The organism is Variovorax soli, assembly GCF_031454625.1.
Classification (GTDB): Bacteria; Pseudomonadota; Gammaproteobacteria; order Burkholderiales; family Burkholderiaceae_C; genus Variovorax; species Variovorax soli_A.
Map to the genome: position 1 here is coordinate 396,939 of NZ_JAVDRF010000004.1, position 197,852 is coordinate 594,790.

Below are 197,852 nucleotides of genomic sequence, written 5' to 3' on the forward strand. Positions count from 1 at the left end.
CGGGCGATCTCGCGCCACATCGACCGGTAGTCCCCGCTGCGCGGCGCATACGGGCCCCGCCCCAGGTATTTCCAGCAGAGCCGGCTGGCTCCGTTCGCGAGCTTCTCGGAGATCTTCAGATGGACGGGCAGGTGCGCATGCGTGTAGAAGGGCTCGAACTCGGCATAGGCATCGAAAAGATGACTGCGCACGTCGCGCCCGAACACGGTCAGCATGCTCACCACGTGCAGCCCGGGGAAGCCGCTGCGCAGCGCGAGGCTTCGCCAGCAATCCAGCATGGCATCGCACTCGGCGATGCTCGCGCTGCGGTAGATGAGGATCACCGGGCATCCATCGACGCGGATGTAGCGCGGGTCTCGAAAGAACTTCTCGAGATACCTGAAGTGCGCCTCCCAATCGCTCCGGCCGCCATAGTCCTGCGGCATCAGCACGTGACGGTCGCCACCATCCCAGACACGTGTCCAGGGCTCGTTGGCCCACGCGACGCAGAACGGAAAGTCAGGCGCGCCTCTTTTCAGAACCGAATTGAGAGGCCGCTCCAGCAGCTTGCGGCCTGCGAACCAATAGTGGTAGTAGCAGAAGCCGCCCAGTCCGTGGGCCTTGGCCAGCTCGGCCTGCCAGTCCTGCGTGGCGGGATCGGTGAGGTCGTAGTAGCGCTGGTCGAGCGGGACCCGGGGCTGGCGATGGCCGTGGAACTTCGGCCGCGCCTTTCTGACGTTCGTCCACTCGGTGAAGCCCTCGCCCCACCACGCGTCGTTCTCCGGAATGCGATGGAACTGCGGCAACAGGAATGCCAGCAACTGCGGCCTGGTCAAGATTGGGGTCCGCCTTCGGCTGCCCACGCCGCGCAGTGGGGCCGTGGATTGGCTTGCTTTGTCTTTGTGCTTCGCGCTGCTTCAAATCTCATCATCGGTTCAGGGCCCTCGTGTGTGCCTCCTCATCTTGATGCGAGGGGCAGCACGCAGGGCTTCCTGTGAGGGGATTTCCTTCGTAGGTTCATGCCTACGGCCTGTAGGCGCGGAACTGCGCGGGGCAGCTCCGCACGGTGCGCCGGCCGGCGCGGCGCATTGAACGCGCCGCGGCGGGGTCCGCTACCCCGCCGCCACGATCACATGGGCCTGAATCTTGCCGGCCACCGGCCCTTCGCCACAGCGGCTGGCGATCGCCGCCGTCGCGCGGTCCGTGGCGAGCTCGAGAAGCCGGGCATCGCGCGCTTCGATCTCGTTGCGCAGCGGCGTTCCCTGGCAATAGGCGGTGGCAACCTCGCGGGCGGAGGGCGCGCGGCTCACCTTCTCGCGCGTCTCGATCTCGATGTCGAGGAAGCCTGCGCGCTTCAAATCGTCGCGGATCTGTGCGACATCGTGGTAGCCGTGGGGCGTGCGAGCGAGGAATTTCGGCGGATCATCCGGAAACAGCGCTGCGACGGCGTTCGTCACATCGTCGGCAAAGGCGTTCTCTTCGATGCGGTCCCACACGCTGAAGACAAAGCGTCCGCCTGGCCTCAGCACGCGACGCGCCTCGGCGTAGCCGGCGACCCGGTCGGGAAAAAACATCGCGCCGAACTGGCAGCAGACGACGTCGAACGAGGCATCCTCGAACGGCAGGTCGAGCGCGTCGGCCCAGCGCCATTCGATGCGGCCATCGGACCCCTGCCGGGCGGCGGCATAGTCGAGCATGGGCTGGTTGAGGTCGGTCACCACGTAGCGGGCATCGGGGCCGAGTCGAGGCGCAAGCGCGCGCGTGACGACGCCGCTGCCGGCTGCCGTTTCAAGCACCGAGCGAGGCGAGGAGGCCGCGACGAGCTCCGCCAGGTCGTCGGCGTAGCCCTGGAAAATCAGCGGCACCATCAGCGTGTCATAGAACTTCGGGATGGAGCCCGCAAATTTCTTGTCGCTCTCGGCCATGAGATCTCCTTGAAAGCTCTGAAGGGTGCCCTTGCCTCATCCGGGACGGGCCTCGCCGACGAGCACCGCCTGCCCGGGCATTGGCGATGCTGTGCCATGGTGGCCGCGGATGCCGCCCTCGTCAATGGCGTGCCGGGAGCTTCAACGACCGGTAGCGCCATCCGATACTCCCCCACTCCGGAGGTGCAGAGTGAGGCAGCGCTTCATACATTGCGCGGATGGCAACGCATACCTCCACGGCCACCCACGGCGCGCAGCGCGCGTCAGATGAATTCGGGCGATGGTCGCTCAGGCTGCGCCGGCTCGCGGCCGCTGTTCCGCGCCCCCGCAGCCAGCCCCGCGCCGCGGGCAAGCCGGCGTCAGCGGACGAACTGGATGAAGCGCACTGGCCCGCCGCGCTCGCCAGCGAGAACGCATCGCCGGCGCCTGGCGATTGGCTCTTCCCGAGCTTCTTCCTGTGCATGGCGGTTGCCGCACTCCCCCTGGTGGGGGCCCGCTGGACCATGGGGGCAGGCACGCTCACGTGGCACGCCGTCGAAGGCGTCGTGCTGCTCGCGCTGCCGGTCATCCTTCCGCTCCCCTTCCTTTTCGCGGGATGCGTCGTCGCGCTGGCCTTGCATCCCACCTCGCGAACCCCCGCAGCGTCGGGCTTTTTTTGCGTGGGCCTGGGCATCGGCCTCGCTGCCCTGCACGCATTCGCATAAGCCTGGCGTTCGTGGCTGAAAGCAGGCATCCACGCCTGCTCACTGAGACTTGAATTCGTCCGCCGTGATGCCCAGCTTGCGCAGCTTGTCGTGCAGCGTCTGCCGCGCGATCGTCAGCGCGCTGGCGGTGGCCGACTGGTCCCCCTGGTGCTTGCGCAAGGCCTCGACGATTACCGCCCGCTCGAAGGACTCGACCTGCTGCGGCAATCCGCGCGGCAAGGCGGGCATGGCTTCGGCGTTGCCGCGTGCCAGCGTGAGGCGCTCGCCCAGCAGGCCCAGCACGAAGCGGTCGGCCACGTTGCGCAACTCCCGGACGTTGCCGGGCCAGGCGTAGGCCATCAGGTCGGCGACCTGGGCGCCGCTCAGGATCGGCGCGACGCGCCCGTAGCGCGTGGCCGCCAGCAGCGTGAAATGCTCGAACAGCAGCGGAATGTCCTCGCGCCGTTCACGCAGCGGCGGCAGCTCGATGAAGGCGACGCCGAGCCGGTAGTACAGGTCGGCCCTGAACTTCTGCCGGTCGCTCATTTCCTTGAGGTCGTCCTTGCTCGCGGCGACGACGCGGCAGTCGAAGGGAATGGCCCGGTTGGAGCCGATGCGCTCGATCGTGCGCTCCTGCAACGCACGCAGCAGCTTGATCTGCACCGCCATCGGCATGCTCTCGATCTCGTCCAGGAAGAGCGTGCCGCCGTGCGCGTATTCGAACTTGCCCACGCGCACGCGGTTGGCGCTGGTGAAGGCGCCGGCCTCGTGGCCGAACAGCTCGCTCTCGGCGAGCGCCTCGGGCAGACCGCCGCAGTTGAGCGGCACGAAATGCTGCCGGCGACGCTCGCTGTGCTCGTGCAGGCAGCGGGCGATGAGCTCCTTGCCGGTCCCCGTCTCGCCATAGATCAGCACATCGGCCGAGGTTTCGGCCAGCGTCATCACCGTGCGGCGCACCTGCTGCATCTGCGCCGAACGGCCGATCAGCACCGCCTGGATGCCGTGCCAGTTCTCCAGGGCGTCACGCAGGGCTCGCACCTGCAGCGTGAGCTGCCGCCGCTCGATGGCGTGCCGCACGATGGCCACCAGCCGCTCGGAGCTGAAAGGCTTCTCGATGAAGTCGTAAGCGCCCTCGCGCATGGCCTGCACCGCCATGGCGATGTGGCCATGGCCGGTGACCAGGATGACGGGCAGCTCGGCATCGGCCTCGCGCAGTTCGACCAGCCATTCGGTGCCGCTCAAGCCCGGCAGGCGCACGTCGCTGACCACGATGGCCGGAACGCCGAAGCTGATCTGCGCACGGGCGCGCTCGGCGCTCGCGAAGGCTTCGACCTCGAAGCCGGCCAGGGTCAGCACCTGGGTGGTGCTGAGGCGGACGTCTTCGTCGTCCTCGACCAGCAGCACCCGGATGGCAGGGGCTTCGCTCACTTGTGGATCACTCCTGTGTGGGGAAAGTTGGGGATGGCCGCCGGCAGGTCGACGACGAAGCAGGCGCCGCCGTCCGGCAGGTTGGCGGCACGCAGCGTGCCGTCCATGGCGCGCACCAATTGTGCCGAGATCACCAGGCCCAGGCCCAGCCCGGTGCCCGCCGGCTTGCTGGTGACGAAGGGCTCGAACAGGCGCGGCAGGATGTCGGGCGGGATGCCCGGCCCGGTGTCGCTCACGCGCAGGATCACGCGGCCCTCCTGCGGCCTCGCCTCGAGCCGCAGCGTACGCCGCGGCACTGCCTGCATGGCATCGATGGCGTTGCGCATCAGGTTGACGAGCACGCTGCCGAGCGCGGCCTCCTCTGCCATGACGTTCAGGGTGGGAGGCTGGACGTCGACCTCGACCGTGGTCGCGTTCTTTTTCGCGGCCTCGGCCACGATGAGCTGCGCATCGGCCATGGCCTGCGCCAGCACCACCGGCGCGAGCTGAAGCTCGCTCTTGTGCGCGAAGGTCTTGAGCTGCGAGGTCAGGCGGGCCAGGCGGTCGACCATGCCACGGATGCGCTGCAGGTTGCCGTGCACGTCGTCGAAGCGGCTCTTGTCGAGCAGGATGCCGGCACTTTCCGAGAGCGCACGCATGGCCGTGAGCGGCTGGTTCAACTCGTGCACCAGCCCGGCCGACATCTGGCCAAGCGCGGCCATCTTGCCGGCGTGCACCAGCTCGCCCTGGGCCGCGCGCAGCTGCGCGGTTCGCGCGATGACCGTCGATTCGAGGTTGTCGTGCGCCGCCTGCAGCGCGGCCTGATTGGCCAGCTTCTGCCGCACGGCGCGGCGGCGCTGCCACAGCGTCACGGCGATCAGCAGCAGCACCGCCATCGCCAGGCTCGCGGTGATGGCCGCATAACGCGCACCCGCACGCACCGGCGCCAGGTCGTCGAGCACCACCAGCTGCCACGGCGCCCCGCGCAGCGCGCGCGTCGAGGCGAGCTGATCCACGCCATCGAGCGCGACGACTTGCACGTCGCGCGCCAGCGTCTCCTTCGGCGTCCACGGCAGGGGCTGCAGGCCGGCCTCGCCATAGGGGCGCGAGCGCTGCACCTCGGCGCGCTGCGATGCATCCAGCGGCCACAGCGGCCGGAATTTCAGGTCTTCGCGGGTGGCGAGGATCACGACCCCGCGCTGGTCGACCAGCACCACGTGGCCCGGCAGCTTGCGCCAGGCGCGCTCGGACTCCTCGAGATTGACCTTGACGGCCACCACGCCGCGCGCGGACTGGTCGCGGCGCAGCGCGTAGGAAAGGTAATAGCCGGGCTTGCGGCTGGTGATGCCGACGCCGTAGAAGCGGCCCTTGCCCTGCCCCAGCGCATCGATCACGTAGGGCCGGAAGGACAGGTTCTGGCCGACCGTGGTGCCGGGCCGGTCCCAGTCGGAGGCGGCCAGCGAGGTGCCGCCGGGGTCGAGCACGTAGAGCATCTCGGCGCCGGCGGTGGCATTGACGCCCTCGAGATAGCGGTTGACCGCGTTGCGCAAGCCCGGGTCCGACGGCGCGCCGAGCAGCGCCGGGACGATGGGCGTCATCTCCAGCAGCGCGGGCAAGTACTCGAAGCGGGCCAGGTCGGCATCGAGGCCGGTCGCGAGCATGTCGAGCCGGTGCTCTGCCGCCTCGCGCAACCGCGCCAGGCCGTTCTGCATGGCGAGGTGATGGCCGGCGACGGCGGCCAGCGCGACCAGCGCCAGCGCGCCGCACCAGCGCGGCAGGCCGCGCCAGCGCCTCGGCGTCTCGGAAGGCAAATCGAAGCGCCGGGCCGGCTCCCATGAAATCATGAGCGCGTTATTGCACAAGGCCGTGGGGCCCGCATCAGTGGCTGCCCGGTGGCGCGCGCCGCGCAGGTCGGCCAGGCGCAGCGCCTGTTCAGGCATAGCGCAATTCGCCGGTCTTGCCGCGGAAGACCCGGTAGGAGAACACGGTATAGCCCACGATCGCCGGCACCGAGATGCAAGCCCCGGCCAGGATCACCCGCAGCGCCGGCGCACTGCTGGCGGCCTGCCAGATCGTGAGCTGGCCGAGCACCACGTAGGGAAAGATGCTGTAGGCCAGGCCCAGGAAGCCGAGCACGAACACCATGATGAGCAGCACGAAAGGCAGCCAGCAGACCGGCCCGCGCACGATGCGCGTGTTCAGCAGGCCGCGCACGGCGAGCAGCGCCGCCGCGGTCATGAGCGGAATGGCCGCCAGCGCGAGGATCTCGGGCAGCGCGAACCAGCGCTCGCGCACCTCGGGGCTGACCCAGGGCGTGGCCATCGAGATCAGCAGCATGCCGCCCACCATCGGCCCCCAGGCAGTGCGGGCCCATTGCACCGCGCGCTCCTGCAGCGCGCCCTCGGTCTTCATGATGAGCCAGCTCGCGCCCATCAGCACGTAGGCCATGGGCAGGGCCACGGCGATGGCCGCGGCGAACACCGGGTAGTTCCAGCCGGTGCCGAAGCCGCTGACGTAGCGACCGAGCATCCAGCCCTGCGCCACCGAGGCCAGCGTGGAGCCGGCGAAGAACAGCCGGTCCCAGGTGCGCTTGTGGCTGTCGCGCGCCTTCACGCGGAAGTCGAAGGCCACGCCGCGCAGCGTCAGGCCGACGAGCATCAGCGCGACCGGCAGGTAGAGCTCGCCGAGCACGAGCCCATGCGCCCTGGGAAACGCGATCAGCAGGATGCCGACACCCAGCACCAGCCAGGTTTCATTGGCGTCCCAGAAGGGGCCGATGGAGGCAACCATCACGTCCTTCTCGGCGTCGGTGGCACGGTGCATCAGCATGCCGACGCCGAGGTCGTAGCCGTCGCTGACCACGTAGACCAGCATCGACACACCCATCAGCGCCATGAAGATCACCGGCAGCGCGGCGTCGAAACTCATCGCGTTCATGCCCGGCCTCCTTCGAGCACCGGCGAAGCGAGCGCGGTGAGAGCGCCCGGCGGCGTCGCGGCCCGCTCGGCGGCCTCGCCCGCCAGCGCCTCCTCGGGCTTCTCCGCCATGTACTTGAGCACCGCGACATAGGCCACGATGAGCGCAAGGTAGAGCGCGACATAGAGCGCCAGCGTGAGCCCGATCATCGCGGACGGCACCTTCGACACCACGTCGGCCGTGCGCACCAGGCCGTAGACGATGTAGGGCTGGCGGCCGATCTCGGTGACATACCAGCCTGCCAGCGTGGCCACCCAGCCCGAGAAGGTCGTGCCGGCAAACAGCCACAGAAGCGCGCGCGGCAGCCGCGCCGGCTGCCACCGCGCACGGCGATAGAGCCACCAGCCGAGCCAGCTCGTGGCCAGCATCAGCATGCCCATGCCCACCATCACGCGGAAGGCGAAGAACATCGGCAGCGGCGGCGGATGCGCGCCGGCGAAGTCGTTCAGCCCCCGGATCTCGCCGTCGGCCGCGTGCGTGAGGATCAGGCTCGCACCCCTCGGCACGGCGATCTCGAAGCGGTTGCTGCGCGACTCGCCGTCGGGAATGGCGAAGAGCAGCAGCGGCACGCCGCGCGCGGTCTCCCACACGCCTTCCATCGCGGCGATCTTGGCCGGCTGGTGCTTCAACGTGTTGAGGCCATGCATGTCGCCCACCACGATCTGGACGGGGACCAGCACCGCCGCCAGCGTGAGCCCCACGCGCATCATGCGCGGCGCGCTGCGCTGTCCGACGCCACGCAGCAGCTGCCAGGCCGACAGCCCGATCAGCAGGAACGCGCAGGTCAGCGCCGAGGCCAGCAGCATGTGCGCGAAGCGATAGGGAAACGAGGGGTTGAACACCACCGCCGCCCAGCTCGCAACATGAAACTCGCCGTTCACGATCTCGTGGCCCGCCGGCGTCTGCATCCACGAGTTGAGCGCCAGGATCCAGAACGCCGAGAGCGTGGTTCCGAAGGCCACCATGAAGCTCGACAGCAAGTGCACGCGCTCACCCACCTTGCCATGGCCGAACAGCATCACCCCGAGGAAGCCCGCCTCCAGGAAAAAGGCGGTGAGCACCTCGTAGCCCAGCAGCGGCCCCGCGACGTTGCCGACGCGCTCCATGAAGCCCGGCCAGTTGGTGCCGAACTGGAAGCTCATGGTGATGCCGCTGACCACCCCGAGCGCAAAGCTCAGCGCGAACACCTTGGTCCAGAAGCGGTAGGCGTCGAGCCAGCCCTGCGCCAGCACGGCGTCATGGGCACGGGTGCGCAGCCAGCGCCAGCGCAGGAACAGCAGCAGCCAGCCCAGCGCGATGCTGATCGTGGGGAACAGGATGTGGAAGCTGATGTTGGCCGCGAACTGCAGGCGGGCGAGGATCAGGGCGTCCATCAGCTTCCTTTCGGGCCGGCGGCGGCGCGGCGCGGGCTCATTGCATGTGCTGGCCGCCATTGATGGCGATGTTGGCGCCGGTCACGAACGCCGCCTCTTCCGAGGCGAGGTAGATGATCAGGCCCGCCACTTCCTCGGGCTTGCCGAGGCGGCCGACCGGGATGTGCGGCAGGATCTTGCTGTCGAGCACCTCCTTCGGAATGGCCGTGACCATCTTCGTGCCGATGTAGCCCGGAGAAATGGTGTTCACCGTGACGCCCTTCTTCGCGACCTCCAGCGCCAGCGCCTTGGTGAAGCCGTGCACCCCGGCCTTGGCCGCCGAGTAGTTGGTCTGGCCGAAGGCACCCTTCGAGCCGTTCACCGACGACACGTTGATGATGCGGCCCCAGCCGCGGTCCACCATCCCGTCGGCCACCTGCTTGCTCATGTTGAACAGGCTGTCGAGGTTGGTGCGCAGCACCGCGTCCCAGTTGACGCGGTCCATCTTCTTGAAGGTCATGTCGCGCGTGATGCCGGCGTTGTTGACCAGCACGTCGACGGGCCCCAGCCGCTCCTGCACCTCCGAGACGGCGCGCACGCACGAATCGAAGTCGGCCACGTCGCAAGGCACGGCGAGGATCTCGTAGCCGCGCTGCGCCATCTGCGCCACCCAGTCGGCGTGCGACTTGTTGCCCGGCGAATAGGTCACCGCGAGCCTGTAGCCCGCATCGACCATCTTCGTGGAGATCGTCTCGCCCAGGCCGCCCATGCCGCCGGTGACCAGGACCACTCTTTGCTGCTTCTCGTTCATCTGCTTTCTCCTTGGTGCGTTGCGTGACAAAGAAATCGTTCAGGCGCGCTCGACGGCCAGCGCCACGCCCATGCCGCCGCCGATGCACAGCGAGGCCAGGCCCTTGTCGGCGCCGCGGCGCCGCATCTCGTGCAGCAGGGTCACCAGCACGCGGCAGCCCGAGGCGCCGATCGGGTGGCCGATGGCGATGGCGCCGCCGTTGACGTTGATCTTGCTGGTGTCCCAGTCCATCTCGCGGTTGACCGCGCAGGCCTGCGCCGCGAAGGCCTCGTTGATCTCCATGAGGTCGAGGTCCTGCGCCTTCCAGCCGGCCTTCTTCAGCGCCAGCTGCGAGGCGGGCACCGGGCCCATGCCCATGAGCGAGGGGTCCAGCCCCGCGCTTGCGTAGGCACGGATTACCGCCAGCGGCTGCAGGCCCAGCGCGGCGGCGCGCGAAGCCGACATCACCAGCACCGCGGCCGCGCCGTCGTTCAGGCCCGAGGCATTGCCGGCGGTGACCGAACCGGCCTTGTCGAAAGCGGGGCGCAGGCCGGCGAGCGCATCGGCGCTGGTCTTGCGGTTCACGAACTCGTCGGCGGCAAAGACGATCGGGTCGCCCTTCTTCTGCGCGATGCCGAAGGGCAGGATCTCGTCGTCGAAGCGTCCCGCGTCCTGCGCGGCCGCGGCCTTCTGCTGCGAGGCCAGCGCGAGCGCGTCCTGCATCTCGCGGGTGATGCCGTATTTCTTCGCCACGTTCTCGGCCGTGGTGCCCATGTGGTACTGGTTGTAGACGTCCCACAGGCCGTCGACGATCATGGTGTCGACCAGCTTCCAGTCGCCCATGCGCTGGCCGTTGCGCGAGTTGGGCAGCACGTGCGGCGCGGCGCTCATGTTCTCCTGGCCGCCGGCCACCACGATCTCGGCGTCGCCGCACTTCACGGCCTGCGCCGCCAGCATCACGGCCTTCAGGCCCGAGCCGCAGACCTTGTTGATGGTGAGGCCGGGCACGCCGATCGGCAGCCCCGCCTTGATGACCGTCTGCCGCGCCGGGTTCTGCCCCGAGCCGGCCGCGAGCACCTGGCCCATGATCACCTCGGACACCGCATCGCCCGGCACGCCGGCCTTGGCGAGCAGGCCCTTTACCACGTGCGCGCCCAGCTCGGGCGCGGCCGTGCCGGCGAGCGAGCCGCCGAACTTGCCGACCGCCGTGCGTTGCGCGGCCACGATCACGATATCGTCTGACATGAGAGTCTCCTTGGGGGTTGGTGCGAAAAGAATGGCTTCGGCATGGCGCCGGGGCGCGGACGTGTCGAATGGGGCGCAGGGGATCGGGTCATCGGCGCGGCTGCTCAGTGCAGCTTGACGTGCGGTTCCGTGCGCCGCGTGATGAGCCGCGCGAGCGTGTCGAGCGAGACCTTCACGACGCCGTGCAGGGCCAGCTCGTGCATCTTGTAGAGCGACATGTACATGAGCCGCGCGAACAGCCCTTCGATCATCAGGCTGCCGCCGATCAGGCCGCCCATCATGTTGCCCACGGTGCTGAACTCGCCGAGCGACACGAGCGAGCCGAAGTCGCGATAGCGATAGGGCTTGAGCGCCTTTCCGCCCAAGCGCCGGCGGATCTGCGCCGCGACGTGCGAGGCCTGCTGGTGCGCTGCCTGCGCGCGCGGCGGCACCAGGCCGCCCTTGCCGCCGTTGGCCTCGGGCCAGGCGCAGGCCGCGCAGTCGCCGATGGCGAAGATGTCGGCATCGCGCGTGGTCTGCAGGGTCGGCAGCACCACGAGCTGGTTGCTGCGGTGGGTCTCCAGCCCGGCGATGTCCTTCATGAAATCGGCTGCCTTCACGCCCGCAGCCCACACCACCAGCTCGGCCGGCAGCGTGCGGCCGTCGGCCAGGCGCACGCCATCGGGCAGCACCTCGGCCACCTTGGCGGAGGTGTGCACGTCCACGCCCAGCTCGCGCAGGAGCGCCTCGGTGGCGGCCGACATGCGCGGCGGCAGCGCGGGCAGCACGCGCTCGGCGGCCTCGATCACGCTGACCTGGATGTCTTTCTCGGCGTCCACGCGGTCCAGCCCGTAGGCCACGACCTCGCGGGTGGTGCGGTGCAGTTCGGCCGCCAGCTCCACGCCGGTCGCGCCCGCGCCGATGATCGCCACGTGCAGCTGCTCGGGCCGCAGCGGCGTGGTCTGGGCATGCGCCCGGATGCAGGCGTTCACCATGCGTTGGTGGAAGCGCTGCGCATCCGCCTTCGACTCGAGCCGCAGCGCATGCTCGCGCACGCCGGGCGTGCCGAAGTCGTTGCTCAGGCTGCCGATGGCGACCACCAGCGTGTCGTAGGGGAAGGCGCGCGCCGGCGTGACCAGCCTGCCTTCGTCGTCCAGGTAGGGCGCCACCTGCACCTCGCGCCGCTCGCGGTCGATGCCGGTCAGCTCGCCGAGCCGGAACCGGAAGCGGTGCCAGTGCGCCTGCGCCAGGTAGTCGACCTCGTGCGCGCTCATGTCCATGCTGCCCGCGGCGATCTCGTGCAGCTTGGGCTTCCACACATGGGTGCGGTGCTTGTCGACCAGCGTGATGTCCGCGATGCCGCGCCGGCCCAGCGAATCGCCGAGACGCGTGGCCAGCTCCAGCCCACCGGCGCCGCCGCCCACGATGACGACACGGTGCTTCTGCACGGGGTTGTTCATGGTCGGCTTCTCCGTCCAGGCAGGGGACCGCTTTCAGCGTGCTGGAGCCACGGGCATGTGGGTCTCGACCTGGTCGAGCACGGCCTCGGGCGCATCCGCGTCGGCCGGCGTCTCGTTGTTCAGGATGCGCTTCATGCGCACGGTGTCCAGGTCCTGGGTCCACTTGGCGACCACGACCGTGGCGACGCCGTTGCCGATCAGGTTGGTCAGCGCGCGGGCTTCCGACATGAAGCGGTCGATGCCCAGGATCAGCGCCAGGCCCGCCACCGGCACGTGCCCCACCGCCGACAGGGTGGCGGCCAGCACGATGAAGCCGCTGCCGGTCACGCCGGCCGCGCCCTTCGAGGTCAGCAGCAGCACCAGCAGCAAGGTGATCTGCTGCGTCAGCGTCATGTCGGTGTTGGTGGCCTGCGCGATGAACACGGCCGCCATCGTCAGGTAGATCGAGGTGCCGTCGAGGTTGAACGAGTAACCGGTCGGGATGACCAGGCCGACCACGGACTTCTTCGCGCCCAGGTTCTCGAGCTTGGCCATCATGCGCGGCAGCACCGATTCGCTGGAGGAGGTGCCCAGCACGATCAGCAGCTCTTCCTTGATGTACTTGATGAACTTCCAGATGCTGAAGCCGTGAAAGCGCGCGATGCCGCCCAGCACGATGAAGATGAAGAACAGGCAGGTGGCGTAGAAGGTCGCCATCAGCTGGCCGAGCTGCAGCAGCGAGCCGAGGCCGTACTTGCCGATGGTGAAGGCCATCGCGCCGAACGCACCGATGGGCGCCACCTTCATGATGTAGCCGACGATGGTGAAGAGCACGTGCGAGCCCTTCTCGATCACGTCGAACACCAGCGTGCCGCGCCCGCCGAACCTGTGCAGCGCGAAGCCGAACAGCACCGCGATCAGCAGCACCTGCAGGATCTCGCCCTTGGCGAAGGCATCGACCACGGTGCTCGGGATGACGTTGAGCAGGAAATCGACCGTGCCCTGCATCTTGCCCGGCCCGGTGTAGGCGGCGATCGACTTGGTGTCGAGCTGGCTCACGTCGACATTCATGCCGGCGCCCGGCCGCACGAGGTTGATGATGACCAGCCCGACCACCAGCGCGATGCTGCTCACGATTTCGAAGTACAGCAGCGCCAGGCCGCCGGTCTTGCCGACCTTCTTCATGTCCTCCATGCCGGCGATGCCGACCACCACCGTGCAGAAGATGATCGGCGCGATGATCATCTTGATCAGCTTGATGAAGCCGTCGCCCAGCGGCTTCATGGCCTCGCCGGTGTGCGGATAGAAGTGGCCCAGCAGAACGCCGATGACGATCGCGGTGATGACCTGGAAGTACAGGGACTTGTAGAAGGGCTTGGGTACGGGTTGGTGGTCCACGGGTATCTCCTGGAAAATTTCAGACGCCGGCGGCATGCGCCGGCTGGTCGGCGTGGCCGCTGGCCGGGGCGGCGCCGCGCTGCGGGTTGGCATCGACCACGGCCAGCGCCGTCATGTTGACGATGCGGCGCACGGTGGACGACGGGGTCAGGATGTGCACCGAGCGCGCCGCGCCCAGCAGGATCCCGCCCACCGTGATGCCGTTGCCCGCCGCCACGCGCAGCAGGTTGTAGGAAATGTTGGCGGCATCGATGTTGGGCATGACGAGCACGTTGGCCTCGATCTCCAGCGCCGCGTCCGGAAACTCGTGCTCGAGGATGGATCGGGACAGCGCCGCATCGCCGCGCATCTCCCCTTCCACCGCCAGTTGCGGATCGCTCGCCCTGACGAGCGCGAGCGCCTCGCGCATCTTCACGGCGGAGGCGGCGTCCGAGCCGCCGAAGTTCGAGTGCGACAGCAGCGCCACGCTGGGCGTCACGCCGAAGCGCCGCACTTCTTCGGCGGCGAGCAATGCGATCTCGGCGATCTGCGACGCATCGGGATCGCGGTTGACGTGCGTGTCGCAGATGAAGAGCTGGCGTCCCGGCAGCATCAGCATCTGCATGGCGGCCAGGGTCTTCGTGCCGGGGCGCAGGCCGATCACCTCGCGCACATGGCGCAGGTGGTCGCCGTAGCCGCCGAGGGTGCCGCAGAGCATGGCGTCGGCGCGCCCCTGGCGCACCAGCATCGCCGCGAGCAGCGTGCCGCGGCTGCGCATGTCGGTCTGCGCCACCAGGCGCGAGACGCCGTCGCGGCGCCGCAGCTGGTAGTAGGCCTCGGCCGCCTCGCCATGCACGGCAGGATCGAGCAGGTCGACGGCCTCGCAATCGGCACCCAGCGCAAGACGCAGGCCGTACTGCGCGATGCGCTCGGCGATCACCTCGGGGCGGCCCAGCAGCAACGGCCGCGCGAGGCCCTCGTCCACCACCACCTGCGCGGCGCGCAGCACGCGCTCGTCCTCGCCCTCGGCGTAGACCACGCGCTTGGGCGACTGCTTGGCCGCCGCGAACAGCGGCTGCATGCTGCTGCCGGATTGATAGACGAACTGCGACAGGCGCTGGCGGTAGGCCTTCATGTCGGCGATCGGCCGCGTCGCCACGCCGCTGTCGACCGCGGCCTGCGCCACCGCCGGCGCGACGGCCTCGATCAGGCGCGGGTCGAAGGGCTTGGGAATCAGGTAGTCGCGGCCGAAGCGCAGGCCCTGCGCGCCATAGGCCTGCGCCACCACTTCAGGAATCTCGGCATGCGCGAGCTCCGCAATGGCGCGCACGGCAGCGAGCTTCATCTCCTCGTTGATGGTGGTGGCGCCCACGTCGAGCGCGCCACGGAAGATGAACGGAAAGCACAGAACGTTGTTGACCTGGTTCGGATAGTCCGAGCGCCCGGTGCCGAGGATGGCGTCGGGGCGCACGGCCAGCGCGTCCTCCGGCAGGATCTCCGGCGTCGGGTTGGCCATCGCGAGAATGATCGGGTCGCGCGCCATCTCCTTCACCATGTCGGGCTTGAGCACCCCACCCGCCGAGAGGCCGAGGAAGATGTCGGCGCCGCCGATCACGTCGGCCAGCTTGCGTGCCGACGTGTCCTGCGCATAGCGGGCCTTGTTCGGGTCCATCTGCTCCTTGCGGCCGGTGTAGACGACGCCCGCGCTGTCCGACACATGAATGTTCTGCATCGGGAGGCCGAGGCTCACGATGAGATCGAGGCAGGCCAGCGCCGCCGCGCCGGCGCCCGAGGCGACCAGCTTCACCTCGCGGATGTCCTTTTTCACGTGGCGCAGCGCGTTGAGGATGGCGGCCGCCGCGACGATCGCGGTGCCGTGCTGGTCGTCGTGGAAGACCGGGATCTTCATGCGCTCGCGCAGCTTCTTCTCGATGTAGAAGCACTCGGGCGCCTTGATGTCCTCGAGGTTGATGCCGCCGAAGGTGGGCTCCATGCGCGCGATGGTGTCGATGAGTGCGTCGGGGTCGGTTTCGTCGAGCTCGATGTCGAACACGTCGATGCCGGCGAACTTCTTGAAGAGGCAGCCCTTGCCTTCCATCACCGGCTTGCCGGCCAGCGCGCCGATGTTGCCGAGCCCGAGCACCGCCGTGCCGTTGGTGATGACGGCCACGAGGTTGGCGCGCGAGGTGAGATTCATGGCCTCGGCCGGGTCGCGCGCAATCTCCATGCAGGCGTCGGCCACGCCGGGCGAATAGGCGAGCGCGAGATCGCGCTGCGTGGCCATCGGCTTGGTGGGGTTCACCGAAATCTTGCCGGGGACGGGAAAGCGGTGGTAGTCGAGGGCGGCTTCGCGCAGGTTGTCGGACATGGTGCGGTCTCCGTAGGTCTGTAGAGGCGTGGCTGAGGATCAGTTCGGGTCGAGCGCGCAGGCGTCTCGCAGCCACTCGTTCAGCCCGCGCAGCAGGGCCTCCGGCTGGTCCGCGTGCACCCAGTGGCCGGCGTCTTCGATGCGCTCGAGCGCGGCGGATGGAAACAGCGCCCGGATGCCCGGCAGCGAAGCAGGCTGCAGGTAGTCGGACTCCGCGCCCGCGATGAAGAGCGCAGGACCTTCGTAGCGGGCCTCGCGCAGCGACGCGGGAAAGTCGCAGAGATCGCGCATGCACAACCCGGTGGCGAGCAGGTTGAGCCGCCAGTCGAAGCGGTCGCGTTCCCGGCGCAGGGTCTGCATCAGGAAGTCGACGGGGGCATCGGCGCGCAGGCTTTCGGCGAGTGTCCGGCGGACTTCGCGGCGGCCGGCGGCGCCGACGTCGAGGTTGCGCATGGCCGACACGTAGGAGGAGAACTGCCCGGTGTAGCTTTCGGGGGCGATGTCGATCACGGCCACGCCGCCGACGGCCTGCGGATGCGAGAGCGCCAGCGTCATCGCCGTCTTGCCGCCCATGCTGTGGCCGATGACGAAGGGCTGCTGCAGGCGTTCACGTTCGATGAGCGCGAGCACGTCGTGCGCCATCTCGGCGTATGACATGGACTCGGCCCATGGCGAAGCGCCATGGTTGCGGGCATCGGGCAGGTAGACGCGATAGTTCGCCGCCAGCGACTGCGCGACGTTCGTCCAGTTGCGGCCGGCGCCGAACAGGCCATGCAGGATCACCAGCGGAGGTCCCGACCCCCAGGTCTCGAACGCGAGTTCCAGCGGCATGGGGTTGGCCTACTTCTTCTTCACCGGCGGCAGGTCGGTGCACACGCCCTCGAAGAGCTCCGCCGCCATGCCGATGGATTCGCCGAGCGTGGGATGCGGGTGGATGGTCTTGCCGATGTCGCCCGGTTCGCAGCCCATCTCGATGGCCAGGCACAGCTCGCTGATCAGGTCGCCCGCATGGGTGCCGACGATGCCGCCGCCGACGATGCGGTGCGTGGCCTCGTCGAAGATCAGCTTGGTGAAGCCCTCGTCGCGCCCGTTGGCGATCGCGCGGCCCGAAGCGGCCCAGGGGAACACCGCCTTGCCGATCTTCAGCCCCTCGGCCTTGCACTGCTCCTCGGTCTTGCCGGCCCAGGCCACCTCAGGGTCGGTGTAGGCCACCGAGGGAATCTGGCGCGCGTCGAAAAACGCCGGCTCGCCGTGCGCTGCCTCGGCCGCCACGTGCGCCTCGTGCACCGCCTTGTGCGCGAGCATGGGCTGGCCGACGATGTCGCCGATGGCGAAGATGTGCGGCACGTTGGTGCGCATCTGCTTGTCGACCTCGATGAAGCCGCGCTCGGTGACGGCCACGCCGGCCTTGTCGGCGCCGATCTTGTTCCCGTTGGGACTGCGGCCGACGGCCTGCAGCACCAGGTCGTAGACCTGCGGCTCCTTCGGCGCCTGCTCGCCTTCGAAGCTGACCTCGATGCCGGCCTTCGTCGCCTTGGCGCCGATGGTCCTGGTCTTGAGCAGGACCTTGTCGAAGCGCGGTGCGTTGAACTTCTCCCACACCTTGACGAGATCCCGGTCGGCGCCCTGCATCAGGCCATCGAGCATCTCGACCACGTCGATGCGCGTGCCCAGCGTCGAGTACACCGTGGCCATCTCGAGGCCGATGATGCCGCCGCCGATCACGAGCATGCGCTTCGGAATGCCCTTGAGCAGCAGCGCGCCGGTGGAGTCGACGACGCGCTCGTCCTCGGGCATGAAGGGCAGCTTCACGGACTGCGAGCCTGCGGCGATGATGGCCTTGGCGAACTTCACCACCTTCTTCGCGCCACCCTCCCCCACCACCTCGACGTGGTGCGGGTCCAGAAAGCTGCCGACGCCGGTGACGACCTCGACCTTGCGCGCCTTCGCCATGCCGGCCAGGCCGCCGGTGAGCTTCTTGACGACGCCTTCCTTGAAGCCGCGCAGCGCATCAATGTCGACCTCGGGCGCGGGGTACCTGATGCCGTGCTTGCCGAGCAGCTTGACCTCGTCCATCACGCTGGCCGTGTGCAGCAGCGCCTTGGAGGGGATGCAGCCCACGTTGAGGCACACGCCGCCGAGCGTGGCGTAGCGCTCCACCAGCACCGTCTTCATGCCGAGGTCGGCGCTGCGGAAGGCGGCCGAGTAGCCGCCGGGGCCGGCACCGAGCACGAGCACTTCGCACTCGATGTCGGCCTTGCCGGCGTAGCTGCCGGCCGTGGGCGCGGGTGCGGCGGCCACCGACGCCGCAGCAGCCGCCGGTGCGGGCGCAGGGGCCGGCGTCGCAGCGGCACCGGCTCCTGCCGCCGCCTCGAGCACCAGGATCACCGACCCTTCGCTGACCTTGTCTCCCAGCGCGACCTTCAGCTCCTTCACGGTGCCCGCATGGCTCGACGGAATCTCCATCGAGGCCTTGTCGGACTCCACCATGATCAGGCCGGTATCGACCGCGATGACCTCGCCGGGCTTGACCAGCAGCTCGATGATCGCGACATCCTTGAAGTCGCCGATGTCGGGGACCTTGACTTCCACCATGTTTGCCATTGGGGCGCTTCCTTCAGAACAGCATGCGCCGCAGGTCGGCGAGCACGTTGGCGAAATGGACGTTGAAGCGCGCGGCGGCGGCGCCGTCGATCACGCGGTGGTCCCACGACAGGGACAGCGGCAGCGCCAGGCGCGAGGTGTAGGTCTTGCCGTCGCTGGAATGCTGCTTCCAGTAGCTCTTGCACACGCCCATGATGGCGACCTCGGGCGCGTTGATGATCGGCGTGAAGTAGATGCCGCCGATGCCGCCGAGCGAGCTGATGGTGAAGGTGCCGCCCGACATCTGGTCGGGCTTGAGCTTGCCGTCGCGCGCCAGCTTGGCGAGCTCGCCCATCTCCTTGGCGATCTCGGGCACGGTCTTCCTGTCGACGTCGCGGATGACCGGCACCATGAGGCCGTTGGGCGTGTCGGCCGCGAAGCCGATGTGCCAGTAGTTCTTGAGCACCAGCGCGTCGCCGTCGAGGCTGGCGTTGAACTCCGGAAACTTCTTCAGCGTGGCGACGGCTGCCTTCATCATGAAGGGCAGCATGCTGATCTTCACGCCCGACTTCTCGAGTTCCTTGTTCATCTGAACGCGGAAGGGCTCCAGCTCGGTGATGTCCGCCTCGTCGTGTGTCGTCACGTGCGGAATGACGACCCAGTTGCGGTGCAGGTTGGCGGCGCTGATCTTCTTGATGCGCGACAGCTCCTTGCGCTCGGTCGGTCCGAACTTGGCGAAGTCGACCTTGGGCCAGGGCAGCAGGTCGATGCCGCCCACGCCGCCGCCGGCGGGTGCCGCGGCCGCCTTGCCGGCAGCCGGCGCAGCGGCGGCGCCACCGCCCTTCGCGAAGGCCTCCACGTCGGCGCGCACGATGCGGCCGTGGTCGCCGCTGCCCTTGAGCTTGCCGAGGTCGACGCCGAGTTCGCGTGCCAGCTTGCGCACGGCGGGTCCGGCGTAGGCGAGGGCGAAGGCGGCTTCGTCGATGGAGCCGGAGGCGGTGGCCTGCGCCGGGGCGGTCGCGGCCGCGGCTGCAGCAGGCGCTGCCGGCGCAGCCGCCGGGTCGGTGGCGGTGGCGGCGGCGGTGGCGTCGCCCGTGGCCAGCAACAGGATCACCGAACCTTCGCTGACCTTGTCGCCCAGCTTCACGGCGATGGACTCCACCACGCCGCCGCACGGTGCGGGCACGTCCATCGTGGCCTTGTCGGATTCCAGCGAGACCAGCGGGTCTTCGGCCTTCACCGTGTCGCCCGGCTTCACGAAGATCTCGATGACCGGCACATCGCTGAAGTCGCCGATGTCGGGGACCTTGATGTCGATTGCTTTGCTCATTTTCTTGTCCTGCCTCAGACGGTCCAGGGGGCTGCGCGCTCGGCATCGAGCTGGTACTTCTCGATCGCATCGGCCACGACCGAAGGCTTGATGACGCCGTCGTCGGCCAGCGCCTTGAGCGCGGCCACCACCACGTGCCAGCGGTCGACCTCGAAGAAGCGGCGCAGGTTGCGGCGGTAGTCGCTGCGGCCGAAGCCGTCGGTGCCCAGCACGGTGTAGCGCCGGCCCGCGGCCTGCACGTACTCGCGCACCTGGTCGGCGTAGTTGCGCATGTAGTCGGTGGCCGCGATGACGGGGCCCTCGTGGCCGTCGAGGCATTGCTCGACGTGGCTCCTGCGTGCCGGCTCGGTGGGGTGCAGCCGGCTCCAGCGCTCGGCGGCCATGCCGTCGCGGCGCAGCTCGTTGTAGCTGGTGGCGCTCCACACATCGGCGGCGACGTTCCAGTCGGCCTTCAGCAGTTCGGCCGCGGCCATCACTTCACGCAGGATGGTGCCGCTGCCCATGAGCTGCACGCGCTGGCCCTTCTTCGGGGTCTTGCCGCCGTCGCTCAGCTGATAGAGCCCCTTGAGAATGCCCGCCTCGATGCCCTCGGGCATGCCCGGGTGCGGGTAGTTCTCGTTCATCAGGGTGATGTAGTAGTAGACGTCCTCCTGCTCGGCGTACATGCGGCGCATGCCGTCGCGCACGATGGCCACCACCTCGTAGGCAAAGGTCGGGTCGTACGAGATGCAGTTGGGGATGGTGCCCGCCAGGATGTGGCTGTGGCCGTCCTCGTGCTGCAGGCCCTCGCCGTTGAGCGTGGTGCGCCCGGCGGTGCCGCCCAGCAGGAAGCCGCGCGCGCGCATGTCGCCGGCCAGCCAGGCCAGGTCGCCCACGCGCTGCAGGCCGAACATCGAGTAGTAGATGTAGAACGGGATCATCGGCACGTTGTTCGTGCTGTACGAGGTGGCCGCGACGATCCAGCTGGACATCGCGCCGCCCTCGTTGATGCCTTCCTGCAGCACCTGCCCGTCCTTCGACTCGCGGTAGTACATGAGCTGGTCGGCGTCCTGCGGCTTGTAGAGCTGGCCGAGCGAGGACCAGATGCCGAGCTGGCGGAACATGCCTTCCATGCCGAAGGTGCGCGACTCGTCGGGCACGATGGGCACCACGTGCTTGCCGATGGCCTTGTCGCGCACCAGCGTGCCGAGCATCTGCACGAAGGCCATGGTGGTGGAGATCTCGCGCTCGCCGGTGTCCTTGAGCAGGCGCTCGAAGGTGGACAGCGGCGGGATCTCCAGCGCCACCGACTTGCGGCGGCGCTGCGGCAGGTAGCCGCCGAGCGCGGCGCGGCGCTCGCGCAGGTACTTCATCTCGGGGCTGTCCTCGGCCAGCCGGATGAAGGGCACGTTGGGCAGCTCCTCGTCGGACACCGGGATCTGGAAGCGATCGCGGAAGCCGCGCAGCGCGTCCTGCGTCATCTTCTTGGCCTGGTGGGCGATCATCTGGCCCTCGCCCGATTCGCCCATGCCGTAGCCCTTCACCGTCTTGGGCAGGATCAGCGTGGGCTGGCCCTTGTGCTTGACGGCGGCGGCATAGGCGGCGAACACCTTCTCGGGGTCGTGGCCGCCGCGGGTCAGTGCCCAGATCTGCTCGTCGCTCATGTCGGCGACCAGCGCCTTCGTTTCTTCGTATTTGCCGAAGAAGTGCTCGCGCACGTAGGCGCCGCTCTTGCTCTTGAAGTCCTGGTACTCGCCGTCGACGCACTCCTCCATGCGCTGCAGCAGCTTGCCGCTCTTGTCCTTGGCGAGCAGCGCATCCCAGCCGCCGCCCCAGAGCACCTTGATGACGTTCCAGCCGGCGCCGCGGAACACGCTCTCGAGCTCCTGCACGATCTTGCCGTTGCCGCGCACCGGGCCGTCCAGGCGCTGCAGGTTGCAGTTGATGACGAACACGAGGTTGTCCAGGCTCTCGCGGCCCGCCAGCGAGATGGCGCCGAGCGATTCGGGCTCGTCCATCTCGCCGTCGCCCATGAAGGCCCAGACCTTGCGCGGCGCCGTGTCGGCCAGGCCCCGGCCCTGCAGGTACTTGAGGAAGCGTGCCTGGTAGATCGCCATCAGCGGGCCCAGGCCCATCGAGACCGTGGGGAATTGCCAGAAGTCGGGCATCAGCCACGGGTGCGGGTACGACGGGATGCCCTTGCCCTCGGCCTCCTGGCGGTAGTTGAGCAGCTGCTGCTCGCTCAAGCGTCCTTCGAGGAAGGCGCGCGCGTAGATGCCGGGCGAGCTGTGGCCCTGGATGAACAGCAGGTCGCCGCCGTGGGTGTCGGTGGCGGCATGCCAGAAGTGGCCGAAGCCGATGTCGTAGAGCGTGGCTGCCGACTGGAAGCTCGCGATGTGCCCGCCGAGTTCGGACGAGTCCTTGTTGGCGCGCAGGATGATCGCCATCGCGTTCCAGCGGATGATGGAGCGCAGGCGATGCTCGATCTCGCGGTTGCCGGGCGACTTCTCCTCCTTCTCGGGCGGGATGGTGTTCTTGTAGGCCGTGTTCAGCGAACGGGGCACGTACACGCCGTCGCGGCGGCCCTCGTCGACGAGGCGGTTCAGCAGGAAGTTCGCGCGCTCGCTGCCTCGGTGGTGTTGAACCGCGCCGAGCGCGTCGATCCACTCGCCAGTTTCCGTGGGGTCGAGATCACCCAGGGTGCTCATCGGTTTGTCTCCTGTGTCATGCCCGCGATCCGCATCGGACGAAGCGGCCGGGACTGGCTACAGAGCAATCGATGTGCCACGCGGCACGCGGCAGCCGGAGCGCGCTAAGTGATTGATTTCACTAGGGACGAAAGGAGAGCCTGGCCGGTGCCGCGCCGATCATCCGGATGGGAGGCGAGGAGCACGTCCGAATCGCCGGACCACTGATTGCGGGAAAACCCTGATCGCCCACCGGCAGCGCGTTCTGGACTTCGCGGATTGTTGAGCCCGCTCGCTCCCCGCGCGCCGATATATCGTGTTGTGATATATTTTCGCACCCTGCCCTCTGCCGAGCCGCACCGGGCGGAGGTGCGTTCGCTCCAGGGCGCCTTCGACGTGCCCCTGATCGACCTTCCCGACGCACCATGACCAGCCCAGCCTCCCATCCGCCGCGCGGCGATTTCGCGCTCAACACGCGCCTCATGCGAATCACCGTCATGGCGGCCGTCATCGGCGCGATCAGCACGGTGGCCGCGCGCGTGCTGCTCGACCTGATCCGCTTCTTCACCAACCTGTTCTTCTTCCAGACCTTCTCGCTGGCCGACCGCTCTCCGGCGGAGCACGCGCTGGGCGCGTGGGTGATCGTGGTGCCGGTGATCGGCGGGCTGATCATCGGCCTGGTGGCGCGCTATGGCTCCGACAAGATCCGGGGGCACGGCATTCCCGAGGCCATCGAGGCGATCCTGTTCGGCAAGAGCCGGATGTCGCCGAAGGTGGCGCTGCTCAAGCCGCTGTCCTCGGGCATCGTCATCGGCAGCGGCGGGCCCTTCGGCGCCGAAGGGCCGATCATCATGACCGGCGGCGCCATCGGCTCGCTGATCGCACAGCACTTCCATCTCTCCTCCGCCGAGCGCAAGGCCCTGCTGGTGGCGGGCGCGACCGCCGGCATGACGGCGGTGTTCGGCACGCCGGTGGCCGCGGTGCTGCTGGCGGTCGAGTTGCTGCTGTTCGAGCTGCGCCCGCGCAGCCTGCTGCCGGTGGCCGTGGCCTGCGCCGTCGCGGGCTTCGCACGGCCGCTGATGATGGTTCCCGGCCCGCTGTTCCCCTTGCAGACGGCAGCGCCCGGCCCGCTCGCGATGCTGTCCTGCGTGGCGGCCGGCGTGCTCTGCGGCGCGCTGTCCGCGGCCTTGTCGCTCTCGCTCTACAAGGTCGAGGACTGGTTCGGCAAGCTGCCGCTGCACTGGATGTGGTGGCCGGCCATCGGCGGGCTGGCGGTGGGCATCGGCGGCTATTTCGAGCCGCGCGCGCTGGGCGTGGGCTATGACGTGATCGGCGACCTGCTGCACAACCACCTCGCGCTCGGCGTGGTGGCCGCGCTGCTGACGGTGAAGGCGGTGATCTGGGTGATCTCGCTGGGCTCCGGCACCTCGGGCGGCGTCCTGGCGCCGCTGCTGATGATGGGCGCCGGCCTGGGCGTGGTGCTTTCGCACGTGCTGCCCGGCAACGACCCGATGCTGTGGCCGCTGGTCTGCATGGCCGCCACGCTCGGCGGCGTGATGCGCGCTCCGCTCACCGCCACCGTCTTCGCCTTCGGGCTCACGCACGACAGCAACGCGATGCTGCCGCTGCTGGCGACCTCGGGGGTGGCTTACGGCTTCACGGTGCTCACCATGCGCCGCTCGATCCTCACCGAGAAGATCGCGCGCCGCGGCTATCACATCTACCGCGAGTACGGCATCGATCCCCTGGAACGGCATTTCGTGGAAGAAGTGATGACGCGCGATGTGCGCAGCATCGACGCCGCGATGCCGGTCGCGGAAGCGCTGGCCGCCTACTTCGGCGAAGGCCAGTTGCACCGCGCCTATCCGGTGCTGCGCGGCAGCGCGGTGATCGGCGTGATGGACCGCACCGCGCTGGCCGCGGCCGGCGCAGGCACCGTGGGTGATGCCTGCGCATCGGCAGCGCCGCCCGTGTTCGCGCTGCAAGGCGAGAACTGCCGCGTCGTCGCCACGCGTCTCGCGCGCCACCGGCTGGAGCGGCTGCCGGTCGTCAAGGACGCGCAGTCGCTCGCGCTCGTGGGCATCGTGGCGCGCAGCGACCTGATCAAGCCCTCGCTCGCGCACTTCGACGAAGAAGAAAAGCGCGAGCGCCTGCGCGGTCTGCCCTGGCAGACCTGAGCCTGCCTCGGGTGCGCGTGCCGCACGGCGCCTTTTCGCTCAAGCCAGCTTCGCTCCGTCTTCGAGCAGCCGCGCGCGCAGCGCCGGCACCGGCACGGCCCGGAGATTCACCGGCAGGTCCGATCGCGCCGCCATCGCAGCCGCCGTGCCGGCGGCCTGGCCCACGGCCATCGAGATCGTCATGACGCGAATCGCGGCGTGCGCGCTGTGCGTTGCCGAAACGCCGCGCCCGACCACCAGCGCGTTGTCAAAGCCGACGGGAATCAGGCAGCGATAGGGGATCTGGTAGGCGTGATCGTCACCCAGGCCTTCGTAGCGCAGTTCCCCGCCGGCGGCGGGATGGATGTCGATCGGATAGGCGCCGGCGGCGATCGCATCGGGAAACTGCGCCGGACGCAGCAATTCCTCCGCGCTCAGGACGTGGTCGCCGACGACGCGGCGCGTTTCGCGCACGCCGACCTGGGTCCCGAACGCACGCAACTGGCCTGACTCGCAACCCGGCACGCATTGCCGCAGGTACTGGGCCGCGTTCCAGGCCTGCCGCCGGCCCTCGATCTCGGCGGCGCCCAGCGCCATGGCGTCCGTGGCGTCGATGCCGAGGCGGCTGATGTTGAACCAGCCGTCGTTGCTGAACGGATCACGGCTGACGTGCAGGGCCGCGCGCGCCAGCCGGCCTTCTTCGTAGCCCCGGCGCGCCAGTGCGGCGAGCTCGGCCTTCGGCAGCGCGTCCAATTGCGCAAAGTCGATCGGTCCGAAGCGGAACATCATCGTGGCCGGCTGCAAGGCTTCGCCTTCGTCGAGCTCGAGGAAGGCGGCGCCTGCGCGATCGAGCGCATCCATGTCGCCGGAAGCGTCGATCAGCACCTGCGCATGCAGCTCGACCACGCCGCTCTTGGTCAGCACGTGCACGCGATCGATGCGCCGTCCGCTCACGCCGACATCGAGCACGCTGGCGTGCAGCAGCGGCCGCACGGCGGCCTCCCGCAGCATGTCGTCCAGCACCAGCTTGAGCACTTCGGGCGCATATTCGACCCGGTCCATCCTGTGGCCGGTCGACATCACGAAGCTTGCGTGCTCGCCCGCCCCGCCGTACCGTCCGAGCCGCGTCACGACCTCGTCGGCCAGTCCGGCCACCACGCGCCGTCCGTTGGCGGTCTGCCAGCTGTTGAACTGCGCGACGGCCCCGGCCGTGGCATTGCCGCCGAGAAAGCCGTAGCGCTCCACCAGCATCACCGAAGCGCCGCAGCGCGCGGCCGCCACCGCCGCCATGGTGCCCGCGATGCCGCCGCCGCAGACCAACACGTCCGCGCTCATCGTGGCGGCGATGCGATAGCCGAAGCTTTCGTGGTTCATCACGAGTCCGCCTTGATGCCCCGCGTCTTGATCACCTGCTGCCAGCGAGCCCCCTCGGCCTTCAGGTACTGCGCGGTCGCATCGCGGCCACTGACCACGGGCGTGACGCTCAGCGCCGCGAAGCGCGACTTCACGGCATCGGTGCCCAGCGCCTCGATCAGCAGGGCTTCGAGACGAGCAAGACCTTCCTTGGGAATCGTGCCCTTGGGAGCGACGAGCGCCGCCCAGCCTTGCACCTCCAGGGTGGACTGGCCCAGCGAACGCAGCGTCGGCACGCCGGGCAGTTCGGCCACCGGCGCAGGCGAAGACACGGCCAGGGCGCGGAGTCGACCGGCGCGGACATGCGCGATGACGCTGGGCAGGTTGAGAAACCCGCACGACACCAGTCCTCCGATCAGGTCCGGCAGGAGCGCGCTTTCGCCCTTGTAGGGGACGCTGGTGATGGTGGTCTGGGTCTGGATCGAGAACAGCTCGGCCGTCAGATGTGCCAGCGTGCCGTTGCCGCTGTTGCCCGCGGTCACCGTGCCGGGCCGTGCCTTGGCCTCTGCCACCAGGTCGGCAAAGCTGGCGATCTTCGAGGACGAGGGCACGACCAGCACCAGCGGCTGCGCGGACACCATGCCGACCGCGTCGAAGTCGCGGGCGACGTCGTAGGTGATCGATGGATTCAGCACGGGATTGATCACCATGCTGTTGCTGCCCATGAGAAGCGTGTGGCCGTCCTTGCTCTGCGCAGCGGCCATCACGCCGATGGCGCTTCCGGCGCCCGGCCGGTTCTCCACGATGACGCTCTGTCCCAGCTTCGGCGCCAGCACCTCGGCCAGCACGCGCGCCGAACTGTCGGCGCCGCCGCCCGGCGCGAACGGAACGATGATGCGCACCGTCTTGCTCGGCCATGCATCCGCGGCCCAGCCGCGTCCGGCATGCACGGCGCTCAGGGCGAGCGCGGCGGCGGAAAGCAGGGTGCGCCGGTTCAATGTCGCCAGGTGATGGTTCATTCGCTTGTCTCCGATCCGGGGCGTCGATTCCATCATAGGAGGCGCCTGGTCGCAGCGCCAACACCAGGGCTGCGGCGCTTCTTACGGTTTCCTGTGCAACAGATCCAGGAACTGTTCTGCCGGCGTGCTGAGCGGCCGGTCGCTGCGCACGATGCTGCCGTAGGTCGCGAGCTTGTGGCGGATCGGATAGCGCACGATGCTGAGCACGCCATGCTCGGCGTCCCGCTGCGCGACCGTCTCCGGGATCACGCCGATCATCCGTGACTTGCGGATCAGGTTGATGGTCGTGAGGATCGAACCGGTCTCGACCAGGCCGCGCGGCATCATCGCGTGGTGGGACTGGAACTCGCGCTCGATCACGTCGCGCATGGGGCTGTGCGCCGGCTGCAGGATCCAGGGGTAGGCCAGCAGATCCGCGAAGGCAACGCGCGACTGCCCAGCCAGCGGATGCTCATTGCCCACAACCACCGCCAGGGACTCGTCCTCGATGGCCTTGAAGATGCAGCTCGCCGCTTCGGGACCGACAGGGCGCCCCACCACCACCTCGAGCACGCCCTCGTGCAGCTGGGCGAGCAGCTTGTCGCTGGTATCCACCGCGATCTCGATCGCCAGCAAGGGATGCGCCGCCTTGAGTTCGGTGAGTGCGTCGGTCAGCCGGCCGGGCGAGGCGGCCATGATGCTGCCGAGCGAGAACTTGCCGACGCTGCCGAGCTGGAAGTCGTGCAGCTCGCGGTTGAGCGCCTCCATGCTGCCGCGGATCCCCCTGAAGTAGCCCATCACGCGCTCGCCCGCGGCATTGAGCCGCAGGCCGCGCCCGGCCCGCTCGAAGAGCGGCTGGCCGAGCGCGCTCTCGAGCTCGTGAAGCATCTTGGTGGCGGCCGGTTGCGTCAGGCCCAGTTGATCGGCGGCGGCGCGCAGGGTGCGTCGTTCCTCCACGGCCAGCATCAGCGCAACCTGCCTCATGCGGACGCGGTTGAGCAGCCGCGGGGTCGAATCCTGCTTGTCGATGGAGCCCACGATTGATTACCTCAGGATATTGATCGATCAAGAGCTTTCAGTTTACGTGCATCAATCGCGTGCCTACGATCGGCGTCGACGAATCCTAGAAACAGCCTGGAGACAAGCAGATGAAGAAGCTCATCGCGGCCGCGGCCGCAGGGTTGCTGGCGCTCGCCGCAAGCGCCGCACACGCCCAGGACTGGCCGACCCGCGCGCTGCGGATCATGGTCGGCTCCGCGCCCGGCGGCGGCACCGACGCGATGGCCCGCGCGGTGGCCGATCGGCTCGGCCCCCTGCTCAAGCAGCCGGTCGTGGTCGAGAACCGGCCCGGCGCTTCCAACACCCTGGCCGCCGATGCCACGGCCAAGTCCACCGACGGCCACACGCTGGTGATGGGCGTGGTCACGGCGCACGCGATCGCGCCGCACCTGCTCAAGCTCAACTACGACAGCAACCGCGACCTGGTGCCGGTGGCCTTCGTCGGCGCGGTGCCCAACGTCCTGGTGGTCAGCAACAGCGTGCCGGCGGATTCGGTGCAGGCGCTGATCAAGCTGGCCCGGCAGGAACCGGGCAAGCTCAACTACGCCACCAGCGGCGCCGGCAGCACCCAGCACATTGCGGCCGAGCTGTTCAAGGATGCGACCGGCGTCGACATCACGCACGTGCCCTACAAGGGCAGCGGCCCGGCGCTCATCGATCTGGTCGGCGGCCAGGTACAGCTGAGCTTCGACACCCTGCCCTCGGCGATCGGCCAGATCAGGAACGGCAAGATCCGCGCACTCGCGGTGACCACCAGCAAGCGCAACGCGCAGCTGCCCGACGTGCCGACCCTGGCCGAAGCGGGCGTTCCGCACCTCGAGATGAGCGCCTGGTACGGCATCTACATGCCCGCTGCAACGCCCAGGGCGGTGCAGGACAAGGTGCACGAGGCCGTGAACCAGGTGCTCGCGATGCCCGAGACCCGGACCCGACTCGACGCCATCGGTGCCGAGATCACGCCCATGACCCAGGCGCAGTTCGCGCAGTTCCATGCCGCCGAATACAAGCGCTTCGGCGAGGTCATCAAGAAGAACCGCATCCGCCTCGACTGACATGCCGAACACCCCTGCCCTTCCCGTTGTCGCGCTCACGCTGGGCGATCCCGCAGGCATCGGCGCCGAGCTGATCGCCCGCCTGCTGGCCCGGCCCGAAGCCACCGCGCTCGCCAACATCGTGCTGGCCGGCGACCGCTGGCTGTGGGACGAAGGCCAGCGCATCGCCGGCACCTCCGTCGCCGTCGATGAGGTGCGCTCCCTGGCCGAGGTCCGCGGTCGTGCCGCGACGGCGCGCCCCGCATTCCTGGCGGTGCGCAGCATCGACCCTGCGCTGGTGGAGCGCGGCCGGGCCGCGGCGCCGGGCGGACGATCGGTGCTGCAGGTGCTGGACCGGTGCATGGACGCGACGCTGGCGGGCGAGGTCGACGCGATCTGCTTCGCGCCCCTCAACAAGCAGGCCATGAAGCTCGGCGGCATGCGGCACGAAGACGAACTGCATCACTTCGCGCAGCGCCTGGGTGTGGCCGGCTACTTCTGCGAGTTCAACACGCTGGGCGAGCTCTGGACGTCGCGCATCTCCTCGCACGTGCCGCTGAAAGACGTGGCCGGCTACCTGAGCGTGGAACGCATCGAGCAGGCGGCCGAGCTGATCTACCGCTCCCTGCTGGACAACGGCGTGGCGCAGCCGAAGATCGCGATCGCGGCCTTCAATCCGCACGGCGGCGACGGCGGCCTGTGCGGGCGCGAGGAGGTCGACATCATCATCCCGGCGGTGCAGCGGCTGCAGGCCCGCGACTGGCCGACCGCGTCGCCCTTCCACGGCCCCTTCCCGGCCGACACCATCTTCCTGAAGGCGCAGGCCGGCGACTACCAGGCCATCGTCACCATGTACCACGACCAGGGCCAGATCGCCATCAAGCTGATGGGCTTCAGCCGCGGCGTCACGGTACAGGGCGGGCTGCCCATTCCCATCACCACGCCGGCGCACGGCACGGCCTACGACATCGCCGGACAGGGCAAGGCCAGCGTCGAAGCCATGTGGCAGGCCTTCCTCATTGCGAGCCGCATGGGCGCCGCGCACCGCCTCGCCACCCCCACACCCGCTTGAACCCTCCCACATCCGAGAAGCACCATGAAGATCAAATCCGTCCGCGCCCGCGTTTTCGAATGGAAGGGCAAGACCGTTCCGCCGCAGGGCAACTTCTGCTCCAACGCCATGGACCTGCTGTACGCGCCGCAGGAAACCATGAGCACCTTCCGCTTCCATTCGTGGACGGTGGTCGAGATCGAGACCGACGACGGCATCGTCGGCCTCGGCAACGTGGCGCTCGCGCCGGCCATCGCGAAGGCCATCATCGACCAGTACCTCGCGCCGCTGGTGACCGGCCAGGACCCCTGGGACTACGAGTACCTCTGGCAGCGCATGTACCGCGCCACCCACGCCTGGGGCCGCAAGGGCGTGACCATGGCCGCGATCTCCGCGGTCGACCTCGCGATCTGGGACATCCTGGGCAAATCGGTGAACAAGCCGGTGTTCAAGCTGCTCGGCGGCCGCACCAAGGAGAAGATCCCCTGCTACTACTCCAAGCTCTACCGGACCGACCTGAAGGAAATGCAGGCCGAGGCGCAGAAGTTTCTCGACCAGGGCTTCACCGCCTTCAAGATGCGCTTCGGCTACGGGCCGGCGCACCTGCAGAAGGGCGTCGCGGAGAACCTGAAGTCGGTCGAGGCGGTGCGCGAGGTCATCGGCTACGACAACGACCTGATGCTCGAGTGCTACATGGGCTGGAACCTCGAGTACGCCAAGCGCATTTGCCCCAAGCTCGAGAAGTTCCAGCCGCGCTGGCTCGAGGAACCGGTGATCGCCGACGACATCGACGGCTACGCCGAGCTGAACCAGCGGACCGGCATTCCGATCTCGGGCGGCGAGCACGAGTTCTCGCTCTATGGCTTCAAGCAGCTGCTGGACCGCAAGGCGGTGTCGGTCGTGCAGTACGACACCAACCGCGTCGGCGGCATCACGGCCGCGCACAAGATCAACGCGCTGTGCGAGGCCTACAGCGTTCCCGTGATCCCGCATGCCGGCCAGATGCACAACTACCACCTGACCATGAGCACGCTGGCCTCCCCGATGAGCGAGTACTTCCCGATGCACGACGTGGAAGTCGGCAACGAGCTCTTCTACTACATCTTCGACGGCGAGCCGGTGGCCGAGAACGGCTTCCTGCAGCTCGACGACCACAAGCCGGGCCTCGGGCTCAGCCTGAAGACCGAGTACCTCAAGGACTTCAACATCGTCGAATGAAAGGCGTCGGTTCGGCGCCGTCACAGGCGCATCACTTCCGCTCACCGAGGCCATGACCCACACCCAGCGCACCCCCTACCGCGGCATCTTCCCTGTCGTGCCCACCACCTTCGGCGATGACGGCACGCTCGACCTCGAGAGCCAGAAGCGCTGCGTCGACTTCATGGTCGATGCCGGGTCCGACGGGCTGTGCATCCTCGCCAATTTCTCCGAGCAGTTCCTGCTGGCCGACGACGAGCGCGAAGTGCTGACCCGGACCATCCTCGAGCACGTGGCCGGACGCGTGCCGGTGATCGTGACCACCACCCACTTCGCCACCCGCGTCTGCGCCGAGCGCAGCCGCCGCGCGCAGGACATGGGCGCGGCGATGCTGATGGTGATGCCGCCCTACCACGGCGCCACCTTCCGCGTTCCCGAGCCGCGGATCTTCGACTTCTATGCGCGGCTGTCCGACGCGGTCGACATCCCGATCATGGTGCAGGACGCGCCGGCCGCCGGCACCGTGTTGTCGGCCGCCTTCCTCGCGACCATGGCGCGCGAGATCGAGCACGTGGCCTACTTCAAGATCGAGACGGCAGGGGCGGCATCGAAGCTGCGCGAGCTCATCCGCCTGGGCGGCGACGCCGTCGAAGGCCCCTGGGACGGCGAAGAAGCGATCACGCTGCTGCCCGACCTCGACGCCGGCGCCACCGGCTCGATGACCGGCGGCGGCTATCCCGATGGCATCCGCCCGATCATCGAAGCCCATCGCGCGGGCGATCGCGAGCAGGCCTTCGCGCTCTACCAGCGCTGGCTCCCGTTGATCAACCATGAGAATCGGCAATCCGGCTTCCTCGCCGCCAAGGCGCTGATGAAGGAAGGCGGCGTGATCGCCTGCGAGGCCGCGCGGGACCCGTGGCCCCCGATGTGCCCCGACACCCGCAAGGGGCTGATCGAGACGGCCCGGCGGCTCGACCCGCTGGTGCTGCGCTGGTGCTGAGCGCCATGGACACCGGCATCGACATCCGCGATGCGCGCCTGCGCCCCGTCGTCGCGGGCGCCCGGCTCGAAAGACTGTGCACCGGCGCCGCCTGGAGCGAAGGGCCGGTCTGGATGCACGAGGACGATGCCGTGCTGTGGAGCGACATCCCGGCACCACCTGATGGTGTTCGACGTGCGGCAGAACGCGCTGGCGAACGGGCGCGTGTTCGCCGAGGTGAGAAAGTGGGCAACCTCTGCTTCGGCGGCGCGCGACGCGACCAGCTCTATGTCGCGGCGAGCAGCTCGCTCTACCGCATCGTTCTTCGCACGGAAGGTATCCAGCGCCCATGACCCGAGAAATCCTGCTGCTGGTGGAAAAGTGCAGCCACTGCTTCAGCTACTACGACATCCCGAGCGGCGAGCGGCTGCACAGCATCGCGCTGCCGGAGTTCCCGCACGAATTCGTGGTCGATGCGGCGAGGCGCCATGCCTACGTCGGCCACTATGGCGTCGAGACCTCGGCGCACGTCGGCCATGGCGGCACGTCCATCTTCCAGATCGACATCGCGGCACGCCGGCTCGCACGCACCATCGACATCGCGCCGCTCAACCGGCTGCACGGCATGCAGATGGACGCGCAGGGCCGCCTGTATGCGCTGAGCGAAGAACGCGCGCAGCTGGTGGTGCTCGACCACCCGGAGACCGACACCGCTCCGCAGCGCGCGGTCGACACCGGCGGCATCAAGAGCCATCTGTTCGCCCTCACCCGCGACGGGCAGACCGCCTACGTGATGAACCTGCTCTCGCACACCGTGACCAGGATACGGCCGCACGACGCCACGGTGGCGCCGGTGGCCTGTTCGCCGGGGCAGAAGCCCGAGGGCCATGCGCTCTCCGCCGACGAGAACACGCTCTATGTCACCAACCGCTGGAGCCACACGCTGGCGGCCATCGACACCGCCACCATGAAGGTGCTGCGCGAAGCCCCGTCGCGCGAGGACCCGACGCGCCTCTACCTGTACCGCGACGGGCGGCTGGTGGTGACCAACTACGGCGAGCGCAGCCTGTCGATGGTCGATCCGGAGAGCCTCGAAGAAATGGCCCGCATCCCGATGGAGGCGCGCCCGATCGCCTTGAGCTTCCATCCGACCCGGCCGCTCGCCTTCGTCAGCCAGGACGACGACCGGCTCGGTTACTTCAACATGGCGACGCTCGCCTTCGAGCGCTTCATCGGCACGCAGCGCGAGCCGGACGTGTCATGCGCGGTGCTGCTGTGAACGGCGCGGCGGCTGCCACGCGCGTGCCGCGCATCGAGGCGCTCAGCAAGCGCTTCGGCGGAACCCAGGCCGTCGACGGCGTCTCGCTCGACCTGCACGCCGGCGAGATCCTTGCGCTCCTGGGCGAGAACGGCGCCGGCAAGTCCACCCTGATCAAGATCCTGGCCGGCGTCTACGGCCAGGACAGCGGCAGCGTTTCGCTGCTGGGGTGCCCCGAGGCCGAGTGGCGCACCTTGCCGCGCGCGCAGCAGGGCATGGCCTTCATCCACCAGGACCTCGGGCTGGTCGAAGAACAGCTTCGACCCGGACCTGGCTACCGCGACGCCTATCGGAAGATCTGGGGCCGTTGATTCGGTCCGGTGTGCTCAGCGCTTCTGCGCGTGCATCTGGCAGGCGGCGAAGCCGCGGTCGGTCACTTTCACGACGACCGCGGGCTCGGTGTAGCCATAGCTTTCCTCGTCCATGAGCATCGGCGGGATTTCGGCTTCGACGAACCCCGTCGCCTTCAAGACCATCAATTTCTCGATGTCGTCGGGTTCGAGCACTGTAGAAGGCAAGCGCGATTCGCAGAGCGCGGCAAGCAGTTTCATCGGCAACTTCGTTCCTCCCTGATCGTCTCGGCTCCCAACTTTATGACAAGCGATGGCCGTGCACGCGTGGAGAAGGGGATATTCCGTCTGCGCTGGTTTCCATTTGTAACGGCAATGAGAGGAACCATGGATTCGCCTTCGGCTTACTTGGCCGGAGGGCCGGCCTCTTCCCGCTTGGCAATCAGGACATCGATGAAATGCCTGGCTTTCCTGGCCAGCTTGTCGAGCAGTGCAGCCTCGTCGGAGACAGGACCCGCGACGGCGACTCGCCCCCTGAATTCCCAGGCTTCGTGAATGTCCGCTCGAAGCGCGAGCAACTCTTGCTTGCTCGCCACTTCGATCGAGATGGTGAAGCCGAGATATTCCTGTCGTTCGCGACGAAAGGCAGGCGATGAAGCGGCCATGCTCCTGCTCCGGTTGGATGCGATCAGCCGCAGCGCTTCGGGCACCCGGCTCCGTTGCCTGATCTGCTGACAAGGCAGCTCGGCCGACTCCACGCAATTCAGCCGGGTGCCGCGCTACCTTCGCCCCGGCGGCATGCTCAGGCTGCCATCTCCTCGAGTGTCTTTCCGGCTTCGAGCGCCTCCTTCAGCCAGCGCGGCTTCGGGCCCATGCCCGACCAGGTATGTCCAGCCTGGTCCTGGTAGGCCACCTTGGATTTACGCTTCTTGGCCGTGCGCCCCTTCGGACTTTCCGGCTTCGCCGCCGCGGTCTCGCTGGCGAACTCCTCGAGCGATCGGCCCGCGTTGAGCGCGTCTCGCAGCCAGAACGGGCGCTTTCCCATTCCCGACCAGGAATTCCCCTGACCATCGCTGTATTTGGCAGTGCGAGCCGTGCGTGATGGCTTCACTTTAGCGTTCGTCTTCGTCTTGCCGGGTCCCGAGTTTGCGTTGAAGCCCAATTGCTCCGCCGTCAGGCCGTAATGGGCAATGGCCACTCGGATGCGCTCGACCACGCCTTTGACCTCCTGGTCACGGAGCTTGTCCGCCCGGCGCTGAAGTGCCTCGATTTGCTTCTGAATTTGCTTGTAGCTCTGGGTCATTGAACGGAATCTCCAAGATGAGGTGAGAGTGCGACTTTAATTCATTGAGAAGCTGCACGGCTCTGCCCCGCCGCCGGCATTGGCATTCGGAGTGGAAAGAAGCTACTGAATGGCGATCATGCCGCTGGCGCCAATGAGCCGCCCGTCATTCGTTGCCGGTGTCTCCCAACGAGCAAACGACAACAAAAGTGCCGCGACCGAAAGCCGTTGTCGATCCGAGAAAATTGACAGACCGGCGATCCGCGATTGCGAGCGTGCGTCAGAGGATGGAGAACGAGAACGAGCGTTCGACGTCGGCACGGATGTGCTGAATGCGCTCTCGATTCAATTGCTCGGCGGCTTCGGAGTCTCCCGCCTCGATGGCCTGCAGGAGCTTCTTGTGCTCCACGATGGCGGCCTGCATTCGCCCTGGAATCAGCGCAGTCCGATTGCCCATCAATCGAAGGCGGTTCTCGATCGCCATCACGTATTCGATGAGCGTCTCGCTGCGGGAGCATTCGGCCAGAATTCTTCTGAAGGCCAGCGCCGCATCCAGGTACCTGGTCACATCGCCGTCTTTTGCAGACTTGGCCATCTGGTCGAAAGTCTTGCGAAGCCGAGTGCGCTGGGCGGGCTGAATCTCGTTGGCTGCGCGCCGGGCCACCAGTCCTTCCAGCACTTCGCGGATGTCGAGCAATTCGATGATCTCGGACGGTTTCAACTGGGCCACGGTCACACCCACGAAGCGAGTGCGGGAGACCAGTCGTTCCACCTCGAGCTGCCGGATGGCTTCTCTGACCGGCGTGCGACTGACGAAATATTCTTCGGCCAGGTCTTGCTCGGTCAATTTGTCGCCCGGCCTGAGCTCGCCCGCAAGAATGGCACTCCGGATCTTGTCGCAGACCTGCTCCGCCGACAGCGTCGGGGTCTCCCTCTTTGTGCGCGCCTTGGCCGATGGCATGGTCATGTCCCTGGTTATACCGCATGACTTCTTCGCTCTCCTGCGCTTTCAGGGACCTAATTCCGCTGCACTCTCCGATGGCTGTCGGTGAAATTCGCACCACGCCCGAAGTCTGCGCGCATGGTGGTGAATTCACTCCGGCTTCGCGCCTGAACGCTTGATCACGGCGGACCAGTGCGCAACCTCGCTTCGAAGGAAGGTCTTGAATTCGGGCGCGGGATACACGCGCGGCCGTCCGCCGAGCATCGCGATGCGCCTCGTGAAATCGTCCGAGCGAACGATCTTGACCAGCGCCGCGCTGAGCTTGTCGACCTCCGCCTTCGGCGTGCCCGAGGGCGCGAGCATGCCCACCCAGGGCACCATGTCGAAATCCTCGATGCCGCTTTCAGCGACGGTCGGAACCTCCGGGAGCACGGAGGCGCGATCCTTTGAGCTGATGGCGATGGCGCGGACCTTCCCGGCAGCCAGAAAGGGCTGGGCCGCCGCGATCGCGTCGAAAGAGACCTGCACCTGTCCACCGGCGAGGTCGGACAGCGACTTGGTCGAACCCTGATAGGGAATGTGCTGCATCTCCATGCCGCTGCGGCGCAGCAGTTCGGTCATCGCCAGATGCGAGACGGAGCCGTTGCCCGGCGACGAGTAGCTGAGCTTGCCGCGATGGGCCTGCAGGTAGGCCAGGAGTTCCTTCAGTGTCTTGACCGGCAGATCGGTGTTGACCAGCAGCAGCAGCGGCGCGTCGTAGATCAGTCCGATGGGCTCGAAGTCCTTGATCGGGTCATACCTGACGTTCGAATAGAGGAAGGGATTGCCCGCCAGCGCCGCCGATGCGGACAAGGTCAGGACGCTGCCATCCGCAGGCATCTTGGCGACCGCGCCCAGGGCGATGCTGCCGGCCTGGCCCGGCATGTTCTCGATGATCCAGGTCCGTCCCGTGGCCTCGCCCAGGCGATCTGCGATCAGCCGCCCGACGCTGTCGACGGACTGGCCCGGGGGATACCCGATGATGAGTTTGCCGGTGGTATCGGCAAGGGCGCTCGCGCCATGCAGGATGCCGAGAAAGACGAAGAGCCTGAGTGCCGCGCTGACGAAATGCTTCATGGCCTGTCTCCATTCTTGAATGAACAGTGTTCGCGGCACCGACTCAGCGGGCGTTCAGCATCTGGATGATCGAAGAGAAGTCCAGACGGCCTTTTCCGGCCTGGCAGTGCATCGCGTACAGCGACGCCGCGGCCGCGCCGAGCAGCGCCGGCGCGTTGCTGGACATGGCCGCCTGCTCGGCCAGGCGCAGGTCCTTGAGCATCAGCTCGGAGGCGAACCCGCCTTCGTAGCCCCGGTTCGAGGGCGAGGTTGCGACCAGTCCGGGCTCGGGCGAATAGCTCGTCAAGGACCAGCATTGCCCCGACGAGGTCGATGCGATGTCGAAGAACTTCTGCAGATCCAGCCCGAGCCGCCTCGCCAGGTTCAGCGCCTCGGACACGGCGACCATGGAGATTCCGGTGATCATGTTGTTGCAGATCTTCGCGGCCTGGCCGGCGCCGGCGTCGCCCGCATGGATGATGTTCTTGCCCATCGCCTGCAGGATCGGCCGGGCCTGCGCGAAGGCTTCATCGCTCCCGCCGACCATGAAGGTCAGCGTGCCCGCCGCCGCCCCGCCCACGCCGCCGGACACGGGCGCGTCGAGCGTGCGAATGCCGCGTTGCGACAGCGTCCGGTGGAAGGTGGCGCAAGAGGCGATGTCGATGGTCGAGCAGTCGATCACCACGCAGTCCTGCGCATAGGCCAGCTTGTCGTTCGCCACCATGACGTCGAGCACGTGCTTGCCGCTCGGCAGCATGGACACCACGAAATGCGCGCCCTCGATGGCCGAGGAGACGCTGGTCTGCGCCTTCATCCCGTGTCCCGCTGCCTGGTCCAGCACGGCGGGGCTCGTGTCGAAGGCCTTGATCTCATGCCCGGCCTTGCGCAGGTTGACTGCCATGGGCATGCCCATGTTGCCGAGTCCGATGAATCCGATGGTCGTCATTGTCTTGTCTCCATTCGTGTGCGGCCGGAGAGCCCGGCTATGCGAGGTTGAATATCACGGTCTTCTTGTGCGTGAAGTGGTCCAGCATGGCCTCCAGGGAGGCCTCGCGGCCGAGTCCCGATTGCTTCACGCCGCCGTAGGACAGGCCCGGTTGAACGACGATGTTCTGGTTGATCTGCACGAAGCCTGCCTCGAGCCTGCGGCTCGCATCCAAGGCGGTTTTCAGGTCGCGCGTCCAGATGGTTGCCGCGAGCCCGTAGTCGCTGTCGTTCGCCTGCGCGAGCGCGTCTTCGTAGTTCTCGAACGCGATCACGCAGGTGACGGGGCCGAAGATCTCCTCGCGCGCCAGCCGGCTCCGGTTGTCGAGCCCGGTGAAGATGACCGGCCGCACGTAGAGGCCTTCTTTCAAGGCATCGTCCGACGGAAGCGCCGAGCATTCGATGGCCGAAGCACCCGGGGTGTCGCGGCCCGCGTCGATGTACGCCAGGACCTTGTTGCGCTGTTCCCTCGAAATGAGGGTACCGATGTCCGTGGCTTCATCCAACGGATCACCCATCTTCATGGCATCCACCTTGGCCTTGACCTTCGCGACGAACTCGTCGTGAAGACGCTCGTGAACGAAGATCCGGCTTGCCGCGGTGCAGCTCTGGCCCTGGCGCGTGAAGCGCATGCCCGCCACGGCCCCGGCCACCGCCTTGTCGAGGTCGGCATCGCCCATGACGATCATCGGGCTCTTGCCGCCGAGCTCCAAGGTCACGGGGATGAGCTTCTCGCCCGCGGCCTTGGCGACCAGCCGGCCGGTTTCGACGGAGCCGGTGAACGTGATCTTGCGCACGCCGGGATGTGCCACCAGGGGCGCGCCACATTCGGGCCCGAAACCGGAGACGATGTTCAGCACGCCCGGCGGCAGGAGTTGATTGAGGATCTGGCACACGCGAAGCACGGCCAGCGGCGCCTCCTCCGCGGACTTCACGACGACGCAGTTGCCGGCGACGATCGCCGGCGCGATCTTCAGCGCCATGAGCATCATCGGCGCATTCCACGGAATGATCACGCCCACCACGCCGACCGGCTCGCGCGTGGTCACGGTGAGCATCTCGGGACTGAAGGGAACGGACTCCCCCTTCAGCTCCGAGCCGAGGCCGCCATAGAACTGCAGCGCGTCGGCGACGACCGACGCCTCGACGCGGCTTTCCGTTCGGAGCGCCTTGCCGGTTTCCAGCGCCACCAGCCGGCCCAGCTCCTCGACGTGGGCGTTCAGCAGGCGCGCGCATTCGGCCAGCATCGTCCCGCGCTTGCGCGCCGCGATCGCCGCCCAGGCCGGCTGCGCGCGCTGTGCCGCTTCCACCGCGGCGGCGACGTCGTCGGCGTTGCTGGCAGCGGCCGTGCCGATCTGTCGGCCGGTGGCCGGGTTGACGACGGGCAGGGTCTCGCCCGAGCGGGCGGGGACGAGCCGGCCGTCGATCAGATTGACCCCGCTGAGCGCCTCGGCGAGCCGGGCAGGATTCGTCTCGCAGGCGAGTGCGTGTTCCATCATGGTGTCGTCTCCTTGTTCCGGGGTTTCAGCGCTTGATGTCCGCCACCACGGGCCAGCGCTTCTTCACCTTGATGACGCGCGCGCTGCCGCGCCTGACGAAGCGCTTGGTGTCGTCCACGCTGGCCTGGTAGTCCCACACCGGCTGCAATGCATCGGGCAAGTCGTTGATGAAGAGCCGGCGAGCCTGGCTGGCGAGCACGCGCGCCTTGATGTCTTCCGCGTTCCAGCGCGACTCGACATCGGCCTTCAGCCCGGCGAGGACCTCGGGCAGCTCGGACGCGAGGTTGCGCAGTTCGTTGGGGTCCGAAGCCATGTCGTACAGCTGGTCCGGGTAGCCGTGCGTGTAGACGTACTTGTACCGTCCCTTGCGCAGCATGCAGCAGGGACCGGTCACGCCTTCCGCCGTGTATTCGACGAAGGCCGTGGCGTCGTCGCGCTCCGCCGCCCCTTCCACCAGCGGCTTCAATGACCTGCCATCCACCGGCTCCACCCATGCCTGCTTCTTGTCGCCGGTGGCGAAGTCCAGCAGGGTCGGCAGGATGTCGACGTGCGACACCGGCTCGGCGATGCGACGGCCGGCGGCGGAACCGGGGCGCCTGATCAGCAGCGGCACCTTGGCCGACCAGTCGAAGAACACGCGCTTGAACCACATGCCGCGCTCGCCCAGCATGTCGCCGTGGTCCGAGGTGAACATCACGATCGTGTTCTCGTCGAAGCCCGTGCGCTGGAGCGTCTCCAGCAGCTTGCCCACCTTGTCGTCGATATAGCTGACCATGGCGTAGTAGGCGTGGCGGGCCCGCAGGATCTGCTCGTCGCTGGCGGTCTGCTTGTCCAGCCCATGCGAGTACTGGATCCAGCGGCTGAGCATGTCGCGCTCCTCCATGGGGATGTCGCCGACCGTGGGCAGGTTGATCTCCTCGCGCTTGTAGCGGGCGAGGTACTCCGGAAGGATGTGAAAGGGCGGGTGCGGGTGCGTGTACGACACGCACATGAAGAAAGGCTGCTCGCCATCGCGCGCGAGGTCGTACAGGCGCTGGATGGACTTGGCTTCGACCTCTTCGTCGTAGTCCAGCTGCAGGCTGCGGAAGCACTCGCCGCTCTCGTCGACGGTGCTCAAGTTGTGACCGGGCGAATAGAAGCTGAACTCGCCCTCCTTCCAGTCGGCCGCCCATCCGAAATCAGCTGGATAGATGTCGGTCGTGAGCCGTTCCTGGAACCCATGCTTCTGGTCGGGTCCGACGAAGTGCATCTTCCCGCTGAGGATGGTCTTGTAGCCCGCATGCCCGAGGTAGTACGGGAGCGTCGGCGTGGAAGCTTCGAATTCGCACGCGTTGTCGAAGGCGCCGATGCGGGTGGCGAACTGCCCGGCCAGCAAGGAGAAGCGTGCGGGCGCGCACAAGGGGAAGTTGCAGTAGGCGTTGTCGAAAACCGTCGATTGCCCGGCCAGCGCCTGCAGGTTCGGGGCCTTGACGGCCGTGTTGCCGTGGAAGGGAAGGACGGGGGCGGAGAGCTGGTCCGCCATGATCAAAAGGATGTTGGGTTTCTTCATCGGTGTCTCCAGGATTGCATAATCGTTGTATGCAATATAGAGTTGATGGCGTTGAAGTACAAGCTTTTTTTTGAGACTTTTTTGGAGACTTACATGGCCACTGCAGAACTTCCGCTGGCGGGCGTCCGCGTGCTCGATCTGACCCGCGCACTGGCCGGCCCCTTCTGCACCATGATCCTCGCGGACATGGGCGCGGACGTCATCAAGGTCGAGCCCTTGGGGGGCGACATGATCCGGAACTGGGGGCCCTTCGACCGGGGCACCAGCGCTTATTACCTGAGCGGCAACCGCAACAAGCGAGGCATCGCCATCAATTTCCGCGACCCGCGTGCCGTGGAGCTTCTGCGCGAAATGGCGCGCGCGTGCGACGTGATCGCCGAGAACTTCCGGCCCGGTGCGATGGAATCGATGGGCCTGGACTACGAAATGCTGCGCGAACAAAATCCGCGCTTGATCTATGCGGGCATCACCGGCTTCGGCCGCACCGGTCCGGCAGGACAGCGGCCCGGCTTCGACCAGATCGCGCAGGGCTACTCGGGCCTGATGAGCGTCACCGGCTCCGAGGCGTCCGGCCCTCTGCGGGTCGGCGTGGCCATCGGCGACCAGACCGCCGGCATGTGGTGCGCCATCGGCGTGCTCGCTGCGCTCAACGAGCGCCAGCGCACCGGCCGAGGCCAGCGCGTGGAAACCTCGCTGCTCGGCGGGTTGATCGGCCTGCTCAGCGTGCAGGGGCAGCGCTACCTGAGCCTGGGCGAGGTGCCGAAGCTGTCCGGCAACACGCATCCGGTGATTTCCCCCTACGGCGTGTTCCAGGCGGCCGATGGTCCCTTGAACATCGCACCGGCGACGACGGAGATGTGGCAGAAGCTGTGCGCGCTGCTGGGGCTCGGTCATCTGGTCGAGGACCCGCGCTTCGCCACCAACGCGGCGAGGATCGAACGCCGCGATGAACTGAAGGACCTCATCGAAGAGCGGCTGAAGACCGGCACCCGGGAGGCCTGGACGCGGGTTCTCATCGAGGCGGACATTCCTGCCGGGCCGATCAACAACCTGGCGGACGTCTTCAATGACGCACAGGTGCAGCACAACGGCTTCGTCGAAGAGATCGAGCATCCGGAGCTGGGCACGCTGCGCCAGGTCGGCTCACCGGTCAGGCTGGAGGCGATGGACGGCGTCTCGATCCGCAAGGCGCCTCCTCTCCTGGGACAGCACACCTTCGAGGTCCTGCGTGAATACGGCTACAGCCAACACGAGATCGACGCACTCGCGGCCGAGGGCGCCATCGCGCAGGCGAGCGCAGGGGCTGCGGCATGATGCTTTCTGGCACGCCCCTTCTGCGCATCGAAGGCGCCGTCGCGACCATCACCTTGCGTCGGCCGGAACAACACAACCGCATCGACGCGGACGACCCCGGCGTCATCGCGCGCCATCTCGAAGACATCGGCAGAACGCCGGACGTCGCCGTCCTCGTGATCACCGGCACCGGCCAGAAGACCTTCTGCTCGGGCTACACGCTGGGCCAGATCAGTTCCCGCCTCGAAGACCGCAGCTTCGAGGACATGCTGGACCGCATCGAGCAGCTCGAGATTCCCACCATCTGCGCGATGAACGGAAGCGTCTACGGCGGTGGGACCGACCTGGCCATGAGCTGCGATTTCCGCATCGGCGTGCGGGGAAGCCGCCTCTTCATGCCCGCGGCCAGGTTCGGCCTTCACTACTACCCGGGCGGCTTGCGCCGCTTCGTCACGCGGCTCGGACCGACGGCGGCGAAGAAGATCTTCCTGACGGCGCAGAACCTCGATGCCGAAGAGCTTCTGCGCATCGGCTACCTGACGGACCTGGTCGAGCCCGATGGGCTGAGCGCCAAGGTACAGGACTATGTCGCTTCGATCCTGGAATGCGAGCGCACGGCCGTGAGATCGATGAAGCGGCACATCGACGAGCTGGCGCTCGGAACCTGGTCGGAGCCGGCGGGGCGCGCCGCCTACGAAGCTTCCCTGCGTTCGTCCGAGACGGCGGAACGCCTGGCCGCGCTGAGCCAGGGAAAGAACTGAGCTGCGAGATACCTTCGCACCTGCACGCAGGGTGGACTCCGCGATCCGGAAGCACCTGCGTCTCGCCGATGGGATTGCAGGGAGAGACTGCGCCGACGCCGCGGGCGTGATCCGTTCAGAACGCTGCTGCGGCGTCGTTCATTCGCATGGCTGAAAGCGCCTGCACTCCGCAACAGCATGGATGGACGTCAGCGTATTCTCGCCATCGATCTGCCTCGCGGTGAACTTGACCGACGAACCTTCGGGAATGCCAGTCAACAGCGAGCGGTCCGACAGCCTGAAGGTTTGCGTCGTGAATGGAATCTTGGACCCGGGCAGCAGCTTCAATCGCACGTAGAGCTTGCCGCCAGGCTCTTCGTAGGAGGACGCGAGCCGCGCCCGCGTCATGACCGGCGGCGGCTCTTCGGCCTGTGCTGCGGCCCCGTTCATCACCCAGGCACTCGTCACTGCAACGACAACTCTGCACAACGACTTCGACATCGCGGACTCCTCGGGTATGGGTCGGCTCCAACCGCTCGCATTCTGCACTGTACGAGCACGGCGGTGCGGCGCGCGGCGATCGCGAGGGCTCCGCGCGCCAGATGCCGAAGAACTTCCGCTTTTTCGGTGCGCCCGATGCCGAGTCGTGAGCACATGGAGGGTGTTCAGTCTGCAGCGTCGGAACGCCCACCAGCGCGCGGTTCCGGCGGCTTCGCGGCGGGCCCGAGGTTGTGTGCGGTGTTGAGCAGCGAGATGTGGGAGAAGGCTTGCGGAAAGTTGCCGATCTGGCGCCGCGCCGCCGGGTCGTACTCCTCGGCCAGCAGGCCGACGTCGTTGCGCAACGCCAGCAGGCGCTCGAACAGCTTGCGCGCCTCTTCGGTGCGGCCCATCAGCGCATAGGCGTCGGCCAGCCAGAAGCTGCAGGCCAGGAAGGCGCCCTCGCCGGCGGGCAGCCCGTCGTCCGTCTGCCCCGTGTGGTAGCGAAGCACGAAGCCTTCCGTCAGCAGGCGGCGCTCGATGGCCGCGACGGTGCCTGCAAAGCGCGGGTCGGACGCGGGCAGGAAGCCGAGGGTCGGCAGCAGCAGCAGACTGGCGTCGAGCTGGCGGCTGCCATAGGCCTGCACGAAGCTGCCGAGCTCGGCATCGAAGCCATGGCGGCAGACATCTGCATGGATGCGCTCGCGCAGCGTGCACCAGCGCTCCAGCGGCCCTTTCAGGCCGAAGGCCTCGATGCCCTTGATCCCACGATCGAAGGCCACCCACGCCATTGCCTTCGAGAAGGTGAAATGCTGGCGCGGGCCGCGCACCTCCCAGATGCCCTCGTCCGGCTCCTCCCAGATCTGTTCGAGATGTTCGAGCAGTGCCAGCTGCAGCGCCCAGGCACTTTCACTTGCGGCCAGGCCGTTCAGGCGAGCCTGGTGCAAGGCGCCCATCACTTCGCCAAAGACATCGAGCTGGAGCTGGCGGTGCGCCGCATTGCCGATGCGAACCGGCGCAGAGCCTTCGTAACCGGGGAGCCATGGGACTTCCCACTCGGTCGCCCGGCGCTCGCCGGCAATGCCGTACAGGATCTGGGTCTGCGAGGGCGCGCCCGCCGCTGCGCGCACGAGCCACTCGCGCCAGGCCTTCGCCTCGGCGAGATGGCCCGCGTTCAGCAGGGCCAGCAGCGTCATGGTGGCGTCGCGCAGCCAGCAGAAGCGGTAGTCCCAATTGCGCGCCCCGCCGATGCGTTCGGGCAGCGAGGTGGTCGGCGCGGCGACGATGCCGCCGGTGGGCGCATAGGTCAGCGCTTTCAGCGTGATCAGCGAGCGCGACACCGCTTCGTCCCACGCCCCCCTGTCGCCGCGGTGCGCCGCGCACCAATCGGTCCAGAACTTCGCGGTGCGGCTGAGCTCGCACTCGGCGTCCGTCCCCTCCGGCGGCGGCAGGTGCGAGGGGCCCCAGCAGAGCACGAACGAAAGCCGCTCGCCCGCCGATACGCTGAATTCCGCGACACTGCGCAGGTCCTGGCCGCGCAGCGGCATGGGCGAACGCAGCACCACCATGTCGGGCCCGGCCACGGCCATCAGGGTCTGCGGGTCGAGCTTGGAGCACCAGGGCACGGTGGCGCCATAGCCGTAGCGCACCACGAGCTCGGTGCGCATGCGCACCGTGCCGCGCTCGCCCGCGACGATGCGGATCAGGTTCGGCGGATCGCCATGCGGCGGCATGAAGTCGATCACCACCACCGCGCCTTCGTCGGTCTCGAAACGCGTCTCGAGAATCAGCGTGTCGTCGCGATAGCGGCGCGAAACCCGTGCCGATGCATCGGCCGCTGCCAGCAGCCAGCGGCCGTGTTCGGGCGTTCCGAGCAGCGCGGCGAAGCAGGCGTCGGCATCGAAGCGCGGCCAGCACAGCCAGTCGACCGAGCCGTCCTTGCCGACCAGGGCGGCGCTGTAGCAGTCGCCCAGCAGTGCATAGTCCTCGATGCGCCCTGCCATCGCAGTGCTCACAGCGTGAAGTCCAGGACGACCTTGACGTCGTGCGGCTGCTTGCGCAGGGCGTCGGCCCAGTGCTCCGGCGCGACGCGCCGACTGATCAGGCGGTCCAGCCAGCTGCGATCGGCGGCGCCCAGGGCGGCTGCGGCCTTCTCGTAGTGGGAGCGATTGGCATTGACCGCGCCGAAAACCACATCGTTCTCGAGCACCATGCTGCGGTCCAGCGCCGCGACATCGAGGCTGAGCACGTGCCGTCCCGAAGACAGGCCCGCCAGGCAGACGATGCCCGGGGCGCCGTTGCGGCGGAGGACATCGAGCACCAGGGAAGGCGCGCCGGTGCATTCGAACACCATGTCCGGGCGGCAGGCGTCGGGCCCGGGCAGCGCGCCGACGTGGTAGGTGGCGCCGAGGTCTTTCACCAGCTGCGGCTTCGGGCCCGCCTCGGCGCGGTCCATCACATGCACCTCGAGGCCGCGCTGGACGCCGAGCAGCGCGGCGAGCAGGCCGATGGGGCCGGCCCCCGTGACAAGGACGGTGCGGGGCCGCCATGCAGCCGAGCGTTGCCCGATCCGTTCCGCATGCTCCCAGGCCTTGGTCACGATGCTCGCCGGCTCCAACAGCACGCCGGCCATGCCCAGAGCCGGGTCGACCGGCACGGCGAATTCCGGGGCGATGCGGAAATAGTCGCTGCCGTAGCCGTCCAGCCCCTTGATGCCGCGCTCGACGTAGCGGCCGTTCGCGCACATGTCCCACTCGCCGGCTGCACAGTAGCGGCACGGCTCCGGGTCCGGACGGCGCACGATGCCGACCACGAGATCGCCTGCGGCAATCCCGCAGTCCGCCGGAGCGGCCTCGACGCGGCCGAGCGATTCGTGCCCGAGGATCAGCCGCGACCGCCCCTCCGGCGCGGCACCGTAGGCGCCCGACACGATCTCGATGTCGGTGCCGCAGATGCCGATGCCCAGGGTTCGCACCAGCACCGAACCCTCTTCCGGCGGCGGCTCCTGCACTTTCTCGAGCCGCGCGGAATCGGCACGGCCGGGTTCCACTGTGAGAGCACGCATGATCGGGCGCCTTTCCGAGCTTGGAGCCGACATCGGAAGGCCCGCACCTCGGCCCGGGCGTAGGTGAGCGTGCCTTCTTGGGATGGGCTGGTTTCCCAAGGAGCGGTCGGGGCGTGGAGATGGCTTGGCAGATGCTGCGTCGCTGGCAGGGAGAAGCGTTCTTTCCATCCACTTGGATGGTGCTAAGATGGTTACATGCCCAAGAAAAGCAATCTGCTCGCGACCAGCGCGAAGCCTGCCGACGAAAAGATCACGATCAACGTCGGCTGCGTGGATCTCGGGCAGATCGATCTGCTCGTGCAGGAAGGCTTCTATGCCAACCGCACGGACCTCATCCGCACGGCGATCCGCAACCAGCTCGCCACCCAGGCGGAAGTCGTCCGGCAGGTCGTCTCGCGAAAGTCGCTGGTGCTCGGCATCCAGAGCTTCAGCGCGCAAGACCTGCTGGCCGTGAAGGCGGCCGGCCAGACGCTGCAGATCCGCGTCCTCGGACTCGCCGCGATCGCGCCGGACGTCACGCCTGCGCTGGCGCTGGCGACGATCGAATCGATTTCCGTGCTCGGCGCCTTGCACGCCAGTGCGGCCGTCAAGGCTGCGCTCGCCGGGCGCATCCGCTCACCCTGAACCGAAAGCACCGCATGAATTCCGCTCTCCTTGCGCAGATGGCCGAGGCAACGCGCCTGACCCGACTCGGCGATCTCCAAGCCGCCACCGCCGCGATCCAGGCTGCACTCGGTGGCATCGCGACGCCCGCCGCCACGCCCGGCGAGGTGATCGATGTCGAGGCGCGTGTTGTCCATTCGCCTGCGCAATCACCGCCTGTCGACAACGAACCCTCCGCAGGGATCGATGAACGCGCGGGCACGTTCGTTGCCGGCAGTTTCGCGAACGCGATCGGCCGCCGCGACTACAAGCTCTTCGTTCCTCCTCAGGCAGGCGAGCGCGCGCTGCCGCTGGTGGTGATGCTGCACGGATGCACGCAGGATCCCGACGACTTCGCCGCAGGCACCCGGATGAACGAGGCGGCAAGGGAACAGGGATTCTTTGTCCTGTACCCGGCGCAATCGCGGCGCATGAATCCACAGGGCTGCTGGAACTGGTTCAAGCACAGCCATCAGAAGCGCGGCAGCGGAGAACCCGCCATCCTGGCCGACATGACCAAGGACGTGATCCGACGCCACGACGTCGATGCCCGCCGCGTCTTCATTGCCGGCCTGTCGGCAGGCGGCGCGATGGCGGCGATCATGGGAGAGGCCTACCCGGAGATTTATTCGGCCGTCGGGGTTCATTCGGGTCTCGCAGCCGGCGCCGCCACGGATTTGCCGGGCGCATTGATGGCGATGAAGTCGGGAAGTGCGCGCGCGCCGGCAAGGGCTGCCGCGCGCCCGACCATCGTGTTTCATGGCGATGCGGATGCGACGGTGAATGCGGTGAATGCGGAACGTGTCGTCACCGCGGCCGCCGGCGACGCGCAGGCCATTCAGGTCGAGCGGATCCATCGCGGCACGCATCGAGCGTCGACCCGGCACGTGCATCGTGCAGCGGACGGGCGGGTCGTCGTGGAGCACTGGATCGTGCACGGAGGTGCACATGCCTGGTTCGGGGGGAGCGCCGCGGGTTCCTACACGGACGCTCAGGGGCCGGATGCGACCGCGGAGATGCTGCGATTCTTTTTCGATCAGCCACACAAGCCCTGCCACTAGGGGACGGGCGAAGATCCGCTGCTCGCGCAAGACGCGCGGTGACTCCACGGGCCACGGCGAAAAGGCGAGCGGGAACCCGGTTGCTCAGCCGCGCACGGCCGCTTCGATGGCGGCGACGTCGATCTTCTTCATCGGCATCATCGCCGCGAACGCACGCTTGGCCGCTTCGCCGCCCTTGGCGAGCGCGTCCGTCAGCACACGCGGGGTAATCTGCCAGCTGACGCCCCATTTGTCCTTGCACCAGCCGCACTGGCTTTCCTGCCCGCCATTGCCGACGATCGCGTTCCAGTAGCGATCGGTCTCTTCCTGGTCATCGGTCGCGATCTGGAATGAGAAGGCCTCGCTGTGCTTGAACTGCGGCCCGCCATTGAGGCCGATGCAGGGTATGCCAACGACGGTGAATTCGACAACCAGGGCATCTCCGGTCTTGCCGTCGGGATAGTCGCCCGGCGCACGGTGGACGGCGCCGAGGCTGCTTTGCGGGAAGGTGTTGGCGTAGAAGCGCGCGGCCTCTTCGGCATTGTGTTCGTACCACAGGCAGATTGTGTTCTTTGCCATCGTGAATAGCTCCTTTGCTATCGGTGAGAAGTTAGCGGGCGTGTCCCGCTCGACGGTGCGAAGTTTCGGACCCCGGAGGGGTCGAGACGCGCGGCGCTCAGCGTGCCACTGCGGACCGCCGAGCGGGAACAGTATGGCCGAGCGTTTGCAGCCGCTCAAGTGCAGGCAGCCTCGATGGGACGGCCACCCGTCGGGTGCAAGATGCCTATCATGGCGAATGAACGCCAACCCGGAATCCGAAGTGGCCGATTCGGTGCAATCGCCTCACCCGCCGTTGTCGGCGTACTACCGGGACGAAGCCGAGCACCAGCGCTTCCTGCGGCGCCTCTTCGACGAGACGGCCGGCGACTACGACCGCATCGAGCGCGTCCTGGCCTTGGGCACCGGGTCCAGGTACCGGAGGATGGCGCTGCAGCGCGCGGGGCTGCGGCCGGGCGACAAGGTCCTCGACGTCGGCATCGGAACCGGCCTGGTGGCGCGCGAAGCGTGTGCCCTGATCGGCGCGGCAGGCAGCCTCGTGGGCGTCGACCCGAGTCCCGGCATGCTGAGCCAGGTCGCCCTGTGCGGGGTGCAGCTCAGGGTCGGTCGGGCGGAGCAACTGCCATGCGACGACGGCGAGGCCGACTTCCTCAGCATGGGATACGCACTCCGGCACGTGTCCGATATCGGCTGCTCCTTTGCCGAATTCCATCGCGCGCTGCGCCCGGGCGGGCGCCTGCTCATCCTGGAGATCACCCGGCCCCAGAGCCGCATCGGCACTGCCCTGCTCAAGGCGTACATGCGCACGCTGGTCCCCGTCATCGCGCGCGTCGTTGCGCCCCAGCACGACAGCGCCGAACTGTGGCGCTATTACTGGGACACGATCGAAGCCTGCATCGCGCCGGCCCAGATCATCGCGGCCCTGCAGGCGGCCGGATTCGAGGCCGTGGCGCGGCACACGGAGCTCAACATCTTTTCGGAGTACAGCGCCGTCAAGCCCGGTGTTCGCTAGCCGCCAGCGCGCCGGATGCCGGACTCCGTCCGCTTTCAGCCCGTGGTGGAGGTCGGCGGCCACGGGAGGCTCGAGGGCCGCATCGTGCCGCCGCAGCCGGCGGGATGGAGATCACCGGCACGAGCAAGCCGGGTCATCGCGCGAAGCGGCTTCGGTACGCCACGAGGCTCACTCCGAGACGCCGGCCGAAGGCGCGCCTGAAGCCGTCCACATTCGCATAGCCGACCGCATCGGCCAAGCGCTTGGCGGGCAGGTCCGACTCCTCGGCCAAGCGGCGGGCGGCGTCGATCCTCGCCTTCTCCACAAACTCCGCGGGCGTGGTCCCGGTCTCGCTGCGGAAGATCCGGGCGAAGTTCCTTTCGCTCATGCCGGCGCGCGACGCCAGGACGGGAACGGACAGATCGTCTTTCAGGTTCGCCAGCACATGGTCCTGGACCGCGCGCACGCTGGAACGCTCCGACGTCTGCGCCGCCAGGTGGGCGCTGAACTGGCTCTGGCCGCCAGGGCGCTTGAGGAACATCACCATCTCGCGCGCCACGCGCAGCGCGAGTTCGCGGCCGTGGTCTTCTTCCACCATCGCGAGTGCGAGGTCCATGCCGGCAGTGACCCCCGCGGAAGTGAAGAGCTTGCCGTCCTTCACGTAGATGGCGTCCGCTTCGACGCACGCCCGGGGATAGGCCGCCGCGAGGCGCTCGGCGGCATTCCAGTGGGTCGCGACCCGCTTGCCGTCGAGGAGCCCGGTAGCCGCCAACACGAACGCGCCGGTGCACACCGACCCGTAGCGTCGCACGCTGCGGGACTGGCGACGCAGCCATTCTTGCAGCTGCGCGTCGCTCGCCATGTCCGCGATGTCGGGGCTGCCCGCGACGAGCAAGGTGTCGATGGCCCCGCGCTGCGTCGCAATGGTGGCGTCGACGGCAAGACGCAAACCGCTGCTGCTCTTGAGCATGCCCGCTTCGGTGCCGATCACCTGCACCTGGTAGGCACGCGGCTTGCCGAGCTGGCGTGATGCTTCGCTGAAGACATCCGCAGGCCCGACCACGTCGAGCAGCTGGACACGGGGAAAGGCGAGGATGGCGATGCGCATGGCTGACAAGGCCGAATGATTGGCAGGAAACGCCTTGCGACGGCGCAGACGACAGCGCAAGTTTGGCGGAAACTGCCACCACATGCAAATACAGCCAGAGGTGCCCACCATGCAAGAGCCGTCGATTAATCCGCCCTTCCCGGTTTTCTCCCCGTCCGAGGAAGCTTCCGTACGAAACCTGCCGGTCAACCTGTTCGGCTCTGTCATGGGTTTGTCGGGGCTCGCCCTTGCCTGGCGCCTGGCTCACGGCAGCCTTGGTGCGCCGGCCCTTGTCGGCGAGGCGATCGGGGCGTTCGCGTTCGCCGTCTTCCTGCTCATCGCACTGGGCTATCTGACGAAACTCGCGAGGCATCCGAAGGCCGTGCATGCGGAGTTCCATCACCCGGTGGCAGGCAACTTCTTCGGCACCATCGCCATCTCGATTCTCTTGCTGTCCGCGGTCGCCGAGCCGTACAGCGCAGCCGTCGCGCATGCGATCTGGACCGTGGGCGTGGTGGCGACTTTCGCGCTCAGCTTCGTCGTCGTCTCGCGCCTGCTCAAGGGCCGGGTGGATGCATCGCACGCCCTGCCGGCCTGGTTGATTCCGGGCGTGGCCACACTCGACATCGCCGTGACGGGCGGGCACATGCCCATGGGCTGGGCGCCGGAACTGAATCTGTTTGCCGGTGCCGTCGGCGCCGTGCTCGCGCTGGTGCTCTTTGCCATGATCGTCAGCCGGCTGGTGCATCACGATCCGCTGGCGGCTGCCATGACGCCGTCGTTGATGATCCTGGTGGCGCCCTTCGCCGTCGGCTTTCTCGCGTACAGCAATATCGTCGGCGGTATCGATCGCTTCGGCGCCCTGCTCTTCTACTTTGCGCTCTTCATGTTCGCCGTGGTCGCGACCAAGGTGTTCCGCCGGAGCGTCCGGTTCTCGCCGGCTTGGTGGACCATCGGCTTTCCGATGGCTGCGCTGGTCAATGCGGCGCTGAAGTATGCGGAGTTCCGTGCGAACGGCCCCCTCTGGGTGCTCGCCGCCGCCCTGCTGGGCGCGTTGAGCCTGGCCTTGGCGATCCTGACGGTACGCACCGCGCGGATCGCGCTCAACGGGAAGCTCTTCACATGAGTCCTCGGCCGCCAGCTCCTTGCGATCCGCATCGATAGCCGCGTCGGGGCCCATGCATCGAACAAGGGAGAGAACCACGTACCGAGTACTTTGGTAATCGTTCAAGAATCGGCCCTGCGCGAATGCGCTGCTCCCGTCGCAATTTCGTCACGCAAGCGTCCGTTCCAACGGCTTGTCACCTAGGACCGAAGACCTTCGTTCAGTATGCTCGAAGGCTCCATGCGCTCGCCGATGCTTCGCCTCCCGCGCCTGGGCCTTCGGACCCGGTTGTCCATCGGCATGGTGGCGAGCATTCTGCTGATCACGCTGGGCGTCACCACCACGGCGATCTACTTCGTGAAGCGCCACATGCAGGCAGCGATCGCCAACGAAGAGTTCGAGCGAATCTCCGCCATCGCGGAGGCCGTGGATCAGAAGTTCCTGAGCCGGCGCACCTTGCTGAAGACCTTCGGGGACAGCGTGGAGGCGCACCGCCCTGCAAGTACCGCGCTGCTGCAGGACTTCCTCGTTCAACACACGGCCCTGAAGGATGCCTTCGCCAACGTCACCGTCGTCGGCTTGAACGGGGACCTGGTGGCCGGCCTCAATGCGGGGCTACGAGCCGGCACGATCAACATCAAGGACCGCGAGTACTTCCGGCAGACGGTCGCGACCAAGGCAGGCGTCATCTCCCAGCCCTACCGCAATCGCCTCAACGGCATGGCCCAGGTGGCCATGACGGAGCCGGTGCTCGACGCGCGTGGCGAAGTGCTCTATGTCATCTCCGGCGCGATCAACCTCAGCGAGCAGAACTTCCTGGGCCAACTCGCCAACGTCAAGTTCGGCAAGAGCGGCTACATGTTCATCACGAACACCAACGGCATCGTCATCGACGATCCCGTCAAGTCACGCATTCTCCAGCGTGCGGACGCCGAGGGAAGCCGCAATCCGGCGACCGGACTCGCCATGGCCGGATTCGAAGGCACGATCGAAGCCAGGGACCGCACCGGCATCGACGGGCTCTATGCCTTCAAGCGCATCCGCCAGACCAACTGGGTGCTCGGCTGCATCTACCCGCGCGACGAGGCCTTTGCGGAGATCGAGCAGATCGAACGCTATACCTGGGCCGGCGCCCTGCTTCTGACCCTGCTGGCCGGCGGCCTCGTCTTCCTGGTCACGCGCTCCCAACTCGCGCCCTTGACGCGGCTGCATGAACACATGCAGGTCTCCCGGGCCCTCTCGAGCTACGTCGCCATGACGGAGCCGCCTCCCGAGGACGAGATCGGCGATCTGTCACGCACCTTCGACTCGCTCATGCTGGAGCGCCAAATCGCGCAGGAGCGCCTCACAGCGAGCGAACGCTTTCTGCGCGACGTGACGGACAACCTGCCGGCCGTGGTCGCTTATTTCGACCGCGATCAGCGCTGCCTTTTCGGCAACAAGGCGGGCCTCAGCATGCGAGGCCGGACGCGGGCCGACATCGGCACCATGACGATGAAGGAGTCCCTGCCGGACGCGATTTACGAGCAACTCGTTCCCCACGTTGCCAAGGTGCTGACGGGATCGCCGACCCGCAGCGAAGGCACCTACGACCGCAACGGCAAGGAAGGCTTCTACGAGTGCCATCTGGTCCCCGACGTCCGCGACGGCGGCCGGACGGTCGGCTACTACGTGATGACCTTCGACATCACCCGCCAGAAGGTGGCCGAGCGCGAGCGGGCCGCGGGCGAGGCCCGCATCCGCACCATCACCGACAACCTCCCGGCCCTCGTCTCGCATGTGGACGCATCCTTGCGCTACACCTTCGTCAACGCCCATGTGCGCGCGCTGCACGGCAATGACGAGCTGGTGGGCCGGCTCCTGGCCGACGTGCGCGGCACGGAGGATTTCAAGATGGTCGAGCCCTATGTGCGCCGTGTGCTCGCGGGGGAAGCAGTGACCTTCGAGAAAACGGGGTACAGCACGCCGGGGACCAGCCAGAACTGGTACCAGTCGCACTACATTCCGGATCGCGATCCGCAAGGCGTCGTGCAGGGCTTCTATGCGATGACTTTCGACGTGACGGAACGCAAGCGCGCCGAGATCCGCAGCGCGGAGAGCGAGCAGCGCCTGCGCGGGCTCACCGACAACGTGCCGGCGCTTCTGACCGAGCTCGATCGCGACGAACGGGTGATTTTCTGCAACGGACGCTACGAGAGTTGGCTCGGCATTCCGCCTGCTTCGATCATGAATCGGCCGATCCGCGAGGCCGTCGGCGAGGCGCACTACGAGATGCGCAAGCCGCTCCTGGCGCGCGCCTTCGCCGGCGAAGTGGTGTCCTTCGAACAAACCGCCAAGCTCCTGGTCGGCGAGCGAACGCTGCAGACCACTTATCTGCCGCAGAGGAATGCGCAGGGCGACGTCGTCGGGCTGTACGTCTTGGCCAACGACGTCACAGATTTGAAGCACAAGCAGATGCAGCTGGACACCCTGGCGCGCGAGGATGCGCTTACCGGCTTGCCGAACCGTCGATCTTTCGAGGAGCGCGTACGCGAAGCCCTGGCCAGGACCCGGCGATCCGACATTCCGATCTACCTCCTGTTCCTGGACATCGACTACTTCAAGTCGATCAACGATTCGCTGGGTCATGCAGCGGGCGACGCGGTGCTCAAGGAGTTCGGCCGCCGCCTGAAGGAGTGCGTGCGCGAGACGGACATGGCGGCACGCTATGCCGGCGATGAGTTCGTGATCCTCCTTGAAGCAAGCACGGGCCCTCGTGCAGCGCAACTGGTGGCCGAGAAGGTGCTGGCGGCGATGCGCCCTGCCTTCGTCCTCTCCAACCGCACCTTGCAGGTGACGACCAGCATCGGCATCGCGCGATCGGAGGAGGACGACGAGGATTTCGAATCCTTGATGGCCACCGCCGACTCGGCGCTGTACGCAGCCAAGAAGGACGGAAGAAACCGCTTCATGATGGCGGCATCGAGATCCGGCACCCAGCACGACGTTACGTGGCCGCGCCAAGAGTCTCTTGCCCGATGAAACACCGAAGCATCATCGATGCCGCCGGGCCTGCCATCGGTCCGCCCTTCACGATCGCGTTTCAGCCGATCGTGGACCTCGAGCTGCGGGAGGTGTTCGCGCACGAGGCGCTCGTTCGGGGCGCTCACGGGGAAGGCGCACTCGAAGTGCTCGGTCGGGTGCAGGCGCATCAACGCTTCGCCTTCCATGAGGCCTGCCGCGTGAAGGCGATCGAGATGGCATCGAAGCTGGGCATGCAATCCAGGCTCAGCCTCAACGTCGCGCCCAACGACGTCGCAGGGCCGGCGGAGTGCTTCCATACGGCCATTCGCGCGGCCGAGCAGGCGAACTTTCCCGTCGATCGCCTCATGTTCGAACTTACGGAGGGCGAACCCGTCACCGACCTGGCCGCACTGGCCACGACCTTCGACGCCTTCCAGCACTTCAGGTTCACCTCCGCGATCGACGACTTCGGCGCTGCCTATGCCGGCTTCGAACTGCTGGCCGCCTTCCAGCCTGACATCGTCAAGATCGACATGAGCTTCGTTCGCGACGTCCATCGCAGCAGCGTGCGCTTCGCGATCGTGAAGGGCTTCGTGGCGATCTGCGACGAGCTACGCATCCGTGTGGTGGCAGAAGGCGTGGAAACCGTGGAAGAGGTCGATGCGCTGCGTAGGCTCGGCGTGAGCCTGTTCCAGGGCTTCCTGTTCGCGCGTCCGGGCATCGCCGTGCTGCCATCGGTGGCCTGGGACACGGCCTGAGCCGCATCGGTGACCTGGCGGCGGCCGGCCCGGGCTATGGCTTCGTGCCCGACTGCTGGCGGAATGCGGCCTCGCCGGCGTCGGATACCTCGACCCACTTCTTGTCGGGCATCGCCTCTGCGCCGTAGTTGTCGTGCCAGTTCCACCACTTGTAGGTCGGCGTCTGGGGATAGCCCTCGGGCGAGTCTTCCCAGACTTCCTGCCGGCCCAGCGGCGTGATGTCGAGGTAATTCCAAGTGCTCCCCATCTGCTCGTCGCCGCGGTTGTTGAGGAAATAGGTGCGGAAGACGCGGTTGCCATCACGGTAGAACACGTTCGTGCCGTGCCATTCGTCGACGTTGAAGTCGGCGTCGAAGCGATCGGTGAGGCTGAACCATGGCATCCGCCAGCCCATCCGCGCCTTCAGCCGGTCGATATCCGCCAGGGGCGCGCGCGAAACGAAGACGAGGGTGGTGTCACGGGCGTTCAGATGGGCGACGTGGGCAACCTGATCGGCCACCATCGAACAACCTCGGCAGGCATGCTCCGGCCAGCCGAACACGCCGGGCTCGAAGAAGGCCCGGTAGACGATCAACTGACGCCGGCCGTCGAACAGGTCGAGCAGACTGGCCCTGCCGGCAGGCCCTTCGAAAGCGTACGCCTTCTCCACGGCCATCCAGGGCATGCGCCGGCGCTCGGCGGCCAACGCGTCGCGGGCGCGGGTCTGGGCCTTTTCCTTCACGAGCAGCTGCGCACGCGCCGCTTCCCACGCCTGGGGCGACACGACGGGGGGTGTGTGCATGGGGGAAGGTTCGCTTGGGCGTGCGTCTTCGGTTGACATCGTCATGGCTGATATCTCCTGGTCTGGGGCGAGATCCCGCGCCTCGTACGGAAGCACGGCTTTTTTGCGGCGCATCGCTTGTTTGCCGGCCGCCAGGCAGTTTGGCGCCGGAGACCGAAAGCCGGGGAGTAACAAGTGTGGCGCTATTCCGATCTCGCTTCTCGCCGAGCAAGTGAGCGATTGCTTTTTGGGAACAGCGCGTCGACGCTGGAAGTGAGAACTCAGGGTGAGTCGAACAGCTGGCGATCGACCTTCCAGTCCGGTCCGTAGGTGGCATCGGCATAGGCGTACACGACGGCGGAACCCAGCAGCCCATGGAGCACATCGCCCTGCGCGGCGCGCCGGCTGATGACCGCGTTCAGCGCCCCCTTCCTGGCCAGGTCCTGCAGGGCCTGATCGACCCAGCGCTTCAACTGCACTGGATTCAGAGCGGCGACCTCCTGCTTCATGGCCTGAATCTGTTCTCGCAGATAGCTGGAGCCCTCCGTGCTTGCGGCCGGACTCGCAACCCGGAGGCTTGGCGTGGCGGGTGGCACCTCGGGCGCGGGGGTGGGCGCCCCGGTCGGCTCCGATCGGGTCTCGGGCAAAGGCGCCTCATTGCGCAGCAGCGACCGCAGATAGGAGAAGGCGTTGTCGATCGTGCGGAGGGTCTTGTTGGCGGCCCTGCGCTCGAGCACGTCGACCTGGCTGCGGACGCGCTCGTCGCCGAACTCCTTGATCAGTCCTTCCAGCTTGATTTCACGAATACCGAGCGTTTCGGCCCGCAGCACCAGGGTGGCATCCACGGGTTCGCTCGAAGCGGGCCGCGCCATCGCGGCCTGTCGCTTCTTGCGCACCGCGAACTGAACCTCCGTGATCACCCTGCCCTGCTTGTGCTCGATGAGATCGATATCGAGGTCGGTCTCGGCATTGATCTCTGCCACTGCGTCCTTCACGCGCTCGTTCTTGAATTTGCGCCACTCGCGCCGCTCGGGGCCGGGCCCGTTGCTCAAGGCGTCGACCCACCAGGCCACCGGCTTGCGGCTCGTGACGCCGCTGGGATTCTCCCGGTAGCGCGCGCAGATCTCGTAGAGCGCGACCGCCGTGTAGGAACCCAGCTTGGCCAGCACGTCGAGGTCGATACGTGCCCAGCGCTGCGGCTCGCGCAAGGCGGCCATGATGGTTGGAGGGTAGGACCAGCTCACCCAGTTCTCGCCGCGGCGCAGTTCGAGGGCCACCTCCGACAGCATCGAGAAGCCGCGCCATTTGACGCCATCGCCGGGCGCTGTCGATTCCCAGTCGACCTCCAGGCTCCGCATCTCGATCAGGTACTTCTTGGCTGCCGTGCGCTCGCTGCCGCTCGAGCCCGTGGTCCTGAGAATGGCTGCCAACGGTGCCTCGAACATGAAGTCGGCGGCAGGCATGCCGGGCAGCGCGACGAGCCGGGTTTGCGCGATTTGCAGCAAGGCGCTGTAGATGCGGCGGCCGGTCAAAGTCACGCGGGCCGAACGGGGCATCATCACGATCATCTCGTGCGGCTTGCGGAGCTCCAGCACGTCGTCGGCGGCGTGGCTTGCGCTTGGCTTGTCGGGTGTGGCTTCGGTGCTCCAGCTCATTTGCGCTTGATGGTATGTCCAACGCGTTTTGGACACAAGAGGACCTCCCCAGCCGCGTCCATCCGATCAAGACCTGGACATTTCGCCACCCTGGGGCGCGTGGCGACCGATTAAAACCCGGACACTTGGGCGCAACGCGGCGTCCGGCCGCCAGCCGAGGGCGATCAAAAGCCGGACATTGAGACCCTTCAGCCCGCCGCCCGCCTCCCCGGCGGCAGCTCTGGAGGCGATTAAAAGCTGGACAAAGCCCCTTGGATCGCAAGAATGCGCCTTGCGCCCGGGTGTGGATAAGCCCCCGCAGGCTCCGAGCGAAGGCTGGACAGGAGTCGATGGAAGCCCGGACAGGTCCGATCAAGCGCTGGACGCAAGCGATTAAAAGCTGGACAGCTGGAGCCCTGAAACCCACATAACTCCTTGATTTTATTGAAGAAATTTCACACTTCAGGGCACTTAATCTTCTGAAGGTATTGAAGTTCTTCCTTAATCTCGGGAGACGTTTGAGCAAAAACACCAGAAATCGGGCCCAGCGTCGCTTTCCGCGCTTGATCAACCGCTGATTCTTCGTTTTTTTGAGGGTGATAGGCATAATCGCACGACTCTCAAACTTTCAAGGCAGATTTCGTGGACATCAAACAAACCATACGTCGACAGAACCTGGAAGACATCGAGCAGCAAGCCCACAAGATCGCCGGCATGATGGACCGAATCCGGTCTGCCATGCTGGCGCCTACAGCAGTGAAGACCGCGCCGACCTTGAAGGCGGTGCAGATGGCGGATCTGTGTGGCGTGGACAAGTCCAAGATCGCCTATCGCCTGACGCGGGGAGACCTTCCCGCGGGCGAGATCCATGGCAACAGCCGGGAATGGACGATGGCCCAGGCCCAGCAGTGGGCACGGGAATTGCGCGCCGAGCATTTGCGTCCGAGTGGTGCCGCGGGCATCACGATCACGGTCGCCAACTTCAAGGGCGGGGTCGCCAAGACCACCTCGGCCGTCACGCTGGCCCAGGGACTGTCCATGCGCGGCCATCGGGTCTTGCTCGTGGACCTGGATCCTCAGGGCTCTGCCACGACGCTCTTCGGCGTGTTGCCGGACGCGGAGGTCGAGACCGAGCACACCGCGATGTCGCTTTTTACGGGTGAGCAGGAGAACCTGAAGTACGCGATACGCCCTACGTATTGGCCATCCATCGATCTGGTGTGCGCAGCCCCCCTGCTCTACGGCGCCGAGTTCCATTTGCCGGCCCGCCAGGCTCGCGACCCCGGCTTCGAATTCTGGCGCGTGCTGGACCGGGGGCTCGATTTGCCACGTGAGGACTACGACGTCATCGTCGTCGACACCCCACCGTCCTTGAGCTACGTGACGATCAATGCGTTGATGGCTGCCGACGGAGTCATCATGCCGTTGCCCCCATCTGCGCTGGACTTCGCCAGCTCGGCGCAGTTCTGGGACTTGTTCTCCGACCTGTGCAACCAGCTGGTTCGCAGCCGCGGCAAGGACAAGAGCTTCGAGTTCATCGACGTTCTGCTGTCACGCGTCGAGGCATCGGACACCGCCAGTTCGGTAGTTCGCCAGTGGGTTCTGGAAGGCTATGGCGACAAGGTACTGCCCATCGAGATTCCCAAGACGGCCGTGGCGGCGACGGCGAGTGCGGAGTTTGGCACGGTCTACGACCTGCCGCGGGGCTCGGTGAACTCCAAGACCTTCTCGCGTGCGCGCGTGGCGTACGACCGGATGTGCGAGCTGATCGAGCAGCAGATCGAGGCGGTGTGGGCGCGCCAGGTCGCCGAGCGGCAAATTCTGGAAACGGCGGTCTGACATGGGTTTGAAAGACAAAGCCTCGAAGATCGACTTCGCGAGCATCATGCCGGCGGCGCAGACCTTGCCCGAGGCGCCGAAGCCGAAGACCGCGCCCGGGGCGATGATGGCTTTTGCCAACGATCAGCGTTCCGAACTGCTGCGTGAAAATGACGAGTTGCGGAGCCGCGCTGCCCAGGCCGGGGAGCTTGAAGGGCGCTTGAGGGAAGTCAGCGAGGAACTGCGCGGCTGGGACGGCGCCTTGCCTGCGCGTCTGATCGACACCGGCGATATCGCTCGCAGCGAGTTCGCCAACCGGCATGCCTCGGCCTTCCAGGGGAAGCTCTTCGAGGACTTCAAGCGCGAGATCCAGGAAGCGGGTCGCAACTCGCAGCCAATCAAGGTGCGGACGATCGCGAAGCCGGGAGACGGTCCGAAATATGAACTGGTGTTTGGCCATCGGCGATACGAGGCTTGCCGCCAGCTCGGCATCCCGGTTTGGGCCGTGGTCGAGAACCTGGATGACCGCGCGCTGGTGGAAGAGATGGATCGCGAGAACCGGGGGCGCGCCGATCCTTCTCCCTGGGAGCAGGGGATGACCTACCTCCGCGCCCTCGAGAAGGGCGTGTATCCGTCCAATCGCCAGATGGCCGCGTCACTGGGCGTGGACGTGAGCAACCTGGGCAAAGCCTTGGCGTTGGCGCGGCTGCCCGAAGCTGTGATTGCCGCATTCCCGACGCCGCAGTCCATTCAGCTTGCCTGGGCCACCGAGCTGGGAAAAGCTTTCCAGGAGGATGAGGTCGGATTGGTTGCGCGGGCCGAGGCGCTCGCCGCAGAGAAGGCAGTTCATTCCGCGAAAAGCGTGTTCGCCCGCCTGGTGGCCCCACCGGCGTCGCCAGCCGTCGTGGGGGACGCGCTCCCGCTGGCGAGCCACGCGCTGAGGCTGGCGAATCAGAAGGTCGGCGCCTTGAAGTTCGACGCGCTCGGGCGTCCTTCGATGAGACTGTCGGTCAAGCTGTCGGGCGAGCAGCAGCGGGCGTTGCTGAAAGTGATGCAGGCCTTTGTCGACGCGCTTTAAGACACTGGATTCGCTCAAATGAGGGGGGGGGTAGTTTCAAACTACCCCCTTTTTTCTGGAAGGGCATTGCCGACCAAGGGCGGCGGTTGGTATGAGCCTTTCTTCTGGCTAACTGAGGGGTGGTTTCAAACCACCCCCGCCCCAGGGGTAGATCAGGCCACGCCCTGGACAACGAATTGGCCTGTCAAGGCGTCCTACCGGCTTGCAACGTTTTCAATCCGCTGGAGGGCTGCTTGAATCTCAGACAAGGTCGATTTCATGATGCCCATGTCGCGGTCCCGGCGAGCCTCGACGAGCGGATCGACACCGCCGCTGGGCGTGCCCCCGAGCGCGTCCTTCACACGCGCGACCGCCTCGTCGAGCTTGGTGATGAGGTTGTTGCGCAGCGCTGAAAACTGGGCCATCTCCCGCTTCACCGCCGCCATTTCCTGACTCAGCAGCGCGATCTGACGCTCCATGCCTTGCAGTACCGCGGCACTCTCGTCGGCTCGAGATGTCGCAGCCACGGCGGGGGCTGAAGGCCACGCGGTGGATAACGGCGCCGCCTGGATGATCGCTGAGCGCAGGTGATCGGCGGTTCGAGCGACCACCAGCTCTACCATCGCTTGAGGATCGGAATCGGCCAGGAAGGGCCAGCGTTCGTAAACCTTGGCGATGGCTAGGCTGGTGCGCAGCCGCAATCCCCGCCGACCTGCACGGGACGGCCGCTGCAACGCCTGGCCGACCAGCGAGGAGGGCGCTTCAGGCGCTGGCAGTTCGTGCTCTGTCACGACGCATGATCGGAATGCGCCGGCCGCACTCCACTTTTTGAGTGAGGACTCCGTCGGCGCCCTGACACCATGCACCAGCGTCAGGATACGGGCGAGTTCGGCCAGAGTACAGATCGGCGGCCACCCCAACTCTTCCGAGGCCACGGCAGGCGGGGAGGGCGGCCTCGTGGAGTCTCTGGACGGGTCTTCTGGGGGCCCAGGAACGGTGTTGACTTTCATAATTGGTTACTGCGTAACCGAATTATCTTCCGAAGCGCTCGCAACACATAGGATTTCCAAAGCGCAGCTGCATTCCGTGAAACATCCGGCACCAATCAACACCAATAATCGACGCTAACTTGCTGTCAGCAAAGCAAAATATCGGATGCTTCAAAATGTCGTGAAACATCCTTGTTTCGCCGTGGGACGGGTCTCCGCCGCAACGACGCGGCGGAACACAGGAGTGAGCGAATGGGGAGGAGCGCGCAGGCGTACTCGCCGCCGGCCGTCCCCGGTCGCAACGATGAGGTCGACCGCCGAACTCGTCCGGGATCGCGTGACTGAGCGCCGCAAGTGCCCGTGCTCGTCGCCGGCCCTTGGCTCGCGCCGCGCGCTCTTCGCCGCCGGACGAGCATCAAGCAGCGTTGCGCCGCAATTGCCAAGCGGGCGGTGCTGCTCCCGGGAGAGATTCTGGAGATAGCCGGCCGAGGCAAACCGGTCACGCGGCAGGCTAGGGAACGGCACGGGCGAGCGATTCGGCAGCGATCCATCGTGGACTTGACGAAGCGCAAGGCGTGCGCCGAAGCAGCTGTCTAGAGTGGAGTTGTCGATGCCTTTGCGTTTCTGGTCCAGGCCTCGATGAAATGCTCAACCCTCTCTGGAGAATTTCACATGAATGCCTTGACCCGCCTCGAACGAATCGACAACCTGTTTCCCGAAATGATGCGCCGCTGGGCCCGCCCGCTCCAGATGTTCGACGAGATCAGCGTGCCCGCCGACATTCGCGTCGACATCAGCGAGAACGAGAAGGAGTACCTGGTCAGCGCCGAGATCCCCGGTGCGAAGAAGGAAGACATCCGCGTCTCGATCGACGGCAACTACGTTTCCATCGCCGCCGACATCAAGAAGGAGCAGGAAGAAAAACACGGGCGCACGCTGACCAAGGAGACCTATCACGGCAGTGTGTCGCGCGGCTTCACGCTGGGGAGCGACGTCGACGAGAAGACCGCAGCCGCCAAGCTGGAGGACGGCGTCCTGCGGCTCACGCTGCCCAAGCGCGAAGGCAGCGCCGCCCGAACCGTGAAGATCGAGTGAGGCCGGAAGTACGGCGATGCGCCGAGACGTGGGCGCCGATGCGGCGAACGCTGCTGCACGTGCGCCGGGCGTCGGCGTCGGTGCCTCTCTCACAAGCAATTTAGGAGCCCTCATGCAGACACCCAAGACCATCCTGCTTCACCTCGACAGTTCCGGGAGGGCCGCGGAACGCGTCAGGGTCGCGCGCCAGGTCGCCGACGCGTTCGAGGCCGATGTCATTGCGCAACCCTGCACCATGACGGCCCTGATGCGGTATCCGTATGCGATGGAAGCCGCGGCCGAGGCCGTGGCGATCATGGCATCGCTGGACAAGGACTGCCGCGACAAGGCGTATGCGACCTTCAAGGCCGCCGGCGGCGAATCGCCCCGCCTGCAGTGGGTCGAGCCGATGAGCGATGCGCCCTGGGGCTTCGCCCGCCGTGCCCTGTATGCCGACCTGCTCATCCTGGGGCAGCGCGACCCGGACGATCCCTCCGCGGGAGAGTTGCCGGCGGATTTCGTCCCGAGCGTTCTTGTCGAGTCCGGCCGGCCGGCCCTGGTCGTGCCCTATGCGGGACCGGTCGCCGCAATCGGCCGCAACGTCCTGATCGCCTGGAAGGAGACGCGCGAGGCCGCGCGCGCGGTGTCGGCAGCACTGCCCTGGCTCGTGCGCGCGGATTCAGTCCATGCCGTCTCGTACGGAGAGAACGCCGAGGCTTCCTTGCGCAGCCTGCAGACCTATCTGAAGGCGCAAGGGGTGAAAGCCGCCGCAAGGCATGGTGGGCCGGAAGAGGGCGAAGCCGGCGAGAGACTTCTTTCGATGGCAGCCGACGTGAGCGCGGACCTGCTGGTGATGGGCTGCTACGGCCACAGCCGCGCGCGTGAATGGGTGCTGGGCGGGGCCACGCGATCGACCCTTCAATCCATGACTTTGCCGGTGCTGATGTCGCATTGAGCCTGATCAGCCACAGGCCATGCTTCGCCGCGTGCACTGAACGATCCCCGGCAACGCAGGCGCGCCCTGCGTCGGCCGGTGACGCCCGGCGCCAGCGATCGCAGCGCTTGCGTTCAGTGCGCAGTGCTGGGACGCACGTCCGGCCACGACACTTCGAGCCCCATCATCGCGCGGGCATAGAGGTAGTTGTTGAGGGCGCGCTCGCCCATCGAATCCATGTCGACATTCCCCGTTGCGTCGCAAGGAAACGAGAACGATCGCCGGTCCTCGAAGAGAGCGTTGAAACGGAGTTCGTAGGCGTGGGAAACATGCGAGGCGTTCATCTTGGTCTCCTGAACAGGCGGGCGATGCCATGACTTGAATCTAGGCGAGCCGCTCGACGGAATCGCCAACGAAGCGCATCGACGGGCAACAGAGTGTCAACGGACGGTGTCAGGTCACCCTGGCGGAGGTCGGCCACAGCTCGCAAGCCATCGATCACCGCGCTGCACACGCTGTTTCTGGTTGGATCAGCTTTGCGTTGCCGCGATGCGTGGTGCCTTGTCGACCAGCCTGGACAATTCGGTGAAGCCGACCGGCGGTGGCGTCCGCCACGGGAGTGCAAAGATGCGTCTGGCCAAGCCGCCGGTCATGCGTTCGATCTGCTTGCGCTCGCCGGCAAGGCGCGCCGCCAGCAGAGGATCGCGAGTGCCGGCGGTCAGGATGCTCTTGTGAGCACCCACGCGAAGGGCTCGATGTTGGCGCGACGAAGGTCCTCTTGCAGCGCAGCGGCCTGCGACACCGGTGTCGCTTCCGGCAACGTGACCAGGATGACCTTGGTGTACGCAGCATCCTGCAGCCTCATCAACGGCGTGACGACCCGAGCGCTGCCATGCCCTTGGAACTGGCGCATCATCTGCCGGTGGTAAGCCCCCGTGGCGTCCATCAACAGCAGTGAATGTCCTGTGGGCGCCGTATCGAGCACCACGAAGGCGCTGCGCCCCTCGCTGACGAGATGTGAGAAGGCGTGAAACACCGCGACTTCCTCGGTGCATGGCGATCGCAGGTCTTCGAGCAACAAGGCTTGCTCCTGGGCGTCGAGCGCCGGCGACTTGGCCGCCATCACCTTGTCGACGTAGCGCTGTGTCTCGACTTTCGGATCGATCCGGTCCACGCGCAACCCCGGCATTTCGCCGTCCAGCGTGCGCGCAAGGTGCGCCGCCGGGTCGGTGGTGCTCAGGTGCACTGTCTTGCCGCGCCGAATCAGCCACCGTCGTTTTGCCGACGCCGCCTTTGCCCATCACCATGATCAGGCCGCGTCCTGCTGCAGCCAGTTCGTCGGCGAGCGCGTCCAGGCCCTCGAGACGCACGAGGGGCTTGGTCGCCGCGGCCAGGGCAGGCCGGGACGCGCCGGCCTCCGCGGACAGCAGCGCACGCAGGGCGGGCAATCCGACCATGTCGAATGCCCGCAGGGGCACCTGGTCCTGCGGCAAGCCGCGCAGCGACGGCGGCATTTCAGCGAGTGCCTCTTGCCCCAAGGCCTCGATGGCACGCGCCACCGCGTCCGTGCGGTCAGTGGCGTGGAACACGCCATTGATCGCCAGGCGCTGATTGTTCAAGCCCAGCGCATTCAACTCCTGGGACGTGCGAGCCGCCTCGTCCATCGCACTCTTGTCAGGCCGCGTCACGAGGATGACGGTGGTCCGGCCCGGATCGCTCAAGGCGTCGAGCGCGGCCTTGAAACGCACCTCCTGCATCGTCCGACAACAAGGATGCGAATTCGTCGAAGGAGGCGATCTCGGTGGTGCAGGCCCCCGAGAGTTGTTCGCGCACTGTCGAGCGTTCGGACTCGCTGGCCCCGATGTCCATCTGCGCCAGGACTCGCTTGCGATAGGCCTCGGCCGCGTTGTCGGGGTCGATGTTCAGGACCGACAGACCGGGCACGCCGGGCACGGGCGTGGGGGTGTTGCGGAGTTCGATCCCGAGCATTTCATCCAGGTTGGACGCCGCGTCGGTGCTCACCAGCAGAACCTTCTTCCCGGCGTCGGCCAGGCTCAGGGCTGCGGCGGTCGACAGCGATGTCTTTCCGACGCCGCCCTTGCCGGTGAAGAACAGATGCCGGGTCGGCTGCCTCAGGAAGCCGATGGAATGGCGGTTGTTGTGTCCGGACTCCAGGATTCTTGCTTCCATCTCGACAGCCTCGTGTTCCGGCCTGCTGGCGATGGCCTTCGAACGATTCGAGGCGTACACCGTGGCCCGGCAAGGGCATGGCCACCAGATGCAGCCGACTGTGCCCCAGCCCCGCGAACCCGGCCTTGCGCTCGATCAAGGCGGCCCGATGTGCTGCGTTCGTGTTCGGCCGCGCACCCTGACCGCGGGTTCAGCGGCGGGCACGGCTCCTACGCCGCACGGCAGGCGCGGCGAAGGCGGCCCGGTTCGCAGCCGTTCGCTCGAACTGCCGCGCAATGTTGCCGCACACCAGATCGCACAGTTCGTAGACCGCGGGATCGGCGATGCGGTAGTAGGCGCTGTTCCCCCGGGTCTCGCGCGACACCAGGCCGTGCTGCGTCAGCAGGGCGAGATGCCGCGAGATGTTGGCGGAGCTGTAGCCGCACAGCTGCGCCAGCTCGCCCACGTTGCGCTCCTGCTGGCGAAGCAGGTTGAGGATCTGCAGTCGCGTCGGCTCGGCCAGCGCCTGGAAATAGGCGGCGACCTGCACCAGCGCCTCGTCGGAAAGTCCTTCCATGCTCGGACACGCCAGATGTTGATCTACCGCAATCATGCCTCAGGACTCCGCAACCATACTGATTCTGGTGCAATCATCAACATGGCTACTTGACTATTTAACTATATGCGCAAATACTACATGAACTGACGACAACCCTCCAGTCCCGGCGCCATATGCTCAAGATCCGCTCGTTCATCTTCGCCGCCGCGCTCATGCTCGCGGCGCCGGGCTGGGCCGGCGCCGACGCATTGGCCTCGGTGACGGCCCAGCCGGCCGCCACCGCCTCGTCGGGCTTCGACGGCGTCGTCGAAGCGGTCCGCCAGACGGTCATTGCCGCGCAGGTGTCCGGCGCGGTGACCCGGCTCGACGCCAAGGCCGGCGACGCCGTCAAGGCCGGTCAGGTGCTGCTGCAGATCGATGCGCGGGCGGCCGAGCAGACCGCTGCCGCAAGCGATGCGCAGGTCCAGGCGGCACGTGCGGCGCTGGAGGTCGCAACGAAGGAATACGAGCGGCAGAAGCAACTGTTCCAGAAGAACTACATCAGCCAGGCCGCCCTGGAGCGCGCCGAATCCGAGTTCAAGGCGACCCGCGCGCAGGTCGCAGCGCAAGGCGCCCAAGCCGGCGCGGCATGGACGCAGAGCGGCCTCCACGTGATTCGCGCACCGTATGCCGGGGTGATCGCGGAGGTGCCGGTCTCATTGGGCGACATGGCGATGCCGGGACGACCCCTGCTGACCCTCTACGACCCGTCCGCCCTTCGAATCACCGCGGCGATTCCGCAGACCGTCGCGGCGCAGGTTTTGCCAGGACAACTGCCGCGCGCCGAACTGCCCGGCCTGGCGCCGCCGCGCCAATGGGTCGCTCCCGCACGCATGCAGCTGCTGCCGACGGTCGATGCGGCCACGCACACGGTCCAGCTGCGGGTCGATCTTCCCGCCGCCATGGACGGTGTCACGCCGGGCATGTTCGCGCGACTGTGGCTGCCTCTGGCCGGGGGAGGGGCCGGCATCGCGCCGAGTCTGTCGGTCCCGTTGTCGGCCATCGTTCGGCGTGCCGAGCTGACGGGGCTCTATGTGCTCGATGCGGAAGGACGTCCCTTGCTTCGGCAGGTACGCACCGGCCGGATCGACGGCGACCAGGTCGAAGTCCTGTCGGGCCTGATGCCCGGCGAACGCGTCGCCACAGACCCCCAGGCCGCCGCTCGCATTCGCCAGACCACACCATGACAACGCAAGGCCGCTCCTCGCCGCCGGGCATTTCGGGCCGGATTGCGGCGTTCTTCCAAAGCGCGCAGATCACGCCATTGCTTGCGCTGATGGCACTGCTGCTCGGCGCGTTCGCCGTGCTGGTGACGCCGCGCGAGGAAGAGCCGCAGATCAACGTCACGATGGCCAACGTGCTCATCCCCTTTCCGGGCGCCGGCGTGCGGGACGTGGAGCAGATGGTGGCCGGGCCGGCCGAGCAGGTGCTGGCACAGATGGCGGGCGTCGAGCATGTGATGTCCGTGTCGCGCCCGGGCATGGCGGTGATCACCGTGCAGTTCAAGGTCGGCGTGCCGCGCACCGAAGCGCTGGTGCGCTTGTACGACACGGTCAACGCGAATGCGGACTGGCTGCCCAAGGGCCTGGGCGTGCTCGAACCGATCGTCAAGCCCAAGGGCATCGACGATGTCCCGATCGTGACGTTGACGCTTTTCAGCAAGAACGCCGCGGTCGGCCCCTACGATCTGGAGCGCGTGGCGCACAGCATCGAGGCGGACCTGAAGCGCGTGGCGGGCACCCGCGAGGTCAGCACCATCGCTGGCGCGGGCCGCGCCGTCCTGGTCGAACTCGACCCCGCACGGCTGGCCGGCGCGGGCGTCACCGTGTCCGACCTGCGAACGGCGCTGCAATCCGCCAGCCTGGGGCTGCCGGTCGGAGAACTGATCTCGGGGAACCAGGCCGTGGCCATCGAATCCGGGCCATTTCTGCGGCAGGCGAGCGAGGTCGGCGAGCTGGTGGTCGGTGTGCACGGCGGCAAGCCGGTGTTCCTGCGCGAGGTGGCGGTGGTGCGCGATGGTCCGTTGCCACCCAGCCGCTATGTCTGGTACGGCGAGGCTGCCAGGGACGGCGCCGGCCCCGCCGAGTATCCGGCGGTCACCGTCGCGGTCACCAAGAAGCCTGGCGAAAACGCCATCGATGTCGCGAACGCCGTCATGCGCCGCGTCGATGTGCTTCGCAACACCGTGATCCCCGCCGACGTGCAGCTTGCCGAAACCCGCAACTACGGCGCCACGGCCAACGACAAGGCGCAGAAGCTGATCCAGAAGCTGCTGTTTGCCACCGCTTCGGTGGTGGCGCTGGTGTTCCTCGCGCTGGGACGGCGGGAAGCGGCGATCGTCGGCGCTGCCGTGATCCTGACACTGACGGTCACGCTTTTCGCCTCCTGGGCCTGGGGCTTCACGTTGAACCGGGTCTCGCTGTTCGCGCTGATCTTCTCCATTGGCATCCTGGTCGACGACGCGATCGTCGTGGTCGAGAACATTCACCGCCACCAGCAGCTGCAGCCCGAGCGCACCTTGGCGCAGATCATCCCGGGCGCGGTCGACGAGGTGGGCGGACCGACCATCCTTGCCACATTGACGGTGATCGCCGCGCTGCTGCCGATGGCCTTCGTCTCCGGCTTGATGGGCCCTTACATGAGCCCCATCCCCATCAACGCGAGCATGGGCATGCTGCTGTCGCTCGCGATCGCCTTCGCCGTCACGCCCTGGCTGGCACGCCTCTGGTTGAAGGCAGCGCCGACCCACGCGCCCGACACCGGCGGCCGCGAGACGGCACACGGCCTGGCCGGCCGGCTTGCGCCGCTGTTCGAACGGCTGTTCCGTCCGCTGCTCGACCCACAGCGCGGCTCACGCAATCGCCGCCTGCTCGGCGCCGGCATCGGCCTCCTGATCGCACTTTCCCTCGCGTTGCCCGCGACCGGCCTGGTCCTGCTGAAGATGCTGCCCTTCGACAACAAGTCGGAGTTCCAGGTCGTCGTCGACATGCCGGCGGGAACCCCCGTCGAACAGACCGCGGCGGTGCTGCAGGCGCTGGGGGCCTACCTGGCCACCGTGCCCGAGGTCACCGACTACCAGGCCTATGCGGGCACGAGCGCACCGATCAATTTCAACGGACTGGTGCGCCAGTACTACCTGCGCGCCGGCGGCGAAGTGGGCGACCTCCAGGTCAATCTCGTCGACAAGCACCGGCGCAAGGCGCAGAGCCATGCGATCGCCACCCGCGTGCGGCCCGCCCTTCAGAAGATCGGCGAGCGCTTCGGTGCCAACATCAAGGTCGTGGAAGTGCCGCCGGGCCCGCCGGTGCTGTCACCGATCGTGGCCGAGATCTACGGGCCCGAACTCGAAGGGCGGCAACAGGTCGCCAAGGCGGTGCGCGCCGTCTTCGAGAAGACCCCGGGCGTGGTCGACGTCGACGACAGCAGCATCGCGAGAGCGCCGAAGACCCTGCTGCTGGTCGACCGGCAGAAGGCCGCCATGCTGGGCGTGCCGCAGCAGGTCATCGTGACCACGCTGAGGGCGGGCCTCGCGGGCGAGGCCACCGCTTATCTGCACGACCAGAGCAAGTACCCCGCCGCCGCGACCCTGCAGTTGCCGGCCGAACGCCATGGGGATCTGAACGCGCTGCTGCAACTCACGGTGCGCAGCGCCGCGGGCCACCTGGTGCCCATTCGCGAACTGGTCAAGGTGACCGACACGGTGCGCGAGCAGCCGATTCATCACAAGGACCTGCTGCCCGTGAACTACGTCGTCGCCGACATGGCCGGCAAGCTCGACAGTCCGCTGTACGGCATGTTCTCGATGCGCAGCGAGCTGGCCAGGATCTCGACGCCGGGCGGGGGAACCCTGGTCGAGCACTTCATCCACCCGCCCGAGGACCCCTACCGCGACTACGCGCTCAAGTGGGACGGCGAGTGGCAGATCACCTACGAGACCTTCCGCGACATGGGCGCGGCCTATGCCGTCGGCCTGGTGCTGATCTACCTGCTGGTCGTGGCGCAGTTCGGCTCCTACCTGACGCCGCTGATCATCATGGCGCCGATTCCGCTGACGATCGTCGGCGTGATGCCGGGCCATGCCGTGCTGGGCGCGCAATACACGGCGACCAGCATGATCGGAATGATCGCGCTGGCCGGGATCATCGTGCGCAACTCGATCCTGCTGGTCGATTTCATCAACCTGCAGGTCCGCGGGGGGATGCCGTTCGAGGATGCCATCGTGCACTCGGCCATCACCCGTGCCCAGCCGATCATGCTGACCGGCCTGTCGGCGATGCTCGGCGCCTTCTTCATCCTGGACGACCCGATCTTCAACGGGCTGGCGATCTCGCTGATCTTCGGCATCTTCGTTTCGACGGTCCTGACGCTGGTCGTGATCCCGGTCCTCTATTTCGTCGCCTATCGCAACCGCCTGGGTGCGATCACGGGGTCTGCGGCACCAGCCCCGGCTTCTTTCATCGTGCCACCTCAAGGAGCTTCCTCATGACTTCCTGGCAACTCGTGCGCCTCGTCGCGGGCTCGTTCATCCTCTTGTCCCTGGCGCTGGGTGTCCCCGGCAGCCCGATCTTCGTCAGTTCATGGTGGCTGGCTTTCACCGCGTTCGTCGGTGTGAACCTGCTGCAGAGTGCAGTGACGAAGTGGTGCTTGATGGAGACCATCATGCGAAAGCTCGGCGCGCGCCCGGGGGCCTGAACGTGGCGGCGCCCGAACAGCGCCTAACGCAGCACCAGCACCGGCGTGTGCGAGTACGTCAGCACGTGCAGGGTCTCGCTCCCCATCAGCATGCGCGTGAGACTTCGCCGCCCATGCGAAGCCATGACGATCAGGTCGCAGTGGTGGACCTTCGCATGCTCGATGATGGACTCGGCGATCTGGTTGGATTTCGCGACCGCGGCCTGCACACTGCGGACGCCTTTCGCGAGCGCATTGGCCTTGACCGCGTCTACCAGGCCCTGCGCGGCTGCGACCGACCGGTGATGGGCGTCGTCGATCTGCCGCTGGCTGAACACGGTCGAGCCCTCGAAGTAGCTGTGCGGCTCCAGGTGAGCCACGGTGAGCACATGCAGTTCGGCACCGCTCAGCAGGCTCAGATCGATCGCCTTGGAGACAGCCTGTTCCGAAAGGGCCGAACCATCGGTGGCGACAAGAATGCGTTCGAACATACCGATCTCCTCAGTTGCGAAAAGCGACATCCTGTTGGATCGCCATCGTGTGACGGCGAATAGCGCATTCTCGGCCACATCGGCATCGCCTCCAAGCGGCGTCCGGTGGAGAGGAGCGGGACTGGCCGTCGCTCGCCGGCACGTCAGCCCTCCACGAGCAGGTTGTTCACCACGTTGGCAACCCCGGGAGCGGACCAGGCTGCGCCTTGGGCGGCCTTGCGTTCGGCCCACGAATGCACCTTGCCGCTCAGCGTCACGTTGCCGCCGTTGACCGCAACCTGGATATGGCGGCTCTCACGGTCGGCCTGCCGATCGAGCGCTTGCCGAATTCTTTCTTCGACATCGGCGGGCGTGAACTTCGGCTTCACGACGACGCGGTTCGTGACGCCGATCACGCCGAGCAGGCTGCGCACGGCAACTTCCGCTGCCCTGCGCTGGTACTCCCATTCGACCTCGCCGTTGAGCGTGACCCAGCCTTTCTCGACCATCGGGTGGATCTTGTCGTCGGGGACGAGCACGTTCCACTCGAGGGCTCGTTCGGCCGCCATGGCGACGTCGGCGTCGCTGCGCTCGTGCCCGGAGGGAAGCTTCACCTGCATCTCGATCGCCAGCGCCTTGACGCCCTTGACGCGCTGCACGGCGCGCTCGATGGCATGCTTCTCGGCATGACTGCGCGGATGGCCGGTCAGGGTGACCACGCCGTCCTTGACGATCACGCCGACATCCGTGGCGGTGATGGCCGGGTCGAAGTTCAGCTCGGCGACGATATCGGTTCTCAGCATGGCATCGGGTTTCATGGGCGTTCCTTGGCAGATGGAGTGAGGTGAATGGGCATCCCGTTCGGCGCCGAATGCGCGATGCCGATCGGCTCACTGTAGGCAGCGCGGGGAGCCGGCACCTTGCGTTGGATCAAAGGGCGGCGGGCTCCGGCCGCCATGCCATGTCGATGCGGCCGTCGACGATCCCGATGCGCCGATCCGCGGCCGATGCGAAGTCGGCGTCGTGCGTGACGGCGACCACGCTCTTGTCCAGCTGGCGCGTGAGATCTCGAAGGATGTCGCGCACGTTGGCGCTGGCGGCCGAATCCAGATTGCCCGTCGGCTCGTCGGCGAGGATCACCAGCGGGTCGTTCGCCAGCGCACGGGCGATGGCGACCCGTTGGCGCTGTCCGCCGGAGAGCTGGCTGGGCCTTTTTTGGTGATGCCCCTTCAGGCCGAACTGATCCAGGAGCTCGCCAGCGCGCGCCCGGGCAGCCTCGTCGGCGAGGCGGCCGAGCTTTCGGATCGGGAGGCAAACGTTGTCGAGCGCGCTGAACTCCTGCAGCAGGAAGTGGAACTGGAACACGTAGCCCAGCCGGGCCAATCGGAAATCGGCGAGCCGGTCTTCGTCGAAGCCGCTGGTGTCCTGTCCGTCGATCCAGATGCGGCCCTGCGTGGGAACGTCGAGCAGCCCGAGCAGGTAGAGCAGCGATGACTTGCCCGAGCCCGAGGGCCCCATCACGCAGACGAACTCGCCGCGTTCGATCTGGAGGCTGACGTCGTTCACCAGCGTGACCGGCAGCTCGCCGTCGAGCGTCCGGGTCACGTGCTCGATGCGAATCACCGGGCCCGCCGCGCCGCCGGCGCCTTTCATGCCGCCCCTCGCAGGATGTCGACGGGACGCACGCGGCCGGCGCGCCGCGCCGGGAGGTAGGAGGCCGCCAGGCACGAAAGCATGGCGAACCCCGCTGCCAGCACATGCTGTTCGGCGCCCCAGGACATCGGCAGCCTGACGAGCTCCGTGACGCCGGGAGGACGGATCTCAACCTGTCCGAGCAACTGCATCAGCGCCAGGCCCAGCAACTCGCCCAGCGCGCTGCCGATGAGCCCGACGATCAGTCCTTCCAGCAGAAAGATGCGTCGCAGGTCGCGAGGATGGAATCCCATCGACTTCATGATGGCGATGTCGCGCGTCTTCTCCATCACGATGGTCGAGATCGTGTTGTAGATGCCGAAGGCGGCAACCACCAGAATCGCCGCCACCACGCTGTACATGATGATGTTGCGCACCAGCAGCAGGCTCAGCAGGTCCTCGGAGGCCTCGATCCACGACACGGCCTTGTAGCCGGTGCCGGCCTCGATGTCCTGCGCCACGCGCTGCGCCGCGTAAGGATCGGTGAGCTGGATGATCACGCGGTTGACGCGATTTTCCCGGCCGAGCAGCGACTGCGCGCGCTTGAGCAGCACGAAGGCCTGGGCTTCGTCGTAGGTGGCGTTGCCGGTGCGGAAGATGCCGACCACCCGCAAGGGCCGGCTGCTGCCGTCGGCCGCCAGCACGACCAGCGTGCTTCCCAGGCGCAGGCTGAACTTGTCGGCCAGTCCTCGTCCGATCAGGATTCCGTTGGGGTCGGCAGCGAGGGCTTCGAGCGAGCCCGATTGCAACTTCTCTTCGATCGTGCTCACCTGCTTCATCTTTTCCGGCACCACGCCGGACAGGGTGACGCCCTGTTGACGCCCCGCGAAGGTGAGCACTGCAGCCTCGGCCAGGACCGGCGCGGCGCGCACGCCCGGCAGTGCCTCGATGAAGGCAAGCCGTTGCGGCCATCCGCGGATGCCGCGTGTCTCGCGCAGCGGGCGCACGTTGCGCACGTGAACGGCGCCATCGGGCCACTGCAGCGCGGCGGGCTGTGCGCGGCCCTGGCGAACGTCGTCGTAGACCGTGATGTGGGGACTGCTGTCGACCAGCCGCTTGAGGAAGTCGTTCTCCGACCCGCGCATCAGGCCCGACACGGCCAGGAAAAAGGCGACGCCGAGCACCACGCCCGTGAGCGATACCAGCGTCTGCCGCTTGCGGCCCGTCAGGTGCGCCAGCGCAATGTCCAGGGCGATCGCCATGGCGTCACCGGCTCGCCAGCGCGGCCGAGGATTGCGCGTCCGCCGAGGCGGGAATGCCGTGGGCACGCTGTCCCTCGCGCAGCGCGTCGGGCGGCGACAGCACCACCGTCTCCCCGTCGTTGATCCCCGACACGATCTCGGTGCGATCGGTGCCGACGGTGCCCTTGACCACCGAGCGCCGCTTCAGCCGCCCTTGCGCCAGCAGCCACACGCGATCGCCCTTCAACGCGCGATTGGGCAGCAGCAGCGCGCCCTCCCGGCGCGAGACGATCAGGTTGGCATCCATGGTCATGCCGCTTCGCATCGGGCCGGCATCGATGGCCGGCGCGTCGATCAGGCGCACCCGCACGCGGTAGCTGCGCGACACCGGATCGCCCTTGGGCGTGATGTCGGCCACCCGGCCTTCATAGAGGCGGTTGGGCAATGCGTCGCTGCGCATCATGACAGTCTGTCCGACGGCGACGCGGGCGATGTCCTCTTCGTCGACCTCGGCCGTGACCCGCAGGGGAGCGCAGCAGGCCAGCGCGAACACCGCCTGGCCGGCGGGCACGAACTGGCCGGCCTCGCCGTCGCGGCGCAGGACGATGCCGTCCGCGGGCGCCACCAGCTGGTTGTAGTCGCGCTGGACCACCGCCCGGCGGGCCGCGGCCTGGGCCGCCAGCCACTCGGTGCGCGTGCGATCGAGTTCGGCCTGCGCGACGAAGCGCTGTTCCACCAGGGATCGGGTGCGCTCGAGCTGGGCCCGCGCCAGCTGTTCGCGCGCGCGCATCTCCTCGATGGTCTGGTCGAGGTCGCTCGATTCGATGCGCGCGAGCACCTGGCCGCGCCGGACCTGCTGGCCTTCTTCCGCGGCGATCGTCGTCAGCCGCCCGCCGACACGCGGGGCCACGGAGACCATCACGGTCGGTTCCACGGTGCCGGTGGCGTACACCGCCTCGATGGCAGGGCCGCGCATGGGCAGCGCGGTCTGCACGCGCACCGGCCACTGCCACCAGATCATGGCGATGGCCGGCACTGCCAGCAGGCCCAGACCGACGAGGACGACCATCCTTGGCTTCAAGCGTGTTCTTTCCACAAGCGTCTCGCCTTTATCTGCGAAGCGCCCGGCTTGCCGGTTGATCCACGTCAAGCTTGAACGCGGCAGCGCGCGCCGCAGCGGGCCCTGCGCCTGCCTTGCGACCTCGGAGGACCTTCGGCGCCGATGCAGGTCCAGCGGTTGACCGCACCCGGCCCGCAGCTTCCGTCGGGCCGCCTAGAGCGCGTAGCTCACCAGCTTGAAGTCCGGGTCCTCGGGAAACGGCTTGACGGAAAAGCCCAGCTTGCGCATGAGCTTGAGCATGTCGGCATTGCCGGCCAGCACGAGGCCTTCGATCACTTCGAGTTCCTTGTCGCGTGCCACGTCGATGATGCTTTCCATCAGCCGCGTTCCCAGTCCCTTGCCGCTGAAGTCGTCGGCGATCACCAGCGAAAACTCGCAGCTGGATTGATCGGGATTGGTGATGTAGCGGGAGACGCCGACGATGCGTTCGCTCTCGGTGACGGCGCCGTCGTCGCCCGTCAGCCGTTCCTGTACGACCGCAACCAATGCCATCTCGCGGTCGTAGTCGATCAGCGTGAAGCGCGAGAGCATGGCCGGCGGAAGCTCGTGGAAGTGCGACACGAAACGGAAGTAGCGGCTCTCCGGCGAGAGGTGCTGCACCAGGTCCTGCAGCATCCGCGCGTCGTCGGGATGGACCGGGCGCACGGTATAGACACCGCCGCCGCGCAGCGGCCATTCGTGGCTGTAGCGCGCGGGGTAGGGCAGGATCGCGAGATGGTGGTAGCTGGCAGCGTAGCCGCCCCCACCCGCGGCGGGACTGCCGACGACGATGCGCGCGTCCACCGCCACCGCGCCCGATTCGTCGACGATGATGGGATTGATGTCCATCTCGCGCAGGCCGGGCAGCTCGCACACCATCTCGGAGACCCGCAGCAGGACCCGTTCCAGCGCCTCCATGTCCACGGCGCCGGCGCCGCGCCAGGCGGCCAGGGTCTCGGCCACGCGCGAGCGTTCGATCAGTTGCCGCGCCAGGAACTGGTTGAGCGGCGGCAGCTCCATCGCCCGGTCGTTCAGCAGTTCGATCGTCGTGCCTCCCGCGCCGAACACGATGATCGGACCGAAGGGATCGTCCGTCACCATGCCGACATAGATCTCGCGGCCGCGCCGCGCCTTGGCCATCTTCTGCACGGTGATGCCGTTGATGCGGGCATTCGGAGCCAGGCGGGACACGCGCGCCATCATGTCGTTGTAGGTGTCGCGGGCACCGGTGCCGTTCATGATGTTGAGCGCCACGCCCTCGACATCCGACTTGTGGCTGATGTCCGGCGAGTCGATCTTGAGGGCCACCGGAAAGCCGATCTGCGTCGCGACCATCATGGCCTCGTGGGCGCTGCGCGCGAGCATGGTCGTGGTGATCGGGATGTGAAAGCACGACAGCAGCGTCTTCGATTCCATCTCGGTGAGCACCGTGCGCCGCTCCGCCAGCACGCTCTCGATCATCAGGCGGGCCGCCTCCACGTCCGGCCTGGCCAGCGCCGACAGCGGCGGCGGCGTCTGTTGCAGCAGCAGCTGGTTCTGGTAGTAGGCGGCGATGTTGCCGAAGGCGCCCACGGCCGCTTCCGGCGTTCGAAAACTGGGGATGCCCGTTTCGGCAAGGAGCGCGCGCGAATCACCGACGGTCGCGTCGCCCATCCAGCAGGTCAGCAGCGGCTTGCTCATGGGCTGGGGCAGAGAGGACAGCATGCGCGCGATGTCCGAGCCGTCGGCGCCCACCTTGGGCGAGAAGATGGCGAGTATCCCGTCGACTTGCGGGTCCGACCTGGCCGCCTCGATCGCCGCCTTGTAGTGCAACGGCTCCGCTTCTTCGGAGAGGTCGACAAGGTCCGTCAGCGAGGCGAGCGCAGGGACCTGCGCCTGCAGCTGCTCGCGTGTCGCGGCCGACAGCGTGCCCAGATGCAGGCCGATCTCGTTGACCCAGTCCGCGGCCAGCACGCCCGGCCCGCCGCCGTTGGTCACGATCGCCAGCCGCTTGCCCACGGGCCGGTAGCGCGACGCCAGGCACTTGGCCGCCGAGAACAGCTCCACGAAGGAGCGGACCCGCACCGCGCCGGCGCGCCGCAGTGCCGCATCGAAGACATCGTCGCTGCCCACGATCGATGCGCTGTGGGTCTGGGCAGCCTGGTTGCCCGCCGGCCGCCGCCCGGCCTTGAGCACCACGACTGGCTTGGCATTGGACGCGGTGCGCAACGCGCTCATGAATCGCCGCGCGTTCGTGATGCCCTCGAGGTAGACGATGATGCTGTGCGTGGCGGCGTCGTGCGCGAGGAAATCCAGCACCTGGGCGATGTCCACCACCGTGTGCGGCCCCAGCGACACCACGCTGGAGAAGCCGACGGCATTCTTCTGCGCCCAGTCCAGCATCGAGGCCGTCAGCGCCCCCGATTGAGAGACTAATGCCAGCGGACCGGCCTTGGCGAGCGGCCCGGCGATGCTGGCATTCAGCCCGAGCCCGGGCCGCTGAAATCCCAGCGAGTTGGGTCCCAGCAAATGGAGGCCCACGCGGCGTGCCGTGCTTTTCAGGAGCGACGCAAACTCGGCCTTCAGCCCGTGGGAGATCAGCAGGGCCGCGCGACACCCGATCCGGCCCGCGACTTCCAGCGCGGCCGCCATCTCTGCCACCGGCAGCGCGATGATCGCGAGGTCGACGCGGGTCTGCGCCAGTTGGGCCAGTGTGCCGGTGCTGCGCACGTCCAGGAACTGCAGCGATCCGTCATAGCGCTGCATCTGTAGCGCCTTGCGCAATGCCTGGGCCTGCGCAGTCGGTCCGCCCGGCACGTCGGCGGCGCCCGCCAGCACCGCGATCGAGTTGGGCGCAAGCAGGGGCGTGAGGAAGTGTTTGTCCATGGCGCCAGTCTGCCCGGATAACGAGCCGGACGACAAGCTTTGCGGCCCCCGGTCCGCCGCCATGCCCTGCGTCAAGGGAAACCCCAGCACTGCAGGCGCGCCGGGCCGCGCATGATGGATGCCGGTGCTCAGGCGAATTCCTTGCGCTGGAACAAGGGACTTCGCGCCGCCTCCAGGCACCATGCTGGCTGCCCCACTCGGACGAAATACCCATGACTGCTGTTCAACGCCGCTCTGCCATCCTCCGGATCGCATCGATGGCCACGCTGCCTCTCATCTGTTCCCGCGCCGCACAGGCGGCGGGTCCGAAGGTCGACGAAGCAGATCCGGTCGCCAAGAGCCTGGGCTACAAGGACGACACCCACACCGTCGACGACAAGAAATTCCCCAAGCATGCGACGACGCAGACCTGTTCGAACTGCCAGTTGTTCCAGGGAGGCCCCAAGGACGCGCTGGGCGGATGCGCGCTCTTTGCCGGCAAGCAGGTGGCGGGCACCGGCTGGTGCAGCGCCTGGACGAAGAAGACGGGCTAGGTGAGCTTCGCGGCCGCTGCAGCGCGTTGATGCGCGCTTCGACGGCATGCGTCCGGCATCGGCCGCCGCGCCTTCTTTCCGCGCGGCTCAATAGCTCAGGCGCGCATACCACGTGCGCTGCGCCGCCTCGCGCGCCTGGTCCAAGGTGTGGATGCCCTGCGCGGCGAGCAACGGGATCAGCCGCAGGAAGACCTCCGCGGTCAGGAGCGCATCGCCCAGCGCCGTGTGGCGGCCGAGCACCGGAATGCCGAAGCGCGCGGCGATGGCCTCCAGCTCGTGCGAAGCCTGCTTCGGGCTGGCCACCGCCGACAGCAGCAGCGTGTCCAGCACCGGCTGCTCGAAGCACACGCCGGTGGCGGCCTCCTTCATCTGCAGGAAGCGCATGTCGAAGGCCGCGTTGTGGGCCACCAGCACGGTGTCGCTGGCGAAGGCATGGAAGGCGGGCAGCACCTGCCCGATGCCGGGCTGGCCCGCGACCATCGCCGGGGTGATGCCGTGGATCGGGATGCCCGCCGCCGGGATGCTGCGGCCCGGGTCGACCAGTTGCTCGAAGCACTCCTGCCGCAGCACTTTGCCGTTGACGATGCGCGCCGCGCCGATCTGCAGGATCTCGTCGCCTTGCGCCGGGTCGAGGCCGGTGGTCTCGGTGTCGAACACGGTGTAGGCCAGGTCGACCAGCCGCCGCTCGCCGAGCTCGCGCCCCTGCGCGCCGCTGCGGAACAGGTCGAAGTCGTAGTACTCGGGCCGGCTGTCGCTGCGCAGCACCGCGGTGGCCTCCAGCTGCTCCTGCGGCTGGGCCCGCGGCAGCAGGAAGCGGAAGAAGGCCTCCTGCCGCGCGCGCTCGCGCTGGAACCAGAACGCGCCGCCGTGGCGCTCCACCACGTCGCGCACCGACAGCGGGCTGGCGTCGTCGCCCACCGTCATCGGGCTCGACTCCCACGCCGTCGCCGTCTCGGTGCTGATCGGCGTGCCGTTCCACGCCAGGTCGAGGTGGACGCGCTCGCCCTCGCGCCGCAGCCGCAGCTGCACCCGCGCCACGCCGAACTCCTCGGCCAGCCGCGCCGCCAGCGAGGCCAGCGCCTGCAGCAGTGCATAGCTGTCGACGCGCAGCCACAGGCCGGGGTCGACGTCGGCCGCGCTGGCGCGCACCTGCGATCGGGCCTCGATGTGGCGCAGCGCGGCCTGCACCAGGTCCTCACCGAGCATCTCCTCGAGCGGCCAGCGCGTCTTCAGGCTTTCACTGGCGTTCGCCGCGAGCGACTGGAGGCGCGCCGTCATCGAGCGCACCTCCTCGCGCACCACGCGCAGGAAGCGCTCGCGCGCGGACGGGTCCAGGTCGGGCAGCTCCAGCATGTCGACCGCCGCCTGCAGGCTGCCGAGGGATGCGCGGCTGCCCTCGGTCAGCGCGTGCAGCAGGCGGTCGCGCTCGGCGTCCTGCTCGAACTCGCGCGTGATGTTGTGCAGCATCAGCACGAAGCCCGACAGCTGCGCGGCGTCCCCCGGCGCGGCGGAGGGATCGCGCACCGCGGCCATCTGCACCCGCAGCAGCTGGCCGGCGCGGGAGCTGGTGACGAACTGGGCCGACGGCTGGGCCGCGCCGCGCTGCAGGCGCTGCTGCACGCTCTCCAGCGCGTGGGCCACGAGCTGCCGGTCGAACACCGCGTAGATCGAGCGGCCCAGGCCGAGCAGCTCGGCGCCGCCGGTCGGCGAAAGCGCCCGGAACTGCAGCCGCGCGCGCGGGTTGTAGAGCAGGATGCGGCCGTCGAGGTTGCACACGATCACGCTCTGCGTCAGCTCCGACATCAGCGCCGCGAGCCGGCTGCGCTCCTGCTCGATGCCGCGTGCCGCCTCCCGGACCTTGGCGCCGATGTCGGCGCGCAGGGCGTCGCGCTGGCGTGCCAGCCGCTCGGCGACATCGACCAGCGCCCGGGCGCTGCTTGCGCATGCCGCCGCGGCAGGCAAGGGCTGCTTCCGCACGGCATCGCCATCGGCCAGCAGGGCCTGGGCGGCCTCGGCCAGCCGGGCCGGCTGCCTGACCCAGACCGCATGGGCGCGGCGGCCCAGCACGCCCAGCGCGATGGCCAGCGCCGCCCACGCCAGCAGCAGCAGGGCGGCGCGCGGCGCCAGCATCGCGCCGAGCGCCTCGCGCTCGGCCGGCGCCAGCGTCGCGGCCAGCAGGCCGCCGGCCCCGAGGCCGGCGAGCGCCAGCAACGCGCCGGGGGCCAGCGCGGCGGCGAGTTCGCCCGCGTCGGCCTTCATGGCGACAGCATCCGGCGCACCCGCTCGGCCAGCTCACGGGTCGAGAAGGGCTTCGTCATGTACGCATCGGCCCCCAGCGCCATGCCCTTCGCGATGTCGGTCTCGCGTCCCTTGGCCGTCAGCATGAGGATGCGGGTCCCGGCGAGCGCCTCGTCGGCGCGCACTGCCTGCAGCACCTCGAGTCCGGAGCGCGCCGGCATCATCACGTCCAGCAGCACCAGGTCGGGCCGCAGCCGCCGGATGCTGTCCAGCGCCTGCTGGCCGTCGCGCGCGATGCTCACGTCGTAGCCTTCGCGCTTCATCAGGAACTCGAGCGAAATGACGATGTTGGGCTCGTCGTCGGCGATCAGGACCTTGCTGCTCATGGATGGGCCTCCGCGAGTGCGGCCTCGCGCCGCAGGGGCAGCTCGAAGCCGAAACATGCACCCGGGCCCGATGCCGGCTCGAGCCACATCCGTCCGCCGAAGTGCTCGACGATGCGGCGGCTGATCGGCAGGCCCAGGCCGGTCCCCTGCGGCCGGTGCGCGGCATCGCCGCCCTGGCGGAACTTCTCGAACACCAGCGCCTGCTGCCCGGCCGGCACGCCGGGACCGTTGTCGCGCACGGTGCACACCACGCGGCCGTCGTCGGCCTGCAGGCGCAACTCGACATGCCCGCGCCCGGGCGGCACGAACTTGGCCGCGTTCGACAGCAGGTTGATCAGCACCTGGGTCAGCCGGTCGGGGTCGGCCTCCAAGAGAGGCAGCGTGTCGGGCACCTGCAGCGCCACAGTGGCGCCGCGCTCGCGGAACAGCTCCTGCGTGGTCTGCACGGCCTGCCGCGCCAGCGCGCACAGGTCGACCTCCGTGCTGCGCCATTCGGCAGCGCCCGATTCGATCTTCGCCATGTCGAGCACCTGGTTGACCAGCCGCGTCAGGCGTTCGGTCTCGGCAACGACCAGGCCGAGGAAGTGCTGGCGCTGCGCCGGCTCCATGCCGGGGTCGTCGAGCATCAGCTCGGCCAGCGCGCGAATCGAAGTCAAGGGCGTGCGCAGCTCGTGCGTCACCGAGGACATGAAGTCGTCCTTCAGCCGGTCGAGGCTCTTGAGCTGCTCGTTGAGCTCGCTCAGCTCGGCGCTCGCATGCTCCAGCGAAAGCGATTTCTCCTCCAGCGCCTGCGAGTGCGCGCGCAGCGCGGCCGTCTCGCGCGAGGCCTCGTCCAGGATCCTCATCACGTCGTCCAGCTCCAGGGCCTCCTCCTCGACCACCGATGCCACCATGGCCCGCGCCGAGGCGCTGCCGATGGCGCCCGCGAGTTGGCGTTCGACGAATTGCACCAGCCGCGCATCGGCGCCGATCTGCTGCGGTCCGTCCAGGCCGTTGCGCCGCGCGTAGTCCTGCAGCAGCTTCTGCGTGGCCTGCTCGCCCAGGAAGCGGACGGCCAGCCGGCGCAGGTCGGCCAGCCGCGCAGTGCCGCGCCAGAACACCGGCGCACTGTCGGCGGCATGGCCTTCGGTGCGCTCGAACACGTCGACGAAGTTCAGCGCCTGGCTCGCTTCGCCCGCCGAGGGCCGGCCCAGGAGCGAAACGCCGAAGTACAGCACGCAGTTCGCCAGCAGGCTCCAGAACAGCGCATGCGTCAGGTTGTCCAGGCCCGCGAGGCCCAGCAACTGCTCCGGCCGGAGCCAGGCGATGCCGAGCGGCCCCTCGGCGATGAAGCGCGACGGTATCCAGCCCGACTTGGCGATCGACGGCAGCATCAGCGTCCAGGCCCACAGGAGGAAACCTGCGGCCAGGCCCGCCAATGCGCCCTGGCGCGTGCCGCCCCGCCAGTACATCCCCGCGAGCATCGGCGGCGCGAACTGTGCGACGGCGGCGAAGCTGATCAGCCCGATGCTCACCAGCGCATAGTCTTCGCCGGCGATGCGGTAGTAGAGATAGCCCAGCAGCAGCAGCGCCACGATCACCGCCCGGCGCACGCCCAGCAGCACGCCGCTCAGGTCGCGCGCCGTGCGCAGCCCGGCGCGCAGCAGCAACGGCATCACGAGGTCGTTGCAGACCATGGTGGAGACGGCGATCGCCTCGACGATCACCATGCCCGTGGCCGCCGACAGTCCGCCGATGAACGCGGCCAGCGCCAGCCCCGGCTGGCCGGCAGCCAGCGGCAGCGAGAGCACGAAGGTCTCCGGGTTCTCGCGGCCGGCCTGGAAGTGCAGCAGGCCGCCCAATGCGATCGGCAGCACGAACAGGTTGATCAGCAGCAGGTACAGGGGAAACGCCCAGGTGGCGCGCCTCACGTGGCGTTCGTCGACGTTCTCCACCACCATCATCTGGAACTGCCGCGGCAGGAAGAGCACCGAGAGCATCGCGAGCAGCGTCAGTGCGAACCATTGGCCGCCCGCGAAGCCGCCGTCGGTGCCGCGGCCGAGGCTGAGCAGCGGCGCGAGCTCGGGCCGGGCAGCGGCGCGCCGGAACAGGTCGGCAGGTCCGTCGAACAGGCCCCAGGTGACGAAGGCGCCGACGGCCAGGAAAGCGAGCAGCTTGACCAGCGATTCGAAGGCGACCGCCGCGACCATGCCCTCGTGGCGCTCGGTGCCGTCGAGATGGCGGGTCCCGAAGGCCACGGTGAAACCGGCCAGCACCAGCGCCACGTACAGGGTGCTGTCGCGCCACCAGGCCAGCGGCTGTGCGGGCGCATCCACGAGCAGCGCATAGCCGCTCGCGATCGCCTTGAGCTGCAGCGCCACGTAGGGCAGGATGCCCACCACCGCGATCAGCGTGACCAGCATCGCCAGCAGCGGGCTCTTGCCGTGCCGGCTGGCAATGAAGTCGGCGATCGAGGTGATGCGGTGGGTGCGCGCGATGCGGATCATCTTGCGCAGCACCGTCCAGGCCATCAGCATCGCGAGCGTCGGACCCAGGTAGATCGGCAGGAACCACAGGCCCGACGATGCGGCCCGCCCGATGCTGCCGAAGTAGGTCCAGGCGGTGCAGTAGACGCCCATCGACAGCGTGTAGACCCAGGGGCTCCCGATGAGCGAACGCCCTTCGCGCGCCCGCCGATCTCCCAGGTGGGCGATCGCGAACAGCAGCGCCAGGTAGCCGAAGGCGGCGACGATCACGACGGGTGCGGTGGGCATGTCAGCTGTCGCCGGGTGCTTCGGCGACCCATGCGGCCAGTGCAATCAGGCCGGCCCAGCCGACGAAGAGCGCCAGCGGCATCAGCGGCATTCCCCACAGCAGGATCGGGCGGTCCCAGAGCGTCAGCAGCGGCCCGTTGAGCAGCAGCCAGCCCAGTGCAAACAGGCCGAGCAGGCGCTGGCGCTTCGGGCTTTCGGACATGGACATGCCTGGGCTCCTTCACGCCAAGGCATCGAGCCGGAAGCGCTGATGGATCTCGCCGCGAAAGCGCCGCACGATGCCCAGCGCGGCATGCAGCGTGTCGCGCTCGAGCGTGCCGAGCTCGGAGGGCCGCACGCGGTTGCCCGGCAGCTGCCCGGCCTGCCTCTGGCGCAGCTGGCAGCTCAGCTTGAGCGCCATGAGGAAGTGCAGCGTATCGAGCACGTCGCGCGCCAGGCCGGCGTCGAGCTGCTGCCGCTCGACCAGCATGTGCAGCCGCGCCTGCGTGCCGTTGACGCGCAGGCGCTGCTGCAGCGCCAGCGCCCTGACGCCGTGCACGATCGGGAAGGTGCCGAGCTTCTTCAGGTCCAGGGCTTCGTCGTCCTCGCGTGCGACGAGCCGGTGCCACCAGCTCGGATGCGGATCGAAGAGGTCGATCGCGCTCGCGAAGCGCGCCAGGAAGACGTCTGCGCGATCCAGGATCTCGTCGAGATGGTCACGCGCCCGGGTGAGCAGCGCGGCGTCGCCGGCCACCGCCAGGCTGTCGACGAAGATGGCGAGGTGCATCGGGCCTTCCGGCTGCGTGCCGTAGACCCAGTCGCCCAGCGTGGCCTCGAAGGCGGCCAGCGGCTGCCGCCAGAGCGCGTTGACGAGCATGATGCGCCCGGGGCAGGGCGGGTAGCCCAGCTGCGCCAGGCCCGCGCTGAACTGCGCGGCGATGGCTTCGAGGCCGGGCCATTCGAAGCCGTCGCGCAGAAGCAGGGCGTTGTCCTGGTCGGTCTTCAGGAGCTGCTCGCCGCGGCCTTCGCTGCCCATCACGACCAGGCAGCTGTTGGCCGCCAGCTGCGACGGCGCCACCATCGACCACAGCCGTGCGAAAAGACGCGCATTGAGCGCGCCGACGAGCGCCGCGATGCGCTCGATCTTCAAGCCGCCCTCATGCAGCAGGGCCACCAGCGCGTCCACGCGCGCGGCCGAGGCGGCCAGCTCGCCGATGCCGGCGGCGGCGTCGATCTGCCGCGCGATGGCCTGCGGGTCGTCTCCCGCGAGGCCCGCAAGGCCGAGCTCGGGGAGCAGCCCCGGCATGGTGCCGCTCTCGCCGAGGTGCATGACCGGAGCTCCTCAGTGGCCGCTGGCGCCGGCGGCCCCGATGCCGGTCTCCGAGCGCACCTGCTGCGCCAGGAAGCCCTGCTTGTCGACGTCGGCGCGCTTGCTGCTGTCCAGCAGCGAGAAGATCCAGATGCCGAGGAAGCCGATCGTCATCGAGAACAGGCAGGGCGAGGCGTAGGGGAAGAGCGCCGAGCCCGGGGGGTTGCCCAGCGTCGCCTCCCAGACGGAGGGCGACACCACCGTCAGCGCCACCGACGTGATCAGCCCCAGGAAGCCGCCGATCACCGCGCCGCGCGTCGTGCAGCCCTTCCACAGCACCGACATGAACAGCACGGGGAAGTTCGCCGAAGCCGCAATGGCGAAGGCCAGCGAGACCATGAACGCGATGTTCTGCTTCTCGAACACGATGCCGAGCAGCACCGCCAGCAGGCCGAGCGCCACGGTAGTGATGCGCGAGACGCGCAGCTCCGAGGCGCTGTCGGCCTTGCCGCCCTTGACGACCGTGGCGTAGAGGTCGTGCGAGACCGCGGAGGCGCCCGACAGCGTGAGGCCGGCCACGACGGCGAGGATGGTCGCGAAGGCCACGGCCGAGATGAAGCCGAGGAACACGTTGCCGCCCACCGCATTGGCGAGATGGATCGCCGCCATGTTGCTGCCGCCGATCAGCACGCCCTTGGCGTCGATGAACTGCGCGTTGGTGAGCACGAAGGTGATGGCGCCGAAGCCGATGATGAAGGTCAGCAGGTAGAAGTAGCCGATCCAGCCGGTGGCCCACATCACGGACTTGCGCGCTTCCTTGGCGCTCGGCACGGTGAAGAAGCGCATGAGGATGTGCGGCAGGCCGGCGGTGCCGAACATCAGCGCCATGCCGAAGGAGATGGCCGAGATCGGGTCCTTCACGAAGTTGCCCGGCCCCATGATCGACTGGCCGATGGCCGCCGCTGCCTCCGCGGTCTTGCCGTCCTTCAGCGCCAGGTCGGTCTTGATCTTCACGGCGCCCGCGAACATCGCCTCGGGACTGAAGCCGAAGTGCCACAGCACCGACAGCGCCATGAAGCTGGCGCCGCCCAGCAGCAGGCCGGCCTTGATGATCTGCACCCAGGTGGTCGCCGTCATGCCGCCGAACAGCACGTAGACCATCATCAGCGAGCCGACGATGACCACCGCGATCCAGTACTCGAGGCCGAACAGCAGCTTGATCAGCTGGCCGGCCCCCACCATCTGGGCGATGAGATAGAAGGCCACCACGACCAGCGTGCCGGAGGCGGCGAAGATGCGCACCGGCGACTGCTTGAAGCGGAACGCCGCCACGTCGGCGAAGGTGAACTTGCCCAGGTTGCGCAGCCGCTCCGCCATCAGGAAGGTGATGACCGGCCAGCCGACGAGAAAGCCGATCGAGTAGATCAGGCCGTCGTAGCCCGCGGCCATCACGGCTGCCGAGATGCCCAGGAAGGAGGCCGCCGACATGTAGTCCCCGGCGATCGCCAGCCCGTTCTGGAAGCCCGTGATGCCGCCGCCGGCGGTGTAGAAATCGGCCGCCGACTTGGTCTTCGCCGCCGCCCACTTGGTGATGAACAGCGTGCCGAGGACGAACAGCCCGAACATGCCGATGGCCGTCCAGTTGGTCGGCTGCTTCTGCGCCTGGCCGAGATCGGCACCGGCGGCCCAGGCCGCGGCGGACGCGGCGAGCAGGCTGGCGAGCACCAGGGCCCGGCGTGCGCTGGAGGAGGGCGTCTTCATCGCAGCACCCCTTTCGCCACGGCCTCGGCCAGCGTGTCGAATTCGGCGTTGGCGCGCCTCACGTAGTAGGCGGTGATCGCGATGGTGAAGAGGATGACGCCGAAGCCGATCGGGATGCCCCGCGTCATCACGCCTTCGCCCAGCCGTTGGGCGAGGAAGGGCTTGTTGAAGGCCACCAGCATGATGAAGCCGTAGTACACGAGCAGCATCAAGAGGGTGAGGATCCAGCCAAAGCGCGTTCGCCTGGCCTTGAGCGCCTGGTATTGGGGATGGCCGGCAATGCGCCGAGCCAGGTCGTCGTCCATGGGATCTCCTTCGAGGATGGGGGGATGGCGCCGCCATTGGAAGCTGCGGCGCGGCTTCGGCCCTTGCGCTAGCGCAAGGTCGGTGCACGTCGCGATGACGGCACGGTGCCATGGGCTGCTCAATCGTTGCGCCAGGTCAAAACCCCGCTGGTCGAGCGTCGATAGCCTTGTGTCACATCATCATCGAAGGAGATCACATGGCTGCCCTGGATCGCTCAAAAGCGCTTTCCCTCGAACTGCCCTTCATGGACCGCGCTCGCCAGGAGTTCCTGGATCTCCTGACGCTGGTCGACAAGGCCGACAACGCACGGTTGCCCTCGGCCTGGCAGGACCTGGTCCTCTGCGCTGCCGAGCAATTTGCGCGGGAGGACGTCTGGATGCGAGCCACCGGCCATGCGGCGCGAAAGGACCACGAAATCCAGCACCGCGTGGTGCTGAGCGTCATGCGCGAAGGTGCCTTGCAGGCGGGCGAAGGCAAGCTGTTGCAGGTGCGCGAGATGGCGCGGCAGCTGCGGGCCTGGTACGAGAAGCATGTCCAGACCATGGACGCGGCGCTCGCGCTGCATCTGCGCGGCGCGCGCTTCGAACCTCCGAAGGCCGAAGAACGCGCAAAGGCTTCACCTCCCCTGTGGTCCGCGCTGCGCGAAGCGGTGGAGCAGGCTTGCTAGAACCGGTCCTCAGACGGGCGCGCCCGGCGGTTCCAACCCGCCGCGGCCGACCAGACGGGCCGTGATCGCCGCCTTCAACGGCGGCAGATGCTCGGCCCCGCGCAGGATCAGCCGCCGGGCGAAGCGCTGCGACGCGCTGGTGCTGGCATAGAGCTTCGCCACGGCATTCGTGCCGTGATAGACCAGCGCCGAATCGCGACGGTGCGTGCGTTCGTAGCCTGCCAGCACGCCGGCATCCCCGATGTCCTGGTTGGCGAGGCGGGCTGCGCGGAGTGCGTGCGTGAGCGAGGCGACGCTCTGCAATCCGAGGTTGTAGCCGTGGGCCGTGACGGGATGCATGCCGACGGCCGCATCGCCGATCAGCGCGCCACGCAGGGCCGCGAAGCGGCGGGCATAGGTCGCAACGAGCGGGTAGGGGAAGCGCTTTCCGAGCAGCGCCATGCGGCCCAGCCGGCCGCGGAACTGACGCTCCACCATCGCCGCGAAGGCCGCGTCCGGCAGCGCCATCAGGCGCGCCGCGCTGGCCGCATCGGTGGTCACCACGATGGACGAGGACCGGCCCACCGCGGGCAGCACCGCGAGCGTGCGTTCGTAGCCGAAGCATTCATAGGCCACATCGTCGTGCGGCATGTCGTGCCGCATCCGGCAAACGATCATCGTGCGGCCGAAGTCGTGCAGGTCGGCAGCGATGCCGAGTTGCCGCCGCGTCCAGGAGAATCGGCTGTCGGCTCCGACGAGCAGGCGGGCGCGCAGATGGTCCGGCGCCCCGGGGAAGGCCCCGTACTCGAGTTCGGCGTGCGCGTCCGAGGTGAGGACGCGCAGCGCCTGCGCGCCGTCGATCAGGTGCAGGTCCGCGCGCTCCTCGGCCGCTTCGAAGCTGACGCGGCGCAGCGCGTGGTTCGGCACGATCCAGCCCAACGCGTCGGCGCCGTGTCCCTGCGCATCGAAGCGCAGCGGCGAGTCTTGCCGATCGCCATCGATGACGCGTGCTTCCCGGATGCGCCCGATCTCTTCGGGCAGGAGACGGCGCCACAGTCCCAAGGCACGCAAGGTGGCCACGCTGGCATGCGTCAGCGCGATGTCCCGTCCGTCCTCGGCCGGGTTTGCCAAGGCCTCGCGCGGCTGCGCGTCCAGCACGGTGGCGCTGAAGCCGGCGTCGACCAGCGCGATGGCGAGGGCCAGTCCCGCCGGACCTGCGCCGACGATGAGGACATCACGACCGTTCTGCATACATTGCCCTCGCTGGATGAGGAGCGCGATTGTGCGTCGTGCGGCGGCGTGCGCATTTGACGAAGGTCAAGGGTTGGCGGGGATGTGCACGTGCCCTGCAGGCGTGGCTGTACATTCCGGGCGATGTCCATGAATTTGCTCCGCGACCTCGCTTCCCAAGAGCTTCCCGTCGAGATCTCCGATGCCGGCCACGTCGATGCCGTTCGCATCCTCATTGCCGCGGGCCTGGTCGTGGCCATGGTTCCGAGGCCGGTGCGAACGAAGAACCGGTTCGAGCAGCCCCCCGCGACCGTCACCAAGGTCACGCGGCTCGGCAAGCAGATGCTTCAGCGCTTTCCGAGGCGCGACGAGCGCACGAGCTGAACGGATCTCAGGGCAGTCAGGCCGCGGCCGAGCCAGACACGCAGGCACCCGAGGAATGCCCGGGCTCTTGAACGTTGCACGCCGGCGTTCAGGTCGGCACAGTAACGCAGCAAGGAAGAGTGGCCGGGCAGCGTGTCGATCACCAGGTCGGCGCCGAGTCCTCTGCAACGCCGAAGGAGGGTGTCCGACGCCGCGTCCTGCCGCAGCACGACGACCTTCTGCCCAGGCCGCCGTACGCGGCACGCCGCCAGCGTGCGCAGTCCGCTCTCGGGATTGGATGCCAGATCGAGGATCGTGAGATCCCAGGCCTGCGGGTGCCGGACCAGCCAGGTCACGGCGCCGATCTCGGAGTCGGCGCTTCCGACGATGTCGATGTCGCCGCGGCCGCCCAGGTCTTGCGTGAGACGCAGGCGGCTCGCCTCGCTGTCCTCGGCCATGAAGATGCGCAGGCTTGGCATGGTGCGGGTCCTGGCGGGTGTGGAGGTGGATGGAGACGTCGGCGTGCTCAGCCGGGTTTGCCGTCCAGGCGGGGCCGCGTCAGCACCGGCCAGTAGCGCAGCGCATACAGGCCGAAACCCCCTGTCCAGAAGACTGCGGAAACCAGCACCGCGGTGACGGTCTGCGACGGCGCGAGCAGCGGCACGAGGATTCGCACCAGCGCCGCGAGCAGCACCAGCACGAAGCAGGCGGTGTCGACCTGGTCGGCGCGCAGGACCCGGGCCGTGTGGCCGCGCGCGGTGCGCACCATCATCCCGATGATGAGGCCGCCCGCCGCGCCCACGGTCAGCGCGTGGGTCGCCAGCGAGGGGGACACCCAGCCATGCGATGCCAATGCCCGCAATGCGAGGTGGACCGGGACCCAGGCATAGGCCAGCTGCAGCACCAGGACCAGCGTGTTGTCCAGCGTCTTCCATGGCCGCCACAGCAGCCAGCGCACGAGATGCACGAGCGCTGCAGCGAGGGCGACGGCTGCCACGGCGACCGGCGGCAGGCCCGAGGCGTCGACCAGCAGCAGGGCGAGCACGCTGCCGAGCGCCGCCCGCTCGACCAGGGGCTGGCGCGTTGCATTGGCGCCGGCAACGCCGTTGTTGGTGAACATCGGGATGACCCGGCCGCCCATGACGGCCAGGATGAACAGCAGGAGGTCCAGCGCGAGCTGGATGCCGATCCATGCCGGCATCGCGATCACGCCGAGCGCGGAAAGATGGAACGCCAGCGCCGCGGCCGACAGCAGCAGCAGCAATCCGATGAAGAAGTAGTTGCGGCGATTGCGTGCGCTCACCAGCGGAACCGCCAGGGCAAGCGCGCTGGCCAGGGGGAAGGCCGCATTGACCAGGGCCGCCGTCCAGGCGAAAGGCGTGAGGACGAGGATGCGACCCGCCACCCAGAGCGCCGCCAGGGCCGCGAGCGGCAGGCCGGTGGGCGTGGGGCGGCCGGACCAGTTGCGCCCCGCAGTGAAGAGGAAGCCGACGATCACCGCGAGCATGAAGCCGAACAGCATCTCGTGCGCGTGCCACAGCGGCCCCTGCAGATAAGCCATGGGCAGCCAGCCGGCGAACTGCACCGCCCACAGCCCGATGGACAGGGCTGCGAAGGCGCTCGCCAGCAGGTAGAACGGCCGGAAGCCGAGTTGCCACAAGGCAAAGCCGGACGGCTGACCTGCGGACATTCGCACGGGCCTGACATCGATGAAGGGGGCCATCAGCCGAGCTTTCCGGCGCGCGCGGCGCCATGTTGAAGACGCCATGCAGCGGCCGCGCCGGCCACGGTGGCGGCGAAGAAGCCGATGGTGGCTGCGTTGAACGAGGCGCCGGCTGCCTGCAGCGCCTGGCTGAAGCTTCCGAGCACGAGCCGCACGAAGAGCGACAGGTGCAGGGCTGCCAGCGGCAGATAGAAGAAGGCGCCGAACTGCAGCTTGATCCTTGCGATCGAGGGCAGCACCACGGGCGCATGGCCCATCATCATGCTGAAGACGAAGCCGAGTCCCAATGCGTGCAGGGCCACGTCCCGGGTGCCCCAGCCCAGCGCCATCGCCATCCACGCGGCCCCGGCCACCGCGAGCCAGGCGTAGCCGCCCAGCAGGCAGATCGCCATGTAGCGGCTGAGGCCGTGCGCGAACACCGTGCGCCGCGCGACATCGAAGCGCGCCAGCCACGCGGCCAGCAGCACGAGCGCCGCGCCGTAGGCCAGCCCGCCGGCGCGCTGCGCCGTGCCCGACACGGCCGCGCCGGCCAGCAGCAGCACCAGCACGGCATGGAGCATGAGCTGGGCGGCGGGGCGCCGCCGCATCAGCCGCGTCATCTCCAGGCGCTCGGCGGCGATCGTCAGGATGAGGAAGGCGAACCACCAGGGAAACACCGCAGGGCCGCCCTGGCCCAGCGCGAACAGGAGGCAGCCCGTCGCCCAGGCGCCCGCGCCCACGAGCAGCAGGAACGTGTGCGCGGCCGGTTGCCGCCGCACCACCACCGCATTGACCGCGAGGAACAGCAGCGCCGCTGCCACGCCGAGCCAGGCGCCCGGCGCCTGCTGCCCGAGGACCAGGCACAGCGCGCCCAGGCCCGATGCGAGCGGGGCGAGAAAGGCAGCCCGGTGCCTGACTGCCACGGCCCGTTCGATGCCGATGACGGTGCCCAGGAAGCCGCAGATCATGAGCGCCGCATGCACCAGCAGCACCTGGCCGGTGCGGGTGAAGAGGAGCGGGTCCGGCACCGCGACGCCGAGCCGCCAGAGCCCGCCCGCGACGCCCCCCGCCAACGAGACGCCCACCAGCGCGCCGAACAGCACGCGCGGGATGATCCGCGTCGTTCCGTGTGCCGGCGCCCGATGGCGGCCCGCGGCACGGGAGCGTTCGGCGTTCACCATCCCATGAAGCGCTTGGCGTGCGCGCTCATGCGGTCCGGGCTCCAGGGCGGTTCCCACACCAGCTCCACGCGGACCTCGAGGTGATCGGGAACCGCCTTCTCCAGCTCGAGCTCCGCATCCTCGATGATGAGGTCGATCACCGGGCAGGCGGCCGACGTCATGGTGATGAGCACATGCACCGTGTCCGCGTCGACGGTGACGCCGTAGACGAGGCCGACATCGACGATGTTCATCGAGACCTCCGGGTCGACCACGCGCGACAGTGCCGCGGCGATCGCCGGCGCCAGGGCGTCCGGCCCTTCGTAGGGAAAATTCATGGCGCCTCCTTGGCAGGGCGGCGTGCCGGCGCCTTGTCGACGAAGAAGATGGCCGCCAGCGCCTCGCGGTTGGAAACGAGGTCCGCCAGCGTGTAGCGGCGCAAGACCGCATGGAAGGCCGCCACGGCCTCGCCCAGCACGCCGCGCAGGCGGCACAGGCCGGTGATCCGGCATTCGCCGCCGCCTTCGCCGAAACACTCGACGATCGCGCCGCCCTCCGTCTGGCACACGACCTCGCCGATGTTGATGGCGTCGGGCGCCTTCGCGAGCGACAGGCCGCCTCCCTTGCCGCGAACGTTGGCGAGCCATCCATGCTTGCCCAGGAAATGGACCACCTTGGTCAGGTGGTGCTCCGACACCGCGAAGGAGGCCGCGATCTCCGCGATCGTGGCCCGCCGCTCCGGCTGCGCGGCGAGGTAGATCAGCACGCGCAGGCTGTAGTCGGTGAAGGCGGTGAGCTTCATGGCCGATGGCAGGCAGGCGGCTTCAACGTTGGCCTGCGCGGCCCGCCTCGACGGCCAGGCCAGCGGCGCCCTGCGTTCCCGGCGCAGCCAGGGGCGCGCGTTGCGACCCCGGACGGCGCAGCAGACGCAGCGCATAGCCGGCCAGCAGCACCGCACCCAGGGCGAACACGATGTCGCCCGGCACGCGCATCCAGACCAGGATCTCCATGACGCGCGAATGCACGATCTCGGCCGAGCGGGCGAACCACAGCCCCTGCGTGACGCTGGCCCAGGCCTGGTAGATGCCGGCCGGCAGCAGCGACAGGAACACCATCATGGCAAGCCCGATGTTGAGGCTCCAGAAGGCGGGCTTGAGCAAGCGGTCGGCGTGCAGCTGGCGCTCGTACAGGCCGCGCAGGCAGAACAGCATGAGGCCGATGCCCAGCATGCCGTACACGCCGAAGAGCGCGGCATGGCCGTGGGCGGCCGTCATGTTCAGCCCCTGCACGTAGTAGAGCGAGGCCGGCGGATTGATGGCGAAGCCGAGCACACCGGCGCCGATGGTGTTCCAGAAGCCGACGGCCACGAAGCACATGATGGTCCACTTGTACGCGGCGAGCCAGGGCATGGCCTGCGACCGGCGGTAGGTCTGCAGCGCCTCCAGGCCGATCAGGGTGAGCGGCACGACCTCGAGCGCGGAGAAGACGGCGCCCACGGCGATGACCGAGGTCGGCGTGCCGGTGAAGTAGAGGTGATGCAGCGTCCCGAGGATGCCGCCGAACAGGAACACGATGGTCTCGGCGATGATGGCGCGATTGGCGCTCTCGGTGCGCACCAGGCCCAGGCGCGTGAAGATCAATGCGACGACCGCGGTGGCGAACACCTCGAAGAAGCCCTCCACCCAGAGGTGCACCAGCCACCAGCGCCAGTACTCGATCATCGAGTAGTGGGTGTGCTGGCCCCAGGCGAGCGACGCGGAGTAGAAGCCGCCGATGCAGGTGGCCGAGAGGAACACCATTGCGATGAGACCGCGCGATGCCGAGGGCTGGGTCAATGCCGGCCACAGCGCACGGCCCAGCAGGAAGACCCAGAACAGCAGGCCGACGAACAGCAGCAGCTGCCACACGCGGCCCATGCTCGTGTATTCCAGGCCCTGGTTGCCCAGCCAGAAGCTGAAGTCGACGCCGCGGTGCTGCAGGGTACCGAGCCAGCCGGTCAGCGTCGAGCCGACCACGATCGCGATCAGGGCCCAGAAAAGCACATCGACGCCGAGCTTCTGCAGCTTGGGCTCGCGGCCGGAGAGCAAGGGCGCGATGTACAGGCCGGTAGCCAACCACGCGGTGGCGATCCAGAAGATGCCGATCTGCGTGTGGACCGTGCGGCTGACCACGTAGGGCAGCAACTCGGCGAGCGGCAGGCCGAAGAACGACTGGCCCTCGACGGCGTAGTGGGCGGTGATGACGCCCATCCCGATCTGCAGCAGCATCAGGCCGATCACGGCGAAGAAGTACTTGCGCGTGGCCTTCATGGAAGGCGTCGCCTTGGCGCCGATCAGCGGATCTGCCTGCGGCGGCCGGGCTTCGGCTTCATGCGTTTGGCTGCCGTGCAGCCACAGCATGGCCGCAATGGCCGCGATCAGCAGCACGATGCTGACCATCGACCAGACGGCCGCGGAACCGGTCATGGTGTTGCCGACCAGCGGCTCGTGCGGCCAGTTGCTGGTGTAGCTCAATCCCGTTTCGCCGGGCCGGTCGGTCGCAGCCGCCCAGGCCGTCCAGAAGAAGAAGGCCGTCAGGGCCTGGCGATCGGCACGGTCGGGCAGCGTGCCGGCGGTCATCGCGTACTGCTCGCGCAGCGTGGCGACCGATGCATCGTGACCGAACAGCGCGTCGTAGTGCGCTGCCACTTCGCGGATCGCCTGGGCGCGCTCGGCCGAAACGGTGATCACGCCGCTGCCGCTGTCGTAGGTGTTGCGCCGCATCTCGTCGAGCACGGTCGCGTCGAGTGCGCCGCGTTCGGCTGCACTCAGTGCGGCAGGCGCCTTGCGGTAGGCCTGGGCGTGACGCTCCTTGAGCGCAACGGCCTCGCGGTGCAGCCAGTCGGCGGACCAGTCGGGGGCCACGTAGCTGCCGTGGCCCCACACCGAGCCGAGTTGCTGCCCGCCGGTCGACAGCCAGGCTTGCTGGCCGCGCCGGACCTGCTCGCCGGTGAAGATCACGTCGCCGTTGGAGACGGTGACGGCTGCGGGGATCGGCGGGGCCGTGAGGTAGATCTGCACGCCGAGGTAACCCAGCGCACCGAAGGACAGGACGAAGATGAAGGCGAGCCAGCGCCAGAGCCTGCTGTTGTTTCTCATGACATTTCCTTGGATCGAAGGACGGGGCGGGTCGCCTAGGCGCCGCCGCATCCGCCGCAGCAGCTGCCGCTCGCCTGCGCGCTGAAGCTCGGGACCTTGGTGATCGCCACGCGCCACACCGAGGGGCCTTCCTCGAGGTAGTTCCAGGCGAAGCGGTCGGGCCACTGCACCTGGAACTGCGCATAGAGCGGCAGCGGGTCGTGGTCGTTCACGAGTTCGATGGCGCGGCCATCGTCGAGCGCGGCGAAGGTCGAGAAGATGTGCGCATGACGAAAGCGCGGCTCCAGCACGCGGACGTCGACGGTGGAGGAGAAGACGGCAGATTTCACGGGAGTTTCCTTGCAGATGCGTCGTTGTTCAGAAGGTGTATTTCGTATGCATCTATGCTAGGAAGGGAAGCGATGCGCGTTGTTGATCTGCATCAAACGCAGCATCGATACCGGCGTTGCCGGCCCTGCGGAAGTGGACTAACGCACGCGCGGCGATGCTTCGAGCTGTTCGAAAACCCTGCGCGCACCCTAGGAGAGCGCGCCGCGGCGGCGCCGCATCTCCGCGCCCATGGCGTCGCGCGCCCGGTCGTCGAGCAGCGCGGCGGCCGCCGGATAGGCGAGCTGCTCTTCGGATTCGATGTGCGCGCCATACAGGCGCGTGAATGCATCGATCTCCGCTGCACTGGCCGGCGAGATGGCCTGGATCTCCGCGCGCTCGATCTGTTCGAGGAGCGCGCGCACCGGGCGCCAGCGCGCCTCCATCTGGAGATGGTCCTGCTGCAGGCGAGCGACGAGCGCGAGCATGGCCGGTTCACCGCGTTCGACCAGGGCCGGGAACACATGCAGTTCCTCGTCCAGGTGGTGCTGCGGCGCGGCCAGGTCGAAGTAGCGCATGACGTCGCGCGCGGCCTGTTGCGCCTGTCGATCGGCGCCGTGGCGCGCGACGTGCGCCTGCAGCCGCGCGAGCAAGCGCAGCGTGCGCTGCACGCGTTGATGGCAGGCCTCCATCATCTCGAAGGGCTGCTCGAACCCTGCGGCCGGCGACGCGATGAGCGAGTCGAGCCGCGAAGAGCGGGTCACGGCGCGGGCCCCAGCTCGGAGACATAGCGCTCGAGGGCCGGGCGCTCCGGGCCGGCCTTGTAGGCCAGCATGGTGCCCAGGCTGATGAAGCACAGCGGCTCCTCGTGTTCGTCCAGGGAGAACAAATGGCGCAGCCCGACGGATTGCAGCGACTTGCCTGAGGTCAGCGCCGACGCATACCCCAGGACGGTCGCGGTCAGGAGCATGTTCTGGATGGCGCATCCCGCCGACAGGATCCTCTCGCTGCCCGGAATGTCCCCGTCGTCAGGGCCCAGGCGCACGATCGCCAGCATCAACACCGGCGCTTGAAATGCCTTCTCGCGCGCTCGTCCGCGCTCGTCCGGCGTGGCTGCAGCATCGCGTTCGCGCAGTGATTCGGCAAAGACGGCGGCGAGGCGTTCTCGCTGGCGCGGCGGAACGATGACGAAACGCCAGGGCACCAGCAGGCCGTGGTCGGGCGCAGCGGCCGCGGCGGCGAGGATCTGATCGAGTTCGCTCCGCTCGGGCGCCGGCGCGCCGAGCCGCTTGGGCAGCACGGTGTGGCGCGCGTGCAGGAGCCGCGCCAGTTGCCGTGCGGTGACCGGTGGATCGGCCGGGTCGGCCGTCGAGCTGCGGATGTCCATGGCAGGAGGCATGTCGAGTTCCCCATCGGGCGTTCATCCGCAGCTTCCGAGGTGGCCGCACTGCGTGCAGTAATCGCAGCCGTCCTTGCGGATCATCGCGTGCGCGCCGCATTCCGGACACTTGGCGCCCATGAGCGTGGGCGCTGCGGCAAGCCCCGGCGCCGGCAGCTCCGCTTCGGCGGCCGCCGGGTTGCCGCGCCTGGCGATGAGGTTCTGGATCGCGTACGCGATGGCGCCGACCTCGGAGTCGTGCCACATCGGCACCGCGGTGCCATCGGCCTTCACGTGGCTGCCCAGGCGCACCGGCCCGCGGTCCCAGGCCACCTTGCGCATGTCGGCGAGCGCGCGTTCCAGGAAGCCGCCCCGCGCCGCCAGCGACAGCAGCCGCATGCTCGCGGTGATCCATTGCTGCGATTCGCCGCTCTGGCCCACCGGCATGAAGAACTCGATGGCCCGCTCCCGCCCATCGGCAAGAGGCAGGAACGAGACGACGAGGTAGAGCGTTTGCCGGCCCTGTTGCGTCCAGTACTCGATCTTCTCGGCGCTCGCGTTCAAGGTGCCGGTCGGGCGGCTGGCGATCATCGCGCGCATCGGATCGGCCGCGGCCTGGTTCAGGCTCGCGGGTGGATCTTCCTTCGCTGCCGGGGCGGCGTCGAGCACCGAGCCGAGGATGGTGTTGGGCCGGTAGGTGGCCAGTCCCTTCAGCTTGGCTGTCCAGGCGTGGAGGTAGAGTTCCTTGAAGTCCTCGTAGGGGTAGTCGGCCGACACGTTGACCGTCTTCGAGATGGCGGTGTCGACGAAGGGCTGGACCGCTTCCATCATCGCCAGATGCGCGGCCGCGGGCATCGACAGGGCCGAGACGAAGTAGGGCGGCAAGGCGTCGGTGTCACCCCCCAGGGAGCGGTACAGGCGCCAGGCATGGTCTTCCACCTCGTACTCGGAGATGCTGCCGTCGGCCTCGCGCTTCTTGCGCCGGTAGGTCCAGGAGAACGCCGGCTCGATGCCGTTCGAGGCGTTGTCGGCGAACGCCAGGCTCACGGTGCCGGTCGGGGCAATGGACACCAGGTGGCTGTTGCGGATCCCGTGCATGCGGATCTGCTCCTGCAAGGCCTGGTCCAGGCGGCTGGCGAAGGTGCCTCGCGCGAGGTAGCGTTCCGCATCGAAGAGAGAGAAGGGGCCTTTCTCGCGCGCCAGCGCCACCGATGCGGCGTAGGCCGTGTCGCGCAGGCTGCGCGCGATGCGCGCCGCCATCGCGCGGCCTTCCGGTTGGTCGTAGCGCAGGCGCAGCATGGCGAGGGTGTCGCCCAAACCGGTAAAGCCCACGCCGATGCGGCGCTTGGCCATGGCTTCGGCGCGCTGCTGCGGCAGTGGCCAGAAGGTGAGGTCCAGCACATTGTCGAGGGCCCGGACCTGCAGCGCGACGGCGTCGTTGAAATGCTGGAAATCGAACGCGGGCTCACCGCCGCTGCCGAACGGATGCTCGACGAAGCGCGTCAGAATGACCGGCCCGAGGTCGCAGCAACCGTAAGGCGGCAGCGGCTGCTCGCCACAGGGGTTGGTCGCCTCGATGTGCTCGCAGTAGCGAAGGTTGTTGTCGGTGTTGATGGCATCCGTGAACAGGATGCCCGGCTCGGCGAAGTCGTAGGCCGAACGCATGATCGCATCCCAGAGTTCACGTGCCGGCAGGCGCCTGTAGACCCATTTCCCGTCCACGGCCTGCGCGGCGCCGCCTGCGATCTGCTCGGCACCCGGTGTCGCGCTGTGCACCAGCGCCCATTCCTCGTCGGCCACCAGCGCGCGCATGAAGGGGTCGCTCACCGCGACGGAGACATTGAAGTTGTTCCAGCGTCCCGGCGACCTCTTGGCGGTGATGAACTCCAGCACGTCGGGGTGGTCGATGCGAAGGACGCCCATCTGCGCGCCGCGGCGCGCCCCCGCGCTCTCGACGGTCGAGCAGGACCGGTCGAACACGTCGATGTAGCTGCACGGGCCCGAGGCGAGCGAGGCGGTGGCGCGCACCTGGGCGCCGCGCGGCCGGATGCGGGAGAAGTCATAGCCGACTCCGCCGCCGCGGCGCATGGTTTCCGCGGCCTCGCGCAGCGCCTCGTAGATGCCGGCGTACCCGGCTTCGTCGCGGCCTTGAATGCAATCGCCGATCGGCTGCACGAAACAATTGATCAACGTGGCATCGAGTCCGGCGCCGGCGGCGCTCATGATGCGCCCGGCCCCGATCGCCCCCGCGCGCAGGTTGGCCAGGAAGCGCCCCTGCCACCGGTCGCGCTCGCCCTCGGCCTCGACCGACGCCAAGGCCCGCGCCACGCGCTCGAACAGATCCTCGATCGCCTTCTCGCCGGGCTTGAGGTACTTCTCCAGCAGCACGTCGCGGCTGATGGCCTGCACGGGCAGCGGTGGATGCAGGACGGCGTCGTCACGCTTCATTCGAGGGTCCCGGCTGCGGCCGTGTTCGGCTGTATTTCATGGCTAGATGATTCGGGAGAAGCGAGCGCGCTTGCGGTCCGTTTGCAGATAGCGGTCGAAGACCATCGCCACCGCCCGCACGAAGAACCAGCCGGTGTCGGTGACCGTGAGATCACGTTCCGTGAGGCGCACCAATCCGTCCGCCTCCATCTGGTCGAGTGCATCCAGCTCGGAGGCGAAGTAGTCGCGGAAATCGATGAGATGGGCAATGCCGACCGATTCGAAGTCGACGTACCCCTGGCACATGATGGCCATGATCACACTCCGGCGCAGCACGTCGTCGCGCGACAGCGCGAGCCCGCGCGCCACCGGCAGCCGTCCCTGGTCGAGATGGTCGTAATAGTCCTCGAGGGACTTCGCGTTCTGGCTGTACGTGCTCCCGATCCTGCCGATCGCCGAGACGCCGAGCGCGACCAGGTCGCAGTCCGGCTGCGTGCTGTAGCCCTGGAAGTTGCGATGCAGCCGTCCCTGGCGCTTGGCGACGGCCAGGCTGTCGTCCGGCAGCGCGAAATGGTCCATGCCGATGTAGACGTAGCCGGCGGCAGTAAGCGCGGCGATCGAGCGCGACAGCATCTCGACCTTCGTGGCCGCGTAGGGCAGCTCGCTGGCGGCGATCCGGCGCTGCGGCTTGAACCTCTCGGGCAGGTGCGCGTAGGCATAGAGGGCGATGCGGTCCGGGCGCAGCGCGCAGATCTGCTTCAGTGTGCGATCGAACGATGCGGACGTCTGCCGCGGCAACCCGTAGATCAGGTCGACATTGATGGACTGAAACGGCAGCGCGCGCGCCGATGCGACGAGATCGAAGACCTGTTGCGCGGGCTGGATGCGATGCACCGCCTGCTGCACGTCGGGGTCGAAGTCCTGCACGCCGAAGCTCAGCCGATTGAAGCCCAGCCGGGCCAGGTGGGCGAGGCGGCCGGCATCGACGGTGCGCGGATCGATCTCGATGGCGTATTCGCCGTCGGGCGCGAACGAAAAGGCGTCGCGCAGCATGCGCATGAGTTCGGTCAGTTCGTCGTCGCTCAGGAAGGTCGGCGTCCCGCCGCCGAGGTGAAGCTGGCTGACCGGCGTGTGTGCGCCCAGTTGCGCCACGTGCAGCGCGGTCTCCTTCTCGAGGTACCGCAGGTATTCACGGCCGCGCGAAGCGTGCCGGGTGATGATCTTGTTGCACGCGCAGTAGTAGCACAGCGATGCACAGAACGGGATGTGAACGTAGAGCGAGATCGGCGTCTTGCTGGCGTTCATGCCCAGCCTGCGCTGGCGCGCCGCGCCGCTGTAGTCGGCGGGCCCGAAGGCCTCGACGAAGCGGTCCGCCGTCGGATAGGAGGTATAGCGGGGCCCGGACACATCGAAGCGGGCCAGCATCTCGGCGGAGAGCGAAGGTCGCGCGCTGGCACGGGGCGCCGCGAGGGTGGTGGACGTCATTTCGTTCGGACACGTAGTCGACAGGTCTTCACTGTGCATCCCTTGCGCCGCCGGGTGCTTGATGTTCGTCAACATAGACGGCCGATCCGATCGACACCTTGCACCGGCGCCGGGCGCTCACCGCAGCACGAGGACCGGCACGTCGGAATGCGCCAGCACCTGGGCGGTCTCGCTGCCCAGCAGGGTTTGCATCAGTCCCGTTCGCCCGTGCGAGGCCATCACGATGAGATCGCTGCCATGCTGGCGGGCGGCAGCCACGATCGATTCCGCCACGCTGCTGGATTTCACGGTCTCCGAACTGACCCGTACGCCGCAGGTCTCGGCGCGCTTCTCGACGGCCTTCAGCATCGTCTTGGCCTGCTCGGCGCGCCGGCATTCGACGCGGTCGATCTCTTCGGCCTGGAAGCCGGAGGACCCATCCATGTAGCTCTTGGGTTGGCGTCGCACGACGGTGAACGCGGTCAACTCGGCCTTGTGCGCCGTGGCCAGGTCGATCGCCTTCAGGACGGCCTTTTCCGCGAGTTCGGAGCCGTCGGTGGCGACAAGAATGCGCTTGAACATGATCGTTGTCCTTTGAAGATTGAGCATCTTCAGCGTAGCTTCATGGGTTTTTGCATGCTTGATCTGGATCAAGCATGCGAGCCGCGGCGGTGAGCGATGGATCAGGCGGCGTGCGCCGCCAGGCCCGCCGGTTGATCCGGCGCAAACCTTGCCTGGCCACGGAGCGCACCATCGCGTCTTCGAACGCTCCAAGCACGCCATGACATCGTCCTGCGAGGCAAGGCCTCCCTCCATCCTTCCAGGCCGCGCCCGGCCCGCGGTCGCCCTCGTTCCCTTGTCGGCGATCGGCCGCGCGAGGCCCCACGTTCTCCGGCGCGATGCGGCCCCGCCCGCGGCCGGTCCGCTGGCCGATCGCCTGGGACGGCCGCTGACCGACCTGCGCATCAGCGTCACCGACCGGTGCAACTTCCGCTGCAACTACTGCATGCCGAAGGAGGTCTTCGACAAGGACCATCCCTACCTCCCGCACGCCGCGATGCTGAGCTTCGAGGAAATCGCGCGGCTCGCGCGGCTGTTCGCGCTGCAGGGCGTGCGCAAGATCCGGCTCACCGGCGGCGAGCCCTTGCTGAGGCGAGGCCTGGAGCGGCTGGTCGCCCCGCTCGCCGGCTTGCGCACGCTCGACGGAGCGCCCCTCGACCTCGGCCTGACGACCAACGGCTCGCTGCTGGCGCACAAGGCCCGCGCCTTGAAGGACGCCGGGCTGCGCCGGGTGACGGTCAGCCTCGATGCGCTGGACGACACCGTCTTCCGCCGCATGAACGATGTCGATTTTCCGGTGGCCAGGGTGCTGGCCGGCATCGATGCGGCGATGGAAGCGGGCTTCGAGCGGATCAAGGTCAACATGGTCGTGAAGCGCGGCACCAACGATCAGGCGATCCTGCCGCTGGCGCGTCACTTTCGCGGCACGGGCGTGGTGCTGCGTTTCATCGAGTACATGGATGTCGGCGCCACCAACGGCTGGCGCATGGACGAGGTGCTGCCGTCGTCCGACGTGCTCGCGCGCGTGTCGCGGGCCTTCCCGCTGGTGCCGCTCGAAGCGACCGCGCCGGGAGAGACGGCACAGCGCTGGGCCTACGCCGATGGCGCCGGCGAAATCGGCGTGATCGGGAGCGTGACCCGCGCCTTCTGCGGCGAATGCAGCCGCGCGCGCCTCTCCACGGACGGACGGCTCTTCCTGTGCCTGTTCGCGAATGGCGGCCACGACCTCAAGGCCCTGTTGCGCGAATGTCCGGACCAAGCCGGCGACGACTTGCTGCGCGGCCGCCTGGCCGAGATCTGGCGCCAGCGCGCGGACCGGTACTCCGAGTTGCGCGCGCTCGGCGGGCCGCTGCCGGCCGGCACCGCACGCCGCGTCGAGATGAGCTACATCGGCGGTTGATCCGGCGCAACATCCGTCGATCGAATGCGCGTGGTTTGACGCAGCGCAAGCCGGCCGGCGGCGTCCGCGTGGACGCTACGGGGCATGACGTCCTCATCCCACTTCGACGACCTGCTGCGCGCCGCCGCCGCGCAGGCGAACCCCCAGCGGCTGCTCTTCGTGTTCACGGAGGCCGGATTGCCGGCGGATGCGACCGACGCGCAGCGCGCGGCTTTCGGCGCCGGAGGCGGCGGCTCCCTCACGCCGATGGCCTGTGTCGACAAGCGACCCGACGAGCTGAGCGACTTTGCCGCGCTGGTAGCCGAATCGCGCCGCGCGTGCCCGCCCTGGGCGGTGGTTTTCATCGGGGCCCTGTCGGGGCAGGGCGGCCGGGCACCCTCCGATGCGCAGGTCGATGCGGCGCTCGAGTCGATGGTCCGCAACGTGCGCGACGGCAGCTTCGGCGCCTACATGGCGCTGGACCCGGCCGGCGAGCCGGTGGGCTTCTTCAGCGGCTAGCCTGCTCGGCGGTTCTCGGCACCGAGGCCAGGTCCTGCTCGACCCGCCGGAGCACCTCGCTGGCCTGCGCGGGGTCGAAGTCCTCGTGCTGGCGCTTGCGCACGCCGAACTGGTGCAACTGGTAGTGGCGCCAGGGCACGAGGCCGTGGCGCGCGAGACTGCTCTTGACGCAATTCAAGGGACAGCCGTCCAAGGCCACGATGGGCCTGCCGCTGCGCGCGATGCGCAGGAGATGCGGCACGTCGCCACCCACGCCGGCGATGCAGGACATCTCGGCGTCGCCCTGGCGGTCGAGACGCACCGCGACATGGTTCGCCAGCTGCGCGGCGCTGGAGCAGCCCGAGCACGAGTACACCAGGGGTTTGGAATCAGGCGTGGTCAAGTCTTGCCTTTCGATGGCCGCATGCTGCACTTCCGGGTCTTGGGATGGTGCAGTGGAAGTAGCTCGATTGGAAATCGCGCAATCGCGACAGCAGTTCGTCCGGGCTGCGCGCTGTGTTCATTGCACCAGGAGCGAATCGGCGCCCTGGAGGACCAGGCCCTGCACCTCGGCGCCGCCGGCGAGCAGCTGCATGTACTGGTGCAGCGCCTTGGCCCGCGATTGCTGGGCCAGCTGGACGGTGATCCGCTGGCGCACTTCCTCGAAGGACTGCTGGCGGCCGGGGTCGCGCTGCAGCACCTCGATGACGTGGAAGCCGTAGCGGCTGTGCATCAGGCGAGGGTGCAGGCCGAGCGCGTCGCGCCCGCTCTCGCCGTGGAACAACTCGGCCGTGAGTTCATCGGCGCAATCGTCGGGACCGATCCAGCCGAGGTCGCCGCCGTCCGCGCCGCTGGGGCAGTTCGAGAGTTCCCGGGCCCGCTCGGCGAAGCGAGTGGGCGCCACGGCCTTGTGACGAAGTTCGATCAGGCACTGTTCCGCACGCGCCGCCAGTTTCGGGACGTCGATGCCCTGGGTGACCGCGAACAGGATGTGCCGCGCGTGGACGCGTCGCCCGATGGCGAAATGCGCGCGTCGTGCGTCGTAGTAGCGGCGGCACTCCGCTTCGCTCGGCGCCGGGATCTCGATGGCGCGGTCCAGCATGCGCTGGACGATCTCCTGCTCGGCCTCGCCCAGCGGCGGCGCCTCCTGCACGTCCAGCGGCGGCAGGAGTCCCAGGCGCACGGCTTCCTGCCGCAGCAGCTCGGTCCATGCCAGCTCGCGCAGCGTGTGCTCGTCCGGGCACTCGCCCGGGCGGTGCAGCGCAATACCGTTGACCGACGCCGGCGCGGCCTCGGCGTCGCGGTCGCCTTCGGCGGCATTGCACTGGCAGGCGCCTCCGCCGCATCCGTTCGCGGCGGCCATCATGCGGTCCTCTCCGGCAGCACGACCACCGGCACCGGGCGCGGCTGAGGCTGCGGCGCGGCGGCGGGAAGCGGCTGCACGGCCTGCCGGTCGAGCTTGCGCCGCGTGCGCACCACCTGGTAGGGACGCAGCAGGTAGGCGGCCGTGCCGAAGCCGCTCCACACGTGGACCAGCCGGGTGAAGGGGAAGATCAGGAAGATCGACATGCCGAGGAACATGTGGACCTTGAAGACCCAGCTCGCGCCATCCAGCAGCTCGACCGCGCCGCCGCGGAAGGTGACGATGCGCTGCGCCCATTCGGCGAGGCGGAGCATCATTCCGCCGTCCAGGTGCTGCGCCGACAGCGGGATGGTCGCCAGCCCGAGCGCGAGCTGCAGCCAGAGCAGGACCAGCAGCACGATGTCGCTGGTCTTCGAGTTCACGCGGATGCGCGCGTCGGCGAGCCGCCGGTGCAGCAGGATCGTCACGCCGGCAAAGCCGAGCAGTCCGGCCAGACCGCCCGAGACCATCGCGACGAGCTGCTTGCTGCCGGCGCCGATGAAGTGCTCGTAGACGAAGTGCGGCGTGAGCATGCCGGCGCTGTGCCCGAAGAAGAGAAAGAGCACGCCGACGTGGAAGAGGTTGCTGCCCCAGCGCAGCTGGCCGGCGCGCAGCAGCTGCGAGGAGTCGCTCTTCCACGTGTACTGGTCGCGGTCGAAGCGGATCAGGCTGCCGACCAGGAAGACGCTCAGGCAGATGTACGGGTAGAGACCGAAGAGGAAGTTGTCGAGTGCGTTCATGCCCTGGCTCCCATGGCGCGCGCGGGCGCCTGGCGGACGAAGTGGAGAGGTTGCGGCTGGCCGGGACGCGCCTGACCCTGGGTGCTGCAGCCGTCGAACACCGCGGGCTCGGCCCAGGCCTCGTCCAGCGGCTGCTCGTCGGCCACGGGCACGGCCTCGGCCTTGTGGCCTGCGAGCTCGAGGATCGCCGCCACGACGCTGGCGTAGGGGCTCTCGCGCTTGCGCAGCGCGCTGAAGATGGCGGTCAGGATGTGCGCCATCTCGCCCAGGAACTCGCGCGCCACGGCGGGCGGCTGGGTGGATGCGAACTCCAGCACCACGCAGAGGTGGTCAGGGACCTCGTGCGGCGCGATGAGCAGGCCGGCCGTTTCGTAGGTCTTCACCAGGTCGATCATGGCGGGGCCGCGCTCGCGCGAATCGCCGTGCACGTGCTCGAAGAGATGCAGCGAGGTGCTGCGGCCGCGGTCGAACAGCTCGACGAACTGCATCTGCGCTTCGATCGGGTCCATGCGGGCGAGCGAACGCGCGAAGCCGCGCAGCTCCAGGCGCCGGGGCGCGCGCAGCGCCCCTTCGGCATCGAGCGCGTCGGCCACCAGCGGCAGGAGCTCCAGGATTCGTTCGTCGGGATAGCTCAGCAGGAGGGCCAGCGCGCGCAGCGTGTGACGTTGGTTTTTCATGGGCACTCCGGTTCAGACGTCGGCATGGATCGGGATGGTGCGGCGCTTGCTGCCGCCGAAAAGACTCGCTTCCGAGCTGCCGTCGGAGCAGCCGTTGCCGAAGGAGAAGCCGCATCCGCCCTTCATGTCGAAGGTGTTCTCCGCGTACTCGCGGTGGGTCGACGGGATGACGAAGCGGTCCTCGTAGTTGGCGATGGCCATCACCTGGTACATCTCCTCCACCTGCGCGGCGGTCAGTCCGACCTGCGCGAGGACCGCCGGGTCTTCGACGTGGTCCACATGCTTGCCGCGCTGGTAGGTGCGCATGGCCAGCATGCGCTCCAGCGAGCGCACCACGGGCGCGGTGGCGCCGGCGGTCAGCAGGTTGGCGAGGTACTGCACGGGGATGCGCATCTGGTGGACGTCGGGGATGGCACCGTTCGCGCCGACATGGCCCGCGTTGGCGGCCGCCGTGATGGGCGACAGCGGCGGCACGTACCAGACCATCGGCAGCGTGCGGTACTCGGGATGCAGCGGCAGCGCGACCTTCCAGTCCATGGCCATCTTGTAGACCGGGCTGTTGCGCGCGCCCTCGAGCCAGGCCTCGGGGATGCCGTCCAGCCGCGCCTGCGCGATCACCTCGGGGTCGTGCGGATCGAGGAAGATGCCGAGCTGGGCCTCGTAGAGGTCTTTCTCGTCGGGCACGCTGGCGGCTTCCTGGATGCGGTCGGCGTCGTAGAGCACCACGCCGAGGTAGCGGATGCGCCCGACGCAGGTCTCGGAGCAGACCGTGGGCTGGCCGGCTTCGATGCGCGGATAGCAGAAGATGCACTTCTCGGCCTTGCCGCTCTGCCAGTTGTAGTAGATCTTCTTGTACGGGCAGCCGGAGACGCACATGCGCCAGCCGCGGCACTTGTCCTGGTCGATCAGCACGATGCCGTCTTCCTCGCGCTTGTAGATCGAGCCCGAGGGGCAGGAGGCGACGCAGGCCGGGTTCAGGCAGTGCTCGCACAGGCGCGGCAGATACATCATGAAGGTGTTCTCGAACTGGCCGACCATCTCTTTCTGCACGCGGTCGAAGTTGTCGAGGTTGGCGTCCTTGCTGCGCTTGGCGAACTCGCCGCCGAGGATCTCCTCCCAGTTCGGGCCCCACTCGATCTTCTCCATGCGCTGGCCCGTGATGAGGCTGCGCGGCCGCGCGGTGGGCGGCGCCTTCATGGTCGGCGCCGACTGGAGGTGGTCGTAGTCGAAGGTGAAGGGTTCGTAGTAGTCGTCGATCTGCGGCAGGTTGGGGTTGGCGAAGATGCGCATGAGCAGGCGCCACTTGCCGCCCTGGCGCGGCTCGATCGAGCCGTCGGGCTTGCGCACCCATCCGCCCTGCCACTTGCCCTGGTTCTCCCATTCCTTCGGATAGCCGATGCCGGGCTTGGTCTCGACGTTGTTGAACCAGGCGTACTCGACGCCCGGGCGGCTGGTCCAGACGTTCTTGCACGTGACGGAGCAGGTGTGGCAGCCGATGCACTTGTCCAGGTTCAGGACCATGCCGATTTGCGCTCGAATTTTCATGGTGGGTCTTTCTCGCTTCAGGCGACGGCAGTGGCAGCCGGTGCCTCGGCCGGGGTGTCGAGCCAGTCGACGCGGTTCATCTTGCGCACCACCACGAACTCGTCGCGGTTGGTGCCGATGGTCCCGTAGTAGTTGAAGCCGTAGCTCAACTGGGCGTAGCCGCCGATCATGTGCGTCGGCTTCAGCACGATGCGGGTGACCGAGTTGTGGATGCCGCCGCGGGTGCCGGTGATCTCCGAGCCGGGCGTGTTGATGGTCTTTTCCTGCGCGTGGTACATCAGCACCATGCCGGGGTTGACCCGCTGGCTCACCACCGCTCGCGCGGCGATGGCGCCGTTGATGTTGAAGAGCTCGACCCAGTCGTTGTCCACGATGCCGGCACGTTTCGCGTCGTCTTCCGACAGCCAGACCACCGGCCCGCCGCGGTTGAGCGTCAGCATGAGCAGGTTGTCGGAGTAAGTCGAGTGGATGCCCCACTTCTGATGCGGCGTGATGAAGTTGAGCTGGATCTCCGGATTGCCGTTGCCGCGGATGTTGTGGATCTCCCGCGTGGTCTTCAGGTCGACCGGCGGACGGTAGGCGGCGAAGCCTTCCCCGAAAGCCGTCATCCACGGATGGTCCAGGTAGAACTGCTGGCGACCGGTGAGGGTGCGCCATGGGATCAGCTCATGCACGTTGGTGTAGCCGGCGTTGTAGGAGACCTTCTCGCTCTCGATGCCGCTCCAGGTGGGCGACGAGATGATCTTGCGCGGCTGTGCCTGGATGTCGCGAAAGCGGATCTTCTCGTCCTCCCGGTACACCGCGAGATGGGTGTGGTCGCGTCCGGTCTGGTCACCCAGCGCCTCCCAGGCCTTGACGGCCACGTGGCCGTTGGTCTCCGGCGCGAGCTGCAGGATGACCTCGCAGGCATCGATGTCGGTGTCGATGCTCGGCATGCCGTGCGTGGCGCCGGCGTCGGTCACCCGGCCATTGAGCTGCCCCAGTTCCTCCACCTCGGTGCCGGTCTTCCAGGCGATGCCCTTGCCGCCGTTGCCGATCTTGTCCAGCAGCGGGCCGAGGGCGGTGAAGCGCTTGTAGACATTCGGGTAGTCGCGCTGGATCACCGCGATCTGCGGCGCGGTCTTGCCGGGCACGAGCTCGCACTCGCCGCGCTTCCAGTCGGCCACGCCGAAGGGCTGCGCGAGCTCGGCGGGCGAATCGTGCATCAGGGGCGTCAGCACCACCTCCTTTTCCACGCCGAGGTGGCCGGGGCACATCGCGCTGAAGGCGCGCGCGAAGCCCTTGTAGATCTCCCAGTCGCTGCGCGCCTGCCAGGCCGGGTCCACCGCCGTGGACAGCGGATGGATGAAGGGATGCATGTCGCTGGTGTTGAGGTCGTTCTTCTCGTACCAGGTGGCCGTCGGCAGCACGATGTCGGAATAGAGGCAGGTGGTGCTCATGCGGAAGTCCAGCGTCACGAGCAGGTCGAGCTTGCCCTCGGGCGCCTTGTCGTGCCAGACCACTTCGGTGGGCTTCGCGTCGTCCGGCCCCAGGTCCTTGCCCTGCACGCCATGCGTGGTGCCCAGCAGGTGCTTGAGGAAGTACTCGTGGCCCTTGCCGGAGGAACCCAGGATGTTGGAGCGCCACACGAACATGTTGCGCGGCCAGTTGGACGGATGATCCGGGTCCTCGCAGCTCATGCGCAGCGAGCCGTCCTTGAGCGCGCGGGCGGTGTAGGCCGCGCCGTCCAGGCCGGCGGCCTCGGCATCGCGGGCGACCTGCAGCGGATTGGTCTGCAGCTGGGGCGCCGAGGGAAGCCAGCCCATGCGCTCGGCGCGCACGTTGTAGTCGATCATGGTGCCGCCGTAGGCCGCCTTGTCGGCCAGCGGGGACAGCACTTCCTCCATGCCCAGCTTTTCGTAGCGCCACTGGTCGGTGTGCGCATAGAAGAAGCTGGTGGAGTTCATCTGCCGGGGCGGGCGGATCCAGTCCAGCGCGAAGGCCAGCGCCGTCCAGCCCGTCTGCGGGCGCAGCTTCTCCTGGCCGACATAGTGCGCCCAGCCGCCGCCGCTCTGGCCTATGCAGCCGCACATCATCAGCATGTTGATGACGCCACGGTAGTTCATGTCGCTGTGGTACCAGTGGTTCATCGCGGCGCCGATGATCACCATGGACTTGCCGTGGGTCTTGTCGGCGTTGCCGGCGAACTCGCGCGCGACGGTGATCACCTGGTCGCGCGGCACGCCGGTGATCTTCTCCTGCCAGGCGGGCGTGTACGGCGTGTCCTCGTCGTAGCTGGCCGCGGCCAGCTCGCACGGCAGGCCGCGCGGCACACCGTAGTTGGCGGCCTGCAGGTCGAACACGGTCGCCACCATGGCGAGCTCGCCCGACGCGCCGATCGCGATCTGGTGCACGGGCACCGTGCGAACCAGCACGTCGTCCTGCACATTGCCCGGGAAATGCGCGCTCTGGATGCCGCCGAAATAGGGGAAGCCGACCTGCGCCGTCGCGCAGCCGTCGGCCCCGGCCTCGAGCATGGACAGCCGCAGCTTCACGTCGGCGCCTTCGCGCGCCTCCCTCGATTCGAGATTCCATTGCCCCTTGTCCGCGCGGCCGTCCGCGCCCCAGCGGAACCCGATGGCGCCCTGGGGCACCACGACGCGGCCGTCCTCGTTCAGCGCCACGGTCTTCCATTCGGGGTTGTTCGCCTGGCCGAGCTGGTCACCGAAATCGCTGGCGCGCACGTAGCGGTCCGGCACCATCACGCGCTCGCCGGAAGGCAGGGTGTGCGCCTTGAGCATCACCAGCATGGGCAGGTCGGTGTAGCGGCGCGCGTAGTCGTCGAAGTAGGCGCTGCGCCGGTCGAAGTAAAACTCCTTCAGGATCACGTGCCCCATGGCCATGGCGACCGCGGCATCGGTGCCCTGCTTCGGATGAATCCAGAGATCGGAGAGCTTGGCGACCTCGGAGTAGTCCGGGGTGATGGCGATGGTCTTGGTGCCCTTGTAGCGGACCTCGGTGAAGAAGTGCGCGTCCGGCGTGCGCGTCTGGGGCACGTTGGAACCCCAGGCGATGATGTAGCTGCTGTTGTACCAGTCGGCCGACTCCGGCACGTCGGTCTGCTCGCCCCAGACCTGCGGGCTCGAAGGCGGGAGGTCGCAGTACCAGTCGTAGAAGCTCATGCACACGCCGCCGATCAGGCTCAGGTAGCGGCTGCCCGCGGCGTAGCTCACCATCGACATCGCCGGAATGGGCGAGAAGCCGATGATGCGGTCGGGCCCGTGCTTGCGGATGGTGTAGATGTTGCTCGCGGCGACGATCTCGTTGACCTCGTCCCAGCTCGAGCGCGCGAAGCCGCCCAGCCCGCGCACGCTCTGGTAGCTGCGCCGCGTGGCTTCGTCCTCGACGATGGAAGCCCAGGCCTCGACGGGCAGGCGATCGCGGCGCGCGGCGCGCCAGGCTTTCAGCAATTGGCCGCGCACCATCGGGTACTTCACGCGATTGGCGCTGTACAGGTACCAGCTGTAGCTGGCGCCGCGGGCGCAGCCGCGCGGCTCGTGGTTGGGCATGTCCCAGCGGGTTCTCGGATAGTCGGTCTGCTGGGTTTCCCAGGTGACGATGCCGCCCTTGACGTAGATCTTCCACGAGCAGGAGCCGGTGCAGTTCACGCCATGCGTGCTGCGCACGATCTTGTCGTGCGACCAGCGGGCGCGATAGGCGTCCTCCCAGGTGCGGTCTTCGCCGGTGACTTGCCCATGACCATCGGCGAAGGTTTCGCGCGGCTGCGCGAAGTAGGTGAGGCGGTCGAGAAAGTGGCTCATGATTCTTGGTGCTCGGTGGCGTGGGTGGGGTCAGCAGGGCATCGGCGCGTTCTTGCGGCTGTAGTTCCACCACGTGATGGCGATGCAGACCAGGTAGAACACGACGAAGATATAAAGCGCGGCATCGGGCGAGCCCGTGAGGCTGATCGACGTCCCGTAGCTCTTGGGGATGAAGAAGCCGCCGTAGGCTGCCATCGCGGCGGTGAAGCCGAGCGTGGCCGCGCCTTCGGTATTGCCTTCCTTCGTGGCGCGGGCGACCGCATCGGCATCGTCGGGGCGCACGCCGCGCATCGCCTGGTTGAGGAAGATCACCGGGATCATCCGGAAGGTCGAGCCGTTGCCGATGCCGGTGGTCAGGAAGAGCACCAGGAACATCAGGAAGAAGCCCGTGAAGTTGCCGCCGGCCCCGCCATGCGGCAGGAAGTAGAGGACGCCGAGCACGGCGAGGGCCATCACCACGAAGTTCCAGAAGGTGACGCGCGCGCCGCCGAGCTTGTCGGCCAGCCAGCCGCCGAACGGCCGCACCGTCGCGCCGACCAGCGGGCCCAGCCATGCATAGGCGAGCGGATTGATGCCCGGGAACTGGCTCTTGATGAGCAGTGGAAAGCCGGCTGCATACCCGATGAAGGAGCCGAAGGTGCCGAGGTACAGCACGCACATCAGCCAGTTGTGCTTGCGCTTGAAGATGGTGGCCTGCGTGGCGAAGGAAGCGCGCGCGTCGGCGATATCGTTCATGCCGAACCAGGCCGCGAGCGCGGTGAGGGCGATCCACGGGACCCAGATGAACGCGGCATTCTGCGTCCACACCTGCGTGGCCTGGCCACCCTTGACGATGCTCTGCGGATCGCCGCCGAGCACGCCGAAGACGCCGGCGGTGACGACCAGCGGACTGAGGAACTGCACCACCGACACACCCAGGTTGCCCAGCCCGGCGTTGACGCCGAGTGCCGAACCCTTGCGCTCCTTCGGGAAGAAGAAGCTGATGTTGGACATGCTGGAGCTGAAGTTGCCGCCGCCCAGGCCGCACAGCAGCGCCAGCACGAGCATGGTCGCGTAGGGCGTGGTGTTGTCCTGCACCGCGTAGCCGATGCCGACGGCGGGGATCAGCAGGGTGGCGGTGGAGATCGCGGTCCATCGCCGCCCGCCGAGGATGGGCACGATGAATGAATAGAAGATGCGCAGCGTGGCGCCCGACAGGGCGGGCGCGGCCGCAAGCCAGAACAGCTGGTTGGTGGAGTACTTGAAGCCGAGCGCGGGCAGGCCGACGGCGACGACGCTCCAGACCTGCCAGATGGCGAAGGCCAGGAAGAGGGCGGGGACGCTGATCCAGAGATTGAGCTTCGCGATCGCCTGGCCTTCGCGCTCCCAGAACTCCTTGTCCTCCGGTGTCCAGATCGACAGGACCCGGCCGCGCAGCGGGCGGCCGGCGGGCAAAGTGGTGCTTGTGTTCATGGTGTGTTCCTGGGGTGGCCTAGCGGGCGAACGAGGGTGCGGCGGGCGCGTCCTTGCCCATCACCGCGGTGTGTCGGACTTCCGTGAAGTACATCCAGATCAGCGAGACCCAGACGACCCCGTAGAGCAGCATGAAGGCGCTGGAGCGGACGCCGGTGAGATCCATCAGCGCGCCGAACATGATCGGCAGCACGAATCCGCCCAGGCCGCCGGCCAGGCCGACGACCCCGCTGATGGCGCCGATGTTCTTCGGGTAGTCGTCGCTGATGTACTTGAAGACGCTCGCCTTGCCGAAGGCCATGGCGACGCCGAGCACGAACATGAGGGCGGTGAAGGCATAGACGTTCAGGCCGATGTGGAAGGTGCGGGGGCCGTTGACGGTGACCACCGTGAGATCGGTCTGCGGATAGCTCAGCAGGAACAGGCAGATCCAGGAGACCCACAGCACCCACCAGGTGACGCTGTGGGCGCCGTACTTGTCGGAGAGCCAGCCGCCCACGGCGCGAAGCACGCCGCCGGGCAAGGAGAAGCAGGCCGCCAGCAGTGCCGCGACGCGGATGTCGAGTCCGAACTCGCCGACATAGAACTGCACCATCCACAGGGACAGCCCGACATAGCCGCCGAAGACGATGCTGTAGTACTGGCAGTAGCGCAGCACGCGGGGATCGTTCAAGGCCTTGAACTGCTCGGCGAAGCTGACGCTGCCGGCGCTCTGGTGCGAGGGATCGGTCGCGCTCATGAACCAGAACAGAAGCAATGCGCCGAGCATGATGGCGGCATAGACCTGCGGCACCACGGTCCACCCGAAGGCCACGACGATGGCCGGTGCGATGAACTTGTTCACCGCCGCGCCGGAGTTGCCCGCGCCGTAGATGCCCATCGCGAAGCCCTGCCGGCCGCGCGGGAACCAGCGCGCGACGTAGGGTGTGCCGACGGAGAACGATCCGCCGGCCAGGCCGATGAAGAGCCCCAGCGCGAGGAACTGCCAGTACTGCGTGGCGTACGACAGCAGCCAGATCGCAGGAATGGCGAGGCCCATCACCCAGGCCATCACGATGCGGCCGCCGAAGCGATCGGTCCAGATGCCCAAGGGCACGCGCACGAGCGATCCGCTCAGCACGGGCATGGCGGTGAGCAGCCCGAACTCGGTCGCGTTGAGGTTCAGTGCCTTGCGGATCGGAATGCCGATGACGCCGAACATCATCCACACCATGAAGCAGGCGGTGAAGGCAAGTGTGCTGACGGCGAGCACGCGCCATGCCTTGGCGGATGTCCCGACAGACTTGGCCATCGGCGCCTGGACGGCTCCGGCTAGATAAGCGCGCTGCTGCAATTGGCATCTCCGGTCATGTGCATCGAGCTTAGGATTCGAGGTTCCCGGCCGTGTTGATGTAGATCAAGCGACGGCCGGCACCGCGCGCTCAATGCCACAGGCTCGGTCGCACTTCGGGCCACGCGAGCTCGATGCCCATCACGGCGCGCGCATAGAGATAGTTGATCCGCGCTCTTTCGCTGAGCGAGTCGATGTCGACATGGCCAAGCGCGTCGCAGGGAAACGCGTAGTTGCGGCGACCGGCAAAGAGCGCGTTGAAGCGCAGTTCGTAGTCGGTGCAGGCGTGAGATGAGTTCATCACTTTCTCCTTCTTGCGCCTCGGCATCCGGTCGGTGCATCGCAGATGCCGTGATGGCGTACCGTTCAATCTAGCCGCCTCGTTCCACGAGGCCGTCAACGCAGCGCGCCATTCGGAAACACTGTGTGAACAGTCCGTGTCACGAATGCGATGGCTTGAAGGGGCCGAAGCACAAGCTTGACCTTCGTCAACATCCGCTTCCCCGGGCGCTCTATCGTCAGAGGGTTCCAACAGAAGTGGCGCGCACGCGCCCTGCCGCGGCTGCCATGACCCCTGCCAATGAACTCGACCCAGCCCACGACACCCCTGAAAGCGCCGACCGGTTGATGGCGTTGGCGGGCGAGGGCGGACTGAAACCGCTGCGACTGGGCGAGCGGAGCTTGCTGCCGATCGTGCAGGGCGGCATGGGCGTCGGCGTGTCGGCGCATCGCCTGGCAGGCAGCGTCGCGGCGCTCGGCGCGATGGGCACGATCTCGTCCGTCGACCTGCGGCGTCACCATCCGGACCTGATGGCGCGCACGCGCGACCTGGCGCCGGGCGAAGCGGCCACGCAGCGCGCCAAGGAGGACATCAACGCCGCCAACCTCGAAGCGCTGGCGCGCGAGATCGAGGCCGCGCGGCGGCACGCGGGCGGGCGTGGCCTGCTCGCCATCAACGTGATGCGCGCGGTGGGCGAGTACGCGCCCTCGGTGACGCGCGCGCTCGAATGCGGCATCGATGCGGTGGTGGTCGGCGCCGGCCTGCCGCTCGACCTGCCCGAACTTGCGCAGGACCATCCGCGTGCGCTGCTGGTGCCCATCCTGTCGGATGCGCGCGGCGTGCAACTGCTGGTACGCAAGTGGGAGCGCAGGAAGCGCCTGCCCGACGCGATCGTCATCGAACACCCGCGCTTCGCCGGCGGTCATCTCGGCGCCGCGAAGATCGCCGACCTGGCCGACCCGCGCTTCGACTTCGAGAACGTGGTCCCGCAGTCGCTTGCCTTCCTGCGCGCCGCGGGCATCGAGAAGGAGATCCCCTTGATCGCGGCCGGCGGCATCCGCTGCTTCGAGGACATCGCGCGCGTGCAGTCGCTGGGCGCCGCCGCAGCGCAGCTCGGCACGCCCTTCGCCGTGACGCACGAATGCGATGCGCACCCCGAATTCAAGCGCGTGCTGGCGCAGGCGCGCGACGAGGACCTGGTCGAATTCACCAGCGTGGCCGGGCTGCCCGCGCGCGCTGTGGCGACGCGCTGGCTCAAGGGCTACCTGAAGGCCGAGACGAAGCTGCAGAGCGTGGCGCACGTCAAGCCGCGCTGCACGCTGGCTTTCGACTGCCTGGCGCAATGCGGCTTGCGCGACGGGCTGGCCGCGTGGGGCCAGTTCTGCATCGACACCCAATTGGCGGCGGCGCTGCGCGGCGACGTGAAGAAGGGGCTGTTCTTCCGCGGCGTGGGCCAGCTGCCCTTCGGCGATCAGATCCGGAGCGTGCGCGAGTTGCTCGCCCGGCTTCTGACGCAGGCCGAACCCACGCCTTCACTCGGCGTCACGGCAGGTTGAACGAAGGCGCGGCGGCTCCGCGCCCATGCCTCACTGGATCGTCCGGGGATGGCAGGCTTGGCAGCGGATGGCGGCGGGTGCGATCAGCATGCGTTCGCGCGCGATGACGCGATCGCAATCGCTGCACAGCCCATAGAGGCCCTGCGAGATGCGTTGGAGTGCCTCCTCGATCTCCTGCAGCGTCGGGCGGCGCACCCGGACCGCGGCGAAGCCGGTGTTGCACTGGGACGCATCGTGTGGCGAGTCCTGCTCGGGTTCGGCACGCGCGCTTTCTCCGAGCGCCCACCGCTTCATGATGTCCAGGCGCTCGATGAAGGACAGCAGATCCTCTTCTGTCATGTGGTTCATGCAAGTCCTCCGAGTGAAGTTGAGTGCCGGCAGTATCGGGAGACGGGTCGGCGCGAGACTTGATCCACCTCAAGTCCGGGCCACGTCCACGTGCGCGGGCGGTCCGCCCGCCCCGGCCGGCCCGCCGTGCCGCGCCTGGTAGCCATACCAGAGGCTGCCGGCGATGCGATGCGCAAGGTCGTCGGCGCGCTGCTGCAGCGCCGCGTTCTCGAGCGCCTGGGTGGTCTCGCGGAAGAGGGCGAGCCAGCGGTGAAACAGCGTGATCGTGAGTCCCGGCAAGGCCGCATGCCTCGGCACGGGCGTTCCCTTGTAGCGGGCCGTGCCTCGGAGCGCGGACGACCAGAAGTCCACCATCTTCGCCAGGTGCCGGTCCCAGTCGGCGATGTGCGATTCGAAGATCGGGCCGAGTACCGGGTCGTTGCGCACCCTTGCATAGAAGGAATGAACCAGGCGCATGACCTCCTCTTCGGTACAGAGGTCAGGATCCGGCATGAGAGAACGTGCAGGCGGTGCGCCCGTCGCCTTTTGTTCGGTGAACATTCCGCATCTCCTTTGTCTCCTGGCATTCCATCTCGAATCGCGATGAAAGCGTAGCGCGGATGGCCCCGCCGCTTCTTTGATCTGAAACAAGCTCCTTGCGCGTGGCCGCGGCGGTGTGCCTTCGTGCCACGGGAGTCACAGCCCGGGTGTTCGAAGGTGGAGCAGTGTCGCGGGAAAACCCGCGCGTCGCGGGCCCGATCGGGCACCTCGGCGGTCCCGTGGAGCCGCCGGCCGGCTGGCACGGTCATTGCCCCTCAGGAACGTCGCAGACGCTGTCACCTAGGACGCGACCCATCCCATTTTTCAACCCCCTGAGGAGACGACCCCATGCAACTCAAGCTCTTGACCGTTCTCATCTCCGCCGGCCTGGCCGCCTCTGCGGCCCATGCCGTCGTGACCGACCAGATGATCGAGAACGAAGCCACCGCCACCGGCAACATCCTCACCTGGGGACTCAACACCCAGGGGCAACGCTATTCGCCGCTCAAGCAGGTCAACACCGCCACCGTGGGCAAGCTGGCGCCGGTGTGGGCCTTCTCCTTCGGCGGCGAGAAGCAGCGCGGACAGGAAGCCCAGCCGGTCATCCACAACGGCAAGATGTTCGTCACGGCGTCCTACTCACGCCTGTTCGCGCTCGATGCCGCGACCGGCAAGAAGCTGTGGAAGTACGAGCACCGCCTGCCCGAAGGGATCATGCCGTGCTGCGACGTGGTCAACCGCGGGGCTGCGCTGTACGACAACCTCGTGATCTTCGCGACGCTGGACGCGCAGCTCGTGGCCCTCGACCAGAACACCGGCGACCTGGTGTGGAAGGAGAAGATCGAAGACTACAAGGCCGGCTATTCGGCCACCGCGGCGCCGATCATCGCGAACGGGCTGATCCTCACCGGCGTGTCCGGCGGCGAGTTCGGCGTGGTCGGCCGCGTGGAGGCGCGCGATGCGAAGACCGGCCGGCTGGTCTGGTCGCGACCCACCGTCGAGGGCCACATGGGCTACACCTACGACGCCGATGGCACGCCCAAGGAAAACGGCATTTCGGGCACCACCAACCAGAGCTGGCCCGGCGACCTGTGGAAGACCGGCGGCGCGGCCACCTGGCTGGGCGGGACCTACGACAGCAAGACGGGGCTGGCCTACTTCGGCACCGGCAATCCCGCGCCGTGGAACAGCCATCTGCGGCAGGGCGACAACCTGTTCTCCTGCTCCACGGTCGCCATCGACGTGAAGACCGGCCAGATCAAGTGGCACTACCAGAACACGCCCAACGACGGCTGGGACTTCGACGGCGTGAACGAGTTCGTGACCTTCGACATGGACGGCAAGCGCGTGGGCGGCAAGGCGGATCGCAACGGCTTCTTCTACGTGAACGATGCGACCACGGGCAAGCTGATCAACGCCTTTCCCTTCATCAAGAAGATCACCTGGGCCAGCGGCATCGACCTGAAGACCGGTCGGCCGAACTTCATTCCGGAGAACCGCCCGGGCGACCCCACCGCGAGCACCGACGGCAAGAAGGGCAGCGCGATCTTCTCGGCACCGAGCTTCCTCGGCGGCAAGAACCAGATGCCCATGGCCTACAGCCCCGACACCAAGATGTTCTACGTGCCGGCCAACGAGTGGGGCATGGAGATCTGGAACGAACCCGTGGCCTACAAGAAGGGCGCGGCCTACCTGGGGGCGGGCTTCACCATCAAGACGGTCGACGAGTACATCGGTGCGTTGCGCGCGGTGGACCCCAAGAGCGGCAAGATCGTCTGGGAGGTGAAGAACAACGCGCCCCTGTGGGGCGGCGTGCTCACCACCGGCGGCAACCTGGTGTTCTGGGGCACGCCCGAGGGCTACCTGAAGGCGGCGGACGCCAAGACCGGCAAGGTGGTGTGGGAGTTCCAGACCGGCTCCGGCGTGGTGGCGCCGCCCGTCACCTGGCAGCAGGACGGCGAGCAGTACGTCAGCGTCGTGTCCGGCTGGGGCGGCGCGGTGCCGCTGTGGGGTGGCGAGGTGGCCAAGAAGGTCAACTTCCTCGAGCAGGGCGGCATGGTGTGGGTGTTCAAGATCCCCAAGGACATCGCCAAGGGCAGCACCAAAAGCGCGAAGGCAAGCTGAGACAGACCCGCGAACCCACGATCGGAGAAGACATGAAAGACACCACGAGACGCATCTTCATTGCCAGGACCGTCGCGGGCGGCCTGGGCGCCCTGGCCGTGCCCCTCGTCACGCAGGCCGCGCCTGCGCGCGTCGAAGAAAGCGACGAGACGGCGCAGGCCCTGGGCTACAAGCACGACGCCAGCAAGGTCGACAAGGCGCGCTTTCCCAAGCACAACGCCACGCAGCGCTGCGCCAATTGCTCGTTCTTCCAGGGCGGCGCCAACGACGAATGGGGCGGCTGCGCGATGTTCGGGCGCAAGCAGATCGCCGGCCCCGGCTGGTGCAACGCATGGGCGGCCAAGCCGGCCTGAACAGGTCGGTCGAGCGCAGCGGCCAGGCGGCTGCGCTTCTTGTTTTTTCTTGCTTGCATCGGCTTGTCGGCCACGGCGCAAACCGTCGTGGCCGACAAGCCGCGTTGCCTCGCATCGACGTGATCGAATTCCCGGATCAGGCCGCCGCGGGCGCGAGCCCCAGCCGCTCGACGGTGCGCCGTTCCGCAGCAAAGGACTCGCGCATGCTGCGCCCGTAGTCCGCGCTGTCGAGGTAGGCGATCTCCTGGTCGTACCTGGCCAGCTCGGCGATGTGCGCGGGATCGAACAGCGCAGCCTTGAAGGCATCGTGCAGCGCTTGCAGCACGGCGGGTGCCAGGCCGCGGGGCCCTGCCAGGCCATAAGGCGAGGTGGCGACGATGCCGTGGCCGAGCTCGTTCATGGTGGGCACCTCGGGCCAGCGCCGGGTACGCGCTGCGCCGAAGGTCGCCAGCAGGCGCAGCCGGCCGGCGTCGACGTAGGGCGCGAAGCCGTTGGAGTTGACGCCGGCCATGACCTGCTCCGAGGCCACCGCCAGCATCTGCTCGGCCGTGCCCTTGTAGGGCACGTGGATGTAGCTCAGGCCGCGCCGTGCGAACCACTCGTCGAGCACCACGTGCGGCGTGGTGCCGATGCCGTTGGTGGCGATGCTCAGGCGGCCCGGATGGGCGGCGGCATGGTTCAGCAGGTCGTCCACGCTGCGCCAGGGGCTCGACGCGGGCACCACCAGGCCGAAGGTCACGCCGCTGATCTGCAGGATCGGCGTGGTGTCGCGGATCGGGTCCCAGGCCACCTTCTGGGTGTGCGGCGCGCGGAATACCGGCTGCGGCATCTGCGCCAGCGTGTGGCCGTCGGGTGCCGCCTGCTGCAGCACCGGCATCGCCAGCGTGCCGCCGGCGCCGCCGCGGTTTTCGATCACCACCTTCTGGCCCAGGCGGCGGCCCGCGAGCTCGGCGAGCATGCGCAGGGTGAGATCCGTGGCCCCGCCCGCGGGCCAGGGCACCCACAGCGCAATGGGGCGCTGCGGCGACCACGCCGTACCCGCCGGTGGGGCGGCAAGCACGCGCGGCGCGCCGATCGCCGCCGCCATCGCGAGCAGGAGGCCGCGCCGCGTGCTCATCAAGACAGCTCCGCGCTCTGCGCTGCGGCGATCGCCCGCGAGTTCTCGTCGCAGCGGTAGAGCAGGCCGGCGCGCCGTGAAGCGCCGGGCACGAAGCGAAGAGGCTGGGCCGGCGCGCTGCAAAGTGCCTGTTGCGAACGCTCGGCCTGTGCCTCGGCCAGCATGGCATCGATGCGCCCGCGGTGCTCGCTCTTCGGGCACACCGGATCGGTGGCCGCCGCATCGCCCGTGACCAGGTAGGCCTGGCAGCGGCAACCGCCGAAGTCCTTCTCGCGCTCGTCGCAGTCGCCGCAGGCGTCCTTCATCCAGCCCTGTCCGCGGTAGCGGTTGAAGGCGGTGCTGTCATACCAGGCGTCGCGAACGGGCGTGCCCCGCAGGTCGGGGAAGTCGATGTCCGGCAGCATGCGCGCGCTGTGGCAGGGCAATGCCTTGCCGTCCGGCGCCACCACCATGAACAGCGAGCCCCAGCCCGCCATGCAGGGCTTGGGCTTGGCGTCGGCATAGTCGGGGGAGACCCACAGGACCTTCATGCGGCCGTCGAGTCGCTCTCGATGCGCCATCACGATGGCCTCGGCATCGCGCAGCTCCTCGACCGTGGGCATCAGCGCTGCGCGGTTGTGCCACGCCCAGCCGTAGTACTGCGTGTTGGCGAGCTCGAGGTAGTCGGCGCCCATGCGCCCGGCCATGTCGATGATGCGGCCCACGTGCGGCAGGTTGAAACGATGCATGACGCAGTTCAGCACCATCGGGTAACCCTGCGCCTTGATGATCGCGGCGACCCTGGACTTGAGCTCGAAGGTGCGGGTCGAGCTGATGAAGTCGTTGAGCTCGCGCGTGGAATCCTGGAAGGAGAGCTGGATGTGGTCCAGCCCGGCCGATTTCAGCGCTTGCGCGCGCCGCTCGCCCAGGCCGACTCCGGAGGTGATGAGGTTGGTGTAGAAGCCGAGCCCGCGCGCATGCGCGACCAGCTCCTCCAGGTCCTCGCGCAGCAGCGGCTCGCCGCCCGAGAAGCCGAGCTGCACCGCGCCGAGCGCGCGGGCCTCGCCGAGGATGCGCTTCCAGGTCGACGTGTCCAGCTCGTCCTGATGCCGGATGTAGTCGACGGGGTTGGAGCAGAAGACGCAATGCAGCGGGCAGCGGTAGGTCAGCTCCGCCAGCAGCCACATCGGCGGCTTGATCGTCGGACGTGGCGCGGCAGGCATGGCCTGTCCTGCTACTGCAGCCAGCCGCGCTGCTTCGCCTGCGCAAGGAAGGCGCAGACGTCGTCGTGCAGCGCGGGCTGCGCGAAGGCGAGCTCGAGCTCGGTGACGATCTCGTCGACCGAGCGGCAGCCGTCGCAGCGACGCAGGATCTCGGCCGCCGGCGTGTTGAGCCGGACCATGCCCTCCGGATAGAGCAGCACCCAGCTTTCCTGCGCCGGCTCGAACTGCAGGCGGAACATCGTGGCCACGGCAGGCCTGGCATGGCGGGTCGTCATGGGCGCAGCTCCTCGGCCAGGTCGTCGGGGTAGGCGCGCTCGATGGCGTCGAGCATCGACCACAGGATGTCCAGCTTGAAATGCAGGATCTGGAGCGCGCGCTCCTGGCGCGCGCGCGTGCCGCCCCAGCGGCGCGCGACTTCGAGGCCATGCTCCACATCGCGCGTGGCCAGCGGGATGCGCTGGCGGAAGTAGGCCAGCCCTTCGGGCTGGATCCACGGGTACATCGCCGGCCAGCCGGCCAGGCGGTCGGCATGGATCTTCGGCGCGAACATTTCGGTGAGCGAGGAGATCGCCGCTTCCTCCCACGGCCTGCTGCGCGCGAAGTTGAGGTACGCATCCACGGCGAATCGCACGCCGGGCTGCACGTGGCGCTGCGACCAGATGGCGTCGTGGTCCAGGCCCACCGCCTGGCCGAGCCGGCTCCAGGCCTCGATGCCGCCGGCGTTGCCACCGGCGAAGTCGCCGCGGCCGTCGTGGTCGAGGATGCGCTCGATCCAGCGCCGCCGCTCCTCCCGGTCGGTGCAGTTGGCCATCACCGCCGCGTCCTTCTGCGGGATGCAAAGCTGGTAGTAGAAGCGGTTGGCCACCCAGCCGCGGACCTGGAAAGGCTGCAGCTCGCCGCGGTTGAGGCGCAGGTTGAACGGGTGGTGGATGTGGTAGCGGGCTTCGCAGGCGCGCAGCCGCGCCTCGAATTCCTCGGCGTGCCACGTGCGCAGGCCTGGCGTGCCGAGGGCGGCAGCGCGCGCCGAGGCGTCCGGCCATTCGATGGTGGTGTTCACAACGTGATCTCCATGCCGTCGTACGCCACCTCGATGCCGTGCGCTTCCAGCAGCCGGCGCTGCGCGCTGTCTTCGTCGAGGATGGGGTTGCTGTTGTTGATGTGGATGAGCACCTTGCGGCGCGCGCTGCTGGCCTGCATGGCGTCGACCATGCCGGCGCGCGCGGCGCTGGCCGTCTGCGGCAGGTGGCCCATCTCGGTGGCGGTCTTGCGGCTGAGCCCGGCGAGCTGCATCTCCTGTTCCTCCCAGAAGGTGCCGTCCACGAGCAGGCAGTCGGCCTCGCTCATCCAGTGCAGCTCCTGGTGGCCCACCTCGGCCAGGCCGGGCGAGTAGAACAGGCGCCGGCCGTCGTCGAGGTCTTCGATGAGCAGGGCGATGTTGTCGCCCACGAGCTGCTCGCGGCGGTGCGGCGAGTAGGGCGGCGCCATGCCGGGAATGGCCAGCGCGGTGAAGCGCAGCGAGGCGAAGCCCTCGATGCGAAAGTCGGCGCTGGTCTGCTCGCCCGCCACCGGCAGCATGTGCCAGCGCGTGCCGCAATAGTGCTGCAGCACGTTGAGCAGCGGCAGTCCGGTGGTCAGGTCCTCGAACACGCAGGGCGTGGCGTAGACGTCGATGCAGGGGCCTTCGCGCAGGCCGAGGAGGCCGGTGACGTGGTCGATCTGTGCGTCCATCAGCACCACGGCCTTGATGGGCGTGTCGCGCAGGCCGTCTCGCGGATGCAGCTGCGCATGGCTGCGGATCTGCTGGCCGATGTCGGGCGATGCGTTCAGCAGCACCCAGGACTCGCCGTCGGCCGACACGGCGATGGAACTCTGCGTGCGGGCATGCGCGATCACCGCGCCCTGGCGCTGTCCCGCGCAAAGCCGGCAGTTGCAGTTCCATTGCGGGAAGCCGCCGCCGGCGCCGGAGCCGAGCACGAGGATCTTCATGGTGGTGTGTGGGGCTGGTGGCGGCGCATCGTTTCCTCGACGCGCCGCCGTTGGGGCCGAAGGTTCAGCGGTTCGAGATGTACATGGTGATCTCGAAACCGAAGCGCAGATCTTCGAAGGCGGGTTGCGACCATTGCATGAGAGTCTCCTTGAGCATGGGGTGAGGTCCGGGCGGGATTGCCTGTCGGACGCCCTGCTTTTTTGCAAGACCCATGCCGAGAGCGCACAGCGGCGTGGGCAGCGCCTTTGCCAGGGTTTGCACCGAGGCGCAGCGTCTTCTGCGAGGCGGCGCGGCAAGCGCCTGCGCAGGCCGGCGTGACACTGTTCCACCGTGGAGCAGTGGTGTGCTGCCACGGCACAGGGATTTCCCGGGCGCGGCCGGGATGCGTGCTCAGGCCGGCTTGCCCCAGCGCAGCTTGCGGTAGATGGTGTTGCGGCTGATGCCCAGGCGCTTGGAGGCGACGGAGATGTTGCCCTGCGCCGCTGCGACAGCGGCGCGGATCATCTCGATCTCGGCTTCTTCCAGCGTGCGCGGCGCGCCGGCGTCGGGTGCGGCGGCGGGCTCGGGCGCCGCGATGGCAGCGGCCGGTGGCGTGCCGAAGGCCGGCGCGGTCTCGGGCGAGAAGGCGAGGGCCGGGCTTTCGGGCGCTGCGAACGAGGGGGCCGGGACCGCTGCCACGGGCGCACGAAGCCGCCGCGCGTCCTCGAGGAAGTCGTCCGACAGATGGTGCTCGGTGATGTGGGTCTCGCCCGCCGCCATCACGACGGCCGTGCGCAGCACGTTCGCGAGCTGGCGGATGTTGCCGGGCCATGCATAGCGGCCGAAGAGCGCGGCGACGCCGGGTGCGATCGCCGGCGTGGCCTGCGGGCACTCGGACAGCAGGATGCGCTGCGCCACGATGTCGAGGTCGCTGCGCTCGCGCAGCGCCGGCAGGCGCACCACCAGCCCGTTGAGGCGGTAGTACAGGTCTTCGCGGAAGGTGCCGGCCTCGATCATCTCGCGCAGGTTGCGGTGGGTGGCGCCGATCACGGCGATGTCCACGGAAATGGATTTCTGGCTGCCCAGCGGCGTGACGCAGCGTTCCTGCAGCACGCGCAGCAGCCGCGCCTGCAGCGACAGCGGCATGTCGCCGATCTCGTCGAGAAAGAGGGTTCCGCCGTTGGCCTGCACGATGCGTCCGCAGGCCCCCTTGCGGCGTGCGCCGGTGAAGGCGCCGTCCTCGTAGCCGAACAGCTCGGCCTCGATCAGCGACTCGGGAATGGACGCGCAATTGACGGCGACGAAGGGCTGCTTCGCGCGGTTGGAGTCCTGGTGCACCGCACGCGCCAGCAGCTCCTTGCCGGTACCGGTTTCGCCGAGGATCAGCAAGGGGATGTCGCGGTTGAGCACGCGCTGCACCTTCTGCACCACGGCATCGATCTGCGGGTCGCCGGTCCGGAGGTAGCGCAGGCCCGAGAAGGCGCCGTTCGAGGCAGCCGAGCCGGCGGCCGGATTCGGGGTGGCGCCGATGGCGGCGCTGCCGCCGGCAAGGGCGCCGGGCGAGGCCGGCGCGCCGACGTCCATGCCGGCCATCACCGCGCGCGGGCCGTTGAAGCGCGCGTTGACGAAGAACTGCCGGCCGCTCGCCAGGCTCAGGCAGGCGGGCGCGGGCAGCGGCGACCGGAAGTGATCGAAGATGGCCGAGACGCTGGTGCCGAACAGGCTGGTCAGGCTGTGCATGCGCAGCGCCGCGCTGCTCATGTCGAGCTGGTCGATGGCGCTGCGGTTGGCGCCCAGGATCTTGCCGTCGGCCCCCACCACGATGATGCCCTCGAGCAAGGTGCCGATAAACTCGGCGCGGCTGTGGAAGTGCAGTCTGAGCCGGTTGCCGAAGTCGTCCGACAGCCACTGGTTTTCGATCATGCGCGCCGACATCCGCACCAGGCCCATGGTGTGCTGGTGGTAGGCGCGGTGATCGCCCGTGACGTCGAGCACGCCCAGCATGTTGCCGCGCGGGTCGAACAGAGGGGCCGCCGAGCAGGTCAGAAAGCTGTTGGCATGGATGAAGTGCTCGCCGCCATGCACGACGGTGGGCGACTCCTGGAACAGCGCGGTGCCGATGGCATTCGTGCCCTTGGAGTGCTCGGCCCAGTTGACCCCCGGCGACAGCGCCACCTTGCCGGCGCGCTCCAGGAACCTGTCGTCGCCGACCGAATGCAGGATGGTGCCCTGGGCATCGGCCAGCACGATCATGCTTTCGGTGTTGACGATCTGCTCGAACAGCATTTCCATCACCGGCGCGGCATGCGTGAACAGGCGGTGGTTGCGCTCCCGTGCCACGCTCAGGTCGCTGCGCATCAGCGGCTCGAAGTCGGGCCGCTCGACACGCGTGAGCCCGAGCGCGGCGCAGCGCTGATGCGATTGCTCGATCTGCTCCGTGCGCCCGGGATGCTGCCTGCAGGGCAGGGCCGTGGGCGTCGACCAGCTCCCGGCCTGCGCGGCCGGAACGTCGTGGGATACGGACATCTTCGTGTCTCCTGCTCGTGTCGCTGCCGGCGGGCAGCTCGTCTCCATCGAAAACCCGCGCGCCCCGGTGGCGGCGCGGCTGTGCGGTCCGGGTACAGGCCCTCGGGGCGGTCTTGCCGAGTCCGCCCGAAGAATGCCACCGAAACGGCCGTTTGCCTTGATCTGGAGCAATCGGCAGGCACAGGAAGGCAATTTGTGTTCCAGCCTGCAACAGGTCGGCGTGGCACGGGCTTTGCGGACCGCAGCGCATCGTTCAACACCACCATGACGGAGACCTGACATGAAGCGCCATTCGCCCCCCGCCCCCATTTCCCTCCTCCCCAAGGCCAAGGCCGAGCCCAGGCGCAGCGCGGCGAAGGCCGGCGCCCTGCTGCTGGCCCTTTGCGCCTGCATGGCCGCCCCCATGGCCTGGGCGCATGGCGATGTCACGCCCCAGGCCGTCGACACCTCCGCGCTGCCCAAGCTCGGCGACCAGTGGCGCGCCGAAAACCCCTTCCGCGGCAACGAGGCCGCGATCAAGATCGGTACTTCCGCTTACAACCAGAACTGCGCCCGCTGCCACGGCCTGGAGGCCATCTCCGGCGGCGTCGCTCCCGACCTGCGCAAGATCGACGGCGAGTGCGCAACCATGAAGGACGCGGCGCGGCGCACCGCCTGCGTGAAGGAGATCGACGAGTACTTCTCGTCGACCGTGCGCGCCGGTCGCAGCCGCAACGGCGCGGTGTACATGCCGCCCTTCGAAGGCGTCATGAACCAGGAAGCCGTCTGGTCGATCAAGGCGTACCTCGAGACGCGCCGCGAGAAGCCGTTCTGAGCGGAGGCCGCCATGAAAGGTAATGGAACGAGTCGGCGCGACTGGCTGCGCTGGATGGGCGCGGCGGGTGCCGCCGCGGGCCTGGCGGGCCTGCCGCTGCGCGCGGGAGCCACCCCGCTGGAGCGCGTGCGCGAGCGCGGCACGCTGATCGTCGGCATCTACCAGGACATGCCGCCTTTCCACGTGGCCGGCAAAGGCATCGACGTGGAGCTTGCGCAGGCCCTGGCCGAATCCCTGGGCGTGCGGCTCTCCCTGCTGCCGTTCAATGCGGACGAGAACATGGCCGACGACCTGCGCAACATGGTGTGGCGCGGGCATTACCTCGGCTATGGGCCGGCCGACGTGCTGCTGCACGTGCCGGTCGACCGGCCGCTGATGCAGGCCAATCCGCAGGTCGCGATCCTCGCGCCGTACTACCGCGACCGCGTCGCGATCGCCAGGCGGCTCGACCGCGTGCCCCGGCTCGAGACGCTGTCACAGCTCGACGGCGGACGGGTCGCGGTACCGGGGCAATCGCTGGCCGGCTGGCTGCTGATCGGTGCGGACAGCGGCGCTTATCGAAACCAGCTGATCACCCACTGGAAGGACGGCGCCGAGGCCGCGCGCGCGCTGCTGCGCGAGGACGTGGTGGCGGCCGCCGGCCTGGCCTCGGAGCTGGAATCGGTGCTGCGCGGCGACGCGCGCTTCGAGATCGCGCCGCTGCCGTCGCCACGCGCCCCGCGTGACGGCTGGGCCGTGGGCATGGCCGTCAAGAGCGCTTCCACCGACCTGGCGCAGGCGCTGCAGAGCGCGGTGAATGCGCTGGCGGCGAGCGGGCGGCTGGGGCAGATGTTCGAGCGGGGCAATGTGAGTTGGCGGGGGGCTTGAAGGGTTAAGGGGTTTCGTCAGGGTAAATGCCCGACTCTTGCATTCTTCGCACCTGAGACAGAATGCGCCCGGTCCATGCACCGTAGCCATAGCCGGCAAATGTAGAAGACAATGCCTCGCGCATTTCCGGTTCGCTCAACCCATAGACATAGGGCGGCACCACTTTTTGGTCAGACCAAGCGCCTTGCGGCACGAACGTGTGAGTATTTTGCGTTCGACTAACGATGAGCCTCGCAACTTCCTGCCATTCGTGAGCGTCATTGAAGTCAGGCGATAGAGCGACGTACGAGACTTCGCGCTCGTCTTTCCTTACCTTTTTAAGTCTGATATGTGCAAAGCTCATTTCGGTGCCGTTGGAAACTGATCCGAGAAGCGTCGAATCACATCAGGGTGATAACGATCCCATTGCGTGTTCCGCTGATTGTCTTCAACTTGACGATGGGCTTCACCCTGCTTGCGCAGGTACACATCGGACGGGCCGCTGAGATAGGGGCGGCACATGTCAGCTTCAGTCTTTTCGTGGTAATAGAAGCCGATACCGATCGGATCGGACTGTGTATAGCGCCCGATGTCCATCAGGCTGCGGAAGTAGTTGTACCGCAGCCCCGACTCCGCATCGAAATACTGTCCAACGAAGTGCTTGTTGAGCGTGACGTCCGAGATGCCCGTCGTCGATTGGATGCAAGCGTCGGTGCGTTGTCACCGAAGGCCGAGTAGGTCCACTTACTGACGCAGTAAAACTAGAAGTTCGACCGAAGAAAACGTAAAACTCAGTCTCCCGCCAGGAGCGATGACCAGAGTGCACCGGTACTTCCCTCCGCTAGTCTCCTCGATCTCCAAGTCGTACACGCGTTGAACGTCATGCAGAAACGCATCGCAACTGAATGCCAAGTCTTCCGCAGCATGAAATACCAGTGTCCCAGGTTCGGCGCCAGTATGCTCAGGCAGGCCGAAGGAGTTTGCATTCAGGTCGTCAACCTGAATCGAAATAGAACGCGCAGGTGCATCCCAAGCAATTTGCCGGATGCGAGCGTCATGCAAGCCGCCTCTCTGCGCAAAGAAAGATTTGGGATCGGGGATCAATGACTGCATCTTGTCCTTTGGGCCATCACGGCAGAGGAATGAACACGGGACCAAGACTGGGCAGAACCGGAACAAGCGGCTCACCACATCGGCCCGCCGGCCGTGGGCAAGTAGATGTACTGCGTGCTGCCCGCGCTGTTGGCCCCGCCCGTGCCCGTCTCCGCGAGTAAGGTCCCGTCCTCGTCGTATATGAACGCGAAGCCGAACTTCTCCCCATCGGTGGTTGCCGGCCCCCACAACTGGGTGAAGAAGTTCAGCAGGCCCTGGAAGAACCCCGGATCGCCTTCATCGCCTTCGGCCGGCGGATACAGCGGCTCGGTCTTGAAGACGCGCTGCCCTGGCGCGTTGTCCGCGTACCGCGTGGTCGGGCTCGCATCGGTGGCGCCGGTGGTGACCGCGCTCAGCCTTCCTCGCCGCTGCGTCGTAGCCACGCTCCTTCGCAGGTTTGATGTTCCAGGGGGCGGCACTGGCTGGCCTACACCCCATTTCGGAGGGCTTCTACCAACTTGATCAACAGATCTGCGAGAGCCAACGCTTCTTGCTCTCCCAGTTCGACTGGGTCATTGAGCTCCGTTCGGGTCTTCAGGCAAATCGCGCCATTTGGATCCAGCCAGACATCAAGGTCTCCGCTAGCCATCTCGTGAATTTTTGGGGGTGACTGATTCATGTGCCTCTATGGATTGATGGGAAAATGCGGATCGTTGCTTGACTGAGGATCGCGAATTTTGCTGCCGTTGTCGGTGTAACCGTGGACGTGCGGCTGAGCTGCTCTTGGGTTGTTGTAGGGAAGGCCGGTTCTTGGGTCGACATGGCCCTGATCTATTCGCATGCGCTCGTCTCCTGTTATCGGATCACGCCATTTGTTTGGCCTTTTTGAATCTTGGACGAACCCCTTGTCCCGCGCAAGTTGCTCCAGCTCGCCTCTCGATTTGCCTCGCAGATCATCAGGCCCCAGTCCGGAGAGCATCCAATCACTAATTGCGCTGCAAGCTTCGTGAATCAACCCCGGTAGCAGCATTCCCGGCTGGATGGACATCGGGCGTGATGGCGGAGAGATGCGGGGATGCCCGGCTCCATACGGGTTCTCGGGGTCAAGGCTGGACGGTGAACCAATTGGCGCGGGCGGCAGTGGGATCGGCAACGGCCCGAACGGAGTTGGCAGAAGTTCGAACAAGCCGTAGCGATCCGAAGATCTCAGCGGGTTGTTTGAAACGAAGACCTGTCTGTTCGGTCCGCCTCCCAGGCCTGTGGGATCGTTCTGCGTGTACCGGCCGCAGCTCGGGCAGTAACTTCTGAATCCGTTGTAGTGCAGTCCCGACTCCTTGTCGTAGTACTGCCCGTCGTAGCGCTGGTTGAGCGTGACTTCCGAGATGCCCGTCGTTCCTGGATTCGGATTGATGTCCAGGTTCGCGAAGCGGTTGTGGGCTGTGGTGGGCTTGGTGTCACCGAAGGCCGAGTAGGCCCACTGCCAGACCGCTTGCCCCTGGCTGTTGGTCAATCGCCTGGGTGTGTTGAGATGGTCACTGTGCACCGCGTACATCTGCCCATCGATCACCGCCGCAATCGGCATCGGCCCGTTGGCCGTGGGCAGGTAGATGTACTGTGTGCTGCCCGTGCTGTTGGCGCCTCCGGTGCCTGTCTCCGCGAGCAGCGTCCCGTCCTCGTCGTACATGAACGCGAAGCCGAGCTTCTCCGCATCGGTGGTTGCCGGCCCCCACAGCTGGGTGAAGAAGTTCAACAGGCCCTGGAAGAACCCCGGATCGCCTTCATCGCCTTCGGTCGGTGGATATAGCGGCTCGGTCTTGAAGACGCGCTGCCCCAGCGCGTTGTGCGCGTAGCGGGTGGTCGGGCTCGTGTCTGTGGCGCCGGTCGTGACTGCGCTCAATCGCCCTTCGGCGTCGTAGGCATACGTTCTCAGCCCATCGTTCGTCAGATCCCCGTTGGCGTTGTACGCATAGCTCACGTTGGTCGTCGTCGCGCCGCCCATGGTCTGGCTGAAGCCGTCGAGCCGGTTGCTGGCGCCGTGGACGGTGTAGCTGCGGCTGGTGGTCTGCCCGTTCGCAGTCTTCGTGCTGGCGCTGCGATTGCCGTTGGCGTCATAGCCGAAGCTGGTCTCGCTGGCGTCCGTGGCATTGAACCCGGTGATGCGTCCCACGGCGTCATAGCTCACGCTCCAAGTGGTATCGGCACTCGCGATGCTGCTGTGGCTGGGGTCGGCATCTCCGGGCTGGAACAGGGTCTGCGTGAGACTCGTGATGCGCCCGGCCGCGTCGTAGGCGTAGCTGGCGAACTCGGTGGCGGTCATGCGCCCGGCCGTGTCGTAGCGGCGGCTGGCGGCCAGCCCCGGCGCGAAGGCCCAGGTCCAGGCGGTGGGCTGGCCCATCGGGTTCCAGGCGATGCCGCTGACCAGTGCGCTGCCATTCCAGCTCAGCTGGGTGAGGCGCCCGGTGGCGTCGTAGCCATGCGTGAGGATGTTGCCGTTGGGGTAGGTGATGGCGGCGAGCTGGCCGGCAGGGGTGTAGCTGTAAGCCACCTGCTGGGTGAGGCCGCTGGCCAGCGCCTGGGTCTTGACGATGACGCGGCCGAAGGCGTCGCGGCTGAAGGTGGTGGTGCCGCTGCGGTCGGTGATGGAGGAGAGATAGCCCTTGGCGTTGGGACCGCTGTCGTAGACGAGCGTGGTGGTCTTGCCGTCGGCGAAGGTGATGAGCGTCGGCCGGCCCAGGGCATCGCGCTGGATCTGGGTGGCCTGGCCCATCGCATCGGTGATGGTGCTGGGCAGGCCCAGGGCGTCGTACTGGGTGGTCTTGCTGCCGATGTCGGCGCTGCTCTCGGCGGTGGCGCGGCCCTCGGCGTCGCGCGCGTAGCGGGTGGCCACGCCCTTGAAGTCCTGCGCCTGGGTGACGGCGTCCAGGGCGTTGTAGGCGAGGGTGGCGGTGGCGTTGGCGGCGTCGGTGATGGCGGCCACCCGGCGCAGCGGGTCCAGGCCGTACCGGGTGCTCTGGTTCAGGCCGTTGGTGTCGGTGACGAGTTCGCCGTTGGCGTCGTAGCCGAAGCTGTGGGTCTGGTTGGGACCGTCGGTCCTGGCGGAGAGGCGGTTGAGGTTGTTGATGCTGCGGGCAGCCGTCCAGGCCACCGCGCCGGCACTGTCCTTGACCTGCTCGGCCGTGCGGTTGCCCATCGCATCGAGGGTGAAGCTGCCGGATTCGCCGCGGTTGTTGCTCCAGCCGGTGAGCCGGTGGGCGGCGTCGTAGGTGTAGAGGAAGGACAGGCCCGCGGGCAGGGTGAGGGTCTCGAGCAGGCCGGTGGGCTTGTAGGTGAGGGTGGTGGTGCCCTGGCCGGGGACCGTCCTGGTGAGCAGGCGGTCGCGGGCATCCCAGATGTAGCTGGTGACGAGGCCGTTGGGATCAGTGGTGCTGACGAGGCGGTTGGCGCTGTCGTAGCCGTAGAGGGTCTCGTGGCCGAGGGCGTTGGTGGCTTTGACCAGGTTGCCGAGGGGGTCGTACTCGTAGCTGGTGACGGCGCCGTTGGGCGCGGTCTCGGTGGCGGCCAGGCCCTGCGTGTTCCAGGTCCAGCTCCAGGTGCGCGTGGTGTTCGGTGAGGACGCCGTGTCGGTGATCGCCTGCGACAGGACGTTGCCCTTGTCGTCGTAGCTGTAGGCGGTGGTGCGGCCGGACTCGGTGACCAGCACCGGCAGCGAGAAGGTGGCGTGCCACCGGATGGTGACGGTCTGGGCCTCGGGGGTGCCGACGGCACGAGTGACGGAGATGGGCAGGCGGCGGGTAGTGTCCCAGGTCGTGGTGGTGACCACGCCCTTGAAGTCCGTCTCGCTGGTGATGAGGCCATTGGCATCCTGCACGCGAGAGGCGGCGTCCGCCTCACCTTCACCGGAAGGCAATGAGCCGCCGGTGACCGCGAGCTTGCCCTTGGTGGTGCTGTAGCTGAAGCTGCGGCTGGTGCTCAGCGGATCGATGACGGTGGCGGTGCCCGCAGCCGGATAGCTCACCTGGTAGCGGCTCGCCCCACCGGACAGCTCGGTGCTGATGGCGCGGCCCTGGCTGTCGTAGGCAAAGGTGCCCCAGCGCGCGCCGCTCTCGTCGAGGATGCCAGTCAGGCCTTGAGGCACTGCAGTGTCTTCATACACGAAGCCTCGGCTCCTTCCATCGGGATACGTGACGGTAGAAAGCCGCCCCGAGGCATCGAATGCATAGCTGAAGATACGGCCGTCGGGGGTGGTGACGGTGACGAGCTGGCCCGCCCCGTTGTAGCCGAGCGTCAGAGTCCGGCCAAGTGCATTTCTGATGGCGACGAGTCGCCCCGCGCCGTCGTACGTGTAGGAAGTGATCCAACCATTGCGAGTCGTGGAAGTGATGAGCTTGCCCGCGCTATCGAATTGCAAGGTTCGGTCGTCATCGGCCCTGCGATAGATCCACGTCGAGCCCGATCGGACCAAGGTGTCGGCGCTGTTATTGGCATTCCAGGTGATGGGCCCGGAGCTGTACAAGAATGTGCGAGCGTAGCCTTCGGGACTGGTGATCGTGACGACGGTGCCGATTGAATTGACGGCGAGATTGGCGCTGTGGTTGTGGGACCAAGTCTGACCCAGCGGCATTGTCGAACGCGATGGATAGGCGCCCCAGCTGCTGCGATACGTACGAACGAACGTAAGTGCGGCTGGCCCATCGTCTGCGAAGTCGACCTCCGAGCGGTATTTCTCGCCGGTGGCAGGAAGAATGGGTTGCCCGACTGCGGCGCCGCATTGTCCGCTCGCCGCAGGCTCGAGAGCGATCGGGCTTGCACAGTTCAGGAGAGGCGTGTACTCAAGATGTGCAATGCCGGTGATCGGGTTGACGGCAGTGAAGACACATTGATCGTTTGCTGGTTGAACTGACACATAGACATTGCAAACCGAACCGGGCCAGGTGCAATAGGAACCCGGCGGTGGGTTCTGTGCGATCTGGAGCCGATCGGCACAGGTGGCCTCCTTCGACGTGAAGAAGCTGGCACTGGCCCGAGGCATCTGGTCGTGAACATAGCAGGCCGATGCTTGTGCATGGCTGTCCAGCGCCACGCAGGAGCAAATCGAAGTGAGCGCGAGAAATGTGATTCGACGCGCGACAAGTCGAGTGAGCAGTTGGGAGAAGAGCACTACGACAAGCAGGACAAGACTGCCAGTGCGCCCTCGCACTGTTGCCGCACGGGCAACCATCGGGATGGCTGTTGCGCCAACTCGTCCACGATGCTCTTCGACTACAGCCCCGTGGCGGTAGATCATTACCTCCCCCGATTCAAAGTGTGTTACTTTTGTCGGCGCGGATCATAGCCCGCGCACCCCACAACACAACAGCAGGGGAAAGTTCAAACCATGTGCATCAGCAGCACACAGTCCCTCGAGACTAACCACGCAGCTTGAACAAACTCTTCGCCTCCCGATCCAGCGCCGCCTGCTCCCGCTAATCGAACAGCCTCAGTGACGAGATAAGGCCGGCCCGGCTTCGATAACCATGGTCCGCATGGACCTCGGCAAATTTCATATCCCAGCCTCAAGGCCGTCCCTGCGCCTCGAGCCTTTTCCACTCCTCATCGTCATAAAGCCTCGACCGCGTGATGAAGCGCAGCCCAGTGGGCCGCTCCAGCGAGAACATGCCCCCATTGCCCGGCACCGCGTCGATGATCAGATGCGTGTGCTCCCAGTATTCGAACTGCGAGCGGCTCATGTAGAAGGGCGCGCCGGCGATCTCGCCCAGGCATACGTCCGCGTCCCCGGTCTGGAATTCCCCGAGCGCGAAGCACATGGGCGCGCTGCCGTCGCAGCAGCCGCCGGACTGGTGGAACATCAGCGGCCCGTGCACGGCGCGCAGGCGCTCGATGAGCGCCTGCGCGGCCGGCGTGGCGGACACGCGGCGGACGATGCCGCAGGGCGCCTCGCGCGCCCCGGGGTCTGACGACATGAAGCCTCGCCTCAGAAGAAGCCCAGCTTGTTCTGGCTGTAGCTCACCAGCAGGTTCTTGGTCTGCTGGTAGTGGTCGAGCATCATCTTGTGCGTCTCGCGGCCGATGCCCGACTGCTTGTAGCCACCGAAGGCCGCATGGGCCGGGTAGGCGTGGTAGCAGTTGGTCCACACGCGTCCCGCCTGGATGCCACGGCCCATGCGGAAGGCGCGCGCGCCGTCGCGGGTCCACACGCCGGCGCCGAGGCCGTAGAGCGTGTCGTTGGCGATCTCCAGTGCCTCCTCTTCGGTCTTGAAAGTCGTGACCGACACCACGGGTCCGAAGATCTCCTCCTGGAAGATGCGCATCTTGTTGTGGCCCTTGAAGACGGTGGGCTTGATGTAGTAGCCCGATGCGAGCTCGCCGTTCTGCAGGTTGCGCTCGCCGCCGATCAGGCACTGCGCACCCTCCTGCTTGCCGAGATCGATGTACGAGAGGATCTTCTCCATCTGCTCCTGCGAGGCTTGCGCGCCGATCATGGTGGACGGGTCGAGCGGATGCCCTTGCTTGATGGCCTCCACCCGCTTGATCGCGCGCTCCATGAAGCGCTCGTAGATCGACTCCTGCACCAGCGCCCGGCTCGGGCAGGTGCAGACCTCGCCCTGGTTGAGCGCGAACATCGCGAAGCCCTCGAGCGCCTTGTCGAAGAAGGCATCGTCGGCCGACATCACGTCCTCGAAGAAGATGTTGGGCGACTTGCCGCCCAGCTCCAGCGTCACGGGGATGATGTTCTGCGCGGCGTACTGCATGATCAACCGGCCGGTGGTGGTTTCGCCCGTGAATGCCACCTTGGCGATGCGGCTGCTCGAGGCCAGCGGCTTGCCCGCCTCCAGTCCGAAGCCGTTGACCACGTTGAGCACGCCCGGCGGCAGCAGGTCGCCCACCACCTCCATCAGCACCAGGATCGAGGCCGGCGTCTGCTCGGCGGGCTTGAGCACCACGCAGTTGCCCGCGGCGAGCGCCGGTGCCAGTTTCCACACCGCCATCAGGATCGGGAAGTTCCAAGGAATGATCTGACCCACGACGCCCAGAGGCTCATGGAAGTGGTAGGCGTAGGTGTCGTGGTCGATCTCGCTGATGCCGCCTTCCTGCGCCCGGATGCAGGCGGCGAAATAGCGGAAGTGGTCGACGGCCAGGGGCAGGTCGGCCGCCATCGTCTCGCGCAGCGGCTTGCCGTTGTCGAGGGTCTCGGCCACGGCGAGCATCTGCAGGTTCTGCTCCATGCGGTCGGCGATCTTCAGCAGGATGTTGGCGCGGTCCGTGGGCGAAGTGGCACCCCACGCGGCCTTGGCCTTGTGCGCGGCATCGAGTGCGGCTTCGACGTCCTTCGCGTTCGAACGCGGAATGCTGGTGAAAGCCTGGCCCGTGACCGGGGTGACGTTGTCGAAGTACTGGCCGTCGATGGGCGCGACCCATGCTCCGCCGATGTAGTTGCCGTACTGCTTCTTGTACGGGTTCGCAATGCCCAGGTGGGCCATTTCTGCCATGTCCATGAATCGTCTCCAGTCAGGGGTTGAAAAAAAGTGCTGACGGGACGACGCGTCCCGCGCAGCTTCTTTTGCAAGGCCCGGGCCATGTCGCGTGACGCGCCGCCGCGAAGGGTGCAAGCCCTTGTCGCGCCTCGGTTTTCCGAAGCGCATGGCGCGAAGACGGCATGGCTGCTCCACGAAGGTCTGTGCCGCCGTTGAGCAACTGCTGCAGAACGGGACAGTGCCGCGTGCGGGTCGGCATCGTGCGGCCGCAGAGGGTTTGCGCACGCGCACGCGGCGTGCGCGGCGTGGTGTCCTCGCACGCTGAGCGCGCACCCGCGGGCATGACATTTGCGCTAGCGCAAGGTCCGCCGATGTCGACTCGCCGACCATCGGGGACCTACAGGAGCCACGGCATGACATCACCGGATACCGCGCAAACCCCGAAGCAATACCTTCCTCCGCAGACGCTGGTGCGTTCGGCCCATGTCGCCGGACGTGCCGCCTACGACGCGCTCGCCGCAGAGGCCGAAGCCGACTACGAGGGCTATTGGGCGCGGCTGGCACGCGAGTTCGTGACATGGAAGACGCCCTTCAAGACGGTGCTCGACACCAGCCATGCGCCCATGTTCAAGTGGTTCGAGGACGGCACCTTGAACGTCTCCTACAACTGCCTGGACAGGCAGGTCAACGCCGGCCGCGGCGACAAGGTCGCGATCATCTTCGAGGCCGACGACGGCAAGGTGACGCACACCACGTATGCGCAACTGCTCGCGCAGACCTGCCGCATGGCCAACGCGCTGAAGCAGCTGGGCATCGGCAAGGGCGATCGCGTGGCGATCTACATGTCGATGTCGGTCGAGGCGGTGGTCGCGATGCAGGCCTGTGCGCGACTGGGCGCGGTGCACTCGGTGGTCTTCGGCGGCTTCTCGGCACACTCGCTGCGCGACCGGATCGCTGATACCGGCGCCATCGCGGTCATCACGGCCGATGAGCAGGTGCGCGGCGGCAAGACCTTGCCATTGAAGGCGCTGGTGGACGACGCGCTCGCACTCGGCGGCTGCGAGGCCGTGCGCAACGTCGTCGTCTACCGCCGCACCGGCGGTGCCATTGCCTGGCAATCGCATGACCGCTGGCTGCACGAGTTGACGCAGGGGCAACCCGAGGTCTGCGAGCCCGAATGGGTGGGCGCCGAGCATCCGCTGTTCCTGCTCTATACCTCCGGTTCCACCGGCAAGCCCAAGGGCGTGCAGCACAGCAGCGGCGGCTACCTGGTACAGGCTGCCGTGACCGCCAAGTGGACCTTCGATCTCCATGACGACGATGTCTTCTGGTGCACCGCCGACATCGGCTGGGTCACCGGCCACAGCTACATCGCCTACGGGCCGCTGGCCCTGGGCGCGACCGAAGTGGTGTTCGAAGGCGTTCCGACCTACCCCGACGCGGCGCGCTTCTGGAGAATGATCGAAAAGCACAAGGTGACGGTGTTCTACACCGCGCCGACCGCCATCCGGTCGTTGATCAAGGCGGCCGAGGGCCATGACGCGGTGCATCCCCGGAACTTCGACCTGAGCAGCCTGCGCATCCTGGGCTCGGTCGGCGAGCCGATCAATCCGGCGGCCTGGGAGTGGTACCACGCGCACGTGGGCGGCGGCCGTTGCCCGATCGTCGACACCTGGTGGCAGACCGAAACCGGCGGCCACATGATCACGCCGCTGCCAGGCGCGACGCCCCTGGTGCCGGGGTCCTGCACCTTGCCCTTCCCCGGCATCATGGCCGCGATCGTCGACGAGACCGGCGGCGACCTCCCCAACGGCCAGAGCGGCATCCTGGTGATCAAGAAGCCCTGGCCCGGCATGATCCGCACCATCTGGGGCGACGATGCCCGCTACCAGTCGAGCTACTACCCGCCCGAGCTGCGCGGCTACTACCTGGCCGGCGACGGGGCGGCGCGCGATCCCGAAACGGGCTACTTCACCATCGGCGGGCGCATCGACGATGTGCTCAACGTCAGTGGCCACCGCATGGGGACGATGGAGATCGAGTCCGCGCTGGTGGCGTGCACCGATCTCGTCGCCGAGGCGGCGGTCGTCGGACGTCCGGACGAGACCAGCGGCGAGGCGATCTGCGCCTTCGTCGTGCTCAAGCGGTCGCGGCCGACGGGCGAGGAGGCCGGCAAGCTGGCCGCCCAACTGCGCAACTGGATCGGCAAGGAGATCGGGCCGATCGCCAAGCCCAAGGACATCCGCTTCGCCGACAACCTGCCCAAGACGCGCAGCGGAAAGATCATGCGCCGGCTGCTGCGCTCCGTCGCGAAGGGCGAAGCCATCACGCAGGACACATCCACGCTGGAGAACCCGGCCATCCTCGATCAGCTGTCGGAAGCGCACTGAGGCGCGCCTGACCGGGGTGCTTTCCCGAGCCGCCCCGGTGCATTGCAGCCATGCGGGTCGTGACAAAGCACCTATTGGCCTTTGAACGCCGAAAACGTATTCTTGGATGCACCCGTTCGCCCCTCGATCATGAGCGCGGCGCGCCACGGGTGCGAAAGGAGCAGGCGGCATGGGCTCAGGAGCAGGCTTGCACAAGAGGCTTCAACGGCTTTCTGCCTGGTTGTTCCTGCTCGCCTCGATCACCCTGTTCAGCCTGGTGGCGATGGAGATCATCTTTCCGCCTCCCGCCTTGTCGCCTCCGCCGGAGCGCTCACTGCTGGATCTTCTCGAATTCGATCTGCCCGACCCGCAGCTGCTGGCGGTCGCGGTGGCGCTCGTCGCCGATCTCGCGGCGTTCATCTGCCTGATCGTCACGACCCTGCTGGGTTGGCTGGAAGTGCGTCACCACCATCACCATCACCATCACGATCACGATCACGATCATCATGATCATCATCACCACCACCGGCACGCTGCGTAGCCGGCCCCGTCAGAGCGCTACCGCAGCACCAGGACCGGCAGTGTCGAGTGCGTCAGCACGTGCTGCGTCTCGCTCCCCAGCAGCAGCCGCTTGATGCCCTTGCGGCCGTGCGAAGCCATCACGATCAGGTCGCTCTTGTGCTTCCTTGATGCCGCAATGACCGCATCCGCCACCCGGTCCGAAGGGACCGCGGCTGTCTTGATGCGGACACCGGCTGCCTTGGCCCGGGTGCTGATCGCATCGAGCATGCCTTGCGCCCTTTCGGCCCACGCGTTCTCGATGCGCGCGACCTCTTCGTGCGAGAACGTCATCGCACCGTCGAAATAGGAGGCCGCGTAACGCGGCACGACGGTGAGCGCGACCAGGTCGGCATCGTGCTGCGCGGCGAGCGAAATGGCGCTGGCGACGGCCTTCTTCGAGAGTGCCGAGCCGTCGGTGGCCACGAGGATTCGTTTGAACATGGTGTCTCTCGGTCGAGCGTCGATGGCATGAGCCTAGGCGCGTCGCGCGCTCGCGCATTGATTCAGATCAAGCCCGGGGCGAACGCCTGCCCATAGCCTCGCGGTATGCAAGCCGCACTTCCGGCGCGTCCACCGACCCGCCCCGCCGATCCTCTGCGCCCCGACGCCGAAACACGGGCCGGCTGGGCATTGCTGGACGACCCGGCCGAGTGGCCGGCTTTCGGCCGCCCGCTCGACGACGATGCCGCTGGCGGGCGCTGGGAATCGCAGGTCGCGGTGGAGGGCATGCACTGTGCGGCCTGCGCCTTCACGGTCGAGACGGTGCTCGCCCAGGTGCCGGGTGTGCACAAGGTCGAAGTCAACGCTGCGACCCGGCGCGCCCGCGTGGTCTGGTCGGCCGCGGCGGTGAAGCCGTCGCGCTGGTTCGGCGCTTCCGCTGCCGCCGGCTACCGCTTGGTGCCTGCCGCGGACATGGCCGTGCGCGCGCGGCGCTCGCGCGAGGCGCGGCTGGCGCTCTGGCGCTGGCTGGTCGCCGGCTTCTGCATGATGCAGGTGATGATGTACGCCTACCCCGCGTACATCGCCCAGCCGGGCGACATGTCGTCCGATGCCGCGCAGCTCCTGCGCTGGGCCTCCTGGGTGCTCACGCTGCCGGTGCTGCTGTTCTCGTGCGGTCCCTTCTTCCGCAGTGCGCTGCGCGATCTGCGCCTGCGCCGTGTCGGCATGGACCTGCCGGTCGCACTCGGGATCGCGGTCACGTTCGCGGTCAGCACCGCAGCCACCTTCGACCCGGCCGGTCCGCTGGGCCACGAGGTCTACTTCGATTCGCTCACGATGTTCGTGTTCTTCCTCCTCACGGGGCGCTGGCTGGAGACGCGCTTGCGCGACCGCACGGCCGGCGCGCTCGAAGCGCTGATGAACCGGCTGCCCGACAGCGTCGAACGGCTCGGGTCCGATGGCGCCTTCGTGCGCGTCGCCGTCCGGCGGCTCGCGCTCGGCGACGTGGTGCGCGTCCTGCCGGGCGAGGCCTTCCCGGCGGACGGCGTCGTCATCGCCGGCGATACCACGGCGGACGAGGCGCTGTTGACCGGCGAGTCGCGCCCGGTTCCCCGTGCGCCGGGCGCACGCGTGCTGGCCGGCAGCCACAACCTTTCGTCGGCGGTGCAGGTGCGGGTCGAATCGCTGGGCCAGGCGACCCGCTTTGCGCAGATCGTCGCGTTGATGGAGAGCGCCTCGCTGGAAAAGCCGCGGCTCGCCCGGCTGGCGGATCGCGCGGCGCGGCCCTTCCTGGTGGCCGTGCTCGCAGCCGCCGCATTGGCCGCGGCGTTCTGGTGGCCGGTCGACCCCGGCCGCGCATTGATGGTGGCGGTGGCCGTGCTGATCGTGACCTGCCCCTGCGCGCTCTCGCTGGCCACGCCAGCGGCCATGCTCGCGAGCGCCGGCGTGCTGGCCCGCCAGGGGCTGATGGTGCGCAATCTCCAGGCGCTGGAAGCGCTGGCCTGCGTCGATACGGTGGTGTTCGACAAGACCGGCACGCTCACGGGCGACACGCCGCGGCTGGAGCGCGTCTATTGCCGGCAGGGCCTGCGGCCGGGAGACGCCGTCGAACTCGCGGCCGCGCTCGGCGCCCAATCCCTGCACCCGGCCGCACGCGCGCTCGTCGACGCATGGCGCGCGCAGTTCCGCTCACCCCCGGCGTGGGAGCTGCTCCAGACGACGGAGCACGGCGGCCTGGGGCTGGAGGGCCGGCTGCGCCGTCCAGGCGACACGGACAGCGCCGCGCGCCGCCTGCGCCTGGGATCGGCGGCCTTTTGCGGCGTCGAACCGCTGCCGGTCGATACCGCGCAGCTGCATCTGAGCGAGCCACAGGGCTGGATCGCGAGCTTCGTGCTGTCCGAGGAACTGCGCGCCGATGCCGCCGGCACCGTGAAGGCGCTGGGCGCGCAAGGGATGGCCCTGCACCTCCTGTCCGGCGACCGCACGCCCGCCGCGCGCGAAGTCGCCCGGCGCGCCGGAATCCCCGACGCTCGCGGCGACTGCGTGCCCGAGGAGAAGCTGCGCGTCCTGCAGCAGCTCCAGGCCGCCGGCCGACGTGTCGCGATGGTGGGCGACGGACTCAACGATGGCCCGGTGCTCGCGCATGCCGATGCTTCCTTCGCCTTCGGCAACGCGGTCCCGCTCGCCCAGGCCCGCGCTGATTTCGTCGTCCTGAGCGATTCGCTTGCCGCGATCCCGCAGGCCGTGGCCCAGGCACGCCGCACGCTGCGCGTGGTGCGCCAGAACCTCTGGTGGGCGGCCGGCTACAACGCGCTGTGCGTGCCGCTGGCGCTCACGGGCTGGCTGCCGGCCTGGCTCGCGGGGCTGGGCATGGCGGCGAGCTCGCTGGTCGTGGTGCTCAACGCATCGCGGCTGGCCAGACCTGCCGTGGCGGAGCGCTGATGGACATCCTGTTTCTGCTGATCCCGTTCTCGGTCGTGCTCGTGCTGGCGATCCTGGGCGGGCTCTGGTGGGCGATCGATCGAGGCCAGTTCGACGACGTCGAAGGCGAAGGCGAGCGCATTCTGCGCGGCGATTGATCTGCATCAAATCACGATTCCCCCGGCGCCGGGACACTGCCTGCCATCCACGAGAAAGTCCGAAGATGCAACCCTCGAACCCCCCCGCAGCCGTCTACAGCGACAGCGTCGTTCGGCAGTTCGCCCTCATGTCTGTGGTCTGGGGCGTTGTCGGCATGCTGGTCGGCGTGATCATCGCGTCGCAGCTGGCCTGGCCCGAGCTCAACCTCGGCATCCCCTGGCTCAGCTATGGGCGCCTGCGGCCCCTGCACACCAACGCGGTGATCTTCGCCTTCGGCGGTTGCGCGCTGATGGCCACCAGCCTCCACGTGGTGCAGCGCACCTGCCAGGTCCGCCTGTTCGCGCCGGCGCTGGCCTCCTTCGTCTTCTGGGGCTGGCAGGCGGTGATCGTCGCCGCCGCCATCAGCCTGCCGATGGGCTACACCAGCGGGAAGGAATACGCCGAACTCGAATGGCCGATCGACATCCTGATCGCGGTGGTCTGGGTGGCCTACGCCATCGTCTTCTTCGGAACGATCGGCACGCGCAAGGTCCGGCACATCTACGTGGCCAACTGGTTCTATGGCGCTTTCATCCTCGCGGTGGCGCTGCTGCACATCGTCAACAGCGCAGAGATTCCGGCCGGCTGGATGAAGAGCTACTCCGCCTACGCCGGCGTGCAGGACGCGATGGTGCAATGGTGGTACGGCCACAACGCCGTCGGCTTCTTCCTCACGGCGGGCTTCCTCGGGATGATGTACTACTACATCCCCAAGCAGGCCGGCCGGCCGGTGTACTCGTACCGGCTGTCGATCGTGCACTTCTGGGCGCTCATCTTCACGTACATGTGGGCGGGCCCGCACCACCTGCACTACACCGCGCTGCCCGACTGGACCCAATCGATCGGCATGGTGTTCTCGCTGATCCTGCTGGCGCCGAGCTGGGGCGGAATGATCAACGGCGTGATGACGCTCTCGGGCGCCTGGCACAAGCTGCGCACCGACCCGATCCTGCGCTTCCTGATCGTGGCGCTCTCCTTCTACGGCATGTCGACCTTCGAGGGCCCGATGATGTCGATCAAGACGGTGAACGCGCTGTCCCACTACACCGACTGGACGGTCGGCCACGTGCACAGCGGCGCGCTCGGCTGGGTGGGGCTGATCTCGATGGGCTCGCTCTACTACCTCATCCCGAGGATGTACAGCCGCACCGAGATGTACAGCGTCAAGGCGATCGAACTGCACTTCTGGATGTCCACCATCGGGATCGTGCTCTACATCGCCGCCATGTGGATCGCCGGGGTGATGCAAGGCCTGATGTGGCGTTCGATCAATCCCGACGGCACGCTCACCTATACCTTTGTCGAGGGCGTCAAGGCCACCTATCCGTACTACGTGGTGCGGGTCGTCGGCGGCGTGCTCTACCTGGGCGGCATGCTGCTGATGGCCTGGAACTGCTGGATGACCGCCATCTCGGGGTACTCGGCGCGCGCCTCCATTCCGTTGCCCGCCGCCGCGCAAGCCTGAGGACGAAACCATGAGTTCAAGCGCTCCCCAATCCGGCTTCTCGCACGAGAAGATCGAGACCAACAATTTCCTGATGGTGGTGCTGATCCTGCTGGTGGTCGCCATCGGCGGCCTGGTCGAGATCGTGCCTCTGTTCTTCCAGAAGTCCACCACGGAGGCGGTCGCCGGCGTGCAGCCTCCGACTTCGCTGCAGGTGATGGGCCGCGACATCTACGTGCGCGAGGGTTGCTACAACTGCCATTCGCAGATGATCCGGCCCTTCCGGGCGGAAACCCTGCGCTATGGCCACTACTCCGTGGCCGGCGAGTTCGTCTACGACCATCCCTTCCAGTGGGGCAGCAAGCGAACCGGCCCCGACCTTCAGCGTGTCGGCGGCAAGTACAGCGACGAGTGGCATCGCATTCACCTGCTCAACCCGCGCGACGTGGTGCCGGAGTCGAACATGCCTGCTTACGTCTGGCTCGAGAAAGCGCCGCTGGACGGCGCGCAGGCGGCAACCCACATGCGCGCGCTGCGGCATGTCGGCGTGCCCTTCACCGATGCACAGATCGACGCGGCCCCGGCCGAGCTCAAGGGCAAGACCGAGATGGATGCCTTGGTGAGCTATCTCCAGTCGCTCGGCCTCGCGCTGAAGTAAGGAGCATGCAGATGGACATCACTACCTTGCGCATCGTGGCCACCCTGGCTTCGTTCGCCACCTTCATCGGCATCCTGGCGTGGGCTTTCTCGCGGCGCCGTGCAAAGGCCTTCGAGGACGCGGGCAGGTTGCCCTTCGAACAGGACTGAGAGATTCCCATGAGCGACTTCTTCAGCGACTTCTGGTCGAACTACGTGGCCGTCGCCACGCTGGTCAGCATCCTGCTGTGTGCCTTGCTGCTCTGGGTGGTGGCCCGCACCCCCGCGCCCGCCGGATCGGACAATACGACAGGCCATGTCTGGGACGAGGACCTGCGCGAGGCCAACAACCCCATGCCGCGCTGGTGGATCGGACTCTTCGTGATCACGATCGTCTTCGGCCTGGCCTACCTGGTCGCCTATCCGGGACTCGGCACCTACCAGGGCCAGCTCGCCTGGAGCACGGAGGGCGAGTATGCCAAGGACCTTGCCAAATCCAAGCGCGAGCTCGAACCCGTCTACGCCCGCTATGCGGCCATGCCGGTCGAACGCGTGGCCGGCGAGCCCGCGGCCATGGCGATCGGCGAGCGCCTGTTCCTCAACAACTGCGCGCAGTGCCATGGCTCGGACGCCCGCGGCAGCAAGGGCTTTCCGAACCTGGCCGACAACGACTGGCTGCACGGCGGCACGCCCGACAAGATCAAGGAATCCATCACCCAGGGACGCATCGGCGTGATGCCGCCGATGGCCGCCGCCGTGGGCAACGCCGAAGACGTCAAGAACGTCGCCAACTACGTGCTGAGCCTGTCGGGCAGCCCCCACGATTCAGTGCGCGCCGGCCTGGGCAAGAGCAAGTTCACGGCCTGCGCGGCCTGCCACGGCATCGGCGGCGTGGGCAATCCGGCCGTGGGAGCGCCCAATCTGTCGGACCGCACCTGGCTGCACGGCTATGGGCAGGACGCGATCGTCTCGATCATCAACACCGGCAAGACCAACCAGATGCCGGCACAACAAGGCCGCCTGACCGAAGCGCAGATCCACGTGCTGGCCTCCTACGTCTGGGGCTTGTCGAACAAGCCCATCCTGAGCCCGTAGGCGCGCCGTGGAAGACACTGCTTCGGCACCGGTCCGCACCGCTCGGCGGGTGATCCCGATCGCCCCGGCGCAGGAGGGCGGCGGACTGTTCGCCGCGCACAAGAAGATCTATCCGCGCACCGTGCGCGGCTTCTTCGCGCGCTGGCGCTGGGCGATGGTGTTCGCGACGCAACTGGTGTTCTACGGCTTGCCCTGGCTCGAATGGGGGCAACGCCAGGCTGTGCTGTTCGACCTGGGTGCGCGGCGCTTCTACATCCTCGGCCTGGTGCTGTATCCCCAGGACCTGATCTACCTGACCGGGCTGCTGGTGATCTCGGCGCTCTCGTTATTCCTGTTCACGGCAGTGGCAGGGCGGCTGTGGTGCGGCTATGCCTGTCCGCAGACCGTCTACAGCGAGATCTTCATGTGGATCGAGCACAAGATCGAGGGCAACCGCATCGCCCGCATGCGCCTCGACGAGGGCGAGTTCTCGCTCGAGAAGCTCGTCAAGAAATGGTTCAAGCACATCGTCTGGCTCGGCGTCGCGCTGTGGACCGGCTTCACCTTCGTCGGCTATTTCACGCCGATCCATGATCTGGGGCTGGCCTTCCTGCAGACGCGCATGGGCTCCTGGGAGGTCTTCTGGGCCTTGTTCTACGGTTTCGCGACCTACGGCAATGCCGGCTTCATGCGCGAGCAGGTCTGCATGTACATGTGTCCGTACGCGCGCTTCCAGAGCGCCATGTTCGACCGGGACACCCTGATCGTGAGCTACGACGCTGAGCGCGGCGAGCCCCGCGGCGTTCGCTCCAAGGGCAGCGATGCCCGCGCGCTGGGCATCGGCGACTGCATCGACTGCAGCCTGTGCGTGCAGGTCTGTCCGACCGGCATCGATATCCGCAAGGGGCTGCAGTACGAGTGCATCGGCTGCGGTCTCTGCGTCGACGCCTGCAACACCGTGATGGACAAGATGGCGACCCCGCGCGGACTCATCCGGTACGCCACGCAGAACGGCATGGCCGGGCGCTTCACGCGCAGCCAGCTGCTGCGCCGGGTGCTGCGCCCGCGGGTGCTGATCTATGCCTGCGTGCTGGCGGCACTGACGGCCGGCTTGCTCGCCAGCCTGGTCGTGCGCATGCCGCTCAAGGTCGACGTCGTGCGCGACCGGGCCTCGCTGGCGCGCATCGTGGAGGGCGGTCAGCTCGAGAACGTCTACCGCCTGCAGATCATGAACGCGACCGAGCGGCCGCAGCGCTACCGCATCGAGGCTCGCGGGCTCGAGGGACTGGGCGTGTCGCCCGCCGAGCCGGTCGAAGTCGGGCCCGCCGAGTCGCGCTGGGTGGCGGTGCGCCTGCAGATTCCGTACGGCAGCTCGACGCCCGGCTCCCATGCCGTCCACTTCGACGTCCGCTCGCTGGACGGCAGCGCGCAGGTGGCGGAGAAGGCCACTTTCATGGTGCCTCGTTGAACCCCGAAGGAGAACAAGCAGATGGATGATCACGCGATGACGGTGCCGGAGTGCAAACCCTGGTGGCGCTTCCCCTTGGTCTGGATGGTGATGGCCGGCCCCGCCGTGGTCGTCGTCGCCAGCTTCGTGACGCTGTGGCTCGCCGTGCGAACGCCCGATCCGGTGGTGGAGTCGGACTACTACCGCCGCGGCATCGAGATCAACCGCTCCCTGGCCCGCAAGAATCTCATGCCGGCCATGACCGGCCGCAACCACGCGGCGACGCCGGAGTCCGACGTGCCTGCGCCCCGGCGTTGACGCCCATGAAGCTGCAGACCTGGATGTCGATCCTCTGGCCGGCCTTCCTGCTGGCCAGCGCGACCGAGCTGCTGGTGTTCGCGCTGGTCGATCCGGCCGACCTCCACTGGCGCGGCGAGGCGATCGCCGTGTCCCGCCAGACCGTCTACACGGCCGGCTTCTTTGTCTTCTGGGTGCTGGCGACGGGCGCGAGCGCGCTGACGCTGCTGCTGACGATACCGGCGAGGAAGATCAACCGCCAGGAGGATTGACGATGCGCCGCAGCCCGTCGGGGTCGACGATGCGCACCTTGCGCTGATCGATCTCGACGATGCCGTCGCTCATGAACTTCGAGAGCGTGCGGCTCACCGTTTCGAGGGTAAGGCCGAGGTAGCTGCCGATCTCCTCGCGCGTCATCCGCAGGATGAACTCGGAGCGCGAGAAGCCGCGTGCGTGCAGGCGCTGCACCAGGTTCAGCAGGAAGGCAGCGAGCCGCTCCTCGGCCCGCATGCTGCCCAGCAGCAGCATCACACCGTGCTCGCGCACGATCTCGCGGCTCATGATCTGGTGGACGTGGCGCTGCAGGGCCGTGACCTCGCGCGACAGCGCCTCCAGGCGCTGAAAGGGCATCACGCAGACCTCGGCATCCTCGATCGCGACCGCATCGCAGGTGTGCTGGTCGTTGACGATGCCGTCCAGGCCGATGATCTCGCCCGCCATCTGGAAGCCCGTGACCTGGTCGCGGCCATCCTCGCTGGCCACGCGGGTCTTGAAGAATCCGCTGCGGATCGCGTAGAGGGAGGTGAAGCGCTCGCCGTTGCGAAACAGGGTTTCGCGTCGCCGCACCGTGCGGCGCGTGGAAACGAGCTCGTCGATGCGCTTCAGCTCGTCCGGCTCCAGCCCCGCGGGCATGCAGAGCTCGCGCAGCGTGCAGCTGGAGCAGGCGACCTTGATGTTCTGGACTTTCATGGGGGGCGTCGGTGTTTCCGGCCATTCTGAATCGCGGTGCACAGAGGGGGCTTGATGCACATCAAGGTCGGCGGGGCCCCTCGGGGGCATAGTGGTTCATTTCCTGCGCCTTGCCGCTGCGATGAACTCCTCCCTGGCCCTCGCTCGCGACGCTTCGTCCGCGGATCTGCCGTCGCCGGCGCTGCTGCGGCGCTTCGACGTCCCCGGACCGCGCTACACCTCCTACCAGAACCGCGCGCGCTTCTCGCGCATCGTCTGACCATGCAGAGCGCGCTCGCCGGCACCGCACTGCTGATGGGCCTGGCCGGTGGACCCCATTGCGTCGCCATGTGCGGTGCCGCCTGCGCCGGCGTGATCCGGATCGTGCGAGCGCCCGAAGGCGGCGGCGTCGCGACGCTGCCGTCAGCGATCCGGGACGGCTCCGCATCGTGGGCCTTTCACGCGGGGCGAGTGGCCGGCTATGCGGCGGCCGGCGCCGTCGCCGCGGCTGCAGTCGGGAGCCTTGCCTTTGCGAGCGAACAGGTGACGGCGTTGCGCCCGCTGTGGGTCCTGCTGCATGTGTTCGTGCTGACCTGGGCCCTGTCGCTCGCCGCGCTGGGCCGCCAGCCGCTCTGGGCCGGCCGCGTCGGGCGGGCGCTCGCCACGCGCCTGCGGCCTGCGACGGGCTCGTTGCCCGGCTTGTTCGGCGTCGGTGCGCTGTGGGTGGCGATGCCGTGCGGCCTGCTCTATTCGGCGCTGATGCTCGCGGGGTTGGCGAACGGGCCGGTGCACGGCGCGCTGGTGATGGCGCTCTTCGCGGTGGGCAGCGGGCTGTCGCTGGTGTTGGCGCCGTGGCTGTGGCAGCGGCTGGGCCGCGGCGGCAGCATCGTCAGGCAGGAGTGGGGGACGCGGATTGCGGGCGGGGTGCTGGCTGCGGTGGCGCTGCAGGCGCTGTGGGGGGACTTGAGCCGGCAGATTCAGGTTTGGTGTGGGTAGCTGTTTTCGCAGCTGAGGCGGCTGGACCGGTGCGGCCGTTTTGCTGCTGTTATCACCGATCCATCCGCATCCCGTGAAGATTCACGACATCCGGCGTCCCGCTCTCGCCACCGCTTCGTTTGCTGCAATGGACAGGCTCTACTCCTCCAAGTTCGGCTGTAGCTTCAAGAACTTCGCCTCATCGTTGTGAGTCAGGGCAGCACACCAGTTCATTTCGTCATCAAAGATGCATACGTCGAAGTCTTGCCAAGGCTCACGCGCACCCAAGAACTTGAGTACCGCGGGGACGGTAGTTCGAATCATGAGATCGTAGTTCTCCATATATGCAATCACCGCTTGGATTCCAGAGAACCAATGTTCTTGGAGTTCACTGGCTTGCTCCAGAGGCTCAATTCGACATGCGATAGGAAGCGCGTCTGATCTTTCAGGAAAGAAATTGCTATTGAGACGCCGCAGGAGATGCGCACGTATTTCTCTTGCTTCCGCAGGAGCCACCAACGACCCCAGAAAACTGAAGTCCATATCAGAAGTTTCCATTTACTGACTCGAAGTAGATGTGCCCCTCGGCACCGGTACCCTTGCCCCCCGACCAATCTCGCCACTTGATGTGTGGTAGTTCGAATGCGCGTCCAGGCGCATTGCCGCTACCGTCTACCGGGTGGACTTCTGCTCCAACTTTCGTTTTCGGGCCATAGGTTTCCCGCCACGGAATGTTAGGGCGCGCCTCCTCCAGTATCGCTTCGGCCTCTCGCTGAGTTCTCACTAAGATGTTGTTACCCTTTCCGATAGCGTTGCTGACAGCTTTGACATTGGCCGCTACCCCCTTTGCAGCGCCGCCAATCGTGCCGCCACAAAACCCCAACGCAATGTTCTCCCCAATGGCCCTCTCCTCTGGAGTCTCTCGGAAATGCAGCATTTCCGATAAGGAGGGCGACAGATTGGTCGTGGGAACGTATCGACCATAGCCGTAGCTTCCCCAACGATCCAGACCCCAAGGATCGCGGAAGTTCATCGCATCGCCATCTACATACCCGATGCGATTCCATCCACCCCCGAGTCCCTTGGGATCAGGTTGCGTGTAGCGTCCGCATGTTGGGCAGTACGTCCGGAAGTTGTTGTAGTGCAGCCCGGACTCCTTGTCGTGGTACTGCCCGTCGAAGCGCCTGTTGTAGACGACCTCCAGAATGCCGGTCATCCCCGGATTCGGATTGATGTCCAGATTCGCAAAGCGGTACTTCGCCAAGGTGGGCTTCTCGTCGCCGAAGGCCGAGTAGGCCCACTGCCAGACCGCTTGGCCCTGGCTGTCGGTGAGTCTCCTCGGTGTGTTGAGGTGGTCCGAATGGACGGCATACAACTGGCCGTTGATCAGCACCGCGATTGGCATTGGCCCATTGGCCGTGGGCAGGTAGATGTACTGCGTGCTGCCCGCGCTGTTCGCTCCTCCGGTTCCGGTCTCCGAGATGAGAGTTCCATCCTCGTCGTACATGAACGCATAGCCCTGCTTCTCGGCCTCGCTCGTGGCCGGCCCCCACAGCTTGGTGAAGAAGGTGATCAAGCTCTGGAAGAACCCGGGATCGCTCTCGTCTCCTTCCGCAGGCGGATACAGCGGCTCGGTCTTGAACACCCGATGCCCCAGCGCGTTGTGCGCGTACCGCGTGGTCGGGCTGGCGTCGGTGGCACCCGTCGTGACCGCGCTCAATCGCCCCTCGGCGTCGTAGCTGTAGGTCCTCAGCCCATCGCTGGTCAGATCGCCGTTGGCGTTATACGCATAGGCCACATTCGTGCTCGTGCCGCCCGCCGTCTGGCTGAAGCCGTCCAGCCGGTTGCTGCCGCCGTTGACCGTGTAGCTGCGACTCGTGGTCTGTCCATTGGTGGTCTTCGTGCTCGCGGTGCGGTTCCCATTGGCGTCGTAGCCGAAGCTGGTCTGGCTGCCCGCGGCATTGAACCCGGTGATGCGCCCCACCGCGTCATAGCTCACGCTCCAAGTGCTGTCCGCGCTCGCGATGCTGCTGTGGGTGGGGTCGCTGTCCCCCGGCTGGAACAGGTTCTGCGTGAGACTCGTGATGCGCCCGGCTGCGTCATACACGTAGCTCGCGAACTCGGTGGCCGTCATCCGACCGGCCGTGTCGTAGCTGCGAGTGGCCACCAGGTTCGGCGCGAAGGCCCAGCGCCAGGCCGTGGGCTGGCCCATCGGGTTCCAGGCGATGCCGCTGACCAGCGCACTGCCGTTCCAGCTCAGCTGCACCAGGCGCCCGGTGGCGTCGTACCCATGGGCCAGGATGCTGCCGTTGGGGTAGGTGATGGCGGAGAGCTGGCCGGCTTCGGTGTAGCTGTAGGCGATCTGCTGGGTGAGCCCACTGGCCAGCGCCTGCGTCTTGACGATGACGCGGCCGAAGGCGTCGCGGCTGTAGGTGGTGGTGCCGCTGCGGTCGGTGATCTCCGACAGATAGCCCTTGCTGCTGGCCGTGAGGTCGTAGCGCAGGGTGGTGGTCTTGCCGTCGGCGAAGGTGATCAGCGTCGGGCGGCCCAGGGCATCGCGCTGGATCTGAGTGGCCTGGCCCATCGCATCGGTGATGCTGCTCGGCAGGCCCAAGGCGTCGTACTGGGTGGTCTTGCTGCCGATGTCGGGGCTGCTCTCCGAGGTGGCGTTGCCCTGGGCGTCGCGGGCATAGCCGGTGGCCACGCCCTTGAAGTCGCTGGCCTGGGTGACGGCATCCAGGGCGTTGTAGCTCAGGGAAGCGGTGGCGTTGGCCGCGTTGGTGATGGCCTTGACGCGGCGCAGCGGGTCCAGGCCGTACTGGGTGCTCTGGTTCAGGCCGTTGGTCTCGGTGACGAGCTCGCCGTTGGCGTCGTAGCCGAAGCTGTTGGTCTGGTTGGGGCCATCGGTGCGGGCGGAGACACGGTTGAGATTGTTGATGCTGCGCGCCGCCGTCCAGGTGACAGCGCCGGTGCTGTCCTTGACCTGCTCGCCGATCCGATTGCCCATCGCATCGAGGGTGAAGCTGCCGGATTCGCCGCGGTTGCTGCTCCAGCCTGTGGGGCGGTGGGCGCCGTCATAGGTGTAGCTCAGGATCAGGCCCGTGGGCAGGGCGAGCGTCTCGATCAGCCCGGTGGGTTTGTAGCTGAGCGTGGTGGTCCCCAGGCCGGCAACGGTCCTGGTGAGCAGGCGGTCGCGCGCATCCCAGGTGAAGGTGGTGACCACGCCATTCGGGGCAGTGCTGCTGATGACGCGATTGGCGCTGTCGTAGCCGTAGAGGGTCTCGTGGCCCAGGGCATTGGTGGACTTCACCAGGTTGCCGCGGGGGTCGTACTCGAAGCTGGTGATCGTGCCGTTGGGGGCGGTCTCCGTGGCCGCGAGGCCCTGGGCATTCCAGGTCCACTGCCAGGTGCGCGTGGTGTTCGGTGAGGAAGCCGTGTCGGTGATCGCCTGCGACAGGACGTTGCCCTTGTCGTCGTAGGTGTAGGCGGTCGTGCGGCCGGGCTCGGTCACCAGCGCCGGCAAGGAGAAGGTGGGGTGCCATTGCGTGGTGACGGTCTGGGCCTCGGGGGCGCCCGATGCACGAACGACCGTGATGGGCAGGCGGCGGGCGACATCCCAGGTCGTGGTCGTGACTACGCCCTTGAAATCGGTCTCGCCGGTGATGAGGCCGTTGGTGTCCTGGATGCGCGAAGCTGCATCGGGCTCGTTAATACCCGAGGGCAAGGACCCACCGGTGACGGCGAGCGCGCCTTTGATGGTGCCGTAGCTATATGTGCGCGAAGTGCCAAGCGCGTCAGTGATCGTCACGGTGCCGGGACTCAGGTAGCTGACCTGGTACCGATTGTTCGAACCCGCCAATTCGGTACTAATGGCGCGGCCCATTGTGTCGTAACCATACGTTGAGATTCGAGAATTGCCCTCGTCGAGGATTCCAGTTAGTGCATATGGAAACGAAGACACTTCATATAAGAAGGCCCGTTTCTTGCCGTCCGGGTAAGTGACGCTAGACAAACGCTTTGAAGCATCAAATCCATACGATATGGTGCGTCCGTCAGAGGAACTGACCGAGGCTAATGTTTTGCTGCCATTCCCGCTCGCCAGATAAGAGAGCGTGAGTGTTCGGCCAAAGGCACTTGCAACTGTCCGCAGTCGTCCGAATGAATCGTACGAATAGGAGTATGAGTGACCAGAGCGCTCAGCGACGGATTCCAGCAATCCAGACGCAGAGAAGGTGGAGACTGAATCGTCGCTGCGCTTCAGGGTCCAACCGCCCGATGGAGTTCGGGCAAGTTGACTAACGCCGTCTGTAGGAACCCAAGACGCTGAAGCACTCGCTCTCGTGAAACCGTACGTGTGCCCATCTCCGTCCGTCACCTCAATTGATGTTGGGTCCGTAGTTGGGATGGCATTGAGACGCCAATCATGATTGTGGGACCAGCCGAAGCTTAGCGGGCTGAGAGGGCGGTCAAGATCGCGGCCCCAGATGGCCCGATAAGTTCTTCGAAAGATCAACGGGTGAGGGCCCGTATCCTGATAGTCGATTTCCTCCGCGGCCTTGTCCGCCGTCGCAGGAGCAATGGGATTGCCTGCAGTCAGCCCAGATGCCTTGCAGGAGTTTTCCGGGACGAAGGGCTTGCACGAGGCCCCGGCGGCATCTTGCATGTAGCCTTGCTTACACACACATTGGCCGTCAGTGAGTGCGCTGTTGCTGGGACAGCCGAGGCCCTGGGAATGCCAAGGAAAAATGTAGACCCAGTCGCAACCTACTTCTAAGCTGCCTCCCCAACAGAAGGCGTTGTTAGTGTTTCCCCACGGGCCAGCGCCGCAATGAGGCACCGACGCGGGAGTCTGTACCGATCGCGTGCAGACCTGGAAATCGTCGCCCTGCCAGGCTACAGCCTCCACTAATGAGCTATTGGCAATGAACGCTGTCGCCCATGCTGCGCCAGCTTCTCGAGAATATGAGTACGTTCCGCCCACGCGAATGGGAGCGGAGTTGTAGCTGACATAGCCGAGTTGCTGCATTGGCACGGCGGCAAGTGCCTCTGCGCCGAAGCACAAAGCGAAAACCAATAGACCACATGCTCTCGGGGCGATCCACTGGGAGACCAGCAAAATGATGAGCAGGACAAGATTGCCAGTGCGCTTGCGCGCTACCGTGCCAGATTGACCATGATGCTTTCCGACTACGGCACCCGAGCTGTAGCTCATGAATTCCCCCCGTCTCAAAGAGTGTTGCTTTTTGTAGGCGCGGATCATAGCCGCGCACCCCACAACACAACAGCAGGGGAAAGTTCAAACCAAGTGCACAGCCTCTTTCAACTCAGCCCAGCACCTTCACCACCCGCCGCAGCCCCGACCCCGGCGGCTCCGCCGGGTCCGGCTCGAAGCCCAGCGAGCGGGCGAGCTTCAGCATCGGCGTGTTCTCGCGCAGCACGATGCCCACGAGTCGGCCGATGCCGCGGCTTCTCGCGTGCTCGACCAGTCGATCGAGCAGCAGCGTGCCAAGTCCTCCTCCCTTGAGGTCGGAGCGCACGATGATCGCGAACTCGGCCTCGATGCGGTCGGGGTCGCTGACGGTGCGAGCGACGCCCAAGGTCTCCAGCATGCCCTGCGCATCGGAGGCTTCCGCAATCAGTGCCATCTCGCGGTCGTAGTCGATCTGGGTGAGGCGGGCGAGCTCGCTGTGGGGCAGCTCGCGCCGCGTCTGGAAGATGCGCATGCGGACGTCCTCCGGGTCGAGCTTTTCGAGGAATCGCCGGTGCTGTGCTTCGTCCTCGGGGCGGATGGGCCGTACGGTGATGGTCCGGCCGTTCCAGGCCTGGGTGCGCACCCATTGCGAAGGGTACGGCAGGATGGCGAAGCGCTCGGCGCCTGCGACGGGCTCGCTGGAGACCCGAATGCGCGCATCGAGTGCGATGGCGCCGGTTTCGTCGACATAGAGCGGGTTGATGTCAAGCTCGGCCAGGTGCGGCAGGTCGGCGAGCATCTGCGACACGGCGATCAGCACGTCGTAGAGGGCATCGAGCCTGGCGGGCGGATGGTCGCGGTAGCCGGCCAGCAGGCGCGAGACGCGGGTGCGCGAAACCAGTTCACGCGCCAGACTGCGGTTGAGCGGGGGCAGGGCGACGGCGCTGTCGGCGGTGACTTCCACCGCGGTGCCGCCCTGGCCGCACAGGATCACCGGCCCGAACACGCTGTCGATGCTGGCGCCGACGATGACTTCCTGCGCATGGGGCCAGCGCACCATCGGCTGCACGGTGAACCCGTCGATGCGCGCGTCGGGACGGGCCGCGCGCACCGCGGCCAGGATCTCGTCGACGGCGCGGGCCAGCGATGCCGCATCGTGCAGGTCCAGCCGCACCCCGCCGACATCGGACTTGTGGGTGATGTCGCGCGACACGATCTTCAGCGCCACGGGATAGCCGAGCTCGCGTGCCGCTGCCAGCACGGCATCGGCCGACGCCGCCACGGCGAGCGTGGAGACCACCGGCACGCCATAGGCCTGGAGGACCGCCTTGGCTTCGTGCTCGCCAAGCCACGCGCGGCCCTCGCCGAGCGCCGCGTCCAGCTGGCGGCTCGCCGAGACCACATCCGGCGCGGGGTTCTCGCTGGCGCTGGGCGCCTCGATCAAGGTCTCCTGGTTGCGCCGGTAAGTCTGGAGCATCGCGAAAGCGCGGACGGCTTCCTCCGGCGTGGGGTAGTCGGGCACGCCGGCCTGCTCGAACAGCTGACGCGCCTGGGCGACGGCGCCGTCGCCCAGCCAGGCGCTCATGACCCGGGGCTCGCCCGCGCGGATCAGCGGCAGGCAGGCGCGGGCGATGTCGTCGCTGCGCACGATGGCCGTGGGTGCATGGATGAACAGCACGGCGCCCGCGGCCGGGTCGGCGAGCAGGGTCGAGAGCGTGGCGGTGTAGCGATCGACCGGGGCGTCGCCGATGATGTCGACCGGGTTGGCATGCGACCAGTTGGCGGGCAGTGCCGCGTTCAGGCGCTCCAGCAGGGGCCCGTCCGGCTCGGCCAGCGTGACACCCGCCCGCGCGGCCGCGTCGGCGGCCATCACGCCGGCACCGCCGCCGTTGGTCATGATGGTCAGGGTCTCGCTGCGGTTGCCCCGGAAGCGCGCCAGGGTCTCGGCGGCGGTGAAAAGCTCCTGCAGCGTATCGACGCGCAGCATGCCGGCGCGCCGGATGGCGGCGTCGTAGACGATGTCCGAGCCGGCCAGTGCCCCGGTGTGCGAGGCGGCGGCGCGCACGCCGTTGCCGAAGCGACCGGCCTTCACCACGATCACCGGCTTGTTGCGTGCGGCCGCCCGCGCGGCGGACATGAACTTGCGCGGCGATTCCACCGATTCGACGTACAGCAGGATGGAGCGGGTGCGCGCGTCGCTGGCCAGGTGGTCGAGCAGGTCGCCGAAGTCGACATCGCAATGGTCGCCGAGCGACACCAGGTGCGACAGGCCGATGTCGCGGCTTCGGGCCCAGTCCAGCACGGCGGTGACCAGTGCGCCCGATTGCGATACGAAGGCCAGCTCTCCCGGCAAGGCATCGGTGTGTGCGAAGCTGGCATTCAGCCCGATATGCGGGCTCAGCACGCCGATGCAGTTGGGGCCGAGCAGACGCATCAGGTGGGGCTTGGCCGCGTCGAGCGCAGCCTGCTTCTGCGCCGGCGTCAGACCCGCCGTCACGATGACGACGGCGCGGGTGCCCAGCGCGCCGAGTTCGGCAACCAGCGGCGCCACCGTGTGCGCCGGCGTGCACAGGAGGGCCAGGTCCGGCGCGGCGGGCAGCTGGCCGGCCGTGGCGTACACGGCGACGCCGTCCAGGGTGCTGTGCTTGGGGTTGACGGCGTACACGGGGCCGGCGAAACGGCCGGCGCGCAGGTTGCGCCAGACCGTGGCGCCCACGCTGCCGATGCGATCGGAGGCGCCGAAGACGGCGACCGAGCCCGGCGTGAGCAGGCGATCGAGGTGGCGGATGGTCAAACGTTTTCCTTCGAGGTGCTTGCAGGGCGAGGCTCAAGCCTTGGCGATGGTGTCCAGCAGCACGGCCTGCATCACGCAGCGGTGGTTCTCCGCGCGCCTAGCCTCGTCGAGCGGGTGGGCCGATGCCAGCAGCGCCCAGTGTGCCGAGTGCCTGGCGTCGACCAGGAAGGTCGCATCGTTCGATACCGCCTCCCCGGCGCCGCCGTCGAGCACGTCGAATCCGGCCGCGCGCGCGGCCGAGACGAACTGGCTGCCGCGCGGTGCCTTCGGATCGCCCAGGAACAGGATCGAGGCGCCCGGCGGCGAACGATGCTCGCAGAGGGTCAGGAGATCGCCCAGGGCGCGCGCGGGATGATCGTCCAGGCACAGGCCCTGGTAGACCGGCACGCCGGCGTCCTGCTCGATCCGGCGCACGGTGGCCGGTGCCAGCGCCTCGCAATCGACGGCGTCGTACATGCGCCCCAGCATCCGCGCGACGCTGTGGACAGCGTTCGGCCCCGCTGCCGGCTGGACCGGCTCGGTGAACCTGACCTCGGCCACGCGTGCGCCCAGGTCCTGCGCGGCGCGGCGCAACGTCGAGATATCGACGCCGGGCGACGGCCCGAGCAGCAGCGCCAGGTTCTTGCCGCGCAAGGGCTGGCCGCCTTTGCCGGCGCGCGCATGCGTGCGCAGGCGCTCGGCCGCGGCGAGGGTCGACAGGACGTTCCTCGCGGCCAGCGGCTCGCGGTGAGGGGAAATGGAAATGCCGGATGTCACAACCGGGAAGGTAGGACTTGTCGCGATCCGGGCCTTGACGGGCATCAACAAATCGTCATCTTGCCGCCGCCGGTACCGTCCTGACACACACCGTTCACCCAGTGTTACCGAAGCCTCCATTGCGTTGGCGCTCGCGTTGCAGTGGCTTTCTAAGCTCCCTCCATCGATCCATGAGGGGTAAGAAATGATTGAAACGACTCGCCTTCCCAAATCCGCGCCATCGGGCGTGCAGCGCATCACGGACATGCTGCGGCTGCTGGAGGGCACCTTGCCGGTCCAGCGGCGCATCGTGCGCACGGGCGACTCGGTCTACCAGGCAGGGCAGGCGTTCGGCTGCCTGTATGTCGTCAACTCGGGCTTTTTCAAGATGGTCAACCTGTCCGACGAGGGCCGGGAACAGGTGGTCGGCCTCCACTTCAAGGGCGACTGGCTGGGCCTCGACGGCATCGCGGCAGGACACTACGGCTGCGATGCGATCGCGATGGATACGGGCGAGGTCTGGACGATCCGCTACGACGCCCTGCTCAAGGCCGCTCTCGACACGCCTGAATTGCTGACCGCACTGCACGAGGCCATGAGCCGCGAACTCGTGCGCGACCACGATTCCCTGCTCTCGCTGTGCACGCTGCCCGCCGATGCCCGCGTGGCCGGCTTTCTGCGCTACTGGGCCGATGCGCTCGCCCAGCGCGGCCTGCGCAACGACCAGATCACCCTCCACATGACCCGGGCCGAGATCGGCAACTACCTGGGCATGACGCTGGAGTCCGTAAGCCGCGGGCTGTCAAGGCTGGCGCGTTGCGACGTGATTTACTTCATCGAGAAAGGCCGGCGCGACATCTGCATCCCCAAGGTGGAAGCGCTGACGAGCTTCATCCAGAACCTGATGGCGCCCATGGAGGCTGCCGCAGTCCACTAAGGCGCAGCGGTGTTCAAGACCTTCGCCATGGCACGCTCGAGCTCGGCACGCGTGTAGGGCTTGCGCAGCAGCTCCCAGGCCTGGGGCTCGGAGAGCAGCCCGCTCGAATAGCCCGACATCAGCAGCACGGGCAGGCGGGGCCAGCGCGCGTGCACCTCTGCCGCCAGATCGGTGCCGCGCATCCCGGTGCCCAGCAGGACGTCGGTGAGCAGGAGTCCGATCTCCGTGCCGGCGGCGAGCACATCCAGCGCTTCCTCGGCATGGGCGCAGGCGACGACGTCGCACGCCATGGCGGCGAGGAACTTCTGCACCACGCTTCGCACCTCGGCATCGTCCTCGACCAGCAGCACGCGCAGGCCGGGCGGCACGCCGTGTAGCGCGGCGGCCTCGGATTCCTCGTCCCCGCCCGCGTCGGCGTCGATGCGCGGCAGGTACAGCGTCACCGTGGTGCCGGCGCCGGGCGCGCTGTGGAGATCGACGGCGCCGTGCGACTGCCGCGCAAAGCCGTAGACGGTCGACAGGCCCAGGCCGGTGCCTCGGCCGCTTTCCTTGGTGGTGAAGAAAGGCTCGAAGGCGCGTTCCTTCACGGTCTCGGACATGCCTTCGCCGGTGTCGGCGATCGAGATCGCCACGTAGCCCGCCATCTCGGTCAGGCCCGGCTCGGCGTCGAGCTCCACCGGCAGCCGCGGCACCGCGTGACAGGTGAAGCCGAGCGTGCCGCCGTGAGGCATGGCATCCCGGGCATTGATGGCCACGTTCAGCAGCGCGGATTCGAGTTGCCCCGGGTCAGCAATGCAGAGCACTTCCTCGGCGTCGAGCGTGATGACGATGCGCTGGTCGAGCGTGCGCCGCAGCATGTCGGTCAACGAATGCAGCAGCGCGGCGGTGTCGACCACCGTGGGCTGCAGCACTTGCCGCCGCGAGAATGCGAGCAGCTTGCCCGTCAGTTCGGTGCCGCGGCGGGTGGCGCGTGCGGCGGCGCCGACCAGCTGCTGGATGAACGGGTCCCCGGTATAGGCGGGCGTGTCCTCGAGCACCTGCAGGTTGCCCGAGATGACGGTCAGCAGGTTGTTGAAATCGTGCGCGACGCCGCCGGTGAGCTGGCCGACGCTTTCGAGCCGCTGGGCATGGTTGAGCGCCTCCTCGCTGCTCGTGCGCTGTAGAACCGTGGCCAGCATGCTGGAGAGCGAATCCAGGAAGCGGATCTCGTCGTCACCGAAGCGCCCCGGGGTTCGCGAGCGAACGACCAGCGTTCCGATGGTGCGGCCGCGGTCGGCCAGCGGGACGGAGAGTTCGCACACGAGGCCTGCACGTGCGTAGGAAGGCGGAATGCTGAAGCGCGGGTCGTGCGAATCGCCGTCCACCAGCACCGGCTTGCCCTCTGCCACCACGGTGGACGAGGGCAAGCCGGGCTCATTGGGCACCCGATGGCCGATCGGCTCCTCGGGCGCGAGCCCCACGCCGGCGGCAACGCGGAAATCGAGGCCGCTCGGCTCGAGCAGCAGGACCTTCGCCATCTCGACCTGCAGGGCATCCGCGGCGATGGCCGGAACCAGTTCGAGCAATTTCTGAGATTCGCGCGCGTCCACGGCAAGACGCCCGAACTGCGCCAGGCATTCGGCATAGCGCGCCCGCTGCAAGGCCTGCTTCACGCGCGGGTAGGCACCGACGCTGCGGATGGCGGCGACCACATAGGGAAGGCCGTGATCCTGCAAGGGACTCAACGCGATCTCCACCCTCACTTCGCTGCCGTCGCGCCGCTTCGCCACCAGGTCCATCTGCATGCCCATCGGCCGCGTGCGCGGCTGGTCCGCGTAGGCCTTGCGGTAGGCGGCGTGGCGCGGGCGGATGGCGTCAGGGACCAGTTCGTCGACCGCGAGGCCGATCAGCTGGTCGGCCGAATAGCCCAGCAGTTCGAGTGCGGCCGGGTTCGCCAGGCTGATCACGCCCTGCAGATCGACCAGCAGCAGCGCGTCCGGGTACGCGGCGAAAAGTGAACGGAATACCGCGCCGTCGTCGACGCCGGGAACACTGGGGCGGGACCGCGCCATGCCTCAGCCCCTCCCCTTCTCGACCTTGGGAACCAGGATGTAGCCCGCGCCCCTGACCGACTTGATGATCTGCGGATTGTTGGGATCGTCCTCGAGCTTGCGGCGCAGGCGCCCGATCTGGACATCGATGGTGCGGTCGAAGGGGCCGCCGTCGCGGCCCCGGGTGGCTTCGAGAAGGAAGTCGCGCGACAGCACGCGTCCCGCGTGAGTGGCCAGTGTGCTGAGGAGGTCGAACTCGCCGGTGGTCAGCCCGACCTCCGTGCCGCGCGGGTCCAGCAGGCGGCGCGCCGCCATGTCCAGCTCCCATTGGGCGAAGCGAAGCAGGGTGGCCTCTTCTTCGGCGCCCGGCCTGGTCTCCCCGGCTTCCAAGGGAACGACGCGGCGCAGCACCGCCTTGATGCGCGCCACCAGTTCGCGCAGGTCGAAAGGCTTGGTCACATAGTCGTCGGCGCCGATCTCCAGGCCGACCACCTTGTCGACCGCGTCCCCCCGGCCGGTGACGATCACCAGGCCGCAGCGCCAGTGTTCGCGCAGCTGGCGCGCGATGGCAAAGCCGTCCTCCCCGGGCAGGCCCAGGTCCAGCAGGACCAGCGCCGGTGCGTCTTGGGCCATCAATTCCAGCAGCGCCGCGCCGGAATGCAACTGGCTCACGCGGAACCCATGGCCCTGCAGGTAACCCGCAAGCAGGGTGGTGATCTCGACTTCATCATCGAGAACGGCGAGGTGGGTGGTGGCGGTCACCTGCGGATGTTAGCCAATTGAGGGCATCTGGAGAATGCGTCCGGATTTTTAGGCCGGCCGCGGTCCTCTGCCGGTCGCCATGAAGGCGCAGCTTGAGCCACATCAACCAATCCGGACCGCCGCCGTGTGAAGCTAAAGGCTTACTTCCCCGGAGAACCTCATGACGACCGAAAGCTCACCACGTCCCTCGCATCATGGCGGGCAACTTGGCCTGGCCCTCGAATGGCAGGCTGCGGCCGTCGGAACGCTGCTGCAGGCGCAGCAGCGCCAGGCCCAGATGCTCATGATCTGGCAGAAGTCGATGGCCGCGGTCGGCCAGGACCTGTGGGACCGCTGGGTCTGCCGCTTCGGCGGGGGCGTGCCGCTCGATGGTTAGGCCTCGACCGACGGTGCGGGTTTCGGCGCGAGACCGGGCCTCGACCGCGCGGGGCGTGGCAATGCCGCACCTCGTGATCCGGCGGGCGGCCGTGCGGCGGCGCTCAGGTCCGCTCAGGCCATGTACTTGCCGCCGTTGATCGACAGCGTGGTACCGGTGATGAAGCCCGCTTCGTCAGCCACGAGAAACACCACGCCGCGCGCGACTTCGCCCGGCGTCGCGAGCCGGCCCGCGGGCACGGCCTTGAGGATCTGCGCCAGCGCGTCCGGCGGCACCGCGCCGACCATGGCGGTGTCGGTGTAGCCCGGTGCCAGCACATTGGCCGTGATGTTGCGTGAGGCGCCTTCCAGCGCCAGCGACTTCGTCAAGCCGATCAGCCCGGCCTTGGTCGCGGCGTAGTTGCATTGCCCCGCCTGGCCCGAGAGCCCGTTGACGGAGCCGACATTGACGATGCGCCCGAAGCGGCGCTCGCGCATGCCCTCGATCACGGCCCGGCACATGTTGAAGCATCCGCCCAGATTGACGTCGATCACCTCGCGCCACTGCTCGAAGCTCATCTTGTGCAGCATCGCGTCGCGCGTGATGCCCGCGTTGTTGACCAGCACCTCGACTGGGCCGAGCTCGGCCTGCACGCGGGCCACGCCTTGACGGCAGGCGTCCGGATCGGCCACGTTCCAGCCGAAGGCGGGAATGCCCGTGCGGCCCGCAAAGGCCTGTGCCACGGCCTCGTTGCTGCCGTAGTTGGCGGCGACCCGGTAGCCCGCGGCCTGCAGGGCTTCGGCCACGGCGGCTCCGATGCCGGCGGTTCCGCCGGTGACCAGTGCGACGCGCATGCTCAGGCTCCGGAGCGCCATCGGCTGGTCAGCCGGGCGATGTCGATTTCCGGCGGGGCATCGGAGGTCATGAGAGTCCTTTCTCGAACGAATGAAGGCCAGCCACGGCGCTCAGCGTCGCGATGGCGGTGACTGCACTTTAGGAAACGCGCCGGGTGGAGGCCTTGCGCTGGATCAAGGGGGCGCATGGCGCAACCCGATCGAGGCCGGCCCTCGACCGTGCGCTCGACTGCTTTGACGGACAGCGCTCGTGTTGCGCTTGGGTTGATTCGCATCAAGCCCGAGGCACGCCGGGACGCGGAAACTGGCGAGGAATTCTTCCTGATCCGGAGCCGCTCATGTACCAACGCATTCTTGTTCCCATCGACGGTAGCGCCACCTCGTTGCGAGGCCTGGACGAGGCGCTTCGCATGGCCAAGCTCACCGGTGCCACGCTCCGGCTCATCCACGTGGTGGACGAGCTGAAGTACGTCACCGGCTTCGAAACCTTCGCCACCTACAGCGGCGATGTGGTCCCGCTCATGGCCGAGGCGGGCAAGCAGATCCTCGAACAGGGGCGGGAGCGCGCGCAGCGTGCCGGCATCGACGCGGAAAGCGTGCTCTTCACCTCGCTCGCGGGCCGGGTTTCCGAGCTGGTCGTGGCGCAGGCGAAGGCCTGGAATGCCGACCTCATCGTGATCGGCACGCACGGGCGCCATGGCGTCGCGCGGGCGGTGCTGGGAAGCGATGCCGAACAGGTGCTGCGCATGGCGCCGGTCCCTGTGCTGCTCGTCCACGCCCCTCGGGTCGATGAGGAAGCAAGCGGCGTGGCGGCGCCGATGGCCGCCGCTGCCTGAGCCGCGCTCCTCGCGAAACCCGAGGCCGCGCTTCCATTCCGGCGTGCGGGACATCCCGGCCGCCCCGCACACTGTCCCGATGAACTCGAACATCCCGCCCGCCGTCGCCGCGGATCGCACGCTGGTCACGGCCTTGCGCGAACATCTGCAGGCGGACACCGGCCAGCCGGTTGCGCTGGTGGAGACCCACATCTCGTGGGTGCTGCTGACTCCGGCGCTGGCCTACAAGTTGAAGAAGCCGATCACCCTGGGCTTCGTCGACTTCCGGACACTGGCGGCGCGCAGGCACTTCTGCGAGGAAGAGGTGCGCCTCAACCGGCGGCTCGCGCCATCGCTCTATGTCGGCGTCGTGCCGGTGTGCGGAACGACGCATCGGCCGCGCCTGGGTGAGGGCGAGCCCATCGACTTCGCCGTCTGCATGCGCCGCTTCCCCGAGGAAGCCTTGCTGTCCCGCCTGTTGCCGGCAGGGCGCCTGCAGGCGGGGCAGCTCGAACAGTTCGCGCAGCGCCTGGCCTTGTTTCACGATGAGGCGCAGGTGGCCGCGCCGGAGTCCTCATTCGGCGGACCGGACCAGGCGGGGCGCCCTGGCGTCGATGCGCTGGCCCGCCTGCGCGCCATCGGCGCGCGCTGTCCGAGCGACCTGCAGGGCTGGGTGTTCGAGCAGAGGAGGGCCTTGCGCACGGCGTGGCTGGCGCGGCAGCGCAACGGCGCGGTGCGTGAATGCCATGGCGATCTCCACCTGGCCAATCTGGTGGCGGTCGATGGCCGGCTGACCGCCTTCGACTGCCTCGAATTCGAACCTGCCTTGCGCTGGATCGACGTGATGAGCGACGTCGCCTTCCTCACGATGGACCTGAAGGCGCATGGCCGGTCAGACCTTGCATTCCGCTTTCTGGATGCCTATCTGCAGCACAGCGGCGACTATGCGGGCGTGCCGGTTCTGCGCTTCTACGAGGTCTACAGGGCGCTGGTACGGGCGCTGGTCTGCCGCCTGCGCGCGCGAGCCGGCGGCGACGCCCCGCCGCCCGGCGAGCCCGACTACCTGGGCTGCGCAGCGGGACTCGCGCGGGACGCGCAGCGCACGCCGCGCCTGATGATCACGCACGGGCTGTCGGGCTCGGGAAAGTCGACCACGGCTGCCGCGCTGCTGGCCGCCGCCGGTGCGATCCGCGTGCGGTCGGATGTCGAGCGCAAGCGCCTCTTCGGGCTGGGCATTCGGCAACGCTCGGCCGAGCACCATGCCGAGATCTACACGCAGGACGCGACGCGACGCACCTTCGCGCGCTTGGCCGAGTGCGCCCGCACGGCTTTGCAGGCCGGCTGGCCCGTGATCGTCGATGCCGCCTTTCTGCGCCGGGACGAGCGGTTGGCGTTCCGGGCCCTGGCCGCCGAGCTCTGCGTGCCGTTTTCGATTCTTCATTGCCGCGCCGCCGAAGCCCAACTGCGTCGCCGCGTATCGGCGCGCGATGCCGAGGGAAGCGATGCGTCCGAGGCGACCGAGGCGGTGCTGGAGCGCCAGCTGGCCACCCACGAACCCCTCGGCCAGGACGAGTGCGCGCTGGCGCTGGAAGTCGCGACGGACATGCCGGTGGATATCGCGTCCCTGTGCGCCCGCTGGCTCGCGCGCGCTCGCTGACCTTCGTCGCCGCCGGCGGCGAGGTCGAGCGTCCCGGAGCCGCCGGGCCAGGCGCTAGTCGTAGGCCACGACGCCCGCGGGCAGGCTGAAGTGCGCCGACGTCGCCGCCCGTTCGGCCTTGGTCTCGCTTTCCGGCGTGCGCACCAGGAGGACCGGGACCGAGGCATAGCGCAGGATGTGTTCCGCGCTGCTGCCCATGACGACGCGCCCGACACCGCGGCGGCCATGCGTGCCGAGAACGATCAGGTCCGCCGGCCACTTGGCGGCTTCGGCGTTCACCATCTCATGGACCGAGCCCGAGAAGCTGTCGCAGAGCTGGGTGTCGGCTTCAATGCCGGCGGCCTGGGCTGCGGCCACGGCTTCGTCGAGGATGCGCCTGCCGTTCTCGCGAAGCACCTTGAGCCAGTCGCCCGCGTAGCCCGCGTAGGCATCCATCGCCAGGGCGAACGAGAGCTCGTCGATCACATGGAAAAGCCGCAGCCGTCCCTGCGTCAGCTTGGCAAGCCGGATGGCCTCCTCGAGACCGCGTTTCGATGTCGCGCTGCCGTCGACGGGAACGAGGATTCGCTGATACATGGCCTGCTCCTCAAGTGAAGTGAGATGAGGCCAGTATCACCACGCCGATGCCCTGAGCCTTGATCTGGCGCAAGGGGAATCGATGAGCCGGATACGAACATCGGATCATCGAAATCCATCGAAAGACTCGACATGAAAACCCTCCTCGCAGTGGATGGCAGTGACTACACGAAGCGCATGCTGTCCTACCTGACGACGCACAAGGAATTCCTCGGCACGTCTGAGGCCTGTACCGTCCTTTACGTGGTCCTTCCGGTGCCGCACCGCGCGGCTGCATTCGCGGGGCCCGACCTGGTGCACGGCTACTACGACGACGATGCGCGCGTCGTGCTGGAGCCGATCCAGGCCTTTCTGCGCGAACAGGGCATCGACGCGACCTTCGTCCACAAGGTGGGCCATCCTGCCGACGAGATCGCCGCGTACGCGGAAGCCGGCAAGTTCGACCTGCTGGTCATGGGATCGCACGGGGTCGGCGCCTTGAAGAACCTCGTGCTCGGCTCGGTCGCCACGAAGGTGCTGGCGCGGTGCAGCGTGCCGGTCCTGCTGGTGCGTTGAAATGCCGGGGCATCGGCGCGGAATCCGACCGTCGCAGCACGCACTGCCTTGATCTGAAACAAGGTCGCCGCATGTCCGTCGTGAGAGCCTAGCGTTTTCCAAAGGGGAACCCGCATGACCCATTCCACCATCAGGATCATTCGCGACGAACACTCGGCCCTGGCGGCCATGCTGCGCTCCATCGTCCTGCTACTGGCACAGCATCGCCGCCAGGGGACGCTGCCCGACTTTGCCGCGCTGCGGGCGATGCTGTTCTATGTCGACGAGTTTCCGGAGAAGCGACACCATCGAAAGGAAACCGAACTGCTCTTTCCGAAGCTGCGCGCACGAACACCGCTGTCGCGCGAGCTGCTCGACCGGCTGGACGACGACCATGCGCGCGGCGAGCGGCGCATCCGCAACGTGGAGCACGCCCTGCTCGCCTTCGAGATGATGGGTGAGTCGCGGCGCAAGGCCTTCGAGCAGGCCGTCGAGCACTATGTCGACTTCTATCTCGCCCACATGGCCATGGAGGAGCGGGAGATCCTGCCCCTGGCGGAGCGCGTGCTGACGGAGGAAGACTGGTCCGATCTGGACAAGGCCTTCGGCGCGAACCACGACGCGCTGGCCGGGTGCGAGCCCGATGCGGAATACGCAGCGCTCTTCACGCGCATCGTCAACGCAGTGCCGGCGCCGATCGGCCTGGGCGCAGCGGCAGCTTGATGCGCCCCCGGGGATGAGCCATCCCCCGCAGGATCTCTCGACGATTGTCTGGCGCCACAATGCGCACTTTCCAGACTCGTCGAGGATCACTGCCCCATGGCGTCACCCCAACCGGAACCGGCCCCACCCCGCGAGGGTGAGTCTGCTGCAGCCGCTCGACGCCCCGGCAGGGCGCTGGAAGTGCTGTTCGCTTTTCTGCGCCTCGGTCTGACCTCGTTCGGCGGGCCCGTCGCGCACCTGGGCTACTTTCGTAGCGAGTTTGTCGAACGGCGCCGGTGGCTCGACGATCGCAGCTACTCCGACCTCGTGGCGCTGTGCCAGTTTCTGCCGGGGCCGGCCAGCAGCCAGGTGGGAATGGCACTGGGCCTGTCGCGCGCCGGGTGGCTGGGCGCGCTGATGGCGTGGACGGGTTTCACGTTGCCTTCGGCGTTGGTGCTGATCGCCTTCGCCTACGGCATCACACGGTATGGCGACCTGGCCGCCTCCGGTGCGGTGCACGGACTCAAGGTGGTGGCCGTCGCCGTGGTCGCGCAGGCGGTATGGGGCATGGCCAAGGTGCTGTGTCCGGATCGACCCCGGGCCGGCCTGGCCATCTTCGCTGCGCTGCTGACGCTGGTGCTGCCTTCGGCCCTGGCCCAGGTCGGCGCGATTCTCCTGTGCGGACTGGTCGGCTGGCGCCTGTTGAAGCTGCCGCGCCAGCAGGCGACGATCCACATCGGCTACGGCGTGTCCCGGCGTGCCGGCATCGTGGCACTGAGCCTGTTCGCCATGTTGCTCGCGGGCCTGCCGCTGCTGGCAACAGCCAGCGGCTCCGCGCTGTGGGCGCTGATCGAGGGCTTCTACCGGGCAGGTGCCCTGGTGTTCGGCGGCGGGCACGTGGTTCTGCCATTGCTGCAATCCACGGTGGTGCCCGGTGGTGCGGTGAGCAATGCGGACTTCCTCGCCGGCTACGGCGCGGCACAGGCCGTGCCCGGCCCGCTGTTTTCCTTCGCCGCCTACCTCGGGGCCGTGATGAGCGGCCCGCTGTCCGGATGGGCCGGCGGCCTGGTCTTCCTGGTGGTGATCTTCGTGCCGGCCTTCCTGCTGGTCGTGGGGACCTTGCCCTTCTGGGACGCGCTGCGCCAGCGGGATGCCATCCAATCGGCGATGGCGGGCATCAACGCCGGTGTGGTCGGTATCCTGCTGTCGGCGCTCTACGACCCGGTGTGGACCAGTGCGATTCGCGGCCGCACCGACTTCGCGGTTGCACTGGCGGCCTTCGGGCTGCTCGTGCATGCACGGGTCTCCCCCGTGTTCGTGGTCGCCCTCGCGGCCGTCGCCGGTTGGCTGCTGCAGGGCTAGGGCCTGTTGACAGGCCCTAGGCGAGGCCAGGCCACACGGCGGCTTGTTCGCGGCTTTTCGGAAGCCGATGAATGTCACTGGCGTGGCGTGAACGTCGGCTGCGCGGCGCCCGCAAAAGCTTCGAGCGCCGAGCCGACGCTGCCCGAGCTCTGCAGCGCACCGACGATCTTCCTGAAAAGCGGCCGGTAGGCCTCGTCGGCCTCGTGCCCTGCGAGCGGGTCGCGGTTCATCTGAAAGGCAGCGTCGAGTTCGGCCCATTCGCCGGCGTCGAGCATCGTCTCGGCCAGAGGGAGGATCTCGGTCTCCTCCACATGCATGTGGTCGAGATAGAAGTCGACGTATTGCTTCATCGAGGCCTCGAAATCGCGCCGGCGGGCTTCGCACTGGTCCGTTGCGCTCATCATCCGGAAGCCGAGCAACGCGTGTTCGAGCTCCCGGATGGCCTGCTCGCCACGCGCATGGTCACGCTCCAGGCGATCGAGGACCGCGTCGGTGTGCGCATCGCGGCCGCGCAGCTTGGGGAAGAGCAAGCGGCTTTCCTTGGGATGGTGCAGCTTCTCCGGGAATTCATCGATGTAGAACAGCATGGCCTGCAGGGCGTCGAAGTCGGGCAGCGTGTTGCGCCGCCGATGCTCGGCGAGCAGCAGGGTGATGGAGCGCAGCATGGCGGACAGCGCCCTGTGTTCATGACGGATGATGCTCAGGCTGGGGTGCGTCATCGGTGGCCTCCTCTTTGGCACCACGAAATCGAGCCTAGCGCGGCTTCGCCGCCGCTTCCTTGATCTGAAGCAAGCGCCTCGCGGCAGGCGTGGCTGCGTGCCGCGTTCTTGCGCTGCATCAAGCCGCCGCCGCAGCCTTCTGCCAACCTGAGCGCAGCGAAGGAGACGCGATGCGCATCGAAATTTCCCGGGGTGGCCATCGATGAACGCCATGGTGCCTGGTGACCCTCCCCGACGACCCGGAATCCTGCGAGCCTTGATCGGACGCCGCCGAACGTCCGCCGGCCGGCTGTCCGCGCACGATGCGCCCTTGCCCGCCGACACGCCGGACCCGGGCCCGCAGGGCTTGACGGAGGCGCAGGCGCTCGAACGCCTGCAACGCGAGGGCCCCAATGTCCTGCCGGCATCGGACCGCAAGAGCCTGCTGCACATCGCCTGGGGCGCGTTCACGCAGCCGATGTTCGTTCTGCTGCTCGTCACGGCGTCGGTCTATGCGGTGCTGGGAAGCATCGGCGATGCCGCGATTCTGCTGGTGTCGGTGCTGATGGTGGGCGCGCTTTCCATCTACCAGGAGCAGCGCAGCGAACGGGCCCTCCATGCATTGAAGGAGCTGTCCAGCCCGCGCTGCACCGTCATTCGCGACGGCCATGCGATCCGCATTCCGAGCCACCTGCTGGTGCGAGGCGATCGCCTGCTGGTGAACGAGGGCGATCGCCTCGCGGCCGATGCCCGCCTGCTGGAGTCCCATGCGATCGAGGTGGACGAATCGCAGCTCACCGGCGAGTCCATTCCGGTGGCGAAGCACCTCGGCGCGCACGGCGCTGCCGCCATGCTCCACGCGGGCAGCCTGGTGGTGCAGGGCGACGGCCTCGCGGTGGTCGTCGCCATCGGCGCGCACACCGCGCTCGGGCGCATCGGCGGCACGCTCGCGCAGATCGAACCCAGGCGCAGCCGGCTGCAGGAGGAGCTCAAGCGGCTGGTCCGGCGCGTCGCGCTGCTGGCGATGGCGACCTGCGTGGTTGCAGCCACGGTGTTCACCGTGCGCGAGGGATCATGGACCGCCGGGCTGCTGGTCGGCCTGACCTTGGCCATGTCGCTGATCCCCGAGGAATTCGCCGTCGTCTGGAGCGTGATGCTCGCGCTCGGTGGCTGGCGCCTCGCCCGCGAGCAGGTCCTCACGCGCCGGGCGCAGGCGATCGAGGCCCTGGGGACCACCACCGTCCTGTGCGTCGACAAGACCGGCACGCTGACGCGCAACCAGATGACGATCACCGCGCTCCACGACGGCGCACAGGACCGCAGGCTCGCTGCGGACGACGTCGCGCAGCCGCGCTTTCATCGCCTGCTGCAAGGCGCCATGAAGGCGAGCATGGCCGAGGGCGTGGAGCCGATGGACCGCGCCATCCATCGTGCCGCGGTGGCGGCGTCGCTCAGCTTGCCTGCACGGCTGCGAGCACTCGGCCGCCGTGGCGTGCGCGAGGGAAGGCCGTACGTGGTGCATTGGTGGCGCGCCGGCGATGAGCCCGAGTGCTCGGTCGCCGTGAAGGGCGCGCCGGAAGCCGTGCTGGCATTGTGCGACGCTCCCGTCGACCTGCTGCAGGCACTGGCCAGGACGGCACAAGCCTGGGCCGCGGCCGGCCTGCGGGTGCTCGCCGTGGCGGAAGGCCATGCGCCGCGGCCCGGCCCCGACGAGGCGCTGCCCGAGGGCTTGCGGCTGGCGCCGCTCGGCCTGCTCGGCTTCTCGGACCCGCTGCGCGCCGAGGTCCCGCGCGCCATCGACGAATGCCGGCACGCCGGCGTCCGGGTCGTGATGATCACCGGCGATTCGCCGCTGACCGCGCGCTCCATTGCACGCCAGGCCGGGCTGGTGCCCGGCAGCGCGGAGGTCCGCGTCCTGTCGGGCAGCGAACTGGCGGCCATGAGCGAGCTCGAACTGCGGCAGTGCGTCCGCGACGTCCACGTCTTCGCGCGCGTCGACCCGACGCAGAAGCTGCGAATCGTCCAGGCCCTGCAGCAGCGGGGCGAGATCGTCGCGATGACCGGGGATGGCGTCAACGATGCGCCGGCGCTGCGGGCCGCCGACATCGGCGTCGCCATGGGCCGGCGCGGCACCGACGTCGCGCGGGAAGCCGCCGCGCTCGTGCTCCTGGACGACAACTTCGCCTCGCTGGTCACGTCGGTGCGCGCCGGCCGCAGGATCTTCATCAACCTGCGCAAGGCGCTGGGCTACCTGTTCGCCGTGCACGTGCCGATCGTGGGCGTGGCGCTGATTCCCGTGGTCCTGGGAGGTCCGCCGCTGCTGTTGCCGCTGCACGTGGTCTTGCTGGAACTGCTGATCGACCCTGCTTGCTCCCTGGTGTTCGAGGCCGAGCCGGCGCCCGAGGACAGCATGCGCGTGCCGCCGCGGGGGGCGAAGGAAAGCCTGTTCTCGCCGGGCGCGGCCGTGCGTGCGCTGGCGCTCGGGGCTGTTGCACTGGCCGGCGTCGTGGTGGTTCAGTGGCTCTGCCGCGCGTGGGACGTGCCGGCGCCGGGGCTGCGCCTGGCGAGCCTGGGCGCCATCGTGGCCGGCAACTTGCTGCTGCTGCTCTGGTTCCGGGCGCCCGCGGCCGGCCCGGCGGGCGCCAATGCCGCGTTCCACGGCCTCCTGCTCGGCGTCGGCATCGTCTGGATGCTGTTGCTGGGCCTTCCGGGCGTGGCGCCGGCCTTCGGTTTGCCGGAGGTGCCGGGCGCCTGGGTGCTGGTGCCTGCGCTGCCTGCTGCATGGGCCGCGTGGCGCCTGCGCGGTGGATTCCGGCGCGATGGGCAGGCATGCGCACCGCCGCCCTTCACCGGGCCGCGGTGAGCACCGAGTGCGTTGCTCCGGACCGGGCGCGGACGCACAGAGCCGGCCTCAGCGCAGCATCACGTAGGTGCCCGGTGCATCGCAGAGGGGCGCGTAGCCGGATCGCGCATGGCCCATGGGCGGCGGCTTGCGCCTGGCGCCCGAGTGGGCGGCCAGCCAGGATTGCAGCGCCGGCCACCACGAGCCGTCGACCTGCGCGGACTGCGCCAGGTAGGTGTCCGGCGGCACGTAGGGCGCGTTCCTCGCCCGGTGATGCATGCGGTAGTGGCGGCCTTCGTGTCCGGGCTCGCTCACGATGCCCGCGTTGTGCCCGCCGTCCGTCAGCACGAAGCTGATGTCCGTGTCGCACTGCAGGTTGAGCTTGTAGACGGAGCGCCAGGGGGCCACGTGGTCGGTGCGAGTGCCGACGGCGAAGATCGGGACTTCGATATCGCCGAGCGACACGGGACGCCCGTGCACCATGAAGCGCCCCTCCGCCAGGTCGTTTTCGAGAAAGAGCTTGCGCAGGTAGTCCGCGTGCATGCGATAGGGCATGCGCGTGCCGTCGGCGTTCCAGGCCATGAGGTCGGTCAGCGGTGCGCGCTCGCCCAGCAGGTAGTTCTGCACCATGGGCGTCCAGATCAGGTCCACCGCGCGCAGCAGATGAAAGGCGCCGGCCATCTGGTCCGCATCCAGAAAGCCTTGGCGCGCCATGACGTCCTCCAGGAAGCTGAGCTGGCTCTCGTCGACGAAGAGGCTCAGGTCGCCCGGCTCCGTGAAGTCGGTCTGGGCCGCCAGCAGCGTGACCGTGGCAAGCCGGTCGTCGCCATCGCGCGCCATGGCGGCGGCGCCGATGGCGAGCAGGGTCCCGCCCAGGCAGTAGCCCATGGCATGGACCTTCTGCCGCGGCACGATCGCACCGATGGCATCGAGGCTGGCCATGAGGCCCTGTGCCAGGTAGTCCTCGATGCCGAGGTCGGCGTCTTCGGCGCCGGGGTTCTTCCATGAGATCGCGAACACCGTGTAGCCCTGGTCGAGCAGGTAGCGGACGAGGGAGTTGTGCGGCGACAGGTCGAGGATGTAGTACTTCATGATCCAGGCGCTCATCACCAGGACCGGCTCCGCGTGAACGGTCGGCGTCGTGGGCGCGTACTGGATGAGCTCCATGAGATGGTTGCGCAGCACGACCTTGCCGGGCGTGCAGGCGACCTGCTTGCCGGGCACGAAGGACTCCGCTCCCTTGGCGGGAGCGTCGGCGAGGCTTCGCTGCAGGTCTTCTGCCCATTCGCGGGCGCCCTGGAGCAGGTTCATTCCCCCGGTCGCGGCCGTCTTCCGGACCACCAGCGGATGGGTCGCGGCAAAGTTCGCGGGCGAACAGATGCCGAGCAACAGGCGAGCGGCGAAGGACACCACCTGTCCGTGGTGGCGCTCGACCCCGGGCACGTCGTCGGTGAGCTCCTGCACCGCGTGCTCGGCCGCGTGGAAGGCATCGCGGTACACGCTGAACGGCCAGATGTTCCATGCGGGATCGCCGAGCCGCCGGTCCAACGCGTGCCGATCCGGAGTGGGACTCACGTGCTGTGGCTGGGGTGGCTGGAGGGCCCGGGCGGCGTCGTCCATCGCCTGCATCCAGGGCCGGACCATCGTCAGCTGTGCGGCGCGGGCCGGCTGTGCCGCGAAATGCACGGCCCAGTCCGACCAGGCGAGCATCAGGGCCGCGGGCGAGAGCCCGCGCGTCCACAGGGCGATGCCTGCGTGAAGGGTGCGGTCCAGTTCGTCGATTCGTTCATCCATCGTGGGTCTTGCTCGCGTTCGTGTTCGTGACGTGTCCGGCATCGAACACCCTCGCAGCATGCCGGCTCGATGCAGCAGCGGCCTTGATCGGCGTCAAGTCCCGGATGCCTGGCGCGGTCAAGATGGCGGGATCGCGAGGGGCACCGAGGGTGCTCGAACCTGGCCGTCGTCGAGGCGGCATCGAGGCTTCGGCGACTGGCGATGCGCGCGCCCGCCCGGGATCGGGTCAGTGCGACATCAGCACCGGCACCCGCATGGATTCAAGGACAGTGCGCGAGGCGCCGCCCAGCACGAGCTCCCGCGCCCGGCCATGTCCGTAGCAGCCCATCACGATGAGGTCGGCGGCGGTTTCGCCCGCCAGCGACAGGATCTCCCTGCCCGCATCCTTGTCGCCCAGCCGCCGGTGCTCGTGGACGTGTTCGATGCCGTGAAGCCGCAGATAGGGAATGAGCTCCACCGGTGCCGAGTGGGTCTCGTCGACGTTGTCCTCGGCGCACACCAGGTGCACCTTTGCTGCGCCGCGAAGAAGGGGGAGCGATGCGCTCAGGGCGCGCGCGCTTTCCGGCGTCGATTTCCAGGCCACCAGTACGGTCTGCGGGATCGGGGCGGCGACACCGGCGAAGGGGACGACCAGCGACGGGCGGCCGCTGGCGATGATCACCGCCTCCGTCAGGTCGCCGGGAACATCGAAGCCGCTCGAATCCAGCGGGTCGCGCTGGCCGAGGACGAGAAGATCCGCCGCCAGCGCCCGCCGCGCGAAGCTTTCGACGACCGCCTCGTCGTCGAGTTCCTGCCACGCGAGCGCGGTGCCTCCCCAGGAGCGCGCGCGTTCGAACAGCGCGAGCGCGTGGGCCCGATGGGCAGCGTCGACGCCTCGCGGCATGCGGCTGGAGAACGTGTCCGCGCGCAACGGGTGCAGCGGCAGGAACTGGGGTGCCACGGCAAACAGGGCTGTCAGGGCCGCCTGGCACGCGCTCGCCAGGCGGTGCGCGAACTGCAGCCGTGCCTCGGCATGCGTGCTGCCGTCGAGATGAACGAGGATCGAGCGCAAGGATTCCATGGCGTGATCTCCTCAGCCATTCATGGCGCTGGTGCGCAGCCGGGCATCGGATCTCATGTCTTCATGGCCTTTCGTCGTAAAGATCGAGGCCCGCTTCCTCGAGCGGCGCCCACGCCACTTTAGGAGCGCCGGCGCGCGCCGCCTTGCGCTGGATCAAGCCCGCATCCATTGCCGATGAGGCCCAGCGATCGGGGGTGGCGGTCCGTTCGCGTCGGGTTGACCCACATCAAGGCCGAGGGCCCTGCGCGCCTCGAAGATGAACGCAGCAAACCCAACGAAGCGGACTACCCATGAATTTCAAGACCATCCTCGTTCATCTGGACCACACCGACAGGTGCCGCGCCCGCGTCGCGCTGGCGACCCGCATCGCCAAGGCGCAGGGCGGTCATCTGGTCGGGCTGTTGCCCAATGGCCTGCTCGACGGGACGATTCCGGCGAACGCCCTTCCCACCGGCATGACCGACTTCATTGCCGAATCCGCGCATTACCTGCGGCAGCGCGCGGACGGAATCAGCGAGGGCTTCAGGGCCGTGGTGAACGCCGCGGACGCGCATTCGCACGAGGTACGCGAAGTGGAGGGCACGACGATCGACGAGCTCATCGCGCACGGCCGATCGAGCGATCTCATCGTGCTGGGCCAGGAGGACAGCGCCACCGATTCCGATGTGCCGGCGCGCGGTCTCGTGCCGCAGGTGATGCTGCACGCCGGACGGCCGGTGCTGGTGGTGCCCTATGCCGGCGACTTCGGGGATCTGGGGAAGAACGTGCTGCTCGCCTGGGACGGTTCCCGCGCTGCGGCCTTGGCGATGCGCGAAGCCCTGCCGCTGCTGGCCGGCGCGCGCCGGGTGACGCTCGCCTCGTTTCGCGGCACCGGGGCCGATGCAGGCGAAGCCCTGCTGATCCCCGAAATGCTTCGCTGGCTGGAGCGTCACGGCGTGCAGCCGCGCGCCGAGCAGGACGTCGTCGAGATCGACATCTCCGACGCGTTGCTTTCGCGTGTCTCGGACCTGGGAGCCGACCTGATCGTGATGGGGGGATACGGGCATTCGCGGCTGCGCGAGATGGTCCTGGGCGGCGTGACGCGGGAAGTGCTATCGCACATGACGGTGCCCGTTCTGATCGCCCATTGAGGCACTGCGATGGGATCGTGCGGCCCATGAGCATCGCAATGAGCCGGCTGCACGCAGAGCCTCAGGCGGGGCCGTCGCCGCGAAAGGCGCGCGAAGTTCAGGATGGCGCCGGGGCTCGTAAGCGCTTCGAGCGCCGCTTTCGCGTGCGCCGGCGCGGCAGCGCATAGAAGCGCCGCTTGGCGAACTCGGTCGCCGCCACGTAGGCCAGCACCACGATGAGCATGGCGCCCAGCAGTCCGGGTGGGAGAGGAACCAGGCCGAAAAGCGAGGCCACGGGGTGGATGAAAGGCAGCGCAAGCGCCACCGCGGCCACGAGCAGCGTGGTCGTCCACAGCACGGTCCCGGGCCGGCTTTTCCACGCCGGCCGGTGCGTGCGCAGCACGAGCAGGACCGCAAGTTCCGTCAGCAGCGAGACGACGAACCAGGACGTCTGGAACAGCGGCTCGGAGGCATGGAACACCTTCAGCAACAGCCAGAAGGTCAGCAGATCGAACAGGGAGCTCGTCAGGCCGAACACCAGCATGTAGCGGCGCAGGTCGTGCACATCCCAGTGCTGCGCGCTGGCGAGCCGATCCTCGTCGACCCGGTCGGACGAGATCGCGATCGAGGGAAGGTCCGACAGGAAGTTGTTGAGCAGGACCTGCTTGGCGGCCAGCGGCAGGAAGGGCAGCAGCGGAGCGGCCAGGGCCATGCTGACCATGTTGCCGAAGTTGGCGCTGGTGGTGATGCTGACGTACTTGAGCGTGTTCGCGAAGGTGCGGCGGCCTTCCTGCACGCCCTGGCACAGCACATCGAGATCGGGCCGCAGCAACACGACGCCGGCGCTGTCGCGCGCCACATCCACCGCGCCGTCGACCGAGATGCCCACGTCGGCGGCATGCAGCGCAGGCGCGTCGTTGATGCCGTCGCCCAGGTAGCCCACGGCATGGCCGTGGTGCTGCAGCGCGCGCACGATGCGTTCCTTCTGCTGCGGATCGACCTCGACGAACAACACGGTCTTCTGGGCGTGGTGCCACAGGGCCTCGTCCTTCATGGCGCCGATCTGCTCTCCGGTCAGCATGGCCTGCGCATCCAGGCCCACGCTCTTGGCCACGTGGGCCGCAACGTAGCGGTTGTCGCCGGTGACCACCTTGATGCCCACGCCGTACGCGGCGAGCGTCTCCAAGGTGCGCAAGACCGTGGCTTTCGGCGGGTCGAGGAACAGCAGGAAGCCGGCGAAGCACATCTCGGCCTCGTCGTCGTGCGCGTAGCTGCTGCGCGGTTCGACCTCGCGTGTGGCCAATGCCAGCAGCCGGAAGCCGCGGCTCCCCTGTTCGCGGAACCATGCGTCGAGTCGCTCGCGCTCTTCGTCGTCCAGCGGCACGCAGGCGCCCCCGCGCGCGACCCGGGTGCATGTTGCGAGCACTTGGGCGAAGGCACCCTTGGTCACGATCACGTGCGCCCCGCCGGCCTCCGGCGCCAGCACGATCGTCAGGCGCCTGCGCAGGAAGTCGTAGGGGATCTCGTCGATCTTGCGCAGGCCGGCCTTGGACAACCCTGCCTTCGCGCCGGCGGCGACCAGGGCGGCGTCCAGCGGATTGTCGATGCCCGTCTCGAAAGCGGCGTTCATGAAGGCCAGGCGCAAGACCTCGGGCGAGGCCGTGCCGTCGGGCGCCGTGGCGGCCTCGAGCGTCATCACGCCTTCGGTGAGCGTTCCTGTCTTGTCGGTGCACAGGAAATCCATGCTGCCGAGGTTCTCGATCGCCTCGAGGTGGCGCACGAGAACGCCGCGGTCGGCCATTCGGCGCGCACCCGCCGACAGCGTGACGCTCACGATCGCGGGCAGCAGCTCCGGAGACAGGCCCACGGCCAAGGCGACGGCGAACAGCATCGACTCGATCCAGGGACGCCCCATCCACTGATTGACGATCAGCACGAACAGCACCATCACCACCATCACCCGCACGAGCAGGATGCCGAACTCCTGGACACCGCGCGTGAACTCGGTCTCGGGCGGCGCGGCGCGCAGCCGCTGCGCCACCGCCCCGAAAGCCGTGTGCTCGCCGGTGCGAACGACGAGCACCGTGGCCGTGCCGCTGCGCACCGACGTGCCCAGGTAGACCGCATTCGTGCGACCGGCGATCGGAGTTCCCGGAGGCAGCACGCCCGGCTGCTTTTCGACGGGGAACGATTCGCCGGTCAGGCTGGCTTCCGTCACCAGGAAATCGCGGGTTTCGAGCACGATGCCGTCCGCCGGAACCAGGTTCCCGGCCGACAGCATGAGGACGTCGCCGCGCACCAGCTCGCGTGTCGGGACCACGCGCCTTGCGCCGTCGCGCAGCGCGTTCACCGTGAGGGCGAGCCTGCTGCGCAGCTGGGCGACCGCCTTCGAGGCGCGGTATTCCTGCAGAAAGCCGAGGCCGCAACTGCCCAGCACGACGGCGAGGATGATTGCGGCCTCCAGCCAGTCGCGAAGGAAGGCCGACACCGCGCCGCCAAAGACGAGGATCAGCACGAGCGGACTCTTGAATTGCCCCAGGGCGAGCCGCACGACCTGGGCTTCCGGCTCTTCGTCGAGGGCGTTGAAGCCTTCCGACTTCAGGCGGCGGGCCGCTTCGTCCGAGGACAGGCCCTGGATGCCGCTGTCGAGTTCAGCCAGCAGGGCCGCGGCGTCGCGACTCCAGAACGCTTCCGGGTCCGAAGAAGTGGCGCTGGCTTCCGGCGAGGTCGGTGCAGTCACCCGCGACCGCGTGCGGTGACGGGTGCCTTTCATGCCGATGTGCTCACGCCTGGCCTTCTCGCGCTCAGCGGTGATCGGCGCGTGGCGGCAGCGCACGGGCCACGCGGCCGATCATGGCGCGCAGGCGGCTGGAAAGGCGCAGATCCTGCAGCAGCGGCGGCAGGGATACGGCGAAGAGCAAGGCCGCCAGCGGGACCACCCAGACGAATCCGACGTACTTGAAACCGGTGGCGCCCACCAGTCCGCCCAGCAGGAAAAGAGACAAAAGCAGCGCGAACAGCCGCAGCTTGGCGCGGTTCGCTCGCACCTGCGCGCGTGCAGGCATGCCGGCCCGGTTCCAGTAGATGAGCTTGCCGAGCTCGATGCCGAGATCGGTGATCACGCCCGTCATGTGCGTCGTCCGGATCTGGGAGGACGAGATCTTGCTGACCAAGGCATTCTGCAATCCCATCAGGAAAGCCAGGAGCAGAACGGTGAGGGGCACCGCGAACGGCGTCGTGTGGTTCAGGGTGGTGGCGCCGACCAGGCCGAACAACAGCAACAGAAGCGCTTCCAGCAGCAAGGGGAGCGCGAATCCGCTGCGCAATCCATGCCGCCGCGCGAGGTTCACCATCACCGCGGTGGATGCCGCGCCGCAGGTGAATGCCGTGAGCGCGCCCGTCGCAGCGAGGACCAGCGCCATGTTGCCAAGCACGAGGTTGTCGGCAAGCATCGAGACGAAGCCGGTCATGTGGGAGGTGTACATGTGCACCAGGAGAAAGCCGCCGGCGTTGACGGCACCTGCAATGAAGGCGAGCAGCAGCCCGAGCAGCGTGTTGATGGCGGGGGTGCGGTGCCGGCCGGTGAGGAAGCGTAGGCGGCGCATGCTATGGATCGTACCGCGGTGCGCCTGGCGGGAAGGAGCGGTGAATCAAGCTCGGCAACGGGCCCGTGGCCTTCCGGGAATCCCGGTCATGGGCGTTGCCGGTTCTCTGCCGCCAGCTGACAGGCGGTGCAGCGCAGGGCAATGGGCTGCGCCAACAGGCGCTCGCGCGGGATGGGTTCGCCGCAGTCCGTGCAGATGCCGTAGCGCCCGTCTGCCATGCGCTGTTGCGCGTATTCGATGTCGCGCAGCCTGGCGCGGTCGATCTCCATTTCGGCGAAGCGCACGTCGCCCAGGCGTTCGGCTTCGGCCTCGTCGGCCTGGCTTTGAACCTCGTGGATGGAAGGCGGCAGGCTGGCTTCGATGTCCGCCGTGGTGCTGCGGATTTCATCCAGGGCATTGCGTTTCATCGCCCGGAGCTGATCGGCCAGTGCGTCGCGGTCCGCTGCAGTCAAGTGGTTCATGAGGGCTCTCAAAAAATCGAAGGAACGACGACGATCGTCGCCGCCGGCGATGGGCCGGACCTTGACATCCGTCAAACCGTTGTCAATCGGGGCGCCCCTTTTGCGATGGCATCGTGGCCAACGCCTCGGACTCCGCGCGCCACCCATGCAAGGGCGAGGTCCAGGCTCCGCCGGAAGGCGCGCGAAACCGCGCTCAGGGAAGCAGCACCGCCGCTCCCTGCAGCCGGCCGGCCCGCAGATCGGCGAGCGCCTCGTTCGCCTGGGCCAGCGGATAGGTCGTCGTGTGGACCTGCGGCGGATGCGCCTGCACGACATCCAGGAATTCGCGGGCATCGCGCCGCGTCAGGTTGGCCACCGACACGAGCTGCCGTTCCTCCCACAGCAAACGATAGGGAAAGGAGGGGATGTCGCTCATGTGAATGCCGCCGCAGACCACGCGGCCACCTTTTCGCACGGCGCGCAGGGCGGTCGGCACCAGTTCGCCGGCGGGCGCGAAGATGATCGCGGCGTCCAGCAATTCGGCGGGCACTTCATCCGACCCTCCGGCCCAGGCGGCGCCGAGCGAGCGCGCAAAGGCCTGGCCCGCGGTATCGCCCGGCCGCGTGAAGGCGTGGACCTGCCTGCCCTGGCCGACGGCGACTTGCGCGATCAGGTGGGCGGCGGCGCCGAAGCCGTAGAGCCCCAGGCGCCGGGCGCCTTCGCCGGCCGCCTTCAGGCTGCGCCAGCCGATCAGGCCGGCGCACATCAGGGGCGCGATGCGGGCCGGCTCCTGCGTCAACGTGCCGAGCGGCAGACAGAAGTCGGCTTCGGCGAGCACGTGGGTGGCGAAGCCCCCGTCGCGGTGGTAGCCGGTGAAGCGCGGCGCATCGCACAGGTTCTCGCTGCCGCCGGCGCAGTAGGCGCAGTGGCCGCAGCTGTGGCCCAGCCAGGGGACGCCGACGCGGTCGCCGATGCGATGGGCGTGCACGCCTGCGCCGAGCGCCTCCACCACGCCGACGATTTCGTGGCCCGGCACGATCGGCAGCACGGTCAGCGGCAGATCGCCGTCGACCACGTGCAGGTCCGTGCGGCAGACCGCACAGGCCAGCACCCGCAGGCGCAACTCGCCGGCGGCTGGCTCCGGCAGCGGGCGTTGTTCCATCCGGAGCGCCTGGCCCGCGCCGCCGAGCACCATCGCTTGCATGGCGGCTAAGCCTCGTCGGTCAGACGCATGACAACCCGCCCTTCGATCTGGCCTTCGCGCATGCGATCGAAGACCTGGTTGATGTTGTCGAGCCGGTCTTCGCTGCAGACCGTTCGCACCTTGCCCTCTGCGGCGAAGGCCAGCGCCTCCTGCAGGTCCATCCGCGTCCCGACGATCGAGCCGCGCACCGTCTTGGCGTTGAGCACGACGTCGAAGATGGGGAGCGCAAAATCGCCCGGCGGCAGACCGACCATCGACATGGTGCCGCGCTTGTGCAGCATGCCCAGCGCCTGGGCAAAGGCGCTGCGCGACACCGCGGTGACCAGCACACCGTGCGCGCCGCGCACGGCCTTCTGCATTTCCACCGCGGGGTTCTGCTTCGCAGCATTGACCAGCATGTCCGCGCCGACCTCCTTGGCCAGTTGCAGCTTCTCGTCGTCGATGTCGACGGCGGCGACGTGGAAGCCCATCGCCTTCGCATACTGCACGGCCAGGTGCCCCAGGCCGCCGACGCCGGAGATGGCCACCCAGTCGCCCGGCTTGCAGTCCAGCACCTTGAGTCCCTTGTAGACCGTGACGCCGGCGCACAGCACGGGCGCGATCTCGGTGAAACCGACATTGGCCGGCAGGTGGCCCACATAGCCCGGGTCGGCGAGCACGTATTCGGCATAGCCGCCGTTGACGGTGTAGCCGGTCATCTGCTGGTGGTCGCACAGCGTTTCCCAGCCGGTGATGCAGTGCTCGCAATGCCCGCACGCGGTATGCAGCCACGGCACGCCGACCCGGTCGCCTTCCCGGACGTGCTTCACGTCCCTGCCGACGGCCGCGACATGGCCCACGCCTTCGTGCCCGGGGATGAAGGGCAGGGCAGGCTTGACCGGCCAGTCGCCCTGCGCCGCATGCAGATCGGTATGGCAGACGCCGGAGGCGGCCACCTTCACCAGGATTTGGCCCGCCGGCACTTCGGGCACGGGCACTTCCTCGATCTGGAGAGGACGTCCGAACTCGCGGACGACGGCAGCTTTCATCAGTTTCATGAGGATCTCCAAGTCTGGACACAATGTGGTGGACCGCCCCTGTTGCATCCCGCAAAGCGGTTTGCTCGGAGGCTCAAGGTAAAGAGGGCCGTGCCGAGATGTGCACCGGAACGTAGGCCAGCCGCCGATCGCGCATGACCAGCAAGGCCACGTTGCGGCCCACCGGCAAGCGCGAGACCGCGCGCCGGAAATCATCCACGCGCTCGAGGCGTTGATCGTTGATGGCCACGATGAAATCGCCGGCGCGAATGCCCTCGCTGCGCGCCAAGCCTGTGGCGTCGCGTACCAGCAGCCCTGCATCGAGGTGAAGCTGCAGGCGCCGCGCTGGCGACAGCTCCGCGAGACTCAGCCCCAGGCCATCGCTCCATTCCGGCGTGGCGGCGGGCTGCGGCCGAGACCTGTCGGCCGGCTGTTCGGCCAAGGTGGCCCAGGTCGTGCGAGCCGCTCCGTGGTGCCAGATCTCGAAACGGCTGCGCGTGCCGGGACGGCGCGACGCGATCTGCTGCAACAGCTCGGAGAAGTGGGAGACGGGGGCGCCATCCATCGCGATGATCACGTCGCCTGCTGCCAGTCCTGCGTCGTGGGCAGGGCTGCCGGGCTCGACTTTCACGACCAGTGCGCCGGCGGTTTGCGCAAGGCCGAAGGATTGCGCCAGCAACGGCGTCACCTCCTGAAACTCGGCGCCCAGGCGTGCCCGCCGCACCACGCCTGCCGCGCGAAGCTGCGTCGCGACCTGCATGGCAAGGTTGATGGGGACCGCGAAGGAGAGGCCCATATAGCCGCCGCTGCCGCTGTAGATCATTGAATTGATCGCCACGACCTCGCCGCGGCTGTTGAAGAGCGGGCTGCCCGAACTGCCGGGGTTGATGGCGACATCGGTCTGGATGAATGGAATGTCGCCGGTACCGCCGATGAAGCGGTTCATCGCACTCACCACGCCGGTGGTGACGCTTCCATGAAAGCCGAAGGGCGCGCCGATGGAAGCCACCCAGTCGCCCGGTGCCAGTTGCGAGGAGTCTCCGATGACCGCGACCGGCAGGCCGCTGGCTTCGATCTTCAGCAGCGCGACGTCGGTCTGGCGGTCGCTGCCGACCACCCGGGCCGTAAAGCGGCGACCGTCGTCCAGTCGAACCTGCGCCTCGTCGATGTTGGCAACGACATGCGCGCTGGTCAGAATGAGCCCATCGCTCGAGAGGATGACGCCCGAAGCCAGATCCCGGATCTGGCTGACCTGGACGCTGGCCGGAAGCGGCCAGGCGAGTCGATCCGAGAAATCGTTCTCGGGCGCGAACTCCAGGTCCATGTCGCCGTCGTTCGCGTCGCGGCCGATGCGCAGCGTGCTGATGTCCACCACCGTGGCGCTGTGGCTTGCGACGAGGGTCGAAAAAGCCGCCGGCGGTTGCGCGAGGGGCTCGCCGCCGGTCCGCTGAAGCTGCGCCGCACCGATGCTGCACGCGGCGAGCAGGCAGGCGCAGACGAGGGTCGGGAGCAGTCGCCTTGGTTGCACGGGGCGGCCGAGTCAGGATTGGTCCGCGTTGCCGCGTACCAGCAGGACCGGAACCGGGCTCGTGCGCACCACGAGGTCAGCGTCGCTGCCGAGCGCCAACCGGCTGAAGCCGCGCCGGCCATGCGTGCCCATGACGATCAGGTCACAACCGGCCACCCGAACCTCGTCGACCACGATGTCCGCGATGCGGCCCTGCGTCACTTCGCGCAGGACGGTCTCGGCCTGGACACCAGCCGCCGCGGCGGCGGCCTGCGCCTTGGACAGGACATCCTGGCCGTACTCGCGCACCTTGCGCATCGAGGCCTCGAAGCTGGCAACGGCCGACATCTCCATCAGCATCGGAAAGTCGTCGATCACGTGCAGCAGCCGCAGCTTGCTCTTCTGCTCGGCGGCGAGCCGAAGCGCTTCGCGCAGGCCGCACTCGGCAGTGGCGCTGCCATCCAGGGGAACGAGAATGTGTTGGTACATGGCTATTCCTTGTTTGTTTCGCAATCAGCAAGCCGCATCAGGCTGCTTGCGGCGACAGGCTGGCTTGTCGAGCGACGGCGTGATTCCGCTCGGCACCGAGCAATGCCGTCCCGAAGAATCGCAGCCGCCCCGCGCAACTGCCGTCATCGACCTCTCGCGCAGTGAAGGCGGTGCTGAGGATGGGCGTCTCACCGATGAGACGGGTGATCTCGGCAACCGCATCGGGTGCGCCGCGACTTCCCATGACCAGGGCCACCGCGACGTCGGGCAGGTGACCCCGCCGTCTCGCCACGAAGCTGCGCATGGGGCCAGCCAGGCGTCCGGCCCAGATCGGCGACACCAGAACGACGGCATCGAAGCCTTTGGGAAACGGGCCCTGGTAGCGGATGGCGGGATGCCGTCGCAACAGTGAATCCAGCACGCATCGCCACGTGCCCCAGGGACCGCTGCGCGGCCGCTCCTCCTCGATTTCAGCGATCTCCCACCCTTGCTGGCTGCAAAGCAGCTCGGCCAGGCGTCGCGAGGTACCGGTATAGGAATAGAAGACCACCAGGACTTTGCTCATGATGTTTCTCCAGCGTGACGATGGGATCCAATGTAGGTGTCCGCAGGCGATCGGCGCTTGCGCTCGATCAAATGCAGCCCCAATGGCTCATCCTGGATCGATGGCGGGCGCTTGTTCTTGCGCTGGATCAATGTCGTCCTATCGGGTCCATCTCGAGCGCGGCATTGGAGCGAGCCGGCGGCCATCGGACTTGACCTGGATCGAGGCCGCCGGGGTCCGGTCATTCGGGGCGCCGCTGCACCAAGGACGTCCGCATCGCGTCCTTCATTTGAGCTTGCTCGACAGCACGCGTGCGCATCGATTGCACTGCGGGTAAGACAAGGTCGCCGCCACTTGATCCACATCAATGCTTGCCTCGCGCACTCGCCTACAGTGAATGCACCAACCGGGGCACCGCGGCATGCGCCAAGGGACTGGCTGGTAAAAGTGAGGGTTCCCCCTCGGGGGAGTTCATGGCGTCGCTCCGACGCCGTGGGATGAAGGCAACCTCAGACTGCTCGTGCGCCATGGCGCGTGGGTGGGGCCTTCACCAGGCCCGCCGCTCCGCAAGGATGGCGGGCCTTCTTGTTTCGGTACGCCTCCGTGCGCAAGGCGAGTGCGAATTCAATGCGTGGAAGCTCACATTCACAAGGAGATTCACATGAACGCTCGACGCCCTGATGGACGAATACGCGAAAGAGATGGCGGGCCTGGTCAGGATCATTCGCCGCGGCATCCAGAGAGAAGTGTCCGAGATGACCAGCGTCGCGCCATCGGCCAAGCCGCTCGTGTGAGTGCGTCTTCACGCGCGGCCATGACCTGCGAATGATTGCAATGCCCTGGACTTCCTTCCGCTATCCGCCCGCCATGGCCCATCTGACGCCCCTCGTCCGGCTCAAGGCCATCGAGATCGCCAATGCGCTGCTGGCCGAGGGGTACGACGACGGCAAGGCGATTCGGATCGGAATCGCCAAGGCGAAGGAATGGGCTCGCCACCGCTCCGGCCTGGAGGGCGGCGGCTACCCGGTTGGTTGAGAGCCATGGCCCCTGCTGCCGCAATCAGCATCTCTTTCGTAACGCCATCTGTCGGAGGAAATCATGAACATGGGTCTGGCCCGCTTCCCCCTTGTCGCCCTGGCGGTCTTCCTGGTGCTGGCACCGGCGGCGCCTGCATTGGCCGAGTCGCGGGGCGCGCTGCTGTATTCGACGCACTGCATCGCCTGTCATAGCGAGCAGATGCATTGGCGCCAGAAGAAGCTCGTGACCGATTGGGCCAGTCTCAAGGCACAGGTCCGGCGCTGGCAGGCGGAAGCCGCGCTCGATTGGAGCGACGACGACGTGGCAGAGGTGGCAAGGTACCTCAATGAAGAGTTCTATCGCCTTCCGCAGGCGACCGCCCCAGCCAACCAGAGCGGGTTCGCTTCGCGTTGGGAGCGTGAGGGCGCACGTCGCGTGCCGGGGCCGGCGGGTCCGCAGTCCCCGGCAAAAGAGGGCGTCGAGGGTCCGCGCGCCGATCCGTGAGTGTAAGAAGGCGGGCCGGGCGCGGCCGCAAGCCTGTCGAACCTGCAGCACATCGAGCACGACGCACCGGCATGCGACCGGTGCAGTCGGGTGCCGCCGTCGTTTTTTCAGTCCAGGACGATCAGATCGTTGGCGACCGACGTCACGCCAGGAACGGACCACGCCGCTTTCTCGACAGCCCTGGATTCGGCCCATGAATGAACCAGCCCGTGCAGCGTGACCTGCGAACCACTGACCCCGATCTGGAGACGTTCGCTTTCGCGCTGCGCTTGCCGGGTGAGCGCTTCGCGCAGCTTCTTCTCGACCTCCGAGGCACTGAGCTTGGGAGAGATCTTGACCGTGTTCGAAACGCCGGTGACGCCCATGAGCGTGCGCACCGCGTTTTCCGCGGCCCGGCGCTGGTATTCCCACTCCACTTCGCCCGTCAGTGTCACCCAGCCGCCCTCGACCATCGGCTTGATCTTGCCGTCCGGCACCAGCGCGCTCCATTCGAGCGCGTGCTCGACGGCGCGCGCGATGTCGGCGTCGGTGCGTTCGTCGCCAGCGGGCAGCTTGACGTTGATCTCGACGGCGATCGCCTTCACGCCTTTGACACGTTGTGCTGCGCGCTCGGCAGCGTACTTTTCGGCATGGCTGCCGAGATGGCCTGTCAGGGTCACCACGCCATCCTTGGCGGTAACACCCACTGTGGCGGTCTTGATCGCCGGATCCCAGTCCAGTTCGGCCAGGACGTCGGTTCGGAGTTGCGTATCGGATTTCATGACTTTCCTTCCATTGAAGAAATCAGGGACCCACCTCGCGATGAGGCGTGGTGTGACTTTAGAAAGCAATCCAGCGCACCGGGTTGCGCTGGATCAAGCGTGGCCCCTTAGTCCGTGGCCGGCAGGAATGTCCGCACGAAGTCCAGCGACGACACCACGCCGGCGATCCCACGGCTGTCGGTCACGACCACATGATGGATCCCGCGCTCCACCATGAGCGCCGCTACCGTCGAGGCCGGGGTCCCGACGTCCACGACGATCGGCTTGTAAGAGCACATCTGCCATGCGCACGTGGCGAGGGCATCTCGCCCCTGCGCATGGAACGCAACGAGATCCGAGGCGCTGATCACGCCGACGACTTCGCCGTTCGATGGTTCCAGGACGGGCACCCAGTTCAGGCGGTTGCTGGAGAGCAGTGCTTCCACCTGCGCCACGGTGTCATCCATGCTGACACTCCATACCGGTTGCTGCATCAAGGAAGAAATGTCTTGGTTCATGGATGGCTCCTCCGGCATAAGGTAGTACACGTTGTGCGACGTCGGTTTGATCGGGCGCAAGGCGCTCAAGCAAGTTTCTCGTCTGATTGGCGAAAACCGGTTCCGTTCGCACCGCACGATGATGGTCAATGCAGATACGCCTCGACGGCATACTGCTTCATCATTCGATGGCTGCTGAAGTACGCGCCATTCCGGGCAATCGCCCCTTTCATGACGGCCGTCCACCCGGCGGCGCTTTCGTGGTAGAGCGGCAGGACCTTTTGGTCGAGCTTGAGGTAGAGCGAGGCTGCGTCGCGTGCGTGGACGTCGGCCTCATCGGCCACGGTCTCGCCGCCCACAGCCCATCCGGTAACGCCCTCGATACAGCCCTCGAGCCACCAGCCGTCCAGTACGCTGAGATTGGGAACACCGTTCAGCGCCGCCTTCATGCCGCTCGTCCCCGAAGCTTCAAGCGGACTCAATGGCGTATTCAGCCAGACATCGACACCCGAGACCAGCAGGCGCGCCGTCTCCATATCGTAGTTGGGGAGGAAATGGACGGGCACCGCGCCGCCGAGCTCGCGCGCCCAGGCATGCAGACGCTCGATGATCTGCTTCCCGCCCAAGTCCCGTGGGTGCGCCTTTCCGGCGAGCACGATTTGAAATGGATGCTCTCGCGCGATCGCCCTCAGACGGTCGATGTCAAAGAACAGAAGATCCGCTCGCTTGTACGGGGTCATACGCCGCGCAAAGCCAAGCACCGGGAGCGAAGTATTGATGGACAAGCCGTCGCGGCCTTGAATGCGATGGAGGAGCGCGAGCTTCGCGACGGCGTGGGCCCGGCGCAGCTCCTCATCCGGAATGAGGTCCGCCCTTGCCAACAATTCCGGCTCATGGCTCCATCGCGGCAGAAAGGCATCAAAAAGACGGCGCAAGCTGTCGCATGCCCAGGTCCATGGGTGCACCCCGTTGGTAATGGCATGCACTTGATAGCCTGGAAACATCTTCCTCGAAACCTCGGCGTGGCGAGGCGTGACGCCATTGACACACTCGCTGAGGTTGAGGGCGAGGCGGGTCATATTGAGCTCTCCTTGCCCGGCGAGTTGTCTGAGCTCCTTCGCGCCGATGAACGGGCCGAGCAACCGATCCGCAAGTTCATACGAGAACTTGTCGTGCCCCGCCTCGACGGGCGTATGGGTGGTGAACACGCAGCGTTCGCGAACTGCAGGTACATCGAACTGGAGCTCCGGTGTGCCAGCTTCCTGCGGGGAGCGCGCGAAGCGCCGCAGCAGCTCCAGTGCGAGAAGCGCGGCGTGTCCTTCATTGAGGTGGTACTTTCGAATGGAGAACCCGAGCGCTCCCAGCATCCGCACGCCGCCGATGCCGAGCACCATCTCCTGTTTCATGCGGTAGGCCTCGTCACCGCCATAGAGATGGTGGGTCAGCTCGCGATCTTCCGGTTCGTTTTCGGGCAGGTCCGTGTCCAGCAGCAGCACCGGAACCGAGGCGCCGCGTTGACCGTGGATTTCGTACAACCAGGCGGCAACCCAAAGCTCCCGCGCCCCCACTTGCACGGAGATCTTGGCGCCAAGTCGCTGCGCCCATTGTTCCGGTTGCCAAATGTCAGGCCGCTCGAGCTGGCGGCCGTCGACGATCTCCTGCCGGAAATAGCCGGCACGGCTGACCAGCGTCACACCGACCATGGGCAAATCCAGGTCACTGGCGCTGCGCATCGCATCGCCGGCGAGTACCCCGAGCCCGCCGCTGTACGTCGGAATCTCGCTTCTGAGCGCAATTTCCATGGAGAAGTAGGCGATTCGAGGCTCGCGCATGTTGAACGCTTCGAGGGGCTGATTCATTTCGATGCCTCTCCAATTTGCGAAGGAGCGTGACGTTTGCTGTGAGCGCTCATGGTGAACCTCGCGAATGACTGGCCGGACGCTCGCCCCTCCGGCGACCGTTCGGTTCTGCGCCAGATAAGCGGACGACACGTTGCCGGGATTGGAAGATGAAACTCGGCGCGGCGCTTGATCTGGCGCAACTGGCCTGCGGTTCCCACTGACTATGCTGCGACCACCCGCAAGAGAACTTGCGAAGGAGGCGCCATGCACATCCCCGAGCGCGACCACATCGCCTGGTTCGAAACCCTGGGCAACGGCGACGTGCCGCGCGTCGGCGGCAAGAACGCCTCGCTCGGCGAGATGGTGTGCAAGCTCGCGGCGCGTGGTGTGCGGGTGCCGCCCGGGTTCGCCACGACCGCCGAGGCGTATCGGGCCTACATCGCAGCCAACGGGATCGCCGAGCCCCTGCGTGACCGCTTGGCAGCACTGCAACGTGGCGATGCCACACTGCATGCCACCGGCGAGGCGGCCCGTCGGCTGTTCCTGGATGGCGAATTTCCGTTCGCCATCGCTGACGAAATCCGTCATGCCTACCGCGAGCTCGGCCGTCGAACAGGCGTGGCGGAGGCCAGTGTCGCCGTGCGCTCGAGCGCCACGGCAGAGGATCTCCCGGATGCGAGCTTCGCCGGGCAGCAGGAAAGCTTCCTGAACGTGCGCGGCGAGCGGGAACTGCTGGATGCCTGCCGGCGCTGCTATGCCTCGCTGTTCACGGATCGCGCCATCGCCTATCGACAAGCCAAGGGTTTCGACCACATGGAGGTGGCGCTTTCCATCGGGGTGCAACGCATGGTGCGCTCCGATCTGGGCGGTGCAGGCGTGATGTTCTCCATCGACACGGAGAGCGGTTTCCCGCGCGCCGCGGTCATCAATGCTGCCTGGGGATTGGGCGAGACCGTCGTGCAGGGCTCGGTCGACCCGGACAAGTACGAGGTGTTCAAGCCGCTGCTGGCGGATCCGAGGCTCATGCCCATCGTCGAGAAGACATGCGGCGGGAAGGAGCGCAAGCTGGTCTATGCGAGCGGCGGCAGCGCGCGCACGGTGATCGCCGCCACCACGCAGCGGGAACGCCAGGCCTTCGTGCTCTCCGACCAGGAGATCGTGCAACTCGGGCGCTGGGCCGTTGCGGTGGAGGAACACTACGGTCGTCCGATGGACGTGGAGTGGGCCAAGGACGGCGAGACGGGCGAACTCTACCTCGTGCAGGCACGGCCCGAGACGGTGCAGTCCGCGCGTTCCGCTGGAGTGCTGAGGACTTGGCGACTCAAGTCGCGCGGCAAGGTGCTGTTGACCGGCGGGGCGGTCGGCGAGGCGATCGCCAGCGGCAGGGCCTGTGTGATCCGCAGCGCCGAGGACATCGCGCGTTTTCAAGACGGTGCCATCCTCGTCACGGAGATGACCGACCCGGACTGGGTGCCGGTGATGAAGCGCGCCGCCGGCATCGTGACCGACCACGGCGGCATCACCAGCCATGCCGCCATCGTGAGCCGGGAACTTGGGGTGCCGGCACTGGTCGGCACCGGGCGAGGCACGGCCGTGCTGCTCGACGGGCAGGAACTCACACTCTCCTGCGCCGAAGGGCAGCAGGGCTTTGTCTACGAAGGCATGCTGCCGTATGAAAGCGAGGAGGTCGACCTGAGCGCCATCGCGCCGACGCGCACTGCGATGATGGTGAACGTTGCCAGTCCCGGCGCTGCCTTCCGTTGGTGGCGACTGCCCGCCAAGGGTGTGGGGCTCGCGCGGTTGGAGTTCATCATCAGCAACGCAGTGCGGGTGCATCCGATGGCGCTGCTGCACCCCGAGCGCGTGGCGGATGCTGCGCAGCGTCGCGACATCGAGGCATTGGTGCGCGGTTACGCCGATGGCGCCGACTTCTTCGTCCAGACGCTTGCGCGCGGGGTCGCCAAGTTGGCCGCACCTTTCCATCCGCATCCCGTCATCGTGCGCCTCAGCGACTTCAAGACCAATGAGTACGCTGGGCTTCTGGGCGGAGCAGCCTTCGAGCCGAAGGAGGAGAACCCGATGATCGGCTGGCGCGGCGCCTCCCGCTACTACGATCCCCGCTACCGCGAGGGCTTCGCGCTCGAGTGCCGCGCGCTGGCGCGGGTGCGGGGCGAACTGGGATTCGACAACGTCATTGTCATGGTCCCTTTCTGCCGCACCACGGAGGAAGCCGATCGCGTGCTCGCCGTCATGGCCGAGAACGGTCTGAGCCGCGGCGCGGCCGGCTTGCAGGTTTACATGATGTGCGAGGTGCCGTCCAACGTGATCCTGGCGACGCAGTTCGCGCGTCGCTTCGATGGCTTCTCGATCGGCTCCAACGACCTCACGCAGCTGGTCCTGGGCGTGGACCGGGATTCCGCCGATCTGGCGCGTCTTTTCGATGAGCGCAATGAGGCGGTCACGACCTTCATTGCGGAAGCCATCGCGCGCACCCATGCGGCCGGCATCAAGATCGGCATCTGCGGACAGGCACCCAGCAATCACCCGGAGTTCGCACGCTTTCTGGTGCAGCAAGGCATCGACTCGATCTCGCTGAACCCCGACAGCTTCGTCGCGGCCGCGCGCGAAGTCGCGCGCGCCGAGCAGGAGCACGGCGCGGCGGCAGGTTGATGTTGAGACGCGTGCTCCTGCATCCGCCTTCGCCGACGTAAGTCAGGCCGTCCACTCGACGTCGACCGCGAGGCCGCCCAGGCGGTGGGAGCGCCCGATGGTCACCGTGGCCTCCTGCACGGCCGCGATGCGGCGCACGATCGACCAGCCCAGGCCGCTGCCGCTTTCGCCGCTTCCGAGGACGCGGAAGAAGCGCTCTCCGCAGCGCGCCATGTCCTCGTCCTTCATGCCGGGGCCGCTGTCCTCGATACTGAAGCGCACGTGGCCGTGCGACCGGATGACCTCGATGCGAATGGCGGCCCCCTGCGGGCTGTACCGGATTGCGTTGTCGACCAGATTGCGAACGAGCAAGGCGAACAGGGTGGGATCGCCGCGGACCGGGCATTCCTCCACCGCATCGACCTCGATGCTCTGCTGCTTGTGGATGGCCGTCGGGGCGGCATCGGCCACCACCCCGCGTACCAGGGCATCCAGTGCCACCGTCGTCCATTCGAGCTCGGCGCCGGCCTCCAGCCGCGACAGGACGAGGAGCTGCTCGACCACGCGCACGGCCCGATCGCAGCCGGCCAGCGTCGCCTGCAGCGCATGTCGACGCCTGGCGTCGTCCGACTCGGCGAGGGCCACCTGGGCCTGCGCGCGGATGGCGGCGATCGGCGTGCGCAGCTCGTGAGCGGCGTCGGCGGTGAAGCGGCGCTCCGATTCCATCAACTCCCCGATGCGCCGGAACAAGCCGTTCAGCGCGTCGAGCATGGGCGTCATCTCCGAGGGGGCCCCATCGAGGACGACCGGACTCAGCGCCTGCGGTTCTCGCCGGGCCAGCGTCCTGCCCAGCCGTCGCAGCGGCAGCGCGCCCCGATGGACCGCCCACCACACCGCGAGCGCGAGCAGGGGCAATGCGACGAACATCGGCCAGAGCGTGCTGCGCAGAACGGCCCGGAGGATGGAGTCTCTGGAGGCGATCTGCTCCCCCACGTAGACCTGCACGTCGCGTTCGCCGCCGTGGGCCGCGAACACGCGCCACGGCGCGCCGCCGATCCGGACCGTGCTGAAGCCCGAACGGAATCGACCTGCTCCGGCGTCGATCATCGGCAGCGAAGGGGCATTGGCCGAGCGAAGGGTCAGGCGGCCCTCATGGAAGACCTGGAAGGCCACCTTGGGCGCATAGCGATGCAGTGCCGGGGCCTCGATGCCCGGCTCCTCTTCGGAGCGCTCGCGGATCTGCTGCGCGACCAGCAGCGCGGCGCCCTGTGCCAGGTGGCTGTCGAGCAGTTCGTCGAGTTCGTGGCGCGCGTCGAGCCAGGTCATGGCGGCAGTCGCCAGCCACACGCTCGCCACCATGCCGAGCACCAGAAGCAACAGGCGGCCTTGGAGCGAGCGGGGCATCGTCGTCAGCGGCCGGGCTTCTCACGCAGGAGCACGTAGCCCACGCCACGCACGGTCTGGATGAGCGAGCTGCCGAGCTTGCGGCGCAGGTGGTGGACGTGCACCTCGACCGCATTGCTTTCCACCTCCTGCCCCCAGCTGTAGAGGTGCTGCTCGAGCTGCTCGCGGGAGAGCACGCGCCCGGCATTGAGCATGAACGCGTGCAGCAGGTCGAATTCGCGGGACGACAGCGTCACGGGCTCGCCTGCAAGATGCACGGTGTGGGCGGCCGGATCGAGCACGACGTCCTGGGCGTGCAGGCGCTCCTGGACCTGCCCGTGCGCGCGGCGGATCAGCGCTCGCAATCGGGCCGCGAGTTCGTCGAGGTCCACCGGCTTGACGACGTAGTCGTCTGCGCCCACGTTGAGGCCGCGGATGCGGTCGGGCACGCCGTCGCGCGCTGTCAGGACCAGGATGGGAATCGAAATGCCGGCCTTGCGCACGCTGGCGAGCACGGGCAGGCCGTCCTTCAGCGGCAGGCCCAGATCCAGGATCGCCGCGGCATAGGGCTGGGCGCGCAGTTCGCGCTCGGCGGCCTCGCCGTCGCGCACCCAGTCGACCTGGAAATCAAGCTGGCGCAGTCCTGCGCGGAGACCGTCGCCCAACAGGGGATCGTCTTCGGCGAGCAGGATGCGCATGAAAAGTTGTGAGCGTGAATTGCGCCGCTTCAGTCGTCGTCGCGATCGTGCAGGGCGGCCTTGGCGGACACCGCGGCCGGCCCTCTGGCCGTGCCCGCTGGCGCGCCCTGCCACTGCGTCCACCAGAAGCCCAGCACCGCCACCAGCATCAGGATGCCGACGCTGCGCCAGGCGCTGCGCACGCCTTCCCCGGAGCGGCCCGGCTTGCGTCCGGTGATCATGGCGGCGACGAGGTTGTCGCGGTGCAGCCAGCTCGCGAGCAGCACGCCGGCGACGTGGAGGCCGACCATGCCGAGCATGAGATTGGCCGCGGCTTCATGGACTTCCTCCAGCCAGTCGCCGCCGAGGTCCTGGTACGTGGCCCAGCCAGAGGCCGTGACCGCGACCGCCAAGGCCAGCAATGCGACGATGGCGAGGGCGCCGGCGGGGTTGTGTCCCACGGAGGGCTGCGCGTGCCCGCGAAGCAGGTCGCCGAGGTAGGCCGCGACGGCGCGCGGTCCGCGCACGAAGTTCGCGAAGCGTGCGTATCGCGTGCCCACGACGCCCCACACCAGGCGAAAGGCGACCAGCGCCGCCATCGTGTAGCCGAACGTCACGTGGACCAGGCGCCACGAGTCGCGCTCTGCCGTGAGATAGGCGCCGGCAAAGCACAGCACGATGAGCCAGTGGAAGACGCGCACCGGCAGGTCCCAGACGAGGATCCTGCCGGACTCCGGCTCGGCGGCCTGGCGTTCGGCGGTAGATGCATAGGTCGAGTTCATTGAAACCTCATGAATCGGATTGAGTGTGAAAAGCTGCGCAGTCAGCGGCGTTCCTGACGCTGGCCAGCAGCTCGGCGGGCGTGGCGGCGCGGGAACGATGCGCGGTCCGAGGTGTTTTCAACAAGTTCATGGCGACGCCTTGAGGGGCATCGTGTCGCCATGGTCTTAGGGTTTTCTTAACAGGGAGTCCGCAAGCCGGATTCTCTATTTGCGCCGTATGCGGGCGGACACAGTCGCCGACAGGCATCGATCGAATCACTGCTTCGCGGTCCGCGATGCCTTGTGGCGGACGGCATCCGTGGTCTTGACCACCGCGTCCCTGGCTGCGCGTGCAGCGGCGCGTGTGCTTTCATCCGCCTTTTTGAGGGCTTCGCGGGTTGCATCGGCCGCCTTCTCGGCTTCTTCCCGGCTCGATTCCAGGGCGCGCTTGGACGCGTCCTCCGCCTTCCCCAGCGCTTCACGGGTGGCGGCGGCGGCCTTCTTGCCTTCCTCCGCGGCGACGCGAGCGGATTCCCGGCTCTCGTCAAGCGCCTTGTCGGCCGACGCCGCCGCCTTTTCCTCGAATCGGGTTGCCGACTCCGCGGCCTTGCGTGCTGCTCGTCGGACGGCCTCGGCGGCGGCCCTCGAGACCTTTCCTGCCGTCGCTTCACTCTTTTGCAGTGCGGCCTTCGCGTGATCGGCAGCCTTGCGCGAAGCGGCTTCTGCATCGCGTGCAGCCTTGACGGCAACGTCCCTGGTCTTCTGTGCGATGCCGGGCGGGGGACTCAACTGACCGGGCTGGGTGTTGTCGGCGGCGAAAGCGGCAGCACCAACGGCAAAGGTGAGCAGCACCAACATGTTTGCGGCCTTCATATGCATTCCTGAGATGAAGTCGATCGAATGCACAGCATGCGACGCGCCAATGGATCCGGACTTGCGCCAACGCAAACAGAGCCTGGATGCTTGCGCAACAAGTTGGTAGAGGCGCGCGCTCGCATCCGCCTTTCTATCTCGCCAGCACTTGGCCGCGCGCATTTATCCACGACTGTTGCCGAACAGGTTGATCCAGCTCAACCCGAGCCGGGCCCCGGCCCTACAAACTCGGTCTGCGCGCTGCCCCATCGGCTCTCGCGGATATCCGGACGACTCATGCGCCAAGACAAACTCACCACCAAATTCCAGGAAGCCCTCGCCGACGCGCAGTCGCTCGCCTTGGGCAACGACAACCCCTACATCGAGCCTGTCCACCTTTTGGTGGCCATGCTGCGCCAGGACGAGGGTCCCCGGGCCTTGCTCGAGCGCGCCGGCGCCAATGTGCCGGGCCTGCTGAATGCCGCCGAGGCGGCGATCAAGAAGCTGCCCCAGGTGCAGGGCCACGACCAGGTCCAGGTCGGCCCCGATCTCGGCAAGCTGCTGCAGGCCACCGAGAAGGAAGCCATCAAGCGCAACGACCAGTTCATTGCCGCGGAGCTCTTCCTGCTCGCCCTGGCCGACAGCAAGGCCGACATCGGCAACCTCGCGCGCAGCCACGGCGTCACCCGCAAGTCCGTCGAAGCCGCCATCGATGCCGTGCGCGGCGGCCGGGGCGTCGACAGCGCCGATGCCGAAGGCCAGCGCGAGGCCTTGAAGAAATACACCCTCGACCTCACCGAGCGTGCCCGCCTGGGCAAGCTCGATCCCGTGATCGGGCGCGACGAAGAGATCCGCCGCGCCATCCAGGTCCTGCAGCGGCGCACCAAGAACAACCCCGTGCTCATCGGCGAACCCGGCGTCGGCAAGACCGCCATCGTCGAAGGCCTGGCGCAGCGCATCGTCGCCGGCGAGGTCCCCGAGTCCCTCAAGGGCAAGCGCGTGCTCTCCCTGGACATGGCCGCACTCCTGGCCGGCGCCAAGTACCGCGGCGAGTTCGAGGAGCGGCTCAAGACCGTGCTGCACGAGCTCGCCAAGGACGAGGGCCAGACCATCGTCTTCATCGACGAGCTGCACACCATGGTGGGTGCCGGCAAGGCCGAGGGCGCGATGGATGCCGGCAACAT

178 protein-coding genes and 3 pseudogenes (1 of these 181 only partly in view) are annotated in these 197,852 nt (G+C 67.6%); 60 read left to right on the forward strand and 121 right to left on the reverse strand.

The window, feature by feature from the left end:
- Positions 1-815, reverse strand: partial view of a glycosyltransferase WbsX family protein gene (locus tag J2739_RS11905; protein ID WP_309901789.1) — the 5' portion only. The gene continues 286 nt to the left of window position 1, outside the view; the window shows 815 of its 1,101 coding nt (coding positions 1-815); it begins with the start codon at positions 813-815; its stop codon lies off the left edge, out of view.
- Between the two features lie 276 nt (positions 816-1,091).
- On the reverse strand, positions 1,092-1,904 hold the full coding sequence (locus J2739_RS11910; RefSeq protein ID WP_309901791.1) for a class I SAM-dependent methyltransferase: 813 nt from the start codon (positions 1,902-1,904) through the stop codon (positions 1,092-1,094).
- Between the two features lie 218 nt (positions 1,905-2,122).
- Between J2739_RS11910 and J2739_RS11915 the strand changes: the two genes are divergently transcribed.
- Entirely contained in the window at positions 2,123-2,608 is a 486-nt protein-coding gene (locus J2739_RS11915; protein WP_309901793.1) for a hypothetical protein, read from the forward strand.
- A 39-nt stretch (positions 2,609-2,647) separates the two neighbouring features.
- Here J2739_RS11915 and J2739_RS11920 read toward each other — a convergent pair whose 3' ends face one another.
- From J2739_RS11920 to aceE, 13 genes are all read right to left on the reverse strand, one after another.
- Positions 2,648-4,015, reverse strand: a complete 1,368-nt coding sequence (locus J2739_RS11920) for a sigma-54-dependent transcriptional regulator (RefSeq protein ID WP_309901795.1) — start codon at positions 4,013-4,015, stop codon at positions 2,648-2,650.
- The gene (locus tag J2739_RS11925; protein ID WP_309902129.1) at positions 4,012-5,838 is read right to left on the reverse strand and encodes a sensor histidine kinase; all 1,827 of its coding nucleotides are present in this window, start codon (positions 5,836-5,838) and stop codon (positions 4,012-4,014) included. The genes J2739_RS11920 and J2739_RS11925 overlap by 4 nt, the downstream gene beginning before the upstream one ends.
- Positions 5,839-5,926: 88 nt before the next feature.
- Positions 5,927-6,922: a cytochrome d ubiquinol oxidase subunit II gene (locus J2739_RS11930; RefSeq protein ID WP_309902131.1), complete on the reverse strand. Its 996-nt coding sequence runs from the start codon at positions 6,920-6,922 to the stop codon at positions 5,927-5,929.
- Between the two features lie 5 nt (positions 6,923-6,927).
- Complete coding sequence (locus J2739_RS11935; RefSeq protein WP_309901796.1) at positions 6,928-8,343, reverse strand: cytochrome ubiquinol oxidase subunit I; 1,416 nt, start codon at positions 8,341-8,343, stop codon at positions 6,928-6,930.
- A 37-nt stretch (positions 8,344-8,380) separates the two neighbouring features.
- The gene (phbB, locus tag J2739_RS11940) at positions 8,381-9,133 is read right to left on the reverse strand and encodes an acetoacetyl-CoA reductase (RefSeq protein ID WP_309901798.1); all 753 of its coding nucleotides are present in this window, start codon (positions 9,131-9,133) and stop codon (positions 8,381-8,383) included.
- A 39-nt stretch (positions 9,134-9,172) separates the two neighbouring features.
- Positions 9,173-10,357: an acetyl-CoA C-acetyltransferase gene (locus tag J2739_RS11945; protein ID WP_309901800.1), complete on the reverse strand. Its 1,185-nt coding sequence runs from the start codon at positions 10,355-10,357 to the stop codon at positions 9,173-9,175.
- 104 nt (positions 10,358-10,461) lie between these two features.
- Positions 10,462-11,796: an NAD(P)/FAD-dependent oxidoreductase gene (locus J2739_RS11950; protein ID WP_309901802.1), complete on the reverse strand. Its 1,335-nt coding sequence runs from the start codon at positions 11,794-11,796 to the stop codon at positions 10,462-10,464.
- A 33-nt stretch (positions 11,797-11,829) separates the two neighbouring features.
- Positions 11,830-13,209: a dicarboxylate/amino acid:cation symporter gene (locus J2739_RS11955; protein WP_309901804.1), complete on the reverse strand. Its 1,380-nt coding sequence runs from the start codon at positions 13,207-13,209 to the stop codon at positions 11,830-11,832.
- Positions 13,193-15,520: an NADP-dependent malic enzyme gene (locus J2739_RS11960; RefSeq protein ID WP_309901806.1), complete on the reverse strand. Its 2,328-nt coding sequence runs from the start codon at positions 15,518-15,520 to the stop codon at positions 13,193-13,195. Before J2739_RS11960 ends, J2739_RS11955 begins: the two co-directional genes overlap by 17 nt.
- Before the next feature lie 39 nt (positions 15,521-15,559).
- Positions 15,560-16,351: an alpha/beta fold hydrolase gene (locus J2739_RS11965; protein WP_309901808.1), complete on the reverse strand. Its 792-nt coding sequence runs from the start codon at positions 16,349-16,351 to the stop codon at positions 15,560-15,562.
- A 9-nt stretch (positions 16,352-16,360) separates the two neighbouring features.
- On the reverse strand, positions 16,361-18,124 hold the full coding sequence (lpdA, locus tag J2739_RS11970) for a dihydrolipoyl dehydrogenase (protein WP_309901810.1): 1,764 nt from the start codon (positions 18,122-18,124) through the stop codon (positions 16,361-16,363).
- 13 nt (positions 18,125-18,137) lie between these two features.
- On the reverse strand, positions 18,138-19,433 hold the full coding sequence (locus J2739_RS11975; protein WP_309901812.1) for a dihydrolipoyllysine-residue acetyltransferase: 1,296 nt from the start codon (positions 19,431-19,433) through the stop codon (positions 18,138-18,140).
- A 14-nt stretch (positions 19,434-19,447) separates the two neighbouring features.
- Positions 19,448-22,120, reverse strand: coding sequence for a pyruvate dehydrogenase (acetyl-transferring), homodimeric type (gene aceE / locus J2739_RS11980; protein WP_309901814.1), 2,673 nt, complete (start codon positions 22,118-22,120; stop codon positions 19,448-19,450).
- A gap of 404 nt (positions 22,121-22,524) precedes the next feature.
- Between aceE and J2739_RS11985 the strand changes: the two genes are divergently transcribed.
- Entirely contained in the window at positions 22,525-24,276 is a 1,752-nt protein-coding gene (locus tag J2739_RS11985) for a chloride channel protein (protein ID WP_309901816.1), read from the forward strand.
- A gap of 39 nt (positions 24,277-24,315) precedes the next feature.
- Here J2739_RS11985 and J2739_RS11990 read toward each other — a convergent pair whose 3' ends face one another.
- The 3 genes from J2739_RS11990 to J2739_RS12000 all read right to left on the reverse strand — a co-directional run bounded on the left by J2739_RS11990 (position 24,316) and on the right by J2739_RS12000 (position 27,644).
- On the reverse strand, positions 24,316-25,629 hold the full coding sequence (locus tag J2739_RS11990; RefSeq protein WP_309901818.1) for an FAD-dependent oxidoreductase: 1,314 nt from the start codon (positions 25,627-25,629) through the stop codon (positions 24,316-24,318).
- A complete protein-coding gene (locus tag J2739_RS11995) occupies positions 25,629-26,627 on the reverse strand; it encodes a Bug family tripartite tricarboxylate transporter substrate binding protein (protein WP_309901820.1) in 999 nt (332 codons plus the stop codon). Before J2739_RS11995 ends, J2739_RS11990 begins: the two co-directional genes overlap by 1 nt.
- An 81-nt stretch (positions 26,628-26,708) precedes the next feature.
- Positions 26,709-27,644 carry a LysR family transcriptional regulator gene (locus J2739_RS12000; RefSeq protein ID WP_309901822.1) on the reverse strand — a complete coding sequence of 312 codons (936 nt, stop codon included), beginning with the start codon at positions 27,642-27,644 and terminating at the stop codon, positions 26,709-26,711.
- A 110-nt stretch (positions 27,645-27,754) separates the two neighbouring features.
- On the opposite strand from J2739_RS12000, the gene J2739_RS12005 reads away from it, so the two are divergent.
- Genes J2739_RS12005 through J2739_RS12035 form a run of 7 tightly spaced genes read left to right on the forward strand, consistent with a single transcriptional unit; the run spans position 27,755 to position 33,552 of the window.
- Complete coding sequence (locus tag J2739_RS12005) at positions 27,755-28,717, forward strand: Bug family tripartite tricarboxylate transporter substrate binding protein (protein WP_309901823.1); 963 nt, start codon at positions 27,755-27,757, stop codon at positions 28,715-28,717.
- Between the two features lies 1 nt (position 28,718).
- Complete coding sequence (locus J2739_RS12010; RefSeq protein WP_309901825.1) at positions 28,719-29,768, forward strand: 4-hydroxythreonine-4-phosphate dehydrogenase PdxA; 1,050 nt, start codon at positions 28,719-28,721, stop codon at positions 29,766-29,768.
- A 24-nt stretch (positions 29,769-29,792) separates the two neighbouring features.
- The gene (locus J2739_RS12015) at positions 29,793-30,965 is read left to right on the forward strand and encodes an L-rhamnonate dehydratase (RefSeq protein WP_309901826.1); all 1,173 of its coding nucleotides are present in this window, start codon (positions 29,793-29,795) and stop codon (positions 30,963-30,965) included.
- Positions 30,966-31,017: 52 nt separating this feature from the next.
- Positions 31,018-31,944 carry a dihydrodipicolinate synthase family protein gene (locus tag J2739_RS12020; protein ID WP_309901828.1) on the forward strand — a complete coding sequence of 309 codons (927 nt, stop codon included), beginning with the start codon at positions 31,018-31,020 and terminating at the stop codon, positions 31,942-31,944.
- Between the two features lie 5 nt (positions 31,945-31,949).
- Complete coding sequence (locus J2739_RS27890; protein WP_405053873.1) at positions 31,950-32,276, forward strand: SMP-30/gluconolactonase/LRE family protein; 327 nt, start codon at positions 31,950-31,952, stop codon at positions 32,274-32,276.
- Positions 32,273-33,202 (forward strand): YncE family protein, encoded by a 930-nt coding sequence (locus J2739_RS12030; protein WP_309901830.1) that lies wholly within the window; start codon positions 32,273-32,275, stop codon positions 33,200-33,202. Before J2739_RS27890 ends, J2739_RS12030 begins: the two co-directional genes overlap by 4 nt.
- A complete protein-coding gene (locus J2739_RS12035) occupies positions 33,184-33,552 on the forward strand; it encodes an ATP-binding cassette domain-containing protein (RefSeq protein ID WP_309901832.1) in 369 nt (122 codons plus the stop codon). Before J2739_RS12030 ends, J2739_RS12035 begins: the two co-directional genes overlap by 19 nt.
- Before the next feature lie 15 nt (positions 33,553-33,567).
- Here the strand turns inward: J2739_RS12035 and J2739_RS12040 are convergent, their stop codons facing one another.
- From J2739_RS12040 to betC, 8 genes are all read right to left on the reverse strand, one after another.
- Positions 33,568-33,792, reverse strand: a complete 225-nt coding sequence (locus J2739_RS12040) for a hypothetical protein (RefSeq protein WP_309901834.1) — start codon at positions 33,790-33,792, stop codon at positions 33,568-33,570.
- A 143-nt stretch (positions 33,793-33,935) separates the two neighbouring features.
- Positions 33,936-34,196 (reverse strand): hypothetical protein, encoded by a 261-nt coding sequence (locus tag J2739_RS12045; RefSeq protein ID WP_309901836.1) that lies wholly within the window; start codon positions 34,194-34,196, stop codon positions 33,936-33,938.
- Positions 34,197-34,333: 137 nt separating this feature from the next.
- The gene (locus tag J2739_RS12050; RefSeq protein WP_309901838.1) at positions 34,334-34,834 is read right to left on the reverse strand and encodes an H-NS family nucleoid-associated regulatory protein; all 501 of its coding nucleotides are present in this window, start codon (positions 34,832-34,834) and stop codon (positions 34,334-34,336) included.
- Positions 34,835-35,093: 259 nt separating this feature from the next.
- Positions 35,094-35,774, reverse strand: coding sequence for a GntR family transcriptional regulator (locus J2739_RS12055; RefSeq protein ID WP_309901840.1), 681 nt, complete (start codon positions 35,772-35,774; stop codon positions 35,094-35,096).
- Positions 35,775-35,906: 132 nt separating this feature from the next.
- Positions 35,907-36,872 (reverse strand): Bug family tripartite tricarboxylate transporter substrate binding protein, encoded by a 966-nt coding sequence (locus tag J2739_RS12060; RefSeq protein WP_309901841.1) that lies wholly within the window; start codon positions 36,870-36,872, stop codon positions 35,907-35,909.
- A 43-nt stretch (positions 36,873-36,915) separates the two neighbouring features.
- Positions 36,916-37,797 (reverse strand): 3-hydroxyisobutyrate dehydrogenase, encoded by an 882-nt coding sequence (gene mmsB, locus J2739_RS12065; protein WP_309901843.1) that lies wholly within the window; start codon positions 37,795-37,797, stop codon positions 36,916-36,918.
- Between the two features lie 37 nt (positions 37,798-37,834).
- Complete coding sequence (locus J2739_RS12070) at positions 37,835-39,334, reverse strand: aldehyde dehydrogenase family protein (RefSeq protein WP_309901845.1); 1,500 nt, start codon at positions 39,332-39,334, stop codon at positions 37,835-37,837.
- Between the two features lie 25 nt (positions 39,335-39,359).
- Complete coding sequence (gene betC / locus J2739_RS12075) at positions 39,360-40,883, reverse strand: choline-sulfatase (protein ID WP_309901847.1); 1,524 nt, start codon at positions 40,881-40,883, stop codon at positions 39,360-39,362.
- Positions 40,884-40,976: 93 nt separating this feature from the next.
- On the opposite strand from betC, the gene J2739_RS12080 reads away from it, so the two are divergent.
- On the forward strand, positions 40,977-42,197 hold the full coding sequence (locus J2739_RS12080; RefSeq protein WP_309901849.1) for a CaiB/BaiF CoA transferase family protein: 1,221 nt from the start codon (positions 40,977-40,979) through the stop codon (positions 42,195-42,197).
- Positions 42,194-42,937 (forward strand): enoyl-CoA hydratase/isomerase family protein, encoded by a 744-nt coding sequence (locus J2739_RS12085; protein WP_309901851.1) that lies wholly within the window; start codon positions 42,194-42,196, stop codon positions 42,935-42,937. Before J2739_RS12080 ends, J2739_RS12085 begins: the two co-directional genes overlap by 4 nt.
- A gap of 138 nt (positions 42,938-43,075) precedes the next feature.
- Here J2739_RS12085 and J2739_RS12090 read toward each other — a convergent pair whose 3' ends face one another.
- The 3 genes from J2739_RS12090 to J2739_RS12100 all read right to left on the reverse strand — a co-directional run bounded on the left by J2739_RS12090 (position 43,076) and on the right by J2739_RS12100 (position 46,457).
- Complete coding sequence (locus tag J2739_RS12090; protein ID WP_309901853.1) at positions 43,076-43,417, reverse strand: copper-binding protein; 342 nt, start codon at positions 43,415-43,417, stop codon at positions 43,076-43,078.
- 164 nt (positions 43,418-43,581) lie between these two features.
- Entirely contained in the window at positions 43,582-45,396 is a 1,815-nt protein-coding gene (locus J2739_RS12095; RefSeq protein WP_309902133.1) for a glycoside hydrolase family 15 protein, read from the reverse strand.
- 8 nt (positions 45,397-45,404) lie between these two features.
- Complete coding sequence (locus J2739_RS12100) at positions 45,405-46,457, reverse strand: glucose 1-dehydrogenase (protein ID WP_309901855.1); 1,053 nt, start codon at positions 46,455-46,457, stop codon at positions 45,405-45,407.
- A 195-nt stretch (positions 46,458-46,652) separates the two neighbouring features.
- On the opposite strand from J2739_RS12100, the gene J2739_RS12105 reads away from it, so the two are divergent.
- Together J2739_RS12105 and J2739_RS12110 are read left to right on the forward strand one after the other, a co-directional pair.
- Positions 46,653-47,081: a CopG family transcriptional regulator gene (locus J2739_RS12105; RefSeq protein WP_309901857.1), complete on the forward strand. Its 429-nt coding sequence runs from the start codon at positions 46,653-46,655 to the stop codon at positions 47,079-47,081.
- Between the two features lie 14 nt (positions 47,082-47,095).
- Positions 47,096-48,160: an extracellular catalytic domain type 1 short-chain-length polyhydroxyalkanoate depolymerase gene (locus J2739_RS12110; RefSeq protein ID WP_309901859.1), complete on the forward strand. Its 1,065-nt coding sequence runs from the start codon at positions 47,096-47,098 to the stop codon at positions 48,158-48,160.
- 84 nt (positions 48,161-48,244) lie between these two features.
- Here J2739_RS12110 and J2739_RS12115 read toward each other — a convergent pair whose 3' ends face one another.
- Positions 48,245-48,718 (reverse strand): VOC family protein, encoded by a 474-nt coding sequence (locus J2739_RS12115; protein ID WP_309902135.1) that lies wholly within the window; start codon positions 48,716-48,718, stop codon positions 48,245-48,247.
- 217 nt (positions 48,719-48,935) lie between these two features.
- Between J2739_RS12115 and J2739_RS12120 the strand changes: the two genes are divergently transcribed.
- Complete coding sequence (locus J2739_RS12120; protein ID WP_309901861.1) at positions 48,936-49,709, forward strand: class I SAM-dependent methyltransferase; 774 nt, start codon at positions 48,936-48,938, stop codon at positions 49,707-49,709.
- Between the two features lie 133 nt (positions 49,710-49,842).
- Here the strand turns inward: J2739_RS12120 and J2739_RS12125 are convergent, their stop codons facing one another.
- On the reverse strand, positions 49,843-50,796 hold the full coding sequence (locus J2739_RS12125) for a GlxA family transcriptional regulator (RefSeq protein WP_309901862.1): 954 nt from the start codon (positions 50,794-50,796) through the stop codon (positions 49,843-49,845).
- A 109-nt stretch (positions 50,797-50,905) separates the two neighbouring features.
- Here J2739_RS12125 and J2739_RS12130 point away from each other — a divergent pair, with 109 nt between their 5' ends.
- From J2739_RS12130 to J2739_RS12140, 3 genes are all read left to right on the forward strand, one after another.
- A complete protein-coding gene (locus J2739_RS12130; protein WP_309901864.1) occupies positions 50,906-51,901 on the forward strand; it encodes an SLAC1 anion channel family protein in 996 nt (331 codons plus the stop codon).
- 219 nt (positions 51,902-52,120) lie between these two features.
- Entirely contained in the window at positions 52,121-54,901 is a 2,781-nt protein-coding gene (locus J2739_RS12135; RefSeq protein ID WP_309901866.1) for a sensor domain-containing diguanylate cyclase, read from the forward strand.
- Entirely contained in the window at positions 54,898-55,641 is a 744-nt protein-coding gene (locus J2739_RS12140; protein ID WP_309901868.1) for an EAL domain-containing protein, read from the forward strand. Before J2739_RS12135 ends, J2739_RS12140 begins: the two co-directional genes overlap by 4 nt.
- Before the next feature lie 34 nt (positions 55,642-55,675).
- Here the strand turns inward: J2739_RS12140 and J2739_RS12145 are convergent, their stop codons facing one another.
- Positions 55,676-56,467 (reverse strand): DUF899 domain-containing protein, encoded by a 792-nt coding sequence (locus tag J2739_RS12145; RefSeq protein WP_309902138.1) that lies wholly within the window; start codon positions 56,465-56,467, stop codon positions 55,676-55,678.
- Between the two features lie 215 nt (positions 56,468-56,682).
- On the reverse strand, positions 56,683-58,056 hold the full coding sequence (locus tag J2739_RS12150) for a replication initiation protein (RefSeq protein ID WP_309901870.1): 1,374 nt from the start codon (positions 58,054-58,056) through the stop codon (positions 56,683-56,685).
- Between the two features lie 621 nt (positions 58,057-58,677).
- Between J2739_RS12150 and J2739_RS12155 the strand changes: the two genes are divergently transcribed.
- Both J2739_RS12155 and J2739_RS12160 read left to right on the forward strand, forming a co-directional pair.
- Positions 58,678-59,874 carry a ParA family protein gene (locus tag J2739_RS12155; protein ID WP_309901872.1) on the forward strand — a complete coding sequence of 399 codons (1,197 nt, stop codon included), beginning with the start codon at positions 58,678-58,680 and terminating at the stop codon, positions 59,872-59,874.
- A 1-nt stretch (position 59,875) separates the two neighbouring features.
- Entirely contained in the window at positions 59,876-60,931 is a 1,056-nt protein-coding gene (locus J2739_RS12160; RefSeq protein ID WP_309901874.1) for a ParB/RepB/Spo0J family partition protein, read from the forward strand.
- A gap of 194 nt (positions 60,932-61,125) precedes the next feature.
- Here the strand turns inward: J2739_RS12160 and J2739_RS12165 are convergent, their stop codons facing one another.
- Positions 61,126-61,845 (reverse strand): hypothetical protein, encoded by a 720-nt coding sequence (locus J2739_RS12165; RefSeq protein ID WP_309901876.1) that lies wholly within the window; start codon positions 61,843-61,845, stop codon positions 61,126-61,128.
- A gap of 726 nt (positions 61,846-62,571) precedes the next feature.
- Here J2739_RS12165 and J2739_RS12170 point away from each other — a divergent pair.
- Positions 62,572-62,994, forward strand: a complete 423-nt coding sequence (locus J2739_RS12170) for an Hsp20/alpha crystallin family protein (RefSeq protein WP_309901878.1) — start codon at positions 62,572-62,574, stop codon at positions 62,992-62,994.
- A gap of 28 nt (positions 62,995-63,022) precedes the next feature.
- The gene (locus tag J2739_RS12175) at positions 63,023-63,928 is read left to right on the forward strand and encodes a universal stress protein (protein WP_309901880.1); all 906 of its coding nucleotides are present in this window, start codon (positions 63,023-63,025) and stop codon (positions 63,926-63,928) included.
- Between the two features lie 113 nt (positions 63,929-64,041).
- Here the strand turns inward: J2739_RS12175 and J2739_RS12180 are convergent, their stop codons facing one another.
- The 6 genes and pseudogenes from J2739_RS12180 to J2739_RS12205 all read right to left on the reverse strand — a co-directional run bounded on the left by J2739_RS12180 (position 64,042) and on the right by J2739_RS12205 (position 66,653).
- Complete coding sequence (locus tag J2739_RS12180; protein WP_309901882.1) at positions 64,042-64,251, reverse strand: hypothetical protein; 210 nt, start codon at positions 64,249-64,251, stop codon at positions 64,042-64,044.
- A 186-nt stretch (positions 64,252-64,437) separates the two neighbouring features.
- Entirely contained in the window at positions 64,438-64,650 is a 213-nt protein-coding gene (locus J2739_RS28005) for a hypothetical protein (RefSeq protein WP_309902154.1), read from the reverse strand.
- The gene (locus J2739_RS28010) at positions 64,626-65,153 is read right to left on the reverse strand and encodes an ArsA-related P-loop ATPase (protein ID WP_309901884.1); all 528 of its coding nucleotides are present in this window, start codon (positions 65,151-65,153) and stop codon (positions 64,626-64,628) included. Before J2739_RS28010 ends, J2739_RS28005 begins: the two co-directional genes overlap by 25 nt.
- A gap of 241 nt (positions 65,154-65,394) precedes the next feature.
- Positions 65,395-65,664 (reverse strand): annotated as a pseudogene (locus J2739_RS28015) (ArsA-related P-loop ATPase); the annotation flags it as partial.
- Positions 65,582-66,097 carry an ArsA-related P-loop ATPase gene (locus tag J2739_RS28020; RefSeq protein WP_309901886.1) on the reverse strand — a complete coding sequence of 172 codons (516 nt, stop codon included), beginning with the start codon at positions 66,095-66,097 and terminating at the stop codon, positions 65,582-65,584. The pseudogene J2739_RS28015 and the gene J2739_RS28020, both read right to left, overlap by 83 nt.
- A 190-nt stretch (positions 66,098-66,287) precedes the next feature.
- Entirely contained in the window at positions 66,288-66,653 is a 366-nt protein-coding gene (locus J2739_RS12205; RefSeq protein ID WP_309901888.1) for an ArsR/SmtB family transcription factor, read from the reverse strand.
- Positions 66,654-66,808: 155 nt separating this feature from the next.
- Here J2739_RS12205 and J2739_RS12210 point away from each other — a divergent pair, with 155 nt between their 5' ends.
- Genes J2739_RS12210 through J2739_RS12220 form a run of 3 tightly spaced genes read left to right on the forward strand, consistent with a single transcriptional unit; the run spans position 66,809 to position 71,366 of the window.
- The gene (locus tag J2739_RS12210) at positions 66,809-67,861 is read left to right on the forward strand and encodes an efflux RND transporter periplasmic adaptor subunit (protein ID WP_309901890.1); all 1,053 of its coding nucleotides are present in this window, start codon (positions 66,809-66,811) and stop codon (positions 67,859-67,861) included.
- The gene (locus J2739_RS12215) at positions 67,858-71,160 is read left to right on the forward strand and encodes an efflux RND transporter permease subunit (protein WP_309901892.1); all 3,303 of its coding nucleotides are present in this window, start codon (positions 67,858-67,860) and stop codon (positions 71,158-71,160) included. The genes J2739_RS12210 and J2739_RS12215 overlap by 4 nt, the downstream gene beginning before the upstream one ends.
- Positions 71,157-71,366 (forward strand): YgaP family membrane protein, encoded by a 210-nt coding sequence (locus J2739_RS12220; protein WP_309901893.1) that lies wholly within the window; start codon positions 71,157-71,159, stop codon positions 71,364-71,366. Before J2739_RS12215 ends, J2739_RS12220 begins: the two co-directional genes overlap by 4 nt.
- Before the next feature lie 23 nt (positions 71,367-71,389).
- Here the strand turns inward: J2739_RS12220 and J2739_RS12225 are convergent, their stop codons facing one another.
- The 6 genes from J2739_RS12225 to J2739_RS12250 all read right to left on the reverse strand — a co-directional run bounded on the left by J2739_RS12225 (position 71,390) and on the right by J2739_RS12250 (position 78,652).
- Positions 71,390-71,836, reverse strand: a complete 447-nt coding sequence (locus J2739_RS12225) for a universal stress protein (protein ID WP_309901895.1) — start codon at positions 71,834-71,836, stop codon at positions 71,390-71,392.
- A gap of 143 nt (positions 71,837-71,979) precedes the next feature.
- Positions 71,980-72,633, reverse strand: coding sequence for a BON domain-containing protein (locus J2739_RS12230; protein ID WP_309901897.1), 654 nt, complete (start codon positions 72,631-72,633; stop codon positions 71,980-71,982).
- 112 nt (positions 72,634-72,745) lie between these two features.
- Complete coding sequence (locus tag J2739_RS12235; RefSeq protein ID WP_309901899.1) at positions 72,746-73,468, reverse strand: ABC transporter ATP-binding protein; 723 nt, start codon at positions 73,466-73,468, stop codon at positions 72,746-72,748.
- Positions 73,465-74,709 carry an ABC transporter permease gene (locus tag J2739_RS12240; RefSeq protein WP_309901901.1) on the reverse strand — a complete coding sequence of 415 codons (1,245 nt, stop codon included), beginning with the start codon at positions 74,707-74,709 and terminating at the stop codon, positions 73,465-73,467. The genes J2739_RS12235 and J2739_RS12240 overlap by 4 nt, the downstream gene beginning before the upstream one ends.
- 4 nt (positions 74,710-74,713) lie before the next feature.
- Entirely contained in the window at positions 74,714-75,757 is a 1,044-nt protein-coding gene (locus tag J2739_RS12245; protein ID WP_309901902.1) for an efflux RND transporter periplasmic adaptor subunit, read from the reverse strand.
- Between the two features lie 204 nt (positions 75,758-75,961).
- Positions 75,962-78,652 carry a bifunctional acetate--CoA ligase family protein/GNAT family N-acetyltransferase gene (locus J2739_RS12250; protein WP_309901904.1) on the reverse strand — a complete coding sequence of 897 codons (2,691 nt, stop codon included), beginning with the start codon at positions 78,650-78,652 and terminating at the stop codon, positions 75,962-75,964.
- Positions 78,653-78,909: 257 nt separating this feature from the next.
- Between J2739_RS12250 and J2739_RS12255 the strand changes: the two genes are divergently transcribed.
- The gene (locus J2739_RS12255; protein WP_309901906.1) at positions 78,910-79,185 is read left to right on the forward strand and encodes a high-potential iron-sulfur protein; all 276 of its coding nucleotides are present in this window, start codon (positions 78,910-78,912) and stop codon (positions 79,183-79,185) included.
- 87 nt (positions 79,186-79,272) lie between these two features.
- Here the strand turns inward: J2739_RS12255 and J2739_RS12260 are convergent, their stop codons facing one another.
- The 7 genes from J2739_RS12260 to J2739_RS12290 are packed head-to-tail and all read right to left on the reverse strand — an operon-like array spanning position 79,273 to position 87,916.
- Positions 79,273-81,444, reverse strand: coding sequence for a 3'-5' exonuclease (locus J2739_RS12260; protein WP_309901908.1), 2,172 nt, complete (start codon positions 81,442-81,444; stop codon positions 79,273-79,275).
- Positions 81,441-81,809, reverse strand: a complete 369-nt coding sequence (locus J2739_RS12265; RefSeq protein ID WP_309901910.1) for a response regulator transcription factor — start codon at positions 81,807-81,809, stop codon at positions 81,441-81,443. Before J2739_RS12265 ends, J2739_RS12260 begins: the two co-directional genes overlap by 4 nt.
- Complete coding sequence (locus J2739_RS12270) at positions 81,806-84,562, reverse strand: ATP-binding protein (protein WP_309901912.1); 2,757 nt, start codon at positions 84,560-84,562, stop codon at positions 81,806-81,808. The genes J2739_RS12265 and J2739_RS12270 overlap by 4 nt, the downstream gene beginning before the upstream one ends.
- 1 nt (position 84,563) lies before the next feature.
- Positions 84,564-84,770, reverse strand: coding sequence for a hypothetical protein (locus J2739_RS12275; protein WP_309901914.1), 207 nt, complete (start codon positions 84,768-84,770; stop codon positions 84,564-84,566).
- A 12-nt stretch (positions 84,771-84,782) separates the two neighbouring features.
- Positions 84,783-85,871, reverse strand: a complete 1,089-nt coding sequence (locus J2739_RS12280) for a putative nucleotidyltransferase substrate binding domain-containing protein (RefSeq protein WP_309901916.1) — start codon at positions 85,869-85,871, stop codon at positions 84,783-84,785.
- Between the two features lie 12 nt (positions 85,872-85,883).
- Positions 85,884-87,611, reverse strand: a complete 1,728-nt coding sequence (locus J2739_RS12285) for a cation acetate symporter (protein WP_309901917.1) — start codon at positions 87,609-87,611, stop codon at positions 85,884-85,886.
- Entirely contained in the window at positions 87,608-87,916 is a 309-nt protein-coding gene (locus J2739_RS12290) for a DUF485 domain-containing protein (protein ID WP_309901918.1), read from the reverse strand. Before J2739_RS12290 ends, J2739_RS12285 begins: the two co-directional genes overlap by 4 nt.
- Before the next feature lie 197 nt (positions 87,917-88,113).
- Between J2739_RS12290 and J2739_RS12295 the strand changes: the two genes are divergently transcribed.
- On the forward strand, positions 88,114-88,584 hold the full coding sequence (locus J2739_RS12295; protein WP_309901920.1) for a bacteriohemerythrin: 471 nt from the start codon (positions 88,114-88,116) through the stop codon (positions 88,582-88,584).
- A gap of 9 nt (positions 88,585-88,593) precedes the next feature.
- Here the strand turns inward: J2739_RS12295 and ubiM are convergent, their stop codons facing one another.
- The gene (gene ubiM, locus J2739_RS12300) at positions 88,594-89,814 is read right to left on the reverse strand and encodes a 5-demethoxyubiquinol-8 5-hydroxylase UbiM (RefSeq protein ID WP_309901922.1); all 1,221 of its coding nucleotides are present in this window, start codon (positions 89,812-89,814) and stop codon (positions 88,594-88,596) included.
- 129 nt (positions 89,815-89,943) lie between these two features.
- Between ubiM and J2739_RS12305 the strand changes: the two genes are divergently transcribed.
- Entirely contained in the window at positions 89,944-90,177 is a 234-nt protein-coding gene (locus tag J2739_RS12305; RefSeq protein ID WP_309901924.1) for a hypothetical protein, read from the forward strand.
- On the opposite strand, the gene J2739_RS12310 is transcribed toward J2739_RS12305, so the two are convergent.
- The 12 genes from J2739_RS12310 to J2739_RS12365 all read right to left on the reverse strand — a co-directional run bounded on the left by J2739_RS12310 (position 90,141) and on the right by J2739_RS12365 (position 102,312).
- A complete protein-coding gene (locus J2739_RS12310) occupies positions 90,141-90,635 on the reverse strand; it encodes a response regulator (RefSeq protein WP_309901926.1) in 495 nt (164 codons plus the stop codon). The two genes, J2739_RS12305 and J2739_RS12310, sit on opposite strands and share 37 nt — an antisense overlap.
- A gap of 47 nt (positions 90,636-90,682) precedes the next feature.
- Entirely contained in the window at positions 90,683-91,879 is a 1,197-nt protein-coding gene (locus J2739_RS12315) for an NnrS family protein (RefSeq protein WP_405053875.1), read from the reverse strand.
- Positions 91,879-93,039, reverse strand: a complete 1,161-nt coding sequence (locus tag J2739_RS12320) for a hypothetical protein (protein WP_405053876.1) — start codon at positions 93,037-93,039, stop codon at positions 91,879-91,881. Before J2739_RS12320 ends, J2739_RS12315 begins: the two co-directional genes overlap by 1 nt.
- Entirely contained in the window at positions 93,033-93,356 is a 324-nt protein-coding gene (locus J2739_RS12325; protein ID WP_309901932.1) for a metal-sulfur cluster assembly factor, read from the reverse strand. Before J2739_RS12325 ends, J2739_RS12320 begins: the two co-directional genes overlap by 7 nt.
- Positions 93,353-93,820, reverse strand: coding sequence for an RrF2 family transcriptional regulator (locus J2739_RS12330; protein WP_309901934.1), 468 nt, complete (start codon positions 93,818-93,820; stop codon positions 93,353-93,355). The genes J2739_RS12325 and J2739_RS12330 overlap by 4 nt, the downstream gene beginning before the upstream one ends.
- A 22-nt stretch (positions 93,821-93,842) precedes the next feature.
- The gene (locus J2739_RS12335) at positions 93,843-96,155 is read right to left on the reverse strand and encodes a nitric-oxide reductase large subunit (RefSeq protein ID WP_309901936.1); all 2,313 of its coding nucleotides are present in this window, start codon (positions 96,153-96,155) and stop codon (positions 93,843-93,845) included.
- A 35-nt stretch (positions 96,156-96,190) separates the two neighbouring features.
- Positions 96,191-96,484, reverse strand: a complete 294-nt coding sequence (locus tag J2739_RS12340; RefSeq protein WP_309901938.1) for a DUF2249 domain-containing protein — start codon at positions 96,482-96,484, stop codon at positions 96,191-96,193.
- 189 nt (positions 96,485-96,673) lie between these two features.
- Positions 96,674-97,225: a hemerythrin domain-containing protein gene (locus J2739_RS12345; RefSeq protein ID WP_309901940.1), complete on the reverse strand. Its 552-nt coding sequence runs from the start codon at positions 97,223-97,225 to the stop codon at positions 96,674-96,676.
- On the reverse strand, positions 97,222-97,860 hold the full coding sequence (locus J2739_RS12350) for a nitroreductase family protein (RefSeq protein ID WP_309901942.1): 639 nt from the start codon (positions 97,858-97,860) through the stop codon (positions 97,222-97,224). Before J2739_RS12350 ends, J2739_RS12345 begins: the two co-directional genes overlap by 4 nt.
- 21 nt (positions 97,861-97,881) lie before the next feature.
- Positions 97,882-100,287 carry an adenosylcobalamin-dependent ribonucleoside-diphosphate reductase gene (locus tag J2739_RS12355; protein WP_309901943.1) on the reverse strand — a complete coding sequence of 802 codons (2,406 nt, stop codon included), beginning with the start codon at positions 100,285-100,287 and terminating at the stop codon, positions 97,882-97,884.
- A gap of 42 nt (positions 100,288-100,329) precedes the next feature.
- Positions 100,330-101,751, reverse strand: a complete 1,422-nt coding sequence (hemN, locus tag J2739_RS12360) for an oxygen-independent coproporphyrinogen III oxidase (protein ID WP_309901945.1) — start codon at positions 101,749-101,751, stop codon at positions 100,330-100,332.
- Between the two features lie 117 nt (positions 101,752-101,868).
- Positions 101,869-102,312 (reverse strand): universal stress protein, encoded by a 444-nt coding sequence (locus tag J2739_RS12365; RefSeq protein WP_309902140.1) that lies wholly within the window; start codon positions 102,310-102,312, stop codon positions 101,869-101,871.
- A gap of 199 nt (positions 102,313-102,511) precedes the next feature.
- Between J2739_RS12365 and moaA the strand changes: the two genes are divergently transcribed.
- Entirely contained in the window at positions 102,512-103,690 is a 1,179-nt protein-coding gene (moaA, locus tag J2739_RS12370) for a GTP 3',8-cyclase MoaA (RefSeq protein ID WP_309901947.1), read from the forward strand.
- Between the two features lie 84 nt (positions 103,691-103,774).
- A complete protein-coding gene (locus J2739_RS12375; RefSeq protein WP_309901949.1) occupies positions 103,775-104,188 on the forward strand; it encodes a ribonucleotide reductase subunit alpha in 414 nt (137 codons plus the stop codon).
- On the opposite strand, the gene J2739_RS12380 is transcribed toward J2739_RS12375, so the two are convergent.
- The 9 genes from J2739_RS12380 to J2739_RS12420 form a co-directional block, all read right to left on the reverse strand.
- Positions 104,178-104,570 (reverse strand): putative zinc-binding protein, encoded by a 393-nt coding sequence (locus J2739_RS12380; RefSeq protein WP_309901951.1) that lies wholly within the window; start codon positions 104,568-104,570, stop codon positions 104,178-104,180. The two genes, J2739_RS12375 and J2739_RS12380, sit on opposite strands and share 11 nt — an antisense overlap.
- A 117-nt stretch (positions 104,571-104,687) precedes the next feature.
- Positions 104,688-105,530: a peptidylprolyl isomerase gene (locus J2739_RS12385; RefSeq protein ID WP_309901954.1), complete on the reverse strand. Its 843-nt coding sequence runs from the start codon at positions 105,528-105,530 to the stop codon at positions 104,688-104,690.
- Positions 105,530-106,309, reverse strand: a complete 780-nt coding sequence (gene narI / locus J2739_RS12390) for a respiratory nitrate reductase subunit gamma (RefSeq protein WP_309901955.1) — start codon at positions 106,307-106,309, stop codon at positions 105,530-105,532. Before narI ends, J2739_RS12385 begins: the two co-directional genes overlap by 1 nt.
- Positions 106,306-106,986 carry a nitrate reductase molybdenum cofactor assembly chaperone gene (gene narJ / locus J2739_RS12395; protein ID WP_309901958.1) on the reverse strand — a complete coding sequence of 227 codons (681 nt, stop codon included), beginning with the start codon at positions 106,984-106,986 and terminating at the stop codon, positions 106,306-106,308. The genes narI and narJ overlap by 4 nt, the downstream gene beginning before the upstream one ends.
- Before the next feature lie 12 nt (positions 106,987-106,998).
- Entirely contained in the window at positions 106,999-108,531 is a 1,533-nt protein-coding gene (gene narH, locus J2739_RS12400; RefSeq protein WP_309901960.1) for a nitrate reductase subunit beta, read from the reverse strand.
- Between the two features lie 17 nt (positions 108,532-108,548).
- Entirely contained in the window at positions 108,549-112,331 is a 3,783-nt protein-coding gene (locus J2739_RS12405) for a nitrate reductase subunit alpha (RefSeq protein ID WP_309901962.1), read from the reverse strand.
- 30 nt (positions 112,332-112,361) lie between these two features.
- A complete protein-coding gene (locus J2739_RS12410) occupies positions 112,362-113,783 on the reverse strand; it encodes an MFS transporter (protein ID WP_309901965.1) in 1,422 nt (473 codons plus the stop codon).
- A 19-nt stretch (positions 113,784-113,802) separates the two neighbouring features.
- On the reverse strand, positions 113,803-115,074 hold the full coding sequence (locus tag J2739_RS12415) for an MFS transporter (RefSeq protein WP_309901967.1): 1,272 nt from the start codon (positions 115,072-115,074) through the stop codon (positions 113,803-113,805).
- 130 nt (positions 115,075-115,204) lie between these two features.
- Positions 115,205-115,414, reverse strand: a complete 210-nt coding sequence (locus tag J2739_RS12420) for a hypothetical protein (protein WP_309901969.1) — start codon at positions 115,412-115,414, stop codon at positions 115,205-115,207.
- 326 nt (positions 115,415-115,740) lie between these two features.
- Here J2739_RS12420 and J2739_RS12425 point away from each other — a divergent pair, with 326 nt between their 5' ends.
- Entirely contained in the window at positions 115,741-116,949 is a 1,209-nt protein-coding gene (locus J2739_RS12425) for an NAD(P)H-dependent flavin oxidoreductase (RefSeq protein WP_309902142.1), read from the forward strand.
- A gap of 30 nt (positions 116,950-116,979) precedes the next feature.
- Here J2739_RS12425 and J2739_RS12430 read toward each other — a convergent pair whose 3' ends face one another.
- Together J2739_RS12430 and J2739_RS12435 are read right to left on the reverse strand one after the other, a co-directional pair.
- Positions 116,980-117,297 carry a TraR/DksA family transcriptional regulator gene (locus J2739_RS12430; RefSeq protein ID WP_309901971.1) on the reverse strand — a complete coding sequence of 106 codons (318 nt, stop codon included), beginning with the start codon at positions 117,295-117,297 and terminating at the stop codon, positions 116,980-116,982.
- Positions 117,298-117,366: 69 nt separating this feature from the next.
- On the reverse strand, positions 117,367-117,789 hold the full coding sequence (locus J2739_RS12435) for a group III truncated hemoglobin (RefSeq protein ID WP_309902144.1): 423 nt from the start codon (positions 117,787-117,789) through the stop codon (positions 117,367-117,369).
- Positions 117,790-118,164: 375 nt separating this feature from the next.
- On the opposite strand from J2739_RS12435, the gene J2739_RS12440 reads away from it, so the two are divergent.
- Positions 118,165-119,940: a PQQ-dependent methanol/ethanol family dehydrogenase gene (locus J2739_RS12440; protein ID WP_309901973.1), complete on the forward strand. Its 1,776-nt coding sequence runs from the start codon at positions 118,165-118,167 to the stop codon at positions 119,938-119,940.
- Between the two features lie 32 nt (positions 119,941-119,972).
- Complete coding sequence (locus tag J2739_RS12445; protein ID WP_309901975.1) at positions 119,973-120,293, forward strand: high-potential iron-sulfur protein; 321 nt, start codon at positions 119,973-119,975, stop codon at positions 120,291-120,293.
- 136 nt (positions 120,294-120,429) lie between these two features.
- Here the strand turns inward: J2739_RS12445 and J2739_RS12450 are convergent, their stop codons facing one another.
- The 7 genes from J2739_RS12450 to J2739_RS12480 all read right to left on the reverse strand — a co-directional run bounded on the left by J2739_RS12450 (position 120,430) and on the right by J2739_RS12480 (position 127,104).
- A complete protein-coding gene (locus tag J2739_RS12450) occupies positions 120,430-121,410 on the reverse strand; it encodes a tripartite tricarboxylate transporter substrate binding protein (protein ID WP_309901977.1) in 981 nt (326 codons plus the stop codon).
- The gene (pqqE, locus tag J2739_RS12455; protein ID WP_309901979.1) at positions 121,410-122,612 is read right to left on the reverse strand and encodes a pyrroloquinoline quinone biosynthesis protein PqqE; all 1,203 of its coding nucleotides are present in this window, start codon (positions 122,610-122,612) and stop codon (positions 121,410-121,412) included. The genes J2739_RS12450 and pqqE overlap by 1 nt, the downstream gene beginning before the upstream one ends.
- 11 nt (positions 122,613-122,623) lie before the next feature.
- The gene (gene pqqD / locus J2739_RS12460) at positions 122,624-122,887 is read right to left on the reverse strand and encodes a pyrroloquinoline quinone biosynthesis peptide chaperone PqqD (RefSeq protein WP_309901981.1); all 264 of its coding nucleotides are present in this window, start codon (positions 122,885-122,887) and stop codon (positions 122,624-122,626) included.
- On the reverse strand, positions 122,884-123,606 hold the full coding sequence (gene pqqC / locus J2739_RS12465; protein WP_309902146.1) for a pyrroloquinoline-quinone synthase PqqC: 723 nt from the start codon (positions 123,604-123,606) through the stop codon (positions 122,884-122,886). Before pqqC ends, pqqD begins: the two co-directional genes overlap by 4 nt.
- Before the next feature lie 59 nt (positions 123,607-123,665).
- Positions 123,666-124,598, reverse strand: coding sequence for a pyrroloquinoline quinone biosynthesis protein PqqB (gene pqqB / locus J2739_RS12470; RefSeq protein WP_309901983.1), 933 nt, complete (start codon positions 124,596-124,598; stop codon positions 123,666-123,668).
- Positions 124,599-124,662: 64 nt separating this feature from the next.
- Positions 124,663-124,755: a pyrroloquinoline quinone precursor peptide PqqA gene (pqqA, locus tag J2739_RS12475; protein ID WP_309901985.1), complete on the reverse strand. Its 93-nt coding sequence runs from the start codon at positions 124,753-124,755 to the stop codon at positions 124,663-124,665.
- Between the two features lie 234 nt (positions 124,756-124,989).
- A complete protein-coding gene (locus J2739_RS12480) occupies positions 124,990-127,104 on the reverse strand; it encodes a sigma-54-dependent Fis family transcriptional regulator (RefSeq protein ID WP_309901987.1) in 2,115 nt (704 codons plus the stop codon).
- A gap of 391 nt (positions 127,105-127,495) precedes the next feature.
- Here J2739_RS12480 and pedF point away from each other — a divergent pair, with 391 nt between their 5' ends.
- Both pedF and J2739_RS12490 read left to right on the forward strand, forming a co-directional pair.
- Positions 127,496-127,918 (forward strand): cytochrome c-550 PedF, encoded by a 423-nt coding sequence (gene pedF, locus J2739_RS12485; RefSeq protein WP_309902148.1) that lies wholly within the window; start codon positions 127,496-127,498, stop codon positions 127,916-127,918.
- A gap of 12 nt (positions 127,919-127,930) precedes the next feature.
- Positions 127,931-128,785 carry a substrate-binding periplasmic protein gene (locus J2739_RS12490; RefSeq protein WP_309901989.1) on the forward strand — a complete coding sequence of 285 codons (855 nt, stop codon included), beginning with the start codon at positions 127,931-127,933 and terminating at the stop codon, positions 128,783-128,785.
- Between the two features lie 4 nt (positions 128,786-128,789).
- Here the strand turns inward: J2739_RS12490 and J2739_RS12495 are convergent, their stop codons facing one another.
- From J2739_RS12495 to adh, 8 genes and pseudogenes are all read right to left on the reverse strand, one after another.
- Positions 128,790-129,128, reverse strand: coding sequence for a hypothetical protein (locus J2739_RS12495; RefSeq protein WP_309901991.1), 339 nt, complete (start codon positions 129,126-129,128; stop codon positions 128,790-128,792).
- Positions 129,125-129,361 carry a hypothetical protein gene (locus J2739_RS12500; RefSeq protein ID WP_309901993.1) on the reverse strand — a complete coding sequence of 79 codons (237 nt, stop codon included), beginning with the start codon at positions 129,359-129,361 and terminating at the stop codon, positions 129,125-129,127. The genes J2739_RS12495 and J2739_RS12500 overlap by 4 nt, the downstream gene beginning before the upstream one ends.
- Before the next feature lie 147 nt (positions 129,362-129,508).
- Positions 129,509-129,877, reverse strand: coding sequence for a hypothetical protein (locus tag J2739_RS12505; protein WP_309901994.1), 369 nt, complete (start codon positions 129,875-129,877; stop codon positions 129,509-129,511).
- A 71-nt stretch (positions 129,878-129,948) separates the two neighbouring features.
- Positions 129,949-130,299: a hypothetical protein gene (locus J2739_RS12510; RefSeq protein ID WP_309901996.1), complete on the reverse strand. Its 351-nt coding sequence runs from the start codon at positions 130,297-130,299 to the stop codon at positions 129,949-129,951.
- A gap of 242 nt (positions 130,300-130,541) precedes the next feature.
- Entirely contained in the window at positions 130,542-134,264 is a 3,723-nt protein-coding gene (locus J2739_RS12515; RefSeq protein WP_309901998.1) for an RHS repeat-associated core domain-containing protein, read from the reverse strand.
- 117 nt (positions 134,265-134,381) lie between these two features.
- Positions 134,382-135,140 (reverse strand): annotated as a pseudogene (locus J2739_RS27900) (DUF6531 domain-containing protein); the annotation flags it as partial.
- A 268-nt stretch (positions 135,141-135,408) separates the two neighbouring features.
- Complete coding sequence (locus J2739_RS12520; RefSeq protein ID WP_309902000.1) at positions 135,409-135,816, reverse strand: DUF779 domain-containing protein; 408 nt, start codon at positions 135,814-135,816, stop codon at positions 135,409-135,411.
- Between the two features lie 11 nt (positions 135,817-135,827).
- Positions 135,828-137,348, reverse strand: coding sequence for an aldehyde dehydrogenase (gene adh, locus J2739_RS12525; RefSeq protein WP_309902002.1), 1,521 nt, complete (start codon positions 137,346-137,348; stop codon positions 135,828-135,830).
- Positions 137,349-137,740: 392 nt separating this feature from the next.
- On the opposite strand from adh, the gene acs reads away from it, so the two are divergent.
- Both acs and J2739_RS12535 read left to right on the forward strand, forming a co-directional pair.
- Entirely contained in the window at positions 137,741-139,717 is a 1,977-nt protein-coding gene (acs, locus tag J2739_RS12530; protein WP_309902003.1) for an acetate--CoA ligase, read from the forward strand.
- Positions 139,718-139,886: 169 nt separating this feature from the next.
- Complete coding sequence (locus J2739_RS12535; RefSeq protein ID WP_309902005.1) at positions 139,887-140,237, forward strand: hypothetical protein; 351 nt, start codon at positions 139,887-139,889, stop codon at positions 140,235-140,237.
- A 17-nt stretch (positions 140,238-140,254) separates the two neighbouring features.
- On the opposite strand, the gene J2739_RS12540 is transcribed toward J2739_RS12535, so the two are convergent.
- On the reverse strand, positions 140,255-140,698 hold the full coding sequence (locus J2739_RS12540; protein ID WP_309902007.1) for a universal stress protein: 444 nt from the start codon (positions 140,696-140,698) through the stop codon (positions 140,255-140,257).
- A gap of 105 nt (positions 140,699-140,803) precedes the next feature.
- Between J2739_RS12540 and J2739_RS12545 the strand changes: the two genes are divergently transcribed.
- The 9 genes from J2739_RS12545 (at position 140,804) to J2739_RS12585 (ending at position 148,484) form a co-directional block, all read left to right on the forward strand.
- On the forward strand, positions 140,804-143,137 hold the full coding sequence (locus J2739_RS12545) for a heavy metal translocating P-type ATPase (protein ID WP_309902009.1): 2,334 nt from the start codon (positions 140,804-140,806) through the stop codon (positions 143,135-143,137).
- The gene (gene ccoS, locus J2739_RS12550) at positions 143,137-143,274 is read left to right on the forward strand and encodes a cbb3-type cytochrome oxidase assembly protein CcoS (protein WP_309902011.1); all 138 of its coding nucleotides are present in this window, start codon (positions 143,137-143,139) and stop codon (positions 143,272-143,274) included. Before J2739_RS12545 ends, ccoS begins: the two co-directional genes overlap by 1 nt.
- A gap of 65 nt (positions 143,275-143,339) precedes the next feature.
- On the forward strand, positions 143,340-144,779 hold the full coding sequence (gene ccoN / locus J2739_RS12555; protein ID WP_309902013.1) for a cytochrome-c oxidase, cbb3-type subunit I: 1,440 nt from the start codon (positions 143,340-143,342) through the stop codon (positions 144,777-144,779).
- A 10-nt stretch (positions 144,780-144,789) separates the two neighbouring features.
- Positions 144,790-145,416: a cytochrome-c oxidase, cbb3-type subunit II gene (ccoO, locus tag J2739_RS12560; RefSeq protein ID WP_309902016.1), complete on the forward strand. Its 627-nt coding sequence runs from the start codon at positions 144,790-144,792 to the stop codon at positions 145,414-145,416.
- Positions 145,417-145,427: 11 nt separating this feature from the next.
- Positions 145,428-145,565, forward strand: a complete 138-nt coding sequence (locus tag J2739_RS12565) for a cbb3-type cytochrome oxidase subunit 3 (RefSeq protein ID WP_309902017.1) — start codon at positions 145,428-145,430, stop codon at positions 145,563-145,565.
- A 9-nt stretch (positions 145,566-145,574) separates the two neighbouring features.
- Entirely contained in the window at positions 145,575-146,489 is a 915-nt protein-coding gene (gene ccoP / locus J2739_RS12570) for a cytochrome-c oxidase, cbb3-type subunit III (protein ID WP_309902019.1), read from the forward strand.
- Between the two features lie 7 nt (positions 146,490-146,496).
- The gene (gene ccoG / locus J2739_RS12575) at positions 146,497-147,936 is read left to right on the forward strand and encodes a cytochrome c oxidase accessory protein CcoG (RefSeq protein ID WP_405053877.1); all 1,440 of its coding nucleotides are present in this window, start codon (positions 146,497-146,499) and stop codon (positions 147,934-147,936) included.
- Between the two features lie 21 nt (positions 147,937-147,957).
- Positions 147,958-148,233, forward strand: a complete 276-nt coding sequence (locus tag J2739_RS12580; RefSeq protein WP_309902021.1) for a FixH family protein — start codon at positions 147,958-147,960, stop codon at positions 148,231-148,233.
- 5 nt (positions 148,234-148,238) lie between these two features.
- On the forward strand, positions 148,239-148,484 hold the full coding sequence (locus tag J2739_RS12585) for a hypothetical protein (RefSeq protein WP_309902023.1): 246 nt from the start codon (positions 148,239-148,241) through the stop codon (positions 148,482-148,484).
- On the opposite strand, the gene fnr is transcribed toward J2739_RS12585, so the two are convergent.
- A complete protein-coding gene (gene fnr / locus J2739_RS12590) occupies positions 148,465-149,181 on the reverse strand; it encodes a fumarate/nitrate reduction transcriptional regulator Fnr (RefSeq protein ID WP_309902025.1) in 717 nt (238 codons plus the stop codon). The two genes, J2739_RS12585 and fnr, sit on opposite strands and share 20 nt — an antisense overlap.
- 121 nt (positions 149,182-149,302) lie before the next feature.
- Between fnr and J2739_RS12595 the strand changes: the two genes are divergently transcribed.
- Positions 149,303-149,440 (forward strand): hypothetical protein, encoded by a 138-nt coding sequence (locus J2739_RS12595; RefSeq protein WP_309902027.1) that lies wholly within the window; start codon positions 149,303-149,305, stop codon positions 149,438-149,440.
- 2 nt (positions 149,441-149,442) lie between these two features.
- The gene (locus J2739_RS12600; protein WP_309902029.1) at positions 149,443-150,156 is read left to right on the forward strand and encodes a sulfite exporter TauE/SafE family protein; all 714 of its coding nucleotides are present in this window, start codon (positions 149,443-149,445) and stop codon (positions 150,154-150,156) included.
- Between the two features lie 138 nt (positions 150,157-150,294).
- Here J2739_RS12600 and J2739_RS12605 read toward each other — a convergent pair whose 3' ends face one another.
- The 5 genes and pseudogenes from J2739_RS12605 to J2739_RS12620 form a co-directional block, all read right to left on the reverse strand.
- Positions 150,295-150,693, reverse strand: a complete 399-nt coding sequence (locus J2739_RS12605; RefSeq protein WP_309902031.1) for a hypothetical protein — start codon at positions 150,691-150,693, stop codon at positions 150,295-150,297.
- Positions 150,680-154,018: an RHS repeat-associated core domain-containing protein gene (locus tag J2739_RS12610; protein ID WP_309902033.1), complete on the reverse strand. Its 3,339-nt coding sequence runs from the start codon at positions 154,016-154,018 to the stop codon at positions 150,680-150,682. The genes J2739_RS12605 and J2739_RS12610 overlap by 14 nt, the downstream gene beginning before the upstream one ends.
- Positions 154,019-154,489: 471 nt before the next feature.
- Positions 154,490-155,395: pseudogene (locus J2739_RS27905) on the reverse strand (DUF6531 domain-containing protein); the annotation flags it as partial.
- A gap of 64 nt (positions 155,396-155,459) precedes the next feature.
- Positions 155,460-158,120: a bifunctional acetate--CoA ligase family protein/GNAT family N-acetyltransferase gene (locus J2739_RS12615; RefSeq protein ID WP_309902034.1), complete on the reverse strand. Its 2,661-nt coding sequence runs from the start codon at positions 158,118-158,120 to the stop codon at positions 155,460-155,462.
- 33 nt (positions 158,121-158,153) lie between these two features.
- Positions 158,154-158,876 carry a Rossmann-fold NAD(P)-binding domain-containing protein gene (locus J2739_RS12620; protein WP_309902036.1) on the reverse strand — a complete coding sequence of 241 codons (723 nt, stop codon included), beginning with the start codon at positions 158,874-158,876 and terminating at the stop codon, positions 158,154-158,156.
- A gap of 184 nt (positions 158,877-159,060) precedes the next feature.
- On the opposite strand from J2739_RS12620, the gene J2739_RS12625 reads away from it, so the two are divergent.
- Positions 159,061-159,792 carry a Crp/Fnr family transcriptional regulator gene (locus tag J2739_RS12625; protein ID WP_309902038.1) on the forward strand — a complete coding sequence of 244 codons (732 nt, stop codon included), beginning with the start codon at positions 159,061-159,063 and terminating at the stop codon, positions 159,790-159,792.
- On the opposite strand, the gene J2739_RS12630 is transcribed toward J2739_RS12625, so the two are convergent.
- The gene (locus tag J2739_RS12630; RefSeq protein WP_309902040.1) at positions 159,789-161,843 is read right to left on the reverse strand and encodes a PAS domain S-box protein; all 2,055 of its coding nucleotides are present in this window, start codon (positions 161,841-161,843) and stop codon (positions 159,789-159,791) included. The two genes, J2739_RS12625 and J2739_RS12630, sit on opposite strands and share 4 nt — an antisense overlap.
- A gap of 3 nt (positions 161,844-161,846) precedes the next feature.
- Complete coding sequence (locus J2739_RS12635) at positions 161,847-162,584, reverse strand: winged helix-turn-helix domain-containing protein (RefSeq protein ID WP_309902042.1); 738 nt, start codon at positions 162,582-162,584, stop codon at positions 161,847-161,849.
- A 160-nt stretch (positions 162,585-162,744) separates the two neighbouring features.
- On the opposite strand from J2739_RS12635, the gene J2739_RS12640 reads away from it, so the two are divergent.
- Positions 162,745-162,960 carry a hypothetical protein gene (locus tag J2739_RS12640; protein ID WP_309902044.1) on the forward strand — a complete coding sequence of 72 codons (216 nt, stop codon included), beginning with the start codon at positions 162,745-162,747 and terminating at the stop codon, positions 162,958-162,960.
- Between the two features lie 113 nt (positions 162,961-163,073).
- Here J2739_RS12640 and phbB (J2739_RS12645) read toward each other — a convergent pair whose 3' ends face one another.
- Positions 163,074-163,793, reverse strand: coding sequence for an acetoacetyl-CoA reductase (phbB, locus tag J2739_RS12645; protein ID WP_309902046.1), 720 nt, complete (start codon positions 163,791-163,793; stop codon positions 163,074-163,076).
- A 338-nt stretch (positions 163,794-164,131) separates the two neighbouring features.
- Here phbB (J2739_RS12645) and J2739_RS12650 point away from each other — a divergent pair, with 338 nt between their 5' ends.
- Both J2739_RS12650 and J2739_RS12655 read left to right on the forward strand, forming a co-directional pair.
- Positions 164,132-164,629 (forward strand): universal stress protein, encoded by a 498-nt coding sequence (locus tag J2739_RS12650; protein WP_309902048.1) that lies wholly within the window; start codon positions 164,132-164,134, stop codon positions 164,627-164,629.
- Between the two features lie 79 nt (positions 164,630-164,708).
- On the forward strand, positions 164,709-166,265 hold the full coding sequence (locus J2739_RS12655; RefSeq protein WP_309902050.1) for a bifunctional aminoglycoside phosphotransferase/ATP-binding protein: 1,557 nt from the start codon (positions 164,709-164,711) through the stop codon (positions 166,263-166,265).
- A 54-nt stretch (positions 166,266-166,319) separates the two neighbouring features.
- On the opposite strand, the gene J2739_RS12660 is transcribed toward J2739_RS12655, so the two are convergent.
- Positions 166,320-166,841 (reverse strand): universal stress protein, encoded by a 522-nt coding sequence (locus tag J2739_RS12660; RefSeq protein WP_309902052.1) that lies wholly within the window; start codon positions 166,839-166,841, stop codon positions 166,320-166,322.
- 132 nt (positions 166,842-166,973) lie between these two features.
- Here J2739_RS12660 and J2739_RS12665 point away from each other — a divergent pair, with 132 nt between their 5' ends.
- The 3 genes from J2739_RS12665 to chrA all read left to right on the forward strand — a co-directional run bounded on the left by J2739_RS12665 (position 166,974) and on the right by chrA (position 169,439).
- Positions 166,974-167,396, forward strand: coding sequence for a universal stress protein (locus tag J2739_RS12665; RefSeq protein ID WP_309902054.1), 423 nt, complete (start codon positions 166,974-166,976; stop codon positions 167,394-167,396).
- A gap of 114 nt (positions 167,397-167,510) precedes the next feature.
- Positions 167,511-168,098: a hemerythrin domain-containing protein gene (locus tag J2739_RS12670; RefSeq protein WP_309902056.1), complete on the forward strand. Its 588-nt coding sequence runs from the start codon at positions 167,511-167,513 to the stop codon at positions 168,096-168,098.
- A 96-nt stretch (positions 168,099-168,194) separates the two neighbouring features.
- Positions 168,195-169,439, forward strand: a complete 1,245-nt coding sequence (gene chrA / locus J2739_RS12675) for a chromate efflux transporter (protein ID WP_309902057.1) — start codon at positions 168,195-168,197, stop codon at positions 169,437-169,439.
- A 74-nt stretch (positions 169,440-169,513) separates the two neighbouring features.
- Here chrA and J2739_RS12680 read toward each other — a convergent pair whose 3' ends face one another.
- Positions 169,514-170,158, reverse strand: a complete 645-nt coding sequence (locus J2739_RS12680) for a hemerythrin domain-containing protein (RefSeq protein WP_309902059.1) — start codon at positions 170,156-170,158, stop codon at positions 169,514-169,516.
- A gap of 310 nt (positions 170,159-170,468) precedes the next feature.
- Here J2739_RS12680 and J2739_RS12685 point away from each other — a divergent pair, with 310 nt between their 5' ends.
- The gene (locus J2739_RS12685; protein ID WP_309902061.1) at positions 170,469-173,000 is read left to right on the forward strand and encodes a cation-translocating P-type ATPase; all 2,532 of its coding nucleotides are present in this window, start codon (positions 170,469-170,471) and stop codon (positions 172,998-173,000) included.
- A 48-nt stretch (positions 173,001-173,048) separates the two neighbouring features.
- Here the strand turns inward: J2739_RS12685 and J2739_RS12690 are convergent, their stop codons facing one another.
- On the reverse strand, positions 173,049-174,773 hold the full coding sequence (locus J2739_RS12690) for a PHA/PHB synthase family protein (protein ID WP_309902063.1): 1,725 nt from the start codon (positions 174,771-174,773) through the stop codon (positions 173,049-173,051).
- A gap of 226 nt (positions 174,774-174,999) precedes the next feature.
- Positions 175,000-175,833, reverse strand: a complete 834-nt coding sequence (locus J2739_RS12695; RefSeq protein ID WP_309902065.1) for a universal stress protein — start codon at positions 175,831-175,833, stop codon at positions 175,000-175,002.
- Between the two features lie 290 nt (positions 175,834-176,123).
- Between J2739_RS12695 and J2739_RS12700 the strand changes: the two genes are divergently transcribed.
- Positions 176,124-176,963: a universal stress protein gene (locus tag J2739_RS12700; protein WP_309902067.1), complete on the forward strand. Its 840-nt coding sequence runs from the start codon at positions 176,124-176,126 to the stop codon at positions 176,961-176,963.
- Between the two features lie 97 nt (positions 176,964-177,060).
- Here the strand turns inward: J2739_RS12700 and mgtA are convergent, their stop codons facing one another.
- The 8 genes from mgtA to J2739_RS12740 form a co-directional block, all read right to left on the reverse strand.
- Positions 177,061-179,715, reverse strand: coding sequence for a magnesium-translocating P-type ATPase (gene mgtA / locus J2739_RS12705; protein ID WP_309902069.1), 2,655 nt, complete (start codon positions 179,713-179,715; stop codon positions 177,061-177,063).
- Between the two features lie 31 nt (positions 179,716-179,746).
- The gene (locus tag J2739_RS12710) at positions 179,747-180,547 is read right to left on the reverse strand and encodes a YoaK family protein (protein WP_309902070.1); all 801 of its coding nucleotides are present in this window, start codon (positions 180,545-180,547) and stop codon (positions 179,747-179,749) included.
- 86 nt (positions 180,548-180,633) lie between these two features.
- Positions 180,634-181,008, reverse strand: a complete 375-nt coding sequence (locus J2739_RS12715; protein ID WP_309902072.1) for a TraR/DksA family transcriptional regulator — start codon at positions 181,006-181,008, stop codon at positions 180,634-180,636.
- 193 nt (positions 181,009-181,201) lie between these two features.
- Positions 181,202-182,191: a zinc-dependent alcohol dehydrogenase family protein gene (locus tag J2739_RS12720; RefSeq protein ID WP_309902073.1), complete on the reverse strand. Its 990-nt coding sequence runs from the start codon at positions 182,189-182,191 to the stop codon at positions 181,202-181,204.
- Between the two features lie 5 nt (positions 182,192-182,196).
- Positions 182,197-183,228, reverse strand: coding sequence for an alcohol dehydrogenase AdhP (gene adhP, locus J2739_RS12725; protein ID WP_309902075.1), 1,032 nt, complete (start codon positions 183,226-183,228; stop codon positions 182,197-182,199).
- A 73-nt stretch (positions 183,229-183,301) separates the two neighbouring features.
- On the reverse strand, positions 183,302-184,735 hold the full coding sequence (locus J2739_RS12730; protein ID WP_309902077.1) for a trypsin-like peptidase domain-containing protein: 1,434 nt from the start codon (positions 184,733-184,735) through the stop codon (positions 183,302-183,304).
- Between the two features lie 12 nt (positions 184,736-184,747).
- A complete protein-coding gene (locus J2739_RS12735) occupies positions 184,748-185,203 on the reverse strand; it encodes a universal stress protein (protein ID WP_309902079.1) in 456 nt (151 codons plus the stop codon).
- Positions 185,204-185,240: 37 nt separating this feature from the next.
- Positions 185,241-185,768 carry a flavodoxin family protein gene (locus J2739_RS12740; RefSeq protein ID WP_309902081.1) on the reverse strand — a complete coding sequence of 176 codons (528 nt, stop codon included), beginning with the start codon at positions 185,766-185,768 and terminating at the stop codon, positions 185,241-185,243.
- 846 nt (positions 185,769-186,614) lie between these two features.
- Here J2739_RS12740 and J2739_RS12745 point away from each other — a divergent pair.
- Both J2739_RS12745 and J2739_RS12750 read left to right on the forward strand, forming a co-directional pair.
- Entirely contained in the window at positions 186,615-186,782 is a 168-nt protein-coding gene (locus J2739_RS12745) for a DUF2188 domain-containing protein (protein WP_405053878.1), read from the forward strand.
- A gap of 69 nt (positions 186,783-186,851) precedes the next feature.
- Positions 186,852-187,268: a hypothetical protein gene (locus J2739_RS12750; protein WP_309902085.1), complete on the forward strand. Its 417-nt coding sequence runs from the start codon at positions 186,852-186,854 to the stop codon at positions 187,266-187,268.
- Positions 187,269-187,375: 107 nt separating this feature from the next.
- Here the strand turns inward: J2739_RS12750 and J2739_RS12755 are convergent, their stop codons facing one another.
- The 3 genes from J2739_RS12755 to glgP form a co-directional block, all read right to left on the reverse strand.
- Entirely contained in the window at positions 187,376-188,029 is a 654-nt protein-coding gene (locus J2739_RS12755; protein WP_309902087.1) for a BON domain-containing protein, read from the reverse strand.
- A 107-nt stretch (positions 188,030-188,136) separates the two neighbouring features.
- Complete coding sequence (locus J2739_RS12760) at positions 188,137-188,526, reverse strand: CBS domain-containing protein (RefSeq protein ID WP_309902090.1); 390 nt, start codon at positions 188,524-188,526, stop codon at positions 188,137-188,139.
- Positions 188,527-188,651: 125 nt separating this feature from the next.
- Complete coding sequence (gene glgP, locus J2739_RS12765) at positions 188,652-190,364, reverse strand: alpha-glucan family phosphorylase (protein WP_309902091.1); 1,713 nt, start codon at positions 190,362-190,364, stop codon at positions 188,652-188,654.
- 246 nt (positions 190,365-190,610) lie between these two features.
- Between glgP and ppsA the strand changes: the two genes are divergently transcribed.
- Positions 190,611-193,016 (forward strand): phosphoenolpyruvate synthase, encoded by a 2,406-nt coding sequence (gene ppsA, locus J2739_RS12770; protein WP_309902093.1) that lies wholly within the window; start codon positions 190,611-190,613, stop codon positions 193,014-193,016.
- A 42-nt stretch (positions 193,017-193,058) separates the two neighbouring features.
- On the opposite strand, the gene J2739_RS12775 is transcribed toward ppsA, so the two are convergent.
- From J2739_RS12775 to J2739_RS12790, 4 genes are all read right to left on the reverse strand, one after another.
- On the reverse strand, positions 193,059-194,399 hold the full coding sequence (locus J2739_RS12775; RefSeq protein ID WP_309902094.1) for an ATP-binding protein: 1,341 nt from the start codon (positions 194,397-194,399) through the stop codon (positions 193,059-193,061).
- 5 nt (positions 194,400-194,404) lie between these two features.
- Positions 194,405-195,076: a winged helix-turn-helix domain-containing protein gene (locus tag J2739_RS12780; protein ID WP_309902096.1), complete on the reverse strand. Its 672-nt coding sequence runs from the start codon at positions 195,074-195,076 to the stop codon at positions 194,405-194,407.
- A gap of 29 nt (positions 195,077-195,105) precedes the next feature.
- Positions 195,106-195,837, reverse strand: a complete 732-nt coding sequence (locus J2739_RS12785) for a cytochrome b/b6 domain-containing protein (protein WP_309902098.1) — start codon at positions 195,835-195,837, stop codon at positions 195,106-195,108.
- A 255-nt stretch (positions 195,838-196,092) separates the two neighbouring features.
- Positions 196,093-196,689 carry a hypothetical protein gene (locus tag J2739_RS12790; protein WP_309902100.1) on the reverse strand — a complete coding sequence of 199 codons (597 nt, stop codon included), beginning with the start codon at positions 196,687-196,689 and terminating at the stop codon, positions 196,093-196,095.
- Between the two features lie 276 nt (positions 196,690-196,965).
- Between J2739_RS12790 and J2739_RS12795 the strand changes: the two genes are divergently transcribed.
- On the forward strand, positions 196,966-197,852 hold an 887-nt coding region (locus tag J2739_RS12795; RefSeq protein WP_309902102.1), incomplete at its 3' end, for a Clp protease N-terminal domain-containing protein.

Coding starts and splice junctions, on each gene's coding strand:
- J2739_RS11910 (WP_309901791.1), bottom strand. CDS start 1,904: ATGGCCGAGAGCGACAAGAAATTTGCGGGCTCCATCCCGAAGTTCTAT.
- J2739_RS11915 (WP_309901793.1), top strand. CDS start 2,123: ATGGCAACGCATACCTCCACGGCCACCCACGGCGCGCAGCGCGCGTCA.
- J2739_RS11925 (WP_309902129.1), bottom strand. CDS start 5,838: ATGATTTCATGGGAGCCGGCCCGGCGCTTCGATTTGCCTTCCGAGACG.
- J2739_RS11930 (WP_309902131.1), bottom strand. CDS start 6,922: ATGAGTTTCGACGCCGCGCTGCCGGTGATCTTCATGGCGCTGATGGGT.
- J2739_RS11935 (WP_309901796.1), bottom strand. CDS start 8,343: ATGGACGCCCTGATCCTCGCCCGCCTGCAGTTCGCGGCCAACATCAGC.
- phbB (WP_309901798.1), bottom strand. CDS start 9,133: ATGAACGAGAAGCAGCAAAGAGTGGTCCTGGTCACCGGCGGCATGGGC.
- J2739_RS11945 (WP_309901800.1), bottom strand. CDS start 10,357: ATGTCAGACGATATCGTGATCGTGGCCGCGCAACGCACGGCGGTCGGC.
- J2739_RS11950 (WP_309901802.1), bottom strand. CDS start 11,796: ATGAACAACCCCGTGCAGAAGCACCGTGTCGTCATCGTGGGCGGCGGC.
- J2739_RS11955 (WP_309901804.1), bottom strand. CDS start 13,209: ATGCCGCCGGCGTCTGAAATTTTCCAGGAGATACCCGTGGACCACCAA.
- J2739_RS11960 (WP_309901806.1), bottom strand. CDS start 15,520: ATGTCCGACAACCTGCGCGAAGCCGCCCTCGACTACCACCGCTTTCCC.
- J2739_RS11965 (WP_309901808.1), bottom strand. CDS start 16,351: ATGCCGCTGGAACTCGCGTTCGAGACCTGGGGGTCGGGACCTCCGCTG.
- lpdA (WP_309901810.1), bottom strand. CDS start 18,124: ATGGCAAACATGGTGGAAGTCAAGGTCCCCGACATCGGCGACTTCAAG.
- J2739_RS11975 (WP_309901812.1), bottom strand. CDS start 19,433: ATGAGCAAAGCAATCGACATCAAGGTCCCCGACATCGGCGACTTCAGC.
- aceE (WP_309901814.1), bottom strand. CDS start 22,120: ATGAGCACCCTGGGTGATCTCGACCCCACGGAAACTGGCGAGTGGATC.
- J2739_RS11985 (WP_309901816.1), top strand. CDS start 22,525: ATGACCAGCCCAGCCTCCCATCCGCCGCGCGGCGATTTCGCGCTCAAC.
- J2739_RS11990 (WP_309901818.1), bottom strand. CDS start 25,629: ATGAACCACGAAAGCTTCGGCTATCGCATCGCCGCCACGATGAGCGCG.
- J2739_RS11995 (WP_309901820.1), bottom strand. CDS start 26,627: ATGAACCATCACCTGGCGACATTGAACCGGCGCACCCTGCTTTCCGCC.
- J2739_RS12005 (WP_309901823.1), top strand. CDS start 27,755: ATGAAGAAGCTCATCGCGGCCGCGGCCGCAGGGTTGCTGGCGCTCGCC.
- J2739_RS12010 (WP_309901825.1), top strand. CDS start 28,719: ATGCCGAACACCCCTGCCCTTCCCGTTGTCGCGCTCACGCTGGGCGAT.
- J2739_RS12015 (WP_309901826.1), top strand. CDS start 29,793: ATGAAGATCAAATCCGTCCGCGCCCGCGTTTTCGAATGGAAGGGCAAG.
- J2739_RS12020 (WP_309901828.1), top strand. CDS start 31,018: ATGACCCACACCCAGCGCACCCCCTACCGCGGCATCTTCCCTGTCGTG.
- J2739_RS27890 (WP_405053873.1), top strand. CDS start 31,950: ATGGACACCGGCATCGACATCCGCGATGCGCGCCTGCGCCCCGTCGTC.
- J2739_RS12030 (WP_309901830.1), top strand. CDS start 32,273: ATGACCCGAGAAATCCTGCTGCTGGTGGAAAAGTGCAGCCACTGCTTC.
- J2739_RS12035 (WP_309901832.1), top strand. CDS start 33,184: ATGCGCGGTGCTGCTGTGAACGGCGCGGCGGCTGCCACGCGCGTGCCG.
- J2739_RS12040 (WP_309901834.1), bottom strand. CDS start 33,792: ATGAAACTGCTTGCCGCGCTCTGCGAATCGCGCTTGCCTTCTACAGTG.
- J2739_RS12045 (WP_309901836.1), bottom strand. CDS start 34,196: ATGGCCGCTTCATCGCCTGCCTTTCGTCGCGAACGACAGGAATATCTC.
- J2739_RS12050 (WP_309901838.1), bottom strand. CDS start 34,834: ATGACCCAGAGCTACAAGCAAATTCAGAAGCAAATCGAGGCACTTCAG.
- J2739_RS12055 (WP_309901840.1), bottom strand. CDS start 35,774: ATGCCATCGGCCAAGGCGCGCACAAAGAGGGAGACCCCGACGCTGTCG.
- J2739_RS12060 (WP_309901841.1), bottom strand. CDS start 36,872: ATGAAGCATTTCGTCAGCGCGGCACTCAGGCTCTTCGTCTTTCTCGGC.
- mmsB (WP_309901843.1), bottom strand. CDS start 37,797: ATGACGACCATCGGATTCATCGGACTCGGCAACATGGGCATGCCCATG.
- J2739_RS12070 (WP_309901845.1), bottom strand. CDS start 39,334: ATGATGGAACACGCACTCGCCTGCGAGACGAATCCTGCCCGGCTCGCC.
- betC (WP_309901847.1), bottom strand. CDS start 40,883: ATGAAGAAACCCAACATCCTTTTGATCATGGCGGACCAGCTCTCCGCC.
- J2739_RS12080 (WP_309901849.1), top strand. CDS start 40,977: ATGGCCACTGCAGAACTTCCGCTGGCGGGCGTCCGCGTGCTCGATCTG.
- J2739_RS12085 (WP_309901851.1), top strand. CDS start 42,194: ATGATGCTTTCTGGCACGCCCCTTCTGCGCATCGAAGGCGCCGTCGCG.
- J2739_RS12090 (WP_309901853.1), bottom strand. CDS start 43,417: ATGTCGAAGTCGTTGTGCAGAGTTGTCGTTGCAGTGACGAGTGCCTGG.
- J2739_RS12095 (WP_309902133.1), bottom strand. CDS start 45,396: ATGGCAGGGCGCATCGAGGACTATGCACTGCTGGGCGACTGCTACAGC.
- J2739_RS12100 (WP_309901855.1), bottom strand. CDS start 46,457: ATGCGTGCTCTCACAGTGGAACCCGGCCGTGCCGATTCCGCGCGGCTC.
- J2739_RS12105 (WP_309901857.1), top strand. CDS start 46,653: ATGCCCAAGAAAAGCAATCTGCTCGCGACCAGCGCGAAGCCTGCCGAC.
- J2739_RS12110 (WP_309901859.1), top strand. CDS start 47,096: ATGAATTCCGCTCTCCTTGCGCAGATGGCCGAGGCAACGCGCCTGACC.
- J2739_RS12115 (WP_309902135.1), bottom strand. CDS start 48,718: ATGGCAAAGAACACAATCTGCCTGTGGTACGAACACAATGCCGAAGAG.
- J2739_RS12120 (WP_309901861.1), top strand. CDS start 48,936: ATGAACGCCAACCCGGAATCCGAAGTGGCCGATTCGGTGCAATCGCCT.
- J2739_RS12125 (WP_309901862.1), bottom strand. CDS start 50,796: ATGCGCATCGCCATCCTCGCCTTTCCCCGTGTCCAGCTGCTCGACGTG.
- J2739_RS12130 (WP_309901864.1), top strand. CDS start 50,906: ATGCAAGAGCCGTCGATTAATCCGCCCTTCCCGGTTTTCTCCCCGTCC.
- J2739_RS12135 (WP_309901866.1), top strand. CDS start 52,121: ATGCGCTCGCCGATGCTTCGCCTCCCGCGCCTGGGCCTTCGGACCCGG.
- J2739_RS12140 (WP_309901868.1), top strand. CDS start 54,898: ATGAAACACCGAAGCATCATCGATGCCGCCGGGCCTGCCATCGGTCCG.
- J2739_RS12145 (WP_309902138.1), bottom strand. CDS start 56,467: ATGACGATGTCAACCGAAGACGCACGCCCAAGCGAACCTTCCCCCATG.
- J2739_RS12150 (WP_309901870.1), bottom strand. CDS start 58,056: ATGAGCTGGAGCACCGAAGCCACACCCGACAAGCCAAGCGCAAGCCAC.
- J2739_RS12160 (WP_309901874.1), top strand. CDS start 59,876: ATGGGTTTGAAAGACAAAGCCTCGAAGATCGACTTCGCGAGCATCATG.
- J2739_RS12170 (WP_309901878.1), top strand. CDS start 62,572: ATGAATGCCTTGACCCGCCTCGAACGAATCGACAACCTGTTTCCCGAA.
- J2739_RS12180 (WP_309901882.1), bottom strand. CDS start 64,251: ATGAACGCCTCGCATGTTTCCCACGCCTACGAACTCCGTTTCAACGCT.
- J2739_RS28020 (WP_309901886.1), bottom strand. CDS start 66,097: ATGGAAGCAAGAATCCTGGAGTCCGGACACAACAACCGCCATTCCATC.
- J2739_RS12205 (WP_309901888.1), bottom strand. CDS start 66,653: ATGGAAGGACTTTCCGACGAGGCGCTGGTGCAGGTCGCCGCCTATTTC.
- J2739_RS12210 (WP_309901890.1), top strand. CDS start 66,809: ATGCTCAAGATCCGCTCGTTCATCTTCGCCGCCGCGCTCATGCTCGCG.
- J2739_RS12215 (WP_309901892.1), top strand. CDS start 67,858: ATGACAACGCAAGGCCGCTCCTCGCCGCCGGGCATTTCGGGCCGGATT.
- J2739_RS12220 (WP_309901893.1), top strand. CDS start 71,157: ATGACTTCCTGGCAACTCGTGCGCCTCGTCGCGGGCTCGTTCATCCTC.
- J2739_RS12225 (WP_309901895.1), bottom strand. CDS start 71,836: ATGTTCGAACGCATTCTTGTCGCCACCGATGGTTCGGCCCTTTCGGAA.
- J2739_RS12230 (WP_309901897.1), bottom strand. CDS start 72,633: ATGAAACCCGATGCCATGCTGAGAACCGATATCGTCGCCGAGCTGAAC.
- J2739_RS12235 (WP_309901899.1), bottom strand. CDS start 73,468: ATGAAAGGCGCCGGCGGCGCGGCGGGCCCGGTGATTCGCATCGAGCAC.
- J2739_RS12240 (WP_309901901.1), bottom strand. CDS start 74,709: ATGGCGATCGCCCTGGACATTGCGCTGGCGCACCTGACGGGCCGCAAG.
- J2739_RS12245 (WP_309901902.1), bottom strand. CDS start 75,757: ATGGTCGTCCTCGTCGGTCTGGGCCTGCTGGCAGTGCCGGCCATCGCC.
- J2739_RS12250 (WP_309901904.1), bottom strand. CDS start 78,652: ATGGACAAACACTTCCTCACGCCCCTGCTTGCGCCCAACTCGATCGCG.
- J2739_RS12255 (WP_309901906.1), top strand. CDS start 78,910: ATGGCCACGCTGCCTCTCATCTGTTCCCGCGCCGCACAGGCGGCGGGT.
- J2739_RS12260 (WP_309901908.1), bottom strand. CDS start 81,444: ATGAAGGCCGACGCGGGCGAACTCGCCGCCGCGCTGGCCCCCGGCGCG.
- J2739_RS12265 (WP_309901910.1), bottom strand. CDS start 81,809: ATGAGCAGCAAGGTCCTGATCGCCGACGACGAGCCCAACATCGTCATT.
- J2739_RS12270 (WP_309901912.1), bottom strand. CDS start 84,562: ATGCCCACCGCACCCGTCGTGATCGTCGCCGCCTTCGGCTACCTGGCG.
- J2739_RS12275 (WP_309901914.1), bottom strand. CDS start 84,770: ATGTCCATGTCCGAAAGCCCGAAGCGCCAGCGCCTGCTCGGCCTGTTT.
- J2739_RS12280 (WP_309901916.1), bottom strand. CDS start 85,871: ATGCACCTCGGCGAGAGCGGCACCATGCCGGGGCTGCTCCCCGAGCTC.
- J2739_RS12285 (WP_309901917.1), bottom strand. CDS start 87,611: ATGAAGACGCCCTCCTCCAGCGCACGCCGGGCCCTGGTGCTCGCCAGC.
- J2739_RS12290 (WP_309901918.1), bottom strand. CDS start 87,916: ATGGACGACGACCTGGCTCGGCGCATTGCCGGCCATCCCCAATACCAG.
- J2739_RS12295 (WP_309901920.1), top strand. CDS start 88,114: ATGGCTGCCCTGGATCGCTCAAAAGCGCTTTCCCTCGAACTGCCCTTC.
- ubiM (WP_309901922.1), bottom strand. CDS start 89,814: ATGCAGAACGGTCGTGATGTCCTCATCGTCGGCGCAGGTCCGGCGGGA.
- J2739_RS12305 (WP_309901924.1), top strand. CDS start 89,944: ATGAATTTGCTCCGCGACCTCGCTTCCCAAGAGCTTCCCGTCGAGATC.
- J2739_RS12310 (WP_309901926.1), bottom strand. CDS start 90,635: ATGCCAAGCCTGCGCATCTTCATGGCCGAGGACAGCGAGGCGAGCCGC.
- J2739_RS12315 (WP_405053875.1), bottom strand. CDS start 91,879: ATGGCCCCCTTCATCGATGTCAGGCCCGTGCGAATGTCCGCAGGTCAG.
- J2739_RS12320 (WP_405053876.1), bottom strand. CDS start 93,039: ATGGTGAACGCCGAACGCTCCCGTGCCGCGGGCCGCCATCGGGCGCCG.
- J2739_RS12325 (WP_309901932.1), bottom strand. CDS start 93,356: ATGAATTTTCCCTACGAAGGGCCGGACGCCCTGGCGCCGGCGATCGCC.
- J2739_RS12330 (WP_309901934.1), bottom strand. CDS start 93,820: ATGAAGCTCACCGCCTTCACCGACTACAGCCTGCGCGTGCTGATCTAC.
- J2739_RS12335 (WP_309901936.1), bottom strand. CDS start 96,155: ATGAGAAACAACAGCAGGCTCTGGCGCTGGCTCGCCTTCATCTTCGTC.
- J2739_RS12350 (WP_309901942.1), bottom strand. CDS start 97,860: ATGCCTCCTGCCATGGACATCCGCAGCTCGACGGCCGACCCGGCCGAT.
- J2739_RS12355 (WP_309901943.1), bottom strand. CDS start 100,287: ATGAAGCGTGACGACGCCGTCCTGCATCCACCGCTGCCCGTGCAGGCC.
- hemN (WP_309901945.1), bottom strand. CDS start 101,751: ATGACGTCCACCACCCTCGCGGCGCCCCGTGCCAGCGCGCGACCTTCG.
- J2739_RS12365 (WP_309902140.1), bottom strand. CDS start 102,312: ATGTTCAAGCGCATTCTTGTCGCCACCGACGGCTCCGAACTCGCGGAA.
- moaA (WP_309901947.1), top strand. CDS start 102,512: ATGACATCGTCCTGCGAGGCAAGGCCTCCCTCCATCCTTCCAGGCCGC.
- J2739_RS12375 (WP_309901949.1), top strand. CDS start 103,775: ATGACGTCCTCATCCCACTTCGACGACCTGCTGCGCGCCGCCGCCGCG.
- J2739_RS12385 (WP_309901954.1), bottom strand. CDS start 105,530: ATGGCCGCCGCGAACGGATGCGGCGGAGGCGCCTGCCAGTGCAATGCC.
- narI (WP_309901955.1), bottom strand. CDS start 106,309: ATGAACGCACTCGACAACTTCCTCTTCGGTCTCTACCCGTACATCTGC.
- narJ (WP_309901958.1), bottom strand. CDS start 106,986: ATGAAAAACCAACGTCACACGCTGCGCGCGCTGGCCCTCCTGCTGAGC.
- narH (WP_309901960.1), bottom strand. CDS start 108,531: ATGAAAATTCGAGCGCAAATCGGCATGGTCCTGAACCTGGACAAGTGC.
- J2739_RS12405 (WP_309901962.1), bottom strand. CDS start 112,331: ATGAGCCACTTTCTCGACCGCCTCACCTACTTCGCGCAGCCGCGCGAA.
- J2739_RS12410 (WP_309901965.1), bottom strand. CDS start 113,783: ATGAACACAAGCACCACTTTGCCCGCCGGCCGCCCGCTGCGCGGCCGG.
- J2739_RS12415 (WP_309901967.1), bottom strand. CDS start 115,074: ATGGCCAAGTCTGTCGGGACATCCGCCAAGGCATGGCGCGTGCTCGCC.
- J2739_RS12420 (WP_309901969.1), bottom strand. CDS start 115,414: ATGAACTCATCTCACGCCTGCACCGACTACGAACTGCGCTTCAACGCG.
- J2739_RS12425 (WP_309902142.1), top strand. CDS start 115,741: ATGGCGTTGGCGGGCGAGGGCGGACTGAAACCGCTGCGACTGGGCGAG.
- J2739_RS12430 (WP_309901971.1), bottom strand. CDS start 117,297: ATGAACCACATGACAGAAGAGGATCTGCTGTCCTTCATCGAGCGCCTG.
- J2739_RS12435 (WP_309902144.1), bottom strand. CDS start 117,789: ATGCCGGATCCTGACCTCTGTACCGAAGAGGAGGTCATGCGCCTGGTT.
- J2739_RS12440 (WP_309901973.1), top strand. CDS start 118,165: ATGCAACTCAAGCTCTTGACCGTTCTCATCTCCGCCGGCCTGGCCGCC.
- J2739_RS12445 (WP_309901975.1), top strand. CDS start 119,973: ATGAAAGACACCACGAGACGCATCTTCATTGCCAGGACCGTCGCGGGC.
- J2739_RS12450 (WP_309901977.1), bottom strand. CDS start 121,410: ATGAGCACGCGGCGCGGCCTCCTGCTCGCGATGGCGGCGGCGATCGGC.
- pqqE (WP_309901979.1), bottom strand. CDS start 122,612: ATGCCTGCCGCGCCACGTCCGACGATCAAGCCGCCGATGTGGCTGCTG.
- pqqD (WP_309901981.1), bottom strand. CDS start 122,887: ATGACGACCCGCCATGCCAGGCCTGCCGTGGCCACGATGTTCCGCCTG.
- pqqB (WP_309901983.1), bottom strand. CDS start 124,598: ATGAAGATCCTCGTGCTCGGCTCCGGCGCCGGCGGCGGCTTCCCGCAA.
- pqqA (WP_309901985.1), bottom strand. CDS start 124,755: ATGCTCAAGGAGACTCTCATGCAATGGTCGCAACCCGCCTTCGAAGAT.
- J2739_RS12480 (WP_309901987.1), bottom strand. CDS start 127,104: ATGTCCGTATCCCACGACGTTCCGGCCGCGCAGGCCGGGAGCTGGTCG.
- pedF (WP_309902148.1), top strand. CDS start 127,496: ATGGCCGCCCCCATGGCCTGGGCGCATGGCGATGTCACGCCCCAGGCC.
- J2739_RS12490 (WP_309901989.1), top strand. CDS start 127,931: ATGAAAGGTAATGGAACGAGTCGGCGCGACTGGCTGCGCTGGATGGGC.
- J2739_RS12495 (WP_309901991.1), bottom strand. CDS start 129,128: ATGAGCTTTGCACATATCAGACTTAAAAAGGTAAGGAAAGACGAGCGC.
- J2739_RS12500 (WP_309901993.1), bottom strand. CDS start 129,361: ATGGACATCGGGCGCTATACACAGTCCGATCCGATCGGTATCGGCTTC.
- J2739_RS12505 (WP_309901994.1), bottom strand. CDS start 129,877: ATGCAGTCATTGATCCCCGATCCCAAATCTTTCTTTGCGCAGAGAGGC.
- J2739_RS12520 (WP_309902000.1), bottom strand. CDS start 135,816: ATGTCGTCAGACCCCGGGGCGCGCGAGGCGCCCTGCGGCATCGTCCGC.
- adh (WP_309902002.1), bottom strand. CDS start 137,348: ATGGACATGGCAGAAATGGCCCACCTGGGCATTGCGAACCCGTACAAG.
- acs (WP_309902003.1), top strand. CDS start 137,741: ATGACATCACCGGATACCGCGCAAACCCCGAAGCAATACCTTCCTCCG.
- J2739_RS12535 (WP_309902005.1), top strand. CDS start 139,887: ATGGGCTCAGGAGCAGGCTTGCACAAGAGGCTTCAACGGCTTTCTGCC.
- J2739_RS12540 (WP_309902007.1), bottom strand. CDS start 140,698: ATGTTCAAACGAATCCTCGTGGCCACCGACGGCTCGGCACTCTCGAAG.
- J2739_RS12545 (WP_309902009.1), top strand. CDS start 140,804: ATGCAAGCCGCACTTCCGGCGCGTCCACCGACCCGCCCCGCCGATCCT.
- ccoS (WP_309902011.1), top strand. CDS start 143,137: ATGGACATCCTGTTTCTGCTGATCCCGTTCTCGGTCGTGCTCGTGCTG.
- ccoN (WP_309902013.1), top strand. CDS start 143,340: ATGCAACCCTCGAACCCCCCCGCAGCCGTCTACAGCGACAGCGTCGTT.
- ccoO (WP_309902016.1), top strand. CDS start 144,790: ATGAGTTCAAGCGCTCCCCAATCCGGCTTCTCGCACGAGAAGATCGAG.
- J2739_RS12565 (WP_309902017.1), top strand. CDS start 145,428: ATGGACATCACTACCTTGCGCATCGTGGCCACCCTGGCTTCGTTCGCC.
- ccoP (WP_309902019.1), top strand. CDS start 145,575: ATGAGCGACTTCTTCAGCGACTTCTGGTCGAACTACGTGGCCGTCGCC.
- J2739_RS12580 (WP_309902021.1), top strand. CDS start 147,958: ATGGATGATCACGCGATGACGGTGCCGGAGTGCAAACCCTGGTGGCGC.
- J2739_RS12585 (WP_309902023.1), top strand. CDS start 148,239: ATGAAGCTGCAGACCTGGATGTCGATCCTCTGGCCGGCCTTCCTGCTG.
- fnr (WP_309902025.1), bottom strand. CDS start 149,181: ATGAAAGTCCAGAACATCAAGGTCGCCTGCTCCAGCTGCACGCTGCGC.
- J2739_RS12595 (WP_309902027.1), top strand. CDS start 149,303: ATGAACTCCTCCCTGGCCCTCGCTCGCGACGCTTCGTCCGCGGATCTG.
- J2739_RS12600 (WP_309902029.1), top strand. CDS start 149,443: ATGCAGAGCGCGCTCGCCGGCACCGCACTGCTGATGGGCCTGGCCGGT.
- J2739_RS12605 (WP_309902031.1), bottom strand. CDS start 150,693: ATGGAAACTTCTGATATGGACTTCAGTTTTCTGGGGTCGTTGGTGGCT.
- J2739_RS12610 (WP_309902033.1), bottom strand. CDS start 154,018: ATGGGCCGCGCCATTAGTACCGAATTGGCGGGTTCGAACAATCGGTAC.
- J2739_RS12625 (WP_309902038.1), top strand. CDS start 159,061: ATGATTGAAACGACTCGCCTTCCCAAATCCGCGCCATCGGGCGTGCAG.
- J2739_RS12630 (WP_309902040.1), bottom strand. CDS start 161,843: ATGGCGCGGTCCCGCCCCAGTGTTCCCGGCGTCGACGACGGCGCGGTA.
- J2739_RS12640 (WP_309902044.1), top strand. CDS start 162,745: ATGACGACCGAAAGCTCACCACGTCCCTCGCATCATGGCGGGCAACTT.
- phbB (WP_309902046.1), bottom strand. CDS start 163,793: ATGCGCGTCGCACTGGTCACCGGCGGAACCGCCGGCATCGGAGCCGCC.
- J2739_RS12650 (WP_309902048.1), top strand. CDS start 164,132: ATGTACCAACGCATTCTTGTTCCCATCGACGGTAGCGCCACCTCGTTG.
- J2739_RS12655 (WP_309902050.1), top strand. CDS start 164,709: ATGAACTCGAACATCCCGCCCGCCGTCGCCGCGGATCGCACGCTGGTC.
- J2739_RS12660 (WP_309902052.1), bottom strand. CDS start 166,841: ATGTATCAGCGAATCCTCGTTCCCGTCGACGGCAGCGCGACATCGAAA.
- J2739_RS12665 (WP_309902054.1), top strand. CDS start 166,974: ATGAAAACCCTCCTCGCAGTGGATGGCAGTGACTACACGAAGCGCATG.
- J2739_RS12670 (WP_309902056.1), top strand. CDS start 167,511: ATGACCCATTCCACCATCAGGATCATTCGCGACGAACACTCGGCCCTG.
- chrA (WP_309902057.1), top strand. CDS start 168,195: ATGGCGTCACCCCAACCGGAACCGGCCCCACCCCGCGAGGGTGAGTCT.
- J2739_RS12680 (WP_309902059.1), bottom strand. CDS start 170,158: ATGACGCACCCCAGCCTGAGCATCATCCGTCATGAACACAGGGCGCTG.
- J2739_RS12690 (WP_309902063.1), bottom strand. CDS start 174,773: ATGGATGAACGAATCGACGAACTGGACCGCACCCTTCACGCAGGCATC.
- J2739_RS12695 (WP_309902065.1), bottom strand. CDS start 175,833: ATGGAATCCTTGCGCTCGATCCTCGTTCATCTCGACGGCAGCACGCAT.
- J2739_RS12700 (WP_309902067.1), top strand. CDS start 176,124: ATGAATTTCAAGACCATCCTCGTTCATCTGGACCACACCGACAGGTGC.
- mgtA (WP_309902069.1), bottom strand. CDS start 179,715: ATGAAAGGCACCCGTCACCGCACGCGGTCGCGGGTGACTGCACCGACC.
- J2739_RS12710 (WP_309902070.1), bottom strand. CDS start 180,547: ATGCGCCGCCTACGCTTCCTCACCGGCCGGCACCGCACCCCCGCCATC.
- J2739_RS12715 (WP_309902072.1), bottom strand. CDS start 181,008: ATGAACCACTTGACTGCAGCGGACCGCGACGCACTGGCCGATCAGCTC.
- J2739_RS12720 (WP_309902073.1), bottom strand. CDS start 182,191: ATGCAAGCGATGGTGCTCGGCGGCGCGGGCCAGGCGCTCCGGATGGAA.
- adhP (WP_309902075.1), bottom strand. CDS start 183,228: ATGAAACTGATGAAAGCTGCCGTCGTCCGCGAGTTCGGACGTCCTCTC.
- J2739_RS12735 (WP_309902079.1), bottom strand. CDS start 185,203: ATGTACCAACACATTCTCGTTCCCCTGGATGGCAGCGCCACTGCCGAG.
- J2739_RS12740 (WP_309902081.1), bottom strand. CDS start 185,768: ATGAGCAAAGTCCTGGTGGTCTTCTATTCCTATACCGGTACCTCGCGA.
- J2739_RS12745 (WP_405053878.1), top strand. CDS start 186,615: ATGGCCCATCTGACGCCCCTCGTCCGGCTCAAGGCCATCGAGATCGCC.
- J2739_RS12750 (WP_309902085.1), top strand. CDS start 186,852: ATGGGTCTGGCCCGCTTCCCCCTTGTCGCCCTGGCGGTCTTCCTGGTG.
- J2739_RS12755 (WP_309902087.1), bottom strand. CDS start 188,029: ATGAAATCCGATACGCAACTCCGAACCGACGTCCTGGCCGAACTGGAC.
- J2739_RS12760 (WP_309902090.1), bottom strand. CDS start 188,526: ATGAACCAAGACATTTCTTCCTTGATGCAGCAACCGGTATGGAGTGTC.
- glgP (WP_309902091.1), bottom strand. CDS start 190,364: ATGAATCAGCCCCTCGAAGCGTTCAACATGCGCGAGCCTCGAATCGCC.
- ppsA (WP_309902093.1), top strand. CDS start 190,611: ATGCACATCCCCGAGCGCGACCACATCGCCTGGTTCGAAACCCTGGGC.
- J2739_RS12775 (WP_309902094.1), bottom strand. CDS start 194,399: ATGCCCCGCTCGCTCCAAGGCCGCCTGTTGCTTCTGGTGCTCGGCATG.
- J2739_RS12780 (WP_309902096.1), bottom strand. CDS start 195,076: ATGCGCATCCTGCTCGCCGAAGACGATCCCCTGTTGGGCGACGGTCTC.
- J2739_RS12785 (WP_309902098.1), bottom strand. CDS start 195,837: ATGAACTCGACCTATGCATCTACCGCCGAACGCCAGGCCGCCGAGCCG.
- J2739_RS12790 (WP_309902100.1), bottom strand. CDS start 196,689: ATGAAGGCCGCAAACATGTTGGTGCTGCTCACCTTTGCCGTTGGTGCT.